Raw genomic sequence first — 228,200 nt, 5'->3', positions numbered from 1 at the left:
GCCTCGACCTGTCGGTGCCGGTGGGCGCCAGCTACACCAACGGCGCATCCATGGCACTGGGTACAGGCTTTGGCACCAACCACGGGGGCGACATGAACATCGGTCTGAAGGGCAACTACCTCAATACCTGGAGCCTGGGCCTGACCTACACGCATTACTACGGCCCGGAGAACACCTTCCTCGACGCCAATAGCAATTACACCTTCGAACAGTCGCTCAAAGACCGCGACTTCATCGCCTTCACCGTCAGCCGTACCTTCTGACCGAGGATTACCTGATGAAACACAACAAGAAAATCGTTTGTCTGTTCACTGCCCTGAGTGCTTCCCTGCTGTTTGCCCACGGCGCCGTTGCCGCGGTCTCTGCCGAGGAAGCGGGCAAGCTGAAAACCACCCTGACACCACTGGGCGGCGAGCGTGCCGGCAATGCCGACGGCAGCATTCCGGCCTGGACCGGCGGCTACACCAAGGTCGACCCGGCCTACAAGGACGGTGGCAAGCGGGACGATCCGTTCGCCAGTGACAAGTCGCAACTGACCATCACCGCACAGAACATGGCGCAATACGCCGACAAGCTGACTCCGGGCATCCAGGCGATGCTGAAGAAGTACCCGGACAGCTACCGGCTGGAGGTTTATCCGACCCACCGCAGTGCCGCCGCACCGCAAGCGGTGTATGACGCCACCTTCGCCAATGCCACCCGTGGCAAGTTGGTGGAGGGGCCGGCAGGTCCCATGCCTGAAGGCGCTTCCGGGGGTATTCCGTTTCCGATTCCGGCCAACGGCGTGGAAGCCATGTGGAACCACCTGCTGCGCTGGCGCGGTGTGTCGTGGCATGCCAGTTTCAACCAGTACCTGACCACCGCCGATGGCAAGCATGTGCTGACCAACGATTCGCGCTCCGACTTGCAGATGCCCTGGTACCTGCCTGGTGGCAGCGGTGAGAAAGGCGTGTACTGGTCCCTGCGCATGACCAACGATGGCCCGCCGCTGCGTGCCGGTGAGGCGATCACCGGCCTGGAAAACCTTAACGCCGACAAGGCCTCGGTGTGGACCTACCTGCCAGGCCAGCGTCGTGTCCGCCGCCTGCCCAATGCCTGCTGTGACACCCCCACGCCTGCCACCGCCGGGGTCATGAGTTTCGATGAGTTGTACGTGTTCAACGGCCGCCTCGATCGCTTCGACTGGAAACTGGTGGGCAAGAAGGAGATGTACATCCCCTACAACGCCAACAAGGTTTTCACTGCGGCCAACGCCGAAGCGCTGCTCGACCCGCATCACATGAACCCCGCAGACATTCGCTGGGAACTGCACCGCGTCTGGGTGGTGGAAGCGACCCTGAAGAGCGGCCAGCGGCACGTCATGCCCAGGAGCACCTACTATCTCGACGAGGACACCTGGGCCGCCGTGCTGGGCGAGCGTTACGACGCGCGCAACCAGTTGGCCAAGGTGGTCTGGACCTCGCCGGTGGTGCTGCCTGACCTACCCGGTGTCGTGACCCTCACCAACGGTTTCTACGACCTGCTCTCCGGTGCCTGGTTCGCGGGAGACCTGTTCGCTGGCAAGAGCGAGCAGTACCGCATCGTGCCGCCCTACAAGGACTCGGTGTTCACCGCCGACGCCATGGCGGGCGAGGGTGTGCGCTGAGGGCGCGCATCCTGCGGCGGCTGTACCGACTATAAGAAAAAAGGTTGCGTGCGATGAAGAAAATTCTCTACGGCTGGCTGCTGGCGGTCTGTTGCGGGCTGCCCCCGGCTTTTGCCGGGAACAGCGTGAATGTCCAGACGCAGCCCGCGCTGCAAGGTCCCCAGGCGTTGCGCGCGGTACTGCTGGATGTGGCTCGTGCCGGTCAGCGTCTGGTCTCGGTGGGTGAGCGTGGTGTGGTACTGCTCTCCGATGACAATGGCGTGACCTGGCACCAGGCCATGGCCGTGCCGGTGAGTGTCACCTTGACCGCTGTGCAGTTCGTCGATGAGCACAACGGCTGGGCGGTCGGCCATGCGGGGGTGGTGCTGCACAGCGAAGATGGTGGCGAGCATTGGACCTTGCAACTGGAGGGTCAACGCGCCGCCGCGTTGGAGCAGCAGGCGGCCGAGGCTTCTGGCGACGCCAGTCGCGTCACCGCCGCGCAACGGCTGGTGGCCGACGGCGCCGACAAACCGCTGCTGGCGCTGAGCTTCGCCGATGCACAACACGGCCTGGTCGTGGGCGCCTATGGACTGGCCCTGGAAACCGCTGACGGCGGGCGCACCTGGCAGTCCGGCATGGGACGTCTGCCGAATCCGCGCGGGCTTCATCTCTATGCCCTGGCACGTCAGGGCGCCGACCTGTACGTCGCCGGCGAGCAGGGTCTGCTGCTGCGTTCGCGTGATGGCGGCGCTCACTTCGACGCGCTTGAAGGGCCTTACGACGGCAGCTACTTCGCGGCCACCGTGTTGCCCAATGGCCGGCTGCTGGTCGGCGGGCTGCGCGGTTCGCTGTTCGCCTCCGATGATGGCGGTGCCAGCTTCCAGGCGCTGGCCAATCCGATTCCCGCTTCGCTCAACGGCATTCGCGTCGCTGGCGACCAACTGCTGCTCGCCAATCAGGCAGGCGTGCTCTTGCGTAGTGGTCTCGATCACTTCGCCGCGCAGCCCTTGCCGGTTTCCGAAGGGCTACCGCTGACCGCCGCCATCACCGCTGCCGACGGAGCGATTGTCGCCGTCGGCCTGGCCGGTGCCCGCCGCGTGGCGCCTTCTTCCCACTCCACCACGGCGGACTGAGCCATGCACGCCACGAACTCACCTGTGCCGTCCAGCGGCCGTCTCGATGACTTTGACAGCACTTCCGGTTCGCTGCTGGAACGTGCTTTGTTCAACCACCGCGTGCTGGTCCTGCTGCTGTGCCTGGCTGCGACCTTGCTGCTGGGCTGGCAAGCTTCCCGCCTGACGCTCAATGCCAGCTTCGAGAAGATGATCCCGCGCGATCATCCCTTCATTCACAACTACCTGGAGCATCGCCAGGAACTGGCCGGGTTGGGCAACGCCGTACGTATTGCGGTGGCCAACCCGAACGGTAGCATCTACGACAAGGACTACCTGCACAGCCTGCAGCAGCTCAACGACGCCGTGTACCTGCTGCCGGGCGTTGACCGCGCGGCGATGAAGTCGCTGTGGACCCCTTCCACCCGCTGGACCGGCGTCACCGAGGAAGGCCTGGAAGGCGGCCCGGTGATCCCGGATGGCTACGACGGCGGTGCCGCGAGCCTGGAGGCGCTCAAGCGCAACGTGGAGCGCTCCAACGAGATCGGCCAGTTGGTTGCCTTCGACCAGCGTTCGAGCATTCTCTACGTACCGCTGCTGGAGCACACACCGGACGGCAAGGCCCTGGACTACACGGCCTTTGCCCACGAGCTGGAAACCCTGCGAAGCCGTTTCCAGGGGCAGGGGGTGCAAATCCATATCACCGGCTTTGCCAAGGTGGTGGGCGACCTCATTGACGGGCTGAAACAGATTCTGCTGTTCTTCGCTGCCGCGATCGCGATCACCGCTGCCGTGCTCTATTGGTACACCCGCTGTGTGCGCAGCACCGCGTTGGTGGTGAGCTGTTCGCTGGTGGCGGTGATTTGGGAGCTGGGCCTGCTGCCGCTGCTGGGTTACGAGCTGGATCCCTACTCGGTGCTGGTACCGTTTCTGGTGTTCGCCATCGGCATGAGCCATGGTGCCCAGAAGATGAACGGCATCATGCAGGACATCGGCCGTGGCATGCATCGGCTGGTGGCGGCGCGCTTCACTTTCCGCCGACTGTTCCTGGCCGGGCTCACGGCACTGTTGTGCGATGCCGTGGGTTTTGCCGTGCTGATGATCATCCGGATCCAGGTGATCCAGGACCTGGCCGTCATCGCCAGCCTGGGCGTGGCGGTGTTGATCTTCACCAACCTGATCCTGCTGCCGGTGCTGCTGTCCTACGTGGGCGTCAGCGCCCGGGCCGCACGTCGCAGCCTGCGTGCCGAAGAGGCCGAGGCGAGCGGGGCGGGCAAGCACGCGCTGTGGCGCTTTCTCGACCTGTTCACCCGTCGGCGTTGGGCGGCGGCGTGTATCGCCCTGGCCGCTCTGATGGCGGCTGGCGGATACGCCGTGAGCCTGCACCTGAAGGTGGGGGACCTCGACGCCGGTGCCCCTGAGCTGCGTGCCGATTCGCGCTATAACCGCGACAATGCCTTCGTCACCGAGCATTACGGCGCCAGCAGCGACGTCTTCGCGGTGATGGTGCGCACGGCCCCCGGCGGCTGCTCGGCCTACGAGACCTTGAAGCGTGTGGACGACCTGGACTGGCAGTTGCGTGGCCTGCCAGGAGTGGACTCGACCAACTCGCTGGCGCTGCTCAATCGCCGGGTGCTGGTCGGCCTCTCCGAAGGCAGTCCGAAGTGGTATGAGCTGGTGAACAACCAGGCCACCTTGAACATGGTCACCGCCAATGCCCCGCGCGGCCTCTACAACGACGACTGCAGCCTGCTGACGCTCTACGCCTACCTCACCGACCACAAGGCTGACACCCTCGCGCGGGTAGTGGACAACGTCCAGGCCTTTGCCCAGGCCAACAACAATGAACAGGCAACCTTCCTGATGGCGGCTGGCAGCGCGGGCATCGAGGCGGCCACCAACCAGGTGGTGAAGCAGGCCAACCGCGACATGCTCTGGTGGGTCTATGGCGCGGTGATCCTGCTCTGCCTGGTGACTTTCCGTTCCTGGCGCGCAGTGCTCTGCGCGGTCTTGCCGCTGGTGCTCACCTCGATTCTCTGCGAAGCGCTGATGGTCGCGCTGGGCATGGGCGTGAAGGTCGCCACCCTGCCGGTGATTGCCTTGGGCGTTGGCATCGGGGTGGATTATGCGCTCTACGTGATGAGCATCGTGTTGGCCCAGTTGCGCCAGGGCGCGAGCCTCTCCGAAGCCTATTACCGCGCGCTGCTGTTCACCGGCAAGGTGGTGATGCTCACCGGCGTCACCCTGGCCATTGGTGTTGGCACCTGGATGTTCTCGCCGATCAAGTTTCAGGCCGACATGGGCGTGCTGCTGGCCTTCATGTTCATCTGGAACATGGTGGGGGCATTGATCCTGTTGCCGGCGCTGGCCTACTTCCTCCTGCCTCGTCAGCCGGCCCGCGCGCAGGCGGACCCGGTGTTGCCGGTTCATGAACAGTGTACCCAGCCGCGCGAGCAGCGCATTGACCAGGTCCGTCACGGCGCAAGCCGCCGTACGCTTGAGGAGGTGAGTCATGGCCGTTGAACGTACTGCCGGTCACGTACAAGCGCTGTTATTGCTGTTCGGCAGTTGCTTACCGGTGCTGGGCGCGGTCCTTATCGCTCCGTTGTTGCCGCGCATGCACGCGCATTTCGCCGAGACGCCCGGCGCCGCCGTGCTGGTTCCGGTGGCACTGACGCTGCCGGCCCTGGTGATCGCCTTGCTGGCGCCACTGGCCGGCGTGCTGGCCGACCGGGTCGGCCGCCGGCCCCTGCTGCTGGCCAGCATGCTGCTCTACAGCTTCTGTGGGGTGTTGCCGCTGTGGTTGGATTCACTGGGCCTGATCGTGGCCAGCCGCGCCGGTATCGGCCTGGCCGAAGCCGGCATCATGACCTGCTGCACCACCCTGATGGGTGACTACTTCGACGGGCAGCGCCGTGAGCGGCTGTTTGCCTTGCAGATGGTGATGACCTCCCTGTCGGCGGCTGTGTTCATGGGGCTAGGGGGCGCACTGGGAGAGAGTGGCTGGCGCACGCCGTTCATGCTCTACGCCGTGGGCCTGCTGTGCCTGCCGCTGATGGCCGGGGTGCTCTGGGAACCTCGGGCCAGGCGTGTCGGATCCGCACCGATGAGCGTTACGCACTTTCCGTGGGCGGCCCTGGCGCCGCTGTACCTGCTGACGGTGCTGGCCGGTATCAGCCTGTTCATCGTCCCGGTACAGGCAGGCTACTTGTTGCAACTGCTGCACGTCGATGCACCGCAGCAAGTTGGCCTGACCATGGGCGCCAATCAACTGGGCGTGTTGGCCGGTGCCCTGGCATTTCGTCGGCTCACCCAGCAGCCATCAGGCCGGTTGCTGGCCCTGGGATTTGTGACCGCAGGACTGGGCGGCGGCCTGATGGCGCTGTCGACGAGTCATGCGCCGGTGATGCTGGCCGTGCTGATCAACGGTCTGGGTGTCGGTCTGTTACTGCCGACGCTGATCACTCGGGTGATGCAGCAGGTCGGTTTCGATCAGCGTGGCCGTGCCACCGGAGGCTTCACGGCCTCGATCTTCGCCGGTGAGTTCATCAGCCCGCTGCTGGTGCTGGCGTTCACCGGCGGTGTGACGTCGCAACTGCCGCACGCGCTGCTGTTGATCGCGCTCGGCCAAGTAGTCCTGGCACCGGTGTGCCTGCTGTTGATCAGCAGACAGAATCTTATTGTCGACGGTGGCACGGCCATCGGCGGCGGCAATTGAAAGGAGACAGCATGCAATCGCTTCCTGCATTCAAACGTGTGGTCACGGGCCATGATGCCCAGGGGCAGGCGGTCGTCGCCAGTTGCGGCCCGACGCCGAACAACTTCCCGCTCAAGGCGGTCCCCGGCACCCTGTTCTACGAGGTGTGGAACAGCGTCGGCAGTCCGGCCTTGCTCGATAATGGCGACGACCCGACGTCGCAACCGCTGCAACTGAGTCCCGGACCGCTCGGGAGTGTCATGCGCGTGGTGGATATTCCGCCGGACAGCGTACAGAACCAGATCAGCGCCGAGGCGGCAGCGGCTGCCTTCGCCGAAATTGGTGAAGCTCACGCCGGCACTGGCAAGACCGATTCGAAACACAAGTTGATGCACCGTACCCAGACCCTGGACTACGGCATCGTCACCGAAGGTGAGGTCTGGTTGGTGCTGGACGGCAACGAGGTCCAGCTCAAACGTGGTGACATCGTGGTGCAGCGGGGCACCAACCATGCCTGGAGCAACCGTAGCGAGCAGATGGCGCGCATGGTCTTCATCCTGCTCGACGGCCGTTATGCCGAGGACCTGAAGGAGCTGCTGCCATGAAGCTGGCCACATTCAACGACGGCAGCCGCGATGGCCGCCTGCTGGTGGTTTCCCGGGACCTGGGGCAGGCGGTCGATGCCAGTGGCATCGTCGCTACGTTGCAGGCTGCGCTGGAAAACTGGCCGCAGGTTGAAGCCGATCTGCAGCACCTGTATCAGCGCCTCAACGCCGGTGAGGTAGCGCAGGCCTTTGAACTCGATCCGCTGCAACTCGCCGCACCCCTGCCGCGCGCCAGCCAGTGGCTCGATGGCTCGTGCTTTCTCAGCCATGGCGAGTTGATGCAGAAGGCTTTCAACCTGGAACCGATCGAAGGCGTCGAACACACGCCGCTGATCTACCAGGGCGCCAGCGACGATTTTCTCGGACCGCGTGTGGACATTCCCTTGCCCAGTGAAGCCCACGGCATCGATTTCGAAGGCGAGTTTGCCGTGCTGCTTGATGAGGTGCCCATGGGCTGTCCGTCTGAGCATGCCTTGCAGCATATACGCCTGGTGCTGCAACTGAACGATGTCAGCCTGCGTGCCTTGGCTCCGCGGGAAATGAAGACCGGTTTCGGCTTTCTCCAGGCCAAGCCCGCCAGCAGCTTTGCGCCGGTCGCCGTGACGCCGGATGAACTTGGTGACGCCTGGCGTGACGGCCGTGTGCACCTGCCGCTGAACGTGGAGTGGAACGGCGAGTGGTTCGGCCATCCCCATGGTGGTGCCATGCACTTCGGTTTTCACGAGTTGATTGCCCACGCCGCGCTGACACGGCGCTTGAGCGCCGGCACGCTGATCGGTTCCGGTACCGTTTCCAACGCAGATCGAGCGGTGGGCTCGGCCTGCATCGCCGAACGGCGTGCCATCGAAACCATTAACCACGGCGCACCGCGCACCGCTTTCATGCGCTTTGGCGACCGCGTACGGATGGAAGCGCTCGGCAACGCGGGCGAGGTGCTGTTCGGCGCCATCGACCAGCGTGTGGTACAGGGAGGTTGGTCATGCGTGTGATGGTCACAGGAGCCAACGGTTTTGTTGGTCGCCAGTTGGTGAATCGACTGTTGGAGACGGGGCAGTTGCGCGGTCGATGTATCGAGGCGTTGCTGCTGCTGGACCAGCGACTCGACGGTTTGCCAGACGATGAACGCCTGCGCCGCCATTACGGCAGTGTCACCGAGCCGGCCTTGTTGCGCCGGGTGCTGGCCGATGGTGTCGACGTGGTCTTCCATCTGGTCAGCGTGCCGGGTGGCGCTGCCGAAGCGCAGTACGAGCTGGGTTATCAGGTGAATCTGCAGGCCAGCCTGGAACTGTTGAACCAGTTGCGCAACCCGCTCTGCCCGCCAGTGCTCGTCTACGCCAGCAGTGTGGCGGTGTACGGCGGCGAACTGCCTGTGCGCATGGATGAAGACCATCCGACTTCGCCTCAACTGTCCTATGCCGCACACAAGCGCATGGTGGAAATTGCCTTGCAGGACCTGGCTCGGCGCGGCGAAGTGGACGGCCGTGCGTTGCGTCTGCCCGGCATCGTCGCCCGTGCGCGTGAGCCGAACGGTTTGCGCTCGGCGTTCATGAGCGACCTGCTGCACGCCTATGCGGCAGGGGAGGCCTATACCTGTCCGGTTTCGCCCGAGGCGTGCGCTTGGTGGATGTCAGCCCGTTGTTGCGTAGACAACCTGTTGCACGCCGCTGAATTGGAGAAACCCGGCAGCCAGCGTATCTGGCAACTGCCGGTGCTGCAGCTGTCCATCGCCCAGGTGTTGACCGCACTGGCGGCCAGTTTTGGCGATGCCAACCGGGAGCGCATCGATTTCGCGCCTGATCCACAACTTGAAGCGCTGTTCGGTCGTTATCCGCCGCTGCGTACTCCCCTGGCCCGCGAGCTGGGCTTCGGCCACGACGGCTCGGTGGCCAACCTGCTGTGCAACGCCCTCGATCTGCCCGCGCGCCGGCGTCGCGCAACCCACCGTAAAGGAATCTGCGCATGAGCTTGCACAAGCGTCGTCTGTTGGACCTGTCTGTGACTCTGGACAACAACCCCTATACCGATCCGCCGCCGCTGCTGCCGAAGATCGACTACATGGACCACCAGCAGGGCTGGCCGGAAATGGCCGCGATGTTTCCCGGGCTGCGCAAGGAAGACCTGCCAGGTGATGAATCCTGGGCGGCGGAGCGCCTGCAGATCACCACCCACAGCGGTACGCACATGGATGCCCCCTGGCATTACGCGTCGACTACCGACGGCGGCAAACCGGCCTTCGGTATTGATGAACTGCCGTTGGAGTGGTGCCTGCAACCGGGGGTGAAACTGGACTTTCGCCACTTGCCGGATGGCCACGTGGTCACGGCAGAGCAGGTCGAAAGTGAGCTTGCTCGCATCGGCCATGCGTTGCAGCCGTTGGACATCGTGCTGGTGAACACCCGCGCGGGCAGTCTATTCGGTCAGCCGGGTTACCTGGACGCTGGCGTGGGCATGGGCCGCGAAGCCACGCTGTACCTCTTGGAGCGAGGGGTGAGGGTGGTCGGTACGGATGCCTGGAGTTGGGATGCACCGTTCAAGTACACCCGCGAGCGTTTCAGCGCCACGGGTGATGCCTCGATCATCTGGGAAGGGCACAAGGCCGGCCGCGACATCGGTTATGGGCAGATGGAGAAACTGGCCAACCTGGATCAGCTTCCGGCGTCCGGGTTCCTGGTCAGTTGCTTTCCCTACAAGATCCGTCATGCGTCTGCCGGTTTTGTCCGGGCCGTGGCGATCTTCGAATAGGTCGCGGCTAGCCGAAAAGGCGCATCGAACGGGCCGCGCAGAGCAGGTATCTGCACGGCCTGGCTCCCGAACCGGCCTCGTCACAAATGGTTACTCAGCTCCCAGCCTGCACGCTTCTGGTTCGCTCCGTGAGCCATTCGGTAGCACTCCCTAGCGCCTACTCTCAAAACCCATGCTCCGTTTCCTGGCCCCTTTCCCTTGCACATCAAACCCTTGAATGCACTCCAGCCAAGCTGGCACGCATCCTGCTATTTTGCATTTATGGATAATTGGATACAAAAATACAAAAGGTGCCTGCATGCAATTTGCCCCCGCTTATGCTGACCGCCATCCGCAGACCGCCGAAGAGGAGGCCTACAACTTCCTGCTGCAAGCCATCTGTGGCGGTCGCTATCGTCAGGGTGACCGCCTGATCGCCGAGGACATCGCCACGGAAATCGGCATGAGCCGCATGCCGGTGCGCGAGGCTTTTCGTCGCCTTGATGCCCAGGGCCTGGTGACCCTGCGCCCCAACCGCGGCGCAGTGGTCAGCGGCCTGGATATCGCCGAGCTGCATGAAGTGTTCGAGATGCGTAGCGCCCTCGAGGGGCTGGCGGTGCGGGTCGCCGTCGGCCAGATCGGTGAGCGCCAACTGGCGGCGCTGGAGCGCATGCTCGACGAGATGGACGACTACCGTGATGACAGTGCGCAGTGGGTCCGTCGCCATCGCGCCTTCCACGAACACTTGTGCAGCTTCAGCGGTCGACCGCGCCTGATGAAGCAGATTTTTGCCCTGTATTCGCTGATCGAGGCGCCCATGCGCCTCTGGCTGCAGCACGGCGACAAACCCCTCAGTGCCCGCGAGGAGCACGCGGTGATCCTTGATGCCATCCGTGCCGGTGATGCGGCCAAGGCCGAAGCGGTGGTGCGTGAGCACATCGAAGGCACCGTCCCCGCGCTGATCCAGTTCCTGCAATCGGAAAAATAGAGGCGGGTCCGAACCTGCCCATGTATTGACTTTGAATCCTGCCGTTTCCCAACGAAGTGGAGTGTCTGGTCATGCCTTTACGCCGCGCCTTGCTGCTGGCTGTTTCCCTTGGAGTGTTCACGCAATGGGCCGTCGCTGCGCCCCAGGTGCCGGATCGCCTGAAGACGGTCGATAAACTCACCTACTGTTCGGGGATGGATTCACCGCCCCTGGTCTCCTTCGATGCCGCGCAGAAGCCTCGCGGGCTGACTGTCGACCTCGGTCTGGAGATCGCCAAGCGCCTGGGTAACAAGCAGGTGCAATGGCGGGTGATTCCGTTCTCCGGCCTGGTGCCGGCCTTGCTCGCCGGGCAGTGCGACATGATCGTCGACCAGCTGTTCGACAAGCCCGAACGGCGCCAGGTGATCGACATCGTCAACTACATGTACTCCAGCCAGGCGGTGGTGGTACCCAAGGGCAATCCCAAGGGGCTGAAGACCCTGGACAGCCTGTCCGGGCACAAGATTGCGGTGCTCAACGGCTCCACCATCAAGACCCTGCTCGACGCCCAGAACGACAGCCTGACCAAAGCCGGCAAGGCGCCGATGAAAGTGGTGGTCTACAACACCGACACCGACGCCTTCCAGGCTCTGCGCATCAACCAGGTGGACGCTTACGGCACCACGGTCGAGACCGCCGGCTACTACGCGGCCATGGCCCCGGACCTGTTCGAGGAGGGCGTGCCGGCCTTCAGTCGCATTCTCACCGGCCTGGGCATACGCAAGGACGACGCGCAACTGAGCGCTGCGGTGCAGCAGATCATCAGCGACATGCGCAGTGACGGCAGCTACGCCCAATTGCTCAGCACCTGGCACGTCAGCAGCGACACCCTCGACTGAGGAACATGATTGATGAACTTCAATTGGGATGTGTTCTGGCAGTACCTGTTGCAGCCCAGTGGGGTGTACCTCACGGGGCTGTGGCTGACCTGCCTGATCGCCGTGTTGGCCATGGCCCTGGGCTGTGTGCTGGGCCTGGCGGCGGCGCTGATGCGGTTGTCCAGCAACCCGCTGCTGCAATGGCCGGTGCGCTTTTACGTGTGGCTGATGCGCGGCACCCCACTGCTGGTGCAGATCGTCTTTCTGTATACCGCCCTGGCCGCGGGCGGGATCTTCCGTTTCGAGGATATCGAGCTGTTCGGCCTGGTGGTGCCTGGGAATATCCAGGCCGCGATCATCGCCCTCGGCCTGAATGAAGGGGCCTACATGGCCGAGATCATCCGCGCCGGCATTGGCGCGGTGGACAAGGGCCAGTACGAGGCTGGGCGTTCCCTGGGCATGACCTTCGGCAAGCTGATGCGTCGCATCATCCTGCCCCAGGCCTTCCGGGTGATCGTTCCGCCGATCGGCAACGAATTCAACGTGATGCTCAAGAACACCACCCTGGTCAGTGTGATCGGCGTTCAGGAGCTGCTGCTGAGCACGCAGATGGTCACCTCGGCGACCTTCCGGGTGTTTGAGCTGTACCTGGTGGTGGCCATCTACTTCCTGCTGCTGACGACCTTGTGGGGCTTCTTCCAGCGCTGGCTGGAAAGCCGCTCCGGCCGTTCCGATCCGCCGAACTCGTCGCCACCGGCCGCCAGCCGCCTGTTCGGTCGCAGTACCCTGAAACTGCTGAGAGGACGCTGAGCATGGTGCACAAAAGCGAAGAGCTGGTCATCGAGGCGTTGGACATTCACAAGTCCTACGGCAGCTTGCCGATTCTCAAGGGCGTGTCCCTGCAAGTGCGGCGCGGCGAAGTGGTGGTGCTGATCGGCGCCTCGGGCTCGGGCAAAACCACCTTTATCCGCTGTATCAATCTGCTGGAAGACATCCAGGGCGGGCGCATCCGCGTCAATGGCCAAGCCATGGGTTACCGCGAGCGCCCTGACGGCAGCCTGGTGCGCGACTCCGAGCGCAATATCGCCCGCCAGCGCCGGAACATCGGCATGGTCTTCCAGCGCTTCAATCTGTTTCCCCACATGACGGCGCTGGAAAACATCATCGAGGCGCCGATCCAGGTGCTCGGTGTGCCCAAGACCGAGGCCCTGGAGCAGGCCCGGCAATTGCTGGCCCGGGTTGGCCTGGCGGACAAGGGCGAGCATTACCCGTCGATGCTCTCCGGCGGCCAGCAACAGCGGGTGGCCATCGCCCGGGCCCTGGCGATGAAACCCCAGGCCATGCTCTTCGACGAACCCACCAGCGCCCTTGACCCGGAAATTGTCGGTGAGGTGCTGCAAGTCATGAAGGAGCTGGCCGAGGAGGGCATGACCATGGTTGTGGTCACCCATGAAATGGGCTTTGCCCGGGAAGTGGCCGACCGCGTGGTGGTGCTCGATCAGGGCGAGCTTATCGAGCAGGGCCCGCCGGAACAGATCTTCAACCACCCGACCCACGCACGTACCCGGGCCTTTCTCAGTCGCGTGCTCTGAGCCTGTTGGCGGTGCTCTGGCGCAGCCCATGAATTTCAAAATCGAAGAGTCTTTTGCCATGTTGAATCTCTCTGCCCACGAATACCCCTATCCGTCGCAGCGCCAGAGCGTCTTTGCCCGGCGCGGCATGGTCGCCGCCTCCCAGCCGCTGGCGGCCCAGGCCGGTATCGAAATTCTGCAAAAGGGCGGCAATGCCATCGATGCCGCCATCGCCACTGCCGCCGCGCTGACCGTGGTCGAGCCGACGGGCAATGGCATCGGCGGCGATGCCTTCGCTCTGGTCTGGACCCAGGGCCAGTTGCATGGCCTCAATGGCAACGGCCAGGCCCCTGCGGCGCTGAGTGTCGAAGCGGTCAAGGCAGCCGGCCACACCGAGATGCCGCTCTATGGCTGGACCCCGGTCACTGTCCCGGGCTGTCCTTCGGCCTGGGCGGAGCTATCGCGGCGCTTCGGCAAGTTGCCGTTTGCCGAGCTGCTGCAACCGGCGATCAGCCTGGCCCGCGACGGCTTTCCGGTGTCGCCGGTGGTCGCCCATCAATGGCAGGTCGCGCTCAAGGAATTCACCCCGCACCGCGACAGCGTGCTGCAAGCCTGGTTCGACACCTTCCTTATCGATGGTCGCGCGCCCAGGGCCGGAGAGCTGTTCCGTAATCCGGCCCAGGCCGACACCCTTGAAGAGCTGGCCGCCACCCGCTGCGAGAGCTTCTACCGGGGCCCGCTGGCCCAGCGCATCGATGCCCATTCCCGCGCGACCGGCGGCTACCTGCGCGCCAGTGACCTGGAGGGCTATCGCGCGCACTGGGTCGACCCGATCCATATCAACTATCGGGGGGTCGACGTCTGGGAAATCCCGCCCAGCGGCCAGGGTCTTGTGGCCCTGATGGCGCTGAAGATCCTCGAAGGCTTCGACTTCGATCACCGCGACAGCCAGCAAACCTGGCACCGGCAACTGGAGGCGATGAAACTCGCCTACAGCGACGGGCTGCACTACATCACCGATCCTCAGCATATGAAGGTGGCGGTGCAGGACCTGCTCAGTGATGACTACGCCCGGCGTCGGCGCGAGCAGATAGGCGAAAAGGCTCAATCGCCCAGACCCGGTGATCCGCAGGCCAGCGGCACGGTGTACCTGGCGACGGCGGATGCCGAGGGCAACATGGTGTCGTTCATCCAGAGCAACTACCACGGGTTCGGTTCGGGGGTGGTGCTGCCCGACAGCGGGATTGCCCTGCAGAACCGTGGACAGGAGTTCAGCCTCGACCCTGAGCACGCCAACTGTCTCGCGCCGGGTAAAAAGACCTTTCACACCATCATTCCCGGGTTCCTCACCCGGGGTGGACAAGCGCTTGGGCCGTTTGGGGTGATGGGCGGCTACATGCAGCCGCAAGGGCATGTGCAGATGGTGATGAACCTGGTGGATTTCGGGCTCAATCCGCAGGCGGCCCTGGATGCGCCACGCTGGCAGTGGCTGGGCGGGAACAGGATCGGAATAGAGCAGGGCGCTTCGCGTGACCTGATCAACGCTCTGGCGCGCCGGGGGCATGAGGTGGTGGTGGCCAGTGACCTGACGGATTACGGGCGCGGGCAGATCATCTTGCGCGATCCGGTGAGCGGGGTGCTGTGGGGTGGCACGGAGCCGAGGGCGGATTCGGTGGTGGGGGTTTGGTGAGGGGCTGACCGCTGATCACGCGGTGACCTGGGGGCCGGCGGCGCCTGTGTTGATCATCAGAAAAACTTATTGCCTACCATATTCGCTTCGTTACCATGACGTTGCGGTGGCATCATTTTGCCATGTTCTGTATAAGGCCAACTAATCAAGGCAGGAAGGTGATCGCTTGGTTTGTAGCGATGCCCCCAGGATATTGGTGGGCAGGGTTTATTTTTGTTGTTTGGTACGAAGTTTTCGGGAGTGGCAATGGAATTGCTTTCTAGGGTTGTTTTTTTAGATACAAGTGTCTATCAGGGGAAGAATTTTCAATTTCAAACGCATATATTGAAGTCCCTCAAAGATCTGGTTCATTCTGGTGAGTTGAGGTTGTTGATTTCCGATATAACAAAATCAGAGATAAAGTTGCATATCAGCCAGAAGGCGAAGTCCGCTGCCTCTGTGGTCAAGAAGCTTAAGAAAGAGGCGATGATTCTACGAAATCTTTCGCACCTCCCTATTGGCGGAATTTTTGAAGATATAAGCTCCGCACAGATCGAAGGTCAGTTGTTTTCTGATTTTGAGAATTTTCTTGAAAGTGAGAATGTCGAGTCAGTTGCTATTGATGTTGTTCTGCCGAGCAAGGTTTTTAATAGTTATTTTTCGATGTTGCCGCCATTTGCCCCTGGCGAGAAAAGCAAGGAGTTCTCTGATGCTTTTGTTTTAGAGGCTCTTGATCATTGGGCAAATGCTAATGGAACGATCGTTCATGTGGTTTCTACAGACGGTGATATGCAAAGGTTTGTAGAGACTAGGCCTATGCTTAGCTATTCTGAGTCAATTAACGAGTTTGTGGAGGCGGTGAACTATAGCGTTTCGTTAGAGCCATCTACATTCGCCCAAGTCGCGCTGGAGCGTCTGATGGCGAAAATATTGGATCGCGCAAGGACGGAAACCGAGAGGCTAGAGCCCCTGGTTGGCGATTTTTTTGAGTTTTGTGATAAAGAAGAATTTTCGATAAGTGAGATATCTGTCAAGGAATTCAGCCTGGTTGGTGTTGATGAAGGCTTGGTTGAGTATCTTTTCGAGTTTCTAGTCGATGTGAAGGTTCTTCAATTATATGATGAATATGACAATGAGCTGACTGCTGATGATGACCTGTTTTTCGAGCCTAAGCCCAAGCGAAGAACTGCATCTTATCAAGGGGAGGTGATGGCGTCCGTAGAAATAGATATCTCCGAACGTATTGTTTCTAAAACATTCATTTCTAAGTATGTGGACTTTGGTGGTGTCCTGATCCTGGAGAATGCCAAGGATGTTGTGGTGACCGATGTATAAATTTTTTAACGTTGCTCATTCAGGATGAAACCTCAGGTGTTAGGGATTTGATGATGTTGATGGATCAAAGAGACCTTGATTGGCTGGGCAATGGTGAGGCTCACCTTGCGCCAGCGGCACGAGCTGCACTCGGCATCCTGTTGGAAATCGACGACTGGGCTTGGTGGCGTGATCCATCCAAAGCCCTGTCCTCACTTCGAAAGGCTGTACCGCCCCATAGCCCGGTCAAGCGGCGTTTTTCAAGGTAGTTGTCGCGTCACCGTCTAACTATGCTGCTCTTTTCTCGACTGGCTGCTCCCGATCAGGGTTCAACAGCACCGTACCCATCGGCTCCCAGTTTCGCGTCTGTCCAGACCAGCGTTCTGGGCTTCTCTCCCGGGCTTGCTCGTACAGCTCATGACGCCGAGCCAGGATCTGATGATCCTGACCACGGTGCCGTTCGGCCGGGGTCACAAAGCGGATTCGGCTGTGCCGGTGCTCGTGGTTATACCAACGCATAAAGTCCCTGACCCAGGCGCGTGCGGCGTCCAGGCTGGCAAAGCCATCTGCCGGCCATTGCGGGTAGTATTTCAACGTCCGAAACAGTGATTCCGAGTACGGGTTGTCATTGCTCACTCGCGGTCGGCCACGTGACGGCGTGATGCCCAGCTCATGCATTTTGCTCAACAGCGTCAGCGATTTCATCGGTGCTCCATTGTCCGAGTGCAGCACCAGTGGCTCGTGCAAACACTGCTCGCCGATCACGCTACGTTGCAGTAGCGCAGCCGCCTTCTCACCGCTTTCTTCTTCGTAAACCTCCCAGCCCACGGCCTTGCGGCTGTAAATATCCTCGATCAGGTACAGGTAGTAATACTTTCCGCGCACCGGAGACGGCAGGTAGGTGATGTCCCACGACCACACCTGGTTCGGCCCTTTGGCGGCATACGTCGTCGGTGCCACGTGCCGCCTGGGGCGCTGGCTACGACCACGATGCTGCTGTTGGCCTGCCGCACGCAGCACCCGGTAAAACGTCGACTCCGACGCCAGATAGAGCTGCTGATCAGCCAACCTCGGTACGATCTGGCTCGGCGGCAAATGGCCGTAGCCCGGGCTGTTACACACGTTTAGGATCGCTTGTCGTTCGACCTCGCTCAGCGCATTGCGCGGCCTGGATCGTACCGTGGTCGTTCGGGCGTCTGCCTGAACCGCATCAGTTTCAGTCCAGCGCTGCACGGTTCTGAGCGAGAGACCGACTTCCTGGCAGGCCTTGATTTTCCGGGCGCCGGCCATCCGGGCTTCACTCAACCAGGTCACCAGTAATTGCCGTTCCGGCAAGGCGGTCAGTTGTCCTCGTTGTCGATCCCCCAGTAGTCGTTGAGCTTTTTTCGCAGCACCAGCAACGCGGCGGTTTCAGCCAGCGCCTTGTCTTTGCGGCGCAGCTCGCGCTCCAGTTCCTGGATGCGTTTCTTGTCCTTGCGGGCTTGCTCGCGATCGTCTTTTTGCTGGGCTTTGTCTGCCTTCTGGCCGTTGATGCAGGCTTGCCGCCAAGCCTTGATTTGCTCGGGGTACAGGCCTTTGCGACGGCAGTATTCAGCCAGTTCAATTTCGGACAAGCCGGCGGTTTCAAGGACGACGGCAAACTGGGCTTCGGCTGTCCAGTTCTGGGCCGATGGGATGTTCTCGGACACTGCGTTTCCTTCAGAGCGGGCCTTTCTGCGCCAGTTGGCCAATGACATGTCGCTGACCCCTTCGCGCCGAGCAACCTCGGCCATCGACAGGCTCAGTGGGGGAAGCAGCATTTTGAGCAATGCGGCTTTGCGTTCCGGTGAATAGTACGGCACGAACAGTCTCTTTCCGCCCCCGATCTGCGTTTTCAGGAAAATTCGGAGAGGCGACAACTATCCTGACACCGGGGGCAAGTGGGGTGGGGATTCCAGCTTGATGGACGCCGATCAATGGATTGACCCTCAACGGGGCATTATACTCGGCGAGGCTTTCCACCGGTTGCTTAGGGAGCGTTCACTCAAGATCAAGATCGTGAGATCGGTCTGGGCATGGCCAGAGGGGCGCAAGGCGATCGGCCTAGCCCTTTCCGAAATGTCGAATCTGGTTGGGGCCGGGTATGTTTTTCCCGAGTGGGAACATAATGTCAAGCCGCGATTTCCCATTGTTTCGAAGCCTAAAAGGGGAGTGGCTGTTGTGACGGCGGCCCCGGATTTGCTGACTTATGGGTTTCTAAGCGATGTGCGGGAGCGACTCGAGTGGGGGGGCAATTCCGATGTCGTTGAGATCGTAGTCGCTGACTCCATTGAATCGATTCGTAGGATAAGAGCCGCACGGCTGGTGGTTCTTTACGGAAAAGGTACTGAGGCTATTTCGGCTCACATCAGTCATTTACGAGAAGAGCTGTTAGCTCAATGCGTGGTATACGTTGACGTAGATGACATCCGCATCGTGGATTGGCTTCAATCAACCATCTCGGCACTGATCGAGCAGAAGGTGCACTTTGCTGATGCGATCAAGCTTGTGCAGGAAGAATCCGGATGGCGTACGTTGGTTCTCTCATCCACTCAATCTTTTCTGTTCGCTCGGCACTCGTTGTTTGATGGGCCGACCACGGTAGAACGTCGAATATCCTCTGTAGACTATCCCTCCCGTATTGAGCAAAGTCTTCCGTCTCGAATTGGCGACGTATCGCCGTCAGATTTCTCTTCGCACAGCTCCGGCCGCGCCGGTGCTCATCGCAGATCTGCGCCTCCATCTACTCAAGAACTCAGCCGGGATCCCATCAAACCGCGCGGCCGCGTGCGTCCTGGTCCGCCCGTTGAGAGGATTCTGAATGCGCGGGCTCGACGGGGTCGGCATGAGCTCCAGATTTGGCCCATTGAGGGTAGCGTGGATATCGACATTGATATTCGTGTGAAAAGCCCATTGCGAGACGGACAGCGGGATGATCGTCCGTTGTTTCCGGACGACCGGGTCGAGTGGGCCGAAAATAGCAAGTTATTGCAGGTTCACCTGCTGGAGTTCGGATGTGATCCGGAAAGTCGGGTGTTGGAACTGTCCAGAACGGGAAACTCGACGACGGCCACATTCACCCGTTACGGCGGGATGGGCTCCGTCGACCTGCGTTTCCTCATCAGCGACGGTGCCCAGATTCTTCAAACCGCCCGACTCCAGTCCGCTCCAGGTGAATCGATCCACTTTTTCATCGAGAACATCGTCACGCCGGTGGATCGCACGAAAGCGTCCTTTGACGTCGCATTGCTGGTAAATGACAGCTTAGGGAAACAGCCGAGCGTCACCATCATCAGTGATACCGGTGACGCGATCTTTTATCCTCTTTCCGAGACTGACACCGCCACGGCACGCGAGCACCTTCTTCAGGTTCTGGAGGAAGCTATTTCCAATCCTCATGCAGCATTGGCACCGTTGATGCTCAAGTTGGCGAATAAGGGGGCATTGCTCCAATCTAACCTACGATCGCTGGTCCACAACTGGCCAAGCAGTGAAGGTCGCATTCAACTGGTGACGCAAAGTGATGCTTTCTTCCCCATTGAATATCTCTACGACGGACAGATGCCTGATTCACCCGATGCACAACTGTGCACGGAATGTGTTGGATGCCTGAACAAGGGGAAAGCCATCTCCAATTGCAATATTCGTGAAGCTGGTGAGCAGCTCTGTCCAATGGGGTTTCTGGGGGTTTCGGGTGTTATTGAACGACATTTATGGAAGTCCGGACAGGAGGTACGTCCGTGGTCCACCTTTGGTGAGCCTACGCCAAAACGGTATCGAATCGATGACTTGTCATCAATTGCATTTGCTGCCAGTGATAAGGCCGACAGATTCCGCGATTCCGAGGTCGAACCTCATGAGGTTGTACGAATCGCGAATATCGAGAGCTCACTCGGCGTGAAAAGGGTTCCTGATTGGTCCAGTTGGAAAGCCAATCTGACGCAGGGTTCGCCATCACTTCTGTTGTGGTTGCTTCACCTGGATAACGATGTTGCATTCGTAGGTGCAAATTCTGGTTTGAATTTGAGCGCTATTGGAAAACCTCACGTCAGGGAGGCGCCGGTGGTCATCGCCATCGGTTGTTCTTCAGGGCTTAGAGATATGCCTGGCGGCAGCTTGCCTGTTGTTCTTCAGCGAAGTGGCGTTCGGATCGTTGTGGCGGCGATGACCAAAATACTGGGGCGCCATGCCAATCGAGTGGCACGTGATCTGGCGCTGTTTCTGAGAGAAGCTGCAAGCAAGCCAAACTCATCTACCGTCGGGGAAATCATCAGCGCGATGCGGCGCCGATTGTTGGCTGATGGCCTCGCCCTGGGATTGGCGATAGTTGCGTTTGGTGACGCGGATATCGTTCTCGGTAAAGAATGAACTCAAGGAGGAACTATGTTTCGTGTCAGAGCCATTCAAGTTGAAAACGGCGATTCATTACTGATTAGCTATGGTAAACAGGAGCGGCCTTTTCATCTACTTGTCGATGGCGGTCCATCCAAATCACGGTCGACTATCGTGTCGGTTCTGGAATCCGTGCGTGGCAAAGACGATAAGCTCCGGCTTGAAGCGTTGGTCGTAACCCATTATGACCTTGATCACATCCAGGGTGTGATCGAGTTGCTTGAAGATACTCCTCCATGGCTGGATATCTGTGAGGTGTGGTTCAACGGCTACCACCATTTGATGCCTTCAGACATGCTGGGCTCGGCTGAGGCCGATGTCTTGTCCGCGCTGATCCGCACTCGTGGGCTTTCATGGAACGCAAGTTTTCGGGAGCTCAAAGACGACTTGAAGGGTGGTGCTGTTATCCATCAATCGTCCAACTCGGTCTCTTTGCGAGGCGGGCTGAACATCAAGGTGCTTTCTCCGGACCTGAGTGGCTTGGCGGCTTTGGCGAAGAGTTGGCCCAATCCTGTACTGCCTCCGCCAGAGCCGGAGGCTGCTCCGGATGATTTGTTAGGCCGTGGTGATGAATGGCCACCAAAAAAATTCTTTTCCAATGGAGGGGCCTCTTTTGTACCCGATACATCGGTACCCAACAGAAGCAGCATTGCTTTGCTTTTGACATTCGGCGAAAAACGCGCAGTTCTCGCTGCGGATGCCTTCTGTGATGTTGTCAGGAGGGGGCTTGAAATGCACTTGCCGGATAACGAACCCGTTCATCTGCTGAAAGTTTCGCACCATGGCAGTAAAGGCAATACGAGCGCAGATCTGCTGGAAATGCTCGGATGTAAAAATTTTTTGATCAGCACAAGCGGGAAGATGCATAAACACCCGGATCATGCTTTGATTGAGCGGTTGATCGCTTCCTATAATTCCCCCGAGATTTTCTTCAACTATTTGGAGGGTTGGCCGGGGAAATGGCAAGACATACCGCCCAACTGGCCTCCGTTCAAGGTGAATTATCCAAAGGGAAACAAAAAATTTGTGGATGTTCTGCTCTAGGTTTTGGGCTTCTTCTCGAATCTGCCGATCGCCATTCCTGGCAAGAGAGCTTGAGGTTCAGGGACAATTGGGTAATGGTCAATGAAACTTTTAAAAGGACCCCCAACTGCGCCAGGATTTCCCTGTCCACCAGTTGGGCCTCCCAAGGCCCGTCTATGATTCATTGCCGGACGGTTGGGCATGTTGTTGATGGATCGGATGTTCAGGCGCCGCAACCTCAACACGGCGCGCATAGGGCCTCTGGAGCGGCTGGCCTATATTGGCAACAATGCCATGGGCGCCATGTCTTTCGAGCCCGTGGTGCCGGAGGGACTGACGCCGCAAGTGCATATCTCCCTCGACCTGCTCGCTGCCGAGGTGCAGGAGGTACTTAGGGGCAAAGGGGGGGAGTTCCTGCAGAGGCTACTGCTGGTAGGGGGCTCGCCTCAGGGGGCCAGGCCAAAGGTGCTGGTTTATCGCGATCCCCAGAGCGACGCCTTTACCACCGCGGTCACTCCGGGTTTCGAAGCCTGGCTTGTCAAGTTTCCGGCCAAAGGGGAGCATCCTGAAGTGTGTGCTATCGAAATGGTCTATGCCGAGTGTCTTCGCCAATGTGGCATCCAGACTCCGGACACACGCCATTTCACTCTGCCCGACGGGCAGGCGGCCTTTGCCAGCAAACGCTTTGACCGTCAGCGCGGCCAGCGTGTGCCGATGCAAAGCCTCGCTGCCTTTACCGGCGCCGATTACCAGTCACCGGGGAGTCTGGATTACGTCAATTTCCTGCGGACGACGCAGATGTGCACCAACGATGTACGGGAGAAAGCGCTTGCATTTGAGCGTGCCGTCTTTAATGTCGTGTTCAATAATCGGGATGATCATCCGAAGAACTTTGCCTATCTCATGTCGCCAACTGGACATTGGGAGCTCGCACCGGCCTCCGACGTAACGTTCTCTGAGGGGGCGGGCGGGTATCACCAGATGGACGTGATGGGCGAAGCCCTGGCGATCGATCGCGAGGCCATGCTCAAGCTGGCAGAGGAGGCTGAGGTTTCAAGGGAGACGGCGTGCCTGATCATTGACAGCATTTCTCAGGTGGCCCGTCAGTTTGCATCCATCGCCGGGCGCCAGTACCCGCAAGCGATCACACAGGACACCCTGCGGCTCATTCAAGGACGTATCGACGACAATATTGGTCTGTTGCGGGGATAGGGCGTCTATTTTCTGTCTGTTAGTCGCAGTGCCATGTGTTTCGACCAATCGCTTCAAAGGAAATTTTCCAATCCATTTCCGGCATTGCAGGCAGCAGACCAAGGAGGGTTATGTGGGAGAAATCAGTAGGTTTGAGGTAGTCGAGGGCGGGGTATGAAAGCGTTGCGTGGCGCTGCGACCCTTCGCAATCTTCGTGAACAGCCGCTCTGGCGTTTGCTTGCGGCGACGAAGGGGCCTGTCATGATTGCCTTGTTGCAGTCCCTGTTCTTGGACGCTGAAAAGGAACTTCCGAGCTCCGTGCTCCATGAGAGGCTTAGTCGAGACCTCGACGACTTGCGTGCAGCAGGAGAAGAGCTTCCGCAAACAGCACAGGCGTACGTTGCTGAATGGCTCAGTCAAGGATGGCTGACTCGCCGATTCCCTGTGGGGGCTTCTGAAGAAGAGTACGAACTGTCGGCCGACGCGTTGACAGCCCTTCGATTCGTCACCGGGCTGCTCAAACCAAGAACAACCGCGACGGAAAGCCGGCTGTCGGTTGTTATTTATCAGTTGTCGCGGTTGGCTGATGAGACCAATGTCAATCCTCAAGCACGGCTGGCTGCACTGCTCACTGAGCGCGCCCGTATCGATCGGGCTATCGAGGAGGTCGAACGCGATGGTGTAAATATCCTTGCGCCGGACCGAGCTTTGGAGCGTGCCCGTGAGGTCATTGCTTTGGCGCAGGAGCTTTCGGCGGACTTTCGAAGTGTACGTGACGAATTCGAGCGGCTGAACCGTGGCTTGCGACAGAGCTTAATGGAGAATGAAGGAAGCCGCGGTGATGTACTGGAACAGCTCTTTGCAGGTGTCGATCTCATTGGAGACAGTGACGCTGGACGAACTTTCAACGCTTTCTGGCGCTTGCTGACCGACAGCGAACAGGCGGCAACGCTACGAGAGTCGTTGGACGATGTGGCTGGTCGGCCTTTTGCGCGACAGTTGGAGTCGCAGGAGCGCAAATTCCTGCTGGGGCTGACCGGGACTCTGTTGAATGAAGGGCGGGGAGTACACGATGTTCTGCAGCACTTCGCGCGTAGTCTCAAAAGCTTCGTGCAAAGTCGGGAGTTCCTGGAGCATCGGCGTCTGCACAGCCTTTTGAAGGAGGCTACGCAGGCCGCGCTCAGCCTCAAGAACAGGGTTCGCCCCAATCAGGACGTTGGTTTCGAACTCATGCAGTCCAGCAGTCGTATTCGGTCGGTGTCCCAGTGGACCCTGTATGACCCTGCTGAGCGTGTGACCGATTCGTCCATGCCGGCAGCAGAACCCTCTGAGCTTGACCTCGAAACGGTGAGCGAACTGGTGCGCCAATCGGAAATCGACTTCCGTACGCTCAAGGCCCATCTTCGGGCCATTCTGGAGCAGCAATCGCAGGTCTCCATCGCTCAAGTTCTGAACGAATTCCCGGCTGAGCAAGGTTTGGGAAGTGTCGTCGGTTATGTCGCCCTCGGATCCAGACATGGGGAGGTGACTGGTGGAGTCGAAACGGTTTTCTGGCAGGGAAATGACGCGGTGCAGCGTCGCGCCAGGATTCCTGCCATCTATTTCATGAAGGAGCGTTATCTTGAACTTGTCGACTGAGCTAACGGACGAGCCGGTTGGAGAGGACCGCGTAGCTGATGTGCCTGGCGTCGATGCCGCAACGTTCAGAGGAGATACTGGCGAGCTTCCTATCGACACCCGGCGGGTACTTGTGCAACTGCTTCTGGGGCCATCGGTGGATGCTCGGCGCCAGTCCAGGCTATGGCCTGTGTTGCTTCGAGACGAAGCGGTCATCCGCTCGCGTATGCATGACCTCTTTCTTGAAGTCGTTATCGATCATGAGCAACGGGTGGCGTTCACGCGGCAGGTAGTGTCTGAAGACCTGGATATCCCGATCCTGTTGCGCAAAGCCTCGCTCACTTTCCTGGAGACAGCCTTGCTGCTCTTCCTGCGGCAGCGGCTGACACAGGCTGACGCGCAAGGTGAGCGGGCAGTCGTGTCGCTTGATGACATGAAAGAACATCTCTCGGTCTTTGAGAAAGAAAGCAACCCAGACCACGCCAAGTTTGGCCGGCAGATTGTCAATGCTGTCGATAAGGCGAAGAAACTGAGCTTGCTGCAATTCATCCGCGGTTCTGGCGAGCGTTTTGAAGTTTCGCCGACGCTCAAGCTTCTCTTCTCCGCAGAGGAGATTCAGGAGTTGACCCGTACTTACGCGACCTTGACCAGTCCGCAGGCCGGAGGGGTGATAAGCGAGGGGCCGGTTGAGGGTACTGAAGAGGAGGATACCCAGTGAGTCCTTTCGTTCAAGCTGATTTGCTCGGCGGCAGCGATGATCAGTTCCGTCTCACCCGAATCCAGACATTCAACTGGGGTACGTTCTCGAACGTGTTCGATTTCCCGATCCCCAGGGAGGGCTACTTGTTTGTTGGCCCCTCAGGTTCTGGAAAATCCACGGTACTGGACGCCCACGCTGCACTATTGACACCGCCGAAGTGGGTAGACTTCAACGTTGCTGCGCGTGAGGCGGAACGGAATGGCCGCGATCGAAGTGTCATGACTTATCTTCGAGGGGCCTGGGCGCAGCAGACGGGGGACTCTGGGGAGTATGTGTCACAGTATCTTCGTAGTGGCACGACATGGTCCGCCATTGCTGAAACATACCGCGATGAGTTGGGTCGGGTTGTTGTGCTTGCCCAGATCCTCTGGGTCAAGGGTAACTCCACCGTCTCCGGCGATGCCAGGCGGCTCTATCTGACGCTCGAGCGAGCGTTTGATGTGCAAGAGTTGGAGTTCTTTGCCAAGAACGAGTTTGATACCCGTCGCTTCAAATACGACTTGCCGGATGCCAAGGTACACACGGAGTTCAGTGCTTACCAGGAGCGTTTCAGACGGCTGCTGGGCATCGAGAACGAGCGCGCATTGCGCTTGCTGCACAAGACCCAATCGGCCAAGAACCTAGGGGATCTCAATGTGTTCTTGCGGGATTTCATGCTCGATGAGCCCGAAACCTTTGCTATTGCTTCGAGCCTGGTCAATGAGTTTGGAGAACTCAACGAGGCTCACCAGGAGGTTGTGGCCGCTCGAGAGCAAATCCAGACGCTGATGCCTGCTCGTGATGACCACATGGAGCTGGAACGGGGGAATGTCGAGCGTAATCGCTTGCAGACGCTGCAGACCGCTATCGACCAGTACCGTGAGCATCGACGCAAGTTGTTGATTGAGGAAAGGATTGCTGAGCTGGAGATTGACCAGGAGGTTTCAAGGCAGGAGTCCCTGTGTCTCGTGTCGATTGTGGAGAGCGAATCTCGGAAACTGATGGATTTTCAGCGTCAGAAGCTCAGTCTGGGCGCTGACGTTCTTGTTCGTCTTGAGGAAGACATCAAGGCGGCTGAAGCAGAGAAACCCTCTCGGATGGGGAAGCGCGACTTGGCCGCCGCAGCGTGCAACGCCATGGGCTGGGTTCTGCCCGACAGTTTGGCTTCGTTTGTTCAGCGGGTGGATGCTGCCAGGCAGTGGGTCCTGCAGGCTGGCGAATTGAAGACCGAAGTCGAGGGCCGCAAGGACGCTGCCAAGGAAGACCTGCGAAAGGCCAGCGAAGAGTTCAAGCAAATCGTTGCTGAGGTCGACGCGTTGGAGCGTCAGAAGTCGAACTTGCCTGCTCGGCTCGTCGACCTGAGAGAACGCATGGCTTATGACCTTGCCATCTCTGAGGAGAAACTTCCATTTGTTGGTGAATTGGTTGAAGTACGTTCGGAGGAAACGGCATGGCGCGGTGCTATTGAGCGCGTGTTGGGCGGTTTCGCTCGCGCGATTCTGGTGGAGGAAAAGCACTATCGCGCTGTTTCCACCTATTTGAATGAGCGCAATATCGGTGAGCGGTTGGTGTACTTCCGCACCATTGCTCACACACCGGGACGCTCTATCGGCCCGAACTCCCTGGTGCGCAAACTTAGCTTGGCTCCGGGGCACTTTGGAGATTGGGTTCGTGAGGAACTGAAGCACTCCTTCGATTTCGAGTGTGCCGACACGTTGCAAGCATTTCATGATGCAACCCGCGCAGTTACGCAGGCGGGGCAAGTCAAACACAGTACGATGCGGCACGAGAAGAACGACCGCCATTCGGTCAATGATCGCAAACAGTGGGTTCTGGGCTTCGACAACAAGGAAAAACTGGCGCTCTTCAAGGCGCAGGCTGCCGAGTTTGGCGGCCGCGTCAGCGAGCTGGGAGAAGCTCTGCGCAAGATCGGGGATGAAGAGGAGGTCCACCAGAGACAGATATTGCACTGCCAAAGCCTGTCGAACCTGACTTGGAACGATGTGGATGTGGGGGCACTGTTGGCGCGTATCGACGACCTCAGCACCCGGCTTGAGGCTGAGCGAGAGGCCCGACCCGACCTTGTTACGCTGGATGACAGCATCAGACAGCAGGAGAAGGTGCACGCTGAGGCCGCTCGTAGGAAAAACAGTGAGGATGGCAAGGGGCAGTCCATCGCTGGCGACATCAGCCGTTTGAGTACAAAGCTTGAGGAGCTTGCCCGCTTGTGGCCTACCTCGGACCGTCTGCCCGCATTGGCTGAGCAGATTACCCCTCGATACGAAACCACAGGAAAGAGCATCACCCTCGAGAACCTGGATCAGGTGACCTCGTTGGTCGAGCGGGGGCTGAATACGGAATTGCGTGAGCTGGAGGGGCGGCTGTCTGATCTTCGCAACGCCATCGTGCAGCGTTTTGTGGAGTTCAATCGCCTGTGGCCTGCAGTCGCTGCGGGGCTGGATGCGTCGCTGGCCAGCGCGGACGATTACCTGGCCAAGCTCAAGCGCCTGGAGGACGACAACCTGCCAGCGTTCGAGGACAGGTTCTTCAACCTGCTACGGGAGCAGAGTGACCAGAATCTCACGCTGCTGGCCACGAAGCTGGACGAAGAGCGTTCGGCGATCAGGGCTCGCATGGAACTGGTCAACGAGAGTTTGCGTACCGCGCCATTCAACCCGGGTACGCACCTTGTCATCGAAACGACCGATAAATCAATTGAGGATGTTCGCCTTTTTCGGGTGGATATGAAGGAATCGCTCAGCCACTCGTTCTCCAACGATCGTGACTTGGTCGAGGAACGTTTCAAGGCTCTGGCGAGGCTTGTGAAACGCTTGGCGAGTCAGGAGACCGCAGACAAGAACTGGAGGAGTTTGGTTCTCGACGTTCGGCAGCATGTTGAGTTTGTGGCCCGTGAACTCGATGATGATGATATCGAAGTTGAGGTTTATCGCAGCGGAGCAGGGAAATCCGGAGGCCAGCGTCAGAAGTTGGCGGCAACTTGCCTGGCCGCAGCATTGCGCTATCAACTTGGCGGTCAGGACCGGGCACTTCCTAGTTATTCCACTGTCGTGCTTGATGAAGCCTTCGATAAGGCCGATGCAGAGTTCACCGCGATGGCCATGAACATCTTCAAGACTTTTGGGTTCCAGATGATTGTGGCCACACCGCTGAAGTCCGTCATGACGCTGGAACCTTTCATTGGCGGTGCCTGTTTTGTGCACATCAAGGATCGCAAGAAGTCTGCGGTCATCCCTATCGAATATGACAGCGATTCTCATCGTCTGAAGTTGACCGAGGACGTGCGCAATGCCGAAGAAACTGCTGTCTCCTGACGCTGTACGCGAATTTCTGGTTCGCCGCTTCAACAACCAGCATCAGAGTTGGCTCATGGGCGGCGGAGTGTGGCCGTTGGTGGTTGCATTGGGTACCCCAACCGACAGGGACATTGCAGAAGATGTTCCTGCCGTTAGAGCCTGGGCCTCGGCATGGCAGTCGCGTACCGGCCTTGGAGAAGTCCTGTTTGAGGAACGCCAGTTCGCAAGGTTCGGTAGACATCGGCTACCCAGCAGCGTGAGCTTCGAGAGTGCTGCTGTCGTTGCGGTTGCAGTGGGTCAGTCCACGCGCTGGGAGTTGGCGAGCAGGCGCTATCAGCGGATGTTGAGTCGTTGGCCGGTTCTTATGCAAAGCAATGTGCTGGCATCTCGGTTTGATGTACTTGCGGACTATTCACCGGAAGACTTCGATCGTTTGGTCACCTTGCTAACATGGTTGGACGCTAATCCTGCTTCCGGCCTGTACCTGCGTCAACTCCCTGTAGAGGGGCTGGATACAAAGTGGTTGGAGAAACGCAAAGGACTGGTGACAGGGCTTCTTCGTGGGATACGTGTGATTGATGATGAGAGTGCCGATTTTCATGCGCTGGTTGGCTTGAAAAAGCCGGCCCATCGAGTTCGTATGCGTTTGCTCTGTCCTTCGTTACGCCAGCTCGTTGGGGGCTTATGCGATATTGAGGCCCCCGTCGGGGAACTTGCGGCACTGTCGATTTTGCCCAAGGTGGTTGTCATCGTCGAAAACCTTGAGACCGGATTGGCGCTTCCTGATGTTCCGAATACGGTCGTCATTATGCGCTTGGGCAATGCGGTGAGTGCTTTGGGAGCGCTGACGTGGTTGCAAGCAGCAGAAGTGGTGTACTGGGGAGATATTGATACGCACGGTTTCGCAATTTTGGACCGAGCGCGCAAGGTTGTTCCACAGATTCGGTCGGTGCTCATGGATGAAGAAACGCTTCTCAACCATCGGCCACTCTGGGTACAGGAGCCAGCGATGTGTGCCAATGTTGCCTTCGAAGAGCTGACTGTGGAAGAAAAGTCGGTCTATTGCAATCTGCGAGCTGGTATATGGGGCGATCGAGTACGCCTTGAGCAAGAACGGTTGGATTGGATCTCTTCGTTGAACACATTGACGAAGGCTCTCAACATCAGTTGTGTTTATTAAGCCTAGGCGCTGATCTTCAGTCAGCATCACGCCTGTGCACCTGCAAGGACTCCAGTTCTCATCCGGCGTCGCTCGTCAAATAATACAGCGATCTATTTTGAGGTCGCCAATGCTGCGATTCTGGAGCAGCAAGGTGTCATTTGTGCGGCTAGAAATAGTGAGACGGGCACCAAAAATCCCAATGACCCTCCGCAGGCCCTGACGGGCCTCTAACGCTTGCCGGCTGCAGATCATTTTCTTGCCGCGCTCGGCAGATGCCTGGGCCAGTAGATAGCATTGAGTCTATTCATCGTTACGAACGTGGCGCCAAGCGCCAGCATGCATCCGGTGTATAGCTCCTTACCTGCGATAGATGACGCCGCTCATCAAATAAAACAGCGCTCACCCTTCAGGCCACTCTGCCCAGGCCGATAGAGTGATGAAGCCCACACCACCGTGCGCTCACCGCTCATCTCTCTGTACAGGTTTTTCTATGAACTGGTTCTACGACGCCAAGCTATCGACCAAGCTTTATCTCGCCTTCGCCTTTTGCGCTTTCATCACGTTGGTGGTGGGTATTCTCGGCAGCGCGGGCATTGGCTCGTTGTCTTCCAGCCTGCAACTGGTGTTTTCCAACAACCTCTTGTCGGTCGCCAAAACCGCCGAGACGCGCTCCAGTGCAACAATGCAGAACCGTGAACTTTATCGCCTGCTGTCTGCAGCGGCCTCTGGCGCTACTGCGTCCGAACGCAGCCCCATCGTCGCGTCCATGAAGGAGAGCCGCGAGAAGAGCGAACGTGCCTTCGCCATCTACCGCGCCACACCATTGGCCGATGACGAGCGGGTTGCCTGTGATCGCATGGAGAAGAAATGGCCTGCCTATCAGGCACTCGTCGACCGCGTGGTGGCGACTATCGACGACGGTGATCTGTCTGGGGCCAGGCGCTTGCTGGCTGGGGATTTGAATGATGCGTTCCGCTCCATCAACGATGAACTGGGCATCATGATCGAGTCCAACAACCGTCAGATCGGTGAGGGCGCTGATGAGGCGCGTGCCACCGAAGCGGCCGCCAAACTCAATTTGTATATCGGTATTGGCCTGGCCTTTGCGGCGGCCATGCTGTTGGGCATGTTCATCAGTCGGGCAATCAGTGCGCCTATCGCAGTGGCGGTTCGTAACGCTCAGCGCATTGCCGGCGGCGATCTCACCCAAGCCATAGAAAGCCGCCGTCGCGACGAAGTGGGCCAACTGTTGACGGCCCTGGGGGACATGCAAGGTGGACTCAAAGGCACCATTCAACAGATCGCCAGCGCAGCGGATCAATTGTCTTCGGCCGCTGAAGAACTCAATGCCGTGACCGAGGAGAGCGGTCGTGGCCTGACCCGTCAGAATGATGAGATCCGGCTTGCCGCCACCGCAGTGACCGAGATGAGTGCCGCCGTCGAAGAAGTGGCGCGCAATGCCACCTCGACCTCCGAAGCGTCCAGGAACACCAGCACTGAGGCGGCCAGCGGTCGCGATCAGGCCCGCGAAGCGGTCAAGGCCATCACCAGTGTGAACAACGAAATTGGCCAGTCGACCGTCATCGTCGATGAGTTGGCCGGTAGCGTTCGCGATATCGCCAAGGTGCTCGATGTGATTCGAGGTATCGCCGAGCAGACCAACCTGCTGGCGCTCAATGCGGCCATCGAGGCGGCCAGGGCCGGGGAGCAGGGGCGTGGTTTTGCGGTGGTGGCCGACGAAGTACGGGCACTGGCTGCACGTACCCAAGCCTCTACCGGCGAGATTGAAGCGATGATCGCCAGCGTGCAGTCGCGCGCTGACGATGCGGTCAAGGCCATGGGCAACAGTCGATCCCTGGCCAGCAGCACCCAGGAGCTGGCGCAGGCCACGGGTGAATCCCTCGAACGGATCGCCCGGAGCATCGCCGAAATCAACGACCGTAATCTGCTGATCGCCACGGCCTCCGAAGAGCAGGCCAACGTTGCGCGGGAAGTTGACCGCAATCTGGTCAATATCCAGGACCTGTCCACCCAGACGGCTGCCGGTGCCAACCAGACCAGTGCCTCCAGCCAGGAGCTGTCGCGTCTGGCCATCTCGTTCAACAACCTGGTGACTACCTTCAAGCTGTAGACACCAGGCCTGGCGAAGACGCCAATGGCGTCTGAGTCGGCCCAACGCGGATCGAAGACTGCAACGCTGTCCATGGCAGGAAAGCCGGTTGGCAGATCGAGTCGAGGTAGTGCAGCAGCGGCTACGACACCGATATGTCGGCCGGGCTTGGGTCGCTGAAGTCAGCCAATAGGATTAATCATCCTATTGCTCGATTTTTTCGATCCTGCCGCCGCACTTCACGAACTTTTCGTCATAACCATCGCGGCAGTAGTTGTCCACCTTGGTCGGGCTCGGTGGCTGCGGGCAAGCATTAGGTATGTTGAAGGTATTGCCGTGCTCACACTGCTGCCTGCTGCGCTCCATGAACTCATGCAGGCTATTGAAACTATCCTGCTTCTCCCTGACTCGGGTTTCGCAAGCATTCACTTCTGCATCCAGCTTGTGCATACAGGCCAATCCTTCGGGCGTCTGGGGGTTGATGTAGTGATAGTGAGTGCAGGCAGTCAACAGCATCATCAGGGGCAGGGCAGCAAAACGTATAGGCATTGATTGGGTCCATCCAACGTTGAAGATGCTGTTTCGACGTTGTTTGGCCGCTTCGGTTCACCGCAGGCAGGGCGATCAGGTTGACGAACAGCAACCGAGTCGTGATGCCAAGGCCCATTGTTCTTGAGGGCCTTGGTGAAGAGGGCCTTGCGGCTGCGTCATCGCGCTGGAGGCCGGCAGTGATCCTGGTGTAAAGCCCGCCTGCGGCAAATCCTCTGTGTGATGGGCCTTTCGACGTGCTGACATCGGCGGTGCGTCGAGCCGTGCCGATCAGTCTTGATACACCTTCTTCAGCAGGCGCAGCAGTTCCTCACGCTCTTGGGCGTCCAGGGCCGCGGTGGCGTCGCGATCACTCTGGGTGGCAATTTCCTTGAGTTCCTTGAGCAAGGTTTCGCCGCTCTTGCTGAGAAAAATTCCATAGGAGCGTTTGTCCGGCTTGCAGCGCACGCGCACGGCGAGGGCGCGGCTTTCCAGCTTGTTCAGCAAGGGCACGACTTGCGGTGGCTCAATCGCCAGGGCCCGGGCCAGGTCGGCCTGCATCAGGCCGGGATGCTGCTCGATGATCGCCAGGGCCGAGAACTGCGCAGGGCGCAGGTCATGATCGGACAGTCGACCAATCAGGTTCTGGAACAGCTTGAGCTGGGCGCGCCGCATGGCGTAACCGATCAGGTCGTCCAGAGCCGAATCCATAGGCGTACGCTGCTCCGCTGCGATGTCGGGCAGGGCCTGGCTGGCGTCGGCGATGTCGGAGGGCTTGGCCATTGGCAGTGCAATCCTGAAAGTAGGTGGTTAAGAAAGGTATCTAGTTTGCCGAGATTGGCTCGCCATGGCTATGCCAGCGTTTAAACGCGCCCAAGCTGTTTGGTTTGTGTGTCTTGAAAAATTGGTTATTCAAATTAACTGTTAATTGACATAACTATTTTTGCGGTTTAATTTCGAGCCATCTCCAAACCAAAAACAAGAGCGCACCGCCATGAGCAATTACGAAGGCCGCTGGACCACCGTCAAGGTCGAGATCGAGGAAGGCATCGCCTGGGTCATTCTCAATCGCCCGGAAAAACGCAACGCCATGAGCCCGACCCTGAACCGGGAAATGATCGACGTGCTGGAAACCCTGGAGCAGGATCCTGCCGCAGGCGTGCTGGTATTGACCGGTGCCGGCGAGTCCTGGACTGCCGGTATGGATCTTCAGGAATACTTTCGCGAGGTGGATGCCGGGCCGGAAATCCTTCAGGAGAAAATCCGCCGCGAAGCCTCGCAGTGGCAATGGAAACTGCTGCGCATGTACGCCAAACCCACCATTGCCATGGTCAACGGCTGGTGCTTTGGCGGCGGCTTCAGCCCACTGGTGGCATGTGATCTGGCGATCTGCGCCGACGAAGCCACTTTCGGCCTCTCGGAAATCAACTGGGGCATCCCACCGGGTAACCTGGTGAGCAAGGCCATGGCCGACACCGTGGGCCATCGCCAATCGTTGTACTACATCATGACCGGCAAGACCTTTGGTGGACAGAAAGCCGCCGAAATGGGGCTGGTCAACGAGAGTGTGCCCTTGGCCCAACTGCGCCAGGTGACCACTGAACTGGCGCGCAACCTGCTGGAGAAAAACCCGGTGGTGCTGCGGGCAGCCAAGCATGGCTTCAAGCGTTGCCGCGAACTGACCTGGGAGCAGAACGAGGATTACCTCTACGCCAAGCTCGATCAGTCGCGTTTGCTCGACACCGAAGGCGGCCGCGAGCAGGGCATGAAGCAGTTCCTCGACGACAAGAGCATCAAGCCCGGCCTGCAGTCCTACAAGCGTTGAGGCTTGGCCGTGAGCAGTGGGCGCATCCCGCTGTTCCCTGGCCAGCCCTGGCGTTACTGTGACACCGCTGCAATGCATTCCCAATAAAGACAATAAAGAGGAATCACCATGCTGGACGTGCCCCTGTTGATCGGTGGCCAGTCGTGCCCCGCCCGCGACGGCCGAACGGTCGAGCGTCGCAACCCCGTGACCGGCGAGGTGGTCTCGCGCGCTGCCGCCGCGACCCTCGAAGATGCCGATGCGGCCGTGGCGGCGGCTCAGGCCGCGTTTCCTGGCTGGGCCGCGCTGGCGCCCAACGAGCGCCGCAGCCGATTGCTCAAGGCGGCCGAACACTTGCAGGCGCGCAGCGCCGAATTCATCGCCGCTGCCGGCGAGACCGGCGCCATGGCCAATTGGTATGGCTTCAACGTTCACCTGGCGGCCAACATCCTGCGCGAAGCGGCGTCGATGACCACTCAGATCACCGGTGAGGTGATTCCGTCCGATGTGCCGGGCAGTTTCGCCATGGCCTTGCGTCAGCCCTGTGGGGTGGTTCTGGGCATCGCGCCGTGGAACGCTCCGGTCATCCTCGCCACGCGGGCCATCGCCATGCCGTTGGCCTGCGGCAATACCGTGGTGCTCAAGGCCTCGGAGTCGAGCCCGGCAGTGCACCGCCTGATTGGTCAGGTATTGCAGGATGCCGGGCTTGGCGATGGCGTGGTCAATGTCATCAGCAATGCCCCGGCGGATGCCGCAGCCCTCGTTGAACGGCTGATCGCCAACCCTGCGGTACGGCGGGTCAACTTCACCGGCTCGACCCATGTCGGGCGGATTGTCGGCGAACTCTCGGCACGTCACCTCAAGCCGGCCTTGCTGGAGCTGGGCGGCAAGGCGCCGTTACTGGTGCTGGACGACGCGGACCTGGACGCGGCGGTCTCTGCGGCGGCCTTTGGCGCCTACTTCAACCAGGGGCAGATTTGCATGTCGACCGAGCGCCTGATTGTCGACAGCAAGATCGCGCCGGCGTTTATCACCAAGCTGGCGGCCAAGGTGGCAACCTTGCGGGCGGGTGATCCTGCATCGCCGGATTCCGTGCTCGGCTCGCTTGTGGACGTCAGTGCGGGCACACGTATCAAGGCCCTGATCGACGATGCCCTGGCCAAGGGCGCGCGCCTGGTGATCGGCGGCCAGCTCGAAGGCAGCATTCTGCAACCGACCCTGATCGATGGCGTCACCGAGGACATGCGCTTGTACCGTGAAGAGTCCTTCGGTCCGGTGGCGGTGTTGCTGCGCGGTGACGGTGATGAAGCCTTGTTGCGCCTGGCCAACGACTCGGAGTTCGGCCTGTCGGCGGCGATCTTCAGTCGCGATATAGGCCGGGCGCTGGCTCTGGCGCAACGTGTGGAGTCGGGCATCTGCCATATCAATGGCCCGACTGTGCATGACGAAGCGCAAATGCCCTTTGGTGGGGTCAAGTCCAGCGGTTACGGCAGTTTTGGCGGCAAGGCCTCGATTGAGCACTTCACGCAATTGCGCTGGGTGACCGTGCAGAGCGGACCACGGCATTACCCGATCTGAGCCGGCTGGCATACATCACAACAAGACGGCAGCCTCAGGCTGCCAGGTTGCGCCAGGTGTTGCCCCCAGGGCGGCCGTCGGCGTGGCTGGATGGAGGAGATCCCCGTGAGTTCCGAATTCAGAGCACAACCCCAGTCCGAACAGCAGGCACCGCGATACCGCGAGGTGTCCATCGGTCATGCGCCGGTGCAGGTCACTGAAGCACAGGGCGTGCTGCACATGCGCTCCCTGGAACCACTGGCCGAACTGCCTGCGCGTTTGCTCGATCGCCTGGTGCATTGGGCCCAGGTGCGTCCCGAACAGACGTTTATTGCCGAGCGCCAGGCCGACGGTGGCTGGCGCCGCGTCAGCTACGGGCAGATGCTCGACAGTGTGCGGGCGATCGCCCAGAGCCTGCTTGGCTATGGGCTGTCGGCGGATAAGCCGCTGGTGCTGCTGTCGGGCAACGACATCGAGCATCTGCAGGTCGCCTTTGGCGCCATGTACGCCGGCATTCCTTATTGCCCGGTATCGCCGGCGTATGCCTTGTTGTCCCAGGATTTTGCCAAGCTGCGGCATGTGTGTGACCTGCTGCAACCGGGGCTGGTGTTCGTCAACGATGCAGCAGCCTACCAGCGTGCAATCGACGCAGTATTGCCGGCCGAGACGCCGCTGATCAGTGTGCGCGGCGAGGTGCCCGGGCGTACCCGCGTCAGCTTCGCCAGCCTGCTGCAAACCCCGGGCGGCTCCGTAGCCGACCGGGCATTCGAGGCCACCGGCCCCGACAGCATTGCCAAATTTCTGTTCACCTCGGGGTCGACCCAATTGCCCAAGGCGGTCATCACCACCCAGCGGATGCTCTGCGCCAACCAGCAAATGCTCCTGCAGACGTTTCCGGTGTTCGGTGAGGAACCGCCGGTGCTGGTGGACTGGCTACCGTGGAACCACACCTTCGGCGGCAGCCACAACGTCGGCATCGTGCTCTACAACGGTGGCACCTTTTACCTGGACGCTGGCAAGCCCACGCCCCAGGGGTTTGCCGAGACCCTGCGCAACCTCAAGGACATTTCGCCCACGGCCTATCTGACGGTGCCCAGGGGCTGGGAAGAGTTGGTCAATGCCCTGGAGCAGGACGCCGAGTTGCGCGAGCGTTTTTTTGCCCGGATGAAGCTGTTTTTCTTCGCCGCTGCCGGCCTTTCGCAGAGTGTCTGGGACCGCCTCGACCGCGTCGCCGAACAGCACTGTGGCGAACGTATCCGCATGATGGCCGGGCTGGGCATGACCGAAGCGGCACCCTCCTGCACCTTCACCACCGGGCCGTTGTCCATGGCCGGTTATATCGGTTTGCCCGCACCGGGCTGTGAGGTGCGTCTGGTACCGGTCGACGGCAAGTTCGAAGCGCGTTTTCGTGGGCCGCACATCATGCCGGGCTACTGGCGGGCGCCTCGGCAAACCGCCGAGGTATTCGACGAGGAGGGATTCTACTGTTCAGGTGATGCGATCAAGCTCGTCGATCCGCATCAGCCGCAACTGGGGCTGATGTTCGATGGGCGCATTGCCGAGGACTTCAAGTTGTCCTCCGGGGTGTTTGTCAGCGTCGGTCCGATGCGCAATCGTGCGGTGCTTGAAGGTTCGCCTTACGTTCAGGACCTGGTGATTGCCGCACCGGATCGCGAATGCCTGGGGGCCCTGGTGTTCCCGAGACTTCACGAGTGTCGCCGCCTGGCGGGCTTGAGCGCGGACGCCAGCGATGCCGATGTGTTGCTCAGCGCGCCGGTACGCCAGTGGTTCGGCGACTGGTTGCAGCGACTCAACCGCGAAGCGACCGGCAGTGCCAGTCGTTTGGAATGGATTGTCCTGCTGGAGGAACCGGCGTCCATCGATCGAGGGGAAATTACCGACAAGGGGTCGATCAACCAGCGTGCGGTATTGCAGTGGCGTGCAGCCAGGGTCGAGGCGCTGTATCGCGGTGAAGACGCCACGATGCTGCGTGCACAGCCCAGGCCCTGATAGACGGGACATACGCCATGCGGGCGTTCGTCTGACGGGGGCGGACGCTTGCGGTACTATGGCGAATCACGTTTCTGGAAGTTGCCTGGATGAGTAAGCCCGGTCAATTGGTGCTGGTGGCACTGCGTAAAATGATCGCCAGCGGTGAGCTGGCGGCAGGCGAGCGGCTGATGGAGATTCCCACGGCGCAGTTGTTCGGCGTGTCGCGCATGCCGGTGCGCATGGCGTTCCGTACGCTGCAGCAGGAAGGGCTGTTGGTGCCTTCTGGCGGGCGTGGGTATCAGGTGCGCTCGGTCAGCGCGGATGAGATTGCCGGGGCTCTCGAAGTACGTGGCGTGCTGGAGGGCCTGGCTGCGCGTCAAACCGCCGAGCGGGGGTTGTCCGATGAGGCGCGTGCGACGCTTGAGCGCTGCCTGGTCGAGGGCGATCAGCTGTTCGAAAAGGGTTATGTGACCGAGGACGACCTTGAGCTCTATCACGACCTGAACATGCGGTTTCACCGCGTCATCATTGAGGGCAGCCACAACCCGGCGATCGCCGATGCGCTGGCCCGCAACGATCACCTGCCGTTCGCCTCAGTGACCGCACTGGCGGTGGATCGCGAGGACATGGTCCGTGAATACCGGCGCTTCAGTTTTGCCCACATGCAGCATCACTCGGCCTTTGATGCCCTGGTCAATCGCCAGGGCGCGCGGGCCGAAGCGATCATGCGCGAGCACGCCAACGCCACCTTGCGTTATGCCGAGATCTTCAGTTCAGCCACGGCCAGCGCCCGGATGAAGGTTATTTTGCCCACGCTGTGAGGCCTGTCAGAGGTCCAGCACCAGCAGTGGGGTTTTCGCGCGTGAGCAGCAGGGTGTGAACTGGTCGTTGAGGGCCTGTTCCTGCTCGGTGAGGAACAGGTCGCGGTGTTCCGGTATCCCTTCCAGCACACGGGTCAGGCAAGTGCCGCAAATCCCTTGCTCGCACGACACGGCGATCTCGATACCGTGGCTTTCCAGGACCTGGACCACCGTTTTGTCGGCGGGTATTTCGAAGACCTGACCGCTGCTGTTGAGCTTCACCGAAAAGCCCCCATCCAGGTTGCTGTCCACCGGCGCCGCCGAGAAATACTCGCGATGCAGGCAGTCCTCCTGCCAACCCAGGGCGCGAGCGCTATCGAGCACATGTTGCATGAAGCCGCCCGGACCGCAGACATACAGGTGCACGTTGTCGTCGGGACCTGCCAGCACCTGGGCGGTATTCAATACCGTATGGGGCTGCTCATCGAAATGCAGGAACACCCGCTTGGCAAAGGGGGACGTCTTGAGACGCTGCACGAACGCCGCGCGCTCTTCGGTACGGGCGCAATAATGCAATTCGAAATCGGCACCGTCCTGCGCCAGGCGCTCGGCCATGCACAGGATCGGGGTAATACCGATGCCGCCGGCAAACAGCAGGCTGCGCCGGGCCTGGGGGGCCAGGGGGAACAGGTTGCGCGGTTCGCTGATCGTCAAGCGGGTACCCGGGTGAATCTGGGCATGCAGGCTGTGGGAACCACCGCGAGAGGCGGGGTCCTTGAGTACGCCGATCAGGTAACGATGCCGTTCTTGCGGGTGATTGCACAGGGAGTATTGCCGAATCAGCCCATCCGGCAGGTGCACGTCGATGTGCGCGCCGGCACTGAAGGCCGGTAGCGGGCTGCCATCGACGCTGGCCAGTTCATAGCTGCAAATGTCCTGGGCTTCGTTGTTGCGCGATACCACCACCACGTCGATCATGTTCAGTCCTCGCAGAGTTGTCGCGCTGTTCAGGCGTTGGTCGTGCCATTGGCTTGCACTTCGAGGCCGCGTTCCCGGGCAATCAGTCGCTCCAGAACCTTGCGTGACTGTACGCCGCCGGCATCGATATTGAGCTTGAGCAGGTTGCGCGTCGGGTGGGCCAGCAGGTTCTGTTGTTGGCGCTCCAGCATCTCCAGGTCTTCACTGAAAATTTTCCCCTGGCCTTCGCGAATGCTCTCGGTCAGGGCCTGGTCGTGGGGATTGAAGCTGCGCGCCATGCCCCAGAAATACCAGATCGACGTCTCGGTCTGCGGGGTGATGAAGTCAACCACGATGCTCGCCGCCTTGTGCTCGGGGGCTGCGTGGTAGCCGCCTTTGCCGGCATGGGCCACGCCGACTTCGATCAGCACATGGCTGGGCGGCGTGAAGCGGCAGATCTGCCAGCGGTCCACCGGTACGTCATCGGCCAGATGATTGCCGCGCAGGGCCATGCGCCAGAACGGTGGGGCCATGATGTTTTCCATGTACCGCGCAGTCACCACTTCGTCGCCATCGACCGTGGTCACGGGCGGTGCCTCGTCGATTTCCTTCTGGCCGATGCTGGAGGCGTGGACGTAGGTTTCGTGGGTCAGGTCCATCAGGTTGTCGATCATCAGGCGGTAATCGCACTGGATTTCAAACAGGCCGCCGCCATAGGCCCACTGGTCGCTCACGGCCCACTCCAGATGAGGGATCAGTGCCGGGTCGGCCAGGGCCTGATCCCCTGGCCAGACCCAGATAAAGCCGTAGCGCTCCACGGCGGCAAAAGTCTTGTTGCAGGGAAAGCCCCGTACCCGCTGGCCAGGCATGGCCACGGTCTTGCCGTCGCCCCCCATGACCAGACCGTGATAGCCGCAGACCAGGTTGCCGTTTTCGACATAACCCAGCGACAGAGGCGCACCGCGGTGAGGGCAGAAGTCCTCGACAGCCATCACTGCACCTTCCTGGCCAAGGTAAAACACCATCTTTTCACCGCAGATCTGCCGGCCCAGCGGCTTTTGCGCGATTTCATCGGGGGTGCAGGCAACATACCAAGTGTTCTTGGGGTACATGACGACTCTCCAGGCAACGGTTTATTGTTATTTATTGGATCCATTAGGTTGGAGATTTAGTAGAGAGTCAATCTTTAAATGGCTATATTTTGGGCGATTATCGGGCGATTCTTATTTTTTGGATCCATTTTGAGAGTTTATTAGTAACGAATCATCACCGATTTCAGCTCGGTGTAATCGTCAATGAAAGCGCTACCGAACTCGCGGCCCACCCCGGAGGATTTACTGCCGCCAAACGGCACCGCTGGATCCAACAGGGTGTGCATGTTCACCCACACCGTTCCGGCTTCGATGGCCGGCACCATGCGCAGGGCTTTGCCCAGGTCGTTGGTCCAGAGGCTGGCGCTCAAGCCATACGGCGTGCTGTTCATCAGCGACAAGAGTTCTTCTTCGGTGTCGTAGGGGAGGAACGTGGCGATCGGGCCGAAGGTCTCTTCGTTGAGCAAGGTGTCGTGGACGGTGTTGGCGAGGATGATTGTCGGTTCGACGTAACAGCCCGGGCGGTCGATCAGGTTGCCACCGTGAACGATCGTGTTGTTTTCAGCGCGGGCCTTGGCAAAAAATTCTCCGAGCTTGAGCTGATGCTGGCGGTTGGTGACCGGGCCGAATTCGGTGCGTTCGTCCAGGGGCGAGCCGATGTTCAGCCCGCTCAAGCGTTGGGCCAGCTTGGCCATGACGGCCTCGATCTGCGAGCGATGAACAAAGAAACGCTCGGCCGCGGCGCAGATTTGTCCCGAGTGCAGGAAGCCGGCTTCGATAATGCCGTTGACGGCCTTGTCCAGGTCCACATCGGGCAGGAAGCCGGCGGCGTTTTTCCCGCCCAGTTCAAGGGTCGCCCGGGTCAGCCCGGCGCCCATGGCACTCTGGCCCACGGCAATGCCGGTCGGCACCGAGCCGGTAAACGACACCTTGTTGGTGCCCGGGTGTTCGATCAGGCCTTTGCCCACCAGGCCGCCACCGGTCAATACGTTCAATGCGCCGGCGGGAAGGCCGGCCTCAACCGCCAGTTCGGCAATGCGCAGGATGGTCAGCGGCGTGAATTCACTGGGTTTGATGATGATGCTGCAACCGGTTACCAGCGCCGAGGCGAGTTTCCACAGGGCGATCATCGTCGAGAAATTCCACGGCACGATGCCGACCACCACTCCGATCGGCTCGCGCAGGGTGAACGCGGTGTAGCGTTCGCCCGCGAAGGAGGGCAGTGAGGGGGTGATGGTCTGCCCGCTGATCTTGCTCGCCCAGCCGGCGTAGTAACGCAGGAAGTGGGCGGCCTGGTCGACTTCAAAGGCACGGGAAATCTGGATGATCTTGCCGGACTGGCAGGTTTCGATCTGCGCCAGTTCTTCGCGGTGTTGTTCCAGCAGCTCAGCCAGTTTGAATAGCACGTTGCCGCGTGTCGCGGGTGTTACCTGGGACCACTGTTTGAAGCCGCGGCGAGCCGACGCCACGGCGGTATCGATGTCGGCCGAGTCCGCATCGGCGACGTGGGCGATAACCTGTCCGGTGGCCGGGTTGATCACCTCCAGCGTTCGGTTGGCGTGGCTCTGCACGTAGCCACCGTCGATGAACAGGGCATGGTGGCGGCTGAGAAAGGCTTCGACTTGAGGCAGCAGGGCAATATCGCTCATGAGGGATTCCTGATCGCGAACAAAGAAAAAACCAAGGTTAATCCGCAGGGGCTGAGCGGGCTTGACTGTGGCTGCCGGGCGTTATGTCTGTGACTGCCAGCGCCGTTGAGAAACGGCTGGGTCCGGCCTTTGAAAAGTACAATCTTGGCTCTGGAAGGTGCATTCACCGCCCGGAGAGCGCGCTCCATACTGGCCCTGCATCCGGCACCACGGCTCGATATCGAGCGTGGTCTGGATATCCAATAATAAGCAGGGCCATCCATGAAAAAGCCAAATCCGCTTCTCGAAGACCTCAAGTCCATTCTGCCGACGATTGCTGCCAATGCCTTTCTGGCCGAGCAGGAGCGCAAGGTGCCTGACGAGAATATCGCGCTACTCAAGAGCATCGGCCTGCATCGGGCCTTTCAGCCGAAAGCGTTCGGTGGGATGGAATTGTCACTGCCACAGTTTGCCGACTGCATCGCCTTGCTCGCAGGGGCCTGTGCCAGTACCGCCTGGGCCATGAGTCTGCTGTGTACCCACAGCCATCAACTGGCGCTGTTCTCGGCCAAACTGCAGCAGGAAGTCTGGGGCACGAATCCGAATGCCACGGCCAGCAGCAGCATTGCCCCCTTTGGGCGCACCGAGGAAGTTGAAGGTGGCGTGCTGTTCAGTGGTGAGATGGGCTGGAGCAGTGGTTGTGACCATGCCGAATGGGCGATTGTCGGTTTCCGTCGCCACAATGCCCAAGGCTCTCAGGATTACTGCTTTGCGGTGCTGCCGCGCAGTGACTATCAGATCCGTGATGACTGGTTTGCCGCCGGCATGAAAGGCAGTGGTACCAAGACCTTGATCATCGACCAGGCATGGGTGCCAGAGCATCGTATTCAAAAGGCCAAGGACATGATGGAGGGCAAGTCCGCAGGCTTTGGGCTCTACCCGGACAGCAAGGTTTTCTACTCGCCGTACCGTCCCTATTTTGCCAGTGGCTTTTCCACCGTGAGCCTGGGCGTCGCCGAACGGATGCTCGAAGTCTTTCGCGAAAAGACCAAAACCCGAGTGCGGGCCTACACCGGTGCGGCCGTCGGTGCGGCAACCCCGGCGCTGATGCGGCTGGCCGAGTCGACGCACCAGGTAGCCGCCGCGCGTGCCTTTCTGGAGAAGACCTGGGTGGAACACGCGGAACACAGTGAGCAGCAGCGTTATCCAAGCCGCGAAACCCTGGCGTTCTGGCGCACCAACCAGGCTTACGCGACCAGGATGTGCATTCAGGCAGTGGACCGTCTGTTCGAGGCCGCCGGCGGCAACGCCTGGTTCGAACACAATGAAATGCAGCGCTTGTTCCGCGATGCACACATGACCGGCGCCCATGCCTATACCGACTACGACGTCTGCGCGCAGATCCTCGGCCGTGAGCTGATGGGCCTGGAGCCCGATCCGAGCATGATTTGAACCCGCTTTCGATAACAACAATCAGGACGGCATCTGAAGCCGTCCGGGAGTCTTGCATGTCTGATAACAGCGCTTGCGTCGCGATTGAGTCAACCTTCGATCCTCGAAGCTTTCGTCGGGCCCTGGGCAACTTTGCCACGGGAGTGACGGTGGTGACCGCCGCCGACGCCGCCGGTCGCCAGGTCGGTGTGACCGCCAACAGCTTTAACTCGGTGTCCCTGGATCCACCGCTGGTGTTGTGGAGTCTCGATAAGCGCTCCAGCAGTTTTGAGGTGTTCGAGCAGGCCAGCCATTTTGCGGTCAACGTACTGGCGGCCGATCAGATCGACCTGTCGAATAATTTTGCCCGGCCTCGGGACGATCGCTTCGCCGGGATCGAGTACGAGTCGGGGGCAGGGGGAGCGCCGGTGTTCGCCGATTGTTCGGCGTGTTTTCATTGCGAGAACTATCAACGGGTGGACGGTGGTGATCACTGGATCATGATCGGCAAGGTCGTCGCCTTCGATGATTTCGGTCGTTCGCCGTTGCTCTACCACCAGGGGGCCTACTCCATGGTGTTGCCCCACACCCGCATGACCCGACGTGACGAAAGCCAACCGCCGAGCAGCCATTTTCAGGGCCGTCTGAGCCACAACCTGTACTACCTGATGACCCAGGCGGTGCGCGCCTACCAATCAGGCTATCAGCCACGGCAATTGTCCACCGGCCTGCGCACCAACGAGGCGCGGATGTTGATGGTGCTGGAGAACGACGCCCGGCTGAGCCCTGGCGAGCTGTTGCGCGAGGTGGCGATGCCGATACGGGAAATCGATGAGGCCGTGGCCAACCTCAAGCGCAAGGGACTGGTGAACGATGATGACGGTGTGCGACTGACGCCTGCCGGTATAGAACAGACCGAAGACCTCTGGGCGATTGCCCAGGCGCAGCAGGAGAAGGTCTTCGCCGAGTTCAGCCAAGCGCAGATCGACACGTTCAAGACCGTGTTGAGGCACCTGATCAGCCACTGCTGATCCTCGAAAATCCGATGTCGGCCAGGACATCGGATTTTTTTGCATCACGTTCCTGGCTCGAGGTGTTTTTGTCGTTGGCAGCCTGGCACAAGCGGCTATGCAGTCTGGGACAAGCAATCATTGGTCGTTTGCGATCAGATCCAGTCTTGCGACTCGACGAGCGTAGGACCGACAGATGTTCTTCAAGAAAAAGAGACCAATGCAGGATGTCGCTGCAATCCTCGAAACATTGCTGGCCGGTGAGATGAGTGAAACCCAGGTGTTGCAGGGTTATCCGGCGGTGCAGGCGTGTCTTGAGCAACTCGCGACACAAAAACGGCAAGCTGCCCGGCAATTGCTGCTGGCCGAGGCTTCAGCCAGGGACAGGTCCGCCCAATGGACGCGCAGCGAGCAGGCGCTTGCAGCACTCGGCCAACAACTGGAGCAGGGCGGGCATCGTGAGCAAGCGCTGGTAGCCGAGTTGCAGGCATGCGCGAAGCACTTGGGCCAGCAGGAGCAGGAGAGGCAGATCTGGGAGCTGCTGCTATCGACCATGACCGAAGGCTGTTGGGACATCACCGTGGTGAACGGTGACATTCAGGATCCGCATAGCCAGATGCGTATCTTCAATCAGTTTCGTCTTCTTCTCGGGTATGCCGCCCATGAGCTGCCCGATGGCTGGGAGAGCCAGGTCAACATCACCCATCCGGATGATCTGCCAAACATCATGGCGATCTTCGAGCGGGAGATCCTTGCCCCCCATGGCAGCGGTGAATACGTGTTTGAGTACCGGATGCGCCACAAGACCCGTGGCTATATCTGGTGTCGCGAGCGCGGTCGAGCCGTGCGGGACGCGCAGGGCTGTTTGACGCGAGTGATCGGCGCCGTACGCGACATCAGTGATGAGCAGTCGGCCAGGACCGCCCATCAAAACATGCTTGAGCACAATCGCTCCACCTACGACCAGATCGCGACGGTGGTGACCGTCATCAAGGGTATTGCCGACCAGACCAACCTGCTGGCCTTGAACGCTGCCATCGAAGCGGCCAGGGCCGGAGAAGTCGGGCGCGGGTTTTCAGTGGTGGCCGATGAGGTGCGCAAGCTGGCGGAAAATACCCGGCAGGCGACCGTTCAGATTCAGACGATGTTGCACCAGCACAGGCAGGCCTTGGCAGGCAGCAACAAAAACGACGGCAGACACGGGCAAGACGATCGGGGCAGTGGAGGTGCACATTGATTTCACGCTCGATGCCGTTTCGATCAGGGACTGGCCAGGAAGGACTTTTTCGCCAGCTCCTTGTACGGCTCGATGCATCCACTGAGAAATTCGCTTTCGAGGATTCGTACCATGTCGATCGATGACCGGCTCACGCAGCATCTGAAACGGGGCAGTGTCGGTTTTCCGACCGCGCTGGCCAGCACCATTGGCCTGATCATGGCCAGTCCGGTGATTCTCACCGCGACCATGGGGTTCGGGATAGGCGGCAGCGCCTTCGCGCTGGCCATGCTGATAGCGGTGGTCATGATGCTGGCTCAGGCGAGCAGCTTTGCTGAAGCCGCCTCGATCCTGCCGACCACGGGTTCGGTCTACGACTATATCAATTGCGGTATGGGCCGTTTCTTCGCGATCACGGGCACGTTGTCGGCGTACCTGATCGTGCACGTATTCGCCGGAACCGCCGAAACCATTCTTTCCGGCGTCATGGCGCTGGTCAACTTCGAACACCTCAACACCCTTGCCGATTCGGCCGGGGGTTCCTGGTTGCTCGGGGTCGGGTTTGTCGTGGTGTTCGGCATTCTCAATGCCTTTGGCGTCAGCGCCTTCGGCCGGGCCGAAATCATCCTCACCTTCGGCATGTGGACCACCTTGATGGTGTTTGGCGTGCTGGGGCTGATCGCGGCTCCGGCGGTGCAACTGGACGGCTGGTTCGGCGTCTCACTGGTGGGCACCGACCTGATCACCGTTCTGTCGCTGGTGGGGATGGCCATGTTCATGTTTGTCGGTTGTGAGTTCGTCACGCCGCTGGCCCCGGACCTGCGCAATTCGGCCAAGACCATGCCCAAGGCCATGATTTTAGGCTTGCTGAGCGTTGCCACGTGCATGTTTATCTATGGCGCGGCGATGAAGCGCCAGGTCGAAAATGTGCTGTTGGATGCCGCAAGCGGCACGCATCTGCTGGACACCCCGATGGCGATTCCGAAATTCGCCGAGCAACTGATGGGTGATATCGGGCCGATGTGGCTGGGTATTGGCTTCCTGTTTGCCGGAGCGGCAACCATCAATACGCTGATGGCAGGAGTACCACGGATTCTCTACGGGATGGCGGTCGACGGCGCACTGCCCAAAGCGTTCACCTACCTGCATCCGCGTTTCAAGACGCCTCTTCTGTGTATCCTGGTGGCGGTGCTGATTCCGTGCCTGCATGCGCTGTACCTGCGTGGCAACACCGACAACATCATGCACCTGGTGCTGGCCGCCGTGTGTGCCTGGAGTTTTGCCTATCTGCTGGTGACGCTGTCGGTGGTCATCCTGCGGATTCGTCGCCCCGATCTGCCACGGGCCTATCGCTCGCCGTTCTTCCCGCTGCCACAGATTCTTTCCAGTGCCGGTATCTTGCTGGGCATGGGGTTCATTACCCCACCAGGCATGAATCCTGCGGACATCTACGTGCCTTTTGCGGTGATGCTCGCCATCACCGCTTCATACGCGCTGTTTTGGACATTGGTGGTGCAAAAGGTCAATCCATTCAAGCCGGCTTCGGTAGAAGAAGTGCTGGCCAAGGAGTTTTCCCATGAGTCTGGCAACCCTCACCACACAGATTTCCAGGCGGCTGCAAAAGCTCTCTGAGGTGTTCGGTGCCGGGCGCGCTCCGGCCGGTTACAGACCAGGGATCACGCTTGAGTACCTGAGGCGTAATCTTGGGCTGACGAGTTTTGCCTTGACCGAGGGAGGGCGTGCAACCTTTTGTCTGGAAACTATCGACCTTCAGGTCGACGTGGTCGAGCGCACCGAGTCGCAGTTGCTGATGCACCTGGTCATGACTGAGTTCCTGATCAGCGTGCCAGCCTTCAAGCAGGGCAGTGCCCGTTTCGAGCTGCACCACAGCGGGTCGCTTCGGCGTACCGGCCTGGTGTGTCGGCAACGCGCTGGCGCCCCGACCCTGCTGGCTGGACTCCAGGCCGGTCTGAAGGAAGATCGGGCCTTGTATGAGGCCCTGATGAAGCTGGACTTCAAACACTTGCGCATCGAGCTGGACGGACAGCAATGGCACGTTCGGCTTGAGCACATGGGCGGCAGCGAGGTGGTCAACCGCATGCCGGCCTTTCGTCGCTACATCGCCTTGAGCGGCGCGCAGCGCGAAGGCTTGTTCAGTGTTCTCGCCGGTTTTCAGCGGGTGTTGGGTACGCTCTGAGCGTGAGGATTGGCATCATTAGTGCTTCTACCGTGGGCATCATGTACGGGTTGCGTGCATATAGATAACATGTTAACTATTGCGCAACAAAAACAAGAAGCCACGGTGGAGCTACCATGAGTACCTATCAGCCAGCGCACTCCGGATTGGAAACCTGGACTCGGGATTTACGAGCGGCCTGTGGCCATTTCGACACTGAACTGGCCTTTAACCCTTCACTGTTCATCGGTGAGGTTTCCAAGCTCTCGCGCGGTGGTCTGTCACTGGCCAACCTGCGCACCAATGCCGGTCTGATCAAGCGCGAGCGACCCAATGCCGATCACGACATGGACCAGCATTGCTTCCTCGTCAGCCAACGTAGCGGTTATTGCCAGATTACCCAGAACGGCCAGGTCATTCAGTTGGCCCCCGGCGATATGTTGCTGATGGACTCCACCGGCTCGATCGAAATCAGCCCTTTTGGCCTTATTGAACATGCGTCCCTGTCCCTCTCACGCAACGAAGTCTGCAAGCAGTTGGGAGGCGCCTCGAAAACCTTCGGCAAGATATCTTCCCGCAAGGCCTGCGGGCGGATGCTCCATGTGTTGATGGACCAGCTCTGCCGCGAGGGACTGGGGGCGCAGGATTCGCTGGACGAGGCCGAGGCGCTGCAGGCGGCCGTTGTCTCCCTGCTGGGTTCAGCCTTTGAAGTGAACGATACTGCGGATGAGAACATTGCCTCCCTGCAGGGCAGTAACCTGCGCAGCTATGTACAGAAAGTTATCGACGAGTCGCTGACCCAGCCTGGTTTGAGCCCCGTGGGCCTGGCCAGTCGCCTGAACATTTCGGTGCGTCACTTGTACCGTCTGTTCGAAGAGCAGGATGACAGCGTCTGTCGCTACATCCAGCGTGCGCGGCTCAAGCGCAGCGCCGATGACCTGACCAACCCGTTCCTCAAGAGCGAGTCGATCACGTCGATCGCCTACAAGTGGGGTTTTACCGATTCTGCTCACTTCAGCCGATCGTTCAAGAAGCAATTCGACCTGTCGCCCAAGGATTTTCGTTCCACGCATTTGCAGCAGGCGGTCGGAGCGGCCTAGGTTATTGATCGAACCATGAAACCACTTACTCTCTCGGCCAGTAACATTTGCGCAGTCGCGGTCGAGCATTTCGCCGATCATGGTTACGACGCCTCATCGCTCAACGAAATCGCGGGCAGGGCAGGCATGCGCAAGGCGTCGCTGTATGCGCATTTTGTCAGCAAGGACGCGCTGTTCAGGAAGGTGTTCGAGATCGCCCTGAACCATGAGCATCAGTACATTGTGCAGTGCTTCACGGAGGAGGCCGAACACCCGGGCGTACCCGGACAGTTGCACCTGGAGCGCCTGATCGGGCGCTATGAAGTGTCGGCGCATCTGCGTTTCCTGTTGCGCACGGCCTATTTCCCGCCAGCGGATATCCGTGCCGTCATCGCGGCGGGGTTCGAGGCTTACCTGGCGCGGATCCGCGATGGCTTCCAGCGTGCTGCACACACCCGGTATACCTCGGCAAAGCTGCAACCCGGCGCGCTCGAGGTATTCTGCGATGCGTATCTGGGGATCGTCGACAGCCTGCATGTGGAACTGATTTATGCGACGCCCCAAGGCTATGCCAAACGGCTTGCGGCCTTGTCGTGGATCTTCAGGGATTCCCTGTCGATGCTTGAAGGTGCAAGCCGTGCGTGAGTGTCGTTCAGGCGATTGGACGCGGTTTGCTATTTCAGTTCGGGCAGCGTGGATCCGCCATCCACCACCAGGGTCTGCCCGGTGATGTAAGCGGCCAGATCGGACGCCAGAAACAGCATGGCGCCGGCAATATCCTGCGGCGCGCCGAGCCGACCCAGTGGCACTCGGCAACGGATGTCAGCGCTGACCTGGCTGTCGCCAAGGTTGTCCATGGCCGGCGTTGCGATCATGCCGGGTTCGACCCCGTTGACGCGTACCTGATAGGGGGCCAATTCCAGTGCGGCACTGCGGATGAAACCGTTCACCCCGGCTTTCGAGGCCGCATAGTGACTGAGGCCGGGATAGGCGACCCGTGGCCCGGTGACGGAGGAAGTGACCAGCACGCAGCCACCGCCCTGGCGCTGAAACATCGGCAAGGCTGCCTGGGTCAACCAGAACAGGGCCGAGAGATTGACCGCGAGGGTGCGCTCAAGCGTGGCAGGGGTGATCTGCGCGAATGGCGTCAATGGAAAATAGCCGGCGTTGTGCACCAGGATATCCAGGCGCCCCCAGCGTCGTTCCAATTCCCCCACCTGTTCGGATATCGCTGCCGCATCGACCAGATCAACGGCGACGGCCTCGACCTGGCACGCTCGCGCCCTCAGGTCCTCGGCCAGAACCTGAGCTTGCGCCAGACGAAGGTCGGCGATCATCACGCGTGCGCCACGCTTGGCGAACGCTTCGACGATGGCTTGGCCGATGCCTTGCGCACCGCCGGTGACCAGTACGGTTTTACCGCTGAAATCCAGGGCATCAGGCATGTGTGTTCTCCAGATGGGCATAGGCCAGTGTGGGCACATCGACGATGCTCGAACCGCCATCGGCGACGATGCTTGCACCGGTGATGATCGAGGCGCCGGGCCCCGCCAGGAAGTGACATACCCTGGCGATTTCTTCGGCGCTGGCGGGGCGGCGTAGCGGGACATCGGCACATACGCGTGCGTAGGCTTGCTGCAGCGTTTCGCCATGAGCCTTCATCAAGGGCTGCATTTCCTGGTCGGCCATCGGAGTGGTCACCCACCCCGGACAGACCGCGTTGACGCGCACGCCGCGTGGTCCGTAGTCCCGGGCCAGGGAGCGATTGAGCCCGAGCAGCGCGTGTTTGGCGGTGGTGTAACCGCACACCTCGGGCCCGGCGGCCAGCGAGGCGATGGAGCCGAGGAGCACGATGTTGCCGGCACTTTCGATCAGCAGCGGCAGGCAGGCCCGGGCACTATAGAACGCGCTGTCCAGGTTGCTGCGCAATGCGGCCTCCCAGGTTGGTGGGCTGGTCTGGGTGGCGCTGCCCAGGCCATGCCCCCCGGCGCAGGCCAGCAGTACATCGAGGCGCCCGTAGCGTGCGCGGATCTGCGCGATAAAGTCCTCCCAGGTTTCCGGGCAGGCCGCATCGCCGACCAGGATCAGCCCCCCGGTTTGCTGGGCGACCTGCTCCAGAGGTTCGCGACGGCGACCGATCAATACCAGGTTGGCTCCTTCGGCGGCGTACAGCCGGGCGCAAGCTGCTCCGATCCCCGTGCCGGCGCCGGTGATGACGAGGGTACGCGGATCAGGCATCGGGATACTCCGTATGGTTGAGCACCTGGCAGTAGGAACTGATCGGGAAGTTGGACAGCTCATCGAAGGACGAACCTGCATAGCCGAAGATCTTGCCGTCGCTGCGGTGCTTTTGCAGATCGATCAGGACCAGGCCGAGGGTCGGGATGATCTTCTCGCGCCAGACGAACAGATACAGTTGATCGGCAATCTTGTAGTAGTGGCAGCGATCGGTGTCACACAGGCCCTGCTCGACGCCTTTGAGGCACTGCCAGGCATAGAACTGTTCGTTCAGATAGAGATGTTCGTACACTTCGCTGGGGCTGTAGCGATACAGGTTGCGCAAGCCGGTCAGTTCCCGGGTGGGCGCATGGGGGCACTGGCCGGCCTGCCAGGGTTGATCCAGGCTGCCGTGCAGGAAGTCCACTTCGACCGAGGTCAGGGCCTTGCCAGCAAGGGCGCGACTGTACAGGCCTTCTTCGGTTTGCTCGCGGCTCGGCATACGGCCGATCACGGCGGTGAACGATGACGTGGCAGTGTCCAGCACCAGGCTGATCGACCAGGCCTGACCTGCTTCGTGCTTGATGAAGTCGACCAGATACAGGCCCGATCGCACCGACGTGGCGCGGTAGGTGGCCGAACCGCTGGAGTGACCGTCGGCGGCGTTCCAGTGCAGGACCTCGGCGTCGAAACGGTGTTCGATCTGCCAGCCGTTGGCGAAGTGCAGCGTGAAGCTCTTGCCGCTGAGGTCGGCCAGATTGGGCAGGATAAATGCGTCGGGGGCGAAACCGTCGGCGAGGGCGCCTACTGTGATCCAGTCCGAGGGTGTGCTCATGGTGTGGCTCCGGTTGATGAAATTCACAACCGGGATCATGCCGTGGGGACAGGGGGGCGCCTATCAACCGAATGGTTGAGCCCGCTTACAGAAACAGTGCTGCGACCAGCTCGGTACGGTTGGTGACGCCGATCTTGCGGAACAGGTGGATGAGGTGGGTTTTGATGGTGGGCAGGCCGACGTCCAGGTCCAGGGCCAATTGCTTGTTGCTCGCGCCCTGGCGCAACAACCAGGCGATCTCGCGCTCTCTGGGAGTGAGCCCGGCCAGTGCATCGTCACAGGGCTGCATATTGGCCACCGCCATTTGCAGCAACGCCTGCAAGGCCGTGAGCTGGGCTAACTGGTCACCGGTGAAGGCCCCTTGTTCTGCGGTGCGCAGCAAGGAAATGGCCGCCTGTGGCTGGTCGGCGCCAAGGGCGACGACCTCTACCACATCGACCACACCGTAGCGCTGCAGGAAGTCGCGATAGCGGCGGCTGTCACGGGGCGGCTGCCTGGCCATGGCGAAATTCAGCGGTACCACCGCCAGCCCACTGGATAGGCAATTGCGCGGTTGCAAAGGATCGAACTGACGGTAGTTGTCCAGGTAGTCGCGGTGCATCTCGCCGCTCATGCCATACAGCCGGAAGTCGCGGGCTTGCAGTTGTCGATCGACGCAATAGAACGCCGCCTGGCTGGCCGGTACGAGTTGAGTGAAAGCCTGCAGGCAATGGCCGGCGATTTCATGAGCGGGGATGGCGTGCATGGTCAATTACCTGCGCCGGAGAAAACGCTGCCGGCCGAAGCCGGCAGAGGGACGATCAGACAACTGCGAAATAATGCTTCACAAAACTCTCGCTTACAACCTCCCACAGCACGGGGGTGTCCTTGGTCACGAACCAGCTGTCGCCGGCCTGGTAACGAGTGCTCTGGCCGGTACTTTCGTCGGTCAAGATCACTTCGCCCGTTACCACCGTGGCTTGTTCGGCGAACGGGTAGATCATCCGGAACTTGCCCTGGGTGGTGCCGAAATAGCCGCTGCTGACGGGGTCGGTCGGTGCGCCAAAGGTCATTTTGCCAAAGACCTTGACCTCACCTTCTAGGATCTCGGAGCCCAGGTCGGCAGCAGTGCCCCAGGCATCGAGTTCCGACAGTTGGATGTCTTTCTTGAGAGCGGTAACGGACATGGCAGTTCTCCTGTGAGTGAAACCGTGACGGTCAACGACGACCGTTGAAATAACCCGAAAGTTGATGAAGGCTTTTGCCGGCTGTCAGCAGTAGCGGACGGATATGGTCCTTGCCCAGGATCTGCGCATGCTTGACCGAACTGATCAGGTCGTAGCGCGAAGAGCCGCCGCTGATGCCTTCGGCCAGCACCTTGCAGATGATATGGCTGGGCGTGACCCCGAAGCCGGCGTAGCCCTGCACGTAGAACGCGTTGGGGCGGCCACTGAGCGTGCCGATCTGCGGAAACAGGTTGGCCCCGGTCGCCATCGGGCCGCCCCACGCCAGGTCGATTTTCACGTCCTTGAGGTACGGGAAAATCTTCAGCATCAGGTGGCGGTTCCAGGCTTTGAGATCCCGTGGAATGTGCTCGAGAAACGGGGTGGCGGCCCCAAACAACAGGCGGTTTTCGTTGGTGACACGGTAGTAGTCGATCACCGGTCGGATGTCGCTGTAGGCGCCGCGTATCGGGCTGATGCGATGAATTATTTCTTCCGACAGTGGTTCGGTCATCAACTGGAAGGCATAGGTGTTCAAGGTGGTCTTGTGCAGCTCGGGCTCCAGCTTGTTGAGGAAACTGTCGCAGGCCCACAGCAACTTGGCGGCTTTGACCGAACCTCGACCCGTGCGTACGGTAATGCGCTCGCCGTAGCTGACTTCCAGTGCCGGGCTGTGTTCGTAGATGCGCGCACCATGCCCCACCAGTGCCTTGGCTTCGCCCAGCAGCAGGTTCAGTGAGTGCACGTGGCCACCGCCCATGTGCAGCAGCGCACTGGTATAGGCGTTGGAGCCGATGATCTGCTTGAGTTCGGTACCCGCCATGAAGCGGATTTCGTCTTTGGTATTGATCGACTGGAAGTCCTTCTCCCAGGTGCGCAGGGTTTTTTCCTGGCGGGCATTGAAGCCCATGTAGCCGTAGCCGTGGCAGAAGTCTGCGTCGATCGAGTATTTGGCGATACGGTCCTTGATGATGCCGGCGCCCAGCTCGCTGATTTCAAAGATTTCGCGCAGCCCTTGTTCGCCCACGTGCTGCTTGATCTTCTCCAGGTCGTGGCCGATCCCCGCCATGATCTGGCCGCCGTTGCGGCCGGTACCGCCGAAGCCCAGGTAGCGGGCCTCGAGCACCACGACGTTGGTGATGCCTTTTTCCGCCAGTTCCAGTGCGGTGTTGATGCCGGAGAAACCGCCACCGATCACCACAACATCGGCTTCCACGTCCTGCTCGAGGGTCGGGAAGCTGAGGTTGTATTTCTTGGTTGCCGAATAGTAGGTAGGCGTTTCGATATTGATCATGGCGCAGCCTGGAAAAGTGAAGGGGAACTCACTGCAGAGCCAACAAGAAGCCCTGTGCCTGTTGGCTGATATTAAGTGCCTTCCGAGCGGTAGGTGTCTTGACTCTGTGTGCCGTCGGTCTTGATCGGGGGTGCCAACAGCAAGGCTGAGTCCGGGCCTGCCGGTAAAGCCTCACACGGCGTGCATCGGCCAATGATAGAATATTGTTAATCTGTTAACTGATTACGATGCTGCCTCTCATGTCCAAACCGCGTCAATCGCTGACCCTTGCCTTGCTCCATGCGCGTGAAGCCGCCATGGGGTTTTTTCGTCCTTCGCTCAATCAACACGGTCTGACCGAGCAGCAATGGCGGGTCATTCGTATCCTGAGCCAGCACGATGAGCTTGAGATCAATCGTCTGGCCGAGTTGGCGTGCATTCTCAAGCCGAGCATGACCGGTGTGCTGTTGCGCATGGAGGCGGCGGGTATGGTTGAACGGCGCAAGGCGCAACAGGACCAGCGGCGCGTGCTGGTGCGGCTGGCCGAAAAGGGGCTGGCCTGCTTCAGTTCGATGAGCCAGAGTATGGAAGCCAACTATCAGCGTTTGCAGGCGGGCTTTGGCGAGGAGAAGTTGCAGACCTTGCTGACGTTGCTCAATGAGCTGAAAACGCTCAAGCGCTGAAGCCCGTCCCCGTTGCCATGTCGGGGACGGGGCTCGGTCAGTAGACGCCGCCCGCCGAAGGAGTTGGTTGCGCGGTGTTCTTGAAACTGGCTGCAAGGGTTTGCAGGCCTCGCATCAACACCGTGGTATCTACGCCCACGGCCACGAACGCCGCACCCAAGGCGATATAGCGTCGGGCCAGGGCCTGGTCGGCGCTGAGAATACCGGCGGCTTTGCCGGCCTTGCGGATGCGGGCAATGGCGTCTTCGATCGCCACCTGCACCTCGGGGTGCCCCGGATTGCCCCGATAGCCCATCGAGGCGCTCAGGTCTGCTGGCCCGATAAAGACTCCGTCGACACCCTCAACCGCCACAATCGCATCCAGATTGGCCAGGCCTTCGCGGCTCTCGATCTGCACCAGCAGGCACATCTGCTCATCGGCCTGGTCGAGGTAGCTGGGGATGCTGTTCCAGCGCGATGCTCTGGCCAGAGCACTGCCGACGCCGCGAACCCCCTTGGGTGGGTAATGAATAGCCTTCACCAGTTCCTGCGCCTGTGCGGCACTTTCCACCATGGGTACCAGCAACGTCTGTGCGCCGATATCGAGCAGTTGCTTGATCAGCGCCGTGTCGCCGATGACCGGGCGAATCACGGGATGGCTGGGGTAGGGCGCTATGGCCTGGAGTTGGCCCAGCGTGCTGCGCAGGTCGTTGGGCGCATGTTCGCCGTCGATCAGCAACCAGTCGAATCCGGCGTTGGCGGCCAGTTCGGCACAGTAGGCATCAGCGAGTCCAAGCCACAGGCCGATCTGCGCCTCACCGCCGCTGCGCAGGCGAAGTTTGAAGGTGTTGATAGGCATGTCCATCAGGTGATCCCCCTTAAACGAATCGACAGGCGATGGAACCCAGCATGTCGTAGTCGACATGGAAGGTATCGCCGGGGTTGGCTGCGACGGGACGGGTAAAGGAGCCACCCAGGATGACTTGCCCCGGTTGCAGGGTGACGTCATAGGCGGCCAATTTGTTGGCGAGCCAGGCCACGCCCTTGGCCGGGTGGTTGAGCACGGCGGCGGAGACGCCGGACTCCTCGATCACGCCATTACGGTAGAGCACGGCGGGCACCTTGCGCAGGTCGATTTCGGTGGGCCGCACGGCCCGTCCGCCCATGACCACGCCGGCATTGGCGGCATTGTCGGAGATGGTGTCGAACACCTTGCGGGTGGTCTTGGTGTGCGGATCGACCTGCTGGATGCGCGCGTCGATGATCTCCAGTGCCGGTATCACCCATTCGGTTGCATCCAACACATCAAACACTGTCACGTTCGGGCCTTTGAGCGGCTTGCCCAGAATGAAGGCCAGCTCGACCTCGACCCGCGGCACGATGAAGCGTTCGAAGGGGATGTCGGTGCCTTCCTCGAAAAACATGTCATCCAGGAGCGCGCCGTAATCTGGCTCGGTGATGTTTGAAGACACTTGCATGGCCCGTGAGGTCAGGCCGATTTTATGCCCGACCAGCTTGCGCCCGTCCTTGATTTTCTGTGTGACCCACGCACGCTGGATGGCATAGGCGTCGTCAAGGGTGATGTGCGGGTGGTCCAGGGAAAACTGACGCACCTGCTCGCGGGAGCGCTCGGCCTGGTCGAGGCGGGCGGCGGCTTGCTGGATGAGCTGTTGATCAAGCATGGCGAGGTTCTCTTACTGAGGGTTGACGATGGCTGCCTGGGTGCGCAGCACCAGCAGACCACCGAGTGCAATGAGCAGGGCCAGCGCATAAAGAGCCAGGCTGGCGCTTTGGGTGGTGTCGCGCACCCAGCCGATCAGGTAGGGGGCGAAAAATGACGCGATGCTGCCGAAGGAACTGATCAGCGCGATGCCGGCCGCCTGGGTACTGTTGGACAGGAACGCGGGAGGTAATTGCCAGAACATCGGCAGCGCTGCGCTGGCGCCCATGCCGGCGACGATCAGACCACCGAGTACGAGGGTCGGGTTGCTGGGGGCGAGCCCGGCGAGGGCAATGCCGACCGCCGACATCAGCAAGGGGATGCACAGGTGCCAGCGGCGTTCTCGGTAGCGGTCGGACGAGCGCCCGCAGCCGATCATGAAAAAGCAGCCCGCCAGGTAAGGCGCGGCACTCAGCAGCCCGACCCTTGCGTCGCTGCCGACTCCGGCGCCGTGGATCAGCGTCGGCATCCAGAACGCCAGGGTATTGACTGCCAGCATCACTGCGAAATACACCGCGACCAGCAACCACACCTGCGTATTCCTGAGAATGGCGCAGAACGAGGTGATCGATTTGCGCTGTTCTTCCTGATTCAGTTGCTCGCGCAGATGGTATTTCTGCGCAGGGCTCAGCCATGGGACCGTCTCGAAGCTGTCCGGCAGGCATTTGAGCACCACCAGCCCGAGCAGAATGACTGGCGCGCCCTCGATGACAAACATCCACTGCCAGCCGCGCAGGCCGCCTGCCTCATGAAAGTATTCAAGGATACCGCCGGAGAGCGGCCCGCCGATCACACCTGCCATGGGCACCGCGATCGCGAACAGGGCCGTGATCTGCGCTCGTCGACCGGCCGCGTACCAGCGGTTCAGAAACACCAGGATGCCCGGAAAGAAACCGGCCTCGGCCACCCCAAGCAAAAAGCGCAGCACATAGAAACCCATGGCGCTGTCGATCAGGAACATGCTGGCCGACAGCGCCCCCCATACCACCATCAGTGTGGCAATCCAGCGCCGCGGTCCGACACGGTCCAGGGCCATGTTGCTCGGCACGCCAAACAATGCATAGGCGATAAAGAACAGGCCGGCACCGAAACCGTAGACCGTGTCGCTGAAGTTCAGGTCTGCGCTCATTTGCATCTTGGCGAAACCGATGTTGATCCGGTCGAGGTGGGCAAAGAGGTAGCAGAGCAACAACAGCGGCATCAGCCGCCAGGTGATGGTGTTGTGGGTCCGGTTGCGTGCGACGGTATCCAGAGGGCTGGCGGTATTGGCTGTGTTCATGGCTTTATACTTTTTGTTTGAGAGGCCGATGGAACGGATAGGCAGGGCGCCTTAACCTGCCTGTGTCTTGAGGAAGGCGTGCACATTGTTCTGCTTGAAGTTGAGCTGTTCGTGCAGCTCGATCATTTCAAACGACAAGGCCAGCAGGCGTTGGGCTTGAAGATCGGCGAAGTGCCGGGTAATCACCTCGAAGAGCTTTTGCGCGACCTGCTGCCGTGTCGCCAGGTCGCGGCCATGGCCAACCTTCAGCGTCATGTGTACGAAGGCATAGTCATGCTTGCCGTCGGCCATGCGCCAGGTGTCCAGGCGCACGCCGCGGCTGCGGATGCCCCCCAGCGGAAACACGCCGCTTGCGCCCAGGGTGTCGTGAACCTTTTCAAACAGGCCGGGCAAGTCCGCCTGTTGTTCAATGTTGTCGGTGTACTCTGCGATGAAGTGGGGCATGAACGGCTCCTTCAGGCCGCGCGGGGATGCCGTGCGGCCATACGGTCAAACAGGGAAAATGGCGTTGATCTGTCCGGTGCCCGAGCTGCCGAAGGGCGCGGTGATGATCTCGGCAGGCTGGTCGTAATCCGGGCCGCCGAGTAACCCCAGGAGCATGGCGGTGTCATGCATCTTGCCTTCGCCAAAGCAATGCTCGGCATAGTCCGGGAGCATTGCGCAGAATTCTTTCCAGCGGCCCTGGCGCCACAGTTTCACCACATGCAGGTCGACCTGCTTGTCGAATTCCCGCGTCCAGTTGTGGATATTGGCTTCGGCCTCGCGGTCGTCGGAGAATCGGTGCGACAGCGAACCGGAGGCCAGTACCAGGACTTTGCGGTCGCTCTTCTCGATGGCCCGGCGCACGGCGGCACCGAAGGTGAAACTGTCCTGCAGTCGATGCCAGGCGCACCAGGCGGCAATCGAGACCACATTGAATTTCTGTTCTTCTGGTACGCCCATGTGCATGTAGCGCATCGGCACCAAAGTGCCGTATTCCAGCTCCAGGCTCGGGATGTTGTGGGCCAGGGTACGTACGCCGGCGGCGTTGGCTTCAGCGGCGATCAGTTCGCCCAGCTCGGGGCAGCCGGGGTACTCGTACTCCATGTTCTTGATGAAGTGCGGCAGCTCGTTGCTGGTGTAGGTGCCTTTGAAGTGTTCGCCGTTGTTGACGTGATAGGCGCTGTTGACCAGCCAGTGCACGTCAAACACCACGGCGGTATCGGCGCCCAGCTCGCGGGCGCGCCGGCCGATTTCCTTGTGACCGGCAATCGCCGCTTCACGACAGCCATGGTGTTTGCCGGGAAGCTCCGACAGATACATCGAGGGGACGTGGCAGATTTTCGCAGCCAGGACGACTTCGCCCATGATGATGCTCCTGAAATTGTTGTTATGCGTTTCAATCATCGGTCAATGAAACCTGCGACAAGACCCATCACAGGCTTCACGCAGCGAGAATGGGGTTATAGTCCCCAACGCGGAATGTGATGACTGCCCATCGAGATACACACGTTCTTGATCTCGGCGAACACTTCAAAGCTGTACTGGCCTCCTTCACGGCCAGTGCCGGAACCTTTCACACCACCGAACGGCTGGCGCAGGTCGCGAACGTTCTGGCTGTTGATGAACACCATGCCGGCTTCAATGCCATGGGCCAGGCGATGCGCCTTGCCGATGTCCTGGGTCCAGATATAGGACGCCAGGCCATATTCGGTGTCGTTGGCCAACTGCAGGGCTTGGGCTTCATCCTTGAAGGGAATCAGGCACACCACCGGGCCAAAGATTTCTTCCTGGGCGATGCGCATCCGGTTGTTCACGTCGGCGAACACCGTCGGCTGGATGAACTGGCCCTTGCTCAAGTGGGTCGGCAAATTGGCCGGGCGCTCCAGGCCGCCAGCGAGCAGGGTGGCGCCTTCTTCCAGGCCGATCCGGATATAGCCGGTGACCTTGTCATAGTGGGCCTGGGTGATCATCGAGCCGACCTGGGTCTTCGGGTCCTGCGGATCGCCGACGATCAAGCGCTTGGCGCGAGCGGCAAACTCGGCGACAAACTGCGGGTAAACGCTTTCCTGGATAAAGATCCGGCTACCGGCGGTGCAGCGCTCGCCATTGAGCGAGAAAATCGTGAACAGCGCGGCGTCGAGGGCGCGTTCCAGATCGGCGTCTTCGAAGATCAGCACCGGCGACTTGCCGCCCAGTTCCATGGAATACTTTTTCAGGCCGGCGGTCTGCATGATTTTCTTGCCGGTGGCGGTGCCGCCGGTGAAGGAAATGGCGCGCACATCCGGGTGGCGCACCAACGCATCGCCAGCCGTTGCACCGTAGCCCTGAATGACGTTCAGCACACCCTGGGGAATGCCCGCTTCGACGGCCAGTCGCCCCAGTTCATTGGCGGTCAAGGGTGACAGCTCGGACATTTTCAGCACGGCGGTATTGCCCAGTGCCAGGCAGGGTGCGGTCTTCCAGGTCGCCGTCATGAACGGTACGTTCCAGGGCGATACCAATGCGCAGACCCCCACCGGTTGGTACAGGGTGTAGTTGAGCATCTGGTCATCGACCGGGTAGCTGTGGCCGTCCATGCGGGTGCAGACTTCGGCGAAAAAATCGAAGTTGTGCGACGCCCGGGGAATCAGGACGTTTTTGGTCTGGTGAATCGGCAGGCCGGTGTCGAGGGTTTCCAGTTCGGCCAGGTGCGGAACGTTCTGTTCGATCAACTCGCCCAGCTTGCGCATCAACCGTGCGCGTTCCTTGGCCGGAGTCCCGGCCCATTTCGGAAAGGCTTCCTTGGCCGCCGCCACGGCCTGGGCCACTTCTTCGGCGCCACCGCTGGCCACTTCACCGATGGCTTCGCCGGTGGCCGGGTTGTAGTTGACGAACACGTCTTTGCTTTCGACCTCACGGCCGTTGATCCAGTGTTTGATCATGTTGCTCAAGCCTCTTTCCGGGCGCTGAAGAACGCCGATTCGCTGACAATTCGGTTGACCAGGCGGCCTACGCCTTCGACTTCCACAATCACTTCATCGCCCGGTACCACATCGGCCAGGCCTTGCGGGGTGCCCGTGGCGATCATGTCGCCGGGTTGCAGGGTCATGAAACTGGAGAGGTATTCGATCAGGAACGGAATATCGAAAATCATGTCCCGGGTGCTGCCCTCCTGGCGTAGCTCACCGTTGATCCAGGTGCGCAGCTTCAGGTTGCTCGGGTCCGGCACGTCGGCGATATCGACGATCCATGGGCCGACCGGGGTGGTGGCGTCGCGGTTTTTCACGCGCAGGTTGGGCCGGTAGTAGTTTTCCAGGTAATCGCGAATGGCGTAGTCGTTACACACCGTGTAGCCCGCCAGGTAGTCCAGGGCGTCTGTGCGCTTGACGTTGCGCGCCGGTTTACCGATGACGGCCACCAGTTCGCACTCGTAGTGCATGTAGGCGACATTGTCCGGGCGCCAGGTCACTTGATGGTGGCCGGTGTAAGTGCCGACGGATTTGATGAAAACCAGCGGTTCGGTCGGAGGTTTGAAGGCAAGTTCTGCGGCGTGATCGGCATAGTTCAAGCCCAGCGCAAACATGTTGCCGGTGGCCGGTGGCAGCCATTGCACCTGATCTTCCGCCAGCAGGCGGCCGTCGCTCAGGCGTACGGCGTTGTTGGCTTCGACATGGACGTGATGGATGTCGCCCTCGAGTTGTATGCGCGCGTGTTTCATGCAAGGTCCCCTGACTCTGCCACGATGTGGTTGACGAGACGGCCCAGGCCGCTGATTTCAACTTCGACGGTGTCACCCGGCAGCACATCGACGCGACCTTCTGCAGTCCCGGTGATCAGTACATCGCCTGCGTGCAGGGTCATGAATTCGCTGATTTCGGCGATCAGCACAGGGATGTTGCGCACCAGATTGGCCGTGGTGTTTTGCTGACGGATCTGGCCATTGACGTACAGCGTGATCGCAAGACTGTGCGGGTCGCTGATCTGCGCGGTGGGTATCAGCTCAGGCCCGATGGCACAGAAACCATCCCGGCATTTTGCTTTGACGGCGGGGCGGTAGTAGCTGTCTTCCGGCAGGCTGAACTCATTGACGATGGTGTAGCCGGCCACATGCTCGAGGGCTTCGGCCTGGCTGACGCGGCTGGCGCTTTTAGCCATCACGACGGCCAAGGCCGGCCCCGGTTGCAGGCGTTCACCCGGGCCTGGATGCACCACCTGGGCGCCGTGTGGGTTGCGGGTGTTGGGCGTCTTGATGAACAGCACCGGTTTGACGGGAGGTTGCTGATAGGGCGGCTGTTCGAACTCGGCAAGGTGCTGCTTGAGCAGTCCGTGGTAGTTCAGTGCGACACCCAAAAGGGTGCCGCTTGCGGTGTCATGCAAGGCACGGCTCATGCTTTCTCCTGGCAGAGCCATGGGGGCCCTGAATTTTGTTAATGTGTTAACAGTTATAATTAAGATGTTAACTATCGTCAAGCGTGGCAGGCTGCCCATGCGGTGGTTGTTCGGCCCGATTCGGTGCAGGATGGGCATGGCTGCGACACGGCAATCACAATAAGAACGAGTAGCGTGCGATGACCGAGCGTCAACCCATCCCGAATATCAACATTGGCCAGGTCTACGACCAGCGCTACAGCGACGCCGAGGTCCATTACGACAAGCTGGCCAACCTGGCAGAATTTTTCGGCCGCAATATGCCGGTTCACCGGCATGACCGGTTCTTCCAGATTCATTACGTGAAAAGTGGCACGGTGCGGGTGTACCTGGATGACCAGCAGTACGTGGAGTCCGGGCCGATGTTTTTCCTCACGCCACCCACCGTGCCGCATTCCTTTGTGACCGAGGCCGACAGTGATGGGCATGTACTGACGGTGCGTCAGCAACTGGTGTGGCAACTGATCGAGGGCGACGCGAGCCTGGCGCCTGCCGGTGCGCAAATGCCGGCGGCGTGTGTTGCGCTGGCACAGTTGGAGCCGCAATACGCGGACGATATCCGCCGACTGGATGTGCTGTTCGAGGCCTTGAGCGAAGAGGTGAAGGCCCAGCGGCCCGGGCGCAGTGCGGCCCTGGACAGCTTGACGCGGTTGATCATGATCAACCTGTTGCGACTGTGTTCCCACTCGTTGAAAGCAACGCCTGCCCGGCATGAAGACCTGAAGATTTTCCACCGTTTCAATGCGCTGATCGAAGCGCATTACCAGCAGCACTGGCCGTTGTCGCGTTATGCGCAAGGTATCGGGGTTACGCAGGCGCGTCTGAACGATGTCTGCCGACGGATCGCCGACCTGCCTTCCAAGCGCTTGATCATGGAGCGTCTGATGCAGGAGGCCAAGCGGTTGCTGTTGTTCACGGGCAGTTCCGCCAACGAAATCTGCTATCAGCTCGGGTTCAAGGACCCGGCCTATTTCAGTCGTTTCTTCCAGCGTTACGCGCAGCTCACTCCGGGGGAGTACCGCCAGCGCCAATCGGGTTTGCGTTGAGCCGGGCATAGACTTTCGCTCTGGGGTGTTGGTGATCTTGTACGGATCATCATGGGCATCACCCCGGGTCGAAAAAATGGCTTTTACACGGAACGGATTGTACTTTTCATGGCGGCGGCGCAGCTTGCACGGGCTGACTGGCGACACTAAGCTGCCGACTCGCCCCTTGACGTGGTGCCGCCATGGCCAACCCCAGACCTTCACTGACCCTGACCCTGCTGCAAGCCCGGGAAGCGGCAATGGCTTTTTTCCGGCCCGCACTGAACAAGCATGAACTGACCGAGCAGCAGTGGCGGGTCATTCGGATACTGCGTCAGCAAGGTGAACTCGAAAGCCATCAACTCGCCCAGCAGGCCTGCATCCTGAAACCGAGCATGACGGGTGTGCTGGCTCGTCTGGAGCGCGATGGACTGGTCCGTCGATACAAGTCCAACCAGGATCAACGGCGTGTCTTCGTCGTGCTGACAGAGCGCGGCCAACAATGCTTCGTCTCCATGAGTGAAGGCATGGAAAACAACTACCTGAAAATCGAGGAGCAGTTCGGTGCGCAGAAAATGCAGCAGCTGCTGGCCTTGCTCGATGAGCTGAAAAATATCAAACCGTGAAGGTTTATTTTTCTTAACAAGTTAACATTTATTCTGGCCGATGCCGTTATGGCAGCGTATTCGCACTATCCATTTTCGGCACAAATGCGCGAGCTACTCGAGTTCGGAATAGAACTTGCCTGATATCTGACCCGTAAGCCTGCAACTGAAAAAGGTTGGGTCAATGAACAATAACAACGTGTTGATGCCTGCGGCCTCGACGGTGGTTCGAGCACCGTTACCCCTCCAGCGTTTCCTGACGAGCGACATTGATGAGCACGCCCGCAATATGGGCGGCTGGCGCGTTCGCTACGATCAGGTGTCCCCGGGGGCCTTTGAAGGCGAACTGATGGAGTTCCGTTCGGGCTGGATGCAACTGGTACGCGACCGCTCTAATCAGGCCATGATAAAAAGTGGGGCGGCCTGGAAAGGTGCAATCACTTTCAGCATACCGTTGAGTGCTCATGGTCCGGTTTATTGCTCGGGGCATCCGATTCACGAGTCGAGCCTGTTGGTTGCCCATGGCGAAAACCTTCCCGAGCTGCACACGCCTCAGCACCTGGATCTGCTCAGCGTGGCGATTGAAGAGCAGGCGTTGGCGCATGGTTTGGAACGCCAGGGTAGCGACTTCCGAATTACCGATCTTCCCAGGTGTTACCGCTTGGGCGACTCCTCCGTGCAAGGAGAACTCACGGCCTTGTTCAATGAGCTGTCGAGCTGTGAGCAGGAACGGAGTGTGTTGTTTGGGTATGACTCGATCCGTCGTGGCATTCGGGATGCGGTGATGCTGCACTTGCTGGAACTGATCGCGCCGGATCAAGCACCACCCCTCAGCCCCACGGCGCGCAAACGGATGGTGGATCGGGCACGCGAATATGCCTTGAGTCACCTCGACGAGCCGTTGTCGATCCTCGACCTGTGCAACCACATCGGCGCCAGCCGGCGCAAACTCCAGTACTGTTTCCAGGAAACCCTGGGGATCAATCCGGTGGCCTATCTGCGAGCGTTACGCCTCAATGCGGTGCGTCGTGAACTACGAACGAGCACGCAATCCCAAGGTGTACAGGCAGTGGCGGCACGCTGGGGATTCTGGCATTTGAGCCGTTTCTCCAGCGATTACCGAACCATGTTTGGCGAAAGCCCTTCACAGACCCTGCGTCGCACTCAACTCTGCTGAAAACGGATAACCCGCCCACGGTGCGGCTTACTAGGATGGCCTACACCACTTGATGGGAGGGACATCCGATGACTTATAAAAAAAATGCAAGTGCCGCACGCATGACGCTGTTCACGCTGGGGCTGCTCGGTTGTTGCGCCAGTGTGCATGGCACCGAGAACGGTTCGCCGACTACGGCCGTCGGCGTCTATGATTTCGGCGCGGGGATGATGCCGCCTGCAACGCCTTTCGGGACGTTGGGGCTGCGAACGGCATTTTACTCGACCAATGTGCAGAAAGACCGCCACGGGCGTTCAATCGACAACGATCTGTCGCTGGATGTCTTGTCGATTGCTGGCGCGTATATGCGCATGACGGATCACACCGTATTGGGCGCCAAATACGGTTTTGGCGTAGTGGTGCCATTTTTCAAGATGGACGCCTCCGTCAAGGTGCCGACACCGGCTGGTCCGCTGACGCTGGAAGCTGATCCGTTTCGCTTGGCCGACGTGCAATTCTTGCCGTTGATCCTGCAATGGAGTGTCTCGCCCAATCTGTTTATCAACACGCAGATGCAGATCCAGGCGCCCACCGGTGACTACGACAAGAATCGTCTGGTCTCTCCGGGGCTCAATCACTGGACCTTTTCGCCCATCGTCAACGCCACCTACCTGACCGACAGCGGCTTCGAGGTTTCCTCAAGCTTTGAAGTCGACGTCAATACCCGCAACCCGGCAACCGACTACAAGAACGGTGTGGAGTACCGCCATGAGTTTGCCGTGGGCCAGCATGTGGGACCGTGGACTGTGGGGCTGGGCGGGTACTACTACCGTCAGTTCACCGATGACGATGCGCCGGGGCTGCAATCGGGCAATCGGGCCCGGGTCCTGGCCATCGGGCCGGCGGTGAGTTACTTCAAGCCGGGCCTGCCACCGATCTGGCTGCATGCCTACAAGGAAACCGATGCCCGCAACCGTGCCGAGGGTTACACCGTGGCGCTGCGTATCTCTCAAAGTTTCTAAGGGGCAGGCCATGAATCCATCACCGATTGATTACGCATCGCCACGTCAAGCCACCGGGCGCCGTGAAGGGCTGGTACTGATGCTGGGCAGCAGCCTGACCATCATGGGCGCGGTCATGGTTGCGCCAATCCTGCCCAAGTTGGGCGCTGAGTTTGGTCCGCAGGAGCCTCATGCCGACCTGCTGGTGCCATTGGCGATTACCGGGCCTGCGCTGGCAATTGCACTGTGTGCGCCCTTGGCCGGGTGGCTGGCCGACCGACTGGGACGCAAGGCGTTGCTGGTGATCGCTACCTTCTTGTATGCCGTGCTCGGGGCCTTGCCGGCACTGCTCGATAACTTGCCGGCGATCGTCGGCGTACGTTTGTTGTTCGGCTGTACCGAAGCGGCAGTGATGACCTGTTGCGCCACATTGATTGCCGACTATTGGTACGGTGAGGATCGGCTGCGCTACATCAATCGACAGGTGGTGACGATCGGCCTAGTGGGCTCGCTGTTCTTTGTGGTGGGCGGGGCGTTGGGCGAACACTCCTGGCGCTTGCCGTTCCTGCTGTACCTGATGCCGTTGCTGCTGGTGCCGCTGATGATGAAGGTGTTGTGGGAGCCTGCCACCAGCCGGCCGACGGTCGAAGCGCCGGAACAGGGCAGGGTGGCGGTTCTGCCTCTGGTGCTCGGTTATCTGCTGATCCTTGGCGGTATGGTCCTGAGCTTTATCGTGCCGATCCAGACACCGATTTTGCTGGTCAGTCTCGGGGTGACGTCGAGCACGATGATCGGGTTGTCGGCAGGCTTGGGGTTGCTGGCAACCCTGGGGGGATCGTTGGCTTGGCCAGTACTGCGTCGACGTCTCGGAATCGCCGGTTGCAATGCGCTGTTGCTGGTGCTGCTGGGGCTTGGGTTATGGCTGCTGATCCGCAGCCAAACCTACAACGCCGTATTGCTCGCCGTACTGATTCATGGCCTGGGCGCCGGGATGCTGGTGCCCAACACCATGGCTCCGGTGATGAATGCCCTGAGTGCCAGGACCCGAGGGCGCGGGCTGGGAGGATTCACGGCCTGCCTGTATTTCGGCCAATTTGTCAGCCCGCTGGTGGTGGCCGTGCTCAGTACCAGGGCCGGTGACCTACGCCATTCCATTCTGTGGCTGGCATTCGCCAGTTTTGCCTCGGCCCTGGTTTGGGCGCTGGCAGGTTTGCAAGCGCGACACAAGGCGGCCACCCGTGCTTTCGGATCAAGTCATTCATAACAAAGAGGAAATGAACATGAACATCCAGGACCTGCTGGACATTGAAGACGGCATGGGATTGGCCGAGTGGGTCAGGCGGGGTGACGTGCAGCCTGGCGAGTTGCTTGAGGCGGTGATTGATCGTATCGAGCGGGTCGAGCCGCAGCTCAATGCCGTGTCCGAGCGGCTCTACGATTCGGCGCGGCAGACGGCTGCGGCGCTGCCGCGCGGTGGCGGGGTTTTTGCCGGTGTGCCGACCTTGATGAAGGATCTGTTTTCTCCGATCAATGGCGCGGCGATGACCAATGGTTCGCGGGCGTTGGGTGAGTGTCGGGCAGACTTTGACGCAGAGATCGTGAGCCGTTATCGCCGGGCCGGTTGCCTGATTCTCGGCAGCAGCACATCACCCGAGTTCGGTACGTCTTTCTCCACCGAGTCCAACCGCTTTGGTGCCACGCACAATCCCTGGAACATCGCCCACAGCGCGGGCGGTTCCAGTGGTGGCGCGGCCGCCCTGGTTGCGGCCCGTGTCGTACCGTTCGCCCATGGCAACGACGGTGGCGGTTCCTTGCGCGTTCCGGCGTCCTGCTGTGGGGTGTTCGGCTTCAAGCCCAGTCGCGGTCTGCTTCCTTCCGGGCCCATGGTCGGGGAGGGATGGGCCGGTATGGGGACCCCCCATGCAATCACGCTGTCGGTACGTGACAGTGCGGCGCTGTTGGATGCGACGGCTGGGATCGATCTGGGCGCACCGTATGCCGCGCCCCTGCAGTCTCAGCCCTATGTTTCAGCCCTGCAGGCTGATCCACGGCCGCTGCGGATTGCCCTGGTCGAGCAGCTCGGGCCCTGGCCGACCTCGCGCGAAAGTGTCGAGGCCGTGCGACAGGCCGCCAGGTTGTGCGAGTCCCTGGGGCATCACATTGAACCTGTCACGTTGCCGGTGGCGCTGCCGACGTTTCTCGATCAGGTCTTCACCATCATCGGCGCCAGTACTCGTCACTATGTCGACGTGCTGGGCCAGATGCGTGGCAGTGTGGTTCAGCCTGAGGAACTGGAAGCCCGTACCCGGATCATCTTGCGCAACAAGGGTAATGTCAGCGGTGCGCAGTATGCGGGCGCGGTGGAGTGGATTCATGCCTTGGGTCGTCAAATGGCAGTGTTCATGCAGGATTACGACCTGATACTCACTCCGACCCTGGCCCGTGAGCCGGCGGTGATCGGTGAGCTGGATCTGCAAGACGATCGTATGAGTCTGGATGAGCTGATCGAGCGGTTCCACAGTTACTCGCCGTTCACGACAGTGTTCAACGCCAGTGGGCAACCGGCGATGTCGGTACCGTTGTACTGGAGTGCTGCCGGCTTGCCGATGGGCGCGCACTTTGCTGGTCGTTTTGGTGAAGAAAGCACCTTGTTCGCACTCGCCGCGCAGTTGGAGCGGTCTCAGCCCTGGCGCGGACGGATACCGCCGATCAATGCCTGCCAGCGTTCAGCTTCTCAGTGATAGCCCACGTGGTGTCTGGCGCGTCAGCACCTGCGGCGTGTGACGGGGCAATCAATGCCGCTGTTTTATTGAGGATTTTTCCAAGCCTATTCATGGGCTTAGCGAAAAAACAGGTTGCCTCGCGGCAGAAAATCCGTAGAATGCGCCCCACAGCAGGCACGTAGCTCAGTTGGTTAGAGCACCACCTTGACATGGTGGGGGTCGTTGGTTCGAGTCCAATCGCGCCTACCAGACAAAATCCGCTCTGCTGGGCGGTCTGGAAGGGTCAACCGAGAGGTTGGCCCTTTTTGCTTTCTGCGATGTGCAGAATTCTCCCCCTCACAACGCCCGTCTGACGCCTGCTCCGACCTGTTCGCTCTCTGTTCATCCGCATACCCTTCAACGTACCGGCGCTGTCAGGATGAGCACCCGGTAAAGTGCTACAGTGCCCCGATGCGGACATTGATAAGCGAGAGTTGAATGCCTTACGAATTGGACAGTCGCCTGGTGATCGGCGTCGCTTCCAGCGCCGTTTTCGATCTGAGCGAATCAGATGCGATCTTCAAGAGCGAAGGCGAGGAAAAATATCGCAGGTTCCAGGAGTCGAACCTGAACAACCCTCTGCCCAAGGGCATCGCCTACCCGTTCATCAAACGCCTGTTGTCCCTGAATGACCTCAGTCCCGATCCTGGCGATCCGCTGGTTGAAGTGGTCCTGCTGTCCAAGAACGATCCCGACACCGGTCTGCGGGTAATGAAGACGATCGAGCATTATGGCTTGCCCATGACGCGCGCCATCTTCATGCAGGGCAAGGCTCCCTACGAATACATCCCGGCCTTGAACATCGCCTTGTTCCTGTCAGGTGACAAGTCCGATGTCGAGTCCGCCATCAAGGCCGGTCACCCGGCGGGGCAAATGCTGGACTCCACGTTCGACGATGACGAAGCCGATCAGACGCTTCGTATCGCCTTCGACTTTGACGGCGTACTGGCGGGGGATGAGTCGGAAGCGGTCATGCAGTCCTCCGGGTTGACGGAGTTTCATGCCTACGAAGTCAGGAATGTCATGCAGCCCCATAACCCCGGGCCGCTGAAAGAGTTCATGGTACGGATCTCGAAACTTCAGTCCGTGGAGGAGGCGCACAAGCAGCGCAATCCCGACTATGAAAACCGAATTCGTGTATCGATCGTCACGGCACGCAATGCGCCGTCCCATGAGCGTGCCATGAATACCTTGAAGAGTTGGGGGGTGATGGCCAACGATGCGTTTTTCCTCGGTGGCATCGAGAAGGGGCGGGTTTTGGGTGTGTTGAAACCCCATATCTTCTTCGATGACCAATCCGGTCATCTGAAATCGGCGAGCGCGGTAGCGCCTTCGGTACACGTTCCGTTTGGCATCACCAATCAGGTGGAGGTCAGGCCGCCAGCGGCGTTGGATAGCCCATTGGTCGATGAAAATGTCACGTGAAATGTTTTGAAATAGTTTCATCTTTGACAAATTGACGCCATAGAAATGCCGCCCTAGTATCGCCGCCGATTGATGGCACAGAGCCAGTTCGATAGGGCGCGTATGGATACCTCATTTCTCAGGGCGAGTACTGTTGTTGCACTGACCGTTATCGTCACCAGTTTCTCCTTCAGCGCCCACGCGGCTCCCACGCCTGGCGACACCGACCTGATTCGTGATCGCCAGGATCGCCTCCTCGAAGAACAGCGCCGCCGTCTTGAAGAACTCAAGGATCTGCCTGGTAAAACCGCCGCCCCGGTGGCGTCCCAGGCCCCGGTCGACAGCCGCTGCTTCCCGATCAAGACCATCGATCTGCAGGGCGCAGACTCGCTTTCCGCCAGCGAGCGCGAGCGACTGCTCAAGCCCTACATCGGCCAGTGTCTGGGTGTGCCGCAACTCAACGAACTGCTCAAGGTCATCACTGACCGCTATATCGAGAAAGGTCTGGTCACCAGCCGCGCCTACCTGCCGCAACAGGACCTGTCCAGCGGTAACCTGAAAGTGCTGGTGGTCGAGGGTAGGCTCGAAGGGCTCAAGGGCGCCGAGGGCAGCGGCCTTGCCGACCGTGAGCTGGCGATGAGCTTTCCTGGCAAAGAGGGCGATCTGCTCAACTTGCGGGAGATCGAGCAGATGGTCGACCAGTTGAACCGCTTGCCATCGAATCAGGCGCAGATGGAACTGGCACCGGGCAAGGACGTGGGCGGCAGCGAAGTGCTGGTCAAGAACACCCCACGCAAACCCTGGCGTGCCGGCCTGTCTTACAGCAACGAAGGCCAGCGCAGCACCGGTCTGCAGCAGGCGGGTACGACCTTTGATTGGGACAACCCCTTGGGCCTGGCCGACCAGTTCTCCCTGCGGGCCGGTCATGACGTAGTCGGCGATACGACGAAAAACTCGCGTAACGCGATGCTCTATTACAACCTGCCGTTTGGCTGGTGGAACCTCAGCTACACCTACAGCGAAAGCGAATACCGCTCGCAAGCCCAGGCCAGTGGATTTGCCTTCAGGCAGAGTGGCGATAGCCAGAACCATCAGTTGAAACTGGAGCGGGTCGTCTATCGGGACGCGGTGAGCAAGACCTCGCTCAACACCACGCTGACTTACCTGCGTACTCAGAACTTCATCGAAGACAGCAAGCTGGCGGTCAGCAGCAATCGCTTGAGTGAGTCGGGCTTCGGTATCAGTCACGGGCGCCGGATCGGTGGGGCATTTGTCAACGTCGACCTGGGCATGCAAGACGGCATCGGTGCCTTCGACGCCCAGGGCAGTCATGACCCGGGCCCGGGGCAGGCGGATGCGCGTTACCGCAAATACACAGGCACGGTCAGCTACCTGCAACCGTTCCAACTGTGGGGCGAGTCCTTCAGTTTCAGCAGCCTGATGACCGGCCAGCGCAGCGAAGATGTGCTGTTCAGTGCGCAGCGCATGAGTCTGGGCGGGCTCTCGTCGATTCGTGGTTACCAGGACCAGACCCTCTCCGGTGACAGCGGTGGTTACTGGCGCAACGACCTGCGCTGGAGCCGCCCCGTGGCCCTGGACTGGCTCAAACCACTGCTCTCGGAGTACGGCACCAGCCTCGGTTACGACCAGGGTGTGATCCAGCACGATCGTTACAACGCCGAGCAGCACGGGCGTATGACCAGCGATTCTCTGGAGTTGTTCGCCCGTGGTCAGTACGTGGCCGCGACGGTGACCTTTGCCCATTCCCTGGAGCGCCCATCGCCGATCACTGAGCGCGAGGCGCCGATCTACTTTCGCCTGGATTTCTTCCTCTAATTCTTCGTTTCAACTGATCCGAGATGCCTGACATGGACGTTCGCCAGTTCGCCTTCCTCGTGCGCCAGCCTTCAGCAGCCCTGAAAAACCGTGACCACTTTCTAGGCCTGCCCAAGCGCGGGCTGGCGTTCCTGTTGGTGAACGTCATGTTCTGGCAGCCGTTGTGGGCACAGGCGGACGGTATCGTGGTCAGCGCGCCGGGGACGACGCTGGGGCAGGCAGGCAACGGCGTGCCCATCGTCAACATTGCCGCACCCAATGCCAGTGGGCTGTCGCACAACCAGTTCCACGATTACAACGTCGGCAGCCAGGGCGTCATCCTCAACAACGCCACCGGTCGGACCCAGTCGACGCAGTTGGGCGGGATCATTCTGGGCAACCCGAATTTTCAGGGGGCTGCGGCTACCACCATCCTCAACGAAGTCAACGGTGGCAGCCCGAGTCAACTGAGCGGCTACACCGAAGTGGCGGGGCAGTCGGCCCATGTGATCGTCGCCAACCCGTATGGCATCAGCTGTAACGGTTGCGGTTTCATCAACACGCCGCAGGCGACGCTGACCACCGGCAAGGCGGTGATTACCAATGGGCAGGTTTCGGGTTATCAGGTCGACCAGGGCAGCGTTTCGATTGATGGAGCAGGCCTGAACGCCAATAACATCGACCAGTTCGAAATCATCACCCGTGCGGCGATCCTCAACGCACAAATCAACGCGAACAAGCTGTCGATCATCACGGGCGCCAATGACGTGGATGCCCAGACGTTGCAGGCAACGGCTCGCACCGCCAACCCGAACAATGCCCCGCAACTGGCGATCGACTCCTCGGCCCTGGGCGGCATGTATGCCGGTGCGATCAAACTGGTCGGTACCGAAGCCGGTGTCGGGGTAAAGCTCGACGGCAAGATGGTTGCCAGCGGTGGTGACATCCAGCTCGACGCCAACGGTCACCTGAGCATGGTCGACACGGCGGCGACCGGCGCAGTCAACGTCAAGGCCCAGAGCCTGGAAGCCAAGGGCCCGGTTTACGCCGGTACTACCCTGGACGTGACCACCCAGGGTGACCTGAGCAGCCAGAACAACCTGGTTGCCAAGGACCGTATCACCCTGAACAGCGGCGGGCAGTTGACCAACAACGGCATCATCGAAGCCGGGGTCAACGCCGATAACAGCCGCAATGCCACAGGCTACGTCAGCGTCACCGCACAGAACGTCAACAACGCTGGCAATAGCGTCATCGCCAGCCGCGACCTGAAGGTCACCACCACCCAGACCCTGAATAACCAGGGCGGTACCCTGAGCGCTCAGCGGCAGACTGTTGTCACGGCCGGCACCCTCGATAACCGGAACCAGGGCCGTGTGCTGAGCGCCGACAGCCTGAACCTGACCGCCGACACGGTACTGAACGGGCAGGGCGGCCTGATCAACAGCGTCGGTCAACTGACCGCCACCCTCGGCCACCTGAACAACAACGGTGGTGAAGTCTCCAGCAAGTCCAGTAGCACACTGATCCTTGGCACAATGGATAACCTCACTGGCCTGGTCATGGCCGAGAACATCCTGGACATCACCGCCACTGGAGCCCTGAATAACCAGAACGGTCTGATCTCCGGCTGGCAGGGCCTGACCGTCAACGGTACCAGCCTGGACAACCGCAACAGCGGCACGGTCTCCAGTCGCAACGGTGATGTCGCTGTCACCCTCAGCGGTGCACTGCTCAACAGCCATGCCGGCGCGGTGGTCAGCCAGAAGACCCTGACCGTCACGGCTGACAGTCTCGACAACAGCGATCAGGGCGTCCTCTCCAGCGCCGAGGCCCAGAAGCTGACCGTCACCGGTCTGCTCGACAACACCCAGAGCGGATCCATCACCAGCTCGGCCACCCTGACCCTGCAAGCGATGGCCCTGAACAACGGCGGCACCGTCAGCGCCAATGACGCCCTGAGCTTCACCGGCACCGACCTGGATAACAGCCACGGTACCTTGACCGGCAATGCCGGCGTCACCCTCGACCTGCTCGGCACCCTGACCAACCACTACGGCAAGCTGTCCAGCGCGGGCCCGTTGCTGGTCCAGCGCAGTGCGCAGATCAACAACCAGAACGGCGGCATCAACAGCCAGGGCCTGCTGACCCTGCTCACGGGCGGTTTGGACAACAGCCAGCAAGGCACCATCGGTGCCGCTGACACCCTGCTGATCACCGCCAGCGGCAATGTGGACAACAGTGCCGACGGCCTGATTGCCAGCCGCAACGCCGATCTGCAACTCAATGCCGCCAGCTTGGGCAACTCCCGAGGCTCACTGCAGGGCAAAGGTGCGGTCACGCTGGATGTCACGGGCGATGTCGACAACCAGAGCGGCAAAGTCATTGCCCAGGAAGGTGACCTGACCCTCACTGCGACCAATCTCGACAGTCGCGGCGGCCTGCTGTCCAGCGTCAAGGGCGCCTTCGAAAGTCACATCGTTGGCGTGCTGAAGAACGGCTATGACCTGAGCAACAACAACCAGGGCGGCACGATCCAGGCTCAGCGCCTGGCGCTCAATGCCTTCGGCGGTATCGACAACAATGGCGGGCGTATCGCCGCCCAGGCGGGCGACGCGGTACTCGATGCCGGCAGCGGCAACATCGACAACCGTAATGGCGGGCTCTATGCCAGTAATCGGGTGCAGGTCAGCGGCACTGACTTCGACAACAGCGGCAGTAACGACGGCCAGATCAGCGGAAACCAGATCAACCTTGCGCTGCAAGGTGCCCTGAACAACACCGGTGGCATTGTCGAAAGCCAGACCACTCTGACGATCAATGCCGCGAGCCTGAACAACCAGAACGGCCAGTTGCGGGCGCTGGGCAAGAGCAGCAAGACCGTGTTCAGCATCGGTGGCCTGCTCGACAACAGCAATGGCCGACTGGAGACAGCCAACACCGATCTGGGTCTCGATGCCGGCAGTTTCCAGAACCAGGGCGGCAGCCTGCTGCATGCCGGGACCGGTCTGTTCGCCATCAGCATGGCCAACCTCAGCAACGTCGGTGGCCAACTGGTGACCTATGGCGACCTGACGCTCAACGCCGACAGCTGGACCAACAGCAGCTCGATCCAGGCCGACCACCTTACCGTCAACGTCAACCATCTGACCCAGACCGCCGGAGGTCAGCTTTTGGCCTCTACCAGCCTGACCGGCAGCGGGGTCACCTGGGGCAACGATGGCCTGATCGGCAGTGACGGGACAGCCAGTCTGGTACTGAGCGGCGGCTATGCCGGCAAGGGGCGCCTGAGCAGCCTGGGCATCTTGGGACTGCATGCGGCACAACTCGACCTGGATTCGGCGGCGAGCGTGGCCGGTGGTGGCAGTACCACGATCAATATCGACGGCATTTTGAACAACAGCGGGCGCTTGACTTCCGCTGCCGACATGACCGTCACCGCCGCCAGCATCAACAACTACGGCACCCTGGGCAGCGCCCAGAAGCTCACCGCCACCACGGGCGCATTGCTCAATGACCACGGTCTGATCTTCAGCGGTGGCGACATGGGCTTGCGGGTCGATTCGTTGACCAACAGTTACGCCAGCGTCTACAGCCTGGGCAACCTGGTGATTGATCGGGACGGGCAGGGGGCCGTCGCCAGCAGCATCGTCAACAGCTCCGGCTCGTTGCAAAGCGATGGCAGCATGAGCCTGGCTGCCAGCACGATCAGGAACGTGCGGGCGATACTCAACACAAGCGACCAGGGTATCTACACCGCGTCGATTTCCGAAGTCCAGTGCATCGAGGGCTACAACGCCGGCGATTGCAGCGGCAAGCAGAACCACGTCTGGCAGATCGTCCAGCGTGACCGGTTCGAGGTCACCGAGGCCAGCGCAGCCTCGAGTATCACGGCGGGGAGCAGCCTGACCCTGCTGGGCGGCGACCTGCTCAACCAGAGCAGCACCATCGCGGCCGGTGGTGCGCTGACCGCAACACTCTCGAACCTGACCAACAGCGGTCTTGAGACCGGTGAAACCGAGACCTCGCGCACGTTCATGTCCGAACGTACCCGCGACGCGGGCATGTGGTACGACAGCGCCGCCTCGTTCAACGACCACTACTCGCTGGGCGCCGCCGACTACAACCCGAACAACCTGAGTGGCCTGCAGGCGGCCATGAGTGCCTTCATCGCTATCACCGAGGTCGAGCTGGGGCAGTTCCGCACGACCCGCAAGATCGATGCCGGCGACCAGAGCTATGCCGCCGTGATCCAGGCCGGTGGGGCGGTCAATGTCACGGCTCAAGGCAGCATCGACAGCAGCGTCGTACGCCCTGGATATACCTACGTCGGCAGCGGTCCGCGCACTGACACCCAGGCCTCGGCCAGCAAGTTCTCCACCTTTGTCACGGTCAATCAGCAACTGCCGCCGGACCTGGCGCAGCAGCAGGTCAATCCGGTCAGCCTGCCGGGCTTCAGCCTTCCCACGGGTAGCAACGGCTTGTTCCGCCTGAGCGGGCAGACGGACAACAGCGCACAGGCTGCCAGCCTGGCGCACGTGGCCGGCTTGCCTGATACCTCGGCCAGGACCAATCCGCAGAAATACCTGATCGAGACCAACCCGGCACTCACCGACCTCAAGCAGTTCATGAGTTCGGACTACCTGCTGTCCAACCTCGGCTATGACCCGGATACCAGTGCCAAGCGCCTGGGGGATGGGTTCTACGAAGAAAAGCTGATTGACCAGGCGGTGGTGGCCCGCACCGGGCAGCGCTTCATCGATGGCCAGACCTCCGATGACGGCATGTTCAAGTACCTGATGAACAACGCCGTCGAGAGCAAGCAGGAACTGAATCTGCAGTTGGGCGTCAGCCTGACTTCCGAGCAGGTGGCGGCCCTGACCCACGATATCGTCTGGATGGAAAACGAGACGGTCAACGGCGAGCAGGTGCTGGTGCCGGTGCTCTACCTGGCCAATGCCAACAATCGGTTGGCCGCCAATGGCGCCCTGGTCCAGGGCAGCGACGTCAACCTGATCGCCGGCAAGGACCTGACCAACGCCGGAACCCTGCGGGCCAGCAGCAACCTGACGGCCGCTGCCGGTAATGATCTGGTCAACAGTGGTCTGCTCGAGGCGGGCAATCGCCTGGATGCCCTGGCCGGCAACGACCTGACCAACAAGGCGGGCGGCATCATCGCCGGTCGCGATGTCGGGGTGACCGCAGTGACGGGGGACGTGATCAACGAACGCACCCTGACCACCCACCAGAGTGGCACGGACGCCAAGACCGAGCAGCGTACCTTTGCCGACAACGCGGCGGCGATCGAGGCGACGCAGAGCCTGACCGTCACGGCGGGCCGCGACATCGACAACGTCGGCAGCACCCTCAAAAGTGGTACCGACACCACGCTCAAGGCCGGTCGCGACGTCAACATCACCTCGGCCGAGGAGATCGACAGCAATACCCGTGGCGACCGCAACCGCGACCAGAGCATTACCCAGGACCGTTCCAGCGTTTCCTCCGGTGGCAACCTCACGGTCAATGCCGGCCGCGACCTGACTGCCGTCGCCAGCCAGATCGACGCCAAGGGTGACCTGTCGCTTGCGGCGGCGGGCGATCTGACCCTGGCTTCTGCCGCGAACGAGGAGCACGACTACAGCAAGACCAAGAAGGTCACCTCCCAGCATGACCATGTCAGCCAGGTGGCGACCAGCGTCAGCGCGGGCGGTAATGTCCGGCTCAGTTCGGGTACCGACATGACCCTGGTGTCGAGCCAGGTCAATGCCGGCCATGAGGCCTATCTGGTGTCGGGCGGCAAGCTGGACCTGCTGGCTGCGCAGGACAGCGACTACTCGCTGTACGACATGAAGAAGCGCGGGGCCTGGGGCAGCAAGAAGACCCAGCACGACGAAGTGACCCAGGTCACCAACGTCGGCAGCCAGATCAAGGCCGGCGGCGATATTGGCCTGATCAGCAGTGGCGACCAGCACTACCAGGCGGCCAAGCTCGACAGTGGCAATGACCTGACCCTGCAAAGTGGCGGCGCCATCACCTTTGAAGGCGTGAAGGACCTGCACAAGGAAGACCACGCCAAGAGCAACACCAACCTTGCCTGGAACACCATGAAGGGCAAGGGCAGCACCGACGAGACCCTCAAGCAGACCGAAATGGCTGCCAAGGGCCAGGTGGTGATCAAGGCGGTCGATGGCCTGCACATCGATGTGAAGCAGGTCAACGAACAGACCGTCAGCCAGGCCATCGACGCGATGGTTCAGGCCGACCCGCAACTGGCCTGGCTCAAGGACGCCGAGAAACGCGGCGACGTCGACTGGCGGCAGATCAAGGAGCTTCACGACTCCTACAAGTACAGCAACTCCAGCCTGGGGGCAGGGGCGATGCTGGCGATCATCATCATTGTTACGGTGCTGACGGCAGGCACGGCCAGTACGTTGGTCGCGTCGGCCGGTGAGTCGTTGGGCATGGGCAGCACCATGGCGGCGGCGACCACTGCTACCGCGACTAGTGCTGCCACCTCGGCGGGTTTGGGCAACATCATCGGCTCGGCAGTACTGACGTCCATGGCCGGTACCGGTGCGGTCAGTGTCATCAACAACAAAGGCAATCTGGGCGCGGCGCTGGGCGAGACGTTCAGTGCCGATAGCCTCAAGAATGCGGCTATCAGTGGATTGACGGCAGGTGCTATCAGTTACGCCGACAGCAACTGGTTCAAGCCTGCTGAAGGAGCCCCGAATGGTGGCTCGCAGGTTATTACCGCCGGACCTGTACAGAACCCCGGTTACTCCAGCGACATGCTCACCTGGGGCAACGCTACGGACACCCTTGCACGCAGTGGTGCTCATGCGGTGATCAGCAGTGGTATCTCCACTGCGATCAAGGGTGGCAGCTTCAGCAGCAATTTGGGCAGCGCGCTTGCCAGTGAAGGGCTGGATCTGGCTGCGGCTGTTGGTAACAAAGGTGTCGGTGATCTTGCAGATGCACTACACGTAGAGCCAGGTACTGCGACCACGATGTTGTTGCATGCCACCTTGGGCGGGCTTCTCTCTGTTGCCAAGGGGCAGGACTTTACCAGTGGCGCTATTGCCGGAGGGGTGGCGGACGGGCTCACGCCGATCGCTAACGGACTACTGGCTCAGTACGCCAGTGACCAGTTTGCAGCGAGCGACTTGAGTCAGGAAGGAAGCCAGAAAAAGATTGCGACAGCGCAGATTATTGGTCTTCTCGCTGCCTCTCTGGCCGGTGGAGATCCCAGTAGCGGAAGCATGATTGGCGGTGCTGCCGAGAAGTACAACGATCAATCGCATTTAGAGAAAAAAATCAGGGCTGTATTGGCTCTTCTGAGCGGCTCCCAGCCTAATGCCGGTTTCGAAAATGAGGTGGCAGCCCAAGACCCTGTAGCCGAGTTCGATGGTATGGGGATGCCGATCGACAGGTCTCCTGCTAAAACTCCTGCTAGTCAGCTCGCTATAACATCGGCGTTGCTTATGGCTGCTTTGGTTCCCGAGGTCCTTCCCGAATTACTTGGCGGGAGTTCGGAGGGCGTTGCAGCCTCTTTGCCTCGTGCTGGAGGACTACTTAGTGAGGCTTCTGATACGGCTGCTGCAGGCACTAAGGCGGCAGAGGGGGGCGTCTCAGAGGCTTCAGGACCAGTGCAAGAGCTGGAGGTTGGTGGGTATAAGGACTTAAAGTCGAGAGAGGTTGTTGGTGACGCTTTGGAGCATGACCATATTCCATCTTTTGCTGCTCTGCGTGCTGCAAAAGAAGCTGAGCTTGGTCGACCACTTACCGATTTAGAACAGAAAGCCCTTTATGACAATGCTACAGCTGTGGAAATCCCACGAGACGTCCATATCGCCGGGAGGACCTTTGGTGGTAAGAATACGCCTACGCAAATTCAACAGGACGCATTAGATTTGTGTGGTGCTGTCTGTCGGGATACAGATGCACTGAGAGGGAATTTGACAAGTAGAGGGTATGATCCAAAGCTAATTGATGAAACAATAGAGGCGATTTTTGAGCGCAATCGTCAGTTGGGGGTGGTCAAGTGATGGGATGGGGTGTTTTGGTTGAGGCTTTGGGGGCTGAGGAAACTGATAAGAAGGTCCTGCGTTTGTTTGAGCAGATAGGAGAAGTACCTACTCTTTCAAATACTCCCGGTGATTACTCTGATCCGCTGTTTAAAACTAATTTTTATAAATTTTTTTCGTCTGGTATTGAGGTTGGATTTAGAGGTGGTGTGTTAATTGGTATTCATGTTTTTGTGAGTCAGCATGAGGGATATTCTGCATATAAGGGTGAGATTCTGGGGCGGGCTGCAGAGAGTTGGCGTAAATCTGATTTTGATAGAGAGTTTGGGCCGGCCATTAAAACGGGCGGTGGAAGGCAGGATATGTTAATAGGTTATATTAGGCCGTGGTCGAAATACAGTTTAGGTAAGTATGCTGTGCATGTTGAATTTTCAAGTGATCATAGCATTTGGAAAGCTACTGTCATGAATGATTGATGGTTTTTTAGGATGGATTCTGATTTCTTGATGAACAGATAAATAATCTGCCTACTGGTTGCAAGACGCCTCGAAAGTGTATTTGTGAGCTATTTTTCTAGTAGTGTTGCGATAGCAGGGTTCTCAGGGTTTTGCTCTGGTTTTAAAGGTTATGAGCTTTCGGATCTTGAGAAAATCGAACGCCTTTATCGAGTCAAGATTGAGGGGCAGCTCAAAGATTTTTTGATGGAGCTAGGCAAGAGCGATGGCGGAGCTATTGGGGATTCGGTGATTCAGCTTTATAGGCCGTCATGGAGAGTTAGGCAGCATTTGTTGTTTCAGGTTGATTTTTTTAGTCAGATGCAGGATGAAGGTTTTTTTGACTACCTGAAGAAACCATTTGTGTTCGCGTGGCTGTCGGAAACACAATATTATTTTGTTCAGACAACGTCTGAAGATATTAACGCTGTATATCATTTTGATTCCAGTTCGCTTTTTGTGAAACGTACCGAGTGGGATCTAGTAGGGTTCATTGGCCACCTTTTCTCTGAAAGGGATACGGTTATTACTATTGCTGCGCAAAGCGATATTTTACTTATTTAGTTGGTTTGATTAAGTGGCTGTCAAGGCTGTTGTGTTTTTATAGGGTGACTTTGATGTAAGGGCCCTCATTGATGAGGGATTTTGGGCAGAGTTGGTACTTCTGCGCCACCCGCCAGTCCCCTCACAACCTCCGGGCAACCCGCGCCCGGAGGTTGTTACCCATTACTCGAGCAACTGCTCCAGGCTTGGATCGCGAATCACACGCTGCACGGGCAGTTGCGGTGCGCTGCCGGACTTCAGCATTTTCAGCTTCGGACTGGCCGCTTTCGTGCAGGCATCGCCGCCGTTCGCGTAGATCCCGCCCATCGCGCACTTCCACTCATAGAAGTTCGACAGCCCGCCCGACATCTGCAGGCTGAAGTCCGTGCTCTGGGTCCCCGGGGTGAACGGATGACCGGCCTGGATGTTCTGGAACCACTTCATCCATTCAGGCGAGCCCACCGGTGGCACCTTATCTGGGCTCTGGAATGTGGGGTTCATGATCGCCAACTGCGGCGACTCGGCCGTCATGTGACAGCTCTGGCAGGAACTGACAGGGTTGTCGACCGGGCCGTTGAGGCGACCGTTCCAGCCCAGGTGGGTGGGTGGCAGCTCTTTGGTGTTGGCGTTGATGGCGGTCTGTTTCAGCGCGGGGTTGATCTTGGTGACGGTCGGCTGCTTGTTGGTGAAGTCGTTGCCGGTCTGTTGCGGATCGTTGCCCCACATGATCCCCACCGGTACCAGGTTGTCCCAGCCGGCCTTGCCGGTCTTGGCACCGTTGTACTGGAAGGTGCCGAAGATCCAGCCGGTGTCGCTCATGCGCGTGTCACGCACGGCGATGTCCATCTGGATCAGGGCGACGTCCTTGAGTATGCGCTTGCTGGAGGTGAAGGTCTCGGTGATGTACGCCTGCCAGAGTACCGGGTTGACCAGGAACGGCACGGTAGCGCGGTCGATGTCGGCGAACAGCGCCTTGCACACCACGGTCCCGTTGGGGAAGCTGTTGGGCTTGGAGGTGTAGCTCGGATCGGGGTTCTGCGGGTCTTTCCAGACCTGCCCGATGGTGTAGGCGCCGATGTCGTTGTAGATGCCCACGGCGTAGGTCTGGCCGGTCGCAGTCTGCGTCGCTGCCAGTTGCTTGACCTGGATCTGCGCTTCTTTGGTCAAGCCATGAATGCCTTCACGCCCCAGCGGACCATAGTGCTGCCATGGCATGTGGTACCACTGGCGAACCTTGTTTTTCTGCACGTCCCAGTTGACCTCGATGTTGCCCTCCAGGCAGTAGTTCTTGACCTCGTTCATGTAGGTCCGCCAGGTTTCGAAGTTGTTGTCCGGCTTGGCCGGCAGCTTCTTGAAGAACGCCGGCGGTGAGCCGGTGGGCGCTTGCGTGGGGTAGTTCTGACTGAGTACGAATTTGGGGCCGGTGTAGCCGTCCGGCGGCGCATAGCCGTAGTCGGGATAGGTGCCGGCCTGGGCGGCGATGCAGAACAGTGCGGCACTTACCGCCAGCACTGAGCGTTTTACGTGGGGCTGGTTCATCGATTATCTCCTTGATAGGGAATACGCCGGGCAGTGTTGGCTCCGTGCCAGGCTTCCTTTTTTTCTTGGTATAGGTCTCGGTTTGGCAGTCGAGATGACTTCACGGGGCAGCAGGGTCTTGAGTGGTTTACCTCCTCGGCAACGCCGGACAAGCGAGATCTATCCCCGGCAAAAAGCCGGAAATGCGAGGAAAAAGGAGAGACGGATTATGCGCAGAGGATACGAGGGGGTAGTGCCTATCGACTCCTGTCGATCACGTGCCGTTCTTCCTTGTTACAGGTGTAGGCGACTCTTGGAAAAACGCCATGCTTTCCATGAAAAATAGCGGGCAGGGGACGTTCGTGGCGTCCTCGACAGGTAGGGGGGGCTCGCCTACAGTTCAGAGCGCAACGTAGGGGGCTACGGGTTGATGTTGTATTTGCATTGGAAATAAATACGTTATTAGCCAGGAGGGCTAAGGATATGTCTGCACAATCGCTTACGCATGTACTCATCGATACCGATGTCGACTTCGACGATTACATGGCCATCGCTTATTTGCTCAAGCATCATGCGATAAAGGTGGAAGGCATCACCGTGACTGGGGTCGGTGCTGCTCACCTGAGTCACGGTGTTGAAAACCTCAGCAACTTCCTCACGGTATTCAATGACGCTGTCATAGAGCGCACGCCCGTTGTCGCGGGTTTTCAGCGTCCGTTGCTGTACAGCAACACCTTCGCCTTTGATACACGCCAGGCGGCAGACCAGCATTACGATGCCAGTTTCCCCCGGAAGAACTCGAACCCGACGCAAACCGATGCCGTCGAGTTTCTCAGGAACACATTGGCGAACGCCGACCACAAGTTCACGGTATTGATGATCGGCGGCGGCACGACCTGGGGGCATCTGATCCAGCGAGCCAGGCGCGATGCGGTCCTGCAGAAGCTGCTGCACGAGAAGGTCGAGCGCATCGTCATGATGGGGGGCAACCTGTTGCCGCAATACGTCAAACCCGGTGCGGGCGGCAATATCAAGGATGCACTGGGCCCGATGCCCTATTACACCAACGATGTTGCCGAGTGGAATATTTTCCTCGATCCCCTGGGGGCCCAGTTGGTCTTCGGCAGTGGCATTCCCGTGCAATTGTTAGCGCTCAATGCCTCCAACTCGATTCCGATCACCCAGGGCTTCGTGCGTCAGCTTTCCCAGATCGACAACCCGGTGGCGCAGTTTCTCAAACAGGTGCTGGGAAGCTCGACCATTGCACCCGGTATCGGCAAATACCTGTATTTCTGGGATCCGCTGGCGGCGGTCGCCATCACCAACCCTGACCTGGTTCAATTCAAGCGTTACAAACTGCGGGTGGAGCAGGAACTGAACGAGGAACAGGACACCAGTGGACAACTGATCCCGGACGATCAGGCCGGCGTTCCGGTTGATGTAGGCCTGAGCGCCGCGCAGGGTTTTGTCCTGTCGCTGTATCTGAATACCATTGCCGGTAACTCGCGTCAGGCTGCGGCCGAATACGCCGAATAACCTTCATCTTGCATCCACTGATGATCGCGTGCCGTTGCGCCACGGTTCAGGCGCAACGGGCGTTTTCTCTCAGCCCTCCCAACCACCCCCCAGCGTCTTGTACAACGTCACCCGGTTGAGCTGCTCGGACAGCTCCAGGCTGATCAGCGTCTGCTGTGCTGAATACAGCGAACGCTGGGCGTCGAGCACGTTGAGGAAGCTCTGCGAGCCTTGCTTGTAAAGCGCCAGCGAGAGGTTGTAGCTCTTGTCGGTGGCCTGGGTCAGGTTGCGCTGGGCGTCCAGGCTCTCGTTGATGTGGCTGCGTACGGAGAGGGCGTCGGCGACTTCGCTGAAAGCGGTCTGCAGGGTCTTCTCGTACTGGGCCACGTCGATGTCGCGGGTGATCTTCGCAGCATCAAGGCTGGCGCGGTTGCTGCCGGCGTTGAAGATCGGCAGGTTGATCGATGGGGCGAAGCTCCAGGCGCGGCTGCCGGATTTGAACAACCCGGACAGTTCGCTGCTGGCACTGCCGCCGCTGGCGGTCAAGGTTACGCTGGGGAAGAACGCCGCACGGGCGGCACCGATGTCGGCGCTGGCGGACTTGAGCGTGTGTTCGGCGGCGAGCACATCAGGGCGGCGTTGCAGCAGGGTCGAGGGCAGGCCGGCCGGAACGTTGACCAGCAGCGCCGCATCGAGCGGCGCGTCGCCGGGCAGCAAGTGGTCGTCCAGGTGTTCACCGACCAGCAGTTCCAGAGCGTTGCGATCCTGCTCGACCTGGCTTTCGTAATTCGCCACATTGACACGGGCCGATTCGACGGTGCTGCGCGACTGGGCCAGGCTCAGGCCGGATTCGCCGCCCAGGCCGTGGCTCTGTTGCACCAGGGCGTAGGTCTTCTGCTGGCTGGTGTAGGTGTTGCGCGACAGGGTCAGCAGTTGCTGGTCGGCGGCCAGGGTCATCCAGGCGTTGGCGACTTGCGCCACCAGGCTGATCTGGGTGCTGCGGCGGGTCTGCTCCAGGGACAGGTAGTTTTCCAGCGCGGCGTCCTTGAGGTTGCCCAGCCGGCCGAACAGGTCCAGCTCGTAGCTGCTCACACCGAGTCCGACGCTGTATTGGCTGCTGGTGGTGGTGCTGGTCTCGGACAGCGAGCGTTGGCGTGTGCCGCTGGCCGTGGCGGAAACCGCTGGGAGCAGCGCCGCGCTCTGGATGCGGTACTGCGCCTGTTGGTACTCGACGTTCAGCGCGGCGACCCGCAGGTCGCGGTTGTTGGCCAGGGCATGGGCCACGGTGTCGCGCAGGCGGCTGTCGATGAACAGTTCGCGCCAGGCGATGTCGGCATTGGTCTGGCCGGCCGGGGTCGTGGTTGACCATTGCCCGGCCACCGGCGCCGCAGGGCGCTGATAGTCCGGGGCCAGGTTCACGCAGCCGCCCAGCACCATTGCCAGCAGCAGGGGGAGAGGGGCAAAGCGCATCAGATTTCTCCTTCGGCGGTGGTCGGGGCAGCGGCGTTACGGCGCGTAGCCAGGCGTTGCACCAGCACGTAGAACAGCGGAATGAAGAACAGCCCGAGCAAGGTGGCGGCGAGCATGCCGCCCAGTACACCGGTGCCGATGGCCTGGCGCCCGGCCGAGCCGGCACCGCTGCTCAGGGCCAGCGGCAACACGCCGAGGATGAACGCCAGGGAGGTCATCAGCACCGGCCGCAGACGGATGCGCACGGCGTCCAGAGTGGCACTCAGCAGATCCTGGCCGCGCTCGTAACCTTCCTTGGCGAACTCGACGATGAGGATCGCGTTCTTCGCCGCCAGGCCCACGGTGGTCAGCAGGCCGACCTGGAAGTAGACGTCGTTGGACAGTCCGCGCAGGCCGGTCAGCAGCAGGGCGCCGAGGATGCCCAGTGGCACCACCAGCATCACCGCGAAGGGCACCGTCCAGCTCTCATACAGCGCGGCCAGACAGAGGAACACGAACAGTATCGAGATGGCGTAGAGCAGCGGCGCCTGGTTGCCCGCCAGGCGTTCCTGATAGGACTGACCGGTCCAGGCGTAGCCGATGCCTTCGGGCAGTTTCGCCATGATCTCCTCCACGGCCGCCATGGCATCGCCGGAACTGACGCCCGGTGCCGGCGAGCCGACCAACTCGTATGAGCCGAAACCGTTGTAACGTTCCAGCAAGGGCGAGGCGCTGCTCCAGTGGGTACTGGTGAAAGCCGACAGCGGCACCATGTTGCTGCTCGAGTTGCGCACGTACCAGTCGCCGATGTCCTCGGCCTGCATGCGCTTGTCGGCGGCGCCCTGCATATAGACCTTCTTCAGGCGGCCGGTGTCGAGGAAGTCGTTCACATAGCTGCCGCCCATGGCCACGCTGAGGGTGTCATTGATGTCGCTGGCGGCCACACCGAGGGCACCGGCCTTGCGGTCGTCGATGTTGACGTTGAGCTGCGGCGTGTCTTCCAGGCCCTGGGCACGGACCATGGCCAGGCGCGGGTCCTGGGCCGCGAGCTGGAGGAACTGGTTGCGCGCCTTGAGCAGTTCGGCATGACCGCGGCCGGCGAGGTCCTGCAGCTCGATGTCGAAGCCGGAACTCTGGCCCAGCCCCTGGACTGCTGGCGGCGCGATGACGAAAACATTGGCGTCGAGAATATTCGACAAGGCCATGTTGGCCCGCTGTGCGATGGCCGAGGCGCTGTGTGCCTCGCCCGGGCGTTCGCTCCAGTCCTTGAGCTTGATGAAGCCGCGGCCGGCGTTCTGCGCGTTGCCACCGTTACCCAGGCCGCGCACGGTGAGGACCGTGGCGACTTCCGGCTGCTTGAGCATATAGTCCTGTACCTGGCGGGTGACCGCCTGCAACTGCTCATCGGTGCCGCCCACCGGCAGGGTCATCTGCATCATCAGCATGCCCTGGTCTTCTTCGGGCAAGAACGCGGTCGGCAGTTTGTGGAACATCAGCGCTACACCCGCGAGTACCAGCGCGTACACCAGCAAGGCTCGCAGTGGCCGCGCGAGTACTGCGCCCACTCCGCGCTGGTATGTGTGCGAGCCACGGTCGAAGGTGCGGTTGAACCAGCCGAAGAAGCCACGGCGTTCCTCGCCTGCGGTGTGGTGTGGCTTGAGCAGGGTGGCGCACAGGGCCGGAGTCAGGGTCATGGCGACCAGCACCGACAGCGCCATAGCCGCGACCATGGTCACCGAAAACTGCCGGTAGATCACCCCGGTCGAGCCACCGAAGAAGGCCATCGGCACGAACACCGCCGACAGCACCACGGCGATGCCGATCAGCGCACTGCTGATCTCACCCATGGACTGACGCGTGGCTTCCCGTGGCGACAAGCCCTTCTCGGCCATGATCCGTTCGACGTTCTCCACCACCACGATGGCGTCGTCCACCAGCAGGCCGATCGCCAGGACCATGCCAAACATCGTCAGGGTGTTGATCGAGTAGCCCATCAGTTCCAGTACACCGAAGGTGCCCAGCAGCACCACTGGCACGGCGATCGCCGGGATCAGCGTGGCACGCAGGTTCTGCAGGAACAGGTACATGATCAGCACGACGAGGGCGATCGCTTCGAACAGGGTCTTGACCACTTCCTCGATGGAGATCTTCACGAAGGGCGCGGTGTTGTAGGCGACTTCGGTGTGCAGTTGCAGCTTGCTGGGAAAGAACTTCTCCAGCTCGGCGAGCTTGGCCTGCACCGCCGTGGAGACCTCCAGGGCATTGGCGCCGGTGGCCAGGCTGACCGCCATGCCGCCAGTGGGACGACCGTTGTGCTCGGCGATCACGTCATAGCTTTCACTGCCCAGCTCCACGCGGGCGACATCGGCGAGGGTCACCACCGCGCCGTTGCTGGCGTACTTGAGCACCAGGTCGCGGAACTGCGCGGCGGTCTGCAATTTGCTGCGCGCGCTGATGGTCGCGTTGAGTCGCTGGCCGCTGCGGGCGGGCAGGGCGCCGAGCTGGCCGGCGGAAGTGTCGACGTTCTGTGCGGTGAGGGCGCTGCTCACATCCGAAGGCATCAGCGAGTACTGCTTGAGCTTGTCCGGGTCGAGCCAGAGACGCATGGCGTAGCTGGAGCCCAGGGTGGTCACCTGGCCGACGCCGCTGACCCGGCTGATCTGGTCATAGAGGGTGCTGGAGATGAAGTCGCTGATGTCCGAGGCCGTGACACTGGGGTTGTCCGAGACCAGCGAGAGGATGATCAGGAAGTCGCTGGACGAGTTGCGGATCTCGATGCCTTGCTGCTGCACGGTTTCCGGCAGGCGTGCCTTGGCTTGTTCCAGTTTGGTCTGTACCAGCATCTGCGCGGTGTTGACGTCGGTGCCGGCGGCGAACGTCAGGGTGATGCTGGCGCTGCCCGCCGAACTGCTGCTGGAGGACATATAGGTCAGGCCGTTCAGGCCGGTCATCTGCTGTTCGATGACCTGGGTCACCGAGTCTTCCATGGTCTTGGCCGAAGCCCCGGTGTAGGTGGCACTCAGGGTGATCTGCGGCGGTGCGATGGTCGGGTATTGCGACAGCGGGAGCTGGTAGATGGCGAGCACCCCGCCGAGCATCACCATAATGGCGATGACCCAGGCGAAGATCGGCCGATCGATAAAAAGGCGTGCCATGGGAGTCGGCCTCAGTCAGTGCTGTCGTTGTGGGCGGTGAGGTTGGCGTCGTTGACCTGCACTTGCTGGCCGACGCGGACTTTCTGCAGGCCCTCGACGATCAACTGGTCACCGGCGGTCAGCCCCTTGCTCACCCACCAGCGATTGCCTACTGCGCGGGCCAGGGTCAGTTCGCGCTGCTCGACCTTGCCATCGACCACTACCAGCGCCGTGGCACCGCCGCGTTCGTCACGGCTGACGCCTTGTTGTGGCACCAGGATCGCGTCCGGCTGGACGCCTTCCTGCAGCGTCGCCTTGATGTACATGCCCGGCAGCAGCAGACCGTCCGGGTTCGGCACCAGGGCGCGCAGAGTCACGCTGCCGGTGCTTTCATCGACGCTGACGCCGTTGAAGGTGAGGGTGCCCTCGTGGGCATAGGTGCTGCCGTCTTCCAGTTGCAGGCTGATGCGGGTTGCGTCCTTCTGCTCGGCGGGCGCCAGCTTGCCCTCGGCCAGCTCCCGCTTGAGGCGCAACAGTGTGCCGCTGGGTTGGGTGAAGTCGACGTAGATCGGGTCCAGTTGCTGCACGGTGGTCAGGGCCGTGGTCTGCTCGGCGGTGACCAGCGCCCCCGGCGTGACCGACGAGGTATCGGTGCGGCCGGCGATCGGCGCGTTGATCCGCGTATAGCCCAGATTGATGCGCGCGGTGCGCAGAGCGGCCTGGGCCGACTGCAGGCTGGCACGATTCTGGAGCAGGGTGGACTGGGCGCTCTCGTTGTCCTCGGCACTGATGGCGTCGATCTTCACCAGGTCCGCGTCGCGGCGTGCCTTGAGTTCGGAGGCCTTGAGCGTGGCGCTGGCCGAACTGACGGTGGCTTCTGCCTGGGCGACAGCGGCTTCGTAGGTTTGCGGGTCGATCTGGTACAGGGCCTGGCCGGCCTTGACCGTTTCACCTTCGACGAACAGGCGCTTGAGCAGGATGCCGCCGACCTGCGGACGAATCTCCGCGACCAGGTGCGCGCTGGCGCGGCCGGGCAGGGTGGTGCTCAGGGCCTGGGGCGCGCGGGTGACGTGATACACCGCGACGGCCTGCAGTGGCCTGGCGGTGGCGGCCGGCGCGTTATCGTCGCAGCCATTGAGGATGATCAGCCCGGCACTCAACATCAGGGCGCGGGCCAGCGGAGAGCGAATAGCGAAGAAGAAGGACATCCGAGGAACTCCGGGCCAGGTAATTTTCAGTCCTCAGCGTGCTCGGCAAATGTGCAGCCAATGTGGAGAAATCTGGGAGATTGGTCGACGTGCCTTGCCGTACCGGGGCCTGCGCGCTTCAATGTCGGCAGTTCGATTGTCGCGGCGGTAACATGAAAGTCAGCCTCTCCAGCAAGTTCTTCCTGGCCATGCTCGCGGTCTGCGCCTTCGCCGTGCTGGGCATGGTGTTTGCCGCCTACCTGAGCCTCAAGTACGGTTTTCTCGGCTACCTCAACCAGCAGGCCGAGGAGCGTATGGACCGCATCGTGCCGCGAGTGGAACAGGCGTATGCCGCCCACGGTGACTGGAACTTCATTCGCCGTGACCAGGAGCAGTGGTTCGACCTGCTGCGGCCGAGCGACCTCGGCCCGGAAAAGACCTTCGACCCCAGTCAACTGACGGTCTCCGACCTCACCGGCGCTTTCGTCCGCTTCGCGCTGCTGGACGAGCAGCGCAAGCCGATCATTGGCTACCAGGCTGTCGGCGACGTGTTGCTGAAGCCGATCCAGCACCAGGGGCGAGTGGTCGGCTGGATGGCCCTGGCGCCGTTGCAGTCGGTGACCAGCGTCGGCGACAGGCGCTTCCAGCTCAACCAACTGCGTTCCAGTCTGCTGATCGGCCTGGCCTGCCTGCTGGCGACTGCGGTGATTGCCTGGTGGCTGAGCCGCGCACTGCTGCGGCCGATTCGCGAAGTGGCGCGGGCGACTCACCGGCTGACCGCTGGTGACTATGCGATCCAGGTGCCGGTGCGCTCGCAGGACGAGGCCGGACAACTGGCCGGTGACTTCAACCGGATGGCTTCGACCCTGGCGAGTAACGAGCGTATGCGTCGCGACTTCATGGCCGATATCTCCCACGAACTGCGCACGCCACTGGCGGTGATGCGCGCGGAACTTGAGGCCATGGAAGACGGCATCCGCCCGCTGAATGTCACGGCGCTCCATTCGCTGCAGGGCGAGGTGGGGGCGTTGACCAAGCTGGTCGACGATCTTTTCGACCTGTCCCTGGCCGAAGTCGGCGGGCCGACCTATCGCCGCGAGCGCATTGACCTGCGGGTACTCTTGCCAGTAGTGGCCGACGCCTTTCGGGCCAGCTTTGCCGAAGGGGGGCTGGAGCTGCTGCTGGAACTGCCGGAGCAACCGCTGTGGGTGTTGGGCGACGAGTCGCGCCTGGGCCAGTTGCTGCATAACCTGCTGGAAAACAGCCGGCGCTACACCGACGCCGGCGGCCAGACCGTGCTGCGTGCTCTACAGGACGGCGACCACGTGCTGGTGCAGTGCGAGGACAGTGCGCCGGGCGTGGACGCCGCCTCGCTGGAGCGGCTGTTCGAACGTTTCTACCGCGTCGAGCGCTCGCGCAATCGTGCCAGTGGCGGCACCGGCCTGGGCCTGGCGATCTGCCGGGGCATTGCCGACGTGCATGGCGGCAAGCTCAGTGCTAAGGCCTCGAACATGGGGGGCCTGTTGCTGAGTCTGGAACTACCCACGGCGGGAGATGAAGCATGAGCCGGATTCTGTTGGTGGAGGACGAACCCAAGCTTGCCGCATTGGTGGGCGACTACCTGCGTGCCGCCAGCTTCGAGGTCGAGCACCTGGCCGATGGCCTGGCGGTCGTCCCGGCGGTCCGCCAGAAATCCTATGATCTGATGCTGCTGGACCTGATGCTCCCCGGTCGCGACGGCCTGGACATCTGCCGCGAACTGCGCGGTTTCAGTCGCCTGCCGATCATCATGATGACCGCCCGGGTCGACGAGATCGACCGCCTGCTCGGGCTGGAACTGGGCGCTGACGACTACATCTGCAAACCGTTCTCCCCGCGTGAACTGGTGGCCCGGGTAAAGGCCGTGCTGCGCCGCAGCGGTACGCAGCAGACCAGCTTTGGCCTGGAGCTGGATGCCCGGACTTTCCAGGCGCGCTACCAGGGTGTGCCGCTGGATCTGACACCGGTGGAGTTTCGCATGCTCGCCGCGCTGACGGAGCGACCTGGCCAGGTGCTGTCGCGGGACCAACTGATGAACCACATCTACCAGGACAACCGCGTGGTCGCCGATCGCACGGTGGATAGCCACGTGAAGAACCTGCGGCGCAAGTTGACGGCGGTCACCCCGGGGATCGATCCGGTTCGGTCGGTGTATGGGGTGGGATATAGCCTGGAATGTGAGTAGCGCGCGGCCGTGGTGCCACAGGGCGGTGGCCATGTGGCTGACTCTCGAATGGCCTCAGCCCAGCAGCGTCAACGCCTTCAACTGTTGCTCGGTAGGGAAACCCGCCGTTCGATACCGGGGCGGATAAACATCGGTCGACTTGATCAGCTCACCGAGCTTGGCCTCCAGTTCCTCCCATTCGACGACATGAGTCCTGGCGCCGCCATCCGCCTGCGGTTCCACCAGTACCACCCGGTCGGTCCTGGGCAGCAGGCTGTCGATGCTCTGGGTCCAACTGCACATCGAGAAGGTCCTGCCATCGCTTTCGGAGTGCTGGTAGAGCAGGTAGGACGCCACGAACACGTCCTCGTTCTGCTCTTCATGGATCTTGTCGAGCAGCTCTTTCTGCGTGTGATAGGTCCCTTGAAGCAGCAGGTGTTCCAGGGTGGCCAGGCGGGCGTTGAGGGTTTCGTCCTCGGCGCGGAAAGGGACGATGTTCTGGTCCTGATAGGTATAGATCTGGCTGGAGACGGCCCTGCCGTTTTCCACTGCCTTGAAGCTGACCTCGACCATGTGGCGAATGCCTGCGTCGTCCTTGTCGCCGGTCACCATCAGCACGTCGTTGGTCGGGATCATGAACACCGGCTGACCCTTGATCGGCGCGCGCTGCAGGACGTCCGGCAGCAGGACCCGGCTGATGTCGTAGCCGTCGTTCCATCGCCCGACATAGAGCCCCGGCACGATCTCCTCGAACGCATCCGGGGTGGTGTCCCGCAGGTTGTCCACGGCAATCGACAACGCTTCGTCCAGGCTCACCCCCCAATGAGCCTCGGGACCCTTGGTCAGGGTCGCGGTGGATTCGGCGGAGTCGACCGCGAGCAGCATCACGCAATCCTTGCCCACTGGGCGTTGGGCCACGCTGTAGGGGGCTTCCCAACCCTCGCTGCGCACGTGATGCAGGCGTATTTCTTCGAGCATGCCCAGGTTGCGAATGACGGGTCGTAACGAGGGGCGGATCTGCACGAAGGTTTGCGGGGTTTTGTTCTTCGAACTGAGCAAGGTCGCCACGTAGCCCTTGAGCACGGCGTCTTTTTGCGGCTTGTCGGCGTTCTGATAATCGCGAAAGGCGTTGTGGAGGTTGAAGTACCCGCCATTGCCATGGAGGAGACGGAACTCATCGGGCACGTACTCCAGCTCGTCGCTGAGACCGGCCTGACGGGCCGTCTGGATGAACTTGCGGGCGAACCCTTCCTCGGTCAGCGGACGATTGAAGAGTTTGCCGAGTAGCGTACCGAACATGCGCGGAATCCTCCTTGAGGGCGAGTGCACCATGATGCTCGGTGGCACGAGGTGGGTAAAGTCCTTGCACCGAACGCCTGCCTGTTCATGACCCGGAGGGCTGAAGGTAGCGACGGTGGATTCGCTCCAGCTCGCCCGAGCGGCGCATCTTTTCCAGGGCACTGGCCCAGCGGGCGACCAGTTTGTCGTCGGAGTCGAGGCTGAAGGCGATGTAGAGGGAGGAACGATAGAGTTCGATGGGAATCTGGCGCAGTGTGCCGGGGGCAATGTTCAACTGTCGGCTGTAATAGGCCACGCCCGCATCGGTATCGCCGACGATGATCTCGGTACGTCCGGCGAGCAGCATGCGATAAAACTGCGGGCTGCTGGTGGCGCTTCTTTCGAGGTTCTGGAAACCTTGTGCCTGGAGCGTGTCGGGTATCAGGCCGGCCTGCCTTGTGGTGATCCGCGGGGCACGCATCAACTGCTCCAGGCTATTCACCGGGTGCTGCGCATTGGCGAGTTGATAGGGGTGGATGGATTCTTCAATGATAGGCCCGACCCATTTGTACAGGGGGGCGCGCTCCGCCGTGCGAAACATCGAATACATGATGGTTCTGGGCTGGTGCTGCAAGACGCGGGTGGTGCGCATGCTGGGTAGCATCAGCATGGCAAAGTCATCGCCGGTTTGCGCCATGATGCCCCGCACGACCTCCGTGGCCATGCCGGTGAGCTGATTGTTCTCCATGTAGTTGTAGGGTGCCCATTCTTCCGTGACGATCTGATACTGCTCGGCCCTGACGGGAGCGCCGAGTAGCAGGCAGAGCAGGGCTGCAATCAGTACGGAATACTTCACGTCTTGTGCCTGGTGGCTGTGCGGTGGTCAATAGAGGCTATGATTCAACGGCTGGCGTGAGTATAGACATTAAATATCTTAGACCGATTCTCATGGCGTAACCGTGCCTGCTAGCTGCTTTTAGCCTTGTAACATAGGCGTTGAAAGGCTTTGGGAGCGGTTTCTTCTACTGCTCCGCATACTGTTCGTAATCCAGAGAAATCCCATCGCTGGCCGGGTAGCTGACGTAAACCACGATATCGTCACTGGTGGCCACGATTGCGTAGGGCCACTTCCCATTGGCTTTGCGCATTTCCTCGTAGAGCGGGAGGAAAAAGTTCTTCGTCTGCCCAGTGGGATCGTATGGCACTTGCCCGGTGAAGATAGGGTAGTGACCTTCATTGCACAGCTGGACTCGTTCCAGCTTGATGTCATGTTTTTCCAACACAGCGCGGGCCGGATGTTGCCAGGTCTTGAGATCCACATCGTGACAGTCCGTCGCCTTGCTGCTGTAAAGCTCGGTGTCCTTCAGCGCCGGGAGCGCCCACGCCAGAGAAGGCAGAAGTACCGACAGCGCAACATCATCGAGCGTATGTTTGGCTGGCTGAAAGAGAACCACCGGATCGTGACATGCTTCGACAAGCTCGCGAAAAGCTATGCCGCTATGGTCTCGCTGGCTTGTTCCATACGGTGTTTGCGACATCTCTTTTCGTACAGAACCTAAGGTTATCTGCGTCTCCTTTGTCTACTACCATTTGCGCTAGCTCTTTGACCGTTGTAGCGACAGTGGAGATGTCTTTGTTTGATAATTTTTCTGGCTCTTGTGTTGTAGATCCTTTTGGATCAACCGTTCCAGAAGCTTTCGCTGTTGAAACCCTTGCGGCTGAAAGGCCGCTTTCCATTGCTTTGATGTTTTCTTTTGCGTCTATAGCGGCTTGTGACGATTGATCCGTGATCGCACTGAGCTTGGTTCTCTCAGCATCCAATGCCTCGCTCAGTTTTCTCAGTGACGAAGCGTCGGCTTGAGCAGTGGTATTAATGGTGACTTGAGGTGTCTTTAGTACACCAGTCAATTGCTCGATCGCCATTAGTATTATCGTATTGCGTTGATTTCTTGCCAGGAGTGATTGATATGTGGAGAGCATCAACACCGGCCTTTGCCAGCCTTGGCATTAACAACACGGCGATCAGGGCTACGCCGGGAAGGAAAAGCCCGATTGCAAACCATCTTGGCCCTGATCGACCGCGTGTACTGGCAGCGTAAGCGGTCACGCCTGTGAGAATAAGCCAGAGGGGGAGTGGAATGCCCATTGCACTTCCTTGTTTTGAAGTGTGAGTGATAACCCCGCGGACCGGATTCATCGAATTATCTACTCTGGATCAGTTTGTGGTCAGCGATTGGTTTATTCGCTTGAGCAAATATATAAGTGGGCGCACGCCATCGTCTAGCACAGTGTTTGATAAAATATATTTGTTGAAACGCTCGATTTCCTGAAAATACCTGTACTTACCATCGCGTATTCCGAGGCGCGCGAAGATCCCTATTACACGGACATGCCGCTGCAGTCGCGTCCAATAAAGGGATGAATAGAGTGCTGGAAGTGTCGAGGGTACGGGCAGTCCCTTGCCGTTCGCAGTCACCCAATAATAGCGAATGATTTTCTGGATAAACTGCTCGTTCCAGCAATGAAATGAGTCCCACAGAAGACTGACCAAGTCATACGTTATTGGTCCTTTAATCGCGTCCTGAAAGTCAAGCACTGCTATCTTTCTGAAATTTTTTGAGATTATCAAGTTGCCGGGTCTGAAATCTCTGTGGACGAATACTCGATCGATAGACTGGTTTTTTTCTGTAATCAAATCGAAGCAAATAGCAATTTCGTGCTGTTGGCTATCTGTTAATTTAATTTTTAGATGCCGATCAAGATACCAGTCGCTAAACAGGTTAAGTTCGTTGCGCATGATGTCGGACGAAAAATTGGCTATCTGATCCGTGCACGCATTGAGTTGAATGTCCGTCAGGGTGTCAATAGCTTTATGGTAATAGTGGCGAACTGCTTCGCTGTGGGTGCGAAGATTGAGTTGCAGCAATGTTTGATTGCCCATGTCTTCCAGCAGCAGAAAGCCATTTGGCTCATCCCATTCATAAATGGTGGGAACGCGGATCATGGCAGACGCAAGAATGCCGGCGACGGTGACGAAAGCGAGATTATCTTCAAGCCAGGGATCGGCATCCATAATGATAAAAGCCTTCCCATTTGTACTTCGTATCCGGTAATAACGCCGGTTACTGGCTTCGCCCGCGATAAGTTGCAAGCTCCGGGCTTCCAAGTCATACCGCTGCAAGAACTGGATTATCCACCGTTGCAGTATTTGCAACCTGTACCGGTGGTCTGCGGCCTCGTTTATCGAATGGGGCCATCGGTACTGTTTCATGGCCGTTCCTCTCAAGGGCGAACGTGGGATGTGCAGGGTTCAGCCCCTTGTGAAGGTGCGTCCTTGGGAGCAATTCGCATGATTTTGAACCCGGCGCGCAAATACAGGCCGAGCGCAGTTGGATGGTCGGTGGAGCTTGTCTTCAGCCAGATGGTTTTTTTCGTCATCGCTTTTGCCGCTGTGACCGCATGCTGAAGAAGAACGCTGCCGAGGCCTTGTCCTTGAAGCGCCTTGGCCACGCCGAAATAATAGATTTCGACATTCTCGTTCAGTTGTCGCCGAAGCTCGAAGAAGCCATTCGCCTGGCCACCCCAGTACATTATCCATCCTTGAATGTCCGGTTTGCTCAGGTGCTGTACCCACTGCATTGGTTGCCAGCAGCGTTGTCGGCCCCAGCCCCATTCGCCGCCAATTTCCTGGTAAAGCCTCTGGTAGTTTTGGATATCCTGCAGACCATTGATCAAGTGCAGCGAACTCACTCCTGACGTATGGAAATCAGGGGGCTCCTGACTGTAGTGCAGTATATAAGTGATTGAGGTTGAGTTCACTATGACTTCCTCCTGGCTAGTCGAAATAAGTTGGTAAGGCTTCGTTTCGTAGGTGCTTATACATCATGGCGATTTGTTCTTGGGTCACCCGCGCAGTGGAAAGCTCTGGAAGATGATGCTCATCAAAGAAACGTGCATCCGGCGTTTCCAGACTGGGCCGCAATACCCCGCCCAACAGTTCACACAGGAAGAACGCCTTGTACACATGCAACAACATGGGGGGATGGGAATGCAGACGGCGATCGGTGAGGGCAACTAGTTTGCGGGGACGTACCCGCAACCCTGACTCCTCAAACACTTCTTTTGCAGCTACCTCACCGGGTGAGTGATTTATATCGGCCCAGCCCCCTGGAAGAGACCAGAGCTCATCTTCAACTTCTTTGACCAACAGGATGCGTTCGCCGTCGAATACCGCCGCCCTTATATCCATTTTTGGCGTTGCATACCCCGTGTCTGCTACTAAGTTTTTCAGAAGTTGAGTGGTGAGCAGGCTTGGTTGCTTCGCCAGCATTGTCTGGACGGTCTTAAGCAGTTGATGGTAGCGCTCGATGTCATAGGGATCCTTGGAGTAAGTAAGCCCGGTTTGAGCGATACCTATCAATGTTCTGATACTGGCCATCTCGGCATCATCGTGCAGAAAGTCGCTCATCGCACATCCTCCTGGGCAAGTGGCCGCCTGCCAATGGCTTGAATGTTGCGAAAGCCCTTGATCGAGTAAGCGTGATCGTCTTTCAGCTGCAATAATTGCTCACCAATGGTATGGATTTGTTCCGGTGTAGCAAACTCGTGCTCCAGAAGTTTTTCGGTTATTTGGGCAAACGAATCGAAAAAAATACCCCGGTCATTTTCGTCATGAATGTACGGCTGATAATGGTCGAATTGGAGGTTATCCAACTGAGCAGCAGCGAACAGTTCTGGAAGCCGAGTGCCGAGGTTGTAATCTACTCCTTTGGTACGGCCTAGAGTGATTGTTAGCTTGTTGGCGTGATCGAATGCCGCATGCTCAGGCGAACACTCGTGTAGGTCGGTGATGGGTTCCTCACAGACAACCGCCCCCCCTGGTCGGGTGACTGAAGTCATCAGTTTTATTGCATCGAGCGGCTTCGTCAGATGGATTAGAACGAAACGGCTGTAGGAAATATCGAACAGGGTGCCAAGGGAGCGGATCTGACTGAAATCCAAATGCAGGAACCTGGTATTTTTAAAGCCCTTTGACTTGGCGCACGCCTTGCAAACTTCTATCTGCTCGGCACTTGCATCAATGCCGATGACTTGCCCGGAAGGCCCAACCTTTTCAGCCATCCAAAGGGACATGTTGCCGGTTCCGCAACCCACGTCCAATATCGTCATGCCTTCTTTGATGTGCGCATATCGCAGCAAAAAATCTCGGGAACCTGGGCCGTAGATACGATCAGACTTGCCCAGCCGTTCAACGTCGTGTCGACCGACGTTCAAGACGTAACTTTTATCGTTCATCTTCTTTTCCTTATCGGTCGAGAATGTCCAGGACTACTAATTTCAAAAGGGCAGGGCCGATATTGCGCAAGGCATGCCTACCTCTGGGTGGGTTGATCAGAACGAAGCCCTGATCAACCTTGAACACCTTTCCCGCCAGCACCATTTCACCTTCGCCACTGATGATGATGTAAATTTCCGAGTCATTCACTCCATGCTCATGGAGACCGATGCTCGCCTTGGGCAACAGCGCCACCAGGTCCATGAAGTTGCAACCCCATTCGGGTCCAGTCACGACGCGCGAAGTCAGTACGGTACCCTGGCCTTCATGGGCTGTTTGCGCGTCGAAATAGCTAGTCGCGAAACTGTGGCTTAGTCGATTGATCGGGACAGTGTGCATGGTGGTACCCCCTAGCCATTAAGCAGGCTAACCAGAGGAACTAACTGGTTCATGTGGGTGATTCGGTGGTAGGCCCGACGGTCGTGTCGGGTGCTCGCGCACCAATGGGCGTCATACTGGTCATGAGGGTCGTACAGCACGGGGCTGATTCCTGCTGCCTGTGCGCCATAAACGTCAACAGCCGGTAGGTCACCCACATAAAGTACCTGGGACGCATCGAGACCGGCTTTGTCCAACCCGATATTGAAGATCTCGACACTGGGCTTGCTCACGCCGACCAGCCCTGAGTCGATGACAAAATCAAAGGTGCCGGCCCACCCATTGTCCTCCAGCAATTCCTGCACTTTCCCGTCGGCATTGGAAATCACCGCGGTACTGATCCCCGCTGCTTTCAATCCGCCAATCGCTTCCCTGGCGTCGTGATTAATCGAACTCCACAGTGACCCTGTGTTGGTTCTCTCGATGAGCTCCTCGATAAGTGCCGGTTGCCCAAGCTCATGCAGCAATTCCTTGAGCAGCCACCGCAACACATCGACGTGAGCACCTTCGGTTCGCGCTTTTTCCAGTACCTCGTTCAACTTTTTCCAAGCAGGTGGTCCGTTTTTTTCCAACTGCTCAATCTGTAGCTCAGGAATGCATCGGGCGAGTGTTGCGTAATTGAAATTCATCAAAGTATTGCCGACATCAAAAAAAACCGCCTTTATGGCCATGGTTACCAGCCTCCTTCAAGTGTTGGCAGGGAGTCAGCCGAAGTGGATAGTTGCGCCCATCCTGCATAGCGTTTGGGCCAGATCTTCGTAACCGCGGGCTACCGAGGCGGCTTTGCGGATGACACTCGGCCCGTCCGCTGTCAATGCCAACAAGGCAAGCGCAGTGGTTTCACGTATACCTGCGCCTTCGAGCGAGGCACCGGTGACGGGAGTTGCTCCATGAATATGTACATCGCCTTCCACCATACTGATGCGCGCGCCCATTTTTTCCATACCAGGCAAGTGGTCGAACCGCGATCCATAGTGCGACTCTTTGAATACGCTGGTGCCGGGTGCCGAGACGGCGAGGGCCATCATCTGTGGCAGCAAGTCCGATGGGAACTTGGGATACATACCGGTTTCCAGTGTGGCGGGGCGCACGGGCCGACCAAAGGTTTTCAGCCACGGTCCATCCCGGACTACATTGATACCGAAGCTGCGCAATGCTTCGATGACGGGGGCGAAGCGATGGTCAATGAGTGTCGCTTCACAGCTCGTCGAACCGCCCGTCATGGCTGCCGCAATTGCAAAGGTGCCCCAGACCAGATGGTCGCTGGGTACTCCTATCGGCGCATCAGTCGATTGGAAGGGACCTTTAACGATCAGTGTGCGTCCATCGCGATCGGCCTGAGCACCGAAGTGTCGGGCGGCGGCGAGGACATCGTCGCACTCGGTTTCCAGGCTCGCGTTCTTGATGATGGATTCTCCGTCGAGGCTTGCGGCGACGATGATTGCCAAGGATGTAGCAGTGATGCCTTTATCATCGACAGAGAACTCACTTGGGCGTGGATGCCCACCCGTGATACCCACGGCATTACCTTCACCATTCACGTGCAACCCGAATCCCGCCAATGCTCGCAGATGTGGGGTAAACGAGCGTGAACCGATAAAGTCGCCACCTATGGATTCAAGCCGGGCATGGACTCCGCGGCTGGCCGGCAATGCCAACGCGTATATCGCGCCACGCAGTCGCTTAGAGATTGTCACAGGAAAAGTGTAGGGCCCGGCTTCAAGGTGCAGCCCTTGAAATGTCACCTGATTCTCTTGATTGACAGCGCTGCTGCCCGCGTACGCAAGAAGTTCGAGCAAGTGGGTAATATCGGAAATATTCGGAACCTGCTTCACCGTCACCGGTTGTGTCTGAAGCGCTGCCAGCGTCAGCAGCGGCATGGCAGAATTCTTGCTGCCAGGGATATGCAGAGTGCCTTGCAGGGCAGGTGTGCCACCCTGGACATAGAGGGTTGTGCAAATCGACATCACTAAGGCTCCTGTCCGTATTTCAAAGCCTGATCAGGCAATGATCGGTGGCGGCTTGACGAATGGTGTCCACTGTCAGTTGCGTCTTGATGCCATCTGCCAGCGTGCATTTGAGCCGGTGCGGATCACCTTCCAGCACGGCCTGCAGGAAGCATTCGGTCTCTGTGAGGAAAACGTCCTGAGGATCTTGCGGCCGACTGTCGTCCTCAAGCCATGGCGCGCGAGTCAAGGTGTAGTCCCAGCCCGAGAGTACGACAGGCCCCTGGTCGGTAAAGATATGCAGGCCGATGTCTTTGTCCTGGCCTGCACAGGAATAAAAGATAGTCCCCGCGAGGTTGTCCCGATGTTGGAGCAGGGCGCTGACGCTTTGAATGTGAGGAGCCCCCGGGTCCACATGGATTTGGGAGAAAACTGCTTGGGCATCTCCGAACAGGTGGCGACACAGATCTACGGAGTGGGTCATCTGTTCATTCAAGGCGCCGCCGGACCATAGGGCTTCTTTCCACCAGTCGACCGAATACGGCTTGCAGATCCAGTGGCACTGGTATCCGATGACGTTGAGGGTATCGAGTTGCTGCTTGACGCTGTTGACGCTGTGCCGATAGCGGTTCATATAGCCCACGGCGAACAGAGCATTGTTGCGGGCGAAGGCTTGCTCGAGTTGCAACGCGCCGGCTGCGGACACGTGTAGCGGTTTTTCCGCAAATACTGCAAGACCGTGACGCGCAGCCATCAACTCCAGCGGCCCGCGCATACCGGGCGGCGTGCAGATAAACACCCCGTCGATTTGTGTCCAGTCGATCTCCTGGTCGCTCGCGAGTGCAGTGCAGCCTGGTGCGATTTCGGCGACTTGTCTGGCGCGTGTCAGGTCTGAGTCCACGCTATAGACTATGCGTGCTTTCAGTGTCTTGAGGGCTTTGGCGCGGGTCAAACCCATGCGGCCGCAGCCAATGATGGCGAACCTAAGCATGTCCATGTGCAGCACCTGTAAGGTAGGTTTGAAAAGTTGCGACGGCCGCTTTCAGATCGCGACCCGCCATCAGCGGGTCGGCCGAAAAGGCGGCTTCGATGTTCTCGCCAGTAGGATCAAGGCATGCACTTAATGAGGCGGCTTCATGGGCCTCAAAGATCTCCCTCCACCTGGCAACGGCAGGTGGCGGTGCAGTCCGCGACAGGTCGTCGTTGACACTGCCAGTGCTGACGGTCGCCAGGAACTCCCGAGTAATACCGTCGGCGGCGCACAGGTTCACCGGCAGCACACACGAGTGGCGAGACCCGTTCAATGCCTCCAGCATGGGCACTACCGCATGCTCGTACCAAGGCATCGGGCGTTGCTCCAGGGCTGGCGGATAGCGCAGCGGGACTTGCTCCAATTGTTTGATGGCCTCTGCGCGCAGGTCGACCAGTTGCGTGGAGCGATGGTTGTCCTCGACCTTGCTGGTTACCAATAAACGGAAATATTTGGTTGGAATAGCTTGTAGTTCTTCGATCAGGGCTGCGTCGAATCCTGTAAAAGACTGGCTTTCCAGTAACGACAGAAGGCGTTGCAGTACGGGCTGGCCTGCATGCGTGAGGTTGTGGAGGAAGCCTCGATGGTTCAGACCGGTATAGGTCCATTGAAGTTGCTCGTGAGGCAGTTGCAGGCGCGCGGCAATCTGATGCTGAGTGACCGTCGGCAACTCGCAGATGCCGATGCAACGGGAGTAGCCCTGTAAAAAGAGCTGCGATGTCGTGAGGCTCAGCGGGTTGGTGATATTGAGTACCCAGGCTTGTGGGCAAAATCGTAGGAGCTGCTCGGCCAGTTCGGCGATATATGGCATGCAACGAATCGCCGCCAGCAGGCCGGAAGGCCCCAGGGTTTCATCGGCGGCCGCATTTAATGCGCGGCCGAGCGACTCGCCCTCATACCGACCTTCCAGACCTCCGTAACGGGTTTGGTGGACTACATAGTCTGCACCCTCGAGCACGCGTTGAGCGGTGATGCCATAGCTGACTTTCCAGCCGGGTAGGCGTGACTGGGCAAAATGCGCTATCTGTGAAGTGACGGCCTGGTTGCGACCCTGCAGCCGCAGCTCCCAAGCTTCGCCGGCCAATCGACTGCCGGCCAGTTGCTCGCACAACTGAAGGGTGTAGGGGCTTCCGCCGCCCAGCACAGCTAGGGTTTTCATGAGTGACCCTCGAAGAACGCGTGCACGCAGTCACATACCCGATCAGCTTCGTCGGCATCCATATCGGGCCGCAAGGGCAGGCAGAGGGTTTGTGTAGCCAGGGCCTCGGCCACCGGAAAATCGCCTGCCTTCCAGCCGGATGCCGCGGACGCTTCCTGCAAATGGATCGGTGTTGGATAGCGCACGACGGCATCTATCCCGTTCGATTGCAGGTGAGCGAGCAGAGCATCTCGTTGCTCAGTACGCACTTGGAACAGGTGATAGACGTGATCCTTGTGCTCAGCTGGCGCCTGAAAGCTCAAGGACAACCCTTCCAGGCGGCTGATGTAATGAGCGGCGACTGCTCGTCGTTGCTTGTTCCAATCCTCCAGGTGCTCAAGCTTGGCGGACAAGACCCTGGCCTGAATGGCATCCAGCTTTGAGTTCATGCCCAAAGCCACATGCCGGTTCTGGCCACATTGCCCCAGCGCCCGTAATACTTTTATCCGTTCGGCTAAGTGAGAGTCGTCGGTGACAATCGCACCCGCGTCGCCGGCCGCAGCCAGGTTTTTGCTGGGGTGAAAGCTGAAGCAGCCGATATCGCCGAAATGTCCGGCGACACGCCCGTCGATTTGGGCGCCATGACTTTGTGCGGCATCCTCGATGACCCTCAGGTGGTGTTTTTCTGCCAGCGCTAAGAGTTTTGTCATGGGCATGCATTTGCCGAACAAGTGCACAGCAATAATGGCTTTGGTACGCGCCGTGATTGCAGGCTCGACCTGCTCAACATTCATCAAATAAGCATGGGGTTCCGCGTCTACCAGCACGGGGGCGGCGCCCACGAAACATATTGCGGCGACGGTGGCGTAGAACGTGTTTGCCTGAGTGATGACTTCATCGCCGGGTCCTATCCCCATGGCCAGTAACGCGAGGATCAGCGCGTCGGTACCACTGTTGGTACCGACGCAGTATTTCCCACCGATGTAATTGGCGAATGCCGCTTCGAAGTTTTCGACGGTTTCAGTCAGAATATAATGACCATTGAGAAGGTCTTCCCCAATTGCATGCAGCAATGGTTGCAAGTCTTTACCGAACTGACTTGAGTAGTTATAGCGGTTGACTTTCATGTTCATGGCGGAGGAGTCCTTGTGCATAGAGCGCGCAGCCAATGAGGCCATTGTTGTCATCGTCATAGCCGAGGGCGATGATGTCGTTCCAATCTCCAGCGTCGAAGAAACTGGTGCAAAGGTCGGCTAATCGTTTTCGATAAGGCTCGCCCAGCGCACACAAAAATCCGCCGAGCAAAATGTAGGAGGTAACGCCAGAGACGGCTCGAGTAGCCGCCAGTGCGTGGGCGAGAGGGCGAATGGCGTCATCCATGACGTCGAGCGTCCATGGGTCTCGCTGTTGGAATGCGTCAACAAGTGAGGAGGTTTCGAGCAAGTCGTACGTCGGTGTGGTCTTGCCCAATGCGCTGTCTAGATAAGCGGTCGATTGTTGTCTGGCACGTAACTTGAAAAGTCGCAAGGTCCCGCGTCCAGAACTGACGGCGCCGACGTGCCCATGACCACCGCAATCGCACTGTAATTCCTTTGGGCATAGCGGGTGAAGCAGGTGTCCAATTTCTCCAGCATCCCCTTGATGACCAGTCAAAGGTTTGCCATCGATAAACAGCTTGGAACCGATCCCCGATCCCGACGAAACGATATGGAACGTGTGATGCTCCGGCGTCAGGTAGCGGTATCCCGCGGCCGTTATATCATTGATGACATGCACGTTTTGCATGTCAAACAGTGTCTGTAACAGCGCCACGGCCTGGATAGGTCTGTCGAGTTTTGCTCCTAGGACGGTGGGCAAGGCAGTGACACAACCCTCTGCGGTGACCGGGCCGGGAAGTGCTGCCACGACGGTGTCATACGCCAGACCCAGAATCTCAGCAGCGTCTTTCATGGTCCTGAATAATTGTTCGACCAGGTCCCTGTCGCGCAGCGGCGAATTGACAAAATTAGGCGTGTCCATGCGGATCTGCTTGACTAGCCGGTGCTGCTCTTCACAGTAACAGCCGATGCGCAGGCTGGTGCCGCCGACATCAAATACCAAAATCATAAAGACTCCTGTCTAGTCAGACCGGGCGGTATTGCTGTGCGATATTTCTGAGCTGTTCGCAGGCGTGTATGCATTCTGGTGCAGTCACATCATGGAGAAAGGTTGCTCGACCAATTTCTATAGGGACGGGCATGCGCTGCAGTCCATCGCGATGCTTAACTATTTCGGCAAGTGCCTGGGCGATATTGGTTGAGGTACATGTGGGATGAGTGATCGGCAGACCAATCTTTTGGGTCAGTTCAATGATACGCAATGCCTGTCGTGGATCGAGTAACTTCCGGTTGGCGGCGACCAGAGTTGAAATACACATATCAACTGCAACGGCTTCACCATGCAGCAATGTGTCGACAGCTTTCATCTCAAAGACAGGCGAGAGGGTGTGGCCAAAGTCAACCAGTCGCTGCAGGTCGCTTTCCCAGAGATTAGGTTCGAGCTCCTTGAGCATGCCATGCACTGCACTGCGTACAACCCCTAAGGAAAGCGGTGATTGGGCCAGGTGATCCGCCATCAGATGTTCCACGTTTTTCTCAATGACAGTGAATAACGTCTGATCAGCGATGATTGCCATTTTCAATATTTCTGCCATTCCGTTTTTAATATGCCGTGGCGGCAGTGTTTCCAGAAAGGAGGTGTCGAGCAATGCACAGACAGGCGCGTAGTAGCTGCCAACCCTGTTCTTATGGGTCCCGAAGTTTGATCCGGTTTTGATTCCTACGGCTGCGTCAACAATACCCAAGAGTGTCGTTGGAATGCGGATATAAGGCACACCTCGTCGATATAGACTTGCGGCCATACCTACAACATCCATCAAGCAACCGCCGCCGATGGCGATAATCGGTTCATCTTTACGTGAGACCCCAAAGTTGACCATATGCTGGAGAATATTCTCCACCATCGAGTAGTCCTTGAGGCGTTCGGTAATGTGAATCGAGACAATCAGATACTCACCTTCAAAGGCATCGAAAAACTGCCGAATACGCGGGCCGTGAAGCGTTAAGACTTCGTTGTCAATAAAAATCAAACGCTTGTCGTAGAACATCGATGAGGCCGGCGAGCCACAGACCGCCACGTTGACATTAGTGGAGTCAAAAAGATTCGGAGTTTCAATGACTGAATACTCAACGGATCGGCTGCCTTTAATAATCCATTGTTGGCAAATCGGATGGTTGTCCGCGCACGGGTGATTGGATAAGACTTCCATGGCACAACCCTCGCATAGTAAGTGCAATAGTTGAAATGACTTTATTTGTCTTGGATTCAATGTTGTGTGCCAAGGGCCAAACTGTAAAGTGTCCGTTTGGACAGTGGGTAGATTTGGGCTGTATGCGCTAGGCTTCTAGCGTTTCAAGCAGAAATCAACGCCCTGGGTGAGCTCTTCATGCAGATCAGTTATCGACAATCCCTTCGCAGCTTCAACACGTTCGGGGTAAATGTTCGTGCCCATTTGTTATGCAAGACGGGCACGAATGACGATCTAAAAAAAATCCTGACGTTTGCGAAACGCAGAGCACTGAAAGTGCTTTTTTTAGGGGGCGGCAGCAATATTCTGCTAGCTCGGGACTTTGACGGTGTTGTTATTCTTCTCGAAGGGTTTATCGATATTGACCTGTGCTCGTATGGGACGCATCGGTTGGTACGTGTGGGGGCGGGAGTTAATTGGGACGGGTTCGTGCAGTATTGTGCAGAGGCGCAATTGCAAGGGCTTGAGTCGCTTGCGGGCATACCTGGCACGGTAGGGGCTGCCCCCATTCAGAACATTGGTGCTTATGGAGTGGAGGTTGCAGATTGCCTGGTCGGTGTTGAGGTATTTGATAGACTGACCCACACTCGGTACTGGCTACCGCGTAACGACCTGGGCCTGGGCTATCGGGATAGCGTGTTCAAATTACGCTACGCACAACAATTGGTCATCTTGAGTGTGCTCTTCCAGATGCGAGAGTGCGGAGTCTGGGCACAGTTGGATACGAAAATCCGCGAAGAACTCGGTGCTCAACCGCAGGCCCATACACTGACAGAGATTACCGCAGCAGTAAGACGCGTGCGAAATCGACGGCTTCCAGAGCCCGGTCTGCTAGGCAATGCCGGTAGTTTTTTCGTGAATCCGGTGGTCAGCGCAAAATGTATGACACGGCTGGTGGCCCGTTATAGCCAGGTTCCAGCATTCGAACAGCCCGGCGGGCGCTGGAAATTATCTGCGGGCTGGCTGATTCAGCAGTGCGTTGATGTCGGCTTTCGAGTCAATCGAGTAGGAATTTATACGCATAATCCATTGGTGGTAATTAATCACGGAGGAGCCACAGGTGCTGAGATTTTCGCGTTCGGCGAGTTGCTGCAGCGACTGGTATTTGCCAAATTCCATATCGAGCTGATACGTGAGCCGGTATTGATCGATTGATCATTCACTTCAATAAGCCGAGCTTTGTAGCGGTACTGACAGCTTGGGCCTTATTGGAGGCTTTCAGCTTTCGATAGGTATTGAGTAAATGGTATTTCACGGTACGCTCTGGCGTATCAATTATTTTCGAAACTTCCCAGATGCTTTTGCCTTTGGCCGACCAATCGAGGATTTTCAGCTCAATGTCATTTAAGTAGACGTTGCAGAGTTCTTGCTTGTTGATTACGTTTTCCATTAGATAACATAAAGCTGCTCCCAGTGTGGCAACGATGTACTCGCACATTATGTCGGACTTCGAACTGACATTGGCTAGCGATATAAGTTTAGCCCCCTGGAGTTGACCATTTGTAGCAGGCATGAAATAAGTATAGCCATGTCGCAACCCATACTTTTCACCCCTCGCGACAACCTCTCTGCCACGTGGAGTATCAAAAGAAGCAAGCGCATCTCGCCATGAGAAAATGCCGCCAATATTCAAGGCGTACTGGATGACCGGGTCATCCTTAGCGTATTCATTCCTGTGGTACTCCTTGAGCCAGCGTTCGGGAACATTTTTTTCGTAGTAGAAATCGATAGAAGGAATCGAAGCATTCTTAATGGTAAGTAGCGCAATACAGCTAAAGTCTATGTAATGTCGAGCCCATTCCAGGGTGTTTTCAATTGCTGGGCCCTTTGCAGTACTGTCGGAGTTCAAGCACTCCAAAAGCTTATAAAGATCTACTTCATATCGCTCTTTTTTTAAGCTCATGATGATATTCTCTTTCTAAGGTTGCTTGTGGGCAGTTTTTATCTATATCCCTCGCACGTATTAAAGCTGTGCGCCTGAAGCGGGCGTTGAGCTTCATCGAAAATCAGATGCTCTACACTGGCCTGCACCAGGCGCTTGCGGAAGTTTCAGAAGGTAATCAAGCTCGCGCATTGTGCGATAAATGCTTCTCTGTCAACAGATGATATTTATCGAATCGCGTTGCTTTCCATTCTAATAGCGCTTTGAGCTTCAGCTCGGTCAAGCTTTGATACCATAGGTTTACCCCTAAAAAGCAAACCGATTCTTCTTAAGGACTATCCCGTTTGGCCGCAGGCGAGACGGCTTCAATTTTAGCTTTGTATCTTAATGTAATTGATTTGTTTTCTGGGAAAAGACGAGGTCGGATGAGTTTATTATTAATTGATTGCTCCTCGGCTTGGGATTTTTTAGATATTCTTTCGCAAACATATCTTGTCGATTATAAGCTATTTCATTAAGAGGTGGTTGGTCAATCATTTATTGCTAAAGCACTAGCATTATATACAATGCAAGATGTTACATTTTATATTTTTCAGTAAGTTATGCGCGCGATTATTTTTCTATAGATTTTTTGGTGTGTTGATATCAATAGTTTTCCGCATTGGTATCATTTTGATGTTGTTTTAGTATTGGTTTTCAGGAATGCAACATCAATTGGCGGATGCAGGATCTGAGTGCAACAGAGTTATTGAATTGAGGCAGGTGTATCGTGTCGCATACCCACGGTTTTATGCATAACCTCGCTCATCATTTCGATGGGGCACTTGAAATCGAAACGCTTACGCGGTCGCATGTTCAGCCGCAGCGCGATAGCGTCCAGCTCCACCTGGCTATATACCGACAGGTCTGTGCCCCTGGGTAGATACTGCCGGATCAGGCCGTTGATATTCTCGTGACTGCCGCGTTGCCATGGGCTGTGTGGGTCGCAGAAGAAGATCGCTACGCCTGTCTTCTGAGTGATCTCGGCGTGCCTGGGCATTTCCCGGCTCTGGTAAGTCATGCTCTTGCGCATCACCAGCGGCATGCCATTGAGCGCAACACCGAGGCCCTCTACCGCCGAGGTCACCGTCGTGTCGTTCATCTTGATCAGCATCAGATAGCCACTGGTGCGTTCCACAAGCATGCCTACACACGAGCTGTTAGCCTTGCCTTTGAACAAGTCGCCTTCCCAGGGCCCCGGCATCACCCTGTCTTCAATTTCAGGCGGTCGCACATGGATGCTGACCATTTCGGGTATCTGGTCGCGCCGATCCACACCACTGGCGCGTAGCCGCCAGACGGTAGAATCAATAACAACACGGAAAGAAACCTGTGCCGCAAAGGCTTGGTGACCGAGGTGGAAGGCCGTGTGCGGCTGTCCGCGGCGGGCATCGACCAGACCGAGGCGCTGTGGACCATTGCCCGTGAACAGCAGGAGCGAGTGTTCGGCCCGTTCGATGATGAGCAGGTGGCGCACTTCAAGCAGGTGTTGCAGGCGATCATTTCGGCCTGAGGGGCTTGCCCGCGAAGCTTCGGCCTGGCTTGCTTGCCTCAACTGGGCCAGCAACCCGTGACGTAGCGCACCGTCCTTTCCACGGTTCGCGTCATGTCGGGATGGGTTAACCGATACTTCTGTTCCAACGCCTTGCTCTGACGCATGTCGAAGCGCTGCGTCTGGATAAAGTCCAATGACTCGGTGCTGATCGAGAGTCGGCCCGCCAGTCCGGGAATCTTCAGAAGCCACCTGAGCAACCCTATCGGTACATGGTGGCGGGGCGCCTTGATCTTGAGCGTTGTAGCCATTTGCTCAAGCATCCCGCGTAGGTTCGGCGTGTGCTCATAGAGCGCCAGGACCTGCTGGTTCACCATCGAAGGGTCGAACGCCACGCAGGTGATCATCGTCACCAGGTAATCGACGCTGACCAAGGGCAACCAGTGGCTGGTGGAACCGGGGACCGCCTTGAACCGGCCTTGTGCCAGATTCCGAATGAGTTCAGCCAGCGGTTGTCCTTCCGGGATGTGCCCACTCTCGCTGTGACCACACACCGTGGCCGGATGAACGATCGTGTACGCCGCGCCCGCGTCCTGCATGTAACGGATCACTGCAAAATGTGACTCGAGCTTGCTGCCTTCGTAGCCCCCTACACGGCCGTAGACGGCGGGCCAATTCGTGTTTTCAGGATGCTCATGATCCACCCCGACCCGGGTCAGGTGGGCAAGGTTTTGCAGCATATAGCCACCCACCATCACCAAGCGAATGCCCTGGCTCGCCGCAAGCCTGGCGACCCTGAGCGCACCCTGCACGTTGACGGCGCGGGCGTGCTCCAGGGTCAGCCCCCAGGTGAATTGCGCCGCGGCGTGGAAGACCACCGAGACCGAAGCCACGCGCTGCCGGTCTGCCTCGCTGAGTCCCAGTCCCTCTTTGCTGATATCGCCCTCAACGGCATGGATGGACGCCGGGTTACCGCCCAGCTGGCCGACCTGCTCCCTGAGGCGCTCAATGTTGCCTGGGCTGCGCATCAGCACCCAGGTCTTGTGCCCTGTCGCAGTCAGACGGGCCAATAAGTGTTGACCCACAAACCCACTGCCGCCGGTGACGAAGCATTCCACGCTCATGCCTGAATCCTTGTTTGGAAAATCGGCGCAGGCTAAGGTGTAGAGCCCACTCTACAGTCAAGGAATTTTTGTTGTGAACATTGGCGAATTGGAACGCCGCAGTGGAGTCGGCCGCCATGCATTGCGCTATTACGAACAGCTCGGGCTGATCGAGGCCCATCGACAGGCCAATAACTACCGCCGCTACAGCGAGCAGACCGTTGCGGATCTGGCGTTCATCCAGAGCGCCCAGGACGTGGGTTTTTCACTCGCCGAGATTGGCGACATCCTGGCGGCCAAGCGGGGTAATACGATCAATTGTGCGCAAGGCGCGGCCCTGGTCGCCAGCAAGATGGCCGAAATTCAAGCGAAGATCACCACCCTGCAAGCCACGTATGTTTTTCTCGACGCCGAGCGTGAGAAGCTGGAAGCCAGTGCCATTGCCAACGGATATGCCTTGATGCCGTAGCCATTCAAAACCCAGTTCACTTTGAGTGAAGCGCTTCGCATCAGTCTCGGCAGACGCGTGGTAAGCGTCCGCCTAACACACCTGCCGGGTGTGATTGCGTAATGAAAAGTGACCCGATTGGATGACGCTCTGGTCCTTGGGTTAGGTTTCGTATCCGCTTATATTTTGGACTTCACGACCATGACTGATCGTCAGATCATCGTTCCAGACGGTATGAAATTGCTCTGCGATCAAGCGGGTTATGCGCCCGCGGTGAAGGTTGGAAAAACGCTCTACTGCGCAGGCCAGGTAGGCCGGACGCCGGAATTATCCGTGATCGAAGATCCTGAGCAGCAATTTTTGGCTGCGTGGGAGAATCTACGGCTCGTCTTGACAGCGGGTGGCTGCGAATTTGCGGACGTCGTCGAAATGACGACTTATCACGTCGATATGCAACGCCACATGCCAATCTTCAGACGAGTGAAGGATCAAGTCTTTCCCAGGAGCACTTGTGCATGGACCTGCATAGGCGTCAGTGAACTGGCTCGGCCGGGCCTCCTCGTGGAGATCAAATGCATCGCCGTGCAGCGATAAAGGGAAAGAGAGTTGTCTGGTTGGGGGCCGAGAGGGCGGAAGCGACCAATCATGCATGGCCGCTATCCCCCAGAGGCGCCCATCCGATCCACGGCTGTTTTCAAGCGCAATAAAAGCTCTCAAACTCTGAAAGCTATCCTCTAATGGTGCGTAATATTTCCTGGACTGCCGGCCGCGTATATTTTTCACTTGGGTCACTATCGGGTGAGTCACCCCTGCGAATCCACTCGCCCTGGTCGAACGCTTGGTAGAGCGAAAAAGCAGGCTGAGGCATATCGTCAGTCATACCCAGGTCCATCACTGCATTTATGATCCCGTTCATGACGCTGTCGCAAAAACCATAGGTAAAGGTCTCATCCAGATAGCCTTCTGCGACCGCGATGGCGAGTTCATTGAGCACATCTTTCGGTGTAATACCGAATTGCTCGCAAGTGGCGCCAAGATCATCTGGCGCTAACCCATTGGCATCGGCTTCCACTAAAAGCGCCTTGAGCTCAGTCTTCGGTAATGTTCTGGTCATGAGCCTATCCGGTTAGATGCGAAGCTGGCACTTCATGGTCATGAGGTGCTGGGTGGCAAGAGTGGCGTCGGTGGTGTCGTCACGTATTGCTGTCGCTGATCTCTGATCAGAGCCCTGCGAAGAACGTAAACCAAGGTGAAGCAACGTTACCTTTTTGACTGAATCGAATCTGGTTCAGTCCGGGAGCGAGTACATACGCTTCAACTGCACCGGGGTCAGGTCATCAAGCTTTCGCGTGCGACTCGCGCTGATCCGTTTCCCGTCCGTACGCACCCCAAGTGGATAGTAGCGGGTGCCGTATTCAAAGTTACCCTCGCAGCTCTGTACAACCCACGCACCGCCTCGGAAACCGTTCGCTGCGTTGGTAGAGAGGTATTCGCGAAGTCGGGTCACGCATCCTTGGGGAAAGTCGGCTTTTATCAAATGCACCCACTCCTGAGTAATGACATCGTCGGCGGCGCAGACGATCGAGACTAGCAGTAGGAACGAAGCCAGGATGGGTTTGTTGAGTGCAAGCATGGCGGCAATCCTTGTCGCGTGTGAGGGTGGGGCGGGATCAGTATGAGTTTGTAACCACCGCGCTAATTAGCCCAACTATTTGATCGACTCCCCAGGCCTGAGCCATTAGACGGCCACGTGCCTTTGAGCATGGGGCAGCGTCGCACATCGTGCTGACGGTGTTCGCCCAGAGCATGATGGGAACCGCTCAATCCGCTTACCCTGCCACCCTGTCAAAGGCGTAATCCTTGAAAACTAACCACCTGATCCCATGGGAGCACTGTACATGCCTATCGACTTCAGGCCCGCCCAAGCCTCGGACGCGCACGATATTGCGCGCTTCTTTCAACTGACATCGGAGGGCATGGCCGATTACATATGGAGCAAGCTGGCCGTACCTGGAGAAGCATTGCTGAGTGTCGGTGCGTCTCGCTATGCCAGGGAACAGGGCGACTTTTCCTATAAGAACTGCCTGATGGCCACTTTCGACGGGCGCGTCATCGGCATGATGCATAGCTATGTCTTGCGCGAGACCCCTGACAGGCCTGTCGAGACGGACCCGGTCCTCGCGCCTTATTCCGACATGGAAATACCCGACACCTTATACATATCCAGCCTGGCCCTGGATGAGGCCTGGCGCAGCCAGGGGCTGGGCGTCCAGTTTCTTCGCCACGCCCTGCAGCGCGCCGAGGACTCTGGCCTGGATGGGCTATGCCTGATCGATTATGCGGAAAACCACGGTGCACGCCGCTTCTACGAACGTCACGGTTTTCAGATTGTTAAAACCTGCCAGATCGTTCCCCACCCGATGCTCGCTGTCACCGGTGAAGCCTATTTGATGTATCGCCCTATCCACAACGTGCTGGAGAAAAAACCATGAACAAGAAACTGACCGTATTCCGCGAACTGGATATTCAACCGGTGCGAGACCTGCCCTTTTTTGAAGCGGTCGTGGAAGGCACCCCTCATACGCTGACGTCCAAGTACTATCACGATGAACAGCAAGGTCGCATTTCCGGAGAATGGGAAGCCAGCACCGGAGCGTGGCGCATCGACTACAAAGTTTGGGAGTTCTGCCATGTCCTGAGTGGACGCTGCGTCATCGAGCTTGAGGGTTGCGACCCCGTCACACTGACCGCTGGCGACACGTTCATTATCGAACCGGGCGCCAGGGGTAAATGGACCGTGCTGGAAGACATGAAAAAGAACTTCGTGATCCTCTTGCCCGCGAGCTAGGCACGGGGGCCCGTTTACTGCTCCGCATATTGTTCGTAATCCAGAGAAATCCCATCGCTGGCCGGGTAGCTGACGTAAACCACGATATCGTCACTGGTGGCCACGATTGCGTAGGGCCACTTCCCATTGGCTTTGCGCATTTCCTCGTATAGCGGGAGGAAAAAGTTCTTCGTCTGCCCAGTGGGATCGTAGGGCACTTGCCCGGTGAAGATAGGGTAGTGACCTTCATTGCACAGCTGGACTCGTTCCAGCTTGATGTCATGTTTTTCCAACACAGCGCGGGCCGGATGTTGCCAGGTCTTGAGATCCACATCGTGACAGTCCGTTGCCTTGCTGCTGTAAAGCTCGGTGTCCTTCAGCGCCGGGAGCGCCCACGCCAGAGAAGGCAGAATCAATAACAACACCGGAAGAAAACGCATCACCTGGGCACTCTTGAACGTTGGGATGCGGATTGTAGAGGTTTCCGTGTGCAAGCGACTATCAGCACGACGCCCCACTGAGGCGACTGGCCTATTTGCGGGCAAGCCGCGCTCCTACAGGATAGCGGTGATCACTACTCTAATGACCGCCGCAGCACTGAGCGAGGCTTGCCCGCGAAGCTTTTGATCTTCAGCTCCTCCTCAACTGCTGACTGCTACAACCTGCTCCTCCAGCAGGCTCATTCTCAACTGCGCCAGCTCAATCAGGTGCACCACACCCATCGCGACCCTGCGATTCGGGCCGGTCTGGTTGTCGGCGTTCTCATAGGCCGTGGCTGCAGCTGATTGCAGAATCGAGTGGAGGTCGAGCAGGGTATCTTCGTGATTCAGCGAGGTTGGCGGCTGGCTTGGAGGCGCGGTGGCGGCTGCGGAGGCGGATGCAGTTTTTGGTACCGCATCTGGCCTCAAGTCATAGTGGGCCAGCGCCTGGTCGGCGACACGAGGATCAATGATTCCGGCACGAGTTGTAGCCGGCGGATTGGGGGTAGCTTTGAACATGATCGAACTCCGATATGAGGTGGAGCTGTCACCGTTCGCTTGCACACGAATGAGGGTGGCAGCCGTACGCAGGTGTGCAAGACCGGGCATATCGGACCCCGGCAGACTCGAAAGTCTCCCGCGCACGGCCACCATCAAGCTGGATTCGAAGAGGGCAGGAGCACCCGTCGAAACGGCTTGTTTGAGGGCGCGTGACGCACCGATATGAACGGACTTGCACATCCGTGTCATCCGTTGGGATGACCGAGCCAAGACTATCGGCGGCGCATGGCTCAAACAAGCGGTTGGGATTTTCTAGGAAATTTCACTCAAGGGAAAGGGAGTTGTCCTGTCGGGCACTGAGTGGAGGCAAACTGCCGATTACGTATGGCACCTATCGACCCATAGCAGCCGTGGGCCGACGTCGGCTAACGGCCAAGAGCTGCCACTGCCGCCAGGCAAAACTCACACAGCATAGGCCGTAGATGTCTTCAGGAATTCTAAACAGGATTTCCCATATGTCAGTGCCTCCGTTCCAGTTGTCATGGCCTGTCAGTTGAGCTTGGGCAGGATATTCTCTGACGATTGCAGCCGCGTCATCGGCACCTTCAGCGCGTAGTAAAGCATGAACCGTCGCAAGTACCGGCTCAAGCTGGACTGTGTTTTCCATAGGCTGCTCTTTCTCCATTATTGTGGTATGAAGACTACGTCAACTGCGGCTCACAGGGATAGAGTGAAGCATATGGGTGAAGCAAAGAGACGGGGCACGAAGGCTCAGCGAATAGCTGCACTGTTGGATGAAAGTGGTGTGGTTCAGCTAAGCCCCGAGCGGTATAACGCCTTTATTGCTTGGACACGCTCGCCAAGCGCCAAAAATATCGGCTTGGAGCTTGAGTATTTTTCTGACCGGGCAGAGACCTTGATCGGTGTCTTGATCCAGGATCGGTCAGACCGTGACCATGGGTTCGTGCTGCTGGGTCGCGACCTTAAAGGCCGCTTCCGCGCTATCGAAATAGAGTTCGGCCTAAGCAGAACAAACGCAAGACACGCCCTGTTTGCCTCATTCCGGAAGCACATTTCGAGCGGAAAAACAGTATTTCCCCAAGGTGACGAGAGTACCGATAAAGCAGGCGTTGATCTTTTCAGTACAAACCTGCCGGAAGAGAAACTGCACCGAGCATTCCACATGCTAAACCATCAGCCTCATTGGGTACCTGCGCGCGACATCATGACGGAGATGATGCGCCACTTCGTCGACATCGATGGCAATTTCGTTGAGCAGTTCCAGACCACCGCGTTCGATTCGAGAATCTGGGAGCTTTATCTCTATGCCGCACTTCTCGAGCTCGGTCTATTCGTTAAAAAAGAGCACGAAGCCCCGGACTTTGAAGTCAGCAGTGGGAGAGCAAAGGTTTTCATTGAGGCCGTGACCGTGGGTCCATCTCCACACGACTCGCCGTTGCCTCCACCAACGGATAATTTCCCTCTTTTACGGCCCTTAAAGGAGGTTAGAGAGCTGCTGAAGACCCGAGCCCCAATCCGATTTGGCAGTGCCTTGTACTCGAAGCTCAATCGGAAAAAGAAATACTGGGACCTTGAGCATGTTCAAGGATATCCTCTTGTTTTCGCAATTGCTGACTTTCACGAAGACCAGTCGATGACCTGGAGCTCTCCGGCACTATTGGAATACCTCTATGCCATCAGCCACGATTTCGTGTACGACGATGCGGGCCAGTTGGTAATTCATCCACAAAAAGTTGAGACGCATGAGTACCAAGGCAAGGTAATTCCATCTGGCTATTTCTTTCAGCCCGGAGCCGACAATGTAAGCGCAATCCTATTCTCGGCTTCCGGTACGATATCAAAATTCAATCGAATGGGACGTCTAGCTGGATTCGGCCTAGCCGATCAGTTGATCATCAGATGGGGTATGAAACATCGCCACGATCCTAATGCGGCGGTGCCTGACCCATTCATCATTCAGATCGAGCAAGGTACCGTGACAGAGAGTTGGGCGGAAGGGCTCTCTATGTTCCACAATCCCAACGCCAAATTTCCCGTTGACCCCAATATGTTTCCAGGAATCGCACACCATTGGTTTGAGGATGGGCAGATCAAGAGTTTGCTACCCGACTTCCACGTGTACAACTCGTTTACGTGGAATCTGATGACTACTGACGAAGGCTCCCCGGATATAGACGCGGTCCGAAAAGCGGCAATTGGAAGTTGATGATCGCAGCAATGGGGGGTAATCGGACAATGCTCGCAAACCTCCCATAAAGGTGGAGCTCATAGTGCTCCCCACCAGGGAAAGAGCCAAAACACGGGGCAATTTCACGCCACTACCCCTACCCAGCGGTTCGGTGAGGAGCGACTGCCCGCCCAGTTTTGGTCAATGTGATTCACGAGTAGTGTGGGGAACGGGACAGATTTATTTTTAGCGCTCAGCACATGAGCCCGAGTGAGTTTAAGATCGCACAGGGGCAAGGACTCTGAAAGTCCGGGACATCCTTGTGGGAAAGATCTACTCTCGTGTGACGTGAAGTTAACCTGGTCATTCTGGCCGATGACTATTCATATTTTGGGAAAGAAGAAGCTTCGTTGTAGCTTGAACGTAATGATATCTGAAGTGTGGATCTGGCTAGCCTTACGCCTGACTCCTCCATTTGGAGTCTTGATCACGATTTCATTGCTGCCAAGCAGTGCAGAATTTATATCGTCACTATGGGCCGGAGTGTTATTGTAGATCTTCTCATAGAAGTCTTTCACCTGCACTGTCGGTGTCGAGTCGTGAAGGAACTTTGGAATATCCTCCAGCAACTCCTCATTCGCTTGTTCTCTGGCAGAGGCATTAAATAGGTAAAGCGTCTTCCCCTCGTTAGGGTCGTGCGCAAGCATGTTGAGGCCTGCTCGACCATAGTGTGCTTGTGTTTCGACATCCTGGTGGAGGATGTCATTATACACCTGTCGAGCGCGATGAGAATTGGCCAAATGTATGAGCCAATATCGCCAGCCTCCAGGGTTATTGATAGAGAACGGGCTGACGAATCGTGCACATTTTTGAAAGCTGCTGAACACGATTCGCTCTGCTGTTCCTAGCCATTCCCGCCTGGAAGTATGTTGAACCAATGCCTCAAAATCTGCGCTAGTCAGCTGAAGGTAAGACAGTTGTGTTCTGAGAGCTTCTGGATCATTTTTTTTCAGAAACGCCACCAGAGCCTCGATCATGAAAGTGTAGAAAACTTCTACTGACTCATTTAGGGCCATCATGTCGATCAGGGTTTCGGTGGCTACGTGGCTATGGCCACATTGATCGAGGTTGAAGATGATGCTCTTGTACCGTTCGGTGCGAATCAGACCTTTAACAGTTGGATAGATATTTTCGAAAAGCTCACAGAAATAATGGATATTGATTCTTAGATTGGGGTTTGGATGAGCATACTCAAGCAGTACGGGCGCAAGGTTGGTTTTGAGGATTTTGATGGCTTCTGCTTCAGCGTCATTAAGGATAAGGCTGCACTCGATCTCAACAAGAGGCATCTTATCTAACGCACGCTTCACGTTGATGGCGGTTATAGCTCGACTCAGTTCCTCAACGAAAATGATCGGAGATCCAGCCGCCCCACAGTTATACCGTCCAGCGCCGCTGAAACCATCAACGACAGCAAGCCGAAATTTTCTTACCTGAGGCGATCTGCACCGAGTCATCACATAGTTATAGAAATATTCGCGAAGAATCTGATGCTTTTTCCTTGAATGCTCGGAAAGGGTAGCGCCTTCTTCCCAAGTATAAATTTTTCCTACCATGGATATTCCTTATCAGGCTACGGTGTCTCTACTAGGCCATGCCCACCAGCTTTACAGGCATCTCATCCCAGGTCTTGCCACGGTATTCTCTGCCGTTGGCTTTCTTAGAACGGCGGACATTGTCCTTGCCCCATGTGCCCCATTGCTTAAAGAAAAATGCTGTCCCGCTCTCAAGGCACTGCGTGTAGATCTCATCGATCCACTCCTCCTTAACCGGACGCGCTTTGTTGCCGCTCTCGCCACCTACAATGGCCCAGTCGATCTGCGTCAGATCGATGTTGCCCACTGATCCTATGAGCGGTTCAAAGGAGATGAACTTGATTTGAGCAGGGGTGTCTTTCAGGAACTGGACACGTCCAGCGGCATCTTTATCTTCAATGGACGTGCCCAGCCAGACGTTGGGCAGAACCTCAGTGATGACTTCGTTGAGTATCTGCTTCATCCGCTCTGGGCGTTTGGTCAGAATCTGATAGTTGTGATGCGGGGTTTCTCGCATCACCTTCCACACGGCAACGATGAACTCATCACTGACCTTCTCATGGAAAAGGTCGCTCATAGAGTTTACAAAAACCTTGCGGGGTTTCTTCCAGCGATACGGAATCGCCAAGGCGTCATAGTCTTCGACGATAGAGCCGTTCCAGACAATGCGCTTGTTCTTTTTGCGGGTCAAACCCACGTACTTCGGGGTGCCCATGGCTTCAAGTCGACGTGCCATTTCCATGGCATAGCAGTTCTTGCACCCGGCACTAATGATGGAACAGCCTGCTACCGGATTCCAGGTAGAGTCTGTCCACTCAATCTGTGTCTCTGCCATATCCTTTCCTAGCCCCCTCGTTTGCGTTCCTAATTGGCGCATTTCTGACCGAGAGAGCCGAATTCGATGGCCATCATAATGAATTACTTGTCATTAGGGCAGGTATGAGGCAGTGATTGGGACTATTTCAGTCGTGTACTGTGCGCATATACAGTTTACTGTCATTTGCTCGATTTGCCTTTAGAGGCCTATGTTTTCCGCCCAATGGCGCATGGGAAAGAGGGAGAAAAGGCCGAATAGGTAGGGATGGTCTGCCGAAGCGGCCTAACAGTCGGTCGGGCTACAAAGGCGCACAACGCCGCGATCAGCGGCATTTTTTCGTTCGCGTTATGGCGAGCTGTGCGCAGGAGGCTTCGGCCTGCCGGTTCCTTTGTTGCCGGTCTGCAAACCTGTGTAGGGCTCGTCACCCTTCGTTTTGCAGCGTAGGTGACGGGCTCCTGACCCAACAAAGGAACTCCACCATGACCAAGAAAATTGTCCCTGATCCGCCGCCTACCAACAGGGCTTACGACACAGACAACAAAGCATCCACCACCCGCTTACTCGACAGCCTCACACTCACCCGTTTCCGCCCCGTTGCTCCAGAGTCCCGTGATAAACTGATAAACCTTCCTTGTTCGCCATCCAGCAGGGCGTCAGTGCCTATGACGCGCTGGCCCACGTCTCGCGCTTGCTCGAAACGGCAGAACTCAACGGCGACGAACTCAGCCTGCACACTGATCCTTTCGAACGGGCATTGTTCTGGAGCATGCTGCATTCCGTGGAGATGGCACGGGCAGTGGTCGACGCGCTGCTGGATGGCGTCCCCGTAGCCAATCAAATGTCCCCCGAAAACTGAAGACCCTCAGAGGTAGGTCGCGCCTCCCTTCAAACGGACACGCACCGCGCCGGAAATAAAAAGCCCCGCCAAAGCGGGGCTCTCTCTACCAACGCAGCAATCAGATCGCGGCCTCACTCCACTGCCCATTCACCAGGCGACGCAACCCCAACGGGGTGCCGTCACGCAGCGCCTCAGGCAGCAGCGACTGCGGGTAGTTCTGGTAGCAAACCGGACGCAGGAAACGATCGATCGCCAGGGTCCCCACCGAGGTACCACGGGCATCGGAAGTCGCCGGGTAAGGCCCACCGTGAACCATCGCATCACACACTTCGACCCCAGTCGGGTAGCCGTTGATCAGGATACGGCCGACTTTCTCTTCCAGCAGTGGCACCAGCCAGGCGAAGGCTTTGAAGTCTTCCGCTCCGGGCCCTGACCCGGCGACAGTGACTTAGTTACCTATTCGGCACACCTCGACCTGGTAACCCATCGCACTGAGTCGCTGGGCAAATTGCCTGAAATTCACCTTCGAGAAAAACGGCATGTGTAACTCTGCGTTGGGTTGCATGATGGCGAACACGATCCTGTTGCGAGGCTGCGTGGTAGTGTTGAAGACAAATCGGAAGTCACCGAGCTCTGCGAGATGTGCGTTCACTTGGGTAACGACATCCGGTGAGTTGATCAGGGCCTCAGCAGACACGTATGCCTGTGAAAAAAGGTGGCTCAATACGCTCGACGATGAGTACTTTTTGACGTGGATGATGTGGTGTTCCGGCGTGAGTAAGTCACAGAACTCGAATGGGCCGCCTGCGCCCGTCAGTCTCACCAATTTCTGGTCGAGTAGATAGAAACTGACGTTGTCGGCGATACGCCTAAGGTAGGCGCCTTCGTGGTCAGTACCATATGGAGGAAATACCAGGTCGCTAGGAACCGCAGCCTCAAAAAAACGGTTCACTTGCTCGGTGTAGTCGCGATCAATCTGGTACCAATCACCTTCGCTGAGCAGGTAGATATTGCCTTCGTGTTCGATCTCGGCCTCTAGGCACATATACAGAGGCCAGGCGGCAAGTCGTTGTTCGTCCGCGCCATATAGGTAGATGCGCTCAGACTCTAAGGCTGGACGGGAGATTCCCCCCAGTAAGTGCTTGGCAAGCAAAGCTTGTCGCAGATCTAGATCAAATGCGATCGCCGGGCCATTCAGTGATCGAGTACTATGTTTGACATAGCCAAAGCCGCTGATGTCATTTCCGAGTAGTTCAGGTGCAGCCGCGCGGACGCGGTCAAACTGCTCAGTATTCATCGCTTTCACTAATACCCCATCCAGTTTCCCTCTGAGTGCGGAATCGCGCACAGGGACTATAAAGTCCATCCAAGGATACTTTTCCTTGCAGTGTTCATCCTCGTAAGCCGTCAACAGCCGAAGTGCGATTTCCGGGAAGTCCTCGAGCTTCACGTCAGAGTGAAGCGCCAATGAGTCCGAGCCGCTTACGTACTCGCCTTCATCCTGGTCGTTCTCCACGATCCCGGTCAGCGACTTGAGGATTTCCGAATCAAATTTGAAGTCGAACTCAGAGATGGACAACAGCCTCGATGACTGCGCTTTTGAGCGAAGCGGCGTACGATCAATGTTGGATTTTTCCACGGATTTGATCAGCAGAGGGTCCGTCAAGCTGAGCGCTGTACGAAGCCCAAAGTAGCGTTCAATCGCGAGCGGATCGATCAGATGCCTGGCATGACCAAAGGTGAAGCAAAAGACTCTGTCATTGACTGCCATGACCAGTAGCGCTTTGAGAGATCTACCGGTCAAGTCGAGTCCGGCTACTTCTTGGACCGCTCCGAAAAGTTGCGTCCACTTTGGGTGGGAAGGATTTTTTTGGTGAAAGAAGAGAGACTCAATATCGCCCAACGAAAAAGCGATAGGTTGCAAATGGACCTCGTCGGAAAGCGCGTCCCGGACGGTTCGCCCCTCCTTAAGCAAGAACACGTTGATAGTGATCTTCACGCGTCACTCCTTGACCTTTCGCCTTGATGTTAAATTGGCATCTGCCCTCGTATTCGTCAAGCTAAGTAAAAATGTAATCGGCGACAGTCCTTGCTCAAATGCATTAAGGGTATAGCTCGCGTAGATCGCGCTACGCCTCTGCATCAGCAATGCAATGCATCTGGAGCGGCAATGAAGTGGAGTTTGGCGACGATGGTCATACCCGACTATCCCAGTTAAAGAAATTTCAGCGTTCGCTAGCACACGAATGAGAGGGCAGCCGTGCGCAGGTGTACAAGACCGGGCATATCGGACCCCGGCAGACTCGAAAGTCTCCCGCGCACGGCTACCATCAAGCGGGGATCGAAGAGGGCATAAGCATCTGCCTAAACGGCTTGTTTGAAGATGCGTGATATATTGATATGAATGTACTTTTACATTCGTATCATCCATTAGGATGGCCTTACGAAGACTATCGGCAAAGTATGGCCCAAACAAACAGTCGGGGTCTTCTAGGACGTTTCACTCAAGGGAAGGGAGTTTTCTGGTTGGGCGCTGGTTGGGGGGATGGAGTTGACCAAGAGTGGCGGTAATCGACCCAAAGCAATCCTTTGTGGTTACAGCAATGACCGGGCCGGAAGTCGCTGACCCACCAGCGCCACGGACTAACTGTCCTAGAACTGGCCACCGCATACAAGGCTGCTGCACTCTTCATGAAATGGAGGATGGGTAGAAGAGCGACAGAGCCAGCAATAGTTCTCAATCAAGCCGGTCGAGACCCCAAGCGAATGTGGGGTCTACTAGAGGGGGAGTAAGTGTTAGGTATTGTAATATCTAGTTACATTTTTCACATGGATAAAATCGGTCGTGTCACGCATCTTGAGAGTGTCGGCGACAGCAATAATTTTACTCTGTAATAATAAATTTTAAGGGGAATTTTATGGCGCTTAAACCTGGTCCTAAGCCTGTTGCTAAATCAACTGGGGAAGTAGACAAACGTCGTCGTGACAATAAAGATACGCCAGGTAATAATCCTGATTTGAAGCCTAGCAAGTCCTCAAAAAAATAGCTTATCACTGGCAGAAGCTACTGTAATGGTAGCTTTTGTCATTGGGTTTATAGTGACTAAATGCATAGCCTGAGAGTTGAGCTACCTTGGCTTTTCTAGCTGCCCTAAAGGCTCACTGGGTAAAATTTTCAACTCAACAGACTCTGAATTGCCCTCGTCTCGCAAAAAGCTGATTGATCGCTTCTGGCCGATTCTGTTGAAAAAGTTGGTTTTCTCAAACTGCAAGAATACCAATCGGCAAAAGCATCTTTTTTGTGCGTTGCTACATAAAATCTGAGGCCGAATACCTCTGTGCCGACTTTAGATTTCAATCTCAGGTGCGTACTTTTCTGCCGTGAAAACCGCGCCCGAATTTTTCAACAGAATCGGCCGGTAGCAGTCATTCAGGCTTAGCATCACACGACATGATATTGCCCTGGTCCTTCAACTTGCTCAACAACGCGGCACTATCAGCAACCCCCAGAATCTGATCAATTGCGGCGATTTTCAGGCTCGCAGCGTCGGTCTGAAAATCCACGCCATTGAACGCCGCATCCGCTTCATTGTGAAGCGCATAGGCTAGATGCGCTGCCACACGGACACCCATTAGCGCATCCACATCGCTACCCAGATAATCAGCAAGCCGCCCCTTGATCTCAAGCAGTGCGAGCGCAAGTAGCCGGGTCTGATCTGACTGTATAAGGATTCCGCTTACCAAAGTGGATGTGCGAACGAATCTAGCGAGGCCAGATTAGTCCCAGAACGGGCAAAGCGAAACACCGATCCCAAAATGAAAAAGCCCCGCCAAAGCGGGGCTCTCTCTATCAACGCAGCAATCAGATCGCCGCCTCACTCCACTGCCCATTCACCAGGCGACGCAGCCCCAACGGGTTGCCGTCACGCAGCGCCTCAGGCAGCAGCGACTGCGGGTAGTTCTGGTAGCACACCGGACGCAGGAAGCGATCAATCGCCAGGGTACCCACCGAAGTACCGCGCGCATCGGAAGTCGCCGGGTAAGGCCCACCGTGAACCATCGCATCACACACTTCGACCCCAGTCGGGTAGCCGTTGATCAGGATACGGCCGACTTTCTCTTCCAGCAGCGGCACCAGCCAGGCGAAGGCTTCGAAGTCTTCCGCTTCACCGATCAGGGTAGCAGTCAGTTGACCACGCAGGCCCAGCAGGGCAGCGCGCAGTTGCTCGTTGTCCTTGACCTCGACGGCAACGGTGGTTGGACCGAACACTTCTTCCTGCAACAGTGGATCGGATTCCACCAGCAGGCGAGCATCAGCCTTGAACAGCTGGGCACGCGCCTGGCTGCCTTCCTGGGTTTGACCGGCCAGGTGCTCGATACCCGCGTGGGCCTTCAGATGTTCCAGGCCACCGACGTAGCTGCGCAGCCCGCCAGCGTTGAGCATGGTCTGCCCAGCTTGCTGATTCAGGTGCTGACCCAACTCGCCCAGCAGTTGGCTGTATTGCGGCGATTGCAGACCGATCACCAGACCCGGATTGGTGCAGAACTGACCGGCACCCATGCAGACGGAACCTGCCAGTTCGCGAGCGATGGCTTCACCGCGCTTGGCCAGCGCGCCCGGCAGAACGATCACCGGGTTGATGCTGGACATCTCGGCGAATACCGGGATCGGCTGCGGACGCTCGGCGGCCATGCGGCACAGGGCGTCGCCACCCTTGAGCGAGCCAGTGAAACCGACGGCCTGGATGGCCGGGTGCTTGACCAGCCACTCGCCGACGCCGCCACCGAAGACCATGTTGAACACACCCTTGGGCATGCCGGTACGCTCGGCAGCGCGCTGGATGGCGCAGCCGACCATATCGGCAGTGGCCATGTGGCCGCTGTGGGCCTTGAACACCACCGGGCAACCGGCAGCCAGTGCAGCAGCGGTATCACCACCGGCGGTGGAGAAGGCCAGCGGGAAGTTGCTCGCACCGAACACGGCAACCGGACCCACGCCGATGCGCATCTGGCGCAGGTCGACGCGTGGCAGTGGCTGACGGTCAGGCAGGGCCAGGTCGATACGGGCACCGAGGAAATCGCCACGACGCAGGACTTGGGCGAACAGACGCATCTGGCCGCTGGTACGGCCGCGCTCACCCTGGATACGGGCGGCGGGCAGGGCGGTTTCGCGGCAGACGACGGCGACGAAGCTGTCGTCCAGTTGGTCCAGTTCGGCAGCAATGGCGTCGAGGAATTCGGCGCGACGGGCTGGCGCCAGTTGGCGGAATTCGACGAAGGCGGCGGCGGCGGCTTTGGCCGCCTGGTCCACTTCAGTTTCGGTGGCCTGGGTGAATTCGTAGGGCAGGGCCTCGCCAGTGGTGGCGTCCAGGCTCTGCAGGCGGGTGGTGCCAGCGGCGCTGCGCTGGCCGGCGATGAAGTTGTGGCCGAGAATCTCAGGCATGGAATGCTCCTTTAGATAGACGTGAAGGGTGGATGGGCTTGCTCAATCCCTGTGGGAGCCGGCGGTGCGGCGACCCGACTTGCCCGCGAAGCAGACGACGCGGTGTATGGCACCGGCTGTGCCGGTGTTCGCGAGCAAGCCCGCTCCCACAGGGACAGTGCCACAGGGAAACATCAAGCCAGCCCGTTGCATCAGGTAATCGGTGCCGGGTTGAACAGGGTGATGTCGTTGTGCAGCTTATGCTGCTCGGCCCAGGTCTGCTTGCGACCGCTGGCGACATCCAGATAATAGTGGAACAACTCCCAACCGAGTTCTTCGATGCTCGAACGGCCGGTGGCGATGCGCCCGGCGTCGATGTCGATCAGGTCGGGCCAACGCTCGGCCAGCTCGGTACGGGTGCACACCTTGACCACCGGCGCCATGGCCAGGCCATACGGGGTGCCACGGCCGGTGGTGAACACGTGCAGGTTCATGCCGGCGGCCAGTTGCAGGGTGCCGCAGACGAAGTCGCTGGCCGGAGTGGCGCAGAAGATCAGGCCCTTGCGGTTGACCCGCTCGCCTGGGCCGAGCACGCCCTGGATGGCGCCGCTGCCGGACTTGACGATGGACCCGAGGGACTTCTCGACGATATTGGACAGCCCGCCTTTCTTGTTGCCCGGCGTGGTGTTGGCGCTGCGGTCGGCGGCGCCTTGCTGCAGGTAACGGTCGTACCAGTCCATCTCGCGCACCAGCGCTTCGGCCACGTCCTGGTTTTCGGCGCGGGAGGTGAGCATGTAGATGGCATCGCGCACTTCGGTGACTTCCGAGAACAGCACGGTGGCGCCTGCGCGCACCAGCAGGTCGGCGGCGTAGCCCAGGGCCGGGTTGGCGGTGATGCCGGAGAAGGCGTCGCTGCCACCGCACTGCATGCCGAGGATCAGCTCGCTGGCCGGCACGCTTTCGCGGCGGCGCTGGTCGAGTTTCTTCAGGCGCGTTTCGGCCAGCGCCATGATCTGCTCGATCATTTCGCCAAAGCCCAGGCTGGCGTCCTGCAGGCGGTACAGCCAGGGCTCGCTGAGGTCGACCGACGGGTCGTTGTCGTGCATCACCTGGCCGGCCTGCAGCTTCTCGCAGCCCAGGCTGATGACCAGCGCTTCGCCACCCAGGTTGGGGTTGCGCGCCAGGTTGCGCACGGTGCGGATCGGGATATAGGCGTCGCGGGCGTTGATCGCCACGCCGCAGCCGTAGCTGTGGGTGATGGCGACCACGTCATCGACGTTGGGGTATTTGGGCAGCAGCTCGCTACGGATGCGCTTGACCGCGTGTTCGAGTACGCCGGTCACGCATTGGACGGTGGTGGTGATGCCGAGGATGTTGCGGGTGCCGACGGTACCATCGGCGTTGCGGTAGCCTTCGAAGGTGAAACCATCCAGTGGCGGCAGCGTGTCGGGCACCGCATCGCAGCGCGGCAGGCTGTCCAGTTCCGGCGCCGAAGGCATGGCCAACTGGCTTTCCTGGACCCAGCTGCCTTGGCGCAGGTCTTCCAGGGCGTAGCCGATGATCTGTCCATAGCGGCGAACCGGCTCGCCTTTGGCGATGAGCACGGTAGCGACCTTGTGGCTTTGTGGGACCGCTTCAACCAACGTCAGGCCGTCGGGGAAGCAGGCACCTTCGCCAAGGCCGCCGTCATTGACCACCACCACGACATTATCGTCGTCGTGCAGGCGGACGTAGCGGGGCGAGTCTGAATGTTCGATCAACTGCATGGTCGGGCCTTTCTTGTGGATTCTCAGGCTTTGTACTGCCATCCGTGCCCGGCGGGCACGGACGTGTTCTACTGATCAGCGTGCTTGCACCACTTTGACTGTGGCGTTGGCATCCGTTGCCGATTCACCCTTTGGGCCGTCACGCAATTCAATCCGCTTGATCGGGCCGACGATCACCAGGTAGCTGAATACCGCGACCAGGGCGTTGGCACCGACATACACCAGGGCCCACTTGAACGAGCCGGTGGCGCTGATGATGTAGCCGATCACGATTGGCGTGGTGATCGAGGCGATGTTGCCGAAGGTGTTGAACAGGCCACCCGACAGCCCGGCGATCTGCTTGGGCGAGGTGTCGGCGACGACCGCCCAGCCCAGGGCACCGATGCCCTTGCCGAAGAATGCCAGGGTCATGAAGCCGACCACCATCCATTCCGCATCGACGTAGTTGCAGAAGACCATGGTGGTCGACAGCATCAGGCCGCAGACGATCGGCAGCTTGCGCGAGAAGGTCAGCGAGTGGCCACGACGCAGCAGCCAGTCCGAGATTACACCACCGAGCACGCCCCCAATGAAACCGCAGATGGCCGGCAGCGAGGCGATGAAGCCTGCCTTGAGGATGGTCATGCCGCGTTCCTGCACCAGGTACACCGGGAACCAGGTCAGGAAGAAGTAGGTGATGGCGTTGATGCAGTATTGACCCAGGTACACGCCCAGCAGCATGCGGCTGGTCAGCAGCTGCTTGATGTACTCCCACTTCGGACCGTCGTTGGCGCGCTTCTGGTCCATGTCCACCAGGCCGCCGTTCTGCTCGATGTGATCAAGTTCTTCTTGGCTGATGCTCGGATGCTGTTTCGGGTTGTGGATGGTCTTCATCCAGAGCGCCGAGAACGCGATACCGAAGATGCCCATCACGACGAACACGTGCTGCCAGCCGAAGGTGTAGACGATCCAGCCCATGATCGGTGCGAACAACGCCGTGGCGAAGTATTGCGCCGAGTTGAAGATCGCCGAGGCCGTGCCACGCTCTGCCGCCGGGAACCAGGCCGCCACGATACGGGCGTTGCCCGGGAACGACGGGGCTTCGGCGAAACCGACCAGAAAGCGCAGGGTGAACAGGGTCACCACGGACCAGGCCACCGGCATGCCGCCGACAAAGCCTTGCAGCATGGTGAACAGCGACCAACTGAAGATACTGAAGGCGTAGACGTTTTTTGAGCCGAAGCGGTCGAGCAACCAGCCGCCAGGGATCTGACCGGCCACGTAGGCCCAGCCGAATGCGGAGAAGATGTAGCCAAGGGTGACGGCGTCGATGCCCAGGTCTTTCTGCAGACTGGAACCGGCGATAGCGATGGTGGCGCGATCAGCGTAGTTGATCGTGGTCACCAGGAATAGCATCAACAGAATCAGGTAGCGCACATGCGTTTTTTTAGTCGCTTGCATGCTCTTGTACTCCCACTAGTTATTTTTGTGCGGGCTGACGAGTTGTGACCGGAGCCAGTGGTTTCCCGGCTCCGGTTTTGGCGGTGGCAGACCGCTGTGATGCGCTTACTGTGGGCCCATTTTATCCATCAGTGCTGCGAGTGCTTCGTACTCTTGCTCGGTCAGGTCGGTCAGTGGGGTACGCACCGGGCCTGCATCGTAGCCGGCGATCTTGGCGCCGGCCTTGACGATGCTCACGGCATAGCCGGATTTGCGGTTACGAATATCCAGGTACGGCAGGAAGAAGTCGTCGATGAGCTTGCCAACGGTGGCGTGATCGTCGCGGGCAATCGCGTGGTAGAAGTCCATCGCGGTTTTCGGGATGAAGTTGAACACCGCCGACGAGTACACCGGTACACCCAGGGCCTTGTAGGCCGCGGCGTAGACTTCAGCGGTCGGCAGGCCGCCCAGGTAGCTGAAACGGTCGCCCAGGCGGCGACGGATCGAGACCATCAGTTCGATGTCACCCAGGCCGTCCTTGTAACCGATCAGGTTAGGGCAGCGCTCGGCGAGTTTTTCCAGCAGGTCGGCGTTCAGGCGGCAGACGTTGCGGTTGTACACCACCACACCGATCTTCACCGATTTGCACACGGCTTCGACGTGGGCGGCAACGCCGTCCTGGCTGGCTTCGGTCAGGTAGTGTGGCAGCAGCAGCAGGCCTTTGGCGCCCAGGCGTTCGGCTTCCTGAGCGTATTCGATGGCCTGGCGGGTCGAGCCGCCAACGCCTGCGAGGATCGGAACCGATGTGGCGCAGGTGTCGACTGCAGTCTTGATCACCTGGCTGTATTCGCTGGCGGCCAGGGAGAAGAATTCACCGGTGCCACCGGCGGCGAACAGGGCGGTAGCCCCATAGGGTGCGAGCCATTCCAGGCGCTTGACGTAGCCGGCGGCATGGAAGTCGCCCTGGGCATTGAAGTCGGTAACCGGGAAAGACAGCAGGCCGTGGGAAAGAATGGATTTCAGTTCTTGTGGAGTCATTGTTATAGCTATCCAGTGGCACTTGAGGTGGAAGGAATGTCTGTGGAGGTAAGTTATCGTACAACTTGGCTGAATGCTAGTGCCATTTATCTCGAGGGATCAGGCTGAGAGGTGTTCCGAATTGCCGCTCCCTGCTCAGCTCGAATACCTGGCTATAAAGGATAGGGCAGGTGTGGGTAAAGCCTTTGCGAACCAGTCGGGCCGGCCCTGGCGGTCAACCTGTGAATGCGCAGGTCATCGTATGATTGTGCGGCGTAGGCAAGGCCCTGGTCAGGCCGTTGCCGCAGCAGCCATGGGGTGCAATACCGGGGGTGTAAAATTAAGATTCCAAAAATATCAGCCGGCTGACTACGCTTGATGCAATCCCTTCGTTCATCGATGCAGAACGGGACCCCTACAAGAACAAGAGGAAAAGGGACATGCAGCCTTTCAGCTTTGCAACCACACCACAATTGCTTTGCGAGCCCGGGGCGGCCGCTCGTTTGGCGCAACTGTGCCAGCAGCGTGGCGCCCGCCGGATTCTGATCGTCAGCGATCCTGGGATCATCCGCCTGGGCTTGCTGGATGTGCTGTTGCCCGGGTTCACCCGGGCCCGACTCGGCCTGGAGATTTTCAGCGATGTCTGTGCCGACCCGAGCGACACCTGCGTGCTGTCTGCCGTCGAGCGTGCCCGGCATATCGGCGCCGACCTGATCGTCGGTTTCGGCGGCGGCAGCTCGATGGATGTCGCCAAGCTGGTGGCGCTGCTGGCTCATCCCGAATGTATCCAGAGCCTGGAAGAACTCTATGGTGTCGATCGGGCCCAGGGTCGGCGTCTGCCGCTGATTCAGGTGCCGACTACGGCCGGTACCGGCTCGGAGGTTACGCCGATTGCGGTGGTCACCACCGGGCAGGCGAGCAAGATGGGCGTGGTGTCCTCGATCCTGCTGCCGGACCTGGCGCTGCTCGATGCCGAACTCACCCTGGGCCTGCCGCCGGCGATCACCGCAGCCACCGGCATCGATGCCATGGTTCATGCGATAGAAGCCTATACCAGCAAGCTCAAACGCAATCCGCTGTCCAGCCTGCTGGCCCGTGAAGCGCTGCGTTTGCTGGCGAGCAACCTTGGCCAGGCCGTGCACCAGGGCGACAACCTTGCGGCACGCCAGGCCATGTTGCTGGGGGCGTGCCTGGCCGGGCAGGCGTTCGCCAACGCGCCTGTGGCGGCGGTGCATGCGCTGGCCTATCCGCTGGGCGCGCATTTTCATGTGCCCCATGGGTTGGCGAACTCACTGGTGCTGCCCCATGTGATGCGCTTCAACCGCCCGCAGGCCTTTGCCGACTACGCCGAGCTGGCGCCAGCGCTGCTCGGCGAGCGGCTCCGGGCCGGTGATGCGCACGAACAGTGCGAGCAGTTCATCGCGGAACTTGAGCAACTGGCGCCCCGTTGCGGCTTGCCCACCCGGCTGCGCGAAGTGGACGTGCCACGCGAGCGTCTCGCGCAACTGGCCGAGGATGCGCTGCAGCAACAGCGGCTGCTGGTGAACAATCCTCGCGAGGTCGGCCTGGCCGATGCCCTGAGCCTCTATGAAGCGGCGTTCTGAGCCGGCCCGGACCGTCGCGGGCACGGTGCTCGGCGACGGGGCGGTGACGCTGCGGATTGCCCGTTTTGCCGCTTGATCGACTCGCGTTACGTCGTTCCGATGGCGGTGGACCGAGAGCCCTGTGATCAATACCTCACAAATGACGCCCGCTTTTTCCCGTAGGCGGGACGTTTTGTCTTACAGATAGCCTTGAGCCGAGCGACTACATAATTAGGGGCACCACAAAATTGAGTGGCAGGGCAGAGGGATGGAACTCTGAAACGCTGACGTGGTTTCGCGTCTGGCCAGAGGAAAGTTCGCTTTGTCAGCTCAACCATCACGCCTGTCGCGCTCGGTTGCGATAGCTATCACAGGGAGTACGTACAAATGGACTTGAGTCCTGATATCACCACTGATCAGACCTGCATGGTCCTGCTCAAAATCAGCCAGGAGTCCTTGCGACGCGACGGCTTTCTGTTCGAACTGGCCAGCCACGTGGAAGGCTGGCCAGGTGTCGAGATCCTGAGTGTCGAGTTTGGTCGCGGTGACGAGCGTGGGCCCGGAACCTCGGATTCTCGCGCGTGAAGCACGTCGGTCCGCTCACGGGCCGTCATCTGACCAAGGAATGGTGGAGGTTTATATGCATCCGTTGAATCTGGCTGTCGCCTTTCAAATCATGAGCAACATCAAGAACGGCCAATTGCGCAGTTGCCTGGCCATGGGCTTCGAGGAAAAGGACCTGCAGACCCTGATCGATCCCCGCTGCATGGGGGCGCTGGTGAACTCGCCGGTTCCCTGGTTCAAGGTGCAGGTCGACGGCGATGTCGTCCAGCGGTTGCTTTCACATACCCGGGGCTCTGACGAGGAGGAACTGATCAGCCGGGCACTCAGGCTTGGGGCCAGTTCGCCGATGATTCTCGAGCTTTTCGGGCTGTCGCCCAAGGAGGTCGCCATCCGTCGTACGATGCTCGGCATCCCGCATCGCAAGGGCCGCTGGCCACTGGTCAGCCATGAGCAGGAAATGCGTCTGTGGGAGCATTGGGTCCGGCTGACGAAGGAGCAGGGCACCGACCCACAAGACCCGCGCGCGGTATTGCACGCGGCGATGCTGATGAGCGAATGCGAGCCGACCTTGAACCTGACGATGGTCTGGAGCCTGGTGCAATGCTGGATTGCCCAGGACCTGGTGTGAGGCTCGCTTGATAAATACGAGGGGAGGGCTGTCCCCGCGCTTCAGCCCTCCTCTGCGCGATGACAGGCAGCGGATCAGTGGTTGCCGGTGCCCACGCGAGGGCATTCGTTAAGTGTCGGGTGTCCTGGCGAACTAATGGCATGCGCCACGGTCATTGCACTTATCTGCCAGGCCTGTCGAGATCGCCCGCTTGAAGACCCTTGATGAAACCCGCCGCAACGAACTGTCACTGGACTGGCTGAACTTCTTTCTCGCCGATGTGCGCGACGGACTGGGGCCTTACCTGGCGATCTATCTGTTGGCGGTACACCAATGGGAACCGGCCAGTATCGGCCTGGTGATGACCCTGGCCGGGATCGTCGCGCTGCTTACCCAGACTCCGGCGGGTGCGCTGATCGACCGGACAGTGGCGAAGCGGGCGGTGGTCATCGTTGCCGCGTTGCTGGTCACCGGCAGTTGCCTGCTGCTGCCGTGGGTGACTTCATTCGGCCTGGTGGCGTTGACGCAAACGGTCAGTGCCATCGCCGGCTCGGTATTTGCCCCGGCCATCGCCGCGATCTCCCTGGGTATTACCGGACCCAAGGCCTTCACCCGCCGTACCGGGCGCAACGAAACGTTCAACCATGCCGGCAATGCCTGCGCCGCGTTACTGGCCGGCGGTTGCGCCTATCTGTTTGGTCCGGTGGTGGTGTTCTACCTGATGGCACTGATGACAGTGGGCAGCATCATCGCGGTCAGCCTGATTTCGGCCAAGGCCATCGACCATGACCTGGCGCGCGGTTTTGTCCTCGACCCTGCTGGCGATCATGGACAGCCATCCGGGTTCGCCGGGTTGCTGAAAAACCGCTCGCTGCTGTTGTTCGCCGTCTGCTGTGCGCTGTTCCACCTGGCCAACGCCGCCATGCTGCCGCTGGTCAGCCAGAAGCTGTCGCAGGTCAATCTGCAGATGGCGACCCCGCTGACCTCCGCGTGCATCGTTGCCGCGCAAATGGTGATGGTGCCCGTGGCGATGCTGGTCGGCGCCAAGGCCGACCTGTGGGGACGCAAGCCGCTGCTGTTGATCGGTTTCCTGATCCTGCCACTGCGCGGCCTGCTCTACGTCGTCTCCGACGACCCCTATTGGCTGGTGGCGGTACAGTTGCTCGACGGCGTTGGCGCCGGTATCTTCGGCGCGCTGTTTCCGGTGGTGGTCAAGGATCTCACGCAGGGCAGTGGACGTTTCAACGTCAGCCTGGGGGCATTGTCGACGGTCTTTGGCGTGGGGGCGGCGCTCAGTCCGGGTATTGCCGGGCTGGTAGTGCAAGCAAAAGGCTATGATGCGGCGTTCCTGACCCTGGCTGCGATTGCCGGCGCAGCGTTCCTGCTCTTGTGGTTGGCGATGCCGGAAACCCGCCAACGCTCAAGCTCGCCGATTGATAGCACGGCGCCTGACATTCCCCCCACGGCACTCACTTGATCGTGCCTTACCCTTTTCTGCATTCACCCGAGTAATGTTCATGCCTGTATTCGATGCTTCGACGGTTATCTGGATCGTTGCCGCCGTCGCCACCTGTGGGGTCATCCTGCGTCCCTGGCGCGTGCCGGAGTATGTCTGGGCGATGAGCGCCGCCGTGCTCTTGACCGTGTTTGGCTTGATGCCGCTGCACAGTGCAGTGGCGGCTGTCGCCGAGGGGGGCGACGTTTACCTGTTCCTGATCGGCATGATGGTTTTGGCGGAACTGGCGCGTCAGGAGGGCTTGTTCGACTGGCTGGCCATGTACGCGGTCCAGCATGCCCGGGGCAGTGGCCAGCGGCTGTTCGACCTGGTGTTTCTGGTGGGGACGCTGGTCACGGTATTCCTGTCCAACGATGCCACGGCCGTGGTGCTGACGCCGGCGGTGTATGCCGCGTGCAAGGCGGCCAGGGCCGAGCCGCTGCCCTATCTGTTCATCTGTGCCTTCATTGCCAACGCCGCCAGCTTCGTGCTGCCCATTTCCAATCCGGCCAACCTGGTGGTGTTCGGCAGCCAGATGCCGCCCTTGCTGGAGTGGCTACGGCAATTCACCTTGCCGTCGCTGGCGGCTATCGGCCTGACCTACCTGGTGCTGCGGTTGGCCCTGCGCAAGCAGATCCGCCAACCCCTGGAAACGACCCTGCAGATACAGGCGCTTTCCAGTGGTGCGCGGCTGTGCGCGCTGGGCATCGTGCTGACCGGCGCGCTGTTGCTGGTGACCTCGGCCCTGGACCGACAACTGGGTTTGCCGACCTTCTGCGCGGGTGTCGCCACGGCCGGGCTGATCCATTGGCGTCAGCGGCGTAATCCCATGCCCGTGCTCAAGGGTGTGGCCTGGGGCGTGCTGCCGCTGGTCGCGGGGTTGTTCGTGCTGGTGGAAGCGGTGGCCCAGACCGGCCTGATCGAGCGCCTGGCCCATGGCCTGGCCGCACTGGCGCGCCATTCCGAGGTTCAGGCGAGTTGGACGGCCGGGGTGGTCTCGGCGATTGCTGGCAACCTGATGAACAACCTGCCGACCGGGTTGATCGCCGGTTCCATGGGGCACATCGCCCAATTGCCGAGTCAAACCACGGCAGCGTTGCTGATCGGGGTCGACCTCGGGCCCAACCTGTCGATCACCGGCTCCCTGGCCACCTTGCTCTGGCTGGTTGCCATCCGCCGTGAAGGCGAGCACGTCGGGGCCCTCGACTTTCTGCGTCTGGGCGTGCTGGTAATGCCACCCGCGCTGATCGGGGCGCTGTGGTTACTCACCTTCTGACGGAGGTGTTTCCATCGGTCGTCGAAAAGCGCTCCCAAGGGATGGCTTCCAGCTTTTTTGCAGGGTGTGAGCGGTGATTGAGGGGGCAGAGTTTCAGCGTCTATGCGGGGTGTTCAAAGAGCTCCCTCTCGGAACTCGACGTAGTTAGATTCGCCACCGCCGGTGGCACCCGACAGCCAGCCCCAGACAAAGCTCAGCGTGGTGCGCCCGGCGTGATCAACACCGACCGTGCCGCGCGACCAGCCAGAGCGCAGCTCACCCTCGGTGGTCAGGCAGTGGTAAAGCAGCTCGATGGTGTTGGGGCCAGTCACGCGGCCGACCTGATGGCCGCTGTGGATCTTGCCGCCCTGGTAGGTGCCGGAAATCGCGGCGCCATCGACAAGGTAGTGAAAAATCGTACTGGCGTCGGAGAGTCCCTGGATATTGCTGGCAACGGCGAAGCGGCGGTTGTGCAGGCGCTCGGTGATTTGGGCGAAGGGCGTTCCCATGAGTGTTCGGTCCTTGGTGGATAGGCTCCATTTTGATGGTCTGCATCCTAGTTCATTGGCAGCTTAGGGACGAGATGCGTTTTCATAAACGAGCCTGGCATGGTAAAAAATCCTGCCCTCATCATCGAAGTTCGAAAAATGCCCAAGACACAGCTGGCAGGTACCGCGGCAGCTACGGCGGCCGATATCGAAAAGTCGATCCAGGCCCTGAACAAAATGGCCGAGCGCCTGTGGGGCGATGGTCGGGAGGCTGAAGCCCAGGCGCTGCTCAATGCGCTGGATGCCTTGAACCGGGCGTTGGACCGCATCCGAATCGGCCAGAGTCGTCGCGTTGCGACGCTGCACTGAACGATAGTAAGAGCCTGGTGCTACAGGATGCACATGAGCGATTGGCTGGATTTGATTTTTGGCGTTCTGGAACTGCTGGATGGTGGTTCAAATCACCGCAGAAAACGTGTGTTTTCACCGGGGTTTCTGATCTTTGCGGCATGTGTAGCATTTGTGGAGCTGTTGCTGCTGAACGCTTGGTATGCTCCAGGCACCTGACATCGCTTCAAGAAGCGATACTTGCCTTCTGCGAGTCACCAATTTCACCTTCACCTGCTTTTCCTTCGGCCATCCTGGCGCCTGTTCTGCCGATGGCCCGATCCTCGATAGCGCAAGACGGATGTTCAAATGACAACCCCAGCAACTGAAAACACGGGCAACTGGCAACAGGTGATCGCTTTGGCTCTGGCCGCTTTTGTCTTCAACACCACCGAGTTCGTGCCGGTTGGTCTGTTGAGTGCTATCGGCGAGAGCTTCGACATGTCGAGCGCGCAGGTTGGCCTGATGCTAACGATCTACGCCTGGGTGGTGTCCCTGACCTCGCTGCCGATGATGCTATTGACCCGCAACATCGAGCGGCGCAAGTTGTTGATGGTGTTGTTCGGGCTGTTCATTGTCAGTCATGTGCTGTCGAGCATCGCCAGCAGCTTCGGCATCCTGCTGGTGAGCCGGATCGGTATCGCGCTGGCCCATGCGCTGTTCTGGTCCATCACCGCCTCCCTGGCGGTACGGGTGGCGCCTGCGGGCAAGCAGGTGCAGGCGTTGGGTCTGCTGTCGACCGGTACGTCCATGGCGATGGTGCTGGGGATTCCGTTGGGCCGGTTGTTGGGCGAAGCCATGGGCTGGCGCACCACCTTCCTGGTCATTGCGCTGCTGGCGGGCGCGTTGGTGCTCTGGCTGGCGAAAACCCTGCCGCTGCTGCCGAGCCAGAACTCGGGTTCGTTGCGCAGCTTGCCGGTGCTGTTCAAGCGCCCGGCACTGGTGGCGGTCTACTGTCTGACGGCGTCGGTGATCACCGCGCAGTTCACCGCCTACAGCTACGTTGAACCGTTCATCAAGACCGTGGCAGGCATGAGTGGCGAGGTGGTGACCCTGATCCTGCTGCTGTTCGGTGGCGCCGGCGTTGTCGGGTCGTGGCTGTTCAGCCAGTTCAACCGACAGTACCCGCAGCCGTTTCTGTTGGCGGCGACCTCGTTGCTGACGGTCTGCCTGCTCCTGCTGTTGCCGTTGAGTGGCAATGTTTCGACGCTGGGTGTACTGAGCGTCTTCTGGGGCATCGCCATCATGGGCTTTGGTCTGTCGCTGCAGCGCAAGGTACTGGACCTTGCGCCGCATGCAACCGACGTGGCCATGGCGATGTTTTCCGGGATCTACAACATCGGCATCGGCGGTGGTGCGCTGGTCGGGAGCTGGGTCGGCGGGCAGCTCGGCTTTTCGTACATTGGTGTGGTGGGAGGGGCGCTGGCAGGTGTGGCGTTGGCGCTGTACTGCCTGTCGCTTTACCGCCAGGCACGCAAGGGTGTATAGGGTTAAGCCTTACGGTCGGGTGGGGCTGGATGATTTCAAATCCAGCCTAAATAGAATCACGGAATCGCAATGCCCAGAGCATTCAATGTCGACGTATCCATTCTTCCATTGATCGCAACACCAGAGTCCATTTGAAACGCCATCAGCGCTCCTCGCGTGCCTTTACCCATGACGCCATCCACTGCCCCTGAATAGTACTTCTTCACCAGCAGAGCCAACTGCACGCGCCTTACCAAGGCCGACAGATCCTCTGCCGCCGGTCTTGCACCATAAGCATTCGACGGAGGAACGGAGTTTGACGGTACTGCGGGTGTTCTTGACGTGCTGACCCCACCCCGAGAACTGCTGTTGTAGCCAGTCGAGGGTGATGGAGAGGTGTACGACGGGGTACTCGGCGTCGAGTACGACCTTGGCGCAGAGTAACCACTCGAACCGCTGTAGTGTGAGCTGTGGGAACTATGAGATCGATGTGAGCTATGCGAGCGATGGGCTGCATAGATGTTTACAGCATCCTGGGCGTTGAGTGTGTTTTTGAATACGGGAGGTGTATCGCTGGAGATAGGCAGCCAGTCGCCCGTCGCCAATGCTGTCTGGCTGGCATCCACCATCGGGCTGCCAATCATGGGTACCAGAGCAATGGTTTGGCCTATCAACATTTTCCAGCGATCAAGCAGTTTCATATATCGCTCCTTGCGTAGTTATCAGTTCTTCCCTGGAAAGCGCGCGAATATTCCGGCTTTGCCAGCGTTCTGAGTGTGATTTGAAGAAACCAGCGCAGGACTCGGTCGCTGCGCAGCTTTGGCAGGCATCGATAAACAGGTTTTTCCAATCCGAGATACTTTGCCGATAGAAATTTCGTAGAACTGGATCCAGCACACAGAGCGGAAGATTGTAGATGGAGACCGCCAGGCCACGGATATCCAGGAACCATGCTGCCCGTTTCAGTTGCTCCTGATAGTCGGCTGGATCTATCCAGAGCATTTCATAGTTCTTCTTGGCCAATCCCGTGTTTTCAATTCCCATCAGGGCCACATGGCTGGCGAACGGCAAATTGCGAAAGATGAAGTGTGCCAACTCTGGAAGTCGTGTCGCCGTGAGCTTGCTGAGCACCACGCGGATTTCTATTCGCTGCCCAGCCCGGTGCAGGTTGTACAAGCCTGCGATGGTTTCAGAGAAGGCGCCGGGCGCCTGGACGACATGGTCGTGGTCGGCAGCATTATCTGCGTAAAGCGGTACGCCCCACGTGAGCTGGGTGTGTCCGACGTGCTTGAGGTCTTCAATCCATGAGGAATCACATAACAGGCGCCCATTGCTGAGAAGGTGCAGAGATTTTTCCGGCAAAACGGCCTTTGCGTGAGCGATGATGGCAAGTAAACCGTCTCTGTAGAGGGTTGGTTCTCCGCCGCTGATTCCCAACTGTTCGACTCCGGGGTCCATCAACTCGATCAGCTTCAGGTTCTCATCGATGTGCCAGCGGTCGTCAATGTCCTTGGGCGGCTGGGAACACATCAGGCACAGGCTGTTGCAGCGGTCTGTCATGAACAGCAGATTGCTGTTGGAGCCGCGTCGGTAAAGCACACGTACCCTGTTTGATTCGGGACCAACCGAGACCACGTCACCCGGTTTTACTACTTCCAGATCTCTGGGCCTGGACAGTAGTGTGGCGCTGGGATGATTGTCGTCGAACGAGTCGTCTGCCAGCAGGAAACCCCCGACGGGTATGGCCATCAGTGAGTGCAGGTCGCTGCTGTGTGCGCTATCCAGCCAGAGCAGTAGGTCCCCGAGGTCGGCATCACCTGCACAAGCCTTGACGCCTTTCTCGATCATCTCCTGCACGCTGATCACCTTGAAGATGCGGTGTCGGTCCAGGTTTCGGATAGTGAATTGGGTATCCAGACGCAACATGATCAGCCCCTGTATCCGGCAACGGGGAGATCGCTCAGCGAGCGGCGTGACAGCCAGCTCATCAGCACCCTTTGAGTTTGCTGATTGCCATCGCGCAACAAGGTGAACAAGTGAGTGAGCAGCCCCATGTTCTTTTCACAGAAAGAGCTGAAAGAGCGATGCCCGACGGGATCACCCTGGCGGGCAAAATGCTCGATGGGGTCGGCTCCGCAGTAGGGAACCAGGGCGCAATCCGAGCAGCCTGGAATTGTTTCGGCGATACCGGAAGCCAGCAGTAACTCGATGACCGGTGAAGCGAGCAGTTCGCTCAAAGGTTGTTCCACGCTCCCCAGTCGCAGTCCGCTTTCTCCCATTTCCAGCAACATGCGCGACTCATCGGAGGGATATACATCTCCATCGTAGTTGTAGAGCAGCGTGCCTACGCCCGCACCGAGGGGAGAGCGCAGATCGACGTAGCCGGATGAAAACGGTGTCAGGATGTTGGTCAGCAGCAGTGACGCATAACCTTCTGAAAGGAACGTTCCCTTGGCGTTTATCTCGATCAGGTAGGCCAAGGCTTTCTTGTAGAAACCGAGGAAGTCGCTCATCGAGTAATCGAGACGGCGTGCCGAGGTCTTGGCAAAACCATAAGGGCTGAGTGGGCGTAGGGAGATGCTGTTGAATCCTTGGGCGACATATTCGTCGATGATTGCGTGAGGATGCTCCAGGCTTCTCGACGTGAGGGTGGTCAACGCTGATACCGCATCGTGTCCGAGCCGGGCTCTTACCTGACGAATGCCCTCGATGGTGCGTTCGTAGGCGTCCTTGTTCGGCGTAGGCCGATTGGCGTTATGTAGAAATGCCGGGCCGTCCAAGGACGTTGAAAACTGGATGCTGTGTTTTTCGGCAAAGTTCAGGATCGAATCGGTCAAATGGTGCAGTGTCGTGGTGATTACGTATTGAATACTGCGCTGCTCCCGCTCGTTTCTGGCGGCGACAGTTTCAACAATCTGCTGGATGCGTTCGAATGCGAGTAAGGGTTCGCCGCCCTGGAACTCGACTGTCAGCACTTGGGATGGCGACTCGAACAGTCGGTCGACAGCGTGAAGGGCGTCATGGGCTGACATGTCATGTCCCGCATCGCTCTGAGGTGCCCGGGAGACCTGGCAATACTGGCAGGTGTGGTTGCAACGCAGCGTCACGACGAAAATGTGCAGGGCGGGGCCGTCGAGCAGGAAGCTCTTGCGGCTGCGGTATTGTGCTGCCATCTCGGGAATAGGGTCGTGTCCATCGGGTTCATAGATGAAGTGTCGAGCCAACAGGTCTTTGTAAGTGGGTGAATCGACTTCCAGTCTCTTGTGGACCAACTGGCTCAGGAGCGTTTCTGGAGCAAACAGATACTCGCCAGTTTCCGCAGTGAGCAGGATGTTTTGGTTATTGGTGCCGTTCAGGCGCAGGAATCTGAATGGAAGGAGGCTGTAACCTGTTTCCTTGGCAATCAACAATGAACTCATGATCAGGCTCCGGCGCCCCGCAATGCGGCAGTAGCCAGCAGCTCGCGTAAACCTGAGGTTTCACGTTGAATCTGATCACGCAGGGTGAAATCGTTAAGGTGTCTGAGGACCAGTTCGCGAGCCTCGGGCGAAGAGGGAAAGGTGCCGCTTGTGCCTGCGATCAATGTGGGGGTCACGTCGAGCTTGATAGCCTTACCGTCCAGGCTGATCAGAATGGAAAGGCTGTCGGCCAAGGCATAGGCCGTGCGCTGAGCAATGTGCAGAGGGTACACGTCGCTATCAACGGTTATTGTTTGTGTCCAACCCATTGCCGAATCCATTCGTTGTTTTGCAGAGGTCAAATGATGGAAGATAGGCCGGCAAATTGCCACTATTTGTGACGAATAAACTGCATCAGATCCTACAAGGATGAAGACATGGCTCGTTATTTCAAGAACCCGGAGAGCGAACAGATAGAGGAGGTCGATGCATTTCAGGTCTTGGCAGTGTTTTTCCTCGGCCCTCTATACCTTCTCTTTGCCGGTCTTTGGCGGCATCTGTTGATCTGGGCGGCGGCCCTGGGATTGGGCGCTCTGGCCGGGCCGCCCTGGATGGCAATACCTGTTGGCGGGTTGCCACTGATCTACTGCTTTTTGATACGTAAGATTGTTGCTGAGGAGTATCTGAAAAAGGGTTGGGAGGAAGTTCCTGATCCGAAAGCTGCTGCGAAAAAGACGACGGCTGCTAATTAATCATTTCTCTCAAATGACCTGCCTTGACGGCCGCTGCGTAGCTCTCAAGTCCGCCCTCTCCATGGCGGACTCCGCCCAGAGCCTGCATATTTCGCAAACCCTCCCTTCTGCCGGACTATCCGTCAGTTTTTTTCTCGCCACTGCTGTGCCAGACGAGCCAGGTACTTCATGGCCGCCTGGTTTCGTGCTTTGCCGTGCGCGTCAGGCCAGAGGAAGGCCAGAATCAAGTACCTGTCCTCATACAGCTCTCCGGGGACGTACACGAGTGCAGCGTCTTCGCCGGGCCGACCCGCTTTGCAAACCCTGTCTCGTTGAGGCGTATCGTTACGAAACCTTGCCGGTGGGATTCTGACATGGATGTGCATCATGCACGCCTGCAGGGCGAGGGAGGGCTGGGTGTATGGCGCATCTCTTCCGAAAATCGAGGGTAAGCACGACCGGTTTGATCCGATATAGCGCTCAAACTCGTTCTTCAAGGCAGAAGAAAATCCAGGGTGTTGGACGTCAACAGGCTCAAAGAACGCTTCAAATGTCTCTGGATGGAAGGAAACCTCAACTGCCATTCAATCCCTTAGGTCAATTCTCTCAACCGGTGGCTAGTGTGGTCAGCAAGATCTCGAAGTGCCGAGGAGGAGAGTTCACTTTCGAATGCCTGAGGGCGTGAGAAGAATTGCTTGTACAGGCTGTCGATCGTGGCGAGTCGGGTTCTGACCTTGGCCACTGCTCGACGAAGCGCTTCATGGTCTTCGGTAAGGGCCAAGGGAACCTGTGCCCTTCTGAGGTCATCTTCAAGCTGTCGAGTGGCCTTCAGCAACTCGATATTCCTCAGGAATCGCTCGTCATCGAAGAGTGTCGAGGACGCCAGTGAGGTTATGTTTTTCGAGAAGACGGTATCCAGTTCACGCCAGCCTCTGGTCAGCCCGGTTATGACCCCTTGCAGGTCGGTCACGGTTGGTTTCTCGACCAAGCACTCCTTTGGCGATGACGATGAGCTTTTTCCCGAAAGGTTGGTGTAGTCACCGACCAAGGCGAGAGCCGCGACAATGAGCGCTGTCGGTGCTGCCGCTTTGATAGACATGAGGCCTCCATGGGGGGAGATGGCATTTGTGCCGAAATCGAAAAGTGATTATCGGTTCTGCACTTCAGTAGTCAATGATTACACATACCATGAAATGAAAAACCGATAACCTGCAGCTCATGATGCTGAGTGTAGATCACTGGGTCCCCGATCAGCGCTGAATATGACACCTGACCCGCTGCTGCTCAGCCCCCACCATGACCTGGGGCTTTTCACAGCCGACCGTACACATCGGGCAGCGCTCGCGAAAGAAACACCCCTGCGGCAGGCACCGGTTGCCCGGCAGTTCGGTCGGCGCCGCGACCTGGTCGGCCTGTAAAGGCACGCCCAGGCGCGGCACCGCTTCCAGCAGCAGGCGAGTGTACGGATGCTGCGGCTGGTCCAGTACCTGGGCTGCGCTGCCCAGCTCGACGATCTGTCCCAGGTACATCACTGCCACCCGGTCGGCCATGTGCCGCACCACCGAGACGTTGTGGGAGATCAGGATGTAGGTCAGCTTGCGCGCCCGTTGCAGCTCCGCCAGCAGGTTGAGGATCTGCGCCTGCACCGAGATGTCCAGGGCGGAGGTCGGTTCGTCGAGGACGATGATGTCCGGGTTCGATGACAGCGCCCGGGCAATCGCGATGCGCTGGCGCTGGCCACCGGAGAACTGGTGCGGGAAACGATCCAGGTATTCCGGGCGGATGCCCACCTGGGAGGCGACCCTGGCGGCGATCTCGCGCATCTGCTCGCGGGAGGCATGACCACGGGCGTACAGCGGCTCGGTGATGATGCGCCAGATCGGCAGACGCGGGTCGAGGGACGATTGCGGGTCCTGGAAGACGATCTGCACGTTGCTGCCGGCCTGGCCGCTGCCTCCCTCGGACCAGTTCAGCGCGCCGCTGCTGGGGGCGATCAGGCCCATCAGCAACTGGGCCAGGGTGCTTTTGCCACAGCCCGATTCACCGACGACGCCCAGGGTCTCGCCGGCCCTGACCTGCAGGTCGATGCCGTTCAGGGCATGGGCGTAGCCGCGCGGACGGCCGAGCCAGTCGTTGCTGACCGGGAAGCGTACGCGGACATCGTCGAGCCGCAGGATCTCGGGCGCCGTTTCCGGCTGCGGATGAAGGACGGCACTGTTCATTGCGACAGCTCCTGGGCCGGCAGCCAGCAGGCGCTCTTGCGCTGCGCGTTGCCATTGATAGGGGTGAGCGACGGACGCTGGGCGCAGGCGGACATGCGGTGCGGGCAGCGTTCGCCAAAGGTGCAGCCCTCGGGCAACGAGGCCAGGTTCGGAACCTGCCCGGGAATGGTCTGCAGCGGCTGCCCCGGTTCGACCATCTCCGGCAGGCCGCTGAGCAGGCCACGGGTGTACGGGTGCTGTGGGTTACCCATCACCTCGGCGGTGTTGCCTTGCTCGACCACGGCGCCGGTATACATCACATAGACCCGATCGCAGAACTGCGACACCAGGGCCATGTCATGGGTGATCAGCAGGATCGCGGTGCCTTTCTGCCGAGCCTTCTCGCGCAGCAACAGCAGCACCTGGCGTTGTACGGTAACGTCCAGCGCGGTGGTCGGCTCGTCGGCGATCAGCAACTGCGGCTCGCAGGAGAACGCCAGGGCGATCATCACCCGCTGGCGCATGCCGCCGGACAGCTCGAAGGGGTAGGCGTCCAGCACCTGTTCGGGGCTGGCGATGTGCATGTCGCGGAGCAGGGCGATGGCCTTCTGGCGGGCCTCGGCGGCGCTGATCTTCTGGTGGTGGATGATCACGTCGAGCATCTGCCGGCCGATACGCCGGGTCGGGTTCAGGGCAGTCATCGGTTCCTGGAAGATCATCGCCGCATCGCGACCACGAATGTGCAGCAGGTCCTTTTCACGGGCATTGAGCATGTCGCGTTCGAGCATGCGCAGACTGCCGGCGGTAATGCGGTAACTGCGTTCGGGCAGCAGGCGCATGCTGAGCATGGCCGTGACCGACTTGCCCGAACCGGACTCTCCGACCACCCCGACGATCTCGCCGGGATTGACGTGCAGCGAGACGCCGTTGAGCGCCTTGACGTTGTGTTTGTAGGCCGGGAACTCCAGGCTCAGGTTATCGATGGCCAAAACGGGAGTGGGCGAGTTCATGGTCATTTCCCCTGTTGCCGTGGGTCGAGCAGATCGCGTACGCCATCGCCGAGCAGGTTGAAGCCGGTGGCGGTGATCAGGATCGCCAGGCCGGGAAAGGTCGAGTACCACCAGTTGTCGAGGATGTAGTTGCGTCCGGTGGCGACCATCGCGCCCCATTCGGCGGTCGGTTGCTGGGCACCGAGGCCGATGAAGCCGAGGGCCGAAGCCATGAGGATGGCGCTGCCGATATCCAGGCTCAGTTGCACCAGCAACGGTGGCATGGCGTTGCGCGCCACGTGCCAGTGGACCATGTGCCAGCGCCCGGCGCCGAAGGTCTGTGCGGCCTTGACGTAGCCCATCTGACGAATGCTCAGGGCCTGGCCGCGGGCCAGGCGCACATAGGACGGAATCCTCACCAGGGTGATCGCCAGCATGGCGTTGAACAGGCTGGCGCCCAGCGCTGCGGCCAGGGCCATGATCAGCACCAGCGACGGTACCGACAGCATGATGTCCATCAGACGCATGATCAGCGCATCGAAGCGTCCGCCGATCACCCCCGAGAAGCAGCCCAGCAGGCCACCGATCAGGCAAGAGGCAAAGGCCACGAACAGGCCGACGCCGACTGATTGCTGGCTGCCGAACAGCACACGGCTGAAGATATCCCGGCCGACCTCGTCGGTGCCGAACCAGTGCTCGGCGGAGGGTGGTGCCAGGCGCTCGGCCAGGTTCAGCGCGTTGGGATCGTGGCTGGCGAGCCACGGCGCGAAGATCATGCACAGCAGTACGAGGGTGGTGATCGCCAGGCCGGCCATGGTCAGCGGGCTGCGGCGGATCTGGTAAGCCAGGTAGGCGAGCTTGTCGCTCCAGCGTGGGGAGCGTGTTGCACTCAAGGTTACGGACATATCAGCTCACCTCGCCGATGCGTGGGTCGATCACGCGGTACAGAAGATCGATGGCCATGTTCAGCAGCACATAGATGAAGGACACCAGGATCGCGAAGCCCATCACTGCCGGGAAATCCAGCGACTGGATCGACTTGACCACGTAGGCGCCCATGCCGGGCCAGGCGAACACGGTTTCGGTCAGCACCGCACCGTAGAGCAGGTCGCCGAGGGTCAGGCCGAGCACGGTCACTGACGGGATCAAGGCGTTGGGCAGGGCGTGACGCAGGATCACCGTCCAGCGCGACAGGCCGTATGCCCGTGCCGTGCGGATGTAGTCCTCGCCGAGTTGATCGAGCATTGCCGAGCGGATCTGCCGCGCGACCACGCCCAGGGTCACGAAACCGAGGGTGGTGGCCGGCAGGATCAGGTGCTGCAGCGCGTCGACGAACAAACTGCCGTCGCCGGCCAGCAGCGAATCGATCAGATAGAAGCCGGTAAAGGCCGGCGGCGGTGTCAGCCCTTCGGAGAGGCGGCCGCCGCCGGGCAGCCAGCCAAGCTGGCCGTAGAACAGCACGATGGCGCCCAGGCCCAGCCAGAACGCCGGGGTGGAAATGCCGGTCACCGCCAGGGTGCGGGCGATCTGGTCGATGGCGCGGTTGTGATAGACCGCCGACAACACGCCCAGCGGCACCCCCGCCAGGATAGCCAGCAGCAATGCCACCAGCGCCAGCTCCAGGGTGGCGGGGAAGAACGCCTGCAAGTCCTCCAGCACCGGCCGGTTGGTGCGGATCGAAGTGCCGAGGTCACCGTGCAGCAGGTCCATCAGGTAGCGGCCGTATTGTTGATACAGCGGCAGGTCCAGGCCCAACTGATGGCGGATGCCGGCCACCAGCGCATCACTGGCACGATCGCCTGCGATCAGCCGGGCCGGGTCACCGGGAATCAGGTGGGAAATTGCGAATGTAATCAGCGAAACACCGAACACGACCAATACCAGGCCGAGCAGGCGCTTGCGCAACAGAGTCAGGAAGGCCATCTGGCACCTCAGTCACACGAACGACGAGAACGCCGCGCCAGCCGCGAACGGCTGGCGCGGGCGAGCAGGCTTACTTGCTCATGCTGCCCAGGTTGAACACCTGTTCGAGCATCGGGTTGAACACGTAGCCCTTGACCGAGTCACGCATCGGCAGGGTGTAGCTCTTCTGATAGAGGTAGGCGTAGACGCTGTCCTTGAGCACCATTTTCTGCGCCGTCTGGTACAGCTCGACGCGCTTGGCGGTGTCGCTGGTGGATGCCGCTTCACGGATCAGTTTGTCGACTTCGGGGTTGCTGTAGAACGAGCGGTTGCCCTGCAGACCCTGCATCTTCGAGTCGAACCAGAAGTTCATGAACATGTACGGGTCGGCGAAGTCCGGGCTCCAGGCACCGGCGGCGATGTCGTAGTCGGCCTGGCCGACGCGCTCACGCAGGGTCGCGTTGGCGAGTTTTTCCAGCTTGAGGTTGATGCCCAGCGGGGCCAGGGCCGCTTGCAGGGTCAGGCCGATCGGTTCCCAGTTCGGGTCCTTGTCGGAGTACAGGTAGCTGAGCTGGGTGACCTTCTGCGGTGCTTTGGCCAGGCTCGCCTTGGCGGCGGCCAGGTCCTGTTTCATGACCGGCAACGAGCTGTCGTAGGCCCACATGCCATCCGGGATCGGCCCGTTCATCAGCTTGGCCTTGTCCTTGAGGATGCCCTTGACGATGCCGCTGTAGTCCACCGCTTCGGTGATGCCACGGCGGGCGTCGACACTGGTCAGCGGACCCTTCTTGTTGTTCAGATAGAGGTAGGTGACCCGCAGCGAGGGGAACTCCCTGACCACTACCCCGGACTTCTTGGCGAGCACGCCGAGTTGGTCTTCGGGCATGTCCTCGATGATGTCCAAATCACCTTTTTCCAGTTGCAGGCGGCGGACTGACGGCTCGGCGATGATCTTGATGATCACGTTTTTCAGCGCAGGCTTCGGCCCGGCGAAGTAGCTGTTCGGTTCCAGGGTCAGCGACTGGCCTTTCTGCCAGTTGCTCAGGCGGAACGCTCCTGAGCCTGCGGTGTGGCTGGACAGCCAGGCGTTGACGTCGCTGCTCTTGTTCACCACATCCGGGTTGATGATCGAGGCGCCGTTGTGGGCCAGGGTGAACAGGAACGGCGCGAATGGCGTCTTGAGGGTGAAGCGGACGGTCTGCGGGTCGACCACCGAGACCACCATGTCCTCTGGGAAGGCGCCGGACGGCCCTTGCTTGAGGGTCATCAGGCGGTCGAAGGAAAACTTCACCGCGTTGGCATCCACCGGCGCGCCGTCATCGAACTTGTTGCCGGCCTTGAGTTTGAATTCCCAGACCAGGTTGTCGGGGGATACGGTCCAGCTTTCGGCCAGGTCGCCCTGGACTTCGGTGCTGCTCTTGTCACCCTCGACCTTGTAGCCGACCAGGCGCTGGTACGACGGATAGGTGATGGTCCAGTCGTTATTGTCGAAGGTCACGGCCGGGTCGAGCGTCTGCGGGTCGGCAGGCTTGCCGATGATCAGCGTGTCTTGCGGGGCTGCCGCGCTGGCAGCCTGCCAGGCGCCGAGGCTCAGGGCGCTGCACAGCAGGGTCAGCAGTAGCTTGCCGCTGCTGGCAGTGGTCTTGCGGGTCACGGTGTCGATGGGGTTCATGCCGGTTTCCTTGATCATTCGATGTATGGAAGTTCGTCAGGTTTTTTATAAAAGCTATAACCGGGCAGTTGCAGGTGAAGCGTAAGTGGCGCGCGTTATTGTTGTTTTCAGCCACGGTGAGGCGGCTGTGCTGTGTGCTTTCGAGGCTCTCTGGTCTCGTTGGCGTTGGCCTTGCGGTTGGAGCGGTTCGTCGGGCGGTGGCTTATACGTCCTCCAGCAGTGGGTAGTCGTCGGCGTTCGGCAATTCGTAATGCCACCACTCGGTGGCGATGGCCTGGAACCCGGCCGCGAGCATCACCCCAAGCAACAGCAGCCGATTGCGCTGCACTGCGATGGGCAGGTCGGGATAGAACTGATGGGAGCGTTCTTCCATGGTGTCGAAGGCGCTACCCATGTCCAGCGGCTGGCCGTCGTCGCCGATCAGGGTCAGGTCGACCGCCACGCCACGGCTGTGGTGCGAGCCCAGGTGCGGATCGCGCACGTAGTCGTTGTTCGGCAGCGCCTCCCACAGCAGGTGCTGGGCATAGGGCGGCCGGTAGGCGTCATAGATGCGCAGGGTGAAGCCGGCCTGGCGCGCCAGTCGGCTGGCCTGCGCCAGGCACTCGGCGGCCTGGCGGTGCAGCCGGCAGCGGCTCGTGGGGTAGATGACTTTTCCCGCGAGGTTGTCCGCGCTGGCGTAGATCATGTCGATCTGCACCTGGTAGTGCTGGGCATCGATCTCTACAAGGGGGTTGTTGTTCACGCAAACACTCCGGTTTGGGGCGGGTTGGGGCCATGTTTCAACCTTCGAACTGGCCGAAGGCTTTCTGCAATTGGCGGTTCCGGGCCAGGCGCTCGTCGAGACGGTCGCCATATTTCTCCGCCACCGCCGACACCACCAGGTTGAACAGGCAGGTCAGGGGGGCGAGGGAGTCCCAGAACTGGCCGACATCGGTTTTCAGTTGCAACAGGTCGAGCGCATGGTCCCGCGCCCAGGGGCATTGCAGGTCGGTGATCAGCGCCAGGGGCAGATTGTTCTCCTCGGCCACCTGGCAGAAGGTCTGGGTCACGCTGGAGTAGGCCCGGAAGTCGGCGATGATCGCGTAGGGATTGGCGAAGCCGGAGTTCAGCGTTTCGGCGTAGATGCCCGAGAGGCCGTCGACGTAGTAGACCTTGGGACGGATGTATTCGAGGTGGCTGTGGAAGGCGGTGAGAATCCCGCGGGTCGACTGGATCCCCAGGATGAACACCGCATCGGCTTCATGGATACGCTGCACGATGCGGGCAAACGCCTCGCTGCGGGCCAGGCCATAGACGTGCTGGATGGCTTCGATCTCGCGATGCAGGGAGCGGTCGAGGGCATCCTCCTGATTGGCCTCGGCACGAAAGGCGCCGATCCGGTCGGTGATCAGCCACGATGTTGGCGTCTCGCCACGCAGGCTCTTCTTCACGTCGTCGATGTTCTGATAACCCAGCGAACGCAGGAAGCGTCCCACCGAAATGCCGGTGGTGGAGGCCTGTTGGGCGATGCTGTCGGCCGACTCGAACGGCAACTGTTCCGGGTTGCCGAGCAGGTAGCTGGCGATGCGCTTGCCGGTCGGGGTCAGGCTGGAGAACTGTTGCTCCAACTGCTGTAGAAAGCTGTTCTTTTCCGTGGACATATCAGCGGGCCGGCAGGTGGTTGTTATCTTGATGTCATTTATATAATTCGTGTTATGAACATAACATTGCTTTCCGAGGTAGCACAATGCCTTTTTGCCGGCGATGGGGCGGGTGCTTCCAGGAGGGAGGAGTGCCGGGTTTCTTGATCGGTATCAACGGCAGGCGTGACCGGAGCGAAGTTGGCAGCGAGGTGCGCGGTTTGCCCTGTTGATTTACGACAAGGCGTTCAATCGCGAATGTCCGATGATTGCCACCTGGATTCACCCCGTGGCAGGCGGATGATCGTCGGTTGGCGACAAGCCAGAGGAGCCTCTTATGCAAGTGCTTGAGCGCAGTAAAGCAATGGCGATCACACCGCTGTTCCGGCTGGCCTTTCGGCCATTCTTCCTCGCCGGCTGCGTGCTGGCGGCGCTGGTCATACCGCTGTGGCTGGCGGCCTTCGGCGGGACGATCAGCGCCTGGACACCGGCCGGCGGTTGGCTGGGCTGGCATCGGCATGAGTTGTTGTTCGGCTTTGGCCTGGCGATTATCGCCGGTTTCCTGCTGACCGCCGTGCAGACCTGGAGCGGTCGTCCGGGACTGTCCGGCAAGCCGCTGGCGGTGTTGGCACTGCTGTGGCTGGGCGCGCGGCTGGCCTGGCTGTGCAATGTCCCATGGTGGCTGCTGGTGCCGCTGGAACTGGCGTTCCCGCTGGCGGTAGCCGTGATCATGGGCCGTACCCTGTGGGCCGTGCGGCAGCGGCGTAACTACCCGATCGTGGCGGTGCTGCTGTTACTGACCGGGGTCGACGGTTTGGCTGTGTACGGCCTGCTCGAAGGCCATGAAGGCTGGCAGCGCCAGGGTGTGCTGGGCGGGCTCTGGCTGGTGGCGGCGATGATGGGACTGATCGGTGGGCGGGTCATTCCGTTCTTTACCCAGCGTGGCCTGGGGCGCGTCCAGGGAGTGAGCGCCTGGCCCTGGCTGGACGGGTTGCTGCTGGCAGGCTCGGTACTGGCGGCGCTGGCCTACGCCAGCGGTCTGGCGCTGGGGGTCAATACCGGAGTGGGCCTGCTGTTCGCGGTATTGGCGGCGGGGCATCTGGTGCGCCTGCTGCGCTGGCAGGACCGTGCGCTCTGGCGAGTGCCGCGGCTGTGGTCGTTGCACCTGGCCTATGGCTGGTTGGCGCTGGCCTGTCTGGTCGTCGCCCTGGGGCATTTTGGCGTGTCGCTGAACCCGAGCCTGGCGGTACATTGCCTGACCATCGGTGCCATGGGCGGACTGGTCCTGGCGATGATCGTCCGGGTCAGCCTGGGCCACACCGGGCGGCCGCTGGAGCCGCCGTCGGGGATGACCCTGGCATTCATTCTGCTGAACCTGGCGTGCTTCAGTCGGGTCGTGCTGGTCGGTTTCTTTCCCCTGCCGGCGCTTTGGCTGGCCGGCCTGTGCTGGACCCTGGCATTTGCCCTGTACACCTGGCGCTACGCGCCGATGCTGCTGCAGGCTCGGGTCGACGGGCATCCGGGCTGATCGCGACCCTGTTGCGTGAAAGCCTGGCCGCGGACCTGGTTCGAGCCCGACAGCCGCGAGCCTGACCCCCATGACGGCCTGCTCGAAACCAGGCTCAAGTAGCGGCGCCGGAACCAACGCTGTTCAGCGTCGGGCTGCCAAAGCCTTGCAGAGGCTGCTGTTCAGGTACTCCGTCAGAAAGTTGGCAAAAAGCCATCTTTGAGAAGTTTTAGCGTCACGAAAAGCATTATAATTGACGCCTTTCATCGCCGTTCAGAAAGGCCCGTCCGTATATGTCGCTTGACCCCCTCACGATGTTGGTGCTCACGATCGCCCTGGCAGCGGCGGCTGCCCTGTACCTGGTGGTCGAGTGGCGCAGCGTGCGTGAACCATCGCTGCTGTTCTGGAGTTCGGGCTTTGCAACGATCAGTATTGGCTCGACACTCGCCTTGCTGCGCGGCAGCGGTTTTTTGCTAGTGGGCATCTGGTTCGCCAACGGCTTGCTGGTGACCGCCCACTGGCTTTTCCTGGTGGGGGTCGCGCACTTCACGCAAACGCGGCTCTCCCGTGCCTGGTTCCTGGTGGTCGTGGCCTGGGCCGCCATGCTGTTTTTACCCAGTGATCCGTCGTGGTCGAAGATCATGATGCTGGTCAATTCGCTGATGGTCTCCCTGGTGACCTTGCGGGCCAGCTTTCTCTTGCGCCCTCACGGCAAGTCATTGAGCGTGGGCGCGGTACAACTGCGTTATGTCCTGCTGATCCACGGGCTTTTCTATCTGGTCAAGGCGCTATCGACGGTCATTCCGGGGACGCTGATCGACCTCGCTGCGTTTCGCGGCGAGATCATCCAGATTTCCCTGGTCGAAGGCACCATGGCGATCATGCTGATTGCGCTGTCGATGACTGGCACTGAGCGTTATCGCCGGGAAAAGCGCATCGCCCGCCTGGCTGCTCGCGACCCCTTGACCGCGCTGTACAACCGTCGCGCCTTCGAAGTGCGCGCTCCGCGTCTGCTTGAGGAGGTCTCGAGTGCCCGGCCGGGGGCCTTTTTGCTGATCGATGTCGACAACTTCAAGCTGATCAACGACCTCTATGGTCATACCGCTGGGGACCGCTTGTTGGTAGCGCTGAGCGAGATGATTCGTTCGCTGCTGCCCGACGGTGCACTGGCTGCCAGGTTTGGCGGGGATGAGTTCGTGATCCTGCTGGGTCATGCTTCGGCGCAGCAGATCGTGAGTCTGGGCAGTAGCCTGCGTGACCAGTTTCGCCGGGTGGCTTGCGAAGCGTTCGCCACTCCGGAGGCGGTGACCCTGAGTATTGGTGCCAACCTGTTTGACCAGCCCCCCACCAGCCTGGCGGCCTTGATCGAGCACAGCGATGCCGCGCTCTACGAGTCCAAGCGCGGCGGGCGTGACAGTATTCGTTTGATTGATCGAACTGCGGCGGGCGGTGAGATTCTGCGTACAGTCTGATCCGGCTAAGCGCCTGACTATTGGAGTTACCCGTACACACTCTGGGTGAGATAGTCAGTACAATTTCGGACAAACGTAAGAAAATACCTCAACTATTGCGTGTACATGAACGCGTATCTGCTCTGAGTGCGACTATCCGCAGAGGGCCAGTCGAGGCTTTCCACCGCTAATTATTGACCCTGAGGTTAGTTCTTTTGTCAGACGATTCAACAAGCCGGGCAATGTGCTGTGTTCAAAAATATGAGCACAAAGGATGACGCCAAAACATTGTCGAAATTGCCTGTCTACGGAGATCAATCCCAAAGCGGGAACAATATCCCGGCGCCAACACAAGAGTATCTAAGGCGGACCGCGCAGGTGACTGGCTGGCGATGTCGCGTACTCGCATACGCTGATAGAAGAATGGACAGATTGTCCTACGTTTTTCGAATAAAGTTTCAGCGCTTTCGGGGCGCTTGATATGCTTTTGGTAATCAGTTGCATTATCTTAGTGCGGCGTTTAAGGACAATAGTCTGACCCGTGCCAGGGATGAGCACCGACCTTGAGTCAAGCGTCTTCCGATCAGGCACAGACCTTGGCGATCTGCTCGCGTAGCCAGGTATTGGCGCTGCTCTGGCCGCTCTTGCGATCCCAGAGCATGTCCATGGTGAAGCTGGGCAGGCCCGGCGGTGGTTTGCAGAAATCGAATTTCGTCTCGTCACAGATCAGCAGCTGGATACGTCGAGGCAATGTCAGGACCAGGTCGGTCCCGTTGATCATCTCCAGTGCCGCAACATAACTGTTGGAGCGGGCGACGATCTGCCGGCTATAACCTTGTTTGCCAAGCCAGCCATCGACCATGTTGGTATCCGACATCCACGGCGTGGGAAATATGTGCTGACGGGCAACAAAACTTTCCAGACTGAACTTATTATCTTCGGGTATGAAATTCTTATCGACAACGCAGATCAGTTCGTCATCCAGCAGTATCTTTGATTTTAGGTTTTTTTCCTTGCGATGGAAGTTGGGTCCCGAACAGATGACCAAGTCGAAAGTGCCATCTGAAAGTTTTTCCGTTGGAATTTCCTTGTGAAATTTATGAATATTTATTATGACCGGGAAACTGCTTTTGATGAATTTTTTCAGTAGTGTCGGCAGGATCAGTAGTTCGAAATATTCAGGGGCGCAAATATTGAAAGTTATCTCTTTTTTTGCCGGATCGAATGATTGAGTTTCCGAGTGGCAGAGATTGATACTTTTAATGATGTTGATGACATGGCTGTACATGCTGGTGGCTTTGCTGGTTGGCAACATGGCATTACGGGTATGGATGAACAGCTCGTCCTCGAAGCTCGTGCGCAGCTTTTTCAGGCAGTAGCTGACCGTGGACTGGCTGACGCAAAGGGTTTCGGATACCTCGGTGACGCTGCTCTGCTCATATATTGCGACGAATACCATCAGGTCCTGCATGTCCAGCTTTCTGAGCATATTACTATTGAGCATAAGGTTCGTCTCGATGAAAATCCATGGGCGTTACTTTCTTCCTGTCTGTAATAAAAACGAACTATTTGTATATTAGCGGATAAAATCTATTTTTTAAATAGCCACTGGGATGTCACCTCAATATATTCGCACCTCACATTTTGACAACCCCTGCACAGGGACTGAGGAGGGCGAAATGTTGGTACGTGTCACGGAAAACCAGACACCGTTGTGGATACAGGCAACGGAAGTTGTGAAAGAGAAATTCCACAGTTCTTATAAGGCGAATGTGGAACCGAATCCGCAATACTTTGCGCTGACGCTGGATGTCGATGAGCGAATTCTTTCTTGCGCCGGTATAACTTTTGCCGATTATCGAACGTTGTTCTCCGAGCAGTACCTGCCGGAGCCGATCGAGACGATTCTGTCGCGGCGCTTCGAAAAGAGCATCGATCGTTCGAATATCGCCGAAATAGGCAACCTGATCTCCCATCACCTGACGGCGGGAATCATCATGGTCAACATGATCCCGTTGCTCGCCTGGTGCATGGGCGCCCACTACCTGCTGTGCACGGTCACGCCACGGGTTCGGGAGATGATGGAGAGCTGCCAGATCATCTTCGAACCACTGCTTGTTGCCGATCCGGAGCGTCTGGCCGACGACAGCGGCAAGAAATGGGGCAGCTACTACTCGAAGCAGCCGATCACCGGTTTTATCCGCGTTGATCCGCAGCGTTCGCGCTTCGCCGCGCTGACCCTGAATACGATGTTCAGCCAATTGCCCACCGATCTGCCAGCGAGAGCGCAGCCATGAGCGTTGTATTCATTGCCGATTTGCGGCGAGCCCTGCAAGCCAGCCGCGATTCGGTCTGTGCGGTCGACTGCGCAGCGAGCGGTCTGGAACAGGGTGTTGCGTTGACTTATGGGGAGCTTGAGTCTCGCGCGCTGAACCTGGCCGCCGAGTTGCAGCGGCGTTTCACCGCGAGCAACGAGGGCGAGCGGGTGGTGCTGGGCATTGCCACGCGCAACAGCAGCGACTGGCTGGTGGCTGACCTGGCCTGCCTGTTCGCCGGGGTGACGGCATTGCCGTTGCCCTTGGCGTTCAGCCAGTCCCAGGCCGAACACCTGGCCGCACGTTGCGACGGTTTCCTGGTCGATGCTGCGGGACAACGCACCTTGAGTGAGCGCTGGCTGCTGGATTTCCCCAAGGAGCGTTTGCGCCGTATCGATGAGCCGGCTATCGAGCAGCCCCTGCTGGAGGTGCCGGACGATGGCGAGTGGATCTGCAAGATCATCCATACCTCGGGTACCACCAGCCGGCCCAAGGGTGTACGCCTGAGCACGGCGGCAGTCGGCGCGGTACTGGCCTCCCTGCGCCAGGGCATGCCTGTCAATGCTCACCGGCGCTACCTGTCGCTGGTGCCGTTGAGCCTGCTGCTCGAGCAGGTGACAGCCGCGTACTTGCCGTTGCTGGCGGGCGGTACGGTGTTCTTCCTGCCGCAAGAGGAGCCGCTGCTGGGTGAGCCGGGGGCTTCGCCGCAACGCCTGATCGACTGGCTGCTGAGGGTCGAACCGACGGCCATGACCGTGCCGCCGGTGATGCTCAACCGTTTTTACGAACAACTGGCCCAAGGCGACGAGTCGAGCGAACAGCTGTCGCGCTATCTGCACTCGGGTGTGCATATCACCTGTGGTGGCGCGGCGGTCAGCGTCGACATTCTCAAGGCCCTGGCCGAGGACGGCATCCCGGTGTTCCAGGGTTATGGGCTGTCCGAAAACGCCTCGGTGGTGAGCATGAATACCGCTCGGGACCAGCGTCTGGGCAGCGTCGGCAAGCCGCTGGCGCATGTCCAGGTGCGTATCGGCGCCGACCAGACCATCGAGGTCAAGAGCAGTTCGCTGTTCAGCGGTTATTCGGGGCTGGATCCCAGCGCCTGCTCGATGTCCGAGGATGGCTGGATGGATACCGGTGACCTGGGGTCGCTGGATGCCGACGGCTACCTGTATGTCCACGGACGCAAGAAGAATGTGATCTGTCTGCCCAATGGCCGCAATGTCAGCCCGGAACAGGTCGAGCTGGAATACCGCGAGTATCCGGGAGTGCGCGACGCCGCCGTGTTTTTCGATGATGTGCATGGCCTGGTGGCTTTGCTCTGCGTCGAGTCGCTGCCGGATCGAGTCGAACTGGCCAACTGGTCTGGCCGGCGCTTCTCCGATATCGAGCGGCCCAGCCGCCTGTGGCTGCTGACCAAGGACGATCCGCTGCTCGAACAACTCTATACCGTGACCGGCCGCCCGAAACGCGCCGATATCGCCACCGTTTTCTCCACACTGCAAGGGAATGCAACTGATGAACTCGCCTGCCTATCACTCTGAAAGTCCAGCCGTCTCGATCATCGAGCCTCGCCACTTCAACAGCCTGGGCAAGCCCGAGCTGTACGAACTGCTGGGACACTACGGCATCGTACTGTTTCGCAACAGTATCCATAACGCTGAGGATTTCAGTGCTTTTGTCCGGCAGAACAGCTCGCGGCTGAGCCTCGACCCAGCGCGGGTCATGGTCGGCGGCGCGGCGCAACTGGTGGACGCCGGGCGCGATGCGGTCGGCCTGCATTGCGAGAACGGCAACTCGCCGTTCTGGCCCGATATCACGTGGTTCTATTGCCAGGAAGCACCGCGCAAGGGTTCTCAAACCACCCTGTGCGACGGTGAGAAAGTCCTGACGAAACTGTCGCCCGATTGCCGCAAGTTCTTCGAGGACAACTCGATCCGCTACAGCCGCACCGTGGCCGGGGACAAGTGGCGCCGCCTGGTCTGCCACTACTCGTCGACGCTTTCGGACCCCAGCGCCGTGGTCATCGAGGACCTGCTGCAGATCATCGGCGACGACCCACGCACACGGATCACCTTCAACCCAGCCGATGACTCGATCCATTACGCCTTCAGCACGTCGGCAATTCTGGTCTCCGATTTCAGCCAGCGTCCGGCCTTCGCCAACAGCATTCTGGGTCCTTCCTTCAACTATGAAGCGCCGGTGATCGACACCGTCTCCGGCTTGCCGATCCCGGCCGAGTTCCTTGCCGAAATCGCCGCAGTGACCGCCCAGGAAACCTATCCGGTCGGCTGGCGCGACCATGACATGGTGATGATCGACAACCGCCGGGTCATGCATGGCCGCGAAGCCATCGTCGATGACCGCCGCCGCATCTTCAATGCCTTGAGCTACCGTTGAGACCTCCTATGAAGACCACTGACAAACTGATCATCACCGGCCAGTACGAGAGCTACACCGATGGCGACGGTCGCAAGATCGTCGACCTGAGCGGCGGCTTCGGCTTCCAGGTGCCGCCGGTGATCGAGGCGGTCAGCCGCCAGGCCGGCATCATGGGCTTGTCCAACCGGGTGCTGATGTCCGAACTACTGATTGGCTTGTGCCGAACCCTGGCCGAGTTGCTGCCCGCACCCCTGGTCAGTTCCTACGTCTGCAGTTCCGGCGACGAGGCGTTCGAGGGGGCCTTGAAACTGTGCAAGGGCCTCAAGCCCAGGGGCAACACCATCGTTTTCATCCAGGGCGGCGATTTCGGTTCGTTGAGCTATGGCCGGTGCCTGAGCGCCTCGCGTGACTATCAGGAAATCCAGAATTTCCTGGGCTTCAAGCGCGTGGCGATCCAGCAGGTCGCCGACCTGGACAAGGTCGATTGGGACGACTGCTTCGCGGTTTGCCATACCAGCACGGTGATCGATGACAGCGGCCGCCTGCGCCTGATCGAACAGGCGCTGCTCGATCAGCTGTATGCCCGGGCCGCCAAGGCGTCGGCTCCGGTGATCGCGGTCGATGTGCAGAGCTGCCTGGGCAGCCTCGGTAAGCTGTTCGGTTTCCAGTACTACCAGAACACCCCGGATATTGTCGTACTGGGCGGGGCCTTGGGGGGCGGGGCGATTCCCATCGGCACCTACACCTGCAGCGAAGAGATGGCCTATCGGGTCTACGGTCGCAGCAGTCCGGCCAAACATGGCAGCACCACGGCGGGTAACCCGATGGCCTGCGTGGCCGCGCTGACCGCGCTCGACTATGTGCGCCAGCATGATTGTGCCAGGCAGTGCCTGGAAAACGGCCGGTTGCTGGCGCAGACGCTGGCTCCGCTGGGCGCTGTGGCTTGTGGTGCCTGGGTCAGCCTGCCGCTGCCTGGCGATCTCAAACCGGCCGAGTTGTGCCAGATCCTTTACGAACGTGGTGTTTACGTCAGCGTACCGCGCGGTCGCGAACTGATCCTGCGTTGCCCCGTTACCGCGCGCTCCGAAGCTGTCCAGCGTGCCGCCCAGATTATCAAGGAGACTCTCAGCCATGTCCTTAACTCTGCCGCATGAGCAACTGCTGGACGATTGCCAGCGCCACTGGAGTGCCTCGGCCGCCAAGCTCTATCGCCTGGGCAAGACCAGTGTCGAGCAGCACACTGACGGTATCTACGTTACCGACCATGCCGGCAAGCGTTTCATCGACTGTGCCTGCAGCTATGGCGTATTCATTGTCGGCCATCGCAACCCGCTGGTCCGCGAGCAGGTGCAGAACCAGCTGAACCGCATGGCCTGGGTTCCGGAAGGTCGCGTGCATCCGTTGCAGCATGCCTTGTCCGAACGCCTGCGTGACCTCGTGCCGGGTCATTGGGGCGATGTCCAGTACATGGTCTCGGGGGCCGAGGCCGTCGAGCAGAGCCTGCGTTATGTGCTCAAGGTACAGCGCAACCGTCGCGGTATCGTGGTGATGAACGGCTCCTACCACGGCAAGACACTGGCGGCGATGAGCATCCTTGGCCAGCAACAGCATCATCGCAGCTATGGCACCCAGGCACCCCAGGTGACTTACGTGCCCTATGGCGACTTCGCCGCCTTGCAGAAGGCGGTGGGCGAGGGTGTGTGTGCGGTGTATGTCGAGCCGATTCTCGGCGGGGCGCACCTGCAGGTGCCGCCGGTGGGTTACATGGCCAACATTCGCGCGTTGTGCGATGCGACCGATACCCTGTTGGTGGCCGACGAGATCCAGACCGGCTTCGGCCGTTGCGGCAAATGGTTTGCCGTGCAGTACGACGAAGTGGTGCCGGATATCATGATCCTCTCCAAGGGCCTGACTGGCGGCTACACCTCGTTTGCCTGCGCCATGTACAGCGAGCGGCTGAGCCGGCAGTTCCCGCTGGCCGAGATCGAACCCGACCAGCGCACCAATGGCGGCCACCCGGTGGGCTGCGCCTCGGCGCTGGCCGCCATCGACTACATCGAAGAGCACGACCTGGTCGAGCAGTCGCGGATCAATGGCGGCCTGCTGCGTCACGGCCTGCAACGGTTGGCCGAGCGCTATCCGCAGATCGTCGAGGATGTGCCGGGTGTGGGGCTGATGACCGGTTTGCGCTTGCGTGGTTCGGTGTATGAGGCGCTGATGAGCATGGAGTTGGGCAAGCGCGGCATTCATGCCGGGCATTCGATGAATGAAAAGGCCCAGCGTCCGGTGCTGCGTTTCTACCCGCCACTGAATATCACGCCCGAGGCGTTGCGCCACGTGCTGACGATGACCGAAGAGTCGCTGGAAGCTATCGCTCGGCGGCCCAAGCTTGGGGTCAAGGCATTCTCCCTGGTGGTGCGCAACATGTACCAGATTCCCAACAAGATGCTGCGCAGCAAGGCGCAGAGGTGAGCATGTTCAACCCCGATACCCTGACCTTGCGGGAAATGGCCGGTCTGTTGCGGCGCGGCGCGTTGACCAGCGTCGAGCTGCTGGAGTTCTATCTGCAGCGCATTGCCGAGCGCAACACGGGAATCAACGCCCTGATCCAGCTCGAGTCCGTCGACGCCTTGAAGCGCCAGGCTCTGGAGGCCGATAAGTTGGCCGCCCAGGGCATCTTTCTGGGGCCTTTGCACGGCGTGCCGTTGACGATCAAGGATGTCTGCCATGTGCGCGGTTTCCGCCTGTCGCGCGGCCTGGAGGAACTGCTCGGCGAGCCCAGCCAGCAGGACGCCACGGCGGTCGCGCGGTTGCGTGAGGCGGGCGCGATCATTCTCGGCATCACCAACGTGCCCGAGCTGTGCATGGCGTTCGAAACCGAGAACCTGCTGTATGGCCGTACGCTCAATCCCTACGATGCGCGTCGGTCCGCCGGCGGCAGCAGTGGCGGTGAGGCGGCGGCCATCGCCGCCGGTTGCTCACCGGCCGGGCTGGCGTCGGATGCCTGCGGCAGCGTGCGGATTCCGGCGCATTTCAATGGCATCTGCGGGCTCAAGCTGACCCAGGGGCGGGTACCCCTGACCGGCCAGTTCCCCAATGACCGCTCCGGGTTGTTCCACCTGACCTCGGCGTTCGGGGTGATGGGTCGTTATGTCGATGACCTGGCACTGCTCGGGCCGCTGATCAGTGGCGCCGACGGCCAGGATCCCGATACGGTCGATGTGCCGTTCGCCGAGAGCAAGCCTCTGGCCGAACTGCGGGTGGCATTGTCCTGGGCGTCCGATCGGACCCAGGTCAGCGCCGGCGTGAAGCAGGTATTGCAGCGTGTCGAGGCGTGCCTGCAAGGTGTGGTCGCCGGTTTGAGCCCGTCGGTTCCGCCGATGCTCGATGAGGCCTGCGATATCCTCTGGCGGGTGTTTATCAGCGGGGCAGATGGCGGTCGTAGCTGGCAACGGCTGTTCCAGGCGATGGGCAAGCAGACTTACACGCCGGCCATCGCGGAACTGGTTCGGCGCAGCGAGCAGGTCGAGCTGAGCGTGGATGAACTCAAGCGCGACTGGATCGCCATCGATACCTTCCGCTATCAGTTGGCGAAGTTCTTCGTCGAGCACGACCTGTTCATCTGCCCGGTTTACCCGGACGTGGCGTTCGCTCATGGCGAGTCGCTGGAGGATATTGATCGGTATGCCTTCGTGTTCCCGTTCAGTCTCTCGGGCTCGCCGGCGGTGGTCATCCGTGCCGGTCACGATTCGCAGACCGGCTTGCCGATCGGGATCCAACTGGTGGGGCCGCACTGGCAGGAGGAGCGTCTGCTGGCAGTGGCGGCCTTCCTGGAGCGGCAGTTGGCACGCTGGACCCCGGTCATGTTCCAGGATCCTGTACCCGGTTGACGTTGTTCAGGCCAGGGCGGGCCTGGTGCTGCGACTGCTCAGCACCAGCGCGCCCATGCCGACGGCTACCAGCACGGCACCGACGGCTTCCACCAGCGTCGGTTGCTGGCGCAGCCAGAACCAGTGGAACAGGGTCACGAACAGTGTGTTGAGGTAGACATAGGAAATCACGGTCGAAGGGGCGATCACCCCGATGGCCCGATGCAGTAGCCAGAAGGTCGCCAGGGTGCCGAACAGCGCCAGGTACACCAGCCAGAACAGATCCCGCCCGGTCAGCAGCGTACCGCTGCGCCAACCTCCGCTGAATCCGCACAACACCAGCAGAAACAGCGCGCCAAAGAGCATGTTCCAGAATGTCATCGCCACCGGATCACGGCCTTTGAGAACGCCGGCCTTGAAGCGTTGGCTCAGTGGCGAATAAAGCGCCATGGCCAGGCAGCCGATGCTGAACACAATCACCGGATAGGGCGTTGGCAACTCGCCCGGTGCCGCGCCCTTGAGAATCAGCAGCACGGCGCCGAGCGCCGCGAGTGCCATCGGCAGCAGGCGAACTTTCAGGCTGGCGTTGGGCAGCAGCAGGGCTTCGAAACCGAGGGTCATCAAGGGTACCAGGGTGTACAGCGTCGCGGTGTTGACCGCGCTGGTATACCGCAGCGCTTCGAACAGCGAGCCGAAATAGGCCGCCAGCAGCAGGCCCAGTACGGCATGAGCCAGCAGCCCTCGGGCTGAAACCGGGGATTTGTTTTTCAGAAGCAGCAGTGGCAGGAACAGCAGGGCCGAAAACAGCAGGCGCAACCCGGTCAGCAGGATCGGATCAATCGATTGGCCGACCTCGGCCGCGGCAAAAAACGACGCGGCGATCAGCAGCGCCCAGATCAGCATGCCCCAATGAGCGGCAGCGAAACCGACTTGTTTCATGGTTGTCTCCAGGAGTGGATATGTATGAGTGCCCGGATGGGCGCATGCCCCGGGCCCGGGCGTGAGCACGGGCGGGGCAGGGGGACGGTGTGAGGTGATGCGAAGCGGTCCTTGCAGGTCAGGCCGGGCAGCCTGTCGGGAAACCCTGCAAGGACCGTCGATGACTATTGGATATGCTGGGCGTAGTGCTTGGGATTGAACCGCAGCACCATCAGGATCATCACAGCCATCACTGCCGCCAGCGACCACCAGGCCCATTCGAAGCTGCCCAACTGGTCGCGGATCATCCCGGCGATCAGCGGCGACAGGCCGGCGATCAGGTAGCCGATGCCCTGCACGAAGGCAGTCAGGCCGCCGGCACGACGCGGATCTTCCAGGTGATCGAGCGAGACGATCAGACTCATCGGGAACAGGCCACCGATCCCCAGGCCCAGCAGGCATGGCCAGAGCAGGGTGAAGTGTTGCGGGCTGAGGATCAGGCCGCAGAAACCGGCGATGATCAGGGCCAGCAGCACAGCCAGCACCAGGCGCCGATCCTGGCTGCGATTGGCCAGCGCCGGGGTCACCAGGCCGGACACCACTTCCATGGCGGTCAACAGGCCCAGCAGCAGCCCGGCACTCTGTTCGCTCCAGCCCTTCTCTACATAGTAGGGGGCCAGCCAAGCCAGCACGCAGGTATAGGACGCCGTGCCGAGGCCGAAGAAAATCGCCAGCAACCAGGCCCGCGAATTACTGAAGAACGACTCTTGCCGGGTGCTGCCGGGCGCTGCTGGCAAGGCCGGAATTGCCGAGCGCTGTGCATACCAGACAACCAGCCCGACCAGTGCCAGCACCGCCCAGACTGCCATGCTGATCCGCCAACTGCCGGTCTGGGTCAGGACGAAGGGCGAGAACGACGCTGCGATCGCCGCGCCGCCCATGATCGAGGTGACGTACACCCCCATGAACAGCGAGACGTTGTTGCTGAAACGTGACTTGATCAGTGCCGGCATCACCGCCTGGATCAGGGCGATCCCGAGGCCGGCCAGGACTGCGCTGAGGATCAGTTCGGCGGTGCTGTCCAGGTATAAGCGCGAAGCGGTGGCCAGACCTATGACCAGCAGTGACACGACAATGGTGCGGTGTTCGCCGAAGCGTTGGGCCAGGCGCATGCCGAGAAACATCGCCAGGCCCATGGCCATGACCGGCAGCATGGTCAGCAGCGCGGCGGCGCTGAAACTCAGCGGTATATCGCCGCGAATAGCCGATAGCAGTGGACCGACAGCGGCCATCGATGGCCTCAGGTTGAGAGCGACCAGTACCACGCTGATCATCAGCCAAGTGGCATGAGCGCTTGACGCTCTAACGTTTTCCATGTGGGAGCCTTCCATGACAAAGCCCCAATTAGGCCATCTCGCGGGGGGCGGGGCAATTCGAAAAACTAATGGAGTCTATTGATAAATTAGGATTTACCGCCGGGCAGGATGAATGCCATGGCGTCGTGACCGCCAAGGCCCGAGGGCATTGAGCCCCCGGGCTATTTCAGCCTCACGGCATTTGTGGCAGTTCTTCAGGCCGCAGGTCGAACACCAGGACTTCGGCATCCACCCCGTTGGCCAGGGTCAGCAGGCGCTCCTTGCGCACCCGTACGCCGTCACCGGCCTTTAGCACCAGGCCGTTGAGTTCGACGCTGCCGCGCGCGACGTGCACATAGGCGTAGCGGTTCTCGGCCAGTTCCAGGCTGGCGGTTTCCTGGCCGTCGAACAGGCCGGCATAAACTCGCGCGTCCTGGCGTACTTTCAACGAACCCTGCTCACCCTCGGGGGAGATGATCAGCGCCAGGCGGCCACGTTTCTGCTGGGCGCTGAAGTGCTGCTGCTGATAACGCGGGGTCGCGCCACTGACGGCAGGCACGATCCAGATCTGCAGGAAGTGCACCTGCTCACTGTGGGAGTGGTTGAACTCGCTATGAGCCACGCCAGTCCCTGCGCTCATCAGTTGTACATCGCCAGGGCGGATCACCGAACCGGTGCCGAGGGTGTCCTTGTGTTCCAGGGCCCCCTCGAGCACATAGGAGAAAATCTCCATGTCCCGGTGCGGATGTTGGCCGAAGCCCTTGCCGGCCGCGACCCGGTCGTCGTTGATCACCAGCAGGTCGGAAAAACCCTGCTCGTTGAGGTTGCGATAGTTGGCGAAGGAAAAGGTATGGAACGACTTCAACCAGCCGTGGTTGGCGATGCCGCGATCAGAAGCCTTACGAAGGGTCAGCATGATGAATTCTCCTGCGGGGACGTTGATTCGTCCGAGTGAGGAGAAGCTTAATGTTTACCCATTTGTTCAATAAGTAGATGAAAGCTGAAAGACCGTCTCCTTGCAGTTGACAGTGTGGGTCGGCTGTCCTGTATGCTCACTGCTTACCCCATTGTCTCCGATCCCTCTCAGCCGGCGACGCTGTGGGCGTGTCCTTTTGAATGTGAAGTGATGTCCAAGCGATGAAAACCGTGGCAATGGTGCTGTTTCATGATTTTCTGCTGCTCGATATGGCAGGGCCCATGGATGTGTTTTCCATGGCCAACCGTTATCTCAAGCCTGCCGATCACTATCAGCTCCTGACCATCGGCAGCGAGGCGGGCGCACTGCGCGCCTCCAATGGCGTGCGGGTCAATGCCGATCTGTGCATCGATCAGGCGCAGTCCGCGTATGACCTGTTGCTGGTGCCTGGTGGTCCGGGGGCCTATAACCGCAATCACCTGCCGCTGGTCAACTGGTTGCGGCAGGCCGCCGGCAAGGCCACGACCTATGGCTCCATCTGTACCGGAGCGTTCGTGCTGGGGCATGCCGGCCTGCTCGATGGGCACCGTGTGACTACCCACTGGAATTACACGGAGCGGTTGAGCAAGGCCTTTCCCGCCGCCACGGTCGAAGTTGATCGAATCTACCTGCGTGACGGCAACCTGCTGACCTCCGGTGGCGTCACCGCTGGTATCGACCTGGCGCTGGCGGTGGTGGCCGAGGATCACGGCAAGAAGGTCGCCCAGGACGTGGCGAAGGTTTTGCTGGTGGTGATGAAGCGCCATGGCGGGCAGGCGCAGTTCAGTCCACTGACCGCCGCCGTGGCGCCTCAGCAGACCCCGGTGACCTGGGTGCAGAACCATGTACTCGAACACCTTGGCGAAGCGTTCAGTGTCCAGAGCATGGCGGCCCTGGTGAACATGAGCCCCCGGCACTTCTCCCGGATGTTCCTGCGCGAGACCAGCATGACCCCCATGGCGTTCGTCCAGAGCGCCCGCATCGACCATGCCAGGAGCTTGCTGGAAACCACCGACCAGCCACTCAAGACCGTGGCCTATAAAAGTGGTTTCGGCAGTGTGCGGCACATGCGCTTTCTGTTCGGTGAAAAGCTCGGGCTGACCCCCCTCCAGTACCGCGAGCAGTTCAGTTAAGCCCTTTTTGTCCGCCTCGCGCATCGTGAAGTCCGTAACGCTCCCCCAGCGACAGTTTTTCCTTGATCCTCGCCTGCCAAGATGGATGCGGATATTTCGCAAGGGAGGCGTGGTTCCGCTGGATCATTTCGCGCGTTGGCCCGTGCCGCGACGAAATCGAACCTGGCGTGGGCCCGCGAGTGGACATGAACAGCCTCAGACAATTGGATGGCGATGCGCTATTGCGTTTCGGCCCTTATGCCTTTCACCTGCGCCAACGCCTGGTCCTGGAGGGAGAGAGGCCTCTGCGCATGGGCGGTCGAGCCCTGGACATTCTGCAGGTGTTGCTCGAACGCGCGGGCAGCGTGGTCAGCAAGGATGAACTGATCGCCCGTGTATGGCCGACCTCGGTGGTCGAGGAAATCAACCTGCGCGTGCACATTGCCGCCTTGCGCCGGGCCTTGGGCGATGGGAAGGGAGGGCAGCGTTACATCGTCAACGTCCCGCAGCGCGGCTACAGCTTTATCGCCTCCGTCCAGCGTGAGCAGACCGCGCTGCCGGCTTTGTTGGAGGCCGCGCTCAAGCCCCAGCATAACCTGCCGGCCCGGCTGACTTCGGTGATCGGCCGCGATTCGCTGGTTGGCAGCCTGGTTCGTCAGTTGCCGGGGCGTCGTTTCATGACGCTGACGGGCCCGGCCGGGGTCGGCAAGAGCACCACGGCGTTGCGCGTGGCCGAACTGCTCCTGCAGCACTACCGCGAGGGTGTCTGGTTGGTTGACCTGGCCACGCTCGATGACCCGGCGCGACTGGTCGAACAGCTAGCCAGCAGTCTGGAGATGGACCCGCAACTGCATGACTTGGTTGAACGGCATACCCTGTTGGTGCTGGATAACTGCGCCCATTTGCGCGATGGCTGTCGGGCCCTGGTCGAGCGGCTGTTGGCGACGGCCCCGCGCCTGTCGATCCTGGTCACCAGCCGTGAGCCACTGGGCGCCCGCGACGAGTGTGTGCAGCGTCTGCCACCGTTGGCGGTACCGCCGGCTTCGGCGTTGCACAGCGTGGAGGAGGCCATGGGCTATTCGGCGGTTCAACTGTTCGTCAGCCGGGCCCGTGCCTGCCAGCAGGAGTTCGTACTGCGTGAGCAGGATCTGGTCGCGGTTCGCGAGATCTGTCGCCGGCTCGACGGTCTGCCCCTGGCGATAGAGCTGGCGGCGACCCAGATCGGCGCACTGGCGCTGGTGGGCCTGCAGGCCCAGCTCGACAACTGCTTTCAACTGCTGACCCAGGGCCGTCGTACCGCCGAGCCCCGCCACCGGACGCTGAAGGCGGCACTGGACTGGAGCTACGAGCGGCTGGCGCCCAAGGAGCAACTCCTGTTGCAGCGCCTGGCCGTGTTCAAGATGGGTTTCAGTGCGCAGGCGGCTGTCGCGGTCGCCTGTTGTGCACAGTTGCCAGTGGCGCAACTGCCGGAGTTGCTGCGGGGCCTGGCCGACAAGTCGTTACTGGTGGTGGAGCAGGGCGACAGCCTGTCGCCTTATCGCCTGTTCCATACCACCCGCTCCTATGCCCTGGAACAGTTGGAGCGCAGCGGGCAGGCGCGCCTGCTGCACAGGCGCCATGCCGACTACGTGCGTCAGGCGCAGTGGGTATCAGGCTGACAGGCGCGGTTCCAACTGGTCGAGCAACCGCGCGGCGTCGAGCAGGTCTGGCATTTCGCAGCCTTCGCGGAACCGGGCATGGACTGGTGCGAGCAACTCATGCGCTGAACAGCAGCGCCCCTGTTGCTGCCACAGTCGCGCCAGCGAGGTGGCGCTGCGCAGTTCCCAGGCCAGTGCGCCCTGGGCCTGAGCCACCGCAACAGCCTTGAGCAACAGCGCTTCGGCGGCCTCCGGCTGACGCCCAGCCAGCAGTTTCTCGGCCTGGGCCCGCAGGATCTCCGCGCTGCTCCAGCCGGCCGCGCCACTTTCGGCGCGCTGAAGCAGCGCGTCATCGACGAAGCGACTATCGAGCGTCACCATGATTTCCTTCATCAGGCCGCTGCTGGCAGGCATCAGTGTGGTCGGTGGTTGCCCGGCGATGACTTGGGCGTAATGCAGGCCCCAGCGATGGAACAGCAGGACCGAATGTTTCTGCGCCTGCTCCAGCAGCAGTTGCAGCAGTTCTCGAGCGGTCTGGGTGTCACCGTTGTAATAGGCAATCGGGCAGCCGGACAGCGCCAGGGTGTAGCAGATCGAGGTGCCATGGTTGACTTGCAGGGCCAGCTCCAGTGCCTGGCGTGCGGTGTGCCAGGCCTGTACCGGCAGGCCCTGCAGCCAGAGGATGCGTGCCAGGACAGTCAGGGCGGCGACGCTCTGGTCGTACTGCACGCCGAAGTCGCGGGTGAAGCGGTTGACATGATCGCTCTGGGCCAGGCGCTGGAGCACCTGTTCGGCGAGCTGTCGGGCCAGGTTCTGCTCGCCGGAGTAGTGCAATGCCAGCACTCGCAGGCGCTGGGTACCCAGCGACAGCGGACTATCGCTCAGTGCCAATTGGTCGAATTGCCGGCTTTGTTCCAGAGCCAGCTGATAGTTGCCGTTGCTGAGGTTGGCGGTCATTTGACCGGACACGGCCTTGAGCTGGCCGCCCCGATCGCCATGGTGTTCGGCCAGCGCCAGGGCGCTGCTGAACGTGTCGAGGGTTTCGGCGCTGCCGCCCTGTGTGTGGTAGCAGGTGTTGCCCAAGGCCAGTTTGAGCGCGATGCGCAAATGCGGGGAAGGGCTGAGCTGCTTTTCGAGCAACGCGAGCGCCTTGCGCACATGGCCACCGTGCTCCTGGGGCAATGACAGCTCCTGCCACAACGGTGCTGACGCGGCGGCCAGGTGGATCGCCAGCGTTTGCGGCCCCTGTGGTCCCAGCCCCCAGTCCAGCGTCGCGCGCAAATCTTCCAGGCCGCGGACGTAGCGATCGATCCAGCGCTCGGTGCTGGTATGTTCCCACTCGGTCTGTGCCTGTTCCATCAGTGCCAGGCAGCGTTCGGCGTGGCGCAGCCGGGTTCCCGGCAGTTCGCAGGCTGACTCGAGCTTTTCCAGGGCGTAGCTGCGGGTGGTGTCGAGCAGTCGGTAAAACACCTCTGCGTCACCCACTTCGACGTTCAGCAACGATTTGGCGACCAATTGTGTGATCGAGGCAAACACCTCGCCGCTTTCAACGTTCGCGCCCTTGATCACCGCGGCTGCCGAGGCCAGGGTGAAGCTACCGCGAAAGATTCCCAGCCGGCGCAGGCAAACCTGTTCGTTGGCGGTGAGCAGTTCGAAACTCCAGTCCAGGGTGGCGCGCAAGGTCTGGTGGCGACGCAGTGGCGTCTGGCTACCTTGGGCCTGCAGACGAAAGCTGTCCTGCAACTGCGCGAGCAGTCCTTCCAGGCCCAGGTTATCGACCTGGGCGGCCGCCAGCTCGATGGCCAGTGGAATGCCGTCCAGACGCTGGCAGATCTCGATGACCAGCGGCAGTTGTGCCTGGGTCAGTTCGAAGCTGTCCTGACAGGCCATCGCGCGCTCGACGAACAGCTGCAGGGCAGGGAAATCCAGGGCCTGGGCGCTGTTCAAAGTGGTCAGCGGCGGCGGGCAATCGAGCGAATCCAGGCGTTGCACGAACTCACCTTCGGCCCGCAGGCTTTCGCGGCTGGTGGTCAGGATATGCACCTGGGGGGCACCGCGCAGGAGTCTTTCGCACAGCGGCGCGACGGCGTCGAGCAGATGTTCGCAGTTGTCGATCACCAGCAGCATCTGCCGCTCGCGCAGGAAGGCGACGAGGCTGCTGGTGGGTTCGACTTCTGGAGCGCAGACCCCGAGCAGCATCGCCAGTTGGCTGGCGACCATTGCCGGGTTGTCGAGCGGGGCGAGGTCGAGCAGGCGAATGCCGTCCCGGTAATGGCCGATCAGTTGTTCGGCCACACTCAATGCAACGGTGGTCTTGCCGATACCGCCGGGGCCGACCAGGGTGATGAAGCGCTGGTGCGCAAAGTGCTGGACCATGCTGGCGAGCAGTGCCTGGCGACCGATCATGCGGGTGCGGCGTAGCGGCAGGTTGTGGCTGTCGGTAAGCGAGCCTTCGGGTGGCTGCGGCTCGATCAGGTCCCATTGGCATGGGGCGACGAAACTGTAGCCGCGCTGTGCGACGGTGACGATGTAGCGTTGCCCGGCCTGGCCGTCGCCCAGGGCCTTGCGCAGTGCGGCCATGTGCACCCTGAGGTTGATGTCTTCGACCACGCTGTCCGGCCAGACCCGGGCAATCAGTTCCTGTTTGCTGACCAGTTGTCCGGCGTGTTCGAGCAGGATCAGCAGGATGTCCATGGCGCGCCGTCCCAGCCGCAGCGGGCGGTCGGCCTCCAGGATCAGACGTTGTCCGGGGTAGGTCCGATAAGGGCCGAAACGCACGGCCTGCTCGAGTGAAAGGGTCAACGGGTTGCTCCTGCTTGCTTTTCTTCTGGTCGTCCCGCCGAGGTTCGTCGAGGGGGCGGCGGATGACCTGGGCTGCACACAAGGCCCCTGTCTATCACGCAATATCCGTGCATATTCCTCAGGTTTGGGTGGTTGTGCAAGGTAGTGGCAGGTTGACTTTATGGCAGCAGGGCGACGGCCATCCATTTCACTGTGGATGGCCGCCATATGACGGCAGATGCATGCGAAAACGGCGACGTCCGCGCTTAGCGGGCGCCGGGTCGCTCCACATAGCACAGGTGACGGGTCGTGTGCCGGACAGGTTTGGCGGCCAACTGCTGGCAACGCCAGGCAAAGGGGTTGGTCCCTTCGCTGCGGGTGAAGATGTGACAGAAGTACGCCTGGTCGCAGAAGCCGCATTCCAGGCTGATTTGCGTCAGGCTCAGGTCGGTGTCGCGGATCAATTGCTTGGCCCGTTGAATCCGCTGTTGGCGAATCCAGTCCTGGGGTGAGAGCCCGGTGCTGCATTTGAATGCCCGCGAGAAATGGCTGCGCGACAGTGAACAGGCCCGCGCCAGTTCACTGATCTCCAGGGTTTCGCTCAAGTGCTCGAGGATCAGTTGCTTGACCAGGTTTTCTCGCCAGGGCGACAGGCCGCCGGGGGCGGGTGTACGGGTTTCGGTGACGCTCGGGGCAGTGGCGTTGGGCTGTATCTGGACCATGATCAATATCCGTGTCGAGGGGAGGGGGCGCTGGCGCACAGCACCTCGAGTCAGCGCCGTCCCTCGCTAGGGGTGAGGTCATCATTTTTGGTGCGGGGGCGTTAAGGGGCTAGTTAAACGTTGTTAATTCCTTGCCCGGCCACGACCCGGCGTGGCCGGGCCAAGTCAGCACACTGATTCAAGTCGCGAAGGTGGGGATCGATGGATACTGGAGGATCGCCCCTGGCTGATCCGTGAGGAGACTGTGCCGATGAACCGAAACGACCTGCGCCGCGTCGACATGAACCTGCTGGTGATTTTTGAAGCGCTGATGTTTGAAAAGAACCTGACCCGGGTCGCGGAAAAGCTCTTCATGGGCCAGCCCGCCGTGAGCGCGGCGCTGGGGCGCCTGCGTGACCTGTTCGACGATCCGTTGCTGCTGCGCAATGGTCGCAGCATGGAGCCGACGGCGCGGGCCCTGGCGATTCTCAAGGAACTGCAACCGGCGATGGACACCATCTCCGGTGCGGTCAGCCGGGCGAAGGATTTCGATCCGGCGACCAGTTGCGATGTGTTTCGTATCGGCTTGTCCGACGATGCCGAGTTCGGCCTGTTTCCACCCCTGCTGAGCCAACTGCGCGAGGAGGCGCCGGGGATCATCGTCGTGGTGCGTCGGGCCAATTACCTGCTGATGCCGTCGCTGCTGGCTTCCGGGGAGATCTCCGTGGGCGTGAGCTACACCACCGACCTGCCGGCCAATGCCAAGCGCAAGATGCTGCGTGACATCCCCTGCAAGGTGCTGCGTGGCGATGACCGCCCGGGGCCGTTGACCCTGGATGAATACTGCGCGCGGCCGCACGCGATGGTGTCGTTCTCCGGCGACCTGAGCGGCAACATCGACCTGGACCTGGCGAAAATCGGTCGCAGTCGTCGGGTGGTGCTCGGCGTGCCGCAGTTCAGCGGCTTACGGGCCTTGTTGGCCGGTACCGAAATGATCGCCACTGTGCCTGACTATGCCGCCTGTGCCCTGGTGGAAGGCTGTGCCCTGCGCGCCGAGGATCCGCCGTTCGAGATCGATGCGGCGCAACTGTCGATGGCCTGGAGCGGTGTGCATGACAACGACCCTGCCGAACGCTGGCTGCGCTCGCGGATCGCGCAATTCATGTCCGCGCCGCTGGACATGCCTGCGCTCTAGGGCGCGCCGCCGCAGGACGAACAGCGCTCTCGTGCAAAGAGAGCACGTACATTCAATTTTTCCGCTGCCCGCACCCGCACTATCCGTAAACAGTCCGGCTTCCTGATGCCGGTGGTTTCTTTGGATGATGGGTGGAACATGAACGCTTCGTGCTGGAATGAACGGGCGCAGGCCCTCGGATTACTGTTCATGCGCGTCAGCGCTGCGGTGTTTCTGTTGTGGGTCCATGGCCTGCCGAAACTGCTGCACTACAGCACCGAGCTGCAGAACATCGAAGACCCTTTCCACCTGGGGGCGAACCTGACCCTGATGCTGGCGATTTTCGCCGAAGTGTTCTGTCCGCTGCTGATCATCGTCGGCGTACTGGTGCGTCTGGCCTGCTTGCCTATTCTTTCCGTACTGCTGGTAGCGTTGGTCTTCGTGCACCCCGAGTGGACTATCGCCGAAGGCCAGTTCGCCTGGCTGCTGCTGATTCTGTTCACCAGTCTTTTCATCGCCGGTCCCGGACGACTGGCGCTCAATGATCGTTTCGCCGGAATCTGGCGTCTTGCCTGATCCCCTGGCGATCCTTTCTCACTCTTACCCTGTCGAAGGAGACGCGATGAACGCCGATCTGATTCTGTTCAATGGTCAATTCCATACCGTTGACCGTGAAAAACCCCTGGCCAGCGCCGTGGCTATCCACGAAGGCCGCTTCGTCGCGGTGGGTACCGATGCCGAGGCGATGGCCTTGCGCGGTGCGCGCACCCAGATCATCGACCTCAAGGGACGCTGTGTGATCCCGGGTCTGAACGACTCGCACCTGCACCTGATCCGGGGTGGCCTGAACTACAACCTCGAACTGCGCTGGGAAGGCGTGCCGTCCCTGGCCGATGCCCTGCGCATGCTCAAGGACCAGGCCGACCGGACCCCAACCCCGCAGTGGGTCCGCGTGGTCGGTGGCTGGAACGAATTCCAGTTCGCCGAAAAGCGCATGCCGACCCTGGCAGAACTCAACCAGGCCGCGCCGGACACCCCGGTGTTCGTGCTGCACCTCTATGACCGCGCCTTGCTCAACCGCGCCGCCCTGCGTGTGGCCGGCTACACCCGCGACACGCCGAACCCGCCGGGGGGCGAAATCGTGCGTGACAGCAACGGCGAGCCGACCGGCATGCTGGTGGCCCGCCCGAATGCGATGATCCTCTACTCGACCCTGGCCAAGGGGCCCAAGCTGCCACTGGAATATCAGGTCAACTCGACCCGCCAGTTCATGCGTGAACTGAACCGCCTGGGCCTGACTAGTGCCATCGATGCCGGCGGCGGTTTCCAGAACTACCCAGACGACTACCAGGTGATCGAGCAGTTGGCCAAGGAGGAGCAACTGACCGTCCGCATCGCCTACAACCTGTTCACCCAGAAACCCAAGGAAGAACTGACCGACTTCAAGAACTGGACCGGTAGCGTCAAGCTGCACCAGGGCGACGACTTCCTGCGCCACAACGGTGCCGGCGAGATGCTGGTTTTCTCTGCCGCCGACTTCGAGGACTTCCTCGAGCCACGTCCGGATCTGCCGGCGAGCATGGAAGCCGAGCTTGAGCCCGTGGTCCGTCACCTGGTCGAGCAGCGCTGGCCGTTCCGCCTGCACGCCACCTACAACGAATCCATCAGCCGCATGCTCGATGTGTTCGAGAAGGTCAACCGCGACATTCCGTTCAACGGGCTGCCGTGGTTCTTCGACCACGCCGAAACCATCACCCCGCAGAACATCGAGCGTGTTCGTGCGCTGGGCGGCGGTATCGCGATCCAGGACCGCATGGCGTTCCAGGGCGAATATTTCGTCGATCGCTACGGTTCCAAGGCTGCCGAAGCCACACCACCGATCAAGCGCATGCTGGCCGAAGGCGTGCCGGTCGGTGCCGGTACCGATGCCACCCGCGTGTCCAGCTACAACCCTTGGACTTCGCTGTACTGGATGGTCAGTGGCCGTACTGTCGGCGGCCTGGCCCTGTATGAAGAAGGTCTGCCTCGCACGACCGCACTGGAGCTGTTCACCCACGGCAGCGCCTGGTTCTCCTCCGAGCAGGGCAAGAAAGGCCAGATCAAGGTCGGTCAACTGGCCGACCTGGCTGCCCTCAGCGCGGATTTCTTCAGCGTCGAGGAAGAAGCCATCAAGTGGATCGAGTCGGTGCTGACCGTGGTCGGCGGCAAGGTGGTGTACGCCGCCGATGACTTCGAGAAGCTGGGCCCGGGCATCCTGCCGGTGCTGCCGGACTGGTCGCCGGTTGCCAAGGTGCCGGGACACTGGCGTCCGACTTCGCCACTGCAGGCTCAGGTTCACCAGTGCAGCGGCCCTTGCGCCGTGCACTCCCACAGCCATGAACGGGCACGTCAATCGAACGTGCCGGTCAGCGATTTCCAGGGCTTCTGGGGCGCCTTCGGCTGTTCCTGCTTCGCGTTCTGATTTCTCACCCCACGGCGCCGGTCGAACCGGCCGGCGCCACAACACCTCGCTGTCTATCCCGGAGTCTCGAAATGAGTAACGTTCCTTACAAACGCCTGGACAAAAATGATGCGGTGGTTCTGCTGGTCGACCACCAGACCGGCCTGATTTCGCTGGTACAGGACTTCTCGCCGAACGAGTTCAAGAACAACGTGCTGGCCCTGGCCGACTGCGCCAAGTTCTTCAACCTGCCGACCATCCTGACCACCAGCTTCGAAAAAGGTCCTAACGGCCCGCTGGTTCCGGAACTGAAAGAGATGTTCCCGGATGCGCCATACATCGCGCGTCCAGGCCAGATCAACGCATGGGACAACGAAGACTTCGTCAAGGCCATCAAGGCCACCGGCCGCAAGCAACTGATCATTGCCGGTGTTGTGACCGATGTCTGTGTGGCGTTCCCAACCCTGTGCGCCCTGGAAGAAGGTTTTGACGTGTTCGTCGTCACCGATGCCTCCGGTACCTTCAACGATGTGGTGCAGCAGGCTGCCTGGTCTCGCATGTCCGCTGCCGGCGCACAACTGGTGAACTGGTTCGCCGTGGCTTGCGAGCTGCAGCGCGACTGGCGCAACGACATGGAAGGCCTGGCCAACCTGTTGTCGCAGCGTATCCCGAACTACCGCAACCTGATGAACAGCTACTCGGCGCAGACTGCCAAGTAAGCTTTTTGCGACACCACAAAACCCGCCGCAGCGAGCTTTCTCGTTGCGGCGGGTTTTTCTGCATGGAGGGGTCATCCTTGACCGCTCGTTTTTCGTCTACGCGCTTACTTGAGATGGGTCTTGAGTTCCAGGGCCGCCTGACGCATCGCCGCCTTGACTTCAGGAATCCCGTTCAGCGGGTTGAGCAGGCCGAAGTCGTGGATCATGCCGTTGTAGCGCACGCTGGTCACCGGCACACCGGCTGCGTCCAGGTGACGGGCATAGGCTTCGCCTTCGTCACGCAGCACGTCGAATTCGGCGGTCTGCACCAGCGCTGGCGGCAGGCCGCGAAGCTGTTCGGTGCTGGCCTGCAAGGGCGAGGCGTGAATCTGTGCGCGCTCGGCGCTGTTGGTGGTGTAGTTGTCCCAGAACCACTTCATCATACCCTTGGTCAGGAAGTGGCCCTCGGCAAACTGCTGGTACGACGCCGTGTCGAAGCGCGCATCGGTCACCGGCCACAGCAGCAACTGGAAGCGCAGTTGCGGGGTCTTGCGTTCCTTGGCCATCAGCGCCACGACCGCCGCCATGTTGCCGCCGACGCTGTTGCCGGCCACCGCCAGGCGCTGGCTGTCGACCCCGATTTCCTTGCCGTGCTCGGCGACCCATTCGGTGGCGCCGTAGGCCTGGTTGATCGCGGTCGGGTAGTGCGCTTCCGGCGACGGCGTGTAGTCGACGTAGACCGCCACCGCACCGGAGTCGACCACCAGGTCGCGGATCAGGCGCTGGTGAGTCGGGAAGTCGCCCAGTACCCAGCCGCCGCCGTGGAAGAACATGAACACGGGCAGGGTCCCCTTGACCCCGGCCGGGCGGACAATCTTCAGGGTGACCGGCTGACCGTCGACCTGGATCGACCGCTCGCTGACTTCGATGCCCGAGAGGTCGACTTTCACCGAGGCCTGGGCGCCGGTCAGGACTGCCCGGGCATCACGTGGGCTCAGTTGTTCCAGGGGACCGCCACCGCCGGCGGCAAGGGCATCGAGGAATGCCTGGGTGTTGTGCTCGACGCCGGTGTTGCCGGCGGCGAAGGCCTGGCCGACGCTGAGGGCGAGGAGGGTGGTGGTCAGGGTCTTTTGCACGAGGTTCATGGTGAAATCCTTTTGATTTGATTGATTTGTATTCAGTGTGTTTGGCGACCGACTCAGGGACTGTCGCTGCAACGTGTGAACAGATTAATGGGATGCCAGAACATGAAAAAGCCGCTATAAAGCGTTTTACTGTCAACCATGGAGTGACAATGAACCCTTTCGAAGATATGCGTATTTTCTGCCAGGTCATGGATTCCGGCAGCTTTACCTCCGCTGCCGACCAGTTGGGCCTGTCCAAGCAGTTCGTCAGTCGGCGCCTGATGCAACTCGAAGAGCGCCTGGGGGTGCGGCTGCTCAATCGTTCGACCCGGCGCCTGGACGTCACGCCCCTGGGGCAGAGCTACTATGAATCGGCCTTGCGCCTGCTCGGCGAGGTCGAGCAGGTGGAGCAGAGCATTGCCGGCCAGACCGCCGAACCGCGCGGCACCATTCGCCTGAGTGCGCCGCTGTCGTTCGCCCTGGCGCACCTGGCGTGTCTGCTGCCGCCGTTCTTGCAGCGCTACCGCGAGGTCAGCGTCGAGGTCGATCTCAGCGACAGGCCGGTGGACCTGCTTGGCGAAGGCTACGACCTGGCGCTGCGCATCGGCACGCTGGAAGACTCGACGCTGATTGCCCGGCGCATCGCCAGTATCGATCGGGTCTACTGCGCCAGCCCGGCCTACCTGGCCAGGCGCGGCACGCCGCTCAAGCCTGATGACCTGCACCTGCATGATTGCCTGCCGTACGGACATGGCCGTCAGGTGCAATGGCGCTTCAGCGGGCCGGGCAAACCGACGGTGGTCAATGTCACGGGGCGGATGCGGGTCAACAACGGCGACCTGCTCAGGGATGCGGCCATTTTCGGGATGGGCATCACCTACCTGCCGGTCTTCATTGTCGGTTCGGCGCTGGAGGATGGCCGGCTGGAGCCGGTGCTGAACGACCTGCGCCCCGAGCCGCTGGTGCTGTCGGCGGTGTATCCGCAACATCGCCAGGCGTCGCGGCCGGTGCAGGCGTTCATCGAGTTTCTGCGCGAGCGGTTGGACCGGATTGAAGGTCGTTCCTAGACGCTCAAGAAGGGGTGCCAGGTGTCCGAAACGGCTGTTTCGAATCGCTGAGCCAATAGACCGTTGTGAAATACCCCCAACCGATCAGAAATGACGGGGCGACCGTCAACAACACATTAGGCGTACCCGCTTTCATATGAAGGGTTGCCGACAAGGCAGTAAAGAGACTTACCACCGTCAAGGGCACAACTGCTCGTCGAACGGGTAAGGGCCAAAGGGTGAACACCCGCGCCAGCTTGAACATGGCTGACAGCGCGATGAGCGTTGATCCATAACTGATGAGGCCTTGGATGATGGCCGCCCGGCTCATCGCGCCGATGCCGTGATCAGCATTGGATAGCGCTGCCAGCGCGCCATAAAAAATGGCCGCCGGCAGCGCCGAGAGAAGAACGGATCTGTTATTCACTCGCATGAGCTACCGAATGATCTTTTCTTTGACGAACCACTCCGAGTCGGGTTGCAGTGCCACCACACACAGGATCTGATCGGAGTAGGTGACATGTCTGATGAAGTGCGCGTTGGTGACTTCATCGCTGGACATGTCCATCTTCGGGAAGAAGTTGGGCGCGACGGAGCTCTGACCGCCCGGGATGACCCCGGTATTCACGTCCAGCACCAGGTCCTTGGATAGCGAGTGCACGATCTCCAGCGCCAGTGACGACATCTCGGCATCCTGCACATCAAGGCGCAGATCAGGGTAGAAACGGGCAGACGGAACTCGCGAGGACATGACCCGGAACATGTTGTAAACCACCGGGTTATAGGTCTTGGCCACGATCAGGCGGGGCAATCCGATCGATTGAATGACATTTTTCAGGAAGAACTGATTGAGCTTCTTGAAAAGCGACGATCCTCGATATTCATCAGCGATCATTGCCGTCCACAGATAGAGGAATGATGATGAGCCGAATGGAAGGCTTTTCGCTCCGATGATCCCCACCACCCGTTCGCTTTCGGAGTCGATGGCCAGCGCCAGATGTTCGTAGATGTCGAAGATGCCTGGCTGATTGCCAAAATACTGTCTGACGTCGTATTCGGGCATTCCCCGTTGCAGGTCCTCGACGATCTTGACCTTGAAGGTCTCGGGGAAATTACGGCCGACAACCGAGTAATCCAGGTCCCAATCCGTAGTGTTTATCTGTCTGTTCATAGACGACCTTGATTCAGAGTTTATTGTTTGGGTGAAATGTCAGTGCGTGGCTTTCGGATGTCTGCGCTGACGACGGGATTTTTATGTAGTCGCCGCGGGCCCAGAGCCTGTTCATATCGACATAGCCGTTGAATTTGATTCCTGTATTGGCGGAGGACAGGATGTAGCTTGAGTTATCAAGATTCGACAGGTCGGCCACCATCCTGAAGGTGGCCGCAATGTTGGTGTTGAACGGGTTGGCCGGATCACTATAGTTGTAGCGCCCGACGTTCACCGTAAAGTTATCGCCGCCCATGTTGTTGCGGTTGTCGAAGAGCCAGGCCATGGGGCTCTTGTGCAGGGGCACATGTTCGCTCACGGCGGTATGGGCGTTGCCCCATTTCCAGGCGCGGGTGTCAGCACCATATTTGTCGCGGATTTGCTGCAACGACCGGTTCAGGGAGGCCTCCAGCACCTGCTGGCATTTGTCGGCGCCACCGCACCAGAAGCCCTGGTCGGCTTTCCCGCTCAAGACCAGGTTGAGAAACGCATCGTAGTTACGCTGATTCCAGCCAGCCGCCAGCAGATCCTTGCCTATTTTCGGCTCCAGTAGCGCCTGCGTGAGGTTCTTCACCCAGTAGGCTGCAATCAATGGTGCCGCCGACTCGGGATCCGAGTCGAATCGCCAGGCCTTGAGCAGGCTCAACTGCGCAGGCGCCGAAGGCAGGCCGTCGATGGGCGCGATCATTTTCGGTAACAGATCGGCCAGGGACGACGAGTACCGATCCTGCTGGATGTCGGCTGACGTCTGCAGGGTATGCGGTGCACGTTGCTTCAACAGTTCCATGATGCGCTCATAGCGATAGGGCAGAACCCAGTCATGGCCGAAGTTGAATGCATAGTTGTCGGGCACGATGCGGTTGTTGGCCGTGGCGATGTAGCCGCTGGCCGGGTTGAACTGCCGCGGTTTGGCGGCTTCGGGCACATAGCCCGTCCAGTCGTATTTGCCTTCCCAGCCGGGCGCGGGGCCTTGGCCGAGGAGATCGTTGTCGTGCGCCTTGACGGGTACCCGGCCAGCTGACACATAGCCGATGTTGCCTGCGGTATCCCCATACACCATGTTCTGCGGAGGCAGGCCGAACTCTGCGGAAGCTTGCAGGAACTGCGGCCAGTTTTCTGCGTGGTTGATCTCCAGGATGCTGTCGAAGGTTTTGTCGTTGGGATCCAGTCCGGTCCAGGCCAGAGCGATGACTACCGATTTCCTGCCGCTGATGGCCTGCTGTGCGGCCTGGTAGATATCGCTGATGACCGGGCCGTGCCGGGTGTAGCGCACTGGCAAGGTGATCGTGGTTCCCCCCTTCACCCTGATCTGTTCCTGCACCACCCGAAACGGCTGATAGGTCGAATCCGAGGACAGATAAAGAGTGCTGTCCGACGGGTTCAGTTTCTCCAGATACGCATCCTGGACGGACGAGCCGGTGTTGGTGTAGCCCCAGGCGATCTTCCTGTTGTGTCCGATCACGAAGAGGGGCGCGCCGGCATAGGTGGCACCCACGAGCGAAGTGTCGGGCGTCTCGAGTGCTGCCAGATAGAACAATGCCGGGTTGGTCAGTCTCAGGTGCGGATCGTTGGCCAGGATCGGTTTACCCGTCACGGTATGGTTGCCAGCAATCACCCAGTTGTTCGAGCCGACACCCTCGACATTCGAGGGCGGCAGCTTGTCCAGCAGGGCCAGGCCGGTGCCGGCCGCATCGAGATTGTTGTACAGCGCGGCATAGTCCCGGGTCTTGACGGGGGCACTATCCGGGTAAGGGGCGAACACCTCGTTGATCTGGGCGACGCTCAGGTTTTTTGACAGCGACAGACGCTGCAATTGCATGCCGAGGTTAGAACTCAGGGTCCAGGAAAACAGCAAGTGCAGCGCGACGGAGTCCGAAGGCTCCCAGTGTCTGGGCGCTGCGGAGCGGGTCAGCGAAAACTCGACGGGCAACCGATCGCCGAACTTGTCGATGAAGAAATTCACACCCTCACTGTAGCTGCGCAGGACGTCCTGGGTTTGCGGCTTCAGTTGCTGAAAAATCAGCTCTGCGTTTTTCTTGAAGCCCAGCGTCCTGGCAAATTTATCCATTTCCACCGTCGAGGTGCCGAAGGTTTCCGACAGGGTGCCGCTCGCGTACTGCCTGCTGAACTGCATCTGCCATAACCGATCACGGGCATGGCTGTAGCCCAGCAGGAAATAGGCATCGCGTTCATTGGTGGCCTTGATGTGCGCAATGGCGTTGGCATCCCAGGCGATACTGCCCTTGTCGGAAATACCCTTGGGTACTTCTATGACGCCGGTTTCGAACACATTGGACAGCGTGATGTTGTGCAGCACATACATCACGCCAGCGGTCGCCACGGCGAATGTGCCTAGCACGCCATAGAGTATTATTTTTATCGATGTTTTCATGAGATCCAACTTCCTGAATCAGTGAAATCACGCCACCCGACGATTTTTCTCTGCGTGCTTGCTCACGAAAAACACCAGCGATACCCGTTCACCTTCGGTCACGGCTTCAACTTGGTGGGGGAAGGAGCAATCGGTGATCACGATCGATTGCAACTCGGGGCGAATGAGATTCACTTGTTCGTCCTGTTTGTTGAAAATCAGGAACTCGCCGCCGGCAAAACGCTTGCCCAACTGCAGGACGATCGAATACAGGTAGTCAGGGTTGCTATCGATATCCAGGTGTTTGCCGATGAAGGATCCATCTTTCATCTTGTTGACCTGCATGCGGCGAATGTAGAAATCTTCGCCATCGAGCAGGTTGGAGACAAAACCCAGCAGCTTTTCATTGCACACCAACGAAATCATATGGTCTGAGAGCGGTTGATTGACGCGTGTCGGTCTTTCGATATCGGTCATGAAGCGGGCGACTGTCAGGTCGTTGAGTTCATCGGCATCGCCGATATAGACCTGCTCCCACGGCAGCGATGGGGTCGCCAGAATAGAGTTGATCTCATTCCAGTCATCCTGGCTGTACAGGAAGTCGGTGACACTGGAGTAAAAAGAGCCGTTGTTTGCCAATTCTTTTTTTGCGACGTCGACAATGTTCATTTCACGTTCCTTCGTTAAGAGTGGTTATTAAACTTCGGCTTCTGCCACGGATGCCTGGCGCGCGTTTTTTGTCTCAAGGTGCTGTTTGTTCGTGTGATACCAGGTGCTGATTCCGAAGGGATCGCTTTCATTTCGGCAAAGGTGGTCGCGCAAGATCAGGAAACTCTCGGTCATGCTCCATGTCTCGGTCATCGGGCCAAACCGCGAGGCCAGTGCTTCATTCGCTGCCCTCTCCGGGGCGATGCTCCAGAAGTTCACGCCCGGATTACGGTGATGGAAGTCATGGCTCGGCAGATCCTGCATGAAAGAGAAAACACGCAAAGGAATGTCGATGCAGACGACCGCCAATCCCCACTTCACGACTCGCCAGGTAAATGCCCAGCCGCTGTAGTGCGCGGGGTAGGGGCGGCCAAAGAAGCGGCCCCAACTCAGCGAACCGTAGAAAACATACTTGGGCAAGCCCTCGGTATTTTCCGAAAACCACAGGTGCTCGGTGACGTGCTGTATCCAGGACGAGAACTGTGTGACGAGGAAGATCGGCATCAGGTAGAACACGGCAAAGGGCACCATGTAGCCGGACAGATAGACCCCGGTCAGCAGCAAGAGCCAGTAGATCGTGCGACTAATCCTTTCATGCGTGTCGGTCTTGACGAAGTTGACTTCGAGTCTGAATTTTATGTGCTCGTAGATGCGCATCGGATGAAACGGCGCCAATACCAGCCGGGTCCAGTATTCGGTCTCGCTCATACCCTTGTAGAAGCCATGGGCGGCCATGAACTGAAGGTCGACATCCTTGTCCGTGCAAAAGGTGTTGACGCTGTGGTGTTCACTGACATGCAGCTTCATGTAGTTATTCCACGGGGTATGCACGATCGGCATCGACAACACCCACTTGCAGACGAACTTGGCCAGCCGCTTGTTGGCGACGCCGGCACCGTGAATGGTGTAGTGGAACGTGTGCAGCAGGCCCCGCTGGCGGTTGACCACCATGCAGACCATGGGAACCGACAGCAGCACCTTGATCGCCCAGTGAAGGTCCGACTGCAGCAGTGTGTTCCCGAGCAGAACCGCGGACACGAATACGGCATAGCCCCAACTGATCTGAAGGAACAATTGCCACGGTTTCAGCAGTGTTTCCTTGGCGCTTTTGGGCGGGTTCCTGTTACCGGACTTGCCGGTCACCCAGGTCCAGAACCCCTGAAGCGGCAAGTGCTCATAAGTTGCCCGCACATCAATACCGTGCCCGTATTTCGTGTGGCGCGTGCTAAAAAGTTCCTGTTTCATATTGGCAGCATCCCTACATCGCCTATAGATAATCCGTTTTCACATATAAAACAGCGACCGGACCGAAGAAGGAGTAGAAAGGCTCCATCTTGTAATGGTCGACAGCCAGGACCACAAAATCCTTATAGCTCTCCAGAAATATCCCTCCCATAAGCGCGTATTCAGCCGCTTGCGAAAGGAAGTTGTTCCAGATGGTTTCATCGCTCTGGCCCACGAACCATTTGGAGTACAGTGGGCGTCGGGATTCGAATATTTCCTCCATCTGTTGGTGACATAGACCGGTCTGTCCATAATCGCCTGAGTGCAGTCGCTGCAGGATCGCCTGATGGCGCTTGTGCCAGCCGTCTTCATCACCGCAAAGTTCAAAAAAAGAGCCGATGACTGCAGGTGCCGTTAATTGATTGCCGATACTCAGTAACTGACGATACACCTTGTCGAGAAACTCGCCCCGGGCACTTTCCGAGTTCGCATTCCTGTTAAAGGAAATGTACTCGAACTCTCCACCGAACAGCTTGTGTTCCAGGGAAATACCCACGGCATTTGAGAAGTCACTCAAGGCATTGTCCACCTTGAGCAACTTTTCCCCCGCCAGCCCTGGCTTGGCCCCTACGTGGGTAAAGGTATAACGAGGCTTGCCTTCGGCATCCATGACATAGGAGTAGTCCGGACATATCGCACTGACGATGGTCAGGCGCCGAGCCAATCTCTTGCTGCTGTTGATCTGTGCGATCACACCTTCCATCGACGTCTGTGTCGGAAGCATCAGGCCACCGTCGGTCAGCAGTTGCGACAGGGCTGGACCGTAACGTTCGATTTGCTCGACATTCGTATATTTGAGTTCGACGGCGGACTTCGCAGCGTGCTCGTCAGACAATAGTAACGAGGCGATTGAAGGTATGCGTCCCTTGGTCTTGAACACATGAATGTTGGTCAGCACCCGGGCCTTGGAGTTCAGCGGAAGCTCAAAGTCAAACTCTGAATATTTGTCCTTGAGCATCATGTAAAAAAGATAGTTGCTCACGGGCAGTGTTCTATTGCCAAAAGACTTGCGCAGGGCCGTGTACTGGTCGCGCAAGGCCTCAATCTTTTCCGAGAGAAACTCCGGTTCCTTGGGCACATTCAACGCATCATGCGGGATTCCGGAGTTTATGCACTTCAAGAGGTCACGACTCAGGCGTGAATCAATATTCAAGAACATATCAATTACCCGCGTTTGACTAATGACTCTTCATTCAGGTGTTCAGGTTTTTTCATGGCTGCCGGTGCCTCATGGACGTCCTTGAATAGCAGCATCTCGACGAAGCGGTTTTCCTTGTTGTCGGAAAAACCTTGAGGGGCGAAGTTTTCCTTGGGGTTTTCAAAGGTTCCGAACAGAATGTCCCAGATCGGAAAGTCACTGTAGTTGCACTCATGGCGGTCACGCTGGTGATGGACTCTGTGCATCTCCGGACGCTGGAAGAAGTAGCCGAGCCAGTGCGGGGTTCTGATATTGGCGTGATAGAACATTTCACCCAATGCCGCGAACATGACGTAGAAGGCACCGGCCTCGACACTGATGCCCAGTAACACATAGGCCACGGCGCTGCCCAGCATCGAGTTGAAGACCATTTCCGTGGGGTGCTTGTAAAACGAGGTGAAAACTTCAATTCGCTGTGGCGCGTGATGGATTTGGTGAAACAGGCGCCACAACGTGTTGTTGGCGTGACGAAAACGGTGCCACCAGTAGGTCACGAACGTGTTGACGAAGTACGCGAAGAAGCCGGCCGCGAGCGGGCTGAAACTTTCAGAGAGATGGAACAGGCTGTGACCCTGCATCCATTTGTTCCAGGAAACCCCGGCCAGGAGTGCGACCGCGATCTGAATGATATTGAGGGTCATGGACCTGAAGAACCAGGTGCTGACCTTGGGTAACTTCCATCCAGGGATAATGTGTTCAAGAACCAGTACCGCCAGTGCAACGCCTATCAGATAGAGAATCATGGTTAGTCCTTTAATCTAGGTTTTATAAAATCATCCAGCGTTTCGCTTAATAAGCAGACAAGGCTTTTATCGTTTTCTCGTTAATCTCGATCCAAAAGGCAACTACCGGTTTACCATCAATCAACTGGGCGCTGGACACGCGATGGACATCCGCGCCCATTCTTCTGAGCAGCCGCTCGTTACCGACAGCAGAAAAAGCGATGAGGCGTTTAACCTCATGGTGTTGGGCGACCAGAACGATTTGCTTCACCAGGCGACAGGTATCCAGCCAATGACTGGATGCAGAGGCTTCGGTGTCCGATGAGTTGATGGCAAAGCGAGACAGTTCCCAGATGTCGTTTGACTTGGGCAGCGGGATATCGCCCATTAAACCTGGGAATATCTGTTCGAGAAGGTAGTTCTTGCTCGTCGGCAGCATTCGTGCGCAGCCGCACACCATGCCGTTTTTATCTCGAGCAATAACATAGTAGGTGTCTTCGTCGTCGAATTCGTCGCACTCCAGGCCTTCCTCGCATATTAGAGGCCAGCCCATTTTTTCGACGAAGACCTTGTAGCGAAATAACCCGAGCCTCGCGATGAGCTCGGCGGGGAGTTGTCGCGCTGTACCATTTGTTATATTTAGCATTCCACACCAGCGTCCAATCCAGTTCCCCGAATTAGAAGTCATGGTTGTGCAAAAGAATAGCTGCCCAAAAGGGCAGCTTCTATAGTGCCATCTTTGCTGCCTCTTTTTGGTGCCTTTCTATTCTCTTCAGTACGATAGCGTGCATCGCGGGATGTTCTGTCGTTCTGATTAATATCAACTCTCACGATCGAACATTAAGCCTGCTGGCAGCTTGCACTCCAAACCCTGCCTGGATATCCAGACAAGTAACAGTTGTTGGGTCATGTCGGGCCCCAGGTCATAACCTCGGGGAGAACGTAACATGATGTTGCAACTGATTCCTCCCGGTGCTATAAGGACTTTTCCAGAAAAAGCTTCCTTAAACCAATTCCAACTAATGCTCAGTTTTGGTGCGGAGTCCTGGCACTCCCATTCACTGTAGCCAGCATATGCAACAGGCAGCCCGAATTCTTTTAATTCGGCAGTCAGGCTTGTGTCGATCCAAGCAAGATAAGGCTGAAACGACAAGTCAATCAATTCCGGGTAAGACAGGCGTACCAGCTGGTCTGGGGCGAGTGATTGCATGTGAATTGCTCTGCTTGATTGTTGGTTTTGTTTTCTCAAATAGATTCCCCGCACGTCCTGATATCCAAACTCCAATGCATTGGAGTCGGGGCTATCCCTTGCATCCTCACTCATGGTAAATATATATGTCTGATTGGCGTGAACACTATCTGTCGCTATTTGCGGAGGCGAAAACGGAAGAGGAGTTTCTGCTGTTGCTTGAGAAAATAATTCGTTCCTTTGAGTTTGAGCAGTATTCCTTGGGTCTTCGTTTTCCCTTACCCATTTCCAGCCCGAAATTTCACCTGTCGTCCAACTACTCTCCCGCTTGGGAGAGCGCGTATATCGATAATAACTACTTCAGTATCGACCAGACGGTGAAACATGGACTGACGGAGCACCGGCCCCTCTGCTGGTCTGCGGATGCATTCACCGAGCATCTTCATTTCTGGGAGGACGCCAAGTATTATCAACTCGTCCATGGCTGGTGTACGCCGTCTCGGGCCAAGCACGACACAATGGGGATGCTCTCTCTGGTCAGATCTGCCAGTCCGATCACATCACTGGAGTTCAACGAGAAGGAAACCAAGCTGCTCTGGATTTCTCATATTGCGCATTCCACCATGCTCAATTTCATTGCACCCAACTACATCCCTGAAATTGCGGCAACCCTCACTGTCAGGGAAGTGGAGACCTTGAAGTGGTCGGCAACGGGAAAGACCTATACCGAGACGGGGTTGATTCTGTCCATTGATGAGCGAACAGTGAAATTCCACCTCGTCAATGCCATGCGCAAGTTGCATTCCAGTAACAAGGTCGAGGCGGCCATGAAGGCTTATGCCTTGGGCATGCTTCAATGACCGGGCGCGGCAACTGAACCACTGGCGGGGAATCCAGGTTGATCGCTTGAGAAATACGCGAGCGTGTTTCTCAAGCACTGCGCGTCGTTCTAACGCTAAAGCGTGATTTCTCCCACCATGTACAGCACCGACTCACCGGTTATCAGCACCCGATTGCCAGCCATTTCGCAGTGTAATTGGCCTTTTCGCAGGCCGCCCTGTTGAGCCGTCAACACCGGCTTGTCCAATACGCCTGACCAGTAGGGCATCAGCGAAGTATGGGCTGAGCCTGTCACCGGGTCTTCATTCACCCCGACATTCGGGCCGAACCACCGAGAGACAAAATCAAACCCGCTGCCCCGGGCCGTGACGGCCACACCCCGCAACGGCAGACCTTTCAGACGGGCGAAGTCCGGTGTCAATTGTTCCACGATTTTCTCGTCCGGCACGACGACGATGAAATCGTCTGTCGCGAAGACCTCTGCCGAGTCCAGGCCCAATGCAGGCAACAGGGCAGGGGGCGGTGTGCAGGGTTCTGGGGTTTTCGCCGGAAAATCCAGGGTCAGCCCACTCGTGCCACGACGCACGCGCAGTTCCCCGCTGCGGGTCGAAAACCTTAAAACGTCAGCGTTGACGCCCAGCTTGTTCAAGATGACCCAGGCGGCCGCCAATGTCGCATGCCCGCATAGTTCAACCTCGATCAATGGAGTAAACCATCTCAGTTCATAGATATCGCCCTGTTTGACGAAGTAGGCGGTTTCCGAAAGATTGTTTTCGGCAGCAATGGCATACAGGTGTTCGTCTGCCAGCCAGTGATCCAGTGGACAAACAGCCGCGGGATTGCCGGAAAAGACTTGGGAAGCAAAGGCATCAACCTGATAGATGGCGACCTGCATTGATCAAACTCCTGTCGTGATCTGTGGCTTATGTAGGTGGGAAGTTTTAATTGCTGTAAAATTTCGTGTCCATGCTTAGTTGTCGACAGCAATGACATGGCACTGGATTTAAAACCACGCACCCAGCCTTGTATACCCGCCCTTTCGGGCAGGTGTTTTCGCCGGCCAAGAACGTCGGAGATTAATAACGAGATCGATTCAACTATTGTCGTGACGACTTGTTGATTTGGATTGAATGGATGCCAGAAAATTCCTGCGTCTGTCGGACAAAATAGCCTGCCATGAAGGTCTGGGCAATTCTTTTAAACAGTTCTTGAGTCAAATGACCGCTGTCGTTTAATGTTTCGTTCTTGTAGGGATAATGTCGACAGATATGGCGTCTGCATGCCCTGGTCATAAGGAGATGAAATGCTGCAGATATTGGGTAAAGCCTCATCGATCAATGTTCGCAAGGTGCTCTGGACCTGTGCCGAGTTGCAGATCCCTTTCGAGCGCCAGGACTGGGGCTCGGGTTTCAGGGATACCGGCACTGCCGAATTCATGGCACTGAATCCCAACGCGATGGTGCCGCTGATAGATGACGATGGCTTCGTGTTGTGGGAGTCCAACACGATCATCCGGTATCTGGCGAACCGGACCAATGCCTTGCATCTGTATCCCGCCGACGCAAAGGCCAGGGCTCGTGTGGATCAATGGATGGACTGGCAGGCCACCGACTTCAACAAGTCCTGGGGTTATGCCTTCCTGTCGCTGATCAGGCAAAGCGCTGCCCATCAGGACCCTGAGGCGCTGGCAGAAGGGTGCCGCCAATGGACCAGGCACATGGCAATTCTGGAAAGGCAACTCGACACCACGGGTGCGTACGTCAGCGGGCGCGAGTTCTCCCTGGCTGACATCCCGATCGGGCTGTCGGTGAATCGCTGGTTTGAAACGCCGCTGGCTCACCCGGATTTTCCCGCGGTCAGTGCCTATTACGAGCGCCTGAGCCAGCGTGCCGGCTTCCGCCTGTATGGCCGAAACGGTATGCCATGACGTTCACCCCCCTTCAGAGCTTGAAGAGGCACTCAATGGCGCCGTCAGCGGCTCGCCTTGGAACAGGGCGGTAGCGAGGTTTATACGCCACCGGTCGTCCCTGATCCTGGCTTCGATCTGCCGGAGGCACTGTGAGCCGAGGCGTCTTTACCTCGCCGACGGCGACGAACTGGCGGGGATGGTTATATATGCTGCATGAGTAAAACTCTCGATCATCAAGATTAAAATGAGTTTGTCTCACAACGTAGCAAATGCCGACAATAGCTCCCATCAACACACAGGAGTTTTTGTCATGGCTTTGGCCCATTCCCTTGGATTTCCGCGCATTGGCCGCGACCGCGAACTGAAGAAGGCACAGGAAGCTTTCTGGAAGGGCGAATTGAACGAGGCCGGCCTGCGCGCCGTGGGCGCCGAGCTGCGCAAGGCCCACTGGAACCTGCAGAAACAGGCCGGGATCGAGCTGCTGCCGGTCGGTGACTTCGCCTGGTACGACCAGGTACTCACCCATTCGCTGATGTTCGGCGTGATCCCCGAGCGTTTTCGTCCCCACGATGGCAAGGCCACCCTGCAGACTCTGTTCGGCATGGCCCGTGGTGTCAGCGACAGTTGCTGTGGCGGTGCTCACGCCCAGGAAATGACCAAGTGGTTCGACACCAACTACCACTATCTGGTCCCCGAATTCAGTGCCGACCAGTCTTTCCAGCTAGGCTGGGAGCAACTGTTCGAGGAGGTCGCCGAAGCCCGTGCCCAGGGCCATCAGGTCAAGCCGGTGGTGATCGGTCCGCTGACCTATCTGTGGCTGGGCAAGGCCAAGGGCGGTGACTTCAACAAGCTCGACCTGCTCGATCGCCTGTTGCCGTTATACGGCCAGATCTTCCAGCGCCTGGCCGAGCAGGGCGTGGAATGGGTGCAGATCGATGAGCCGATCCTGGTCCTCGACCTGCCGCAAGAGTGGAAGAACGCCTTCGAGCGGGCCTACAACCTGATTCAGCGCGACCCGTTGAAGAAGCTGGTCGCCACCTACTTTGGCGGCCTGGAGGAGAACCTTGGCCTGGCCGCCAACCTGCCGGTCGATGGTCTGCATATCGACCTGGTGCGTGCCCCGGACCAGTACCCGACCATTCTCGACCGCCTGCCGGCCTACAAGATCCTGTCCCTGGGCGTGGTCAATGGCCGTAACGTCTGGCGCTGCGATCTGGAAAAAGCCCTGGCTGTATTGCAGCACGCTCATGAGCGGTTGGGCGATCGCCTGTGGGTGGCACCTTCCTGTTCGCTGCTGCACAGCCCGGTTGACCTGGCGCGTGAAGACCAGCTCGATGGCGAGTTGAAAAGCTGGCTGGCCTTCGCCGTGCAGAAGTGTGAAGAAATTGCCGTGCTGACCCGGGCGGTGAATGAACCGCAAGCGGCGGAGGTGCAGAAGGCCCTGGCCGACAGCCGTGCCGTGCAGGCCAGCCGCGCCGCCTCGCCCCGTATTCACAAACCGGCCGTGCAGGCCCGGGTGGCGGCCATTAGCGCCCGGGACAGCCAGCGCCAGTCGCCATTCGCCAGTCGTATCGAGAAACAGCGCGCGGGTCTGAACCTGCCATTGTTCCCGACCACCACCATTGGCTCGTTTCCGCAGACCGCCGCCATCCGCCTGGCTCGCCAGTCGTTCAAGCAGGGCCGGCTGACCGAGTCCGATTATGTCGAGGCAATGCAGAGCGAGATCCGCCATGCCGTGCAGATCCAGGAGAACCTGGGACTGGATGTGCTGGTGCACGGTGAAGCCGAGCGTAACGACATGGTGGAGTACTTTGCCGAGCAACTGGATGGCTATGCGTTCAGCCGTTTCGGCTGGGTCCAGAGCTATGGTTCGCGTTGTGTGAAACCGGCGCTGATCTTTGGTGACCTGAGCCGTCCGCAAGCCATGACCGTGGAGTGGATCCAGTACGCCCAAGGCCTGACCGACAAGGTCATGAAGGGCATGCTCACCGGTCCCGTGACCATGCTGATGTGGTCCTTCCCCCGTGAGGATGTGACCCGCGAAGTGCAGGCCCGCCAATTGGCGCTGGCGATCCGTGACGAGGTGCTGGACCTGGAAGCGGCCGGAATCAGGATCGTGCAGATCGACGAAGCGGCCTTGCGCGAAGGCTTGCCGCTGCGCAAGGCCCAGTGGCAGCACTATCTGGACTGGGCAACCGAAGTCTTCCGTCTGTGCGCGGGCGGTGTGAGTGACGAGACCCAGATCCACACGCACATGTGCTACAGCGAGTTCAACGATGTGATCGAGTCCATCGCCGCCATGGATGCGGACGTGATCACCATCGAAACCTCGCGCTCGGACATGGAGCTGTTGGACGCCTTCGAAGCCTTCGCCTACCCGAACGAGATTGGCCCGGGTGTCTACGACATTCACTCGCCACGGGTACCGGACGTTTCCGAGATGGCCAACCTGCTGCGCAAGGCCGCCCAGCGAATTCCGGCCGAGCGTTTGTGGGTCAACCCGGACTGCGGCCTGAAAACCCGCGGCTGGCCGGAAACCGAGGCGGCGCTGGTGCACATGGTGAGTGCTGCGCGCCAGTTGCGTAGCGAGCTGGCCTGAGTATCCCGGCGCCATCCCCCCCTTTGTGGTGAGCCCGCTTGCCACTTTGGCAGGTGTGGCTTCAGGGGGAGCAAGGAACGGGTCGCTCTGGAGTGGGATTGGGCATAGCATTGGCACTTGGGGCAGCGAGCGCTCTATCGGACTCGCCCCCGGACAATGGAATGCCCAATGAGTGTACTGACCCAGACAGAAGCCCAGCAGCGCGCCGACGACATCCGAGTGTTCCAGTTGGAACTGGAACGACTCGAACGTGAAGGCGCGCTGCAGTTGTCCCCCGAGCAGCAGCATGGTCTGACGGCTCATCACCAGGAGCTGCTCGCCAGCTACCACAGTGCCTTCGACATCGACCTGACCAGCCGCTCGCGGCAATTGTCGATGGGCATGCGCATCACCTCGTTTCTTGGCGCGCTGGCATTGGCGGCCAGCGTGTTTTTTCTCTTCTACCGTTTCTGGGGTACGTTCTCGACCGTGGCCCAGACCGTTACGTTGCTGCTGGCACCGTTGCTGACCTTTATCGCAACGATCTGGCTGCAAGGTCGCGACAGCAGTGGCTACTTCAGCAAACTGGCGGCCATGGTGGCGTTTGCCTGTTTTGTCCTCGCGGTCAGCATGCTGGGACAGATCTTCAACATCACCCCCTCCGACAAGGCCTTCATTGTCTGGGGGATCTTCGCCCTGTTGCTCGCCTATAGCTGCAATCTGCGCCTGCTGTTGTTGGCGGCGATTGTCTGCCTGGCCGGTTTTGTGGCGGCGCGAGTGGGGACCTGGGCGGGGATGTATTGGCTGGACCTGGGAAGCAGTCCGGAAAACTTCTTTCCGGCAGCGGTGTTGCTCGCTCTTGCCGCACGGTTCATGCCGCAGCGACGCTTCCCGGGGTTTGCGATGACCTATCGGGTGTCGGCGCTCCTGGCCGTGTTGGTGCCGGTGCTGGCCTTGGCCAATTGGGGAGAGGGCAGTTACCTGGCGTTCGACCCCAGGCGGATCGCCCAGGGCTATCAGGTGGCGGGCTTCCTGCTCAGCGCGGCGACAATCTGGCTTGGCGTCCGCCGGCATTGGCCGGATGTGGTCAACACCGGCGTGACCTTCTTCGTGATCTTCCTGTTCACCAAGTTCTATGACTGGTGGTGGGAGAGCTTGCCCAAGTACTTGTTCTTTTTCCTGGTCGGCCTGGCTGCCGTGTTGCTGCTGGTGGCGCTCAAGAAACTGCGGGCGCTGCAGTCCGGAGGTGCCCAATGAGCAAGTGGACAAGCCGTCACACATTGATTGCTGGCGTGATGTTGATTCTCGCCACCCAGGTGGTGGTTTTGCTCGGGGTAGCCTATAACCGCAGCGGGACGCCGCAAGCGTTGTTGAGTCTGTCGCAGCGCGAATTGTACTTGCCTTACGATAATGACGCCGACAACAGCGGTCTGGCGCTGCGCCTGCGTCTGCGGGGTCTGTATGCGCAAGAGTATGGCAACTCCGACTCTGCAGGCCTGACTGACTGGTTGAACAAGGAGAAGCTGGCGGCCCTGGGGTTCGATCTCTCGAAACTCTCCGATATTCAGTCCGGGAGCCACAGTTACCTGAAGCGGATTTCCCGGCCGGTGTTCCTGGTTTTCGAGTTCAATGGTCCCGCATATCAGCAAGCCCTTGAAAAGGCGCAGGCGCGCTTATCGCGAGCCATCGCGCTAGAGGCCTCGAACAACGGCTTGGCCGAAGCCCGTCGAGCGCTGGCAATCGAGTCGTACAGTGCCAGTCGGTTGTTTCTGATTGACGCTGGCCTGGACGCCCAGGCATTACGCAAACAGTACGAGGATACGACTCGGTACCTGATCATTCCCGGCAGGATTGCCCCCCTGGTTCTTGCCAGTAATGAAAACCGGCCACGGCTGCTGACGGGCCGCGTCAGTGAGGTCGCTACGGAGACTATCAATGTACCTGCCGCCTTCAGGACGATACTGGAGCCGATCCGGCAGCAGATAAAAGGGCAACGCTACGAGGAGGGCGAGAATGGCACGTTCGGGTTCAACGTGACAGTTGCCTTCGGCCAGCGCTTCGAACCCTGGATCGTCGACCTGGCGCCAAAACAGATGCCCCCTCATCCAGAGTGAAGGGGCCGGTGGTGCCGATGATCAGGCGTGCGCTGCGGGATCAACCCTTTGCACGCCTGATGCGGACAACCTACGCAGTCATCATCTGCCGTTTACATCGGCGAGATGGTGGCCAGCAGGCCGATCCCGATAGTCAGTAGCAGGAAACCGCCGAGGAAAATTGCCATCTTGCCCATGATTTCAGGACTCCTGAGCCAAGGAATTGTGGTGCAGCGAAAACCGGGTCATATCGAACTCTCCCCTCAAGCACGGCCCGAGACGTCGGGCGGTGACTTATTGTCAGGGGAAATCTGATCCCGATACAGATTCAGGTAGTGAATAAAAATACGGATCAGATGATATTTTGGGGGGAGGATGCCACGCAGGTGGCGAGCGGCGTCCCGACAAGCCCGCTCGCCACAAAGTGAATAAGTTGATAGCAGGGTGAGCCTGCCAATCACCGGCTCAGTTCGGATCAGTGACGGTCCAACCATACCGTCTGCGCATTGCAGAACTCCCGCACGCCGAAGTGCGACAGCTCTCGGCCGAAACCGCTCTTCTTCACACCACCGAAGGCCACGCGCGGGTCGGAGGCACTGTAACCATTGATGAACACCCCACCGGTTTCCAGCTCACCGGTAATCTGCTGCGCCAGGTCGACATTGGCGGTGTAGATCGTCGAGGTCAGACCGAACTCACTGTCATTGGCCAGCTCCACCGCATGGCGCGCATCCCGTGCTGTGATGATCGAAGCCACCGGCCCAAACAGCTCCTGCCGGAACGAGGTCATCTGTTCGGTGACATCGGCCAGCACGGTCGGCTCGTAGAAGTTGCCGGTGCCTTCGGCTTTTTTACCGCCCAGCAGCAAGGTCGCACCTTCGGCCAGGGTCGCCTGGACCTGTTGATCCAGTTCGTCGCGCAGGTCGAAACGGGCCATCGGCCCTATATAGGTTTCGGCCGACAGCGGATCGCCCACCACCAGCTTGCGGGTGGCTTCGACGAACTTGCGGGTGAACGCCTCGACCACGCCTTGTTCGATGATCAGACGCTTGGCGGCGGCGCAGACCTGTCCGGTGTTCTGGTAACGGCCGATCACCGCTGCCTGTACCGCCGCGTCGAGGTCGGCGTCATTGAGCACGATGAACGGATCGGAGCCACCCAGCTCCAGCACGCATTTCTTCAGGGCCGCGCCCGCCTGGGAGCCGATGGCGGTGCCGGCGCGCACGCTGCCGGTCAGGGTCACGGCAGCAATACGCGGGTCGGCGATGGCCTTGGACACACCGTCCGGTGTGACGTTGATCACCTCGAAAACACCTTGCGGAAAACCGGCGCGCTTGAACGCATCGAGCAGCAGATAGGCGCTGCCCATCACGTTCGGCGCATGCTTGAGCACGTAGGTGTTGCCGGCCAGCAGGGTCGGGACCGCGCCACGCAGCACCTGCCAGATCGGGAAGTTCCACGGCATGACGGCCAGGATCGCACCCAGTGGGCGGTATTCGATACAGGCGCTGCCGTTCTTCACCAGGGTCGGCTCGGGCGCCAGCATGGCCGGGCCCTGCTCGGCGTACCACTCGGACAACTGGGCGCATTTCTCGACTTCGCCACGGGCCTGGGTAATCGGTTTGCCCATTTCCAGGCTGATCATCTCGGCCATCTGCCCGGCGTTGTCGCGCAGGGCCTTGGCCAGGGCGATCATCAACTGCGCGCGCTGGGCGACGCTGGTCCGGCGCCAGCCGGCGTAGCCCTTGGCAGAGCGGGCCAGCGCCGCATCGAGCTGCTCGGCGGACTCATAGGCATAGTGGCCGATCTGCTCGCCATTGAAAGGATTGATCGAAATTGCGTGGGTCTGGTTCGACACAGTCGTCATGGCACCGTCCTGCTGGGTGGGTTATGGGGCCAGAGTACGGGGCTGTTATTTTTCTGGAAACTGAATAATATTGAGTCATTCATTCACGAATGGAGAATGACGTGGATCTGGTCCAACTGGAAATCTTCAAGGCCGTTGCCGAGCAGGGCAGCATCAGCGCCGCCGCACAACTGATCCACCGTGTGCCGTCGAACCTGACCACGCGCATCAAGCAACTGGAGCAGGACCTCGGGGTGGAACTGTTCATCCGCGAGAAGAGCCGCCTGCGTCTGTCACCGGCGGGCTGGAGCTTTCTGGACTATGCCCGGCGTATTCTCGACCTGGTGGCGGAGGCGCGCCTGACGGTGTCCGGGGAAGAACCCCAGGGGCCGTTTTCCCTCGGTTCGCTGGAGAGCACGGCGGCGGTGCGGATTCCGGCGCTGTTGGCGGCCTACAACCAGCAATACGCCAAGGTCGAGCTGGACCTGTCCACCGGCCCGTCGGGGACCATGATCGAAGGCGTGCTGTCCGGGCGCCTGGTGGCGGCGTTCGTCGACGGCCCGATCCTGCACCCGACTCTTGAGGGTGTGGCGGTGTTCGATGAGGAAATGGTGATCATCGCGCCTTTGCAGCATGCGCCGATCACCCGTGGCGCGGATGTGAACGGTGAGAGCATCTATGCGTTCCGGGCCAACTGTTCTTATCGTCATCACTTCGAGCGCTGGTTCAGCCATGACGCGGCGGTACCCGGCAAGATCTTCGAGATGGAGTCGTATCACGGCATGCTCGCTTGCGTCAGTGCCGGTGCCGGCCTGGCGATGATGCCGCGCAGCATGCTCGAAAGCATGCCGGGGTGCAGCACCGTCAGTGTCTGGCCGATGTCGCCGGATTTTCGCTTTCTGCAGACCTGGCTGATCTGGCGCCGGGGCACGGTGTCGCAGAACCTCTCGGTGTTCGTGCAACTGCTGGAGGACCTGCGGGCGCCAGCCCAGCCGGACCCCTGTACGCAAGGATGATGGGCCAGCCGTCGAGCCCGTATCGTTGTTTGCGGAAAATACCCGAGTGCAGACAGGACCGCATATGAGCCTCAGCTTTGTGAAAATGCATGCCCATGGCGACGACTTCGTCATCATTGACCGCCGTGGCCAGAGTAATCCCATCACCAGTGCGGTGGCCCGGCGCCTGGGCGATCGTAATCGTGGCATCGGTTTCAATCAGTTGGCGGTGGTGCTCGATTGTGAGGATGCCGCAGCCCGCGTAGTGTTCTGGAACCCTGATGGTTCGCCCCTCGACACTTGCGGCAGCGCCACCCGTGGCGTGGCCGATACGTTGATGCGCGAGGCGGGTACCTCTTCGGTGGTGCTCAGGAGCAATCGCGGTTTGCTGACGTGCGCGCGCGAGGAGGGCGGGTGGATTTCGGTGGACATGGGCAAGCCGTCGCTGGATTGGCAGGACGTGCCGCTGGCCGAGTCCATGGACACCCTGGTCTTGCCCATCGCCGGTAGCCCGGTGGCCTGCAGCATGGGCAATCCTCATTGCACCTTCTTTGTCGAGGATATTGCAGCCATCGATGTGGCCGCACTGGGGCCGGGGATCGAAACCGATCCGCTGTTTCCGAAAAAGACCAACGTGCACTTTGTCCAGGTCATCGACCGTGGTCATATCCGCCTGCGCATCTGGGAACGTGGTGGTGGCATTGCGCAGGGTTCGGGCTCTTGTTGCTGTGGGGCGGTGGTCGGTGGCATTCGTCGTGGTTTGCTGGACAGTCATGTCGAGGTGCAGTGCGACGGTGGTACGGTGCGGGTGACGTGGGATGGCCGTGGTGGGGTGATTCTGAGTGGGCAGGTGGAGACGGTTCTGCGTGGGACTATTGAGCAGCGCTTTCTTCAGGCCTAGTTGAGAGGAATGGGACTGGGAATGGCTATCCGAAATGGGTGGTGGCTATTTGATGTCTTGCCGGATAATCTGCGCCGCGAGCGGGTTGTCCGACTCTCTTTCAAGGAGCCATGATTGATTAAAGCACTCTGTGTTGCCCTGGCACTGGTTTGCCTATCGGGTTGCAACAACAAACAGGCACCCGTAGAACTCGAAAAGTCGGGGCATGGGCTTCAGGAAAAACAGCGGCCACTGCTGATTGGCAGGTGGTACAGCAATACGCCGACGACTGAAGGTGGGCATGTTATGGAAGTTGCCGAGTACCGTGCAAACGGTACTTTTACCGTCAGCTTTCGAATCATCGACAAGGATGGCAAGGCAGAGGAAGAACAAGAGGCTGGTTATTGGGGCACAGCTGGGCATATCTTTTTCACCATCACCAAGGGTGTGGTCGTGGACTCCAAGTTCATACCTGCGCCATCAGGCATGGCGAGTCTTGAGGATGCGTACCAAATTCTTGAGCTGAGCAGCGGGAAGTTCCGCTACAGGTCAGTTGAAAACAAGAATGTCTACAGCGCGATCAAAGTAGACAACTCTTTCCATTTTCCAGGCGTCTAGCCTCCACGGCATTAACGAGTGCTCCAACCCTGCCAGGTCCGGCGCCACAAGGGCGTCCGGACCGTTTCAGCTCCGGATCAGAACGGCTTGGTCGGCAGGTACTTGCCATCCAGGGTGATCACGGCGCGCGAGCCGCCTTCCGGATCCTCGACTTTCTTGATATCCAGCTTGAAGTTGATGGCGCTGATGATGCCGTCGCCGAATTTCTCGTGGACCAACGCCTTCAGCGTGGTGCCGTAGACCTGCAGGATCTCGTAGAAACGGTAGATGGTCGGATCGGTTGGCACGCGATTCTCGATGCTGCCGCGCAGCGGAATGCTCTGCTGCAGGAGCACGGCATCGGCGTCCAGGCTGAGCTTGTCGGCCACTACCTGGGCAGCAGCGGCCGGCAGCGCATGCTGGCCGAGCAGGGCAGCGGTGACAAAGGTTTCGGACAGACCGGTGCCCTGGGTGATCTCGGCGAAGGACAGGTCCTTGCGTGCCTTGGCCAGAAGAATCACCTCGCTCAGGGCGAGACGGGCGTTCTGGCTGATTTGCGATTGGATCATGGTGTTATCTCCGTGGCTGAAACAGGCGTTCAGTGATTGAAGCTCAATGGGACGCGGCACGTGCATCCGGGTGGTCGGTCAGGTCCCGGAACAGATTGATGCGTTGCGGAAAGGCGTCACGCTGACATTTCAGAAAACTTTCGATGATGTCTTTCATGGCTGAGTCCTCTGGTTCGCGTTGCGATGGGGCAGAAGTTACTGAGTGCATGGCATAAGGTAAAAGTCTAATTTATTATGATTTTCATCAGATAATCTTATGGGGTGAGGCCATGCTGGCCCGGCACATCCAGTACTTTCTCGCGGTGGCGGAACACGGCAGTTTTACTCGGGCGGCAGCGACCCTGCATGTCTCCCAGCCGGCGTTGTCGCAGCAGGTGCGGCAACTGGAGGAGAGCCTGGGCGCGCAGTTGTTCGACCGTTCCGGGCGTGTCACGCGGTTGACCGATCACGGGGAGGTCTACCTGCGCTATGCCCGTCGGGCCTTGCTGCAGCTGGAAGAAGCCAGGCGTGCACTACATGACGTCGGTGACCTGAGTCGAGGGTCGCTGCGGGTGGCGGTGACGCCGACCTTCACCACGTACCTGGTCGGGCCGCTGGTCGAGGCCTTTCATCAGCGCTATCCGAACATCACCCTGAACGTGCGGGAGAGTGCCCAGGAGTCGATGGAGGAGCAGTTGCTGGCTGACCAACTGGATGTGGGCATTGCTTTCGAAGAGGTGCGGGCGCAGGACATCGAGGCCGAGCCCTTGCTGGTTGAGACGTTGGCCCTGGTGGTCAGCGCCCGGCATCCGCTGGCCGGGCAGCGCAGTATCGGGTTGGAGGCCTTGAATGCCGAGTCGCTGGTGCTGCTCAGTGCCGAGTTCGCCACCCGTGAGCAGATTGATCGCTATTGCCGCCTGCACGGGATTGGTCCGTGTGTGCACATGGAGGCCAATACGATTGGGGCCGTGATCGAGGTAGTGCGCAGGACCGGGTTGTCGACCCTGTTACCGGCGGCCATCACCCTGGCGCATCAGGACCTGGTCGCGATCGAGCTGGAGCCGCTGCGACTGCAACGCACGGCGGCGATTCTGCGGCGCAAGGGGGGATATCAGAGTGCGGCGGCGCGGGCCTTTATCGAGGTGGCCACGGAGGTGGCTGGGCGGCTGGCTGGATGAACTGCTCTGGACAGGCGGTGGGAAGGCTGGTCCCATAGGGCGTTTTACCCTCCAGAGATAGCCTGCCATGTCAGAAACCATCGACGAATCGTTCTATGACCGTGCGGACGAGCATATCAATCTGTCCAACGAGCAACTCAAGCAGGTCGAGAATTTTGGCAAGGTCAATGCCTCGATGATGTTTGGGACCACGCGTTTCAATGCCTGGGTCAGTTCCCGTAACTTCAAGTCCGGCGAGGAGATGGCTCAGGCGCGGGAGGCGATGCTCAAGTATTTCTGTGATCAGTATCGGTTGATGCTCGAAGATAATCTGGATGATCACATCAAGAACTTTGAGCTGTATATGGGGGCCAAGCAGAGCTGAGTCATCAAAGGGCGCGTCTAGCGGCTTGTTGGTGTGGGATGGCTGTGTTTGTCGGTGTACATATCCGTTTGTTTGGTTAGCTGATGTTACGGTTTCGCCCTTACGGCGAGTCACTTTTTTTCAGACGCCAAAAAAAGTAACCAAAAAACGCTTGCCCCTCCATTCGGCCCTCGCTGCGCGAGGGTTCCTTCGCTCCGGTCCTGTTTCGAGAGCACGCCGTGACGGGCCATCCATGGCCCAACACGGCTCGCCCGGCATCCCTGCCGGGCGACTCTCGAAACAGAACCTGCGCTCAGCCTGCTGGGCGGGGCCGGTAGGTCAAAAGCAAGATCAAGATCAAAAGCTAAATCCAAAGCTTCGCGGGCAAGCCCGGCTCCTACAGGTGTTGTGCCGCATGACGAATACTGGACTGCGCCGAATACAGGACCATCAGGTAGCACGATTGCTGATGGTACGGGTCAGGCTGAAGGTTGAAGATGTGTTCCCGCCAACAGCGAGTCCACGATTGCCCGCGACAGCTCCAGCGATTGCAGTACGCCCCTGAACAGGTCGCGGTCAACACCGTCGAGGTGCGGGCCGATTTCGTCGGCGTTCAGTTCGGCGGTCTTGAGCAGGTCCGAGACATGGGCCAAGGCAACCTTGGCCGTGACGCCTGGCTGAATGGCAAAAAGTGTGGGCTTGCTGGTCGAGTCGCTGGTGATGTTGAAGGCGGTTGTGGCGAGGGCGTCGAGTGGCTCGGGCGGGTCCGAGTTGATCTGGTCCAGGGCGCTGTACATGGCGCTGCGCAGGAAGTCGCTTTTTTCAGTCGGACTCGAAGTACGGCAGGGCGGCGGGTCGGGTGTGATTTTCTTGGTCATCGGCAAACTCTTCTTCGGTAGTACCTTGGGAAGCGCGCCGTCTTTCGTGTCCAAGCGAAAGGGTGGCGAACCGTGCGCAGGTTTGGACAACCGGGGAAGAAGAAACCCGGCACACTCCGAGGAGTGTCCCGCGCACAGTCCGCCATAAAGCGGACACAAGAGTACCGCTCGCGCGGCATTGTGCGACTTCTTCTTCCAAAAAAATACGGGTGTCCAAGCCCGGTTGCTGAATTGGCAGCAACGCGAAAACATTAGGCGCCGGAGGCAACTGAATCAACGGGGAATCTGTAGGAAAAATCCCCTAAATGGCCTGAATTATTCTCGAATCGGTCGAGAAATAAGTGTTACAGGAATACGGCGCACGCCTGGCGTTTTCGTGCGATCGGCATTGGGGACGTTTTCGCAGCAGTCATAGCTGCTGGCGGTGTCGCGTCGGCAATGAGCAGTGCATTGCGCCTAGGGCAGGTATTGGGCCCGAAGGTTGGGCTGTGCGTGGTGTGGCGACCCGACTTGCTCGGGAAGAGGCCACTAGCGATACCCCCAAGAAAAAGCCCTGAACAAGTCAGGGCTTCCAGTGCAGCGATCCAAGCCGGGAACGAATCAATCCCAGCTCAACGCACCACCGGTCTGATACTCGATCACACGGGTCTCAAAGAAATTCTTCTCCTTCTTCAAGTCCATGATCTCGCTCATCCACGGGAACGGGTTGGTCGTCCCTGGATACTCTTCCTTCAGACCAATCTGCGACAGACGACGGTTGGCGATGAACTTCAGGTAATCCTCCATCATCGCCGCGTTCATGCCCAACACCCCGCGAGGCATGGTGTCACGCGCATATTCGATCTCCAGTTGAGTCCCTTGCAGGATCATCTGGGTCGCTTCTTCCTTCATTTCGGTATCCCACAGGTGCGGGTTCTCGATCTTGATCTGGTTGATCACATCGATACCGAAGTTCAGGTGCATGGATTCGTCGCGCAGGATGTACTGGAACTGCTCGGCCACGCCGGTCATCTTGTTGCGGCGGCCCATGGAGAGGATCTGGGTGAAGCCGCAGTAGAAGAAGATGCCTTCCAGCACGCAGTAGTAGGCGATCAGGTTGCGCAGCAGTTCCTTGTCGGTCTCGACGGTGCCGGTATTGAACTTGGGGTCGGAGATCGAACGGGTGTACTTCAGGCCCCAGGTGGCTTTTTTCGCGACCGATGGAATCTCGTGGTACATGTTGAAGATTTCGCCTTCATCCATGGCCAGCGATTCGATGCAGTACTGGTAGGCGTGGGTGTGGATCGCCTCTTCGAAGGCCTGGCGCAGGATGTACTGGCGGCACTCGGGGTTGGTGATCAGGCGGTAGACGGCCAGCACCAGGTTGTTGGCCACCAGGGAGTCGGCGGTGGAGAAGAAGCCCAGGTTGCGCATGACGATGCGACGTTCGTCGTCGGTCAGGCCTTCGGGGTCTTTCCACAGGGCGATGTCGGCGGTCATGTTGACCTCTTGCGGCATCCAGTGGTTGGCGCAGCCGTCGAGGTATTTCTGCCAGGCCCAGTCGTACTTGAAGGGGACGAGCTGGTTGAGGTCGGCGCGGCAGTTGATCATTCGCTTCTCGTCGACCGCGACACGGGCCGAGGCACCTTCGAGTTCAGCCAGGCCTTCGGCGACGTCGAGTGCATCGAGGGCAGCCTTGGCACGGATGATCGCGGCGGAGTCGCTGGCGGTCACGGCACGGGCTTCGAGGGCGGCGGCGCCACCGGCGCTGTCCAGGCGATCGAGGGTGGCTTCGGTGATCGTGCCGGCAAGGGCGCCCTTGGCTGCCGCTTCACCGTCTTCCTTGTCGAATTCGTCCCAGCTGAGCATCGGATATTCCTTGTAAATAGGGGTGTTTGTAGGCCTGGTTCACTGCCTTTTGATCAGGCAGGTAGACACGTGTTTGGAACTCCCGTTCAACAGGATTCACAGCACAAGCAGGCAATCGGCAAACCCTGGTGAGCCAGGGTGATGATAGGTGCCGTAGGAGAAGCGTGGCACATCATGTAGTGTTTTTCTTTGAGTCGGCACACTATATGGTGGTTTTTTTAACGGGTCAATCCGCTGTAGGGGACAGCGCCGTTTCGTCGCAGGTGCCGGGGCTCGACGCGCACGCCCCAGGTGGCTGCGTCACCCGCAAGGCCCAGCTCATGGCGTTGCCATGACTGATGCGCGCGCTCTTTAAGCCTCTAGTTGTTCTGCGAGTATTCGCGTAACCCTTGGGCGATGGCATTGAACGTAACCTGGCAGCGAGCGCTGTTACGCAGGTCTTCATGCATCGCGACCCATGTATCCATATGCAGTGAGAATGCCGAGGGAAGGACCCGAATCAACGCTGAGTCGCGGGCGGCAACTGCCGATTGGCATACAACAATTCCGAAGCCGGCGCGCATGGCTGCCAATTGTGCAAGGTCACTGTCGGCGCGAAACGCCAGGCGCTCTCGTGCAAATATCGGAAACTGCTTGAGGAATCCGCGGATAAAGGCGCTCTCTCGGTCGAAGCCAATCAGGGTGTGGCTGACCAGATCTTCCAGTGTATTGGGGCTTGCGCGAGTTTCCAGGTAACTGCGATGGGCATACAGCCCGACCTCTATAGCGCCGACCTGTCTGGCTATGAGCGCATTTTGACTGGGCCTGTGCATCCGAACCGCGATATCTGCGTCTCGGCGCAGCAAGTCATCAACCTGATTGGAAAGAATCAGCTCTACCACAAGCTCAGGGTGTTGCTTGCGCAATGTCGACAGAATTGGCGGCAATACTTCAACGCCAATCACCTCGCTGACGGTCAGCCGCACCGTCCCACGGACATGGCTGTTGCCTTCACTGGCCTTGCGCAATAAGGCGGCCGACATGGCCGCGAGATTGACGGCATAGGGCGCGATTTCATAAGCAGCGCTGGTGGGGCTGAAGCCATCTGATGAACGGGTAAACAGTTTCAGTGCCAGAGCGGATTCAAGGCCATCAATGTGCCGTCCAGCGGTTGGTTGACTGATGCCCATTGCCCGTCCGGCAGCCGACAATGAGCCGGTTTCGAGCACGGCCAGAAACGTCCGATACCATTCCCAGCTGGGTTCGCGTTGAATCACAAGACTATCCATTTTTGTATGGCAAGTATGTGATCTTAGACGATCATGCTTTATCGGTGTATCGAACAGAATGGAAGGCTCAATCCCTGGAGAACTTTCATGTCTCATTTAGCGCCATCGGCACCGCATACCGTTCCATGGCAACGTGTGGAGGGCGGGCTTTTATGGGTGACCGGCGTTCTGCTCTTTTGGCAGGCCGGTCATGACTTCACCTGGTGGACGGCGTTGGTGATTTTTTTCATGCCCGACTTGAGCATTCTGGGTTATGCATTAGGGCCGAAGGTGGGCGCTTATTGTTATAACACCCTTCATTTGTATGGCGTTGGTGCCGCTTTGCTCGCGGCCGGATTGATAGGGGCGATGCCTGCGCTCGCTGCGGTGGGTGCTCTGTGGCTCGCCCATGCGGGCTTCGACCGAATGCTGGGCTACGGTCTGAAGTCGCCACAAGGTTTCACGTTTACCCACCTCGGGGTCATCGGTCGCTGAGAGAGCAAGCAGCGCTTGGATTGTGTAGCCAAGCCGGCATCTATTCATGCGGCAGCAGACCGTAAATCTCACTCGCCCGCTGTGCTGGCAGGCGCGTGAGCACGTTCTTCAAACAAGCATAGGGGTCATGCCGGAGTGGATCAAATTCATGGAGGCGCACACCATTGCAAATGGACTCACCACTCACGACGTCAGCGACTGACCTGCTTGAGTGCCGCCAGAATGCCTTGCAGACGCTCGACCAGGGCACCGCTGCTGGCGAGCATGGGCGCGCGCAGTTCGTCGCGGATCAGCCCCTGCAGGGCCAGGACGCTTTTCACGGGAGCGGGATTGGGTTCGGCGAACAGGGTTTGAATCAACGGGGTCAGTTGGAAGAAGGTGGTTCTGGCGGCAGCGAGCTGCTGGTCCCGCACTTGCCGGTGCAACTGCACAAACAACTCGGGATGAATGTGCGCTGAAGCGGCAATCGCCCCGGTGGCGCCCAGGCACAGGGCATTGAAGAGCTGGTTGTCCTCGCCACACAGCACATCGACCTTGCCGCTGGCCAACAGCGCCAGGGTGTTGTTCAGGTTGCCGCCGCAGTCCTTGATGGCGACGATATTTTCATGGGCGACGATGTCGAGCAGCGTTGCCTGTTCGAAGCTCACCCCGGTGCGATAGGGAATGTCGTAGAGAATCAGCGGTACGCTGGAGGCGTCGGCAACGGTCTTGAAAAACGCCTGCAGGCCGGCTTGGGAGGGGCGGATATAATAGGGCGGGGGCACCAGCAGGCCGGCGACCGGGCGTCTGAGTATTTCGCTTTGGAACTGCAGCAGCTCGCTCAGGTTGTTGCCAGCCAGGCCCATGACTACCTGGTGGGGCGCGGCCACTTCGAGCACGGCATCGAGTACCGCCAGTTGTTCGTGTTTGCCCAGCGCAGCGGCTTCCCCGGTGGTCCCGCAGACGACGAGACCGTCGACGCCGCTTTCCAGCAGATGGCGGGCCAACCGGCGCAGAGCGACGAAGTCGACGGCCTGGTTGATGAACGGCGTGACGAGGGGAACCCAGATACCTTGAAACGATGACATGAACTTTCTCCTGATGGTTGACCGTTTCGTCACCGTCAGAAGCATGCAAGGAAGTTGGGAGGAGGGAGGGTGTCCGTCGCGCTCAATGTCCTGTCAGCTCATCTGACGGGACAGCGCGCCCCGGTCACATGAGCGACTGTTTCTTCGATTTAGGGGCAAACGCAACGCACGCGACAACCTTGGCGTTCAAGCCAGCGGCGGTAGCGAAAGTGTTGAGCGTTGCGGACATATTTGTTTACACCCTGGATAAGGATTTCAGTTTTAAGAGTTGGCGTCGGGTTTGTCAATCTCCAAGCATCGCCCCAAGGGCGTTGCGGCTGTACCCGGAGGATGTGATGGTGGTGATCACCACCACGGCGGCGGATGAGTGGTCATTTGGGGGCGGGCGAGTGCATTGAGGGGAACCTCAGTGTTCGGCTGCGGCCGCCTGGGTGACCAGTTCGCGAAAGCGTTGCAGGACCGATGAGCTGTCGCCCACCCGGGTTGCCAGGTGCAGCGGCGCGATCAGTCCCGGACATTCGGCCAGGGGGCGGTAGGCAATGCCATCGCCGCGCAGGCGTTGCATCGAGGCGGGGACGATGGAGAGGCCGAGCCCTGCGGCGACCAGGCTCAAAGTCGCGGCCATGCGGGGGGCTTCCTGGATCACCCGGGGGCTGAAGCCCGCCTCTCGGCAGGCCACCAGGATGGCGTCGTACAGCCCCAGCCCGACCCGACGTCGATACAGCACGAAGGCTTCGCCCGCGAGGGCCGACAGCGGCAGAGCCGTGTGGGCGTCCTGCGCCAGCGGATGGTCCATCGGCAGCGCCAGCAACATGGGTTCGGTCAGGATCGGTTCGGCCTGCAGGTTGGGGGTACCGCTCAAGGGCGAACGCACGAACGCCGCATCCAGGCGCTCATGCACCAGCGCATCGATCAACTCGCCAGTGCCGGCCTCCTCCAGGGCCACGGAGACACCGCCAAACGCTTCGCGAAAGTGTCGCAGCACTCCAGGCACGAACGGATGCAGCGCTGCCGAGCTGGTAAAGCCGATACCGAGACGGCCTTGTTCGCCACGCGCGGCGCGACGGACCACCTCGGCTACCGCCTCGGCGCGTGCCAGCAGTTCCCGGGCCTCTTCCAGCAACGCCAGGCCGGCGCTGGTCGGGCGTACACCGCGGGGCAGGCGCTCCATCAGGGCGACGCCCATCTCGGCTTCGAGCTTCTGCAACAGGCGGGTCAGGGGCGGTTGTTGCATGTGCAGGCGTTCGGCCGCCCGGGTGATGTGGCCTTCTTCGACGATGGCGACAAACGCCTGCAGGCGACGCAATTCGAGCATTTCAATACCTTGAAGGTATGGCAGTGCGTCATTATTGGCATTTGTCATCATGCTTTGCAAGACCTACGCTGTGCGCACTCCCTGAATACAAGAGGAAGCATGATGACCTGGTCAGCCAAGCAATATTCAACTTTCGAAGCCGAACGCACCCGCCCTGTGCGTGATCTGGTGGCGGCGATCCCGACCCGTAGCGTGCAGGTGGCGGTCGACCTGGGATGCGGACCCGGCAACTCCACTGAAGTGCTGGCCGAGCGCTTTCCCGAGGCGCGGGTCACCGGTCTGGACAGTTCCGACGACATGCTCGTCAGTGCCCGGTCGCGCTTGCCCGGCTTGAGTTTCGAACTGGCCGATATCGCCACCTGGAACCCGGAGCAGACGTTCGATGTGATTCTCGCTAACGCCTCGCTGCAATGGCTGCCGGATCATGCCAGCCTGTATCCGCGCTTGGTGAGCCGATTGGCAGGTGGCGGCAGCCTGGCGGTGCAGACTCCCGACAACATGCAGGAACCCTCCCACCGGTTGGCACGGGAGGTGGCGGCAGAGGGCCCCTGGGCCGCGAAGATCGGCGCGGTACGGCATCCACCGCGGCATGATGCGACGTTCTACTACGAACTGCTGAAACCGCACTGCGCAAGTGTGGATGTCTGGCGCACCACTTACCACCATCCATTGGCCGGCGGCCATGATGCGGTCGTTGAGTGGTTCAAGGGTTCCGCCTTGCGGCCCTACCTGGCGCCACTGGACGAGGCTGAAAAAGCCGCCTACCTGGAGCGCTACCTGGCGGCTATCAGCGAAGCCTATCCGGCATTGCCCGATGGCAGCGTGCTGCTGCCGTTCCCACGCCTGTTCGTGGTGGCGAGTCGCTGATCGGCGATTGGGTCAGGCGCGACGCTGCAGATACTCGCTGAGCGCCTGGCGGGTCAGGTCATTGAGTGTCACGTTCTGTCGGCTGGCGCTCACGGCCGCAGCCAGATGCAGGTCATGGCCGACCCGAACATTGAATGAGCCCTTGCACGGTATTTCGGGAGCCTGCTTCAACTGCTGGCAGGTCTCGAGATAGTCGTCCACGGCCTCTTTGAACGCGGCTTCCAGCTCTGCCACGGTCTGGCCTTGATAGTTCACCAGCGCGCGAATGAACTGAAGTTTGCCGGCCAGGCAGTAGTCTTCGATGCAGGCCTCTATGGAACCGTAATAGCCTTTGTAATGCAGAGGGGTGTTCACGGAATCAGCTCTCCCGATGTCAACGGTGGGAGGGTCAATAATGGTGGTTTTTCCCCTGGCCTCCAATCGCTGGAGCCAGGCCGTCGAGATTTCCTACAGCTAGTTGCGACAGGGATTGCCAGCACCCTCATGGAAAGGCGCTGCAAACCTGATTGAAGCCGGTGAAGGTGAGGTCTTGCCCACCGTCGAGCGCGATGGGCAAGGACTCCAGCGTGGGCGCTTAGCTGACGACCCGGTAGCACGGCTCGTACGCCGCGCCGCCCGGCAGTTTCATCCGGTGTTGCGCGACGAAGGCCTGCAGCAGTTTGTCCAGCGGCTGCATGATCTCGGCATCGCCGTGGATTTCGTAGGGGCCGTGCTCCTCGATCAGGCGAATGCCCTTGTCCTTGACGTTGCCCGCGACGATCCCGGAAAACGCCCGGCGCAGGTTGGCCGCCAGTTCGTGGGCCGGCTGGTTGCGGTGCAGTTTGAGGCTGGACATGGCGGCATGGGTCGGGTCGAACGGGTGCTGGAAGCCCTCGTCGATCTTCAGCAGCCAGTTGAAATGGAAGGCGTCGTTGCGTTCGCGGCGGAACTGCTTGACCGCCTTGAGGCCCAGGGCCATTTCCCGGGCGACCTGCGCCGGGTCGTCGATGATGATCTGGTAGTGCTGGTACGCCGCTTCGCCCAGGGTCGCACCGACGAAGGCGTGCAACTGTTGCAGATAGGCTTCGGCGCTCTTCGGACCGGTGAGGATCACCGGGAATGGCAGGTCGCGGTTGTCCGGGTGCATCAGGATGCCCAGCAGGTAGAGGAACTCTTCCGCCGTACCGGCACCGCCCGGGAAGATGATGATGCCGTGGCCGACCCGCACGAACGCCTCCAGGCGTTTCTCGATGTCGGGCATGATCACCAGTTCGTTGACGATCGGGTTCGGCGCCTCGGCGGCGATGATGCCCGGTTCAGTCAGGCCCAGGTAGCGACCGGTGGTGATGCGTTGCTTGGCGTGGGAGATGGTTGCGCCTTTCATCGGCCCCTTCATCACGCCCGGGCCGCAGCCGGTGCAGATATCCAGGCTGCGCAGGCCCAGCTCATGGCCGACCTTCTTGGTGTACTGGTATTCCTCGCTGCTGATCGAGTGGCCGCCCCAGCACACCACCATCTTCGGCTCAAGGCCGGGGCGCAGGGTGCGGGCGTTGCGCAGCAGGTGGAAGACGTAGTCGGTGATGCCCTGGGAACTTTCCAGGTCGATGCGCTGGCTGCCCAGCTCGTTCTCGGTGTAGACGATGTCACGCAGGGCGCTGAAGAGCATTTCCCGGGTGCTGGCAATCATCTCGCCATCGACGAAGGCATCGGCCGGGGCATTGAGCAGTTCCAGGCGCACGCCACGGTCCTGCTGGTGAATACGGATTTCGAAGTCCTTGTAGGCTTCGAGGATGGTTTTGGCATTGTCGACATGCGCGCCGGTGTTGAGGATGGCCAGGGCGCACTGGCGGAACAGTGTGTAGATACTGCCGGAGCCGGCTTCGCTCAGTTGCTGCACTTCCCGTTGGGAAAGGGTTTCAAGACTGCCCTTGGGGCTGACGGAAGCATTGATTACGGATCGTTGGGTCATTCTCTATTCCATGAAAAGCTGCACGCGAAAAGAGCCTTAGCATAGCTAAATCGAGCGTGCAGGTGTGTCCTATTGGACGGGGCACCGCTGGCAGGCTATCAGGGGCAGGGCCGCTGAACCGCTTGTTCAATCTTCACCCGGCCACAGGATTGGAAAGGCAGCAGTTGGGCGTCGGTGGCCGCATCGGTGATCAGGGTCCAGCGTCCTTCCAGCGGAGCCCAGAATTGCTGGTGATCACGTCCCAGCTTACTGGCATCGGCAAGCACGAATATTTCGCTGGCTTGCATCAGCATCTTTTCCTTCAGATAAGCCTGCTCTGCACTCGCTTCGCACAGGCCCCGGTTGGCAACCACGCCATCGGCGCTGACGAAAACCTTGTCGGCACTCAGCCGCTCCAGCATGGCCAGCGCGGCGGGGCCCATGGTCGACATGCTTTCCGTACGCAAATCGCCACCCAGCAACGTGACCTTGCCCCCAGGTAGCGAGCGTAAATGCGGCATCGCCAGAAGATTGTTGGTGATCACATGCAGGCCTTGACGCTCATTGAGCAAACGGGCGAGCGCTGCGGTACTGGTGCCCGCATCGAGCATGACGGTGTCGAAATCCTGCACATGCGCCAGGGCCGCGCGAGCAATCCGGGCTTTTTCGGCGGCGCACTGGCTGCTGCGTTCTTCCAGCGACAATTCTGGCTCGCGCGCGCCGAGATGAGAGGCGCCGCCATACGTGCGCATGACCAGCCCTTGCTCGGCCAGTGCCGTAAGGTCGCGGCGCACGGTAGCCTCCGATACGCCCAGCAACGCACAGAGCGTTTCGACATTGGCATCATTAGGATTGGCGTGGATGAAATCGAGCAGGTTCTGGCGGCGATTGGCTACTTTCATACGGTATCCGGTCAGCGACAAGCGGGGTATCGGGCACTGTAACTCACAATGACGCCCCGCCACAGATCAGCAAAGTCTGGCCGGTGACCGCGCCCGCCTCGGGGCCCACAATGAAGGCGGTATAGGCTGCCACCTCTTCGGGTTTGACGAAGCGTCCGAGTGGCGGCGTGACCGGTGGCGTACCGATACGGCGAGGGTCACGGAGCATTGGCGTGTCGGTCGCGCCTGGTGCGATCAAGTTGACGGTGATGCGTCTTGGCGCCAGTTCCATGGCCCAACTGCGTACCAGCCCGACCAGTGCCGCCTTCGTCGCGGCATACTGGCTACGGCCCACGGCGCCGGCCATGGTTCTGCTGCCGATCACGACAATTCTTCCCCCCTCGCTGAGCTTCGCCGCCAAGTGGTCGACCAACTGCGTGGCCGCTTCCACATGCAGGCGCCACATAGCCTGGCCGTCGTCCAGCTTCAGCTCGCCCAGGGGCGCGGTCCGCATGAATCCTGCCGCATGCACCAGCGCATCGATCGGGCCTGTTTCAGCCAGCGCCGCCTGGGTGAGTGCGCGGTCCGATAAGTCGACACTGCGCCACTCGAAGCGTGGATGATCGATGGCAGGCGCCTGACGGGATAAACCGAGCACCTGCCAGCCGTCTGCCAGCAGGCGGTTGGCGATCGCCAGGCCGATGCCGGAGCTCGCGCCTGTGACCACCGCTTTGGAATATGCCAAGGGCATTGTTGCCTCCGATACCGACAGGGGACGTATGTGCCCCCTGTCGGGCAATGTCAGCCTAGGGTGTGCAAGGGCAGATGCACATGCTTGATTCTCTGGCGAAAGTAGGTGAAGGCCACCTGCAGGCTGCCATTACGCGTCTGGATGATGCTCGGATAGGAATATTCCCGGTTGAGCTTTTCCTGCGAGTTGTTGGTCAGGCAGAAACCATCGCCCAGCTCCAGGTCGATCCGTACCGGCCAACTGCGCCCTTCGTCCCGGGAGATAGCCAGGCTCATCGGTGCCCTGGGGATCCCCCAGACCGCGGCGCGACCGCCGGCTTTGGCAGCCGGTACCACGCGGTCATCACCTTCGTCTTCGATCTCGTCGTAGAGCGAGGTGCGCCGTTCGGTAATCCCCTCGGCATTGACCGGGTTGTAGACCAGCGCCAGTTCACCACTGGCCAGGCGTACGAACTGGATGGAGGAGTTGTTGTTGGCAAGTTCGGTCGGAACCGGCGCGGACCAGGTGCGTCCGTTGTCCGTGGAGCGGGACTCATGGATATGATCTGCCCAACGGCTGCGGAACAGCCCGAGCAGGCTGGCATCGGCCATCTGCTGGATGTTCATGTGCACAAGACCAGTGCTTTCCGGCACGTCGTGACGCTGCCAACTGTGCCCGGCATCGCTGGAAATCATCACCGCACTGACGTCATGGCTGCCCACCCATTTCTCGCCCGGCAGCGCGATGCAGTACCAGACCGGCAGGGCCCAGTCACCGTTCCGGAGAATGACCGGAGGTTGTCGCACGAAGATCCCGGGCTCGTCGAACAGCGTCTCGATCGGCCCCCAGGTCAGGCCATCATCATGGCTGAGGCGGCGACGAACAATCGCGGTTTCCTGGTTGCCGGAAACCTGCGCGGTCCAGATCAGCCACAGTGGCCCTTGCGGGGGCTGGAACAGGATCGGGTTCTGTTCCGAGCGGGTAGGGTCTTCACTGAGTTTGACCGGCTCGCTCCATTCACCCTCCGGGGATTTTCGCGAGAGCAGCACGAAAATGTCAGCCATGCCTTCCTGGGTCCCGGCGAACCATGTGCAGAGCAGGGTACCGTCAGCCAGTTCGTGAAGGTTGGCGGCGTGGTTCTGGGCGTAAGGCGTTGGCAGGAATGCATCCTGGCGCTGGTCACTTGGCATTGGAAACCTCCGAGGGAGAATGATTGGCAGCGCGCTGTGAGCCCGGCAGGCAGCGTTCGATGAGGATCACCAGCGCCGGCGTGATCAGAGCGATATACATGTTGTCGATACCATAAGGGTTGTTCAGCAAGTACCACGCGCTGGTGGTGATCGTGGCGGCAGCCAGGCCCAGGGTGGCGCCTCGGGTGGTCGCGAAGAATGGCAGATAGATGGCGACAAGCGCGACCACGGTGATGGACAGTCGCAGCGCCCGGGTGAAGAACGACAGGTTCAGAATCTCCGGGACGAAAAGCACGAAGATCAGCGGCACGAAGCCGATCACCAGGCCGATCAACTTGGTCATGCGGAACTCGCGTTCGGCGTCCGGTTTGAACATGGGGACGTAGAAATCACGTACGACCAGTGAAGCGATAGCCAGTGCCACGGTGCTCACTCCCACGAAGATCGAGGCGACCAGTGAGATGGTGACCACGCCCGCCATCCACGGGCTCATCGACTGCAGGAACACGGGCATCGCGTACAGGCTGTTCATGTCCGGGTACAGATACTTGGCGGCGACACCGATGAAACCCAGGGCCAGGGAGATCGGCAGGCACAGCAGCGCGGCCCAGAAGGTCGAGGCTTGAGCCGCTTTGGCATTACGGGTGGAACAGATCGCCTGAATGATGAATTGGGTGGAGAAAATCGCCCCAGCCGTACCGATGATCCAGGCCAGCACGCGGGATCCGCCAATGGCGCCATCCCAGGTGAAGTAATGCGCCGGTAATCCCTGATGCACTTTTTCGAAGCCGCCGCTGAGGGACAGTGCGGTGCCGACAACGATCATGATGCCCACGTATTTCACGGCGGTGTGCAGGATGCTGACGTAGGCGACGCTCTTCAGACCGCCAAAGACGTAGTACAGCGTACTGATGATGGCGGTGATAAAGGCGGCGACGGGTAGGTTGATCTTCAACACGGTGGCAATGGCTGCCGCACCACTGATGTAGTTGCCGACGTTCACCAGCAGCAGTGCATAGATCATGATCACCGAGACCATCAGCTTGGTCGAGCGTCCGTACTTTTTCTCGATGAACCCGGAGATGGTGAACTCCCCCGAGTTGTACAGTTTGCGTGCCATCAGCAGGCCAAACAGCGGGAAGCCGATGGAGGCGGCGATGACCGACCAGGACGCGGCCATGCCGCTTTCGAACGCTGCCTGTGCGGTGCCGACGGTGGATTTGGCGCCGATGTATTCGCTCATCATCAGGATGCCGACGATATAGGCGGGCATGCTGCGTGCTGCCACCATGTACTGTTCACTGGTGCGGCTGCGCAAGCGTAGGCTCAGCCACGTGGTGAACAGGATGTAGATCACCACCATGGCGATGATGAGTAGCGTATCCTGGGAATTGAAGGCTTCCATTTTTATCGCTCCAGAATTGTTTTTGTGGAAGGGGCGGATGAATGGTGGATCAGGCGGTAGTGGTGCTCTGCACCTCCCGGCTTGCCAGCTCGACCGCTTGACGCAGGGCTTCGATGAGGCTGCGTTCGTCGGCGATTCCTTTGCCGGCGATATCGAAGGCGGTGCCGTGGTCGACGGAGGTTCGGATCACCGGCAGTCCGATGGTCACGTTGACTCCCGCTTCCAGGCCCATGACTTTCACGGGACCATGCCCCTGATCGTGGTACATCGCCACCACGGCATCGAAGTCGCCTCGGCCGGCGCGGAAGAACAGCGTATCGGCCGGTAGCGGGCCTTCGATGCGCCAGCCACGTTGGCGCAGTTCATCGATGGCAGGCTGAATCTTGGTGTCCTCTTCGCCATATCCGAACAGGCCGTTTTCGCCGGCGTGTGGGTTGATGCCGCAGACCGCGATGAGAGGGGCCTCGATACCGGCGCGTACCAGGGTCTGGTGAGCGCGTTCGATGGTGCGTCGTACCAGGCCCGGTTCGATCCTGGCGATGGCATCGATAATGCCGATGTGGGTGGTGACGTGGATGACCCGCAGGGTTGGCGTCATCAGCATCATCGACACCTCTTCGGTACCGGTGAGGTGCGCCAGCAGTTCGGTATGACCCGGGTAGATGTGGCCGCCGGCGTGCAGGGCTTCCTTGTTCAGCGGTGCGGTGCAGATCGCCTGCAGTTCGCCGGCTTCGGCCAGCTCTACGGTCCGCGCGATGTAGCGATAGGCGGCATCCCCTGCGACGGCGGATAGCCGGCCGTAGGGCAAGTCGTGCGGGATAAGGCCGAGGTCGATGCAATCGATGGTGCCGGGTTGATAGTGCGCCTGAGAGGGGTGCTCGATGGCACGGATCTGGACATCGCTACCGACAATCCGGGCCGCGCTTTGCAGGCGAGAGGCGTCTCCGATGACCAGCGGTTTGCACATGGCGTGTACAGACGCATGGGCCAGGGATTTGACGATGATCTCGGGGCCAACGCCAGCGGCGTCGCCCATGGTGATACCAATCACGGGACGTTCAGACATGTGGGCACTCTTCCAGTTGGGGTGCGGAACCATGGGTGAGATATCGCCAGATGGCGACGAGCGCGTCGGGGTCGCCGAAGGCACCCGCTTTCGTGACCACCGTCAAGGCGCGGCCCTGGTAGTTGGCCTCGGCCTGCACCAGCCCTGGTACAGGTTCACCTTGCAGCATCAGTTGATGGATACCGGCTTGGGTGAGCAGGGCACGGGCGGTTTCACCACCGGTGGCGATCAGCGTGCCAGCCTGTTTCAAGGCCGGTTGCATGCAAGCGGCAAGCGCCTGGCTCAAGTCGCGGGAATGTTGTGTGGGGCGATGGCCCTGATCCATTCGAACCACCAGATCGTGCCCGCTTCCCATCAGCCCAGCCCACTCCAGCGAGCATTGGAGGCGCTCCTCTGTCCGTTGTGGATCAAGGAGCCAATCGGCGTCGAGTTGCACGGACTTCGCCTGGCTGATTGAAATCAGCCGTTGAGCCTGCTCATGCGAGGGTGAGGCCATTGAACCGATGACGGCCAGCAGTGGTTTGCGGGGGGCAGTCGCTGGCGTTACCGGTTGCGCTTCGATCAATCGTGCCAACGCTTTCGCCAAACCGCCTGAACCGACCCAATAGAGCTGCTCGCAGAGATCCACCGTGGCACTGGCGAGGTGATTCAGATCCTCATCCTGCTCGGCGTCGCAGACAAGAACATCGACGGCGTCATTGAGGGCTTGCAGAACACGTTGTTTCAATTCGCTTGGCGGAGTGAGGTGTTCTCGGCCGAGCAGAGCGCAGCGCAGTCCTTGCGCCTGCAACGCGGCGCAAATATCCGAAGTGCCTTGCAGACCTTCGTTTTGCCAGGTTTCGCTGCGGTCGACGGGCACGCCATTGAGGTACTGAATGCCATGGCGCGTGGTTCTGCCGAGGGCCGGGTAGGCCGGCGCCATGACGGCCATGGCGCGCTGATTGAGCGCAGCGATTTCTGCGGCGTAATGTCCGCGCAGTGTCGAGTCGATTTTTTTATACAACGGCAGTTCAGCCACGGCCGGGTTGCTCAGCCATTGCCGATGGGCGCGAACTGCGGCTTCTACCGGCATCTGGCGACTGTCAAGATCCAGCGCCACCACTGGCGCATCCGGCAAATGTGCAAGGGGGCTGAGCAGCACCTCGCAGCGCAGGTGTTCGCTGAAACCCACTGCGCAATCGGCGGCCCCCGTGAGGTCGTCGGCGACGATCAGCAGACGTTTCATGGCAGCAGGCACCGGTAGACCGCCTCGATGTCCTCGAGCGACATGGCTTTCGGATTGTTGACCATCAAGCGGGTGACTTTGGATGCAGCGATCGCCAGTTCGGGGATATGTTGGTCTTCCACGCCAAAGGCGCGCAGGTCTTGAGGGATCTGCAGGCGGTGGGTCCACTCGACGATCTGCGCGACCAGCTTGCCGGCGGCCTGTTCGGCGCTGTCCTCTTCGCGGGCGATACCGCACACGCACGCTGCACGTTTGAGGCGGTCGGCGCAGGCGTCCTGATTGAACAGCATCACGTGGGGCAGCAGCATGGCATTGGCCACACCGTGGGTGACATGGAACTGACCGCCCAGCGGGTAGGCCAGGGCATGTACTGCGGCGGTACCGGCGGCGGTCAAGGCGAGGCCGCCATACATTGAGCCCAGCAGCATGTCCGCACGGGCCCGTACCGAGTCCGGTTGTTCATAGGACTCCACCAGGCTGCCGGCGATCAGTCGCATGGACTCCAGGGCGAAACCGTCACTGACCGGGTTGGCCTTGGTGGAGATGAATGACTCCAGGGCATGGGTGAAGGCATCCATGCCGGTGGCGGCCGTGATCGCCTTGGGCAGGCTGAGGGTCAGTAACGGATCGAGCAGTACCAGGGTGGGCAGCAGGTGCCGACTGACTGCGCCGACTTTCAGTGCTTCGTCCGGCAGGGTGACGATGGCATTGGGGGTGACCTCCGAGCCAGTACCCGCTGTGGTCGGTACCAGCACAGTGGGAATGCCGGCGCGAGCGATGTTGTCGATGCCAAGCATGCTGCGCAACGGTGCATCGTTGGTCAGCAGCACCGAGAACAATTTGGCGGCGTCCAGCACGCTGCCGCCACCGATGGCCAAGAGGGCGTCCGGGGCGTGGGGGGCGATCTGTTCGCGGAAGACGTGCTCGATGTTCTCCAGGGTCGGCTCGATTTCCACCTGATCGACCCAATGGACGCTGATACCCACGGCACTGAACATGTCGACCACGCGCTGGGTGACACCGAGCTTGTGCATGGCGTTCTGCGTGATCAGGACCAGGCGCTTGATCTCGGTGTCGAGCAGCGCCAGGCGTTGTGGCAACTCATCCAGGCTGCCGGCGCCATGCACCAGATGTTTGACGGTTTGGAAGTGGTAGCTCATCGACTCTCTCCGGGATCAGTCTTGGTAGACAGACAGCATGCTGGCCAGGCGTTCGGCCTGGGCGGGCTCCAACGGCAGGATCGGCGAGCGGCAGGGCCCCACGGGGAGGTTGAGCAGGCCGGTGGCTTCCTTGAGCACGACAGGCAGGGCGCCCATGGCAAAGGCATCGCGCAGCGGACGCAGGCGTTCCTGGGCGGCGCGGGCACCGGTGTGATCGCCTGCCTGGAAGCGGTTCCAGATATCCATGACCACGTGCGGCACCGCGTTGGCAGTGGCGGCGACGGCGCCGTCGCCGCCGGCCAGGAGGTTCCAGTAGATGAGGGAATCGGTACCGGCGAATACGGCGAAGTCGTCGCTGCGGTAGTTCATCATCTGCACCAGGCTGTCGAAGTTGCCAGCGCTGTCCTTGATGCCTTTGATCATCGGGTGCTGGCTGAGCGCGGCAACGGCCTTGATGCCGATGCTCATCCCGGTCTTGGCTGGGATGTTGTAGAGCATGATCGGCAGGCTCGAAGCCTCGGCGATGACCTCGTAATGACGGATCAATTCGCGCTCGCTCACCGCGTTGAAGTAAGGGGTGATGACTGACAGGCCGTCGACACCGATGTCGGCCATGCGTTTGTTCATGTCCACCACTTCATGGGTGGCGAAGGCACCCGTCCCGACGATCACCGGCACCCGACCGGCAGTGGCGTCGACCATGATCGCAGCGATGCGCAGTTTCTCTTCCTGGGAAAGGGCGAAGAATTCACCGTTGGTGCCGAGGGCGAACAGGCCGTGGACGCCGTGACCGATCAGGTTTTCGACCAGGTTGCGCAGAGCGGCTTCGTCGAGCTGCTGATCGGCTGTAAAGGGGGTGAGGAGAGCGGGAACGATGCCGTGAAATCTCATGGAAGGCCTCTCTTTTTTGATTTTTATTGAGAGGGATAGTCGCATTAATGACTGAATCGATCAATATTTTTTTGATATGATTGATTTGATCATTGTTGTGTGAGCGCCTTTGAGCGCTGATCAGCAAAATATCCGCAGTGATCTGGCAGTGATGGCAAAGCGCTCATGCAGAACGAACGGTTTGATTTTCAATGGAAAATGATTGATTCGGGCAAAAACTGCCGTGCTGGCTGCTTTGTGGTATTTCCCTGCGTTTGGGACGCGTGCGATCTGCGCGGGAAGAGCAGCAGGCGATGAGTTCGCCTGTTGGGAGGGCAGGTCTGTTGTGCGCAGATGGTTAAAAACTACGCTGGAGAGTTCCTGCGGCTTTCACCCAGGGGCGGTGGAGGCTCCAGTCATTGGCTGAAATCGGCATACTCGGCGCCCATGCGCCCGTTGCGCTTGATCCGGTACAACAACTCATCGACCTTCCCGACAAAGTCCAGCGCCGGCTCTTCAGGACTGGCGCGGGTGGTACCGACCCCCAGACTGAGGCTCAGCAACCCGGCCACTGCCGACTTCTCATGGGCGATCTGCTGCTGGCGAATCAGTTGCAGGCAATTCTGCGCAACCTGCCGGGCCTTGTCCGCCGGTGTTTCGGGCAATAGCCAGACGAACTCCTCGCCGCCGATCCGGGCAATGAAGTCCCGGGGCCGGTTGGTCGCCTGGGCGAGGGTCTGTGCCACCTGACGCAAGGCTTCGTCGCCCTTGATATGGCCGTAGTGATCGTTGTACTGCTTGAAGAAGTCGATATCCAGAATGATCAGCGACAGGGGCAGTTGACTGCGCTGGGCCTGTTCCCACTCACGGGCGAGCACGGTGTCGAACATGCGGCGGTTGGCGATTCCGGTCAGGCCGTCCTGGAACGAGTATTCCTCCAATTGCTTCTGCAGGCGGGCCAGGTGTTCCTCGGTCTTCTTGCGTTCGCTGATATCGAACATGAAGCCGATCAGTGCTTCGACTTCCCCGTCCTTGCGCACCACATGCACCACATCGCGTATCCATACGTACTCACCGTCGCGGGTCAGGGCGCGGTAGTCGGCCTCATGGTCGACCCCGGCCTTGGACTGCGAGACGCAGAAATTCACCACGTACTCACGGTCGTCCGGGTGCATGCGCGATACCCAGTCATCGATGCCGACCCAACTGTCCTGTGCCCAGCCGAGCAGCGTCTCGATCTGTGGGCCGATGTAGCTGAAGGTCATGGTCTGCCAGTCGAGCCGCCAGGGAATGGCCCGGGTCGATTCGAGCAGGGTCTTGTAGACGTCGCTATCGGTTTGCGCAGAGGACGGGGTGCTCATGATCGATCAGGATTCGTTTCAGGAGGAGGAGGCTAGAATGTTGCCCGACGCGCGGGGAATCAAGGCCCAGGCGAGGCAAGGTGAGGGTATTTTGCCTCCTCGGGACAACCAGCGGCGTAAATGCAGTGACGCATGGGCTTTTTGAGCGTCTACGACTAGAATCCGCGACGTTATTATCATCAGCGTCGATACAGGCCTAAGAGAAAAGGGGACCTTATGATCATCAAACCACGCGTTCGTGGCTTTATCTGTGTGACCACCCATCCGGTGGGCTGCGAAGCCAACGTCAAGCAACAGATTGACTATGTCACCCAGCAAGGCCCGGTCAATGACGGACCGAAGAACGTCCTGGTGCTCGGCGCCTCTACCGGCTATGGCCTGGCTGCACGCATCACCGCTGCATTCGGTTGCGGCGCCAAGACCCTCGGCGTGTTCTTCGAGCGTGAAGGCGACGAAGGCAAGCTCGGCACCGCCGGCTGGTACAACAGCGCCGCTTTCCACAAGTTTGCCGAGGCCGATGGCCTGTACGCCAAGAGCATCAACGGCGACGCCTTCTCCGACGAAGTCAAGCGCCTGACCATCGAAACCATCAAGCGCGACCTGGGCAAGATCGACCTGGTGATCTACAGCCTGGCGGCCCCGCGTCGTACCGACCCGAAAACCGGTGAAGTCTACAGTTCGACGCTCAAGCCGATCGGCAAGTCGATCACCCAGCGTGGCCTGAACACCGACAAGGAAGAAGTCAACAGCACCACCCTGGCCGAGGCCAGCGAGGAGGAAATCGCCGGTACCATCAAGGTGATGGGTGGTGAAGACTGGCAGCTGTGGATCGACGCCCTGGACGAAGCCGGCGTGCTGGCCGATGGCGCCAAGACCACCGCGTTCACCTATCTGGGCGAGAAAGTCACCCACGACATCTACTGGAACGGCTCCATTGGCGCAGCCAAGAAGGACCTGGACCAGAAGGTCCTGAAGATTCGCGAACGTCTGGCGGCCAAGGGCGGTGACGCCCGGGTGTCGGTACTCAAGGCCGTGGTCACCCAGGCCAGCTCGGCGATCCCGATCATGCCGCTGTACCTGTCGCTGCTGTTCAAGGTGATGAAAGAGCAGGGCGTTCACGAAGGGTGCATCGAGCAGGTCTATGGCCTGTACAAGGACAGCCTGTACTCGCCGACCCCGATCCTCGACGAAGACGGCCGCCTGCGCGCCGACTACAAGGAACTGGCCCCTGAGGTACAGGACCTGGTCGCGAAGCTGTGGGATCAGGTGACCACCGAGAACCTCAACGAACTGACCGATTTCGCCGGCTACAAGGCCGAGTTCCTGCGTCTGTTCGGCTTTGGTGTCGAAGGTGTGGACTACGATGCCGACGTCAGCCCTGACGTGGCGATCGCCAACCTGATCCAGGCTTGAGTCGCGCCTGAGGCCTTGATCGAGCGGCGCGGGCCGGGGTTGCCCGCCGCGCCGCCCGTTGCCTCACGCGGATCACCGGCGTCGCTCGCGGCGCCGATGACTCGCTCCCTCCCCAGGGCTTGCGCCCGCCGCTGTCCTTCCCTTGCCGTTTCGCGACCTCCCGGATCCAGCCTGCCCCTTGTTGTATCTTCGCCCCGTGACCTGACACAGGCCGAAGGTGCTGCGAAATTGCCGGGTCATGTGGCTCTGGTCGGTGAATCCGCCCATCTGCGCCGTATCGCCGAGCAAGTGGACGCGTTCCACCGCCAGGCAGCGTTTTGCCGCACGCGGCCTGGCAGGCCAGGTATGGCCGGCTCTGTTAGACTCGGAACATTTGAGACTGTGAGGTTGACCGATGAGCGAACCGATTCGCCTGACCCAGTACAGCCACGGCGCAGGCTGCGGTTGCAAGATTTCGCCGCAGGTCTTGGAAGTGATCCTGGCCGGCAGCGGCGCCCAGAACCTCGACCCGAAACTCTGGGTCGGCAACGCTTCGCGCGATGATGCGGCGGTGTATGCAATCGATGAGGAGCGCGGCGTGGTCTCGACCACCGACTTCTTCATGCCGATCGTCGACGATCCCTTCGATTTCGGGCGGATCGCCGCAACCAACGCCATCAGTGACATCTACGCCATGGGCGGCGACCCGTTGATGGCCATCGCGATTCTCGGCTGGCCTGTCAACGTACTGAAACCGGAGATCGCTCGCGAAGTGATTCGCGGCGGCCGCGAGGTCTGCGACGCTGCTGGAATTCCACTGGCCGGTGGGCATTCGATCGATGCCCCCGAGCCGATCTTCGGCCTGGCCGTCACCGGGCTGGTGGACAAGCGCCACCTCAAGCGCAACGACACCGCCACCGCCGGTTGCATCCTGTACCTGACCAAGCCGCTGGGCATTGGCGTGCTGACCACCGCAGAGAAGAAAGGCAAGCTGCGCAGCGAAGACGTCGGCCTGGCTCGCGACTGGATGTGCACCCTGAACAAGCCTGGCAGCCGTTTCGGCAAGCTGGCCGGGGTGACCGCGATGACCGATGTCACCGGTTTCGGCCTGCTCGGCCATCTGGTGGAAATGGCTGACGGCAGCGGCCTGACCGCGCGCATCGTCTATGAGCAGGTGCCGCGCCTGCCAGCGGTCGAGTATTACCTGGAGCTGGGTTGCATTCCGGGCGGTACGCTGCGCAATTTCGACAGCTATGCCAGGAAGATCGGTCCGTTGCGCGAGCTGCACAAACGGGTATTGTGCGACCCGCAGACCAGCGGTGGCCTGTTGGTAGCGGTCACGCCCGAGGGGCAGGCGGAGTTTCTGGCCGTCGCCGCCGAACTGGGCCTGAACCTGGAGCCCATCGGCCAGTTGGTGGAACGACAGAGTCATGCGGTAGAGGTGTCCTGATGCCCGGCGATATCACCGACTACCGCACACTGTTTCTCAATGATGTCCCGATGATGGATACCCGGGCGCCGATCGAGTTCGCCAAGGGCGCCTTTCCCGGGGTGCTCAACCTGCCGCTGATGAACGACCTGGAGCGGCAGTGGATTGGCACCTGCTATAAGCAGCACGGCCAGCAGGCGGCGATTACCCTCGGACACCAATTGGTCTCCGGTGAGGTCAAGGCCGCCCGGTTACAGGCTTGGGTCGACTTCACCCGGGCGCACCCGGAGGGCGTGCTCTACTGTTTTCGTGGCGGCCTGCGCTCGCAGATCGTCCAGCAATGGCTCAGCCAGGACGCGGGCATCGACTACCCGAGAGTCGGCGGTGGCTACAAGGCCATGCGGACCTTCCTGATGCAGACCGTCGAGCAGACGGTGGCGCAGTCGGACTTCGTGCTGCTGGGCGGAATGACCGGCACCGGCAAGACCGACGTCATCCTTCAGTTGGATAACAGCCTGGATCTGGAAGGGCATGCCAATCATCGCGGCTCCAGCTTCGGCAAGCGGGCCACCGGGCAGCCGTCCAATATCGACTTCGAAAACCGCCTGGCGGTCGATCTGCTGAAAAAGCGTGCCCGCGGTATCGAGCAGTTCGTCGTCGAGGATGAGAGCCGCATGGTCGGGCGCTGCGCCTTGCCGCTGGCGTTGTACCAGGGCATGCAACACTTCTCCATGGTCTGGCTGGAGGATGGTCTGGAGAGCCGCGTCGAGCGTATCCTGCGCGATTATGTGGTGCAGCTGTGCGCGGAGTTCATCGCCGTTCACGGTGAGCACGGCTTCACGCTCTTTGGCGAACGCTTGCTGGGTAGCCTGGACAACATCCACAAGCGCCTGGGCGGCGAGTGCCACCGGCGGATGCGGGTATTGATGGCTGAGGCCCTGGCTGAGCAGGAGCGCTCCGGTAATGTCGACCTGCACCGAGCCTGGATTCTGGGTCTGCTCAGCGAGTACTACGACCCGATGTACGTGTTCCAGCGTGAAAGCAAGGGTGCCCGGATCGAGTTCGCCGGCGATCAGGCGGCGGTGCTGGAGTACCTCAGGCATCGCGCAAGGCGCTGAGCGCGCCGACAGGTTGCCGTACTTTGTAGGGGCAGGGCTTGTCGGGACGCCGCCCCGCCGCGAAGCCCTTGGCACTCTCAAGGCCCCCTTCGCCAGCCAGCCCTGCTCCTACAATATGAGTCTGTGGTTAGAGCACCACCACCGCCACCAAACCGCTGACGATGCCTACCAGCATGGTCAGGACCGCTACGGTCACCAGCACCCGTGCATCGAAGTCCTTGCGCAGCATCAGCAGCGACGGCAGGCTGATGCTCGGCAGGGTCATCAGCAGCGCCACGGCGGGGGCGGTGCCCAGGCCCAGGGTCATCATGGTCTGCACGATCGGAATTTCCGCTGCGGTCGGGATCACGAACAGCGTACCGACGATTGCCAGCGGCACCAGCCACAGCAGACTGTTGCCCATCGCACCGTCGACATGGGGAAACAACCAGACCCGCGCCGCGCCGAGCAGCAGCACCGCGAGGATGTAGACCGGAATGGTGCTCCAGAACAGTTGCCAGAGTGTCTTGCCCCAGCGCAGGAAGAAAGGCTGCTCGTTCGCTGTGCTGGCCTCGACCAGCGCGTGTACGGCCGGCTCCGGCAAGGTTTCCGGCCGGGCGATCCGCTGGGCGATCAGCGACACCCCGAGCACCAGCACCAGGCCTGCCACCAGACGGATCGCGCTGAACCCCCAGCCGAGCACGAAGCCCATGAACACCAGGGTGGCGGGGTTGAGCACCGGATTGGCGATCCAGAACGCCAGTGCCGCGCCGACCGAGACATTCTGCCGGCGCATGCCTGCGGCCACCGGTGCCGCGCAGCAGGAGCACATCATGCCGGGCAGGGCGAACAGCCCACCGCGCATGGTCGAGCCAAAACCGGCCCGGCCGAACAGACGCAGCAGCCAGTCACGGGGAATCAGTACCTGCAACAGCGAGCCGAGGATCACCGCCAGCACTGCGGCCTTCCAGATCGCCAGGAAATACACCTGGGCATAGGCCAGCGCGGCCGCCACCGGTGAGCCCGGATTATCGTTGATGATCGAGCCACCGATGCTGTGGCTGTCGGCGGCGATGAAGGCCTTGGCGTAGTAGGGCGACCACTTGACGTAGTACAGGCCGATGGCGGCGATGGCGAGAAACAGCAGCGGTTTCCACCACAGCGACCAACCCCGGGCAGGGGTGGTGGAGGAGAGTGAGGTCATGGCAAGCAGGCTCTGAAAGAGAATGACGGTTATCGGGTGAATGATAACCCAGGGCCTGGGGCCCGCCATGTTATCTGGGTGGGATCTGATGGTTTTGTGTCGTCTGATTCATCGCCATCGGTGGCAATCGCCGCTTCACCGGGGTCTTCTTGACGATCGCGGTATTGGTCTCGGCATGACTGTTCAGCCGGTCGAGCAGAATGTCCAACTGCTCCATGTCCCGCACATGCAGGCGTGCGATGAAGCAGTCCTCGCCGGTGACCTTGTCGCACTCGGTGAACTCGGGGATCGCCTGGATCTGCCGCTCCACCTCGTGCAGTTGGCCCGGCAGCGGCCGGATGCGCACGATGGCCTGCAACAGGTAGCCGAAGGCGCGCGGCTCGACCTCAACGGTGTAGCCCTTGATCACCCCGCGCTCCTCCAGGCGGCGCAGACGCTCGGCAACGCTGGGTGCGGACAGCCCACTGATCTGCGCCAGGGCCTTGAGCGAGCGCCGCGAGTCTTCCATCAGTGCCGCGAGCAGGAGTTGGTCAATCGCGTCGGTCATTGTGAACCCATAAGGTGAAAGTGGTCGTTGGCCTTGATCATAAAGGCAAAAGATCAGTTTAGCCTTTTATAGTCGCTGGAGAAGCTGCTGCAGCGCTTGGCATACTTTTGCCATCTGCCAAGGAGTCCAATCATGTCTCAATCACTGCATCGCGGGTCACTGGAAATGGTTGCGGCCATGCTGATTTCCGGAACCATCGGCTGGTTCGTGCTGGTGTCCGGCCAGCCGGTACTGGACGTGGTGTTCTGGCGCTGCCTGTTCGGTGCGCTGACCCTGCTGGCGATCTGCGCGGCTCTGGGTTTTCTGCGGCCTGGTATTTTGAGCCGTATCACCTTCCTGCTGGCGGTGCTCAGCGGGGTGGCGATCGTCGGCAACTGGCTGCTGCTGTTCGCTTCCTATTCCCGTGCGTCGATCGCCATCGGCACGGCGGTCTACAACGTCCAGCCATTTCTGCTGGTAGGGCTGGCAGCGCTGTTTCTCGGCGAGAAGATCACCGCGCAGAAGCTGTTCTGGCTGGGCCTGGCCTTTGCCGGGATGTTGGCGATCGTCAGTGCCCACGGGCAACAGGGCGAGCGTGGCGCAGACTATCTGCTGGGCATCGTATTGGCCCTCGGTGCGGCTCTGCTGTATGCCTTTGCCGCGTTGATCATCAAGCGTTTGGCTGGCACGCCGCCGCATTTGATCGCGCTGGTCCAAGTGACCACCGGGACACTACTGCTGGCGCCCTGGGCCAATTTCTCGGTGCTGCCGGTGCAGGCCAGCGCCTGGGGCAGCCTGGTAACTCTGGGTATCGTCCATACCGGAGTCATGTATGTGCTGCTGTATGGAGCGATTCAGAAATTGCCGACAGCATTGACCGGTGCCCTGTCGTTCATCTATCCGATTGCGGCGATCTTCGTCGATTGGTTCGCCTTCGGGCACCATTTGCAACCGCTGCAGTGGCTGGGTGTGTCCGCGATCCTGCTGGCGGCTGCGGGCATGCAGCAGGGCTGGACGCCCTGGAACCGCCGGATCTTCGTCCGCAGCTGAATGGGATTGCCCCCAAGAAGTTGGATATTAATCCAACCCTTGGGGAGGCGGTCCAGAGCAGCCGATCAACCGCGATAGCGCGCTGCCGGCAGCGCCTGCATGTAGTTGGGCAGCATCGCCTGGCGTGCGGCCTCCAGGGCTTGCCACTGAGCTTCGTCCGGCAACGGCGGAATGGTCACGGTTTCGCGACGATCGAAGCCCACCAGTGCCGCGTCCACCAGGTCCTCGACTTCCATCACCACCGGCAGATCCTCGATGCGCATACCGGAGCGTTCCCAGATTTCCGTGCGGGTGGCCGCTGGCAGCACTGCCTGGACATAGAGCCCCTTGGCTCCCAGCTCGATGTTCAGTCCCTGGCTCAGGAACAGCACGAACGCCTTGGTCGCCCCGTAGACGCTCAACTGCAACTCCGGCGCCAGGCCCACCACCGAGGCGAGATTGATGATCGAGCCGCCACCGGCCCGAACCAGGCGTGGGGTGATGGCATTGCTCAAGCGGGCGAGGGCAGTGATGTTGAGGTTGATGATCTGGCTGACCACGTCCGGTGTCTGCTCGATGAAGCTGCCAGTGCCGTTCATGCCGGCGTTGTTGACCAGGATGCCGATAGTGGCGTCGTCCCTGACCCGCGCCTCGATCCGGGCCAGAGCACTCGCATCGGTCAGATCCGCCTGCAGTACCTCCACGTTCACCCCGGTCTCCGTGCGCAGGCGCTCGGCCAGCGCATCCAGGCGCAACTTGTCTCGGGCGACCAGCACCAGGTTGTGTCCGCGTTTGGCGAAACGGTCGGCATAGACGGCGCCGATGCCGGTGGATGCGCCTGTAATCAGAACGGTCGGTTTGAGGGTCATGGCTGTAATCCTGGTTGGGTTGATTTATTCATGACGATTGTCATGTTTAATGAATATGATGTCTATCATGTATACTGTCAAGCCTATCTATGGAGGTCCTGATGAAAGTCAGTCG

At 59.6% G+C, this 228,200-nt stretch carries 202 protein-coding genes, 1 tRNA gene and 8 pseudogenes (2 of these 211 only partly in view); 103 read left to right on the top strand and 108 right to left on the bottom strand.

Annotation, left to right across the window (positions count from 1 at the left end; translation table 11 throughout):
- The 15 genes from BLU37_RS25365 to BLU37_RS25295 all read left to right on the top strand — a co-directional run.
- Window positions 1–263, top strand: partial view of a DUF1302 domain-containing protein gene (locus BLU37_RS25365; protein WP_090210042.1) — the 3' portion only. 1,408 nt of this gene lie to the left of the window's left edge; 263 of the gene's 1,671 nt are visible here — the last part of the coding sequence; the start codon falls outside the window, past its left edge; it ends in the stop codon at window positions 261–263.
- 14 nt (window positions 264–277) lie between these two features.
- On the top strand, window positions 278–1,645 hold the full coding sequence (locus BLU37_RS25360) for a DUF1329 domain-containing protein (protein ID WP_090210040.1): 1,368 nt from the start codon (window positions 278–280) through the stop codon (window positions 1,643–1,645).
- Window positions 1,646–1,698: 53 nt separating this feature from the next.
- On the top strand, window positions 1,699–2,760 hold the full coding sequence (locus BLU37_RS25355) for a WD40/YVTN/BNR-like repeat-containing protein (protein WP_090210038.1): 1,062 nt from the start codon (window positions 1,699–1,701) through the stop codon (window positions 2,758–2,760).
- Between the two features lie 3 nt (window positions 2,761–2,763).
- Entirely contained in the window at window positions 2,764–5,262 is a 2,499-nt protein-coding gene (locus tag BLU37_RS25350) for an efflux RND transporter permease subunit (RefSeq protein WP_090210036.1), read from the top strand.
- On the top strand, window positions 5,252–6,457 hold the full coding sequence (locus tag BLU37_RS25345; protein WP_090210034.1) for an MFS transporter: 1,206 nt from the start codon (window positions 5,252–5,254) through the stop codon (window positions 6,455–6,457). Before BLU37_RS25350 ends, BLU37_RS25345 begins: the two co-directional genes overlap by 11 nt.
- Window positions 6,458–6,468: 11 nt before the next feature.
- Entirely contained in the window at window positions 6,469–7,041 is a 573-nt protein-coding gene (locus tag BLU37_RS25340) for a cupin domain-containing protein (RefSeq protein WP_090210032.1), read from the top strand.
- Window positions 7,038–8,030, top strand: coding sequence for a fumarylacetoacetate hydrolase family protein (locus tag BLU37_RS25335; RefSeq protein ID WP_090210030.1), 993 nt, complete (start codon window positions 7,038–7,040; stop codon window positions 8,028–8,030). Before BLU37_RS25340 ends, BLU37_RS25335 begins: the two co-directional genes overlap by 4 nt.
- Entirely contained in the window at window positions 8,021–9,004 is a 984-nt protein-coding gene (locus tag BLU37_RS25330; RefSeq protein WP_090210028.1) for an NAD-dependent epimerase/dehydratase family protein, read from the top strand. Before BLU37_RS25335 ends, BLU37_RS25330 begins: the two co-directional genes overlap by 10 nt.
- Complete coding sequence (locus BLU37_RS25325; protein WP_029532428.1) at window positions 9,001–9,783, top strand: cyclase family protein; 783 nt, start codon at window positions 9,001–9,003, stop codon at window positions 9,781–9,783. The genes BLU37_RS25330 and BLU37_RS25325 overlap by 4 nt, the downstream gene beginning before the upstream one ends.
- Before the next feature lie 298 nt (window positions 9,784–10,081).
- Window positions 10,082–10,750, top strand: coding sequence for a GntR family transcriptional regulator (locus BLU37_RS25320; protein ID WP_010446622.1), 669 nt, complete (start codon window positions 10,082–10,084; stop codon window positions 10,748–10,750).
- Window positions 10,751–10,821: 71 nt separating this feature from the next.
- Complete coding sequence (locus BLU37_RS25315; protein WP_010446621.1) at window positions 10,822–11,628, top strand: ABC transporter substrate-binding protein; 807 nt, start codon at window positions 10,822–10,824, stop codon at window positions 11,626–11,628.
- A gap of 12 nt (window positions 11,629–11,640) precedes the next feature.
- Window positions 11,641–12,417 (top strand): amino acid ABC transporter permease, encoded by a 777-nt coding sequence (locus tag BLU37_RS25310; RefSeq protein ID WP_010446620.1) that lies wholly within the window; start codon window positions 11,641–11,643, stop codon window positions 12,415–12,417.
- Window positions 12,418–12,419: 2 nt separating this feature from the next.
- On the top strand, window positions 12,420–13,199 hold the full coding sequence (locus tag BLU37_RS25305) for an amino acid ABC transporter ATP-binding protein (RefSeq protein ID WP_090210027.1): 780 nt from the start codon (window positions 12,420–12,422) through the stop codon (window positions 13,197–13,199).
- 58 nt (window positions 13,200–13,257) lie between these two features.
- Window positions 13,258–14,868 carry a gamma-glutamyltransferase family protein gene (locus tag BLU37_RS25300; protein ID WP_090211008.1) on the top strand — a complete coding sequence of 537 codons (1,611 nt, stop codon included), beginning with the start codon at window positions 13,258–13,260 and terminating at the stop codon, window positions 14,866–14,868.
- A 246-nt stretch (window positions 14,869–15,114) separates the two neighbouring features.
- Window positions 15,115–16,182, top strand: a complete 1,068-nt coding sequence (locus tag BLU37_RS25295) for a PIN domain-containing protein (RefSeq protein WP_090210025.1) — start codon at window positions 15,115–15,117, stop codon at window positions 16,180–16,182.
- 267 nt (window positions 16,183–16,449) lie between these two features.
- Here BLU37_RS25295 and BLU37_RS25290 read toward each other — a convergent pair.
- Window positions 16,450–18,002, bottom strand: a protein-coding gene (locus BLU37_RS25290; RefSeq protein ID WP_090207373.1) for an IS3 family transposase whose coding sequence is annotated in 2 segments (ribosomal slippage) — window positions 16,450–17,540 and window positions 17,540–18,002 — 1,554 coding nt in all. Because the reading frame shifts where the segments join, the coding sequence is not laid out codon by codon here.
- Between the two features lie 100 nt (window positions 18,003–18,102).
- On the opposite strand from BLU37_RS25290, the gene BLU37_RS25285 reads away from it, so the two are divergent.
- From BLU37_RS25285 to BLU37_RS30065, 9 genes and pseudogenes are all read left to right on the top strand, one after another.
- On the top strand, window positions 18,103–20,547 hold the full coding sequence (locus tag BLU37_RS25285; protein WP_090210023.1) for a hypothetical protein: 2,445 nt from the start codon (window positions 18,103–18,105) through the stop codon (window positions 20,545–20,547).
- A gap of 15 nt (window positions 20,548–20,562) precedes the next feature.
- Entirely contained in the window at window positions 20,563–21,615 is a 1,053-nt protein-coding gene (locus BLU37_RS25280) for a ComEC/Rec2 family competence protein (protein WP_090210021.1), read from the top strand.
- A gap of 103 nt (window positions 21,616–21,718) precedes the next feature.
- A pseudogene (locus BLU37_RS25275) lies at window positions 21,719–22,806 on the top strand (type II toxin-antitoxin system HipA family toxin); the annotation flags it as partial.
- 153 nt (window positions 22,807–22,959) lie between these two features.
- Window positions 22,960–24,423: a DUF3375 domain-containing protein gene (locus BLU37_RS25270; protein ID WP_090210019.1), complete on the top strand. Its 1,464-nt coding sequence runs from the start codon at window positions 22,960–22,962 to the stop codon at window positions 24,421–24,423.
- The gene (locus BLU37_RS25265; RefSeq protein WP_090210016.1) at window positions 24,407–25,120 is read left to right on the top strand and encodes a DUF4194 domain-containing protein; all 714 of its coding nucleotides are present in this window, start codon (window positions 24,407–24,409) and stop codon (window positions 25,118–25,120) included. The genes BLU37_RS25270 and BLU37_RS25265 overlap by 17 nt, the downstream gene beginning before the upstream one ends.
- Window positions 25,117–28,473, top strand: a complete 3,357-nt coding sequence (locus BLU37_RS25260) for an ATP-binding protein (protein WP_172833062.1) — start codon at window positions 25,117–25,119, stop codon at window positions 28,471–28,473. Before BLU37_RS25265 ends, BLU37_RS25260 begins: the two co-directional genes overlap by 4 nt.
- Complete coding sequence (locus BLU37_RS25255; RefSeq protein ID WP_090210014.1) at window positions 28,448–29,635, top strand: DUF3322 domain-containing protein; 1,188 nt, start codon at window positions 28,448–28,450, stop codon at window positions 29,633–29,635. The genes BLU37_RS25260 and BLU37_RS25255 overlap by 26 nt, the downstream gene beginning before the upstream one ends.
- Before the next feature lie 418 nt (window positions 29,636–30,053).
- Window positions 30,054–30,890, top strand: a pseudogene (locus BLU37_RS30070) (MCP four helix bundle domain-containing protein); the annotation flags it as partial.
- On the top strand, window positions 30,885–31,748 hold the full coding sequence (locus tag BLU37_RS30065; protein WP_408003688.1) for a methyl-accepting chemotaxis protein: 864 nt from the start codon (window positions 30,885–30,887) through the stop codon (window positions 31,746–31,748). The pseudogene BLU37_RS30070 and the gene BLU37_RS30065, both read left to right, overlap by 6 nt.
- A gap of 183 nt (window positions 31,749–31,931) precedes the next feature.
- Here BLU37_RS30065 and BLU37_RS25245 read toward each other — a convergent pair whose 3' ends face one another.
- Both BLU37_RS25245 and BLU37_RS25240 read right to left on the bottom strand, forming a co-directional pair.
- Window positions 31,932–32,177 carry a hypothetical protein gene (locus BLU37_RS25245; protein WP_232000402.1) on the bottom strand — a complete coding sequence of 82 codons (246 nt, stop codon included), beginning with the start codon at window positions 32,175–32,177 and terminating at the stop codon, window positions 31,932–31,934.
- A gap of 369 nt (window positions 32,178–32,546) precedes the next feature.
- Window positions 32,547–33,038 (bottom strand): MarR family winged helix-turn-helix transcriptional regulator, encoded by a 492-nt coding sequence (locus tag BLU37_RS25240; protein ID WP_010446613.1) that lies wholly within the window; start codon window positions 33,036–33,038, stop codon window positions 32,547–32,549.
- Window positions 33,039–33,249: 211 nt separating this feature from the next.
- Here BLU37_RS25240 and BLU37_RS25235 point away from each other — a divergent pair, with 211 nt between their 5' ends.
- From BLU37_RS25235 to BLU37_RS25220, 4 genes are all read left to right on the top strand, one after another.
- The gene (locus BLU37_RS25235) at window positions 33,250–34,080 is read left to right on the top strand and encodes a p-hydroxycinnamoyl CoA hydratase/lyase (protein WP_010446612.1); all 831 of its coding nucleotides are present in this window, start codon (window positions 33,250–33,252) and stop codon (window positions 34,078–34,080) included.
- Window positions 34,081–34,188: 108 nt separating this feature from the next.
- Entirely contained in the window at window positions 34,189–35,637 is a 1,449-nt protein-coding gene (locus BLU37_RS25230) for an aldehyde dehydrogenase (RefSeq protein ID WP_090210009.1), read from the top strand.
- Window positions 35,638–35,742: 105 nt separating this feature from the next.
- Complete coding sequence (locus tag BLU37_RS25225; protein ID WP_090210007.1) at window positions 35,743–37,626, top strand: feruloyl-CoA synthase; 1,884 nt, start codon at window positions 35,743–35,745, stop codon at window positions 37,624–37,626.
- Window positions 37,627–37,715: 89 nt separating this feature from the next.
- On the top strand, window positions 37,716–38,429 hold the full coding sequence (locus BLU37_RS25220) for a GntR family transcriptional regulator (RefSeq protein ID WP_019361673.1): 714 nt from the start codon (window positions 37,716–37,718) through the stop codon (window positions 38,427–38,429).
- Window positions 38,430–38,435: 6 nt separating this feature from the next.
- On the opposite strand, the gene BLU37_RS25215 is transcribed toward BLU37_RS25220, so the two are convergent.
- The 3 genes from BLU37_RS25215 to BLU37_RS25205 form a co-directional block, all read right to left on the bottom strand.
- Window positions 38,436–39,386: a PDR/VanB family oxidoreductase gene (locus BLU37_RS25215; protein ID WP_090210005.1), complete on the bottom strand. Its 951-nt coding sequence runs from the start codon at window positions 39,384–39,386 to the stop codon at window positions 38,436–38,438.
- A 29-nt stretch (window positions 39,387–39,415) separates the two neighbouring features.
- Window positions 39,416–40,477, bottom strand: coding sequence for an aromatic ring-hydroxylating oxygenase subunit alpha (locus BLU37_RS25210; RefSeq protein ID WP_090210003.1), 1,062 nt, complete (start codon window positions 40,475–40,477; stop codon window positions 39,416–39,418).
- A gap of 140 nt (window positions 40,478–40,617) precedes the next feature.
- Entirely contained in the window at window positions 40,618–42,105 is a 1,488-nt protein-coding gene (locus BLU37_RS25205; protein ID WP_090210002.1) for an aldehyde dehydrogenase family protein, read from the bottom strand.
- Between the two features lie 261 nt (window positions 42,106–42,366).
- Between BLU37_RS25205 and BLU37_RS25200 the strand changes: the two genes are divergently transcribed.
- The 8 genes and pseudogenes from BLU37_RS25200 (at window position 42,367) to BLU37_RS25170 (ending at window position 49,641) form a co-directional block, all read left to right on the top strand.
- A complete protein-coding gene (locus tag BLU37_RS25200; RefSeq protein WP_090210000.1) occupies window positions 42,367–43,536 on the top strand; it encodes a p-hydroxyphenylacetate 3-hydroxylase oxygenase component in 1,170 nt (389 codons plus the stop codon).
- A 56-nt stretch (window positions 43,537–43,592) separates the two neighbouring features.
- Window positions 43,593–44,546: a p-hydroxyphenylacetate 3-hydroxylase reductase component gene (locus BLU37_RS25195; protein WP_029379418.1), complete on the top strand. Its 954-nt coding sequence runs from the start codon at window positions 43,593–43,595 to the stop codon at window positions 44,544–44,546.
- 175 nt (window positions 44,547–44,721) lie between these two features.
- Window positions 44,722–45,387 (top strand): annotated as a pseudogene (locus BLU37_RS30060) (PAS domain-containing protein); the annotation flags it as partial.
- 87 nt (window positions 45,388–45,474) lie between these two features.
- A pseudogene (locus BLU37_RS30055) lies at window positions 45,475–45,634 on the top strand (methyl-accepting chemotaxis protein); the annotation flags it as partial.
- Window positions 45,635–45,873: 239 nt separating this feature from the next.
- Window positions 45,874–47,373 carry an APC family permease gene (locus BLU37_RS25185; RefSeq protein WP_010446602.1) on the top strand — a complete coding sequence of 500 codons (1,500 nt, stop codon included), beginning with the start codon at window positions 45,874–45,876 and terminating at the stop codon, window positions 47,371–47,373.
- On the top strand, window positions 47,318–47,938 hold the full coding sequence (locus BLU37_RS25180; protein ID WP_090209996.1) for a DUF3156 family protein: 621 nt from the start codon (window positions 47,318–47,320) through the stop codon (window positions 47,936–47,938). The genes BLU37_RS25185 and BLU37_RS25180 overlap by 56 nt, the downstream gene beginning before the upstream one ends.
- A 116-nt stretch (window positions 47,939–48,054) precedes the next feature.
- Entirely contained in the window at window positions 48,055–49,017 is a 963-nt protein-coding gene (gene feaR / locus BLU37_RS25175) for a transcriptional regulator FeaR (protein ID WP_090209994.1), read from the top strand.
- A 15-nt stretch (window positions 49,018–49,032) separates the two neighbouring features.
- Window positions 49,033–49,641, top strand: a complete 609-nt coding sequence (locus BLU37_RS25170; RefSeq protein WP_090209992.1) for a TetR/AcrR family transcriptional regulator — start codon at window positions 49,033–49,035, stop codon at window positions 49,639–49,641.
- A gap of 29 nt (window positions 49,642–49,670) precedes the next feature.
- Here the strand turns inward: BLU37_RS25170 and BLU37_RS25165 are convergent, their stop codons facing one another.
- The 6 genes from BLU37_RS25165 to BLU37_RS25140 all read right to left on the bottom strand — a co-directional run bounded on the left by BLU37_RS25165 (window position 49,671) and on the right by BLU37_RS25140 (window position 54,544).
- On the bottom strand, window positions 49,671–50,441 hold the full coding sequence (locus BLU37_RS25165) for an SDR family oxidoreductase (RefSeq protein ID WP_090209990.1): 771 nt from the start codon (window positions 50,439–50,441) through the stop codon (window positions 49,671–49,673).
- Window positions 50,434–51,234, bottom strand: coding sequence for an SDR family NAD(P)-dependent oxidoreductase (locus BLU37_RS25160; RefSeq protein WP_090209988.1), 801 nt, complete (start codon window positions 51,232–51,234; stop codon window positions 50,434–50,436). The genes BLU37_RS25165 and BLU37_RS25160 overlap by 8 nt, the downstream gene beginning before the upstream one ends.
- Complete coding sequence (locus BLU37_RS25155) at window positions 51,227–52,048, bottom strand: molybdenum cofactor biosynthesis F family protein (protein WP_090209987.1); 822 nt, start codon at window positions 52,046–52,048, stop codon at window positions 51,227–51,229. Before BLU37_RS25155 ends, BLU37_RS25160 begins: the two co-directional genes overlap by 8 nt.
- Window positions 52,049–52,133: 85 nt before the next feature.
- Window positions 52,134–52,793, bottom strand: coding sequence for a helix-turn-helix transcriptional regulator (locus BLU37_RS25150; RefSeq protein WP_090209986.1), 660 nt, complete (start codon window positions 52,791–52,793; stop codon window positions 52,134–52,136).
- 55 nt (window positions 52,794–52,848) lie between these two features.
- Window positions 52,849–53,214 carry a cupin domain-containing protein gene (locus tag BLU37_RS25145; RefSeq protein ID WP_090209984.1) on the bottom strand — a complete coding sequence of 122 codons (366 nt, stop codon included), beginning with the start codon at window positions 53,212–53,214 and terminating at the stop codon, window positions 52,849–52,851.
- A gap of 31 nt (window positions 53,215–53,245) precedes the next feature.
- Window positions 53,246–54,544, bottom strand: a complete 1,299-nt coding sequence (locus tag BLU37_RS25140) for an NAD(P)/FAD-dependent oxidoreductase (protein ID WP_090209982.1) — start codon at window positions 54,542–54,544, stop codon at window positions 53,246–53,248.
- Between the two features lie 239 nt (window positions 54,545–54,783).
- Between BLU37_RS25140 and hpaR (BLU37_RS25135) the strand changes: the two genes are divergently transcribed.
- A complete protein-coding gene (gene hpaR / locus BLU37_RS25135) occupies window positions 54,784–55,206 on the top strand; it encodes a homoprotocatechuate degradation operon regulator HpaR (RefSeq protein WP_010446592.1) in 423 nt (140 codons plus the stop codon).
- Window positions 55,207–55,243: 37 nt separating this feature from the next.
- On the opposite strand, the gene hpaI is transcribed toward hpaR (BLU37_RS25135), so the two are convergent.
- The 8 genes from hpaI to BLU37_RS25095 all read right to left on the bottom strand — a co-directional run bounded on the left by hpaI (window position 55,244) and on the right by BLU37_RS25095 (window position 62,534).
- Window positions 55,244–56,050: a 4-hydroxy-2-oxoheptanedioate aldolase gene (gene hpaI / locus BLU37_RS25130; RefSeq protein ID WP_090209980.1), complete on the bottom strand. Its 807-nt coding sequence runs from the start codon at window positions 56,048–56,050 to the stop codon at window positions 55,244–55,246.
- A gap of 13 nt (window positions 56,051–56,063) precedes the next feature.
- Window positions 56,064–56,867: a 2-oxo-hept-4-ene-1,7-dioate hydratase gene (gene hpaH, locus BLU37_RS25125; protein WP_019361686.1), complete on the bottom strand. Its 804-nt coding sequence runs from the start codon at window positions 56,865–56,867 to the stop codon at window positions 56,064–56,066.
- A 12-nt stretch (window positions 56,868–56,879) separates the two neighbouring features.
- On the bottom strand, window positions 56,880–58,184 hold the full coding sequence (locus tag BLU37_RS25120) for an MFS transporter (protein ID WP_090209978.1): 1,305 nt from the start codon (window positions 58,182–58,184) through the stop codon (window positions 56,880–56,882).
- 51 nt (window positions 58,185–58,235) lie between these two features.
- Complete coding sequence (locus tag BLU37_RS25115) at window positions 58,236–58,628, bottom strand: tautomerase family protein (RefSeq protein ID WP_010446588.1); 393 nt, start codon at window positions 58,626–58,628, stop codon at window positions 58,236–58,238.
- 45 nt (window positions 58,629–58,673) lie between these two features.
- The gene (gene hpaD / locus BLU37_RS25110) at window positions 58,674–59,531 is read right to left on the bottom strand and encodes a 3,4-dihydroxyphenylacetate 2,3-dioxygenase (protein ID WP_090209976.1); all 858 of its coding nucleotides are present in this window, start codon (window positions 59,529–59,531) and stop codon (window positions 58,674–58,676) included.
- 95 nt (window positions 59,532–59,626) lie between these two features.
- Window positions 59,627–61,087: a 5-carboxymethyl-2-hydroxymuconate semialdehyde dehydrogenase gene (gene hpaE / locus BLU37_RS25105; protein ID WP_010446586.1), complete on the bottom strand. Its 1,461-nt coding sequence runs from the start codon at window positions 61,085–61,087 to the stop codon at window positions 59,627–59,629.
- Window positions 61,088–61,092: 5 nt separating this feature from the next.
- Window positions 61,093–61,863: a fumarylacetoacetate hydrolase family protein gene (locus tag BLU37_RS25100; protein ID WP_019361688.1), complete on the bottom strand. Its 771-nt coding sequence runs from the start codon at window positions 61,861–61,863 to the stop codon at window positions 61,093–61,095.
- Complete coding sequence (locus tag BLU37_RS25095) at window positions 61,860–62,534, bottom strand: fumarylacetoacetate hydrolase family protein (RefSeq protein ID WP_090209974.1); 675 nt, start codon at window positions 62,532–62,534, stop codon at window positions 61,860–61,862. Before BLU37_RS25095 ends, BLU37_RS25100 begins: the two co-directional genes overlap by 4 nt.
- A gap of 179 nt (window positions 62,535–62,713) precedes the next feature.
- On the opposite strand from BLU37_RS25095, the gene hpaA reads away from it, so the two are divergent.
- The 12 genes from hpaA (at window position 62,714) to BLU37_RS25035 (ending at window position 81,426) form a co-directional block, all read left to right on the top strand.
- Window positions 62,714–63,619: a 4-hydroxyphenylacetate catabolism regulatory protein HpaA gene (gene hpaA / locus BLU37_RS25090; protein ID WP_090209972.1), complete on the top strand. Its 906-nt coding sequence runs from the start codon at window positions 62,714–62,716 to the stop codon at window positions 63,617–63,619.
- A gap of 182 nt (window positions 63,620–63,801) precedes the next feature.
- Window positions 63,802–64,224, top strand: coding sequence for a homoprotocatechuate degradation operon regulator HpaR (gene hpaR / locus BLU37_RS25085; RefSeq protein ID WP_010446582.1), 423 nt, complete (start codon window positions 63,802–63,804; stop codon window positions 64,222–64,224).
- A 163-nt stretch (window positions 64,225–64,387) separates the two neighbouring features.
- A complete protein-coding gene (locus tag BLU37_RS25080) occupies window positions 64,388–65,380 on the top strand; it encodes a helix-turn-helix domain-containing protein (protein WP_019361693.1) in 993 nt (330 codons plus the stop codon).
- Between the two features lie 68 nt (window positions 65,381–65,448).
- A complete protein-coding gene (locus BLU37_RS25075; protein ID WP_029379416.1) occupies window positions 65,449–66,381 on the top strand; it encodes a SphA family protein in 933 nt (310 codons plus the stop codon).
- A gap of 10 nt (window positions 66,382–66,391) precedes the next feature.
- Window positions 66,392–67,624, top strand: coding sequence for an MFS transporter (locus tag BLU37_RS25070; protein WP_090209970.1), 1,233 nt, complete (start codon window positions 66,392–66,394; stop codon window positions 67,622–67,624).
- A 16-nt stretch (window positions 67,625–67,640) separates the two neighbouring features.
- Window positions 67,641–69,101, top strand: a complete 1,461-nt coding sequence (locus BLU37_RS25065; protein WP_090209968.1) for an amidase — start codon at window positions 67,641–67,643, stop codon at window positions 69,099–69,101.
- Between the two features lie 154 nt (window positions 69,102–69,255).
- Window positions 69,256–69,332, top strand: a tRNA-Val gene (locus BLU37_RS25060).
- A 228-nt stretch (window positions 69,333–69,560) separates the two neighbouring features.
- Window positions 69,561–70,547, top strand: coding sequence for a 5'-nucleotidase (locus BLU37_RS25055; RefSeq protein ID WP_090209966.1), 987 nt, complete (start codon window positions 69,561–69,563; stop codon window positions 70,545–70,547).
- Between the two features lie 102 nt (window positions 70,548–70,649).
- The gene (locus BLU37_RS25050) at window positions 70,650–72,362 is read left to right on the top strand and encodes a ShlB/FhaC/HecB family hemolysin secretion/activation protein (protein WP_090211006.1); all 1,713 of its coding nucleotides are present in this window, start codon (window positions 70,650–70,652) and stop codon (window positions 72,360–72,362) included.
- Between the two features lie 32 nt (window positions 72,363–72,394).
- On the top strand, window positions 72,395–80,389 hold the full coding sequence (locus BLU37_RS25045; protein WP_232000401.1) for a two-partner secretion domain-containing protein: 7,995 nt from the start codon (window positions 72,395–72,397) through the stop codon (window positions 80,387–80,389).
- Window positions 80,389–80,844, top strand: coding sequence for a hypothetical protein (locus BLU37_RS25040; RefSeq protein WP_090209964.1), 456 nt, complete (start codon window positions 80,389–80,391; stop codon window positions 80,842–80,844). The genes BLU37_RS25045 and BLU37_RS25040 overlap by 1 nt, the downstream gene beginning before the upstream one ends.
- Window positions 80,845–80,928: 84 nt before the next feature.
- Window positions 80,929–81,426 carry an SMI1/KNR4 family protein gene (locus tag BLU37_RS25035; RefSeq protein WP_232000399.1) on the top strand — a complete coding sequence of 166 codons (498 nt, stop codon included), beginning with the start codon at window positions 80,929–80,931 and terminating at the stop codon, window positions 81,424–81,426.
- A gap of 162 nt (window positions 81,427–81,588) precedes the next feature.
- Here BLU37_RS25035 and BLU37_RS25030 read toward each other — a convergent pair whose 3' ends face one another.
- Window positions 81,589–82,944, bottom strand: coding sequence for a hypothetical protein (locus BLU37_RS25030; protein ID WP_090209959.1), 1,356 nt, complete (start codon window positions 82,942–82,944; stop codon window positions 81,589–81,591).
- 462 nt (window positions 82,945–83,406) lie between these two features.
- Between BLU37_RS25030 and BLU37_RS25025 the strand changes: the two genes are divergently transcribed.
- The gene (locus BLU37_RS25025; protein WP_090209956.1) at window positions 83,407–84,459 is read left to right on the top strand and encodes a nucleoside hydrolase; all 1,053 of its coding nucleotides are present in this window, start codon (window positions 83,407–83,409) and stop codon (window positions 84,457–84,459) included.
- Between the two features lie 69 nt (window positions 84,460–84,528).
- On the opposite strand, the gene BLU37_RS25020 is transcribed toward BLU37_RS25025, so the two are convergent.
- From BLU37_RS25020 to BLU37_RS25010, 3 genes are read right to left on the bottom strand one after another with little or no spacing between them, the layout of a single operon-like run.
- Entirely contained in the window at window positions 84,529–85,908 is a 1,380-nt protein-coding gene (locus BLU37_RS25020) for an efflux transporter outer membrane subunit (protein ID WP_090209954.1), read from the bottom strand.
- Window positions 85,908–89,042, bottom strand: coding sequence for an efflux RND transporter permease subunit (locus BLU37_RS25015; protein WP_090209952.1), 3,135 nt, complete (start codon window positions 89,040–89,042; stop codon window positions 85,908–85,910). The genes BLU37_RS25020 and BLU37_RS25015 overlap by 1 nt, the downstream gene beginning before the upstream one ends.
- Before the next feature lie 11 nt (window positions 89,043–89,053).
- The gene (locus tag BLU37_RS25010; RefSeq protein ID WP_010446403.1) at window positions 89,054–90,229 is read right to left on the bottom strand and encodes an efflux RND transporter periplasmic adaptor subunit; all 1,176 of its coding nucleotides are present in this window, start codon (window positions 90,227–90,229) and stop codon (window positions 89,054–89,056) included.
- A 152-nt stretch (window positions 90,230–90,381) separates the two neighbouring features.
- Between BLU37_RS25010 and BLU37_RS25005 the strand changes: the two genes are divergently transcribed.
- Window positions 90,382–91,773, top strand: a complete 1,392-nt coding sequence (locus BLU37_RS25005) for an ATP-binding protein (RefSeq protein WP_090209950.1) — start codon at window positions 90,382–90,384, stop codon at window positions 91,771–91,773.
- Window positions 91,770–92,432 (top strand): response regulator, encoded by a 663-nt coding sequence (locus tag BLU37_RS25000; protein ID WP_010446400.1) that lies wholly within the window; start codon window positions 91,770–91,772, stop codon window positions 92,430–92,432. The genes BLU37_RS25005 and BLU37_RS25000 overlap by 4 nt, the downstream gene beginning before the upstream one ends.
- A gap of 54 nt (window positions 92,433–92,486) precedes the next feature.
- Here BLU37_RS25000 and BLU37_RS24995 read toward each other — a convergent pair whose 3' ends face one another.
- From BLU37_RS24995 to BLU37_RS30050, 3 genes are all read right to left on the bottom strand, one after another.
- The gene (locus tag BLU37_RS24995; RefSeq protein WP_090209948.1) at window positions 92,487–93,710 is read right to left on the bottom strand and encodes a DUF1444 family protein; all 1,224 of its coding nucleotides are present in this window, start codon (window positions 93,708–93,710) and stop codon (window positions 92,487–92,489) included.
- Between the two features lie 85 nt (window positions 93,711–93,795).
- Window positions 93,796–94,545: a substrate-binding periplasmic protein gene (locus BLU37_RS24990; RefSeq protein ID WP_090209946.1), complete on the bottom strand. Its 750-nt coding sequence runs from the start codon at window positions 94,543–94,545 to the stop codon at window positions 93,796–93,798.
- 166 nt (window positions 94,546–94,711) lie between these two features.
- Window positions 94,712–95,143, bottom strand: coding sequence for a hypothetical protein (locus BLU37_RS30050; RefSeq protein WP_408003687.1), 432 nt, complete (start codon window positions 95,141–95,143; stop codon window positions 94,712–94,714).
- Here BLU37_RS30050 and BLU37_RS24980 point away from each other — a divergent pair.
- Window positions 95,081–95,248, top strand: a pseudogene (locus BLU37_RS24980) (transposase); the annotation flags it as partial. The gene BLU37_RS30050 and the pseudogene BLU37_RS24980 sit on opposite strands and share 63 nt — an antisense overlap.
- Here BLU37_RS24980 and BLU37_RS29150 read toward each other — a convergent pair.
- The 13 genes from BLU37_RS29150 to BLU37_RS24915 all read right to left on the bottom strand — a co-directional run bounded on the left by BLU37_RS29150 (window position 95,187) and on the right by BLU37_RS24915 (window position 106,823).
- Window positions 95,187–95,669, bottom strand: a complete 483-nt coding sequence (locus BLU37_RS29150; protein ID WP_157696412.1) for a hypothetical protein — start codon at window positions 95,667–95,669, stop codon at window positions 95,187–95,189. The pseudogene BLU37_RS24980 and the gene BLU37_RS29150 overlap by 62 nt on opposite strands.
- Before the next feature lie 235 nt (window positions 95,670–95,904).
- Window positions 95,905–96,840, bottom strand: a complete 936-nt coding sequence (locus BLU37_RS24970) for an aminoglycoside phosphotransferase family protein (protein ID WP_172833061.1) — start codon at window positions 96,838–96,840, stop codon at window positions 95,905–95,907.
- Window positions 96,841–96,971: 131 nt separating this feature from the next.
- On the bottom strand, window positions 96,972–97,424 hold the full coding sequence (locus tag BLU37_RS24965; protein ID WP_232000397.1) for a GNAT family N-acetyltransferase: 453 nt from the start codon (window positions 97,422–97,424) through the stop codon (window positions 96,972–96,974).
- A 100-nt stretch (window positions 97,425–97,524) separates the two neighbouring features.
- Window positions 97,525–98,157 (bottom strand): NUDIX hydrolase N-terminal domain-containing protein, encoded by a 633-nt coding sequence (locus BLU37_RS24960; RefSeq protein ID WP_090209937.1) that lies wholly within the window; start codon window positions 98,155–98,157, stop codon window positions 97,525–97,527.
- Window positions 98,154–98,984 (bottom strand): methyltransferase domain-containing protein, encoded by an 831-nt coding sequence (locus tag BLU37_RS24955; protein WP_090209935.1) that lies wholly within the window; start codon window positions 98,982–98,984, stop codon window positions 98,154–98,156. The genes BLU37_RS24960 and BLU37_RS24955 overlap by 4 nt, the downstream gene beginning before the upstream one ends.
- A 10-nt stretch (window positions 98,985–98,994) precedes the next feature.
- Window positions 98,995–99,363 (bottom strand): cupin domain-containing protein, encoded by a 369-nt coding sequence (locus tag BLU37_RS24950; protein WP_090209934.1) that lies wholly within the window; start codon window positions 99,361–99,363, stop codon window positions 98,995–98,997.
- Window positions 99,364–99,374: 11 nt separating this feature from the next.
- Entirely contained in the window at window positions 99,375–100,073 is a 699-nt protein-coding gene (locus tag BLU37_RS24945) for an HAD family hydrolase (protein ID WP_090209931.1), read from the bottom strand.
- 33 nt (window positions 100,074–100,106) lie between these two features.
- Window positions 100,107–101,369, bottom strand: a complete 1,263-nt coding sequence (locus tag BLU37_RS24940; protein ID WP_090209928.1) for a 3-phosphoshikimate 1-carboxyvinyltransferase — start codon at window positions 101,367–101,369, stop codon at window positions 100,107–100,109.
- Between the two features lie 22 nt (window positions 101,370–101,391).
- Window positions 101,392–102,345 (bottom strand): Gfo/Idh/MocA family protein, encoded by a 954-nt coding sequence (locus BLU37_RS24935; RefSeq protein ID WP_090209926.1) that lies wholly within the window; start codon window positions 102,343–102,345, stop codon window positions 101,392–101,394.
- Complete coding sequence (locus BLU37_RS24930; protein WP_090209924.1) at window positions 102,332–103,537, bottom strand: family 4 glycosyl hydrolase; 1,206 nt, start codon at window positions 103,535–103,537, stop codon at window positions 102,332–102,334. The genes BLU37_RS24935 and BLU37_RS24930 overlap by 14 nt, the downstream gene beginning before the upstream one ends.
- Window positions 103,534–104,649, bottom strand: a complete 1,116-nt coding sequence (locus tag BLU37_RS24925) for a DegT/DnrJ/EryC1/StrS family aminotransferase (RefSeq protein ID WP_090209922.1) — start codon at window positions 104,647–104,649, stop codon at window positions 103,534–103,536. The genes BLU37_RS24930 and BLU37_RS24925 overlap by 4 nt, the downstream gene beginning before the upstream one ends.
- The gene (locus tag BLU37_RS24920) at window positions 104,624–105,622 is read right to left on the bottom strand and encodes an ROK family protein (protein ID WP_090209920.1); all 999 of its coding nucleotides are present in this window, start codon (window positions 105,620–105,622) and stop codon (window positions 104,624–104,626) included. Before BLU37_RS24920 ends, BLU37_RS24925 begins: the two co-directional genes overlap by 26 nt.
- Before the next feature lie 16 nt (window positions 105,623–105,638).
- Window positions 105,639–106,823: a sedoheptulose 7-phosphate cyclase gene (locus BLU37_RS24915; RefSeq protein ID WP_232000393.1), complete on the bottom strand. Its 1,185-nt coding sequence runs from the start codon at window positions 106,821–106,823 to the stop codon at window positions 105,639–105,641.
- Between the two features lie 177 nt (window positions 106,824–107,000).
- Between BLU37_RS24915 and murB the strand changes: the two genes are divergently transcribed.
- Window positions 107,001–108,017, top strand: a complete 1,017-nt coding sequence (gene murB / locus BLU37_RS24910) for a UDP-N-acetylmuramate dehydrogenase (RefSeq protein WP_090209916.1) — start codon at window positions 107,001–107,003, stop codon at window positions 108,015–108,017.
- 4 nt (window positions 108,018–108,021) lie between these two features.
- On the opposite strand, the gene BLU37_RS24905 is transcribed toward murB, so the two are convergent.
- Together BLU37_RS24905 and BLU37_RS24900 are read right to left on the bottom strand one after the other, a co-directional pair.
- Window positions 108,022–108,765 carry a helix-turn-helix transcriptional regulator gene (locus tag BLU37_RS24905; protein ID WP_090209914.1) on the bottom strand — a complete coding sequence of 248 codons (744 nt, stop codon included), beginning with the start codon at window positions 108,763–108,765 and terminating at the stop codon, window positions 108,022–108,024.
- Between the two features lie 724 nt (window positions 108,766–109,489).
- Window positions 109,490–110,071 (bottom strand): annotated as a pseudogene (locus BLU37_RS24900) (IS30 family transposase); the annotation flags it as partial.
- 60 nt (window positions 110,072–110,131) lie between these two features.
- Here BLU37_RS24900 and BLU37_RS24895 point away from each other — a divergent pair.
- Window positions 110,132–110,296, top strand: a complete 165-nt coding sequence (locus tag BLU37_RS24895; RefSeq protein ID WP_197678417.1) for a hypothetical protein — start codon at window positions 110,132–110,134, stop codon at window positions 110,294–110,296.
- Between the two features lie 38 nt (window positions 110,297–110,334).
- On the opposite strand, the gene BLU37_RS24890 is transcribed toward BLU37_RS24895, so the two are convergent.
- Window positions 110,335–111,399 (bottom strand): SDR family oxidoreductase, encoded by a 1,065-nt coding sequence (locus BLU37_RS24890; RefSeq protein WP_090209913.1) that lies wholly within the window; start codon window positions 111,397–111,399, stop codon window positions 110,335–110,337.
- A gap of 73 nt (window positions 111,400–111,472) precedes the next feature.
- On the opposite strand from BLU37_RS24890, the gene BLU37_RS24885 reads away from it, so the two are divergent.
- Complete coding sequence (locus BLU37_RS24885) at window positions 111,473–111,847, top strand: MerR family transcriptional regulator (RefSeq protein ID WP_090209911.1); 375 nt, start codon at window positions 111,473–111,475, stop codon at window positions 111,845–111,847.
- A 180-nt stretch (window positions 111,848–112,027) separates the two neighbouring features.
- Window positions 112,028–112,420 carry a RidA family protein gene (locus BLU37_RS24880; protein ID WP_090211004.1) on the top strand — a complete coding sequence of 131 codons (393 nt, stop codon included), beginning with the start codon at window positions 112,028–112,030 and terminating at the stop codon, window positions 112,418–112,420.
- A gap of 133 nt (window positions 112,421–112,553) precedes the next feature.
- Here BLU37_RS24880 and BLU37_RS24875 read toward each other — a convergent pair whose 3' ends face one another.
- Together BLU37_RS24875 and BLU37_RS24870 are read right to left on the bottom strand one after the other, a co-directional pair.
- Window positions 112,554–112,940 carry a hypothetical protein gene (locus BLU37_RS24875; RefSeq protein WP_090209909.1) on the bottom strand — a complete coding sequence of 129 codons (387 nt, stop codon included), beginning with the start codon at window positions 112,938–112,940 and terminating at the stop codon, window positions 112,554–112,556.
- A gap of 174 nt (window positions 112,941–113,114) precedes the next feature.
- Window positions 113,115–113,459, bottom strand: a complete 345-nt coding sequence (locus BLU37_RS24870) for a hypothetical protein (RefSeq protein ID WP_010452484.1) — start codon at window positions 113,457–113,459, stop codon at window positions 113,115–113,117.
- A gap of 265 nt (window positions 113,460–113,724) precedes the next feature.
- On the opposite strand from BLU37_RS24870, the gene BLU37_RS24865 reads away from it, so the two are divergent.
- Both BLU37_RS24865 and BLU37_RS24860 read left to right on the top strand, forming a co-directional pair.
- Window positions 113,725–114,318, top strand: coding sequence for a GNAT family N-acetyltransferase (locus tag BLU37_RS24865; RefSeq protein ID WP_172833060.1), 594 nt, complete (start codon window positions 113,725–113,727; stop codon window positions 114,316–114,318).
- Entirely contained in the window at window positions 114,315–114,674 is a 360-nt protein-coding gene (locus tag BLU37_RS24860; RefSeq protein ID WP_090209905.1) for a cupin domain-containing protein, read from the top strand. The genes BLU37_RS24865 and BLU37_RS24860 overlap by 4 nt, the downstream gene beginning before the upstream one ends.
- A gap of 14 nt (window positions 114,675–114,688) precedes the next feature.
- On the opposite strand, the gene BLU37_RS24855 is transcribed toward BLU37_RS24860, so the two are convergent.
- Entirely contained in the window at window positions 114,689–115,093 is a 405-nt protein-coding gene (locus BLU37_RS24855) for a hypothetical protein (protein WP_010452478.1), read from the bottom strand.
- Window positions 115,094–115,294: 201 nt separating this feature from the next.
- Window positions 115,295–115,651 carry a DUF6124 family protein gene (locus tag BLU37_RS24850; RefSeq protein ID WP_090211003.1) on the bottom strand — a complete coding sequence of 119 codons (357 nt, stop codon included), beginning with the start codon at window positions 115,649–115,651 and terminating at the stop codon, window positions 115,295–115,297.
- Between the two features lie 721 nt (window positions 115,652–116,372).
- Here BLU37_RS24850 and BLU37_RS24840 point away from each other — a divergent pair.
- Complete coding sequence (locus BLU37_RS24840) at window positions 116,373–117,860, top strand: hypothetical protein (RefSeq protein ID WP_197678403.1); 1,488 nt, start codon at window positions 116,373–116,375, stop codon at window positions 117,858–117,860.
- A gap of 344 nt (window positions 117,861–118,204) precedes the next feature.
- Here the strand turns inward: BLU37_RS24840 and BLU37_RS24835 are convergent, their stop codons facing one another.
- Complete coding sequence (locus tag BLU37_RS24835) at window positions 118,205–119,437, bottom strand: three-Cys-motif partner protein TcmP (protein WP_090209901.1); 1,233 nt, start codon at window positions 119,435–119,437, stop codon at window positions 118,205–118,207.
- Window positions 119,438–119,468: 31 nt separating this feature from the next.
- Window positions 119,469–120,251: a phage Gp37/Gp68 family protein gene (locus tag BLU37_RS24830; RefSeq protein WP_090209900.1), complete on the bottom strand. Its 783-nt coding sequence runs from the start codon at window positions 120,249–120,251 to the stop codon at window positions 119,469–119,471.
- Window positions 120,252–120,864: 613 nt separating this feature from the next.
- Here BLU37_RS24830 and BLU37_RS29755 point away from each other — a divergent pair.
- Window positions 120,865–121,089, top strand: a complete 225-nt coding sequence (locus tag BLU37_RS29755; protein ID WP_331716686.1) for a hypothetical protein — start codon at window positions 120,865–120,867, stop codon at window positions 121,087–121,089.
- Window positions 121,090–121,189: 100 nt separating this feature from the next.
- Here BLU37_RS29755 and BLU37_RS24820 read toward each other — a convergent pair.
- The 7 genes and pseudogenes from BLU37_RS24820 to kdgD all read right to left on the bottom strand — a co-directional run.
- Window positions 121,190–121,492, bottom strand: a pseudogene (locus BLU37_RS24820) (aldehyde dehydrogenase (NADP(+))); the annotation flags it as partial.
- 27 nt (window positions 121,493–121,519) lie between these two features.
- Complete coding sequence (locus tag BLU37_RS24815; RefSeq protein ID WP_090209898.1) at window positions 121,520–123,070, bottom strand: TIGR04141 family sporadically distributed protein; 1,551 nt, start codon at window positions 123,068–123,070, stop codon at window positions 121,520–121,522.
- Between the two features lie 1,427 nt (window positions 123,071–124,497).
- Complete coding sequence (locus BLU37_RS24810; protein ID WP_232000391.1) at window positions 124,498–124,704, bottom strand: hypothetical protein; 207 nt, start codon at window positions 124,702–124,704, stop codon at window positions 124,498–124,500.
- 229 nt (window positions 124,705–124,933) lie between these two features.
- Window positions 124,934–126,514 (bottom strand): aldehyde dehydrogenase (NADP(+)), encoded by a 1,581-nt coding sequence (locus BLU37_RS24805; RefSeq protein ID WP_090209896.1) that lies wholly within the window; start codon window positions 126,512–126,514, stop codon window positions 124,934–124,936.
- 191 nt (window positions 126,515–126,705) lie between these two features.
- Window positions 126,706–128,259 (bottom strand): galactarate dehydratase, encoded by a 1,554-nt coding sequence (garD, locus tag BLU37_RS24800; RefSeq protein ID WP_090209894.1) that lies wholly within the window; start codon window positions 128,257–128,259, stop codon window positions 126,706–126,708.
- A 75-nt stretch (window positions 128,260–128,334) separates the two neighbouring features.
- Window positions 128,335–129,699, bottom strand: coding sequence for an MFS transporter (locus BLU37_RS24795; RefSeq protein ID WP_090209892.1), 1,365 nt, complete (start codon window positions 129,697–129,699; stop codon window positions 128,335–128,337).
- Between the two features lie 105 nt (window positions 129,700–129,804).
- Window positions 129,805–130,716, bottom strand: a complete 912-nt coding sequence (gene kdgD, locus BLU37_RS24790) for a 5-dehydro-4-deoxyglucarate dehydratase (RefSeq protein WP_090209890.1) — start codon at window positions 130,714–130,716, stop codon at window positions 129,805–129,807.
- Window positions 130,717–131,135: 419 nt separating this feature from the next.
- On the opposite strand from kdgD, the gene BLU37_RS24785 reads away from it, so the two are divergent.
- From BLU37_RS24785 to BLU37_RS24765, 5 genes are all read left to right on the top strand, one after another.
- Window positions 131,136–132,299, top strand: a complete 1,164-nt coding sequence (locus tag BLU37_RS24785) for an iron-containing alcohol dehydrogenase (protein ID WP_090209888.1) — start codon at window positions 131,136–131,138, stop codon at window positions 132,297–132,299.
- 366 nt (window positions 132,300–132,665) lie between these two features.
- Window positions 132,666–132,863: a hypothetical protein gene (locus tag BLU37_RS24780; protein WP_090209886.1), complete on the top strand. Its 198-nt coding sequence runs from the start codon at window positions 132,666–132,668 to the stop codon at window positions 132,861–132,863.
- 55 nt (window positions 132,864–132,918) lie between these two features.
- On the top strand, window positions 132,919–133,470 hold the full coding sequence (locus tag BLU37_RS24775; RefSeq protein WP_029533589.1) for a DUF2857 domain-containing protein: 552 nt from the start codon (window positions 132,919–132,921) through the stop codon (window positions 133,468–133,470).
- A gap of 190 nt (window positions 133,471–133,660) precedes the next feature.
- Complete coding sequence (locus BLU37_RS24770) at window positions 133,661–134,926, top strand: MFS transporter (protein ID WP_019360590.1); 1,266 nt, start codon at window positions 133,661–133,663, stop codon at window positions 134,924–134,926.
- Window positions 134,927–134,966: 40 nt separating this feature from the next.
- Window positions 134,967–136,220, top strand: a complete 1,254-nt coding sequence (locus tag BLU37_RS24765; RefSeq protein WP_029379623.1) for an arsenic transporter — start codon at window positions 134,967–134,969, stop codon at window positions 136,218–136,220.
- 113 nt (window positions 136,221–136,333) lie between these two features.
- Here the strand turns inward: BLU37_RS24765 and BLU37_RS24760 are convergent, their stop codons facing one another.
- Entirely contained in the window at window positions 136,334–136,708 is a 375-nt protein-coding gene (locus BLU37_RS24760) for a hypothetical protein (protein WP_090209884.1), read from the bottom strand.
- 138 nt (window positions 136,709–136,846) lie between these two features.
- Here BLU37_RS24760 and BLU37_RS24755 point away from each other — a divergent pair, with 138 nt between their 5' ends.
- From BLU37_RS24755 to BLU37_RS24750, 3 genes are all read left to right on the top strand, one after another.
- Window positions 136,847–137,056 (top strand): hypothetical protein, encoded by a 210-nt coding sequence (locus BLU37_RS24755; protein ID WP_090211001.1) that lies wholly within the window; start codon window positions 136,847–136,849, stop codon window positions 137,054–137,056.
- A 33-nt stretch (window positions 137,057–137,089) separates the two neighbouring features.
- On the top strand, window positions 137,090–137,254 hold the full coding sequence (locus BLU37_RS29280; RefSeq protein ID WP_172833059.1) for a hypothetical protein: 165 nt from the start codon (window positions 137,090–137,092) through the stop codon (window positions 137,252–137,254).
- 129 nt (window positions 137,255–137,383) lie between these two features.
- The gene (locus BLU37_RS24750; protein WP_090209882.1) at window positions 137,384–138,562 is read left to right on the top strand and encodes a sugar transporter; all 1,179 of its coding nucleotides are present in this window, start codon (window positions 137,384–137,386) and stop codon (window positions 138,560–138,562) included.
- A gap of 56 nt (window positions 138,563–138,618) precedes the next feature.
- Here the strand turns inward: BLU37_RS24750 and hxsA are convergent, their stop codons facing one another.
- Genes hxsA through BLU37_RS24730 form a run of 4 tightly spaced genes read right to left on the bottom strand, consistent with a single transcriptional unit; the run spans window position 138,619 to window position 142,268 of the window.
- Window positions 138,619–139,242, bottom strand: a complete 624-nt coding sequence (gene hxsA, locus BLU37_RS24745) for a His-Xaa-Ser repeat protein HxsA (protein ID WP_090209880.1) — start codon at window positions 139,240–139,242, stop codon at window positions 138,619–138,621.
- Window positions 139,229–140,467, bottom strand: coding sequence for a His-Xaa-Ser system radical SAM maturase HxsC (hxsC, locus tag BLU37_RS24740; RefSeq protein WP_172833058.1), 1,239 nt, complete (start codon window positions 140,465–140,467; stop codon window positions 139,229–139,231). The genes hxsA and hxsC overlap by 14 nt, the downstream gene beginning before the upstream one ends.
- 2 nt (window positions 140,468–140,469) lie before the next feature.
- Complete coding sequence (gene hxsB, locus BLU37_RS24735) at window positions 140,470–141,960, bottom strand: His-Xaa-Ser system radical SAM maturase HxsB (protein ID WP_090209875.1); 1,491 nt, start codon at window positions 141,958–141,960, stop codon at window positions 140,470–140,472.
- 2 nt (window positions 141,961–141,962) lie between these two features.
- Entirely contained in the window at window positions 141,963–142,268 is a 306-nt protein-coding gene (locus BLU37_RS24730) for a His-Xaa-Ser system protein HxsD (protein WP_090209873.1), read from the bottom strand.
- A 108-nt stretch (window positions 142,269–142,376) separates the two neighbouring features.
- Between BLU37_RS24730 and BLU37_RS24725 the strand changes: the two genes are divergently transcribed.
- Window positions 142,377–142,691: a hypothetical protein gene (locus BLU37_RS24725; protein WP_090209872.1), complete on the top strand. Its 315-nt coding sequence runs from the start codon at window positions 142,377–142,379 to the stop codon at window positions 142,689–142,691.
- Between the two features lie 122 nt (window positions 142,692–142,813).
- Here the strand turns inward: BLU37_RS24725 and BLU37_RS24720 are convergent, their stop codons facing one another.
- From BLU37_RS24720 to BLU37_RS24680, 9 genes are all read right to left on the bottom strand, one after another.
- Window positions 142,814–143,254, bottom strand: coding sequence for a type II toxin-antitoxin system YafO family toxin (locus BLU37_RS24720; protein ID WP_090209867.1), 441 nt, complete (start codon window positions 143,252–143,254; stop codon window positions 142,814–142,816).
- Between the two features lie 8 nt (window positions 143,255–143,262).
- Entirely contained in the window at window positions 143,263–143,769 is a 507-nt protein-coding gene (locus tag BLU37_RS24715; RefSeq protein ID WP_090209865.1) for a hypothetical protein, read from the bottom strand.
- Window positions 143,770–143,920: 151 nt separating this feature from the next.
- Window positions 143,921–144,892: an oligopeptide/dipeptide ABC transporter ATP-binding protein gene (locus tag BLU37_RS24710; RefSeq protein WP_090209864.1), complete on the bottom strand. Its 972-nt coding sequence runs from the start codon at window positions 144,890–144,892 to the stop codon at window positions 143,921–143,923.
- Window positions 144,889–145,881, bottom strand: a complete 993-nt coding sequence (locus tag BLU37_RS24705; protein ID WP_090209862.1) for an ABC transporter ATP-binding protein — start codon at window positions 145,879–145,881, stop codon at window positions 144,889–144,891. The genes BLU37_RS24710 and BLU37_RS24705 overlap by 4 nt, the downstream gene beginning before the upstream one ends.
- A 2-nt stretch (window positions 145,882–145,883) precedes the next feature.
- Window positions 145,884–146,765 (bottom strand): D,D-dipeptide ABC transporter permease, encoded by an 882-nt coding sequence (gene ddpC / locus BLU37_RS24700; RefSeq protein WP_090209860.1) that lies wholly within the window; start codon window positions 146,763–146,765, stop codon window positions 145,884–145,886.
- 1 nt (window position 146,766) lies between these two features.
- Window positions 146,767–147,783: an ABC transporter permease gene (locus tag BLU37_RS24695; RefSeq protein WP_010452421.1), complete on the bottom strand. Its 1,017-nt coding sequence runs from the start codon at window positions 147,781–147,783 to the stop codon at window positions 146,767–146,769.
- Window positions 147,784–147,853: 70 nt separating this feature from the next.
- Window positions 147,854–149,434, bottom strand: a complete 1,581-nt coding sequence (locus tag BLU37_RS24690; RefSeq protein ID WP_090209858.1) for an ABC transporter substrate-binding protein — start codon at window positions 149,432–149,434, stop codon at window positions 147,854–147,856.
- A gap of 202 nt (window positions 149,435–149,636) precedes the next feature.
- Complete coding sequence (gene ddpX / locus BLU37_RS24685; protein ID WP_010452419.1) at window positions 149,637–150,176, bottom strand: D-alanyl-D-alanine dipeptidase; 540 nt, start codon at window positions 150,174–150,176, stop codon at window positions 149,637–149,639.
- 37 nt (window positions 150,177–150,213) lie between these two features.
- Window positions 150,214–151,074, bottom strand: a complete 861-nt coding sequence (locus BLU37_RS24680) for a MurR/RpiR family transcriptional regulator (protein ID WP_010452418.1) — start codon at window positions 151,072–151,074, stop codon at window positions 150,214–150,216.
- Between the two features lie 316 nt (window positions 151,075–151,390).
- On the opposite strand from BLU37_RS24680, the gene BLU37_RS24675 reads away from it, so the two are divergent.
- Both BLU37_RS24675 and BLU37_RS24670 read left to right on the top strand, forming a co-directional pair.
- Window positions 151,391–152,581 (top strand): NnrS family protein, encoded by a 1,191-nt coding sequence (locus tag BLU37_RS24675; protein WP_090209855.1) that lies wholly within the window; start codon window positions 151,391–151,393, stop codon window positions 152,579–152,581.
- 272 nt (window positions 152,582–152,853) lie between these two features.
- The gene (locus tag BLU37_RS24670; protein ID WP_172833057.1) at window positions 152,854–154,032 is read left to right on the top strand and encodes a GGDEF domain-containing protein; all 1,179 of its coding nucleotides are present in this window, start codon (window positions 152,854–152,856) and stop codon (window positions 154,030–154,032) included.
- Window positions 154,033–154,594: 562 nt separating this feature from the next.
- Here BLU37_RS24670 and BLU37_RS24665 read toward each other — a convergent pair.
- Window positions 154,595–155,515: a LysR family transcriptional regulator gene (locus BLU37_RS24665; protein ID WP_029379621.1), complete on the bottom strand. Its 921-nt coding sequence runs from the start codon at window positions 155,513–155,515 to the stop codon at window positions 154,595–154,597.
- 109 nt (window positions 155,516–155,624) lie between these two features.
- Here BLU37_RS24665 and BLU37_RS24660 point away from each other — a divergent pair, with 109 nt between their 5' ends.
- Genes BLU37_RS24660 through BLU37_RS24635 form a run of 6 tightly spaced genes read left to right on the top strand, consistent with a single transcriptional unit; the run spans window position 155,625 to window position 162,598 of the window.
- A complete protein-coding gene (locus BLU37_RS24660; protein ID WP_172833056.1) occupies window positions 155,625–156,308 on the top strand; it encodes a thermostable hemolysin in 684 nt (227 codons plus the stop codon).
- Window positions 156,305–157,870: an AMP-binding protein gene (locus BLU37_RS24655; protein WP_090209850.1), complete on the top strand. Its 1,566-nt coding sequence runs from the start codon at window positions 156,305–156,307 to the stop codon at window positions 157,868–157,870. The genes BLU37_RS24660 and BLU37_RS24655 overlap by 4 nt, the downstream gene beginning before the upstream one ends.
- Complete coding sequence (locus BLU37_RS24650; RefSeq protein WP_090209848.1) at window positions 157,845–158,726, top strand: TauD/TfdA family dioxygenase; 882 nt, start codon at window positions 157,845–157,847, stop codon at window positions 158,724–158,726. Before BLU37_RS24655 ends, BLU37_RS24650 begins: the two co-directional genes overlap by 26 nt.
- An 8-nt stretch (window positions 158,727–158,734) precedes the next feature.
- Window positions 158,735–159,862: an aminotransferase class III-fold pyridoxal phosphate-dependent enzyme gene (locus BLU37_RS24645; protein ID WP_090209846.1), complete on the top strand. Its 1,128-nt coding sequence runs from the start codon at window positions 158,735–158,737 to the stop codon at window positions 159,860–159,862.
- The gene (locus tag BLU37_RS24640) at window positions 159,840–161,180 is read left to right on the top strand and encodes an aspartate aminotransferase family protein (RefSeq protein ID WP_090209844.1); all 1,341 of its coding nucleotides are present in this window, start codon (window positions 159,840–159,842) and stop codon (window positions 161,178–161,180) included. The genes BLU37_RS24645 and BLU37_RS24640 overlap by 23 nt, the downstream gene beginning before the upstream one ends.
- Window positions 161,181–161,182: 2 nt before the next feature.
- A complete protein-coding gene (locus BLU37_RS24635) occupies window positions 161,183–162,598 on the top strand; it encodes an amidase (protein WP_090209842.1) in 1,416 nt (471 codons plus the stop codon).
- 6 nt (window positions 162,599–162,604) lie between these two features.
- On the opposite strand, the gene BLU37_RS24630 is transcribed toward BLU37_RS24635, so the two are convergent.
- From BLU37_RS24630 to BLU37_RS24620, 3 genes are all read right to left on the bottom strand, one after another.
- Complete coding sequence (locus BLU37_RS24630) at window positions 162,605–163,516, bottom strand: DMT family transporter (RefSeq protein WP_090209840.1); 912 nt, start codon at window positions 163,514–163,516, stop codon at window positions 162,605–162,607.
- Between the two features lie 164 nt (window positions 163,517–163,680).
- Window positions 163,681–164,871 carry a cyanate transporter gene (locus BLU37_RS24625; protein ID WP_090209838.1) on the bottom strand — a complete coding sequence of 397 codons (1,191 nt, stop codon included), beginning with the start codon at window positions 164,869–164,871 and terminating at the stop codon, window positions 163,681–163,683.
- A 172-nt stretch (window positions 164,872–165,043) separates the two neighbouring features.
- Complete coding sequence (locus tag BLU37_RS24620; protein WP_090209836.1) at window positions 165,044–165,766, bottom strand: pirin family protein; 723 nt, start codon at window positions 165,764–165,766, stop codon at window positions 165,044–165,046.
- Window positions 165,767–165,987: 221 nt separating this feature from the next.
- Here BLU37_RS24620 and BLU37_RS24615 point away from each other — a divergent pair, with 221 nt between their 5' ends.
- Complete coding sequence (locus tag BLU37_RS24615; RefSeq protein WP_090209834.1) at window positions 165,988–166,938, top strand: GlxA family transcriptional regulator; 951 nt, start codon at window positions 165,988–165,990, stop codon at window positions 166,936–166,938.
- Window positions 166,939–167,123: 185 nt separating this feature from the next.
- Window positions 167,124–168,575, top strand: a complete 1,452-nt coding sequence (locus BLU37_RS24610; RefSeq protein WP_172833055.1) for an ATP-binding protein — start codon at window positions 167,124–167,126, stop codon at window positions 168,573–168,575.
- Here the strand turns inward: BLU37_RS24610 and BLU37_RS24605 are convergent.
- Together BLU37_RS24605 and BLU37_RS24600 are read right to left on the bottom strand one after the other, a co-directional pair.
- On the bottom strand, window positions 168,567–171,356 hold the full coding sequence (locus tag BLU37_RS24605) for an ATP-binding protein (RefSeq protein ID WP_090209831.1): 2,790 nt from the start codon (window positions 171,354–171,356) through the stop codon (window positions 168,567–168,569). The genes BLU37_RS24610 and BLU37_RS24605 overlap by 9 nt on opposite strands.
- 245 nt (window positions 171,357–171,601) lie before the next feature.
- A complete protein-coding gene (locus BLU37_RS24600) occupies window positions 171,602–172,057 on the bottom strand; it encodes a helix-turn-helix domain-containing protein (RefSeq protein ID WP_090209829.1) in 456 nt (151 codons plus the stop codon).
- A gap of 250 nt (window positions 172,058–172,307) precedes the next feature.
- Between BLU37_RS24600 and BLU37_RS24595 the strand changes: the two genes are divergently transcribed.
- The 4 genes from BLU37_RS24595 (at window position 172,308) to ycaC (ending at window position 176,369) form a co-directional block, all read left to right on the top strand.
- Window positions 172,308–173,231 carry a LysR family transcriptional regulator gene (locus BLU37_RS24595; protein ID WP_090209827.1) on the top strand — a complete coding sequence of 308 codons (924 nt, stop codon included), beginning with the start codon at window positions 172,308–172,310 and terminating at the stop codon, window positions 173,229–173,231.
- Between the two features lie 138 nt (window positions 173,232–173,369).
- The gene (locus tag BLU37_RS24590; protein WP_090209824.1) at window positions 173,370–173,786 is read left to right on the top strand and encodes a DoxX family protein; all 417 of its coding nucleotides are present in this window, start codon (window positions 173,370–173,372) and stop codon (window positions 173,784–173,786) included.
- Between the two features lie 46 nt (window positions 173,787–173,832).
- Window positions 173,833–175,671 (top strand): amidohydrolase, encoded by a 1,839-nt coding sequence (locus BLU37_RS24585; protein WP_090209822.1) that lies wholly within the window; start codon window positions 173,833–173,835, stop codon window positions 175,669–175,671.
- A 71-nt stretch (window positions 175,672–175,742) separates the two neighbouring features.
- Complete coding sequence (gene ycaC, locus BLU37_RS24580) at window positions 175,743–176,369, top strand: isochorismate family cysteine hydrolase YcaC (RefSeq protein ID WP_019361892.1); 627 nt, start codon at window positions 175,743–175,745, stop codon at window positions 176,367–176,369.
- A 104-nt stretch (window positions 176,370–176,473) separates the two neighbouring features.
- Here ycaC and BLU37_RS24575 read toward each other — a convergent pair whose 3' ends face one another.
- Entirely contained in the window at window positions 176,474–177,493 is a 1,020-nt protein-coding gene (locus BLU37_RS24575) for an alpha/beta hydrolase (RefSeq protein WP_090209820.1), read from the bottom strand.
- Window positions 177,494–177,642: 149 nt separating this feature from the next.
- Between BLU37_RS24575 and BLU37_RS24570 the strand changes: the two genes are divergently transcribed.
- Entirely contained in the window at window positions 177,643–178,539 is an 897-nt protein-coding gene (locus BLU37_RS24570; RefSeq protein ID WP_010452370.1) for a LysR family transcriptional regulator, read from the top strand.
- A gap of 4 nt (window positions 178,540–178,543) precedes the next feature.
- Here BLU37_RS24570 and BLU37_RS24565 read toward each other — a convergent pair whose 3' ends face one another.
- The 9 genes from BLU37_RS24565 to BLU37_RS24525 all read right to left on the bottom strand — a co-directional run bounded on the left by BLU37_RS24565 (window position 178,544) and on the right by BLU37_RS24525 (window position 187,335).
- Window positions 178,544–178,951: a hypothetical protein gene (locus BLU37_RS24565; RefSeq protein ID WP_090209817.1), complete on the bottom strand. Its 408-nt coding sequence runs from the start codon at window positions 178,949–178,951 to the stop codon at window positions 178,544–178,546.
- A 3-nt stretch (window positions 178,952–178,954) separates the two neighbouring features.
- Window positions 178,955–179,689, bottom strand: coding sequence for a hypothetical protein (locus BLU37_RS24560; protein WP_010452366.1), 735 nt, complete (start codon window positions 179,687–179,689; stop codon window positions 178,955–178,957).
- 13 nt (window positions 179,690–179,702) lie between these two features.
- The gene (locus BLU37_RS24555) at window positions 179,703–182,120 is read right to left on the bottom strand and encodes a penicillin acylase family protein (RefSeq protein WP_090209815.1); all 2,418 of its coding nucleotides are present in this window, start codon (window positions 182,118–182,120) and stop codon (window positions 179,703–179,705) included.
- Between the two features lie 27 nt (window positions 182,121–182,147).
- Window positions 182,148–182,768 carry a 2OG-Fe(II) oxygenase gene (locus BLU37_RS24550; RefSeq protein WP_090209813.1) on the bottom strand — a complete coding sequence of 207 codons (621 nt, stop codon included), beginning with the start codon at window positions 182,766–182,768 and terminating at the stop codon, window positions 182,148–182,150.
- Between the two features lie 27 nt (window positions 182,769–182,795).
- Entirely contained in the window at window positions 182,796–184,052 is a 1,257-nt protein-coding gene (locus tag BLU37_RS24545; protein WP_026007606.1) for a hypothetical protein, read from the bottom strand.
- 22 nt (window positions 184,053–184,074) lie between these two features.
- Complete coding sequence (locus BLU37_RS24540) at window positions 184,075–185,250, bottom strand: hypothetical protein (protein WP_090209811.1); 1,176 nt, start codon at window positions 185,248–185,250, stop codon at window positions 184,075–184,077.
- A 5-nt stretch (window positions 185,251–185,255) separates the two neighbouring features.
- Complete coding sequence (locus BLU37_RS24535) at window positions 185,256–186,032, bottom strand: sterol desaturase family protein (protein ID WP_090209809.1); 777 nt, start codon at window positions 186,030–186,032, stop codon at window positions 185,256–185,258.
- A gap of 46 nt (window positions 186,033–186,078) precedes the next feature.
- Complete coding sequence (locus tag BLU37_RS24530; protein WP_029533490.1) at window positions 186,079–186,657, bottom strand: acyl-homoserine-lactone synthase; 579 nt, start codon at window positions 186,655–186,657, stop codon at window positions 186,079–186,081.
- Window positions 186,658–186,831: 174 nt separating this feature from the next.
- On the bottom strand, window positions 186,832–187,335 hold the full coding sequence (locus BLU37_RS24525; RefSeq protein WP_037002862.1) for a DUF4902 domain-containing protein: 504 nt from the start codon (window positions 187,333–187,335) through the stop codon (window positions 186,832–186,834).
- A gap of 11 nt (window positions 187,336–187,346) precedes the next feature.
- Between BLU37_RS24525 and BLU37_RS24520 the strand changes: the two genes are divergently transcribed.
- Complete coding sequence (locus BLU37_RS24520; RefSeq protein WP_010452352.1) at window positions 187,347–188,060, top strand: autoinducer binding domain-containing protein; 714 nt, start codon at window positions 187,347–187,349, stop codon at window positions 188,058–188,060.
- Window positions 188,061–188,155: 95 nt separating this feature from the next.
- Here the strand turns inward: BLU37_RS24520 and BLU37_RS24515 are convergent, their stop codons facing one another.
- Window positions 188,156–188,935: a PhzF family phenazine biosynthesis protein gene (locus BLU37_RS24515; protein ID WP_019361885.1), complete on the bottom strand. Its 780-nt coding sequence runs from the start codon at window positions 188,933–188,935 to the stop codon at window positions 188,156–188,158.
- 408 nt (window positions 188,936–189,343) lie between these two features.
- Here BLU37_RS24515 and BLU37_RS24510 point away from each other — a divergent pair, with 408 nt between their 5' ends.
- The 4 genes from BLU37_RS24510 (at window position 189,344) to BLU37_RS24495 (ending at window position 194,641) form a co-directional block, all read left to right on the top strand.
- On the top strand, window positions 189,344–189,967 hold the full coding sequence (locus tag BLU37_RS24510) for a glutathione S-transferase family protein (protein WP_090209807.1): 624 nt from the start codon (window positions 189,344–189,346) through the stop codon (window positions 189,965–189,967).
- A 292-nt stretch (window positions 189,968–190,259) separates the two neighbouring features.
- Entirely contained in the window at window positions 190,260–192,548 is a 2,289-nt protein-coding gene (metE, locus tag BLU37_RS24505; RefSeq protein ID WP_090209805.1) for a 5-methyltetrahydropteroyltriglutamate--homocysteine S-methyltransferase, read from the top strand.
- 168 nt (window positions 192,549–192,716) lie between these two features.
- A complete protein-coding gene (locus BLU37_RS24500; RefSeq protein WP_090209803.1) occupies window positions 192,717–193,784 on the top strand; it encodes a DUF2157 domain-containing protein in 1,068 nt (355 codons plus the stop codon).
- Window positions 193,785–193,822: 38 nt separating this feature from the next.
- The gene (locus BLU37_RS24495; RefSeq protein WP_232000389.1) at window positions 193,823–194,641 is read left to right on the top strand and encodes a DUF4824 family protein; all 819 of its coding nucleotides are present in this window, start codon (window positions 193,823–193,825) and stop codon (window positions 194,639–194,641) included.
- A gap of 454 nt (window positions 194,642–195,095) precedes the next feature.
- Here the strand turns inward: BLU37_RS24495 and BLU37_RS24490 are convergent, their stop codons facing one another.
- A complete protein-coding gene (locus tag BLU37_RS24490; RefSeq protein WP_090209799.1) occupies window positions 195,096–196,487 on the bottom strand; it encodes an aldehyde dehydrogenase family protein in 1,392 nt (463 codons plus the stop codon).
- 101 nt (window positions 196,488–196,588) lie between these two features.
- Between BLU37_RS24490 and ptrR the strand changes: the two genes are divergently transcribed.
- The 3 genes from ptrR (at window position 196,589) to BLU37_RS24475 (ending at window position 198,959) form a co-directional block, all read left to right on the top strand.
- Window positions 196,589–197,482, top strand: coding sequence for a putrescine utilization regulator PtrR (gene ptrR / locus BLU37_RS24485; protein ID WP_090210999.1), 894 nt, complete (start codon window positions 196,589–196,591; stop codon window positions 197,480–197,482).
- Window positions 197,483–197,546: 64 nt separating this feature from the next.
- Window positions 197,547–198,362, top strand: coding sequence for a diaminopimelate epimerase (dapF, locus tag BLU37_RS24480; RefSeq protein WP_090209797.1), 816 nt, complete (start codon window positions 197,547–197,549; stop codon window positions 198,360–198,362).
- Between the two features lie 114 nt (window positions 198,363–198,476).
- Window positions 198,477–198,959: a hypothetical protein gene (locus tag BLU37_RS24475; RefSeq protein ID WP_029531089.1), complete on the top strand. Its 483-nt coding sequence runs from the start codon at window positions 198,477–198,479 to the stop codon at window positions 198,957–198,959.
- A gap of 77 nt (window positions 198,960–199,036) precedes the next feature.
- Here the strand turns inward: BLU37_RS24475 and cynS are convergent, their stop codons facing one another.
- Window positions 199,037–199,507 (bottom strand): cyanase, encoded by a 471-nt coding sequence (gene cynS, locus BLU37_RS24470; protein WP_090209795.1) that lies wholly within the window; start codon window positions 199,505–199,507, stop codon window positions 199,037–199,039.
- A gap of 269 nt (window positions 199,508–199,776) precedes the next feature.
- Here cynS and cynR point away from each other — a divergent pair, with 269 nt between their 5' ends.
- The gene (gene cynR, locus BLU37_RS24465) at window positions 199,777–200,664 is read left to right on the top strand and encodes a transcriptional regulator CynR (RefSeq protein ID WP_090209793.1); all 888 of its coding nucleotides are present in this window, start codon (window positions 199,777–199,779) and stop codon (window positions 200,662–200,664) included.
- Window positions 200,665–200,731: 67 nt separating this feature from the next.
- Window positions 200,732–201,028, top strand: coding sequence for a DUF3144 domain-containing protein (locus BLU37_RS24460; RefSeq protein WP_090209791.1), 297 nt, complete (start codon window positions 200,732–200,734; stop codon window positions 201,026–201,028).
- Between the two features lie 458 nt (window positions 201,029–201,486).
- On the opposite strand, the gene BLU37_RS24455 is transcribed toward BLU37_RS24460, so the two are convergent.
- The 3 genes from BLU37_RS24455 to BLU37_RS24445 all read right to left on the bottom strand — a co-directional run bounded on the left by BLU37_RS24455 (window position 201,487) and on the right by BLU37_RS24445 (window position 204,989).
- On the bottom strand, window positions 201,487–201,885 hold the full coding sequence (locus BLU37_RS24455; RefSeq protein ID WP_090209789.1) for a DUF6124 family protein: 399 nt from the start codon (window positions 201,883–201,885) through the stop codon (window positions 201,487–201,489).
- A gap of 600 nt (window positions 201,886–202,485) precedes the next feature.
- Window positions 202,486–203,733 (bottom strand): ribonucleotide-diphosphate reductase subunit beta, encoded by a 1,248-nt coding sequence (locus BLU37_RS24450; RefSeq protein ID WP_090209787.1) that lies wholly within the window; start codon window positions 203,731–203,733, stop codon window positions 202,486–202,488.
- A gap of 359 nt (window positions 203,734–204,092) precedes the next feature.
- Window positions 204,093–204,989 (bottom strand): LysR family transcriptional regulator, encoded by an 897-nt coding sequence (locus BLU37_RS24445; RefSeq protein ID WP_232000387.1) that lies wholly within the window; start codon window positions 204,987–204,989, stop codon window positions 204,093–204,095.
- A 99-nt stretch (window positions 204,990–205,088) separates the two neighbouring features.
- Here BLU37_RS24445 and BLU37_RS24440 point away from each other — a divergent pair, with 99 nt between their 5' ends.
- Window positions 205,089–205,475, top strand: coding sequence for a DUF4260 domain-containing protein (locus BLU37_RS24440; RefSeq protein WP_090209783.1), 387 nt, complete (start codon window positions 205,089–205,091; stop codon window positions 205,473–205,475).
- Window positions 205,476–205,666: 191 nt separating this feature from the next.
- On the opposite strand, the gene dapA (BLU37_RS24435) is transcribed toward BLU37_RS24440, so the two are convergent.
- Window positions 205,667–206,542, bottom strand: a complete 876-nt coding sequence (gene dapA / locus BLU37_RS24435) for a 4-hydroxy-tetrahydrodipicolinate synthase (RefSeq protein ID WP_090209781.1) — start codon at window positions 206,540–206,542, stop codon at window positions 205,667–205,669.
- Between the two features lie 305 nt (window positions 206,543–206,847).
- Here dapA (BLU37_RS24435) and BLU37_RS29590 point away from each other — a divergent pair.
- Window positions 206,848–206,940, top strand: a pseudogene (locus tag BLU37_RS29590) (tautomerase family protein); the annotation flags it as partial.
- An 8-nt stretch (window positions 206,941–206,948) separates the two neighbouring features.
- Here the strand turns inward: BLU37_RS29590 and BLU37_RS24425 are convergent.
- The gene (locus tag BLU37_RS24425) at window positions 206,949–207,857 is read right to left on the bottom strand and encodes a LysR family transcriptional regulator (protein ID WP_172833053.1); all 909 of its coding nucleotides are present in this window, start codon (window positions 207,855–207,857) and stop codon (window positions 206,949–206,951) included.
- 102 nt (window positions 207,858–207,959) lie between these two features.
- Between BLU37_RS24425 and tam the strand changes: the two genes are divergently transcribed.
- Window positions 207,960–208,724 (top strand): trans-aconitate 2-methyltransferase, encoded by a 765-nt coding sequence (tam, locus tag BLU37_RS24420; protein WP_090210998.1) that lies wholly within the window; start codon window positions 207,960–207,962, stop codon window positions 208,722–208,724.
- Between the two features lie 12 nt (window positions 208,725–208,736).
- Here tam and BLU37_RS24415 read toward each other — a convergent pair whose 3' ends face one another.
- The 11 genes from BLU37_RS24415 to BLU37_RS24365 all read right to left on the bottom strand — a co-directional run bounded on the left by BLU37_RS24415 (window position 208,737) and on the right by BLU37_RS24365 (window position 220,539).
- Window positions 208,737–209,078 carry a type II toxin-antitoxin system HicB family antitoxin gene (locus BLU37_RS24415; RefSeq protein WP_090209777.1) on the bottom strand — a complete coding sequence of 114 codons (342 nt, stop codon included), beginning with the start codon at window positions 209,076–209,078 and terminating at the stop codon, window positions 208,737–208,739.
- Window positions 209,079–209,298: 220 nt separating this feature from the next.
- The gene (ppnN, locus tag BLU37_RS24410) at window positions 209,299–210,672 is read right to left on the bottom strand and encodes a nucleotide 5'-monophosphate nucleosidase PpnN (protein WP_010445463.1); all 1,374 of its coding nucleotides are present in this window, start codon (window positions 210,670–210,672) and stop codon (window positions 209,299–209,301) included.
- 98 nt (window positions 210,673–210,770) lie between these two features.
- A complete protein-coding gene (locus BLU37_RS24405) occupies window positions 210,771–211,553 on the bottom strand; it encodes a DeoR/GlpR family DNA-binding transcription regulator (protein ID WP_090209775.1) in 783 nt (260 codons plus the stop codon).
- 43 nt (window positions 211,554–211,596) lie between these two features.
- A complete protein-coding gene (locus BLU37_RS24400; RefSeq protein WP_090209773.1) occupies window positions 211,597–212,283 on the bottom strand; it encodes an SDR family oxidoreductase in 687 nt (228 codons plus the stop codon).
- 50 nt (window positions 212,284–212,333) lie between these two features.
- On the bottom strand, window positions 212,334–213,452 hold the full coding sequence (locus tag BLU37_RS24395) for a sialidase family protein (RefSeq protein WP_090209771.1): 1,119 nt from the start codon (window positions 213,450–213,452) through the stop codon (window positions 212,334–212,336).
- Window positions 213,442–214,857: a sodium:solute symporter family protein gene (locus BLU37_RS24390; RefSeq protein WP_010445459.1), complete on the bottom strand. Its 1,416-nt coding sequence runs from the start codon at window positions 214,855–214,857 to the stop codon at window positions 213,442–213,444. The genes BLU37_RS24395 and BLU37_RS24390 overlap by 11 nt, the downstream gene beginning before the upstream one ends.
- A gap of 49 nt (window positions 214,858–214,906) precedes the next feature.
- A complete protein-coding gene (pdxA, locus tag BLU37_RS24385; protein ID WP_090209769.1) occupies window positions 214,907–215,923 on the bottom strand; it encodes a 4-hydroxythreonine-4-phosphate dehydrogenase PdxA in 1,017 nt (338 codons plus the stop codon).
- A complete protein-coding gene (locus BLU37_RS24380) occupies window positions 215,916–217,148 on the bottom strand; it encodes a four-carbon acid sugar kinase family protein (protein ID WP_090209767.1) in 1,233 nt (410 codons plus the stop codon). Before BLU37_RS24380 ends, pdxA begins: the two co-directional genes overlap by 8 nt.
- A complete protein-coding gene (locus BLU37_RS24375; RefSeq protein WP_090209765.1) occupies window positions 217,145–218,308 on the bottom strand; it encodes an iron-containing alcohol dehydrogenase in 1,164 nt (387 codons plus the stop codon). Before BLU37_RS24375 ends, BLU37_RS24380 begins: the two co-directional genes overlap by 4 nt.
- A 15-nt stretch (window positions 218,309–218,323) precedes the next feature.
- Window positions 218,324–219,199 (bottom strand): 4-hydroxy-tetrahydrodipicolinate synthase, encoded by an 876-nt coding sequence (dapA, locus tag BLU37_RS24370; RefSeq protein ID WP_010445453.1) that lies wholly within the window; start codon window positions 219,197–219,199, stop codon window positions 218,324–218,326.
- 395 nt (window positions 219,200–219,594) lie between these two features.
- Window positions 219,595–220,539, bottom strand: a complete 945-nt coding sequence (locus tag BLU37_RS24365; RefSeq protein ID WP_090209763.1) for a sensor domain-containing diguanylate cyclase — start codon at window positions 220,537–220,539, stop codon at window positions 219,595–219,597.
- A gap of 216 nt (window positions 220,540–220,755) precedes the next feature.
- Here BLU37_RS24365 and fabV point away from each other — a divergent pair, with 216 nt between their 5' ends.
- From fabV to mnmH, 3 genes are all read left to right on the top strand, one after another.
- The gene (fabV, locus tag BLU37_RS24360; protein ID WP_010445449.1) at window positions 220,756–221,952 is read left to right on the top strand and encodes an enoyl-ACP reductase FabV; all 1,197 of its coding nucleotides are present in this window, start codon (window positions 220,756–220,758) and stop codon (window positions 221,950–221,952) included.
- Between the two features lie 394 nt (window positions 221,953–222,346).
- Complete coding sequence (gene selD / locus BLU37_RS24355) at window positions 222,347–223,381, top strand: selenide, water dikinase SelD (RefSeq protein WP_090209761.1); 1,035 nt, start codon at window positions 222,347–222,349, stop codon at window positions 223,379–223,381.
- Window positions 223,381–224,478: a tRNA 2-selenouridine(34) synthase MnmH gene (gene mnmH / locus BLU37_RS24350; RefSeq protein ID WP_090209759.1), complete on the top strand. Its 1,098-nt coding sequence runs from the start codon at window positions 223,381–223,383 to the stop codon at window positions 224,476–224,478. Before selD ends, mnmH begins: the two co-directional genes overlap by 1 nt.
- Before the next feature lie 127 nt (window positions 224,479–224,605).
- On the opposite strand, the gene BLU37_RS24345 is transcribed toward mnmH, so the two are convergent.
- A complete protein-coding gene (locus tag BLU37_RS24345) occupies window positions 224,606–225,661 on the bottom strand; it encodes a permease (protein ID WP_090209757.1) in 1,056 nt (351 codons plus the stop codon).
- A gap of 70 nt (window positions 225,662–225,731) precedes the next feature.
- The gene (locus tag BLU37_RS24340; protein ID WP_010445442.1) at window positions 225,732–226,208 is read right to left on the bottom strand and encodes an Lrp/AsnC family transcriptional regulator; all 477 of its coding nucleotides are present in this window, start codon (window positions 226,206–226,208) and stop codon (window positions 225,732–225,734) included.
- Between the two features lie 132 nt (window positions 226,209–226,340).
- Between BLU37_RS24340 and BLU37_RS24335 the strand changes: the two genes are divergently transcribed.
- Window positions 226,341–227,237 (top strand): DMT family transporter, encoded by an 897-nt coding sequence (locus BLU37_RS24335; RefSeq protein WP_090209755.1) that lies wholly within the window; start codon window positions 226,341–226,343, stop codon window positions 227,235–227,237.
- Window positions 227,238–227,302: 65 nt separating this feature from the next.
- Here the strand turns inward: BLU37_RS24335 and BLU37_RS24330 are convergent, their stop codons facing one another.
- Window positions 227,303–228,085, bottom strand: coding sequence for an SDR family NAD(P)-dependent oxidoreductase (locus BLU37_RS24330; protein ID WP_090209753.1), 783 nt, complete (start codon window positions 228,083–228,085; stop codon window positions 227,303–227,305).
- A gap of 101 nt (window positions 228,086–228,186) precedes the next feature.
- On the opposite strand from BLU37_RS24330, the gene BLU37_RS24325 reads away from it, so the two are divergent.
- Window positions 228,187–228,200: the 5' portion of a TetR/AcrR family transcriptional regulator gene (locus BLU37_RS24325; protein ID WP_090209751.1), read on the top strand. 535 nt of this gene lie beyond the right edge of the window; the window shows 14 of its 549 coding nt (coding positions 1–14); the start codon lies at window positions 228,187–228,189; the stop codon falls past the right edge of the window.

Source organism: Pseudomonas asplenii, from assembly GCF_900105475.1.
GTDB lineage: Bacteria > Pseudomonadota > Gammaproteobacteria > Pseudomonadales > Pseudomonadaceae > Aquipseudomonas > Aquipseudomonas asplenii.
This window is presented reverse-complemented; position numbering and strand designations above follow the sequence as displayed.

What these genes read in the sequence shown, in the direction of transcription:
- BLU37_RS25360 (WP_090210040.1), top strand. Translation starts at nt 278, where the DNA reads ATGAAACACAACAAGAAAATCGTTTGTCTGTTCACTGCCCTGAGTGCT.
- BLU37_RS25355 (WP_090210038.1), top strand. Translation starts at nt 1,699, where the DNA reads ATGAAGAAAATTCTCTACGGCTGGCTGCTGGCGGTCTGTTGCGGGCTG.
- BLU37_RS25350 (WP_090210036.1), top strand. Translation starts at nt 2,764, where the DNA reads ATGCACGCCACGAACTCACCTGTGCCGTCCAGCGGCCGTCTCGATGAC.
- BLU37_RS25345 (WP_090210034.1), top strand. Translation starts at nt 5,252, where the DNA reads ATGGCCGTTGAACGTACTGCCGGTCACGTACAAGCGCTGTTATTGCTG.
- BLU37_RS25340 (WP_090210032.1), top strand. Translation starts at nt 6,469, where the DNA reads ATGCAATCGCTTCCTGCATTCAAACGTGTGGTCACGGGCCATGATGCC.
- BLU37_RS25335 (WP_090210030.1), top strand. Translation starts at nt 7,038, where the DNA reads ATGAAGCTGGCCACATTCAACGACGGCAGCCGCGATGGCCGCCTGCTG.
- BLU37_RS25330 (WP_090210028.1), top strand. Translation starts at nt 8,021, where the DNA reads ATGCGTGTGATGGTCACAGGAGCCAACGGTTTTGTTGGTCGCCAGTTG.
- BLU37_RS25325 (WP_029532428.1), top strand. Translation starts at nt 9,001, where the DNA reads ATGAGCTTGCACAAGCGTCGTCTGTTGGACCTGTCTGTGACTCTGGAC.
- BLU37_RS25320 (WP_010446622.1), top strand. Translation starts at nt 10,082, where the DNA reads ATGCAATTTGCCCCCGCTTATGCTGACCGCCATCCGCAGACCGCCGAA.
- BLU37_RS25315 (WP_010446621.1), top strand. Translation starts at nt 10,822, where the DNA reads ATGCCTTTACGCCGCGCCTTGCTGCTGGCTGTTTCCCTTGGAGTGTTC.
- BLU37_RS25310 (WP_010446620.1), top strand. Translation starts at nt 11,641, where the DNA reads ATGAACTTCAATTGGGATGTGTTCTGGCAGTACCTGTTGCAGCCCAGT.
- BLU37_RS25305 (WP_090210027.1), top strand. Translation starts at nt 12,420, where the DNA reads ATGGTGCACAAAAGCGAAGAGCTGGTCATCGAGGCGTTGGACATTCAC.
- BLU37_RS25300 (WP_090211008.1), top strand. Translation starts at nt 13,258, where the DNA reads ATGTTGAATCTCTCTGCCCACGAATACCCCTATCCGTCGCAGCGCCAG.
- BLU37_RS25295 (WP_090210025.1), top strand. Translation starts at nt 15,115, where the DNA reads ATGGAATTGCTTTCTAGGGTTGTTTTTTTAGATACAAGTGTCTATCAG.
- BLU37_RS25285 (WP_090210023.1), top strand. Translation starts at nt 18,103, where the DNA reads ATGGACGCCGATCAATGGATTGACCCTCAACGGGGCATTATACTCGGC.
- BLU37_RS25280 (WP_090210021.1), top strand. Translation starts at nt 20,563, where the DNA reads ATGTTTCGTGTCAGAGCCATTCAAGTTGAAAACGGCGATTCATTACTG.
- BLU37_RS25270 (WP_090210019.1), top strand. Translation starts at nt 22,960, where the DNA reads ATGAAAGCGTTGCGTGGCGCTGCGACCCTTCGCAATCTTCGTGAACAG.
- BLU37_RS25255 (WP_090210014.1), top strand. Translation starts at nt 28,448, where the DNA reads ATGCCGAAGAAACTGCTGTCTCCTGACGCTGTACGCGAATTTCTGGTT.
- BLU37_RS30065 (WP_408003688.1), top strand. Translation starts at nt 30,885, where the DNA reads ATGCAAGGTGGACTCAAAGGCACCATTCAACAGATCGCCAGCGCAGCG.
- BLU37_RS25245 (WP_232000402.1), bottom strand. Translation starts at nt 32,177, where the DNA reads ATGCACAAGCTGGATGCAGAAGTGAATGCTTGCGAAACCCGAGTCAGG.
- BLU37_RS25240 (WP_010446613.1), bottom strand. Translation starts at nt 33,038, where the DNA reads ATGGCCAAGCCCTCCGACATCGCCGACGCCAGCCAGGCCCTGCCCGAC.
- BLU37_RS25235 (WP_010446612.1), top strand. Translation starts at nt 33,250, where the DNA reads ATGAGCAATTACGAAGGCCGCTGGACCACCGTCAAGGTCGAGATCGAG.
- BLU37_RS25230 (WP_090210009.1), top strand. Translation starts at nt 34,189, where the DNA reads ATGCTGGACGTGCCCCTGTTGATCGGTGGCCAGTCGTGCCCCGCCCGC.
- BLU37_RS25220 (WP_019361673.1), top strand. Translation starts at nt 37,716, where the DNA reads ATGAGTAAGCCCGGTCAATTGGTGCTGGTGGCACTGCGTAAAATGATC.
- BLU37_RS25215 (WP_090210005.1), bottom strand. Translation starts at nt 39,386, where the DNA reads ATGATCGACGTGGTGGTGGTATCGCGCAACAACGAAGCCCAGGACATT.
- BLU37_RS25210 (WP_090210003.1), bottom strand. Translation starts at nt 40,477, where the DNA reads ATGTACCCCAAGAACACTTGGTATGTTGCCTGCACCCCCGATGAAATC.
- BLU37_RS25205 (WP_090210002.1), bottom strand. Translation starts at nt 42,105, where the DNA reads ATGAGCGATATTGCCCTGCTGCCTCAAGTCGAAGCCTTTCTCAGCCGC.
- BLU37_RS25200 (WP_090210000.1), top strand. Translation starts at nt 42,367, where the DNA reads ATGAAAAAGCCAAATCCGCTTCTCGAAGACCTCAAGTCCATTCTGCCG.
- BLU37_RS25195 (WP_029379418.1), top strand. Translation starts at nt 43,593, where the DNA reads ATGTCTGATAACAGCGCTTGCGTCGCGATTGAGTCAACCTTCGATCCT.
- BLU37_RS25185 (WP_010446602.1), top strand. Translation starts at nt 45,874, where the DNA reads ATGTCGATCGATGACCGGCTCACGCAGCATCTGAAACGGGGCAGTGTC.
- BLU37_RS25180 (WP_090209996.1), top strand. Translation starts at nt 47,318, where the DNA reads ATGAGTCTGGCAACCCTCACCACACAGATTTCCAGGCGGCTGCAAAAG.
- feaR (WP_090209994.1), top strand. Translation starts at nt 48,055, where the DNA reads ATGAGTACCTATCAGCCAGCGCACTCCGGATTGGAAACCTGGACTCGG.
- BLU37_RS25170 (WP_090209992.1), top strand. Translation starts at nt 49,033, where the DNA reads ATGAAACCACTTACTCTCTCGGCCAGTAACATTTGCGCAGTCGCGGTC.
- BLU37_RS25165 (WP_090209990.1), bottom strand. Translation starts at nt 50,441, where the DNA reads ATGCCTGATGCCCTGGATTTCAGCGGTAAAACCGTACTGGTCACCGGC.
- BLU37_RS25160 (WP_090209988.1), bottom strand. Translation starts at nt 51,234, where the DNA reads ATGCCTGATCCGCGTACCCTCGTCATCACCGGCGCCGGCACGGGGATC.
- BLU37_RS25155 (WP_090209987.1), bottom strand. Translation starts at nt 52,048, where the DNA reads ATGAGCACACCCTCGGACTGGATCACAGTAGGCGCCCTCGCCGACGGT.
- BLU37_RS25150 (WP_090209986.1), bottom strand. Translation starts at nt 52,793, where the DNA reads ATGCACGCCATCCCCGCTCATGAAATCGCCGGCCATTGCCTGCAGGCT.
- BLU37_RS25145 (WP_090209984.1), bottom strand. Translation starts at nt 53,214, where the DNA reads ATGTCCGTTACCGCTCTCAAGAAAGACATCCAACTGTCGGAACTCGAT.
- BLU37_RS25140 (WP_090209982.1), bottom strand. Translation starts at nt 54,544, where the DNA reads ATGATCAATATCGAAACGCCTACCTACTATTCGGCAACCAAGAAATAC.
- hpaR (WP_010446592.1), top strand. Translation starts at nt 54,784, where the DNA reads ATGTCCAAACCGCGTCAATCGCTGACCCTTGCCTTGCTCCATGCGCGT.
- hpaI (WP_090209980.1), bottom strand. Translation starts at nt 56,050, where the DNA reads ATGGACATGCCTATCAACACCTTCAAACTTCGCCTGCGCAGCGGCGGT.
- hpaH (WP_019361686.1), bottom strand. Translation starts at nt 56,867, where the DNA reads ATGCTTGATCAACAGCTCATCCAGCAAGCCGCCGCCCGCCTCGACCAG.
- BLU37_RS25120 (WP_090209978.1), bottom strand. Translation starts at nt 58,184, where the DNA reads ATGAACACAGCCAATACCGCCAGCCCTCTGGATACCGTCGCACGCAAC.
- BLU37_RS25115 (WP_010446588.1), bottom strand. Translation starts at nt 58,628, where the DNA reads ATGCCCCACTTCATCGCAGAGTACACCGACAACATTGAACAACAGGCG.
- hpaD (WP_090209976.1), bottom strand. Translation starts at nt 59,531, where the DNA reads ATGGGCGAAGTCGTCCTGGCTGCGAAAATCTGCCACGTCCCCTCGATG.
- hpaE (WP_010446586.1), bottom strand. Translation starts at nt 61,087, where the DNA reads ATGATCAAACACTGGATCAACGGCCGTGAGGTCGAAAGCAAAGACGTG.
- BLU37_RS25100 (WP_019361688.1), bottom strand. Translation starts at nt 61,863, where the DNA reads ATGAAACACGCGCGCATACAACTCGAGGGCGACATCCATCACGTCCAT.
- BLU37_RS25095 (WP_090209974.1), bottom strand. Translation starts at nt 62,534, where the DNA reads ATGAGCCGTGCCTTGCATGACACCGCAAGCGGCACCCTTTTGGGTGTC.
- hpaA (WP_090209972.1), top strand. Translation starts at nt 62,714, where the DNA reads ATGACCGAGCGTCAACCCATCCCGAATATCAACATTGGCCAGGTCTAC.
- hpaR (WP_010446582.1), top strand. Translation starts at nt 63,802, where the DNA reads ATGGCCAACCCCAGACCTTCACTGACCCTGACCCTGCTGCAAGCCCGG.
- BLU37_RS25080 (WP_019361693.1), top strand. Translation starts at nt 64,388, where the DNA reads ATGAACAATAACAACGTGTTGATGCCTGCGGCCTCGACGGTGGTTCGA.
- BLU37_RS25075 (WP_029379416.1), top strand. Translation starts at nt 65,449, where the DNA reads ATGACTTATAAAAAAAATGCAAGTGCCGCACGCATGACGCTGTTCACG.
- BLU37_RS25070 (WP_090209970.1), top strand. Translation starts at nt 66,392, where the DNA reads ATGAATCCATCACCGATTGATTACGCATCGCCACGTCAAGCCACCGGG.
- BLU37_RS25065 (WP_090209968.1), top strand. Translation starts at nt 67,641, where the DNA reads ATGAACATCCAGGACCTGCTGGACATTGAAGACGGCATGGGATTGGCC.
- BLU37_RS25055 (WP_090209966.1), top strand. Translation starts at nt 69,561, where the DNA reads ATGCCTTACGAATTGGACAGTCGCCTGGTGATCGGCGTCGCTTCCAGC.
- BLU37_RS25050 (WP_090211006.1), top strand. Translation starts at nt 70,650, where the DNA reads ATGGATACCTCATTTCTCAGGGCGAGTACTGTTGTTGCACTGACCGTT.
- BLU37_RS25045 (WP_232000401.1), top strand. Translation starts at nt 72,395, where the DNA reads ATGGACGTTCGCCAGTTCGCCTTCCTCGTGCGCCAGCCTTCAGCAGCC.
- BLU37_RS25040 (WP_090209964.1), top strand. Translation starts at nt 80,389, where the DNA reads ATGGGATGGGGTGTTTTGGTTGAGGCTTTGGGGGCTGAGGAAACTGAT.
- BLU37_RS25030 (WP_090209959.1), bottom strand. Translation starts at nt 82,944, where the DNA reads ATGAACCAGCCCCACGTAAAACGCTCAGTGCTGGCGGTAAGTGCCGCA.
- BLU37_RS25025 (WP_090209956.1), top strand. Translation starts at nt 83,407, where the DNA reads ATGTCTGCACAATCGCTTACGCATGTACTCATCGATACCGATGTCGAC.
- BLU37_RS25020 (WP_090209954.1), bottom strand. Translation starts at nt 85,908, where the DNA reads ATGCGCTTTGCCCCTCTCCCCCTGCTGCTGGCAATGGTGCTGGGCGGC.
- BLU37_RS25015 (WP_090209952.1), bottom strand. Translation starts at nt 89,042, where the DNA reads ATGGCACGCCTTTTTATCGATCGGCCGATCTTCGCCTGGGTCATCGCC.
- BLU37_RS25010 (WP_010446403.1), bottom strand. Translation starts at nt 90,229, where the DNA reads ATGTCCTTCTTCTTCGCTATTCGCTCTCCGCTGGCCCGCGCCCTGATG.
- BLU37_RS25005 (WP_090209950.1), top strand. Translation starts at nt 90,382, where the DNA reads ATGAAAGTCAGCCTCTCCAGCAAGTTCTTCCTGGCCATGCTCGCGGTC.
- BLU37_RS25000 (WP_010446400.1), top strand. Translation starts at nt 91,770, where the DNA reads ATGAGCCGGATTCTGTTGGTGGAGGACGAACCCAAGCTTGCCGCATTG.
- BLU37_RS24995 (WP_090209948.1), bottom strand. Translation starts at nt 93,710, where the DNA reads ATGTTCGGTACGCTACTCGGCAAACTCTTCAATCGTCCGCTGACCGAG.
- BLU37_RS29150 (WP_157696412.1), bottom strand. Translation starts at nt 95,669, where the DNA reads ATGCTCTCCACATATCAATCACTCCTGGCAAGAAATCAACGCAATACG.
- BLU37_RS24960 (WP_090209937.1), bottom strand. Translation starts at nt 98,157, where the DNA reads ATGAGCGACTTTCTGCACGATGATGCCGAGATGGCCAGTATCAGAACA.
- BLU37_RS24955 (WP_090209935.1), bottom strand. Translation starts at nt 98,984, where the DNA reads ATGAACGATAAAAGTTACGTCTTGAACGTCGGTCGACACGACGTTGAA.
- BLU37_RS24950 (WP_090209934.1), bottom strand. Translation starts at nt 99,363, where the DNA reads ATGCACACTGTCCCGATCAATCGACTAAGCCACAGTTTCGCGACTAGC.
- BLU37_RS24945 (WP_090209931.1), bottom strand. Translation starts at nt 100,073, where the DNA reads ATGGCCATAAAGGCGGTTTTTTTTGATGTCGGCAATACTTTGATGAAT.
- BLU37_RS24940 (WP_090209928.1), bottom strand. Translation starts at nt 101,369, where the DNA reads ATGTCGATTTGCACAACCCTCTATGTCCAGGGTGGCACACCTGCCCTG.
- BLU37_RS24935 (WP_090209926.1), bottom strand. Translation starts at nt 102,345, where the DNA reads ATGGACATGCTTAGGTTCGCCATCATTGGCTGCGGCCGCATGGGTTTG.
- BLU37_RS24930 (WP_090209924.1), bottom strand. Translation starts at nt 103,537, where the DNA reads ATGAAAACCCTAGCTGTGCTGGGCGGCGGAAGCCCCTACACCCTTCAG.
- BLU37_RS24925 (WP_090209922.1), bottom strand. Translation starts at nt 104,649, where the DNA reads ATGAACATGAAAGTCAACCGCTATAACTACTCAAGTCAGTTCGGTAAA.
- BLU37_RS24920 (WP_090209920.1), bottom strand. Translation starts at nt 105,622, where the DNA reads ATGATTTTGGTATTTGATGTCGGCGGCACCAGCCTGCGCATCGGCTGT.
- BLU37_RS24915 (WP_232000393.1), bottom strand. Translation starts at nt 106,823, where the DNA reads ATGGAAGTCTTATCCAATCACCCGTGCGCGGACAACCATCCGATTTGC.
- murB (WP_090209916.1), top strand. Translation starts at nt 107,001, where the DNA reads ATGCAGATCAGTTATCGACAATCCCTTCGCAGCTTCAACACGTTCGGG.
- BLU37_RS24905 (WP_090209914.1), bottom strand. Translation starts at nt 108,765, where the DNA reads ATGAGCTTAAAAAAAGAGCGATATGAAGTAGATCTTTATAAGCTTTTG.
- BLU37_RS24890 (WP_090209913.1), bottom strand. Translation starts at nt 111,399, where the DNA reads ATGAGCGTGGAATGCTTCGTCACCGGCGGCAGTGGGTTTGTGGGTCAA.
- BLU37_RS24880 (WP_090211004.1), top strand. Translation starts at nt 112,028, where the DNA reads ATGACTGATCGTCAGATCATCGTTCCAGACGGTATGAAATTGCTCTGC.
- BLU37_RS24875 (WP_090209909.1), bottom strand. Translation starts at nt 112,940, where the DNA reads ATGACCAGAACATTACCGAAGACTGAGCTCAAGGCGCTTTTAGTGGAA.
- BLU37_RS24870 (WP_010452484.1), bottom strand. Translation starts at nt 113,459, where the DNA reads ATGCTTGCACTCAACAAACCCATCCTGGCTTCGTTCCTACTGCTAGTC.
- BLU37_RS24865 (WP_172833060.1), top strand. Translation starts at nt 113,725, where the DNA reads ATGCCTATCGACTTCAGGCCCGCCCAAGCCTCGGACGCGCACGATATT.
- BLU37_RS24860 (WP_090209905.1), top strand. Translation starts at nt 114,315, where the DNA reads ATGAACAAGAAACTGACCGTATTCCGCGAACTGGATATTCAACCGGTG.
- BLU37_RS24855 (WP_010452478.1), bottom strand. Translation starts at nt 115,093, where the DNA reads ATGCGTTTTCTTCCGGTGTTGTTATTGATTCTGCCTTCTCTGGCGTGG.
- BLU37_RS24850 (WP_090211003.1), bottom strand. Translation starts at nt 115,651, where the DNA reads ATGTTCAAAGCTACCCCCAATCCGCCGGCTACAACTCGTGCCGGAATC.
- BLU37_RS24840 (WP_197678403.1), top strand. Translation starts at nt 116,373, where the DNA reads ATGGGTGAAGCAAAGAGACGGGGCACGAAGGCTCAGCGAATAGCTGCA.
- BLU37_RS24835 (WP_090209901.1), bottom strand. Translation starts at nt 119,437, where the DNA reads ATGGTAGGAAAAATTTATACTTGGGAAGAAGGCGCTACCCTTTCCGAG.
- BLU37_RS24830 (WP_090209900.1), bottom strand. Translation starts at nt 120,251, where the DNA reads ATGGCAGAGACACAGATTGAGTGGACAGACTCTACCTGGAATCCGGTA.
- BLU37_RS24810 (WP_232000391.1), bottom strand. Translation starts at nt 124,704, where the DNA reads ATGGGTGTCCGTGTGGCAGCGCATCTAGCCTATGCGCTTCACAATGAA.
- BLU37_RS24805 (WP_090209896.1), bottom strand. Translation starts at nt 126,514, where the DNA reads ATGCCTGAGATTCTCGGCCACAACTTCATCGCCGGCCAGCGCAGCGCC.
- garD (WP_090209894.1), bottom strand. Translation starts at nt 128,259, where the DNA reads ATGCAGTTGATCGAACATTCAGACTCGCCCCGCTACGTCCGCCTGCAC.
- BLU37_RS24795 (WP_090209892.1), bottom strand. Translation starts at nt 129,699, where the DNA reads ATGCAAGCGACTAAAAAAACGCATGTGCGCTACCTGATTCTGTTGATG.
- kdgD (WP_090209890.1), bottom strand. Translation starts at nt 130,716, where the DNA reads ATGACTCCACAAGAACTGAAATCCATTCTTTCCCACGGCCTGCTGTCT.
- BLU37_RS24785 (WP_090209888.1), top strand. Translation starts at nt 131,136, where the DNA reads ATGCAGCCTTTCAGCTTTGCAACCACACCACAATTGCTTTGCGAGCCC.
- BLU37_RS24780 (WP_090209886.1), top strand. Translation starts at nt 132,666, where the DNA reads ATGGACTTGAGTCCTGATATCACCACTGATCAGACCTGCATGGTCCTG.
- BLU37_RS24775 (WP_029533589.1), top strand. Translation starts at nt 132,919, where the DNA reads ATGCATCCGTTGAATCTGGCTGTCGCCTTTCAAATCATGAGCAACATC.
- BLU37_RS24765 (WP_029379623.1), top strand. Translation starts at nt 134,967, where the DNA reads ATGCCTGTATTCGATGCTTCGACGGTTATCTGGATCGTTGCCGCCGTC.
- BLU37_RS24760 (WP_090209884.1), bottom strand. Translation starts at nt 136,708, where the DNA reads ATGGGAACGCCCTTCGCCCAAATCACCGAGCGCCTGCACAACCGCCGC.
- BLU37_RS24755 (WP_090211001.1), top strand. Translation starts at nt 136,847, where the DNA reads ATGCCCAAGACACAGCTGGCAGGTACCGCGGCAGCTACGGCGGCCGAT.
- BLU37_RS29280 (WP_172833059.1), top strand. Translation starts at nt 137,090, where the DNA reads ATGAGCGATTGGCTGGATTTGATTTTTGGCGTTCTGGAACTGCTGGAT.
- BLU37_RS24750 (WP_090209882.1), top strand. Translation starts at nt 137,384, where the DNA reads ATGACAACCCCAGCAACTGAAAACACGGGCAACTGGCAACAGGTGATC.
- hxsA (WP_090209880.1), bottom strand. Translation starts at nt 139,242, where the DNA reads ATGAAACTGCTTGATCGCTGGAAAATGTTGATAGGCCAAACCATTGCT.
- hxsC (WP_172833058.1), bottom strand. Translation starts at nt 140,467, where the DNA reads ATGTTGCGTCTGGATACCCAATTCACTATCCGAAACCTGGACCGACAC.
- hxsB (WP_090209875.1), bottom strand. Translation starts at nt 141,960, where the DNA reads ATGAGTTCATTGTTGATTGCCAAGGAAACAGGTTACAGCCTCCTTCCA.
- BLU37_RS24730 (WP_090209873.1), bottom strand. Translation starts at nt 142,268, where the DNA reads ATGGGTTGGACACAAACAATAACCGTTGATAGCGACGTGTACCCTCTG.
- BLU37_RS24725 (WP_090209872.1), top strand. Translation starts at nt 142,377, where the DNA reads ATGGCTCGTTATTTCAAGAACCCGGAGAGCGAACAGATAGAGGAGGTC.
- BLU37_RS24720 (WP_090209867.1), bottom strand. Translation starts at nt 143,254, where the DNA reads ATGGCAGTTGAGGTTTCCTTCCATCCAGAGACATTTGAAGCGTTCTTT.
- BLU37_RS24715 (WP_090209865.1), bottom strand. Translation starts at nt 143,769, where the DNA reads ATGTCTATCAAAGCGGCAGCACCGACAGCGCTCATTGTCGCGGCTCTC.
- BLU37_RS24710 (WP_090209864.1), bottom strand. Translation starts at nt 144,892, where the DNA reads ATGAACAGTGCCGTCCTTCATCCGCAGCCGGAAACGGCGCCCGAGATC.
- BLU37_RS24705 (WP_090209862.1), bottom strand. Translation starts at nt 145,881, where the DNA reads ATGAACTCGCCCACTCCCGTTTTGGCCATCGATAACCTGAGCCTGGAG.
- ddpC (WP_090209860.1), bottom strand. Translation starts at nt 146,765, where the DNA reads ATGTCCGTAACCTTGAGTGCAACACGCTCCCCACGCTGGAGCGACAAG.
- BLU37_RS24695 (WP_010452421.1), bottom strand. Translation starts at nt 147,783, where the DNA reads ATGGCCTTCCTGACTCTGTTGCGCAAGCGCCTGCTCGGCCTGGTATTG.
- BLU37_RS24690 (WP_090209858.1), bottom strand. Translation starts at nt 149,434, where the DNA reads ATGAACCCCATCGACACCGTGACCCGCAAGACCACTGCCAGCAGCGGC.
- BLU37_RS24680 (WP_010452418.1), bottom strand. Translation starts at nt 151,074, where the DNA reads ATGTCCACGGAAAAGAACAGCTTTCTACAGCAGTTGGAGCAACAGTTC.
- BLU37_RS24675 (WP_090209855.1), top strand. Translation starts at nt 151,391, where the DNA reads ATGCAAGTGCTTGAGCGCAGTAAAGCAATGGCGATCACACCGCTGTTC.
- BLU37_RS24670 (WP_172833057.1), top strand. Translation starts at nt 152,854, where the DNA reads ATGTCGCTTGACCCCCTCACGATGTTGGTGCTCACGATCGCCCTGGCA.
- BLU37_RS24665 (WP_029379621.1), bottom strand. Translation starts at nt 155,515, where the DNA reads ATGCTCAATAGTAATATGCTCAGAAAGCTGGACATGCAGGACCTGATG.
- BLU37_RS24660 (WP_172833056.1), top strand. Translation starts at nt 155,625, where the DNA reads ATGTCACCTCAATATATTCGCACCTCACATTTTGACAACCCCTGCACA.
- BLU37_RS24655 (WP_090209850.1), top strand. Translation starts at nt 156,305, where the DNA reads ATGAGCGTTGTATTCATTGCCGATTTGCGGCGAGCCCTGCAAGCCAGC.
- BLU37_RS24650 (WP_090209848.1), top strand. Translation starts at nt 157,845, where the DNA reads ATGAACTCGCCTGCCTATCACTCTGAAAGTCCAGCCGTCTCGATCATC.
- BLU37_RS24645 (WP_090209846.1), top strand. Translation starts at nt 158,735, where the DNA reads ATGAAGACCACTGACAAACTGATCATCACCGGCCAGTACGAGAGCTAC.
- BLU37_RS24640 (WP_090209844.1), top strand. Translation starts at nt 159,840, where the DNA reads ATGTCCTTAACTCTGCCGCATGAGCAACTGCTGGACGATTGCCAGCGC.
- BLU37_RS24635 (WP_090209842.1), top strand. Translation starts at nt 161,183, where the DNA reads ATGTTCAACCCCGATACCCTGACCTTGCGGGAAATGGCCGGTCTGTTG.
- BLU37_RS24630 (WP_090209840.1), bottom strand. Translation starts at nt 163,516, where the DNA reads ATGAAACAAGTCGGTTTCGCTGCCGCTCATTGGGGCATGCTGATCTGG.
- BLU37_RS24625 (WP_090209838.1), bottom strand. Translation starts at nt 164,871, where the DNA reads ATGGAAAACGTTAGAGCGTCAAGCGCTCATGCCACTTGGCTGATGATC.
- BLU37_RS24620 (WP_090209836.1), bottom strand. Translation starts at nt 165,766, where the DNA reads ATGCTGACCCTTCGTAAGGCTTCTGATCGCGGCATCGCCAACCACGGC.
- BLU37_RS24615 (WP_090209834.1), top strand. Translation starts at nt 165,988, where the DNA reads ATGAAAACCGTGGCAATGGTGCTGTTTCATGATTTTCTGCTGCTCGAT.
- BLU37_RS24610 (WP_172833055.1), top strand. Translation starts at nt 167,124, where the DNA reads ATGAACAGCCTCAGACAATTGGATGGCGATGCGCTATTGCGTTTCGGC.
- BLU37_RS24600 (WP_090209829.1), bottom strand. Translation starts at nt 172,057, where the DNA reads ATGGTCCAGATACAGCCCAACGCCACTGCCCCGAGCGTCACCGAAACC.
- BLU37_RS24595 (WP_090209827.1), top strand. Translation starts at nt 172,308, where the DNA reads ATGAACCGAAACGACCTGCGCCGCGTCGACATGAACCTGCTGGTGATT.
- BLU37_RS24590 (WP_090209824.1), top strand. Translation starts at nt 173,370, where the DNA reads ATGAACGCTTCGTGCTGGAATGAACGGGCGCAGGCCCTCGGATTACTG.
- BLU37_RS24585 (WP_090209822.1), top strand. Translation starts at nt 173,833, where the DNA reads ATGAACGCCGATCTGATTCTGTTCAATGGTCAATTCCATACCGTTGAC.
- ycaC (WP_019361892.1), top strand. Translation starts at nt 175,743, where the DNA reads ATGAGTAACGTTCCTTACAAACGCCTGGACAAAAATGATGCGGTGGTT.
- BLU37_RS24575 (WP_090209820.1), bottom strand. Translation starts at nt 177,493, where the DNA reads ATGAACCTCGTGCAAAAGACCCTGACCACCACCCTCCTCGCCCTCAGC.
- BLU37_RS24570 (WP_010452370.1), top strand. Translation starts at nt 177,643, where the DNA reads ATGAACCCTTTCGAAGATATGCGTATTTTCTGCCAGGTCATGGATTCC.
- BLU37_RS24565 (WP_090209817.1), bottom strand. Translation starts at nt 178,951, where the DNA reads ATGCGAGTGAATAACAGATCCGTTCTTCTCTCGGCGCTGCCGGCGGCC.
- BLU37_RS24560 (WP_010452366.1), bottom strand. Translation starts at nt 179,689, where the DNA reads ATGAACAGACAGATAAACACTACGGATTGGGACCTGGATTACTCGGTT.
- BLU37_RS24555 (WP_090209815.1), bottom strand. Translation starts at nt 182,120, where the DNA reads ATGAAAACATCGATAAAAATAATACTCTATGGCGTGCTAGGCACATTC.
- BLU37_RS24550 (WP_090209813.1), bottom strand. Translation starts at nt 182,768, where the DNA reads ATGAACATTGTCGACGTCGCAAAAAAAGAATTGGCAAACAACGGCTCT.
- BLU37_RS24545 (WP_026007606.1), bottom strand. Translation starts at nt 184,052, where the DNA reads ATGAAACAGGAACTTTTTAGCACGCGCCACACGAAATACGGGCACGGT.
- BLU37_RS24540 (WP_090209811.1), bottom strand. Translation starts at nt 185,250, where the DNA reads ATGTTCTTGAATATTGATTCACGCCTGAGTCGTGACCTCTTGAAGTGC.
- BLU37_RS24535 (WP_090209809.1), bottom strand. Translation starts at nt 186,032, where the DNA reads ATGATTCTCTATCTGATAGGCGTTGCACTGGCGGTACTGGTTCTTGAA.
- BLU37_RS24530 (WP_029533490.1), bottom strand. Translation starts at nt 186,657, where the DNA reads ATGCTAAATATAACAAATGGTACAGCGCGACAACTCCCCGCCGAGCTC.
- BLU37_RS24525 (WP_037002862.1), bottom strand. Translation starts at nt 187,335, where the DNA reads ATGAGTGAGGATGCAAGGGATAGCCCCGACTCCAATGCATTGGAGTTT.
- BLU37_RS24520 (WP_010452352.1), top strand. Translation starts at nt 187,347, where the DNA reads ATGTCTGATTGGCGTGAACACTATCTGTCGCTATTTGCGGAGGCGAAA.
- BLU37_RS24515 (WP_019361885.1), bottom strand. Translation starts at nt 188,935, where the DNA reads ATGCAGGTCGCCATCTATCAGGTTGATGCCTTTGCTTCCCAAGTCTTT.
- BLU37_RS24510 (WP_090209807.1), top strand. Translation starts at nt 189,344, where the DNA reads ATGCTGCAGATATTGGGTAAAGCCTCATCGATCAATGTTCGCAAGGTG.
- metE (WP_090209805.1), top strand. Translation starts at nt 190,260, where the DNA reads ATGGCTTTGGCCCATTCCCTTGGATTTCCGCGCATTGGCCGCGACCGC.
- BLU37_RS24500 (WP_090209803.1), top strand. Translation starts at nt 192,717, where the DNA reads ATGAGTGTACTGACCCAGACAGAAGCCCAGCAGCGCGCCGACGACATC.
- BLU37_RS24495 (WP_232000389.1), top strand. Translation starts at nt 193,823, where the DNA reads ATGTTGATTCTCGCCACCCAGGTGGTGGTTTTGCTCGGGGTAGCCTAT.
- BLU37_RS24490 (WP_090209799.1), bottom strand. Translation starts at nt 196,487, where the DNA reads ATGACGACTGTGTCGAACCAGACCCACGCAATTTCGATCAATCCTTTC.
- dapF (WP_090209797.1), top strand. Translation starts at nt 197,547, where the DNA reads ATGAGCCTCAGCTTTGTGAAAATGCATGCCCATGGCGACGACTTCGTC.
- cynS (WP_090209795.1), bottom strand. Translation starts at nt 199,507, where the DNA reads ATGATCCAATCGCAAATCAGCCAGAACGCCCGTCTCGCCCTGAGCGAG.
- cynR (WP_090209793.1), top strand. Translation starts at nt 199,777, where the DNA reads ATGCTGGCCCGGCACATCCAGTACTTTCTCGCGGTGGCGGAACACGGC.
- BLU37_RS24460 (WP_090209791.1), top strand. Translation starts at nt 200,732, where the DNA reads ATGTCAGAAACCATCGACGAATCGTTCTATGACCGTGCGGACGAGCAT.
- BLU37_RS24455 (WP_090209789.1), bottom strand. Translation starts at nt 201,885, where the DNA reads ATGACCAAGAAAATCACACCCGACCCGCCGCCCTGCCGTACTTCGAGT.
- BLU37_RS24450 (WP_090209787.1), bottom strand. Translation starts at nt 203,733, where the DNA reads ATGCTCAGCTGGGACGAATTCGACAAGGAAGACGGTGAAGCGGCAGCC.
- BLU37_RS24440 (WP_090209783.1), top strand. Translation starts at nt 205,089, where the DNA reads ATGTCTCATTTAGCGCCATCGGCACCGCATACCGTTCCATGGCAACGT.
- dapA (WP_090209781.1), bottom strand. Translation starts at nt 206,542, where the DNA reads ATGTCATCGTTTCAAGGTATCTGGGTTCCCCTCGTCACGCCGTTCATC.
- BLU37_RS24425 (WP_172833053.1), bottom strand. Translation starts at nt 207,857, where the DNA reads ATGCTCGAATTGCGTCGCCTGCAGGCGTTTGTCGCCATCGTCGAAGAA.
- tam (WP_090210998.1), top strand. Translation starts at nt 207,960, where the DNA reads ATGACCTGGTCAGCCAAGCAATATTCAACTTTCGAAGCCGAACGCACC.
- ppnN (WP_010445463.1), bottom strand. Translation starts at nt 210,672, where the DNA reads ATGACCCAACGATCCGTAATCAATGCTTCCGTCAGCCCCAAGGGCAGT.
- BLU37_RS24405 (WP_090209775.1), bottom strand. Translation starts at nt 211,553, where the DNA reads ATGAAAGTAGCCAATCGCCGCCAGAACCTGCTCGATTTCATCCACGCC.
- BLU37_RS24400 (WP_090209773.1), bottom strand. Translation starts at nt 212,283, where the DNA reads ATGCCCTTGGCATATTCCAAAGCGGTGGTCACAGGCGCGAGCTCCGGC.
- BLU37_RS24395 (WP_090209771.1), bottom strand. Translation starts at nt 213,452, where the DNA reads ATGCCAAGTGACCAGCGCCAGGATGCATTCCTGCCAACGCCTTACGCC.
- BLU37_RS24390 (WP_010445459.1), bottom strand. Translation starts at nt 214,857, where the DNA reads ATGGAAGCCTTCAATTCCCAGGATACGCTACTCATCATCGCCATGGTG.
- pdxA (WP_090209769.1), bottom strand. Translation starts at nt 215,923, where the DNA reads ATGTCTGAACGTCCCGTGATTGGTATCACCATGGGCGACGCCGCTGGC.
- BLU37_RS24380 (WP_090209767.1), bottom strand. Translation starts at nt 217,148, where the DNA reads ATGAAACGTCTGCTGATCGTCGCCGACGACCTCACGGGGGCCGCCGAT.
- BLU37_RS24375 (WP_090209765.1), bottom strand. Translation starts at nt 218,308, where the DNA reads ATGAGCTACCACTTCCAAACCGTCAAACATCTGGTGCATGGCGCCGGC.
- dapA (WP_010445453.1), bottom strand. Translation starts at nt 219,199, where the DNA reads ATGAGATTTCACGGCATCGTTCCCGCTCTCCTCACCCCCTTTACAGCC.
- BLU37_RS24365 (WP_090209763.1), bottom strand. Translation starts at nt 220,539, where the DNA reads ATGAGCACCCCGTCCTCTGCGCAAACCGATAGCGACGTCTACAAGACC.
- fabV (WP_010445449.1), top strand. Translation starts at nt 220,756, where the DNA reads ATGATCATCAAACCACGCGTTCGTGGCTTTATCTGTGTGACCACCCAT.
- selD (WP_090209761.1), top strand. Translation starts at nt 222,347, where the DNA reads ATGAGCGAACCGATTCGCCTGACCCAGTACAGCCACGGCGCAGGCTGC.
- mnmH (WP_090209759.1), top strand. Translation starts at nt 223,381, where the DNA reads ATGCCCGGCGATATCACCGACTACCGCACACTGTTTCTCAATGATGTC.
- BLU37_RS24345 (WP_090209757.1), bottom strand. Translation starts at nt 225,661, where the DNA reads ATGACCTCACTCTCCTCCACCACCCCTGCCCGGGGTTGGTCGCTGTGG.
- BLU37_RS24340 (WP_010445442.1), bottom strand. Translation starts at nt 226,208, where the DNA reads ATGACCGACGCGATTGACCAACTCCTGCTCGCGGCACTGATGGAAGAC.
- BLU37_RS24335 (WP_090209755.1), top strand. Translation starts at nt 226,341, where the DNA reads ATGTCTCAATCACTGCATCGCGGGTCACTGGAAATGGTTGCGGCCATG.
- BLU37_RS24330 (WP_090209753.1), bottom strand. Translation starts at nt 228,085, where the DNA reads ATGACCCTCAAACCGACCGTTCTGATTACAGGCGCATCCACCGGCATC.